The organism is Prochlorococcus sp. MIT 1304, assembly GCF_047305015.1.
Taxonomy (GTDB): domain Bacteria; phylum Cyanobacteriota; class Cyanobacteriia; order PCC-6307; family Cyanobiaceae; genus Prochlorococcus_A; species Prochlorococcus_A marinus_E.
In genome coordinates, this window is sequence record NZ_CP138974.1 from 1,373,244 (window position 1) to 1,596,824 (window position 223,581).

Here is a 223,581-nt window from a genome sequence, read left to right on the forward strand (position 1 = left end):
GAAATGTTGATGAAACGCTAAGGATTCTTCAAGGTTATCAATACGTTGCCGCAAACCCAGATGAAGTATGCCCAGCGAACTGGACCCCGGGTGAGAAAACAATGTTAGAGGACCCCAAAGGTAGTAAGGAATATTTTTCTGCGTTATAGAAGGATTAGAAACATTTAAATAAGTATTGAATAGTAAATAATTATAAAAAAATAAAAAATTAATATATTCAAAAAGGTCATAACTTCCCCAATTTGGGGTTTTGGCACGATCCAATCGCTTAAATTAGTTTTATATGATATGAAAGACCACGTATAAAAAGAAATTTCTATGGCGACTAGGATAAAAAGATTAATTAAATTTAAATCATTTAAACCAAAATATCTATAAATATGAAACTGATCATCAACACTAATATTATTAATTTGAAGATGCCAAAAATAAAAAGAAATCAAAAAAAAATTTACCAATATTATTTTTTTTAACAGAAACCTAGATTTTTTAAAAATTAATAAAATAGAAATAAAAAATATGAAAAAAATTAATTGTGGTATATCCGGTTTTGGTATATTAATTCCTTCAAGAAATAAATTAAATATAAGATCAAAATTTATATATATATAATCAGCTATTAAGTAAGAAAGAAATATTAAATTTATTGCTACTAAGATTAATAATCTTTTTCCTTTAATTATTTTTATACTTTGGATTTTTTCATTATTAAAACTATAGTATGTATAGTTTTTTAAAGAGTTTAAACACACCAAAGATGGGCATATTGCACCGCTCAAATAGTAAAGGATTGAATAAAAGGAAATATCATTAATATTTAGTGAATACAAATTAAACCATTGTTTTTGTACAAATGGAAAAATAAGCAAAAATGAAAGCGTAACTAATAACTTCGTTGTATTGTTTTTAATTAACAAGAAAGTTTTTTTTTTAATTTAAAACAATTAAATCAAACTTTCAACAATTTAGAAGTTGTTAATTTAAAAACTTTTTTATCTATAGTTTCTTGATTTAAAAGTATATCAACTAATTTATCTAGTAAGACTCTATTTTTTTTCAATATTTTTATTGAATTATTTAATGAAATTTTAGAAATATTTATGATTTCTTTATCTATTTTAGAACTCGTATTTTCAGCTATGAGAGGCTTTCTTCTAAATAATCCATCTCCTAAATACATTTCATTATTATCAGAATCCATTGAAATTGGACCAATAATTGAAAATCCATATTTTGTAACCATTTCCCTTACGATGTTTGTCGCATAAGAGATATCATTTAAGGAGCATTGTGTAATTTCGCCTTCACCAAAAACTATCGTTTCTGCTGCTCTCCCAGCTAGAGCGATTTCAATTTTTGAAAATAATAATTTTTTTGAAATCAAGCCACTAGAAATCACATCTTCGTCAGGACATAATTTTGTATATCCTCCTATAGATCCAGATCTAGGTAAGATCGTAATTTTATCAACTGATTCAATTCCATTTCTTACCGCAGATACAATCGCTCTACCTACCTCGTTATAAGCAATAATTTTTTTCATATTTGGAGAAGTTATTAATGAACTTCTCAGGCCGATGGTAATTTTATCAAGAGCATTTTCTATATGAAGATCACTGATTAATTTAGATTCATCTCTAGCACAGTGAATAGCACTCTCGTTCATCAAATTTGCAAGATCTGCTCCCGAAAATCCAACTGTTCTAGATGCCCAATATGCTAAGTCAACTTCGCTTGAAAGTGGTTTAGAAAGTGAGTGAACTGAAAGAATTTTTTTTCTTCCATCTAAATCTGGAAGCATTACTTCAATTTTTCTGTCAAATCTACCTGGTCTTAATAATGCTGCATCCAAAATGTCTGGTCTATTTGTTGCTGCTAAAACGATAATCCCAGAATTATCAGCAAAACCATCTAATTCAGTTAGAAGCTGATTCAGGGTTTGTTCTCTTTCATCATTTCCACCTCCGATCCCAGACCCTCTTTGCCTACCAATTGAATCAATTTCATCAATGAAAATTATACAAGGAGATTTTTCCTTAGCCTTAGAGAATAGATCACGAACTCGGCTTGCTCCAACACCAACAAAAAGTTCTACAAACTCTGATGCCGATATTGAGAGAAAAGGCACTCCTGATTCACCAGCAATTGCTTTAGCTAATAATGTTTTACCTGTTCCTGGGGGGCCTATTAGAAGAACACCCTTTGGAAATTTTGCCCCAAGATTTTCAAATTTCTTTGGTTCTTTCAAGAATGTTATAACCTCTTTTAATTCCTCAGCGGCTTCAGGGACGCCAGCTACATCATCGAATCTCGTTTCTACATCATCAATAGTTACAAATTTAGCTTGATTTTTGGTAAAACCAAAAGCTCTGGAAGCCAATTTTGATGTACTCCTCAAGATTAATACTATAGCTAATATGAAAAGCAGGAAAAGACTTATTGAAGCAAATGAATTAGCAGCTGAGGCTTCTTTTCTACTATTGTTAATTGTTAGATCTAACTTATTTTCAGTTGCCTTTTCAAGGATTAATTGATCGTTGTAGAGGATAGGTATTTTAGATTTATCGCCATTTTTATACAGGACATCAATTTCTCTCTGCCTAGGATAGAAAAATATTGATTCTATTTTCCCCGTCTCTATATCTTCTAGAAGATCCGAATAACTTGATTTAGAATCTGAATATGAGAATTTTGATCTAAACACTAATCTTTATAAGTGATTAATAAAGCATATATGCTCATTTAAAAAATTGACGTATATAAACAAAATATACTCAAAAGTTTTGGAGATAACCAGTTAAAGGTTATATTATTATATGGAAATAAAGAAACAGAATGGCTGTACCAAAGAAGAAAAAATCAAAGAGCAAAAGGAACCAAAGGCACGCTGTTTGGAAAGGGAAAGCAGCAATAGCAGCTCAAAAAGCTATATCTTTAGGTAAATCAGTTTTAACTGGGAAAGCTCAAGGATTTGTTTATCCTATTGAAGAAGAAGAAGAAGAATAGCTTTTAAGAGCCTAATTTAAATGCTTCAAGTATAACGGCATAAATTGCACCAATTCTTAATTTATCAACTACGGTCCATAGATAATAAAACTTTGAACTTGCTGCAGGTTTAATTCTTATAATGATTTCAATAAAAACAATAATTATTGGGACCATTATCAATTCATTTTTACCTTCAGATATAAATTTTGTAATAAAATTTGCGAACAAAAAATAACCTGTCAAAACAGAAATTAGACTAATAGATTTTGTTCTCCAAGTATCACTTAGAAAACCAAAAAATAAATTATTTAACTGGTTGGTAATCCTTGAAAAATTAGTTTTTTGCATTACTAAAAGACACTAAATAATCACTTAGAAAGTTATAGTCAACATATGATTTTTTTAGTTTAGGGCCTTTAATTACATTTGCCACATTATTCTCATCACCAAGGCTGTCTAAAATACAATTTAATTTAATATTTTCCTCAAGAACAATTGGGATATTTGAATGAACAAAAATTGTAGGCAAATTAGCTGCCAGGGAAGATTTCAATCCCGGACTGGAGTCTTCAAAGACAATTGAGTTGTTTATATTTATACCACTTAATTGGATTGCCTTTAAATATGGTAATGGATTTGGTTTCTTTAATTCAACGTCTTCACTTGAAATAATGAACTCAAAAGGGTTAAAGCCATTGAAAAGATATTCAACAAGAAGATTTACTTGAATTCTTGAACTTGAAGTAACAATAAATTGTCTAACTTTTTTTTTATGTAATTCATTTATTAATCTAAAAACACCAGTTTTTAAACTAACGCAATTTTTTTTTATATTTTCTAGATAATGAAACTGCTTTGTTTCATGAATTTTGAGAATTAAATCTTCTGAGAAATCATCTTTATTAGATTTAGCGAAATAAGAAATCCTATTTTTGCCCCCATTTATCTTTAGAAGTTGTATGTATTTTTTAGTGTCCCAATTCCAATCAATTCCAAGGTCATTGAAAGCATTATTAAAAGCAGGTAAATGGGCCTCTAATTCAGTATTTGCGATGGTACCATCCAAATCCCAATAAACACCCTCAAGATTCGTCACCAAAAAGAATTTCTTTTATTTACGGTAAAATACAAGAGCAATTATTGCTGGTCCTGCTAACGCAACTACAGCCAAAGGAATAAGTGTTGCCATGATTAATGAATATGTTTTGTGATACTATTTTTACAAATAAATGACGAAACTGTACTGATACGTTACAAGATTGAATTAAATTATGAAATCATGGACATGCATAGAAAATTGTGGAGCTTGTTGTAAATTCGACTTGAACGAAAGAAGCGATTTGGCTGACAAACTTAAAAAAGAAGATATAGCTTTGATAAATTCGATGACTGATAGAGACGGTTGGTGTAAAAACCTAGACAGAGAAAATAAAAAATGCTTAATTTACGAAAACAGACCACATTTTTGCCGGGTAAATGAATTTTCAACTACATTTAAAGGATATTTGAAATCTGGTGACAAATTTTTAATAGATTGCTGCAAACAACATATTTCATCAAATTATGGATACCAAAGTAAAGAGATGAAAACTTTTAGAATCGCTGTTTCAGGAAAATGAATAGTAATTTAGAAAAAAAAGAAAACAATTTAGAAAAAAGTTTTTTTTCTATATTCATAACGACTTTTACAACAATTTTCATTGCTGAACTTGGCGATAAAACTCAGATAGCCACATTAATGCTTTCTGCTGAATCGGGCAGGCCAATAATTGTTTTTCTTGGAAGCTCTCTTGCATTAATAAGCTCTAGCATAGTAGGAGTTCTTATTGGTAAATGGGTATCAAAAAAAATATCTCCTAGCAAGTTTGCCTTGTCTACTGGTACTTTAATGATATTGATAAGTATATTTTTAGCTTATGAAACTTTCAAAAATTATTTATAAATGGTTTTAAGTTTATTACTATCAACATTTCTAACCGTTTTCATAGCTGAATTAGGTGACAAAACTCAACTGGCTACTTTAACTATAAGCGGCACTTCAAATAAACCATTAGCAGTTTTTCTGGGATCATCTTCAGCACTTGTTTTTGCAAGTTTACTAGGAGCTTTGACAGGCGGTTCTATTTCAAGTTTTGTGCCCGAAGTAGTTCTTAAGTCAATAGCCTCCATTACATTTTTTATCATTGGTATAAAGCTTTTTATCAACTCTTTCACCATCGAAAAAGAGGAAAAAGAAGAGAATAAAAAATAATTAGTTTTTAGCTTGGATAATAAGGTGTAATAATGAAATGTATACACCTAAATTAATTTATAATTTCATTCTGATCATGTTCACATCTTCATCAATTATTGATAATCTTAATCAGTCAGAAGGGTTAGAATATAAAAAATTATGCAGATTGTTAAAAATAACAAAGAAATCTGATAAGGATAAATTAGATATTGCTTTAACAGCTTTAGAAAAACTTGAAATAATTAATAAAAATGAAAGTGATGAATATACCTGCATAAAAGATAGTGATCATCTTGTCGCCAAAATAAGATGTAGTAGCAAAGGCTATTGCTTTGCTGTAAGAGGAAAAGACAAAGAAGATATCTACATAAAAGAAAATCTACTTAACTATGCGTGGAATGGAGATAAAGTATTAGTAAGGATAATAAAAGAGGGTTATAGAAGAAGATCACCTGAGGGAATAGTTGATTGTATTCTTGAAAGATCAAATCAAATACTTCTTTCTAAGGTTGAAATAATAAACAATGATGTATATGCAATCCCAATAGACGATAGAATCCTTTCTAAAATTAAACTTCCAAAAGAGAATAAAAAATACATTTTCAATCCAGACAATAAGAATATAGTAAAAGTTGAGATTGATAGATTTCCGATTGGTCAAGAAGAAGGACTAGGTCATGTCATACAAGAACTAACACTAAACAATAATGAGGAATATGACTCAGACTTTGTTTTGTCTAAAAGTAATATCGCAAAATCATACAATTTAAATCATATTGAATCAAAAAAAATAGAAAAAAGGGAAAGGATAGACCTTACAGACAAAAACTCTTATTTATTCAAAAGTTGGAGTTCTAATAATTCTCCAATGCTCCCAATGATTCAAATTGAGCAGGTAAAAAATAATAATACTAAATTGTGGATACATACAAATAATCTTGCAGAAAGAGTAGATCTAAATAGTAAAAAATCTCAAGAAATACTATTAAAACGTTTTGAATCATTACCCTTATTAAATGATTGGGAAAACTACCTTAGTGAAGCCATAAGAAATGATTCTGAATTTAAATTAGGTAAAAAGAGTGAAGCGATAAGCCTCTGTGTGCATTTAAATAGTGATAATGAAATAATTGATTGGTCGTTTCATCTTACTTTAGTCAAGTGCTCTCTTATTGTTGGAAGTGATCATACTGACGCTCTTCTATCTAGAAAAAGTAAATCAAGAATAACCTCTCGAGTATTAAAACCTATAAAGGAATATATTGAAGATTTAGATAAAATACTGGAAATTTCATTTTCATTTAGACAAAAACATCTTTTGGAGGGTAAGGTTGAAATTCCTGCGCCAGTCAACAAAATAAAAGCAATAGAAGAATTTTTTATTCACAATCCAGCTGAATATTCAAAGGGATATTTTGAATCATTAAATAAAGAAGATTGCCAAACTTTTCTTTCACCAATACTATATGAGGCTAATTTAATATGGTTCAAACATTCAAATAAATATGGCTTAAAAAGTGCAGGATACATCTCAAAGGGAATAGATTACGTTAATGCAAATGAAATCATCAAATATTCAGAATTTATTGATAATGATATGGAGCTTAATGAAGATGGAAATTTGACATTTAGTCAAGTAATTAAAATATGTGGCGATGATAATAAAAAAAGAATCTTACATAAACTTCTAATTAATGAATTTGAGGACAACGAAATAAGGTTGATTTCAAAAAATCCTGATAATGACGAATCAGAAAAATTATTTATTTCTCCATGGACAATTCCTAGTTTTGACTTCACTAACCTTATAAACCAGTACTGTATTTTTAATATGATAATAAATGGTAAGAAATCAAAGAAAAACAATATTAATGAAATCAATATATCGGAAAGTAACTCATTAGACTTAGTAAATTGGGATATATTTAATTCATCAATTTCAAAGAATCTAGAAGCATTATTTAATAAGTTGTTAATAGATAAACATAATGAATTCAAGTACAAAGTTAACCAATATAAATCTAATATGATTAGTATAAAAAAAGTAAGAAAAGCAGAAAAGTTACTAGGTAATACTTATAGTGGATTTATATTATCAGTACAAACATATGGTTTCTTTGTTGAGATATCAGAACTAAATGTAGAGGGTTTAGTACACGTCAGCACTCTTAATAATGATTGGTATGAATATAGATCAAGGCAAAATCTATTAATTGGAAGAAAATCTAAAAAATCATATAAAGTTGGAGATGCAATAGAAGTAAAAATCATAAAAGTCGATATTCTTAAATATCAAATTGATTTAGAATTAACTTAAATCAATTCTCACAAAATATATTATGGAAATATTAACCAAAAAAATTTAAGATAAATTTTTAGAATTATGTTTAAGAAAAAATATTTATTATTAACTCTTTTTTTTATAATAATTTTACAAATTTTATTATATATAAATAATAATCAGAAGACTTCATTTAGATACTTTAAATGGACTCTCCAAGATGTGAGTATAGGTAAGTTAATAAGTATTTCATTTTTTTCTGGATTATTTGTAAGTACTTTATTGCATACAACAATTACTGGTCCTAGTTTCAGGAAAAAAACTTTAGAAAATATTGAAGATGATTTCTTATCTGAAAATAATGAGGAAGATATTGAGTCAAACGTTGTGATGCCGCCACAAAGGGATATTAGAGAAACTCAACCAACAATTTCTGTTAACTATAGAGTAGTTAAAAATATGGATGAAAATAATTTTAAAAAAGACCGTAATTTTTCAAATAATCCTGATAATATTGATGACTGGGATAATGGTGATAATGATTGGTAGAAAAATAGATTATTTAAATAAAAAATGATTTTTTAATTTATAATATGAAAAAATAGTTTTTCTTATGGAAGAAAATTTAGACATAAATAATAAAGTTAATAATGAAAAATCTGATAACATAACTAAATCAAACTCTGAAGAAATAAGAGAACCTAGATCAGAAGGAGATACTAATACGGTTTCAAATAATAGTAATCCCCAGAGGAATTCTGATTCTAAAGACAATCTAAAAAATGATATTGACACTCCCGTCAAACCTGTCATTAAACCCAAAAAAGAACTTCCAATAGAGAAAAAGCCTTTCCAAGAATTTATCAACATTCATTTAATCCCTGCTCTTGTAGAGGAAATTAATATTAGAGGTTTAAAAGTAAACAATATTAATCTCACAAACACTAATAGACCTATAGCTGGAGATAAATGTTGGGTGATAAATTGTGAAATTAAAGATACATGTAACTTTTGGTTATCCTTTGAGAAAGAGGACATTAGTTCATTAAAAAGTATTTCTTTATCTAAACCAAATCAGAAACCTAGCATTATTGAATCATTCCTTATTGATGAGAAAAGAATAACCCTTAAATTAATTATTTCAAGAGTATTGCAGAGATTAAATGGACAAAAATTGATAGGAGTTAATTAAAGAAAGAATAACACCAAGTTAACTTTTCCCTCGAAAATACAAATAATGGTAAATAATAGTATTAATAAAACAGTTAAAGATGTCTCAATCAACTATTGAATCTACAAATAAAAAAGAAATAAATAAAGGAAAAGCCCCAGCAAAGGAGACAATTTTGTCCCCAAGATTCTATACAACAGACTTTGAGGCAATGGAAAATATGGATTTATCAATAAACGAGGAAGAATTGGAAGCTATATGTGAGGAATTTAGGAAAGATTACAACAGGCATCATTTTGTAAGAAATAGTGAATTTGAAGGGGCTGCAGAAAAATTGGATCCTGAGACAAGAGAGCTCTTTGTTGATTTTCTTGAGGGAAGTTGTACTTCAGAATTCTCAGGTTTTTTACTTTATAAGGAACTTAGCAAGAGGATTAAAGACAAAAACCCTCTTCTTGCTGAATGTTTTGCTCATATGGCAAGAGATGAAGCTAGACATGCAGGGTTTTTGAATAAATCAATGAGTGATTTTGGACTGCAGTTAGATCTAGGTTTTTTAACAGCAAATAAGGATTATACTTATTTCCCACCACGAAGTATTTTTTACGCCACTTATTTATCCGAAAAAATAGGTTATTGGAGATACATAGCAATTTATAGGCATCTCGAAAAGAACCCAAATAGCAAAATTTTTCCACTGTTTAATTACTTTGAGAATTGGTGTCAAGATGAAAATAGGCATGGTGATTTCTTTGACGCATTAATGAAAGCACAACCACGTACTGTTAAATCATTAAGTCAAAAAATAACCATTGGTGGCTCTACCTTTACACATCCACTATTTGACTATTTCCATAGATTTAGATACTTCTTAAACAATCTTCCATTAACATCCAAGTTATGGTCTAGGTTTTTCTTACTTGCTGTATTTGCAACCATGTATGCTAGAGATTTGGGAATTAAAAAAGATTTCTACAGTTCATTAGGTTTAGATGCCAGAGATTACGACCAATTTGTTATTAATAAAACGAATGAAACTGCAGCTAGAGTTTTCCCTGTAGTAATGGACGTTAATAATAAATCCTTTTATGGAAGATTAGATAAAATAGTAGAAAATAATAAGATTCTTTCCGATATTGCAAGCGGTACTGGAAATAAAGTATCTAAAACTTTTAGAAAAGTACCTAAATATTTATCAAACGGTTACCAGTTATTAAGACTATACTTATTAAAACCTCTAGATAGCAAAGATTACCAACCTTCAATTAGATAATCTTTCATACAGAGAAGACATATAGACTCAAATGCTTTCGTCACAAATCAAATCAAATGAAATAGTTTTTGGTAGTTGCAATAAAGATTTATTAGAAGAAATAATTTTTTACGGTATTGGACTTGGCGCTGATTTTGTAGAAATATTTATAGAGAATACCGACAACTCAAGTGTGCTAGCTGAAGAGGATTTTATTACAAGTGTAAGTCCATCATTTGGAAGAGGTGCTGGTATCAGAATCTTCAAAGAAAAAAAGGATGGATTTGTAAGTACAAATGATTTAACAAAACATGGCTTGATGAGATCAGTAACTCAGGCTGTTGAGATGTTAGATATTGTAGTTAACAAAAAAAGAGAAGTGTTTAACGGTTTAAATAAACATAGGGACTATAGTTTAAACAAGAAAAAATGGATTAATGAGGTTCCATCTATTAATGAGATAAGTGAAAAACTTTTAATCAGCACAAAGTCTCTAAAAAAAAATAATAAAATAATAACCAGAAAAGGAAGTTACTCAAGAAATCTACAAGAAGTAATCATAGCCTCCAGCGACGGCACCTATGTTTCAGATATTAGGTTGCATCAAACAGTTGGACTCAACTTAATTGCTAGTGATGCCCAATATAGATCTAGTGGAAGTAGAAGATTTGGATCGTCAGGAATGCCAAATGAATTCAGATTATGGGATCACGAAAAAGCAGCTAATGATGTGTTTGAAAGCTCAATGAAGATGTTGTATGCAGATTATGTTGAAGCGGGGCAAATGCCTGTCGTATTAGCTAATAAATTTGGTGGCGTTATATTCCACGAAGCCTGCGGTCATTTACTTGAAACTACACAAATAGAGAGAGGAACAACACCATTTGAGAATAAATTGAATGAAAAAATTGCACATGAATCTGTAACAGCAATAGATGAAGGAATTTCAGAAGGATCATTTGGTTCATTATCAGTAGATGATGAAGGTATGGAACCCGAAAAATCAGTTCTTATAAAAGATGGAATTTTAAAAAAATTCATATCCGACAGGGCAGGGGAATTAAGAACAGGCCATAAAAGAACAGGAAGTGGAAGAAGACAAAATTATTCTTTTGCTGCAGCTTCACGAATGAGAAATACTTATATAGCTAAAGGTGAGCACTCGAAGGACGATTTAATTAATAGTATTAGTGATGGTCTTTACTGCAAATCAATGGGTGGTGGCAGTGTAGGTGCTACCGGACAATTTAATTTTGCGGTAGAAGAAGGATATCTTATTAAAAATGGAAAATTAACTAATCCAGTAAAAGGAGCAACTTTGATTGGTGAGGCTAAAGAAGTTATGCCGAAAATATCAATGTGTGGAAATGACCTCGAATTAGCTCCTGGATTTTGTGGATCCGTCAGTGGAAGTGTCAACGTAACTGTTGGACAACCTCATATCAAGGTTGATTCAATCACTGTTGGCGGAAGATAGGATATGAATTCAAAAGAAATAACAACTCAAATCTCTGAAGCTGCAGATTCACTAAATCTTAAAAAATGGGATTATGGTGCAAGCTTTTCTAATGATTATTCTGTGCAAGTAGATAAAGGTGAGGCTAAACAACTTAAGGCATCACAAAAGCAAATTTTAACTATAAGAGTATGGAATAAATCTAATTTAGTTGGTATTACAACAACTAGTGATATCAGTGAATCTGGCATTAAAAAAGCTCTAAATCAAGCAAATATTGCATCTGATTATGGCAACAAGAATGAAAGAACAGAATTCTCACCACTAGCCAAGGATCCTATTCATGTTAAGGACTCAAAAAAAAGAAATCCTGTTGGAATAAAAAAATTACTTATGCTTTTAAGAGAAGCAGAAATAAAACTATTAGAAAGCCATGAATCCATAAAATCTGTTCCGTATAATGGTTTATCTGAGAGTTTTTATGAGAGAGTTTATGCAAATAGTGATGGTGCCTTTAGGAGTTATACCAAAAGCCAAGCTGCACTTTATTTATATGCAAGAGCAGAAGAGAAAAATAAGAAACCTCGTAGCTCAGGTTCTGTAAAACTTGGATACGGAGTTGAAGATATAGATATAGAGTCGTGTATTAAAGACGCTTCTAATAAAACAATTTCACATTTAAATTATTCATCTATTAAAACTGATAAATATTTAATATGTTTTTCCCCAGAGTCTTTTTTAACGATCATTAATGCCTTTAGTTCAATGTTTAATGCTAGAAGCATTTTAGATGGAGTTAGCTTATCTAATAAAAATTCTATTGGAGAGAAATTATCTACAGACGCCCTTAATATTTATGATGATGGTCTTCACGAAAAAAATATTTCTTCATTACCGTTTGATGGAGAGGGAACTCCTACCAAAAGGCTATGTTTAATTAACAAAGGGAGACTTGAAAATTTTATACATTCTGAATCAACAGCAAGAATATTTAAAACAAGCCCTACAGGTCACGCTGGACTAGGATCAAAAGTCTCAGTATCTCCTGATTGGATAGTAGTTGAGAAATCAGAGGAAAACTTAGATCTAAAAACATCATTAGATCACTCTACTTATGAGGGAGAATTTGTTTATATTGAAGAATTAAATGCAATCCATGCGGGTGTCAGAGCAAGTCAAGGTTCATTCTCTCTTCCATTTGATGGATGGCTCTATAAAAACGGTAAAAAAATCTCAATAGAATCTGCAACAGTAGCAGGGGATATCAAATATCTTTTGAAAAATATAGTAAATATTGAATCAAACCAGGAAGTAACAACAAGTGGAATTTCTCCACATATATGGGTGGATGAATTATCAATAACTGGTGACGCGTGAGAATTATATTCTGGGGAACACCTGAATATTCAATTGCGAGCCTTGATATTTTTATTAAATCTAAGCACGAGGTAATTGGAGTAGTTAGCCAACCCGATAAGAAAAGATCTAGGGGAAATAAATTAATATCCTCACCTGTTAAAAGCTTTGCCGAGCAAGAATCTATAAAAATTTATACTCCAACAAAAATCAGAGACAATATACATTTTATAAATGAACTTAAGTCACTATCTTGTGATTTATTTATTGTTATAGCTTACGGGAAAATATTACCTAAAGAGATATTGGAAATCCCAAAATTTGGGTGTTGGAACGCACATGCTTCACTACTTCCAAGATGGCGTGGTGCAGCCCCAATCCAATGGTCCCTAATAAAAGGCGATGAATTTACTGGTGTAGGAATTATGAAAATGAATGAGGGACTAGATACTGGCGACTTATTATTGGAAGAAAAAATTAAAATTGATAATGACGATAATTTAAATACACTATCGGAAAAACTTAGTATTTTATCTGCAAAATTATTTTTAAATGCCACATCACTACTCGAAGAAAATATTTATAAAAATACTAATTGGCAACTAACAAAACAAAATACCCTTGCAAGAGAAATTACTTACGCAAGAATGATTGAAAAATCAGACTTTAGAGTTGATTGGACTAATGATGCAATTAAAATTTCTCAAAAAATAAAAGGATTATACCCACGAGCAAATACAACTTTTAGAGGTAAGAACCTACAAATACTTAAAATCAAAGTTTTGACTAGTGATGAAATTAAAAATAAAAACCTTATCACGAGCAATTATTCAAGACCAGGTATTATTCTTTCTGTAATAGAAAATGAAGGAATAATAATTTCAACTAAAACTGATCCAATTATTTTATTAGAAGCAAAACTTGAAGGAAAAAACATTTCTAGCAAAAAGCAATTGATACAACAGTTAAAGCCAACAATAGGTGAATATATCTCAGATCATGTTTTAGATTCTTTTTTAGAGAATCCCCAAGTGAAGGCAAAAAGAATCAAAAAATAAAAATAATAGTCTGGAAGAATAGATTCTTTAATTAATGTATTCAGTAAAAGTTTAATCCCAACAATTAAAATAGCAACATAACCAGCTGTTTCTAATCTAGAAAATATATCCAGAAGTTTTAGAAAAATACCCGATGTAAATCTTAAGGCTAATACTCCTATCACTGCTCCAAATATTATTAATATATATTGATCGCTGATAGCTACTGCAGTAGTGATACTGTCTATGGAAAAAGCAAAATCAGTAATTGAAAGAAGGGCTACAACCCTTAAGAACCTAAAATTATTTTTATTATTATCTTTCCCATTTTCATCGTTTTCTATATCTGAATTTAAAAAAACATTTGAGAAGAATAAGTATATTAAATAAAAACCGGCGAAAACTCTAATAAGAATAAACTTAAGAAGAACATTAGATAATATGATGAGAATAATTCTAAATAATAAAGATATTGTTATACCAATATTTAAGGCTCTTGACCTTAATTCTGAACTTTCGAGGGATTTAGTAAGAGAAGCTAGTGCTACAGCATTATCTGCAGATAATAATAATTCTAGAGCAATTAATATTGGTAAAAGTGTAAAGATTTCGTACCAACTGTCTACCTGATCTAGTGTGGGTATAAAAGAATTTATTGCGGCTGAATCCATCAAATATTATTCACAATCAGTATAAAATCTAATATAATGTATCGGATATTTGTAATCAAGATTGATAGCTATAAATGAGTTTAAATACTTTAGTTGATTATATTTCTAACTCACAAATTACTTCTGAATTAATAAAAAGAATTTCAAAAAATAATGAATTAAATATTATTGGTTCAAGTAGATATGCTAAATCAATAATTTTAAATAGCATCGCAAAAACAGAAGGGAAAAATATATTATTAATTTGTCCTAATGAAGAAATTGCCTACAAATGGATTGGTTATTTTGAAAGTATAAATAATAAAGCAGTTTTATATTATCCTCCAACAGAACATCTACCATACTCATCAATTAATAAATCCAAAGAGATTGAATTTAGTCAGCTTACTGTTTTATCTAAATTAATAGAAAAAGAGAAAAATGAACTTAATATTGTTATATCAACAGAAAGATCACTACAACCTCATCTAGTAAATAAAAACTTATTAATTGAAAACAAGTTAAATTTGCAAAAAGGGGTTCAAATCGAGATTAAAGAATTAGCAAATAAACTTACTTTGCTGGGTTATACAAAGGAAAATGTGACATCATCAGAAGGATTTTGGAGTAGAAGAGGGGAAATAATAGATATTTATCCTGTAAATAATGAGTTTCCTGTAAGATTAGAATTTTTTGATAATGTAATTGAGAAAATAAGAGAATATGATCCCCACACACAAAAAACATTAGAAAGTATCAATAATATTGAAATAATACAAGCTGGATTTGATTTGTTAATAAAAGATAAGTTAAATAATTTATCTAAGAACAGTATTTTTAATTCAGAAGATATAAATAAAAATAATCTTGATCGTTATTTGGGAATAATTGAAGAAGAACCTAGAAATATAATAGATTTTATAAATAAAGAAACAATTCTAGTAATTGATGAATTAGAAGATTGTAAAAAATTTGCAAATAATTGGTATCTAGATTCAGAAAGTAATTTTGATAATTGTGTGTACGAATTAAATGAGAACCTTAAAAATAATGACATAAATTTAGAAGCCAAACCTAATTTGCATTTAAAGTTTGAAGAAATATTAAATTCACTGAGAAATTTTAATTTAATAAAGTTTTATGAATTTGAATCTAAAGTCAATATTGATAATAGGTTTTTGTTAAATGATAAAAGATTAAATTCATACTCTAAAAATATAGGAAAATTATCCAATGATATAAATAAAAATATAAAAAATAATGAAAAAGTATGGATATTATCAGCACAGCCATTGAGAACAAGGACTTTACTTTTTGAGCACGAATGTAATACAAACTTCTTAAACAATCCTAATGATATTGATGAAGCATTTAAGTCAATTAATAATTCAACTCCTTTAATTTTAAAAAATAAGAACAATTATGAAATCGAGGGTTTTTCTCTTCCGATATGGAAAGTTGTCCTGATAACAGATAAAGAATTATTTTCACAACAATCTCTTTTTAATAATGTATTCATAAGAAGAAAAAAAAGAAGTGTCAATTCAAATATAAATGTCAATAAGATTAGTCCCGGTGATTTTATAGTCCATAAAAATCATGGGATAGGAAAATTTTTAAAAATTGAAAAAATAAATTTAACTGGAGATTCAAGAGATTATTTAGTCATTCAATATCAAGATGGGAAGATAAGTGTTGCCGCTGATCAACTCGGTAGTGTTAACAGATATAGATCAAGCGGAAAAATAAAGCCAAAAATAAATAAATTAGGGGGGACAGAATGGGAAAGAATAAAAGATAAAAATAAGAAACAAATCAAGAAGGTTGCTGTCGATATATTAAAACTTTATGCAAAGAGAGAAAAATTAAAGGGGCACATATATCCAGAGGATGGTCCTTGGCAAGATGAATTAGAGGAATCATTCCCTTATCAACCAACCCCAGATCAAATTACTGCTGTTAAGGAAATAAAATCTGATATGGAAAGCGATAAGCCAATGGACAGGTTAGTTTGTGGAGATGTTGGATTTGGTAAAACAGAAGTCGCTGTTCGGGCTATTTTTAAGGCTATAACATCAGGCAAACAGGTAATATTTCTAGCTCCTACAACAATCCTAGCTCAACAACATTGGAGAACCATAAATAATAGATTTTCACCTTACCCAATTAAAGTATCATTACTCAATAGATTCAAATCCATTAATGAAAGAAGGGAAATCTATGCAGGTTTGAAAAATAACAAAATTGATTTAGTTGTAGCAACACACCAAATTTTAGGAAAAGAAATAGAAATTAAAAATTTAGGATTACTTGTTATTGATGAAGAACAAAGATTTGGAGTAAGGCAAAAGGAGAAAATAAAAAAAATCAAAACCAACATAGACGTTTTAACTCTCTCAGCAACTCCAATTCCAAGAACTCTTTATATGAGCTTATCTGGACTAAGACAAATGAGCTTACTAAATACTCCTCCTCCATCAAGAAGATCAATAAAAACATATTTATCTGAAATAGATATGGATGTTATAAGAACTGCAATTAATAAAGAACTTGATAGGGGAGGTCAAATTTTTTATGTTCTTCCAAGAATTTCTGATATTGATCAAGCTATAGACAAATTAAAAAATATGATTCCCAACTTAAAATTTATTGTTGCTCATGGGCAAATGAACGAAACAGAGCTTGAAAATGCAATGATTGCTTTTAATAATGGAGAAGTTGATCTAATGATATGTACAACGATAATTGAAAGTGGATTAGACATCCCTAAAGTAAATACAATCATTATTGAAGATTCTCACAAATTTGGCCTTTCACAACTTTATCAACTTAGAGGAAGAGTTGGAAGAAGCGGTGTACAAGCACATGCTTGGTTATTCTATCCAAATATAAATAAAATTAATGACGCTGCAAAACAAAGATTGAAAGCGATAAAAGACTTTTCAGAACTAGGAAGTGGATACCAACTTGCTATGAAAGATATGGAGATAAGAGGTGTTGGAAGTTTACTAGGAGAAGAACAAAGTGGAAAGGTTAATGCGATTGGATATGATTTATATATAGAGATGCTCCATGAGGCTATTTCAGAAATCAGTGGGCAAGAAATACCTGAAGTTAACGACACGCAAATTGATCTACCTATAAATGCATTTATACCAGCAACATGGATATTAAACAGGGAAGAGAAGCTTGAGGCTTACAAATCTGCTACTGAATGTTCAAATAATTATGAATTAACTGAATTAGCTACAGACTGGGTGAATAGATATGGAAACTTACCCAAACCTGTTGAGTCCCTGATTATGATAATGAGACTAAAGTTACTAGCTAAAAAATGTGGTTTTAATAAGATCAAGCTCAAAAAGCCAAACATCCTGATAGAGACAAAATTAAAAAATTCTACTTTTAAAATTCTTAAAAATTCTTTAGCAAGTAGTGTTCAAAATAAATTTAATTTTAATGAAGGCGAACAATTATCAATCATAACTATAAGAGGTTTAGGTGCAACTGAAATTCAAAATCAAATTGATCAACTAATGTTGTGGTTCGGGTCTTTTGAAAAAGAAATAAATAATTTCGATAAAGAACTTATTAAAAGAGAATAAATTATTAAATAATTATATAAAATCCGCGAATCAGTTTGATTTCGGTTAGGTTTATAAAAATTTATTTGTTTTATGGGTGAATATATAGACGTCGGAATCCAAACTTCGATTTTACCCTTATCAATTATTCTTTCATCAATTGTACTTGGCATATTCGCATTATTTGGAGAAGAAACAGAAAATGATGATGATGATTCTGATTCAGGAAGTGGCGGCCTAATGCAGCCTATTTGAAATTATTTATAAATAATTTGTTTTGACTTTCTTTTAGAGACTCTAAATAACCTATATAAAGAACCTATCATTAAAATAAGAGCAGTAAATAAAGAGACAAAAATAAAAATCACCAACAATATTTCGTAGATATATGAAAATAGATCGATTAATAATAAAAAAGATTTATTTAATGTCAAAGGAAGATTTTGTAACAGCAAATTTTTATTAGGAATTAAATAATTTATATAAACTAATAAAAAACTTAAAATAAACAAAAAGAAAGATTCAGTAAAAAGTCTTCTTTTGGATTTTCTTCTTAAATTTAATTTATTTTTAAAAATATATTTATCAGATTTAATATTCAAATTTGGGATGTTTAAATCTGCCATAAATCAAAGCTCAAAGAATAAATTTGAATAACTCTGAAAAGAAATTAACCCATAGTATCGTGTTTGTATTTAAGATGCTAATTGCTCTTTATTCAGAGTTTATTAGTTCTTTTTTTTCTATATTTTCAAAAGGACTATAAAAATAAATAAAAGAAGAAGAGAATAGAATTAAAGAGCAAATAGCAAAAAACGGTGGAATAAAGAAATTGAAAAAGTTAATTTTTTTATTTAACCCTAATCTTAATTTTTTAGGAATGTTAGTACGTATATCAGTTTTTTTTATTCTTACTTTTGGCGATTCATTTAACTGATCAAAACAATTTAAAGTATCAGAAAGCAATGAATTACCAATCTTTAAAACTAAAGGCTTTACATTTGTTTTAGAGCTCTTGAGAACAATATTATGTGTGTGGAGATTATCGGCTTTTATATCGATTAATTTAGACTCATATATTGGGATTTCATTTTTGATTAAAAGATTTGAATAAATATAAAAAGCATCCATAATAGGCCCTAAATGTTCAATTTTTCCTTCAATAAGTGGTTTATCAACTAGGGTTAATTTCCATTGAGAAATAATAGATATTTGATCCTTTTTCTCATTATTTGAATAATCTGGCAGTCCAATTATTTCGAGGCTTGCGGAAGATTGATGAAATGACAATTTATTTTGCATCATGTTAAAAATCGTATAAAAAATTCTTCAACTTTTGATAACCCTTATTTGAAATGCAAAAAGATAAAATAAGCAAAGATTTTATTATAATCTCATCATTTTCAGCTTGATTTAAAAGCTTTTTCACTCTCATACTATCTACATTAAACCTCTCTTTAATTAACTCAATAAATCTATTTTTAAAATCATTCCAAATAACTGAATTCTGTTCAATATTTTCTTTAGATTTCATTATCTCTCTGATATAAGGATATAAATATTTAGACATTTCAACTGTAATTCTAATTAAGGCATCGAATTCGTTAAGTTTAATATTGTTAGTAACATAAGATTTTCTCAATGGATTATTGTTCCTTAATTTCCAAATAGTCACTTTATTTGGAAAAACCGTATTTAGATTAAGTCTAGTTGATAAGGCGTAAAGGGAGTCTATACCATTTAAGTCAATAGTCTCTAATATTAATAATAATAAATCAAGCTTCTCTATAGATTTTCTTGATACCTGATTTCCTCTAGTTAAAACTTTAATTGTTCTTCAATAGAATATAGACTAATTATAACAGGACTATTAATCCATTTTTTGAAATAAAAATGAATATAACTTATCTAGTTCTTCAATAGTTAGCATTCCATAACTCCATAATAATATTGGCAATGGGGTGTTATTTTTTAAAGATAATTTTATACCGAGTTCAATAGTAGATTCATCTAAACCTAATACATTAAATAAATAAATTATCATTTCTCTAGATACATAATTATTCATGAATTCTATTTAATACTTGAGTAAATGAGAGATTTAGTCATTTGATTTAGGACTAATTTTCTTGTAAAAAGAAATTTATTTAAAAGTAAAAATGAAAATTTCCTAATTGGAAATAAAAAAACGTTTCTATTAGCAAAAATTGATATCAATGAGTCAGTTATAAAAATAGTGAAGATAATATCTAAAATCCTGCTTGAAAAATACTTAAATTTAAATGATATCAATTGCATTTTAGTAATAGCATTATTTTTATTAAAAAGATCATAAATAGTATTTACATCTCTCCAACAAGTATTTAAACCCTGACCACCAACAGGATGAAATGTATGAAATGCATCTCCTACAAAAACGAATTTTTTAAAATTTAATGCTGGTAAATTTAAGGATAATGAAACAGGAAAAATATTAAATTCGCCAATTATTTGGTCCAACTTAAATTCATCTGGCAAGATTGTTGATAAATTATCCATTAAAAAATTCTTGTCGAAATTTAACCTTTCAATTGCCTTTAAGGTACTGGAAGTCCAAATTACTTGGTATAAGTTTTTTTCTAAAGGTAATAATGCAAGAGGGCCTTCTTTTCTAAATATTTCATAAGCACGCTTTTCACAATGACCTCTAATACAAACTTTAAAAGTTAAACAAGACTGACTATAAGATTTTTTTATATTAAAAAAATTTAAGACTTTTTTATCAAGTGAGTTTGCTCCTGTTGCAAAGAATTGATAATCAAATAATATTTTTTTACGTAATAAACTCTGTGGATTCATAAAAAAAATATTTTCATAATTATCAATCTCTTGAAAAAATACGTTCATGAGATCCGAATGTTTAACTACCCAGCCAATATGTTTAGAAGAACTTATATCATCATCTAAGTCAGAAGTTGATAAATTTGTAAAAGCAGAAGTTACGCTATCTGAAATTGAAAGGGTATCAAAGCCAGATAAAAATGGTTCTAATTTTTTCCAAAGTCTAAATTTAGATAAGATTTTTCTCGTTGAGTGAGTAATTGCATAAGTTTTATCTTTATCAATTAATCTATCTTTTGTTAATAAATCAGTTAAAAAAATATTGCAATCAAATTTTGAAAGTGCAATTGAAAGTAATAAACCTGTGGGACCTGATCCAACAATTTTAAAATTGAATTTATTTTTCATCAAATTATATAAGCATCAACTATCAATTCAAATAAATATAGCAAATTTCCTCAAATGCTGGTCTTAATAGATAAGGGTACTCACCAACCCATAAATTAATTTCAGGAAGCCAAGCATCGGTCAAATAAAAATCTTTGTCAAAATTACGGTTATCCGATGTTATCAAACATCTAATGCTCGAACCAACCCTGATTTGACTGTGCTTATTTTCCATAGGAAAACTTAATTTTTCCAAATAACCATCTTCATCTTCTAATTCAAGTACTAACCAAGTCCTTTTGTTTTCGATAACTTCCAATCGACCTTGTCTATTAGATTGTTCTCTAGAACTTTCAATCTTTTCTGTTTTATAAATATCTGATACAAAGCCATCAAATATAGAATAAAATTTATATTTTCTTAATTGCAAATTTTTTCTGCTTGATTCAAGAATTGGGCCCCAGATGATATACAAAAAGAAACCTACACATAGAAATAACCAGAAATTATTAGTTTGATCTCCAGTAGAACTAATAATTAATGAGATAAATCCACCAATTGAAGAAACTATTACTCTTTGAAGAATTTTTCTCGGATTCCCCAAAGCGTACTTAAATTGACTTCCTGTACCAACTGCAGGAATAAGTTTTGAAATTTGACCTGAATTAATTGGAATTAACATTTTAAAAAATCAATTTTTCAAGTCCGTAAACTAAAGTTTCATAATTACCAATTTTTTTAATAGCCTGTAAAACTCCTGGCATATATGCCTTTCTATCAATAGTGTCATGCTTAATTGTGTAAGTTTCACCTTGAGATCCCATAATTACTAACTGATGAGCGAGTAATCCTGGTAATCGTACAGAATGTATATTAATTCCAGAATCTCTAAGCCCACCCCTTACACCTTTCAATAACTCAGACTCTTTTACTAGATTCTGATTAAATTTCTTTGGATATTCTTCAATCATTTCTGCAGTTTTTATACACGTCCCACTAGGAGAATCAGCTTTTTGATTATGGTGCATCTCTATTAATTCGATATTGTCGTAAAACCTTGCAGCTACCGATGCTGCCTGCTGAAGAAGAACCATACCTACTGAAAAATTTGGAATTATTGCGCAACCAACAGATGCTTTCTGAGCAAAAACAGACAAATCTTGTATTTGAGAAGGGCTTAGACCTGTAGTTCCTACTACTGGTGACACACCATATGCAATAGCTGATCTGGTATTTTCATATACAGAATCAGGATGAGTGAAATCAACGAGCACAGGTTTGATATTTTCATTTCTATAGTTTTGACTAACAGAACATAAAGTTCCTTCAAAATCATTTGAAACAAAAACATCACAATTTTTTACCTTCAATAATTCAGAAATATTTGAGCCATTATTCTTTTCGTTTATGTCGATTGCTGCAACAAGTTCACAATCTTTAGAATTTAATACAGTATTAACAACTTCGCTACCCATTCTGCCTAAAGCTCCGGATACAAGTACTGGTATGGGTTTTTTAGAATTTTCAATCATTTTTTTAAAAAATTTTTTTTTAAAGGTTGTTACACGCTATTTATATTGCACACAATAACGTCTTTTCATTCGTAGGCTGGTAGAAATACTTAAAGAAAATCAATGTTTACGCAGGTCCGCTCAGCAAACCGCAGAGTATCTCCTGTTGAGGATAACAAACACAAAGTTGTAATAAAAGCAGTTTATGTTGTCCTTGAGCCACAATACCAAAATTCCTTAACGGAAGCTGCAAAGTCAATAAATGAGATGAATGGGCCAATAGGTATAGACCTTAGTGGCTATCTTATCGAAGAACTTAGGAATGAAAGTAATTTTGAAGATTTTAAAGAAGATATAGCTAATGCAGACATATTCGTTGCTTCTCTAATTTTCATTGAAGACCTCGCTCAAAAAGTGGTTGATGCAGTATCTCCATTTAAAGACAAACTTAAAGCATCAATTGTTTTCCCCTCCATGCCTGAGGTGATGAGATTAAATAAGCTTGGTTCATTTAGTATGGCCCAACTTGGTCAATCTAAAAGTATTATTGGAGATTTAATAAAAAAGAAAAAAGAATCTGATGGAGCAAGTTTCCAAGATTCAATGTTGAAGTTATTAAATACACTCCCTTCAATACTTAAATATCTACCAGTAGAAAAAGCTCAAGATGCAAGAACATTCATTCTGAGTTTTCAGTACTGGTTAGGTGGTACGACTGAGAACTTAAAAAACTTCTTGTTAATGATTTCTGAGAAGTACGCTGTATCTGAGATCATAAAAGATCAAATAGAAGAATTCAAAATTCAAGACCCTGAAACATTCCCAGATTTAGGAATTTGGCATCCTCTTGCTCCTTGCATGTTTGAAAGTCTTAAAGAATATCAAAATTGGGAAAATAATAGGAAAGATATAAATCCTAAAGATGACAAAACTCCAATAATTGGCTTAGTTCTTCAAAGGAGTCATATCGTTACGGGAGATGATGCTCATTACGTTGCAGTTATTCAAGAATTGGAATACAGAGGTGCAAGAGTACTACCTATCTTCTGCGGAGGTCTAGATTTTTCTAAACCAGTTAATGAATTTTACTACGATTCCATAAATAAGGATCGACCTATAGTTGATGGAGTTGTATCTCTAACAGGATTTGCACTAGTTGGTGGGCCAGCAAGACAAGATCATCCTAAAGCTATAGAAGCCCTAAAAAGGTTAAACAGACCCTATATGGTTGCACTGCCATTAGTCTTCCAAACCACACAAGAATGGGAAGATAGTGATCTAGGTTTACACCCTGTTCAGGTAGCACTTCAGATTGCAATTCCAGAGCTTGATGGTGCTATTGAACCTATAATTCTCTCAGGTCGTGATGATGCTACAGGTAAGGCGCATACTCTCCAAGATCGAGTTGATGTAATAGCTGAAAGAGCAATAAAATGGTCAACCTTAAGAGTTAAAGAAAGAAAGGATAAAAAATTAGCCATCACAGTATTTAGTTTTCCCCCAGACAAAGGAAATGTAGGTACTGCAGCATACTTGAATGTTTTTGGTTCAATTTATAGAGTACTTCTTGAAATGAAATCTAAAGGATATCAAATAGATGAACTTCCAAGTAATTCAAAAGAATTAATGGAAAAAGTAATTAACAATCCTGAAGCCATGGATGGTTCTCCAGAGTTAAATATTGCTCATAAGATGTCAGTAAAAGAATACGAAGAGTTCACTCCATATTCACAAAGACTTGAAGAAAATTGGGGTAAACCACCTGGGAACCTTAATAGTGACGGACAAAACCTTCTTATCTATGGGAAACACTTTGGAAATGTTTTTATAGGAGTTCAACCTACATTCGGTTATGAAGGTGATCCTATGAGATTGCTCTATTCAAGAAGTGCTAGTCCTCATCATGGTTTTGCTGCTTATTACACGTATGTAGAAAAAATCTGGAGAGCTGATGCTGTTCTTCATTTTGGAACTCACGGCTCACTTGAATTTATGCCTGGGAAGCAGATGGGCATGAGTGAAACTTGCTATCCAGATTCTCTCATTGGATCATTGCCCAATTTGTATTACTATGCCGCCAATAATCCATCTGAAGCAACAATCGCTAAGAGAAGAGGATATGCTTCAACCATTAGTTATCTGACTCCTCCAGCGGAAAATGCAGGACTCTACAAAGGACTTAAAGAACTAAGTGAACTCGTTGGTTCTTATCAACAATTAAGAGAAAATAGCAGAGGTATTCAAATTGTTAATGCAATAGTTGAGACTTCTAAACAATGTAACCTTGACAAGGATGTAGAGCTTCCTCCAAAAGACGTAGAAGAACTTTCAATAGATGAAAGAGATTTATTTGTTGGAAATGTCTATAAACAATTGATGGAAATTGAAAGTAGATTGTTACCATGCGGTCTTCATACTATTGGGGAAGCTCCAACAGCAGAAGAAGCTGTTGCAACACTCGTAAATATTGCATCTTTAGAAAGAGAACAAGAAGGATTAAGATCTCTTCCTGGATTACTTGCAGAATCCATCGGTCTAACTATTGAACAAATTTATGATGGGAATAATAAAGGTGAACTTAAATTTGTAGAGTTAAATGAAAAAATCATCAAGACAGCAAGAGAATCGATTTTTGCGATGGTCAACTCTTTAAAAATTGTTGATGGCAGAGTTTATTTAGAAAAATCACTTCTTTCCAAACTTTTCGATTTACTTAAAGTTTTTGGTTTAAATTTACCTACCCCTTGGCTAAGAGTCTGCAGATTAAATGGATTTAATGAAGTTAATCAGAAGGAATTAAATAAATTATTTGATTACTTACTTTTCTGTCTGGAACAGGTCTGCGCAGACAAAGAAATGGATAGCCTCATAAAAGCACTAGATGGAAATTATGTTTTACCTGGACCAGGTGGAGATCCTATTAGAAATCCAGGCGTTTTGCCAAGTGGTAAAAATATCCATGCACTTGATCCTCAATCAATCCCAACTACAGCAGCTGTAGCTGCAGCTAAGTCTGTTGTTGACAAATTAATTGAAAGACAAAAAGAAGAGCAAGGAACATGGCCTGAAACAATAGCTTGTGTTTTATGGGGTACTGATAACATCAAAACTTATGGAGAATCACTGGCACAAATTTTATGGTTTGTTGGGGTAAAACCAAAACCAGATTCTGTTGGAAGAATCAACAAACTAGAATTAATCCCTTTACAAGAATTAGGTAGGCCAAGAATAGATGTAGTAGTTAACTGTTCAGGGGTATTTAGAGATCTGTTTATCAATCAAATGGCATTAATTGATCAGGCAGTCAAATTAGCAGCTGAAGCTGATGAACCATTGGAATCTAATTTTGTGAGGAAACATTCACTAGAACAAGCAGAAAAAGAAGGCACCTCTATCAGAGAAGCTTCAGCGAGGGTATTCTCTAATGCTAGTGGAAGTTACAGTTCAAATGTTAATTTAGCAGTAGAAAATTCAACATGGGAGGAAGAAAATGAACTACAAGAAATGTATTTATCTCGCAAAACATATGCTTTTAATGCCGATAATCCAGGTGAGATGAATCAAAAAAGAGAGGTATTTGAGTCAGTAATGAAAACGGCAGATGTTACGTTCCAAAATCTTGATTCCTCAGAGATTTCATTAACAGATGTAAGTCACTATTTTGATTCTGATCCAACAAAATTGATCAAGACATTAAGAGATGATGGGAAAGAACCAAGTAGCTACATCGCGGATACAACCACTTCTAATGCTCAAGTTAGAACACTTGGAGAAACTATCAGATTAGACTCAAGAACAAAACTTTTAAATCCTAAGTGGTATGAAGGTATGCTCAAATCTGGCTACGAAGGAGTTAGAGAACTTTCAAACAGACTTAATTACACTCTTGGTTGGAGTGCGACAAGTGGTCAAGTAGATAATTTTGTATATGAAGAAACTAATGAAACATTTATAAATGACGAAGATATGAGGAAAAGATTAATGGAACTTAATCCTAATAGTTTCAGAAGAATTGTTGGAACTTTGCTAGAAGTTAATGGTAGGGGATATTGGGAAACTTCAGATGAGAATATAGAACAATTGAAAGAACTATACCAAGAGGTAGAGGATAAAATCGAAGGAGTTAAAGAATAATAAATTTACTATTTTCTGTAAATCCTATCCGCTACTCTCAGTATTTGATAATTTAATTTGACGTTGTGGACTCTCACAATGTCAATATTAAATTGAGAACAAAGACAACTTATTGCAAGTGTTCCAATATCCCTTTCTTTTGGATTTTTCTCATTCAATATTTCCCCTAGAAATCTCTTCCTAGATGCACCTACCAAAATTGGCAAATTCCATTTTTTAAATACATCTAAGTTTCTCAAGATTTCCAAATTATGAATGATATCTTTTGAAAAACCAATTCCAGGATCCACTATTATATTTCCTTCAGATATATTTTTTTCTAAAGCATTCTTTATTAAATTATCAAGCGAACACTTGACATCACTCAAAACATTCTCGTAATTGGAGAGTTGATTCATATTTTGACTATTACCACGACTATGAGTTATGACGAATGGACAGTTGAATTTTGATACAACATCCAAAATTTTTACATCTCTTCTTCCTCCCGTGACATCATTTATCCAATTAGCACCATTTAAAAGAGCTTCGTAAGCAACTTCAGAATTAAAAGTATCAACAGAAATTAAAACATCTGGAAATTCGGATTTTATTAATTTTAGGTATGGGATCAATCTTTTTATCTCTATACTTGATCCAACTTCTTCAGCCCCAGGTCTCGTACTTTGGGCACCAAGATCAATAACATCAACACCATTGCTCATGAAATGATTTACTTGATCTAAAACTTTTTTTGAAGAGTTTATTTCCCCACCATCACTAAATGAATCAGGAGTTAAATTTATAACTCCCATAATTGAAGTTTTTTGGCCCCAGCCTTTTGGCCATTTATTTTTCTTATTGATAATTTGCAATTCTCGCGAAACTATTCGGATCTAATGAAGCCCCTCCGACTAGCACCCCATCGATATCACTCATTGACATGATTTCGTCGATATTATTAGGCTTAACAGATCCTCCATATTGAATAATTACATCATCAAAACCTATTAATTTCCGAATCAAAGAACATATCTTATTAGCGTCTTCTGCCTCACACGTTTTACCAGTGCCAATAGCCCATATTGGTTCATAGGCAACAATTAAATTAGATGGATCTGTATTTTCTAATCCTTGTTCAACCTGTCTAGTAATAACTCTATCAGCCTCTCCTCTCTCTCTTTGTTCTAATGTTTCTCCTACACAAACTATTGGAGTAAGTCCACTTGATTGAGCAAAAACTGCTCTTTTGTTAATTTGCTCATCACTTTCACTAAAATATTTTCTTGGTTCACTATGTCCAACGATTGCATATGAGACACCATGTTCAAGAAGCATTTTGGGGGATATTTCTGCCGTAAACGCTCCTTGATCTTCCCAATGAATATTTTGACTAGAAATATCTAAATATTCAAAATCAGAATGATCAGAAAAGGTTGAAATAGCCGTAAAAGGTGGAGCAATAACAACTTTACGATCGTCTTTAATGTTTTTTATTAAAGGAATAAACTCTTCTAAATAGGATTTAGCTTCAGCACAAGTCATGTGCATTTTCCAATTACCAGCAATTACAGATTTTCTCAAAATACTATCTCCAAGAAAAATATACTAATACAAAGTGAGTTGAATAAGCTAACTATTCAAAAATTAATTCATTTTTTAGAAATATTACTTTATCCCCCTTGTTTAACTGCCTTCCTCTCCTAGTCTCAATTACACCATTAACCTTAACAGAACCTGATTTAATAAAAATTTTTGCTTCACCACCAGAAGATACCAAATTTTTCCATTTTAAGAATTGATCCAATTTCATTGTTTTTTATACCCAAAGATATTGATAAAGTAGGATAAACAATTAAATATATAATATCTTGAGACTAATACCACCAGTCAGACCATATTCAAATAGGTTTATCAAAGGTTTTATATGCATGCTTATTTACGTAGCTTGTTGGCCTTTATTAGCTTATTTAGCTGGAAACTTAATTCCAGCAATTGGGTCAGGTGATCTCTCAAAAGTTTCTAGCATAATAATTAAGTCTTTATTTGTATTTTTAGTTCAGAAAACTGCTCAATTTGGACAGGATGTATTCATAGCAAAACCATCTTTAGAAATTAGTGAAGTGATGAGAGGAAATTTATTTAGCAGAATTCAAAAAATAAAGATGAATTCTGTTGAAAATATTTCAGCCGGGGACATCACATACAGACTTACAGAAGATGCCGACAGGGTAAGCGAAGTTATTTATAAAACAGCTCAAGATACTATTCCATGTTCTTTACAGTTGTTAGCGGTAATAATCTACATGTTTTATTTAGACTGGTCACTTACACTATCAACATTCGTTTTGGCACCATTGATTATTCTTTCAGTTAACAGTTTTGGAAGAAGAGTTTTAATAGCATCCGAAAAAAGTCAAGAATCAACAAGTAATTTAGCAGGTTTAATAGGTGAATCTATAAATGGAATGTCCACGATAAGAGCTTTTGCTGCTGAAAATTGGATTGAGAAAAGATTTTTTCAAAGATTAAATACAAATAAAAAAGCAAAATATAAAACATTAAAACTTCTTGCATTTCAACATCCAGTTGTAGGATTTGTTGAAGCATTTGGAATATTAGCAATATTAGGTTTAGGGGCTGCAAGAATCAATCTTGGCCTTCTAACAAGCGAAGAATTTAGTAGTTTTTTTGCAGCAATATTAATGCTTATTGATCCAATCAGCCATGTAAGTACAAATTTTAATGACTATAAACAAGCAGAAGCCTCAATAAAAAGGTTGAAAAACATAAATCAAGAACCTGTCGAAGATGATAAAGAAAATTTACGAAGGATATCCAATTTTGAAGGCAAAATAAATTTCAAGAATGTAAGTTTCGCTTACAAAAAAGATAATAAAGTACTTAAAAATATCAATTTAGAAATTAAGAGAGGTGAAGTCACAGCATTTGTTGGAGCTTCTGGAGCTGGTAAAAGTACAATGTTGGCTTTGATATTAAAGTTTATAACTCCCAATAATGGAGACATTTTTATAGATGACAAAAATCTCAAAATATTAAATACAAAAGATATTAGAAAAAACATTGCATTAGTACAACAACAGCCTTTTTTGTTTTCAGGAACAATTATTGATGTAATAAGAATGGGTAGAAATTTCACCAAAGAAGAAGTTATAGAATCAGCAAGAAAAGCAAACGCTCACAACTTTATTCAAAAGCTTCCTGAGAAATATGAAACTGAGATAACTGAAAGAGGATCAAATTTCTCAGGTGGTCAGATCCAAAGGATTGCAATTGCAAGGGCAATACTCGGGAACCCCTCAATTCTTCTTTTAGATGAGGCCACAAGTGCGTTAGATGCAGAATCAGAATCTGAAGTACAACAAGGACTTAATAGAGCTATGAAAGATAGAACAGTTATTGTAATTGCTCATAGATTGGCGACTACTCAAGAGGCCAATAAAATAGTTGTTTTCGATAAAGGTGAAATTGTTGAAGTTGGAAAACACATAGATTTAATCAATAAACCTGGAATTTATAAAGAATTATGTGAAAAACAATTGATAAAAAAATTATAGTTATATTTTATTTATAAAAAAAATAAATCCATGAGCGAAAACACAAATGATTCTGCAAATCCAGTTTTAACCTTTGAGGGCAAAAAATATTTAATAAATGAACTTTCTAATGAAATAAAAGAATCTATAAAAGAATTACAAATAGCGGATACACAAATTAAGATGCATCAAGATACCCTCAAATTACTTTCAATTAGTCGAAACTCTTTAGTTAATCAATTAAGAGAAAAACTAAAAAACTTAGAATAAAATTTTAATAATTATGGATTTCCTGTAGAGAGTAAGTATTAATCTTGTTGCATTGCAGAGCTTTTATCGCCTTAATGGCTGCCTTAGCTCCAGGAATAGTTGTAAAAGTTGGAATATTATATTCTAAAGCTGCACGTCTTAAATAAGCATCATCATGAAGAGCCTGTGAGCCAATTGGAGTATTAATTATTAATTGGACAAGTCCCGAACGAATTAGGTCCTCGATATTTGGTCTTCCTTCATGAACTTTTAGCACTTCTTCAACTTGAATTCCTAAATTCACCAAATATGAAGCTGTACCTTTTGTTGCGATTAATTTAAATCCTAAATTCAAAAGTTCTCTAGCAACTTCCTCAAGATTTTTTTTATCTAAATCATTTGTAGATAAAAAAGCAACTCCATCTGAAGGAACACCATTACCTGCTGCCAATTCCGACTTGGCATAAGCAATTCCAAAATCTTTAGCCAAACCCATTACTTCTCCAGTAGATCTCATTTCAGGTCCAAGTAATGTATCAGACCCAGGAAATCTTTTAAAAGGTAAAACAGCCTCTTTTACTGCCTGATATTTTGGAGAAAATTCTTCTGTGAAATTAAGATCTTCTAATGTAAAACCCTGCATTAACTGAGTAGCTAATTTTGCAACTGGTTTACCTATGGCTTTTGAAACAAATGGAACTGTCCTGGATGCTCTCGGATTTGCTTCGAGAATAAATAATTTTTTTTCTTTATTATTTGTATTTATTACTGCAAATTGCAAATTAATTAAACCAACAACATTTAATCTTTGTGCAATTAATTTAGTCCAGTTTCTAACATTTTCTATTGTGGATGTAGAAAGAGAAATGGATGGTAAACAACAAGCTGAATCTCCTGAATGAATTCCTGCAGGTTCCACATGTTCCATTAGGCCGGCAATTACAACCGAACCCTCTGAATCGCATAAAGCATCAACATCTATCTCAATTGCATTATTCAAATATTGATCAAGAAGGATGGGATGATCAGGCGATACCTTAACAGCTTCAGAAATGTATCTCGATAATTCATTCTCATCTTTAACAATTTCCATTGCCCTTCCACCTAAAACATAAGAAGGTCTTACAACCAAGGGGAATCCTATATTTTTTGCTACTATTTCTGCCTCATCTTGATTACGTGCAATACCGTTTAAAGGTTGTCTAATACTTAATTCTTCAAGAATTTTTGTAAATTCCTCTCTGTCTTCTGCTAAATCGATTGATATTGGAGAAGTCCCAAGTATTTTTGATCCAGTTCTTATCCCATCATTAGATTTAAGCCATTCAAATAATGGTAATGATAATTTCAGTGGGGTTTGACCTCCAAATTGAACAATCAAACCATAGGGATTTTCAGCTTCTATTATGTTGAGAACATCCTCCAAAGTTACAGGCTCGAAATATAAAATATCGCTAGTATCATAATCTGTTGATACAGTTTCAGGATTACTATTAACCATTATTGTTTTATAACCATTTGTAGAAGCTTGATATGATGCATGGCAGCAACAGTAATCAAATTCTATTCCCTGACCAATTCTGTTTGGACCTCCTCCTAGAATCATTATTTTTTTTGATTTACTTTTTTCTGAAATCTCGCTATCAAAAATTTGAGAATTAATATTAATGAAAGATTCTTCATAAGTTGAATAATGATATGGAGTGGAGGATGAGAATTCTGCTGAACATGTATCAACAGTTTTATAAATTGGGATTACATTTAGTTTTTTTCTATATGTTCTTACTTCAAAAAATTCAGAATTAGTTAGCTTTGCAATCTGTTGATCTGAAAAGCCTAATTGTTTAGCATGTAACATCAAGTCCCTATCAAGAGTATAAAGTTCCTTATCTTTCAAAAAATCATTTTCAAAATTAAAGATATTACGTAATTTTTCGATAAACCATAAATCTATATTTGTAACTTCTTTAATATAATTATTATTTTTCCCAAGCTGCATAGCTTTTTTAATTAAGAGAATTCTTTCAGATGTAGGGTTTCTTAAACTATTTTTAATTTGACTCTCATTTATAAATTCATCTTTTGAGTCACATTCCCATCCAAAAACACCAACCTCTAATGACCTCAATGCTTTCTGAAATGATTCTTCAAAAGAACGACCTATTGCCATTGACTCACCAACAGATTTCATGGAAGTGCTTAAAGTATTAGAAGAACCTTTAAACTTTTCAAAGGCAAATCTTGGGATCTTAGTAACTACGTAATCAATTGATGGCTCGAAACATGCAGGTGTTTTTTTTGTAATGTCATTAATAATCTCATCAAGTGTGTAGCCAACAGACAATAAAGCTGCAATCTTAGCTATGGGGAATCCAGTTGCTTTACTTGCTAAAGCTGAGGATCTACTCACACGGGGATTCATTTCTATGACAATTACTTCGCCATTAGAGGGATTTATTGCAAATTGAATATTACTCCCTCCTGTTTCAACTCCAACCTCTCTAATGATTTTCAAAGACAAATCCCTTAATCTCTGATACTCCTTATCTGTTAAAGTCTGCGCAGGAGCTACAGTAATCGAATCTCCAGTATGGACACCCATTGGGTCTAGATTTTCAATACTGCAAACTATCACTACATTGTCAGCAGTGTCTCTCATCACCTCTAGTTCAAACTCTTTCCATCCAATAAGTGATTTTTCAATCAATATTTGATTACTTGGACTTTCCTCTAAACCTGATTTACACAACTCGACAAATTCTTCAAGGTTAAAAGCAATTCCACCTCCTACTCCACCTAATGTAAATGCAGGCCTAATAATAAGAGGATAAGAACAAATTTTTCTGGATACCTCTATAGCTTCATCCAGATTAGATGCTATTCCTGAAGGACAAACATTTACATTAATTTTCTCCATCGATTCTTTAAACAATTGTCTATCTTCAGCTTTATTAATAGCTCTTAAATCAGCACCAATTAATTCAATATTATTTTGCTTTAAAAAATTTGACTCTGATAATTTAACTGCAAGATTCAAAGCGGTTTGCCCCCCCATAGTGGGAAGAATTGCATCAGGTTTTTCTCTTAAGATGATCTGAGAGACAATTTCAGGAGTCAATGGTTCAATATATGTTTTGCTTGCGACCTCAGGATCAGTCATTATTGATGCTGGATTAGAATTTATTAAGACAATTTCATAACCAGCATTTCTTAAAGCTTTACAAGCTTGAGTGCCAGAGTAATCAAATTCGCATGCTTGCCCTATAACAATAGGTCCAGAACCAAGAATAAGAATTTTTTTAAGATCACCTCTTTGAGGCATAATTTAAACCTTTATTTATCTCATGCTACTTATAAATCATCAGATGTTAATCAAGTTACTTGAAAAGCAACATTTGTTTCTATAGTATTGAAAGAAATTAATTTTTTATGAGCGAACTTCAGCGACTTAAAAGTTTGTTGCCTCCAGAGAATGAAAGTTGGGTATTTGTTGAAGCTGCTGCTGCTATAGACCCACCTTTAATAACACTTGAGGAAATTGGTCGTGACGAAGTAGAAATTCAAATAGATTTAGATGAATGGGATAACTATGCAATTGACCACAGAAATTTATTGTTTTGGCACGAAGTAGGAAAAATTCAAAATGACACAATCCCAAGAGACGGATGGGAAATGGCAGCTCTTGCTATAGGACTTGGAGGCGCGATAGGCGAGCTTTGGGTGCAAGATGGTTTACTTTTATTACTTGCTCTTGGTTTATCAAGTTTTGCAGGATATAGATTATATTTAAAAAATAATTCTGAAAAAAAGCTTCAAGATGCTATTTATGCAGATGAAAGAGCTATAGATCTTGCTTGTAGATTTGGCTACAGCATTCCAAATGCTTATAAAAGTCTTGGAGGGGCATTAAAAGAGTTAATAGAAAAGACACGAAAAAAGAAAAAAAGAAGTTTCTTTGAAGATAGATTAGATGCCTTAAGAAAAAGTGCCGAAAAAGCAAGATCAGAATTATCTCAGCAAGAAGGTTCAGAAAAATCAGTTTCAAGTGAAAATGTTTATGGACAATAAAAGCTTGGTTTTAATGGCGGCTAAAGCATGTGATGAAAAAAAGGCAAGAGATATAAAACTTATAAAAATTGACAAAGTATCATTTATAAGTGAATGGATTTTAATTGCAGAAGGATTATCTGATGTACAGGTTAGATCCATTACAAACTCTGTAGAGGGAGAACTTAGAGAGAAGGCTAAAGTTGAACCTATAAGAAAAGAAGGGGTTAGCGAAGCTAAATGGGCTTTACTCGATTATGGTGATTTGATAGTAAATATTTTTCAACCAGAAATAAGAAAATATTATGACCTTGAATCGTTCTGGAGTAATGGAGATAAGCTTATATTTCCATAGTATCTTTTATGAACGAATCTAAGTGTCCTGTCCCTAGAGAGCAACAACCCACAAATGAATTCATAGAATTATCAAAATCTAAAATTTTTTCATGGCCAAAAACAAAAAAGTCACTAATTTATATTTTGGCAAAATTCTGGGTAGGAGCTTTTCTTCTATTTCTCGTCATTTCTTCAGGAAGTGTATATTTCAAATCGTCCCTTTTAAAATATATTTTATTAAGTTTATTTAGCAGCTTATCAATACCTCTTTTTATTACAATAAGGCTATATTTAGGTTGGAATCATATATTTAAAAGATTAACCTCCGAAAAAGTTGAATATGAGGAATCAGGTTGGTATGACGGCCAAGTATGGGAAAAACCATTAGTTTTAAGAGAAAAAGAAATCCTTATTGCCTCAATTGAGGTAAAACCAATTTTAAGAAATTTAATTCAGATTCTTTCTATTATTTCAGTCTTAGCATTATCTGGCATTTTGATTTTTCAATATAACATTTTCTAAATGAATTCTAATTTTAAAAACCTCTACACTTCTAATAATCCTCCTATCCAAGCAACCTTAATGAGAGGATCAAATATTGAGTCAATCCATAAAATTCATGCTGTTATTACTGACAAAAAAGGTAGGGTTTTAATGTGCGCAGGGAATCCAGAATATAAAAGCTTCATCAGGTCAGCACTAAAACCGTTTCAAGTAATTCCTTTCGTTAGTAGTGGAGCTGCATCAAAAATCAATAATGAATCAAAATCAATTGCCTTAGCATGTGGGTCACACAGTGGTTCAAAAATTCATTCAAGAGAAGCCTTCAGAATTTTATGGGAATATGACATAGATATTAATAATCTAAAATGTCCAAAAACCAAAACTAGTCCATTAGAACATAATTGTTCCGGTAAACATGCTGCTTTTTTAGCAACATGCAAAAAAATGAATTGGCCATTAGATAGTTATTTAAAGGGAGATCATCCACTTCAAATCGAAATATTCAGAATTGTTTCTGAATTGCTTGAAATCCCATCATCAGAAATAAACGCTGAACGTGATGATTGTGGTGCCCCCACTCTTTATTTAAAACTACTAGAAATGTCAAGGTTATATTCATTTCTAAGCAGTTCTGAAAATGCCGAATTAGAACAAATCAGTAGAGCTATGACAATAAACCCAACAATGATTAGTGACAATAATAAATTTGATACAGAAATAATAAAAGCTTCACATGGAAAAGTTATAGGTAAAGGTGGTGCGGAAGGAATACAATGTCTATGCAAGGTAAACGAAGGTATAGGATTAGCTCTAAAAGTAGAAGACGGTTCAAAAAGAGCTAAGCATGCCGTTAGTCTTCACATACTTAAACAGTTAGAATGGATATCTGACTTGAGAATTCAAGACATAGAAGAAAAGGTGTTTAATTTTTCTGAGGGAGTGAGACTTGAAGTTAAAGGTAAATTAAAATTCCAAGAATCCTAAAAAAACAGGAAAAATAACCCTTTCAGATGTATGCTATGTATATGTCGCGGGGTAGAGCAGTCTGGTAGCTCGTCGGGCTCATAACCCGAAGGTCGGAAGTTCAAATCTCCCCCCCGCCACCATTTAGAAGCAGCTTCAAAGCTGCTTTTTTATTCTTCGCAGTTGTTACATCAAATAAAAAATATAAATAGAAATGAAAGTTGTTATTTAGAGCTAAAAAAGTTTATGAGAAATTATTGGAGATCTTTATGAATAGAAAATTTCAAATCAACTCTAACTATTAAACCAATAAGGATAAAGAATATTCCAAGGTATGAGCTTAAAGATAGATCCAAAATATTAAATTAATTTTCTAACCAAATCTTAGCTTATAATTCATATCTGTTAAATGTAATATTAACAATGAATTTAAACAAATCTGAATTTTGAACATTTTCATCTTGAATAAGTAATTTAATAAAGTAAAGTTAAATCTATCTAATTTGGAAAATTATATGCAGGATTTACTACAACGAGATTTGGGTTCAAGCTTGTTATCAATAGCAATCATATTTGGTTGGTTAGGTCTATTTTTTGTATTTTTGAGAGTATTAACAATTTCTATAAAGAGAATCCTTGAAGCTGTTTTCAAAAAATCGTAATTATTGAAATAAATCAAAAATTCTAAATTAATCGCATTAATCCTATATAACTAGGTATAATGACCTAAAAAAATGTCAATTTTAGATAAGTCAAAGATAGGTGATTCAGTTCAAATAAACCTAGAACTATCAAAAGATAGACTTACTAAAGATGTTGTTGATGCAATAAATGTTTCTTCGGTAGCTAAGATAAATGATTTTAGAATAACTGACGGAAAAGGTATTGGAGTTATATTGAAATTATCTAACGGAAAAGAGCAATGGTTTTTTGAAGATGAAATTGACCTCCTTGACGAAAATGGTAATGTAATTAAAAAAAACATTGTTAAAAAAGTAAATGGAAATTTTATATTAGATTTTTTAAGAGGATTTAATTATGAAAATAAAAATAAGGTAAGCGAGTTACTTAATCCAATTAACTTTTTTATCTGGCTAGTTGTATCGTTAAAAGATATTTTTTAATTCGAAAAAAATATTTCTAAAATAAAAATAATTTAACTATTTTTTTAAATATAAATCTTCAGTAATTAAAAATTTAAATGGTACAAAATATTATCGATGTAAGAGGTTTATCTAAGTCATTTGATATCTCTTCCAAAGAACCAGGTATAAAAGGAACAATTAAGCATTTTTTTAGGAGACAAACAAAAAGTGTAAAAGTTATAAAAGATATAAGTTTTGAAATCAAAGAAGGGGAAATAGTAGGTTTTCTTGGCGCTAATGGGGCTGGGAAAACAACAATCTTAAAAATGCTTTGTGGCTTAATTTATCCAAGTAAAGGTTCGATTTCAGTTTCAGGTTACTTACCTTTCAGAAGAAAAGAAAATTTCCTAAAGAATATCACCTTAATAATGGGACAAAAGCAACAGCTTATTTGGGATCTTCCACCAATTGAATCATTCTATTTGAATGCATCAATATATGACTTAGATAAGTTTGAAGCTAAAAGGAGAATAAAAAAACTATCAGATATGCTTGAAATTGATGAGGAGCTATTTATACCTGTTAGAAAACTTTCACTAGGTCAGCGTATGAAGTCAGAATTACTGGCAGCATTGATACATGAACCAAATATTCTATTTTTAGATGAACCGACACTTGGATTAGACATTAATGCGCAGAGAAATTTAAGAAAATTCCTCAAAAAATATAATAAGGAAACAAATGCAACGATATGCCTAACTAGTCATTACATGAAAGATATTACATCGCTATGCAAGAGAGTTATATGTATTCACGAAGGGGAGATATCGTATGATGGAAAACTTGACCTATTATTAAAAAAACTTTCTCCTGTTAAAGAAATATTAATAGTTTGTCGTTCAGAAGAGGATGCAATTAAATTAGAAAATTCCGGTTTTACTATTAAATATAAAAACAAGAATGAAATCACTATAAAAATTGAAAACAACTCCATTACCTCTTCACTAAAAACTATCCTAAATAATTTTGATATTGAAGACCTTTTTATAAATGAACCACCTATAGATGAAGTTATTGGGAAGGTATTAATCAAAAAAGATTATGATATCTAATTTAATTAAACGTAAAATTTTCACTTTATTAAAAGTCCAATATTCAAACATGTTGGAATACAGGGTAGAAATTGCATTATGGGCAATTTCAGGGATTATTCCTTTTTTCATGTTAAACATTTGGACAAACAATAATCTTAATGAATCCATAAACATCAGCGATGTTATGCTTTCTAGGTATTTCTTATGTGCTTTTTTTGTAAGACAGTTTTCTGTAGTCTGGGTTGTATTTAGTTTTGAAGAGGATTCTCTTATGGGGAAAGTATCTCCGTATTTAATCCAACCTTTAAATCCATTTTTCAGATATTTTGCACAACATCTAGCGGAACAAATAACAAGATTTCCTTTTGCACTAATAATCGCATTTTTCTTTTTTATTTTTAATCCAGAAAGTTTATGGATACCAAATTTAGGTATTTTACTCTTATCAATAGTATCTACTTTCTTATCCTTCTTGATTCAATTTTTAATTCAGTCAATAGTTGCATGTCTATGTTTCTGGACAGAAAAAGCATCATCGATTGAAAGATTGTTATTTATTCCAACTTTATTTCTCTCAGGTCTTTTAGCACCAGTAGTCTCATTTCCAAATTACGTTAAATCTTGGATTTATTTGACTCCTTTTCCATATCTAATTGATTTCCCTGCGAACTTACTGTCAGGTAATGAAACAAATATTAGTGGAGGCTTAATTATGCAAATTCTATGGATTTTTATACTTTTCCCGTTATTTAAGAAAATCTGGTCTGAAGGAACGAAAAAATATACAGCAATGGGTTCATGAATATAAGAAAATATTCAAAAGTTTATAAAAAATTCTTACATACTTCTTTAGCTTCTGAATTGGAGTATAAGACAAATATATTAGTTGATTTAATTACTGCAATTTTAAGTTTAGTAGGGAGTATTTTTCTATTATCTATTTTCTTTCAAAATAATGGATATATTGGAGGTTGGAAATTTGAACAGGCATTAATCATCCAAGCTATCTATACAATTTTGAATGGAATAACAAATACATGGTTCAATCCTAATCTTACAGAAATAGTTAAACATATAAGAGAAGGAACATTAGACTTCGTACTTTTAAAACCTATTGATAGTCAATTTTTTATTTCATTAAAAAAAATAAATCCATCCGGATTTTTAGAAATTATGCTTGGATTTTTCCTGTTGCTCTTCTGCATAAGAATAAATCAAATAAATTTAAGTTTAAGTTTTCTATGCCTATCCTTGATTACGATAAGCTGCTCAATTTGTATTCTATATAGCCTATGGTTTTTTATATCTACTACTACTATTTGGTTTGTTAAGACTTGGAATGCAATAGAAGTATTAAGATCATTTCTTTATATTGGAAGATTTCCTCTAAATTCATTTTCATTTTCTTTAAGAGTTTTTTTTAGTATTTTCATTCCTATTGCTTTTATAACTACGATTCCTTCTGAAGTTTTTCTAGGACTTTCTCAATTGTGGAAAATATTGCTTGAAGTTATTGTTGCTTCAGTATTTCTTATAACTTCAAGAAAGTTCTGGTTATTTGCACTAAAGTTCTATTCATCAGCATCTAGCTAACTATTATTTAATAACCTCCCTGCAAAATTCCCAAATTTGTTGTTTGCTTTTCAGATTAGAAAGCTTAGATAATTTCTTGAAATGAGGTTTAGATTTTTCCACCGATAAAAGCCTGCAGTTGTATTCGATTTTATGATTTCTTGATATGATTCCTAATTTAAGTGCAACATCAAAAAGTATTATTATTAAAGTAATAAAAAAAACTATACCGAAAAATTGTGTAAATGATTTTGAATAATTTTCATTTTCAGTTTTTAATTCAAATTTCATTACTTAACTATATGCTGAGGGCACTTAATTGCAGCAATAGCAACAGCCGTAACTTTAAAATTTTCTGACTTCTCAATAACCTTTTTAACTTCTAATGGTCCAAATTTATTACTCGCATCACTGTAGGAAAGAAGTAAAGATTTATAGTTATCATGACCTAGATTTCTATACTCACAGAAATTATCCCCAACATAATTTAAAAGAGTTAGTAAAGTTAATTCAATCATTAAAGCTTTTTACTAGCAAAGTTCTTACGAATGATACTGTGCAGGACATTTTTAACAAGTAAAATTTCCCAAAAACATTTGAAATCATAAGATAGGATTTTGCTCGTAAACTTAAAAATTACAAAATTATTTTAGAATTTTTAAATTTACATATAAGAAAATCATTAAAGCACTATCTGTAGTGTATAAAATAGTCGCATGTTGCGCTACAGATAGGGGGTTGCATTTTTATAGAAATTGGTTTAAAAATAAGGTTCCCCATCACCCGGCCCCACATATGTGAGGCCTTTTTTTATTATTTTTCATTAAGGTCTAAAAGTTTTATTAAATAAAACGAGTAATTCATTAACCACTTTGATAACGAATAAAGATAATAAGTAATTTATTTTTTAATTTATAATCCTGCTTTAAAATTTTTTACCTAAATATACTGCTATCCTCCAATAATTTATAAAAAGTTTTTTATGGATTTAATTAATAAGCTAATACCAACCAAAATACAAACTGTTATAAAAGTTTTCTTAATAAGTATATTCCCATTTAATTTGGATAAGTGAGCTCCAAAAAATCCTCCTGTAAAGGAACCAATTATTAAAACTACCAATAAATTTAATGGAACCGATCCTATTCTTGCCAAAAATACTGCTCCGACAAAATTCCAAAAAATCCCAACAGTAAAAAATGTCATGCTTATGGCTCGAAGAAAATCCATTTCAAAAGTTTTAATTAATAGTATTGTTACAAGCAATCCAGTTCCTGAAGAAATAGAACCATTTAATATACCTATAAGAAAAATAAAAATTAAAAATCTAATTTTATGAATAAAATTAAGTTTTTTATTACCAGATGATAAACCTAAATCTGGTTTAAGGAATGAATAAAAAGCTAATAGTATGGATATTATTCCTAAAATTAAATACAAATACTTTTCTGATATATATTCAATGACAGACGCCCCCAAAATTACTCCTGGTAACCCAAAAATTAAAATTTGCCAAGCAACTCTTATATCATTACCTAAAGATTTGTAATTTCTTAAGGACCCCCCAATTCCTAGTGCTACTGTTGCTAATTTATGACTAGCCAGCGCCTGATAATAAGGAACCCCAGATAAAATCAATGCAGGCAATTGTAATAATCCTGCTCCTCCACCAGAAATCGCTGAGAACGTATTAGAAAAAAACGATATCAAAAAGATATAAATACTTTTAAATAAAGAATGATCAAAATTTCCTAATAATATTGTTAATAGATAAAGCATTAACTATAAACTGCCCTTTTATTGATAAGTGAAAATTATTCGTTTCATAAGAAACATTTACTTTAAGAAGTCTTATTTTATCTTGATAAATCATACTTTAAAAAAAACTGTTATTATTCAAAGAAAATTATCAAGAATTTTATGCATAGACAAGATGCAATTTACCTTGATCAGTTTTGTCCCAAGACAAGTAATAAAAATTGGAGAGAGTCACTTAATAAACTTACCAATTATAAATGCATTTATTGCGGTAAACCCTCAGAATCACTCGACCACCTTCACCCAATGTCAAAAGGGGGGATTAGCAGTACAAGTAATTGCGTACCATGTTGTTTGTCATGTAATGGAAAGAAATCAGATTCAGAAGTTCTTAGCTGGTACAGAAAACAAAATTTTTATGATCCTCGAAGAGCTATGGCGATACGAGCATGGTTTAATGATGATTTAAAACTAGCGTCAGTTCTTTTAAACTACTTACATTAAACAATGAATAATAAATTGATTGAGATTAGAAAAAATATTTTTGTATATCTTTGAATAGGATCCTTTTTTTAGCAAACATTGTTTTTATTAAATTATTCTTATACTTTCTGAATTTATATTATTGTTCTTAAAAATCGAGATATTAGAATAATCATCTTTCCACATTATTGGTGAATCTATAATCTTTCTCTCTGGAGACTTTACTGAAAAAATCAATCCAAATACAAAAAGAATAGTAATCAGAATTATAGTTAATACTAATTTGTCTGAAATATTATTCATTAACCTAATCTATCTTGAAAAATTTTTGTCAGGAGTAGTTTTTTCGTAAATTTCTAGAAAATATGATTTAAAATAATCAACTCCCTCCTTTCCAATTAATCCAAACGACCATCCACAATCATTTACTACTTGCAATGAAATTTGATTTGCCAAGTCACTTTTCTCAATCCATTTTTTCTGAGGATTGTAAGAGAAAGATATAATGTTTTCAGTTTTTACAATAGCTGATTTCATTGCTTCATCTTTAGAAAGACCATTTTGGATAGCATTGCAATATTTCTTAGAGAAATTATTAGTGATCCTATTTTGTAGCAAACTAACACTAGGATCGGAAGTATCAAAAGCTAAACCTATTGCAGGTTCTAATTGAAAAAATATAAATAAAATTAAGACAAAAAATAATTTTAACAACAGCTATTAGTCAATAGTTTATAAGTAATATAATAGTATTTTAAAATTATATTTTCAATTTAATCTGATAATTATTAAAAGCAAATTAAATTTCAATTTATTAATAATTAAAAGTATTGCGATAAGTTCAGTAATAATAGTCAGAGGTTTATTCGATTACAAATATGTACGAATCATTAATGACATTGCTATTTTTTCCTGATTGGACAAATGGATTACCTTCAGATTTCCTAATTCTTCATTTTTTTGTAGGAGCTGTGATTTTTCCATTTAACATGATTCATGCTAAAGCAAGAAAAATTGACAGTCAAAACCCACAGGAAGCCGCTAATGGGTATAAAAATTCAGACAATGTAACATTTTTTGGATACGAGGAAATCAATTAGATTTCCATAAAATTTATTTGAGGAATAAGTTATTTGATTATAATTTCCCTAAATACAGCTTTAGATCTCAAGATATTCAGTCCCAGTGAACCTATAGGAATATTCATAATTTTTGTAGGTTTAATATTCACTGGCATGATTTTCTATATTATTTATGCTGTAAGTACTAATAAAGAATCCTTAGAAGACAAAAAAATAAGAACTAAAAAAGAGTACTTACAAAAGGAGAGAATAGGAAAATTATTTCCTAAGAAAAAATAAATTTAATTGCTTTATTGCTATAAAGATATTTATTTATATTATTAATTATTAAATCAGTAGGATCTAAAAACATTAGTTTTAGTTCTCTTAAATCAAACATTTCCTAAAAATCTAACTATAACAAGAAGATTTTTTTTACGAGGACTTAATATTGTTAATTGCACAACTAATTTATTTTCATCTTGATCAAAAAATGTTAAAAAAGGGAAAAATTAATTTGAAATCTTGGAGAATTCACCTCAATATCTATTTCTTGCTAGTGGAGTGAATAATGGAGAGGGTTTTTGGATTGTGGGAATAAAAAATTGCGATGAAAATATCCTTGAAGATGAAAATCTTTTAGATTGCCATAGAAAAGAATTAATAGGTAATGAATCAGCGAAAGATATTCTTTTAGCTATTAATTTAAACGTAAATAATTTATTAAATGAACTAAGAAAAAAAAATTATTTAATTGCAAGACCTTCCATTGGGATTCCATTTGATATCCCTTTAGAAATCTTGGAAAATATTTTTGATTTCTGGTTAGATATTTATAAAAATCATGAAGCCTGGGAAGCTTGTTTAGGACTTCTTAAAGTTAGAAAAAGGATTCCTCTAACAAACCTAATTGAAAGCGAAAGTTTAAAGGGAAACTCTAAAAAATGGGCTAAAAAAATTGAAACTTTACATACTTATGTTCCTTCTTCAATTAAAAATGAAAAATTAAATGACCCCATGTGGGAATAATTTTATCTTTAAATACTAAAAATATTTACTTCACTGGATATTTAAGTAAAAATAAAATAAATAATAATTTAAAAATGAATAAACCATATTCTTTTAGTATCGATCAAATGAACGGGATAGTTGAGGATACATACGCCAAGATAATAAATGAATGTGAAAATTTAAAAAAAAATACAAATTGTCCAAATGAGCAAGTATTAGCACTTTTAAGTGTAATTGCCTCAAATTACACTACTGCACCAGAAAAAAACGAAAATTAAGATGATAAGTCATTATACTTGGAACGAATTTGATAAAAGCGTAGAACAAATAGCTAATAAATGTAGGTTTAAGGAATTTTCTGGAATATATGGAGTTCCTCGTGGCGGATTATGTCTCGCTGTAGCACTAAGCCATAAATTAAAAATTGAATTAATTTCAGAACCAATAAAGAATTCACTAATAGTAGATGATGTTTATGAAACAGGCATTACATTAACGACCTTCAAGAATATTGAAGGAGCAATGTTTTTTGTATTATTTAGCAAAATTAAACCTACATGGTGGAATACAGTGCATGTAACAAAAAAAAGTCAATGGATTGTTTTCCCTTGGGAAAATACTTTAAATTCAAAAAGTGACCGCGAAGAGTACATCAAAAAAAGAGGTTTAAGTTGAGAAAGAAATTATATTTGGCTAATCCATATGGATTTTCAAAACAAACTAAAACCCTTTTAAATGAATTTATTGAAATCTTCAATGATTTAAATGTAGAGGTATTTGAACCTTTTGAGAGAGCAAAAAGATTAATTCAACAAAAAAGGGAGTGGGCATATGAGGTTGCAAGAAGTAATTTCATTGATTTAAAAGAATGTGATTGTATTTTTGCAATTGTCAATGGAAATCCACCAGATGAAGGGGTAATGATTGAATTAGGTATCGCAATTGCTTTAAAAAAGGAAATCTTTTTATTTAGAGATGATTTTAGAAATTGTGCTGATAGCAATAAATACCCATTAAACTTAATGTTATTTCTTGGACTGCCTAAAGATAATTGGGAAAAATATTATTTTGAATCATTACAAGATATAAAAAGTAATAAAAAAAGATTTTTGGAGTGGGCTGAAAATTAGCAAAAAACCGTTAAACCAAAAGTAGGAGTTTTAAGTTTGAATATATCTGTCAAAGTGCTAGAATATATTTTATTTAGAAAATTTTGACACAAGTTACAGTCGGAGAGAACGAGGGAATTGAATCTGCCCTTAGAAGATTTAAAAGACAAGTATCTAAATCTGGAATTTTTGCAGATTTAAAAAGACTTAGGCATCATGAAACTCCTGTTGAAAAATACAAAAGAAAATTGCAACAGAGAAGAAAAGCAAGAAGAAGATAAGCTCCTAGAACTTATAAAGTTTTCGTAAATTTTTAATTTTAATAATTTTTTGTAGAAGTTTAAAAAAATTTAACTATTTAAGCTTCTTAAGCTTCTTAACAAGATTTATTCCAACGCCTGAAACGGCAAGAAGATCTTTTTCATCAGCAGCAATAACTGCCTTTGTTGTTTTAAATCCAGCCTCATACAAAGCTTTTGCGCTTTTTGCTCCAACACCTGGAAGTGTAGTCAAAGTTTCAATATTTTTCTTAGAATTTACTGCTTTAGTTTTAGATTTTGCTTTTGTTTTTGTTTTTGTTTTTGCGGACTTTGCTGCTTTTTTTTCTTTCTTTAAAGGCGGTGCAGGAGTTACTGCACTTTTAAATAAAATTGATTTTAGTTTGCCGAGAAATTTAGAAATCATTGCAATATATAAGTAATAAAATTAGCTATTCATTATAATAATATTAAATTCCAGAGGAATTAATAGAAAGACAATAACTAATTGAATAGAAATAATTTATTTACAATTATATAAAGACACACATTTAATATTTATGCAAGCTTAAGAGCCATTGCAAGGTATTCTAAATTATTCTAAAAACTAAAAAAAAGATAAAAAGTATATTCAAAAATTAAAGGTATTCATTAATAGTAAAGTTAAAATCTTAAAAAGAACAGATCAAAAAAATGAAGCTTATTTTAATAAGTGGACCTTCCGGAAGCGGAAAAACAACTTTATCGAATCAAATAATAAAAAAAATTAAAAATGGTATTGTGTTAAGTACCGACAATTACTATAAGACAGGATTAATAAGTAAATTACTATCAAAATTTGTAGAAGGTTTTTTTGATAGAAGTATTAGTTTTAATAACAAACTATTCAAAAAAGATTTTGATTTTATTTATATGAATGGAATTTCAATCTGTAAGCGTTATTATAATTTTGAAAAGAAATCAATTCAAAATATCTTAAACGAAACAAATAATATTAGTTTTATAATTGTTGAGGGTATATTTGCTAAAGAAATCTCAAACACTTTAAATAATAAGGATTATATTTTTTTAGAAATAAAAACTAAAAAAAATGAGTGCATGAAAAGAGTTGTCCAAAGAGATATAAAAGAAAGGGGGAAGGATAAAAAACAAGCTGAGAATGATTTCTTAAAATCATGGAGCATTTATTACGAAAAATTTAAACCTAATAGCCAAAAAAATAATACGAATAAATTCATTATTAAAAAAAACACTGATATAGATCCCATTCTGAAAAAATTATTTAATTAAGTCTTTAATTTTTTTCTCTAATATTAGAGCACTTAAAATTGAGCCTTCAATTCTGCCAAATCCATCTCCTTCAAACCAGTCTCCGCAAAATCCAATTCTATATCTTCTACTAAATTGTAAAGATAATGGTACGGCAAGGCCAGAAGGCTGTGAAGCTCTCCATTTCATAATAGATATTTTTTCATCATAAGTTAATTTATGGATTACAGAATTCTCTTCAAAAAGTTTATTGAAATTTGTAATTATTTTTTGTTTAAAAACTTCTTCATCTTTTGCACTTATATAAGAGTTAATTAACTCTGCGTTTTTTGAATGAACTACAATTCCTAATTTATTATTATCTTGCAACTGAAAAATAACTCTTTCAAATCTATATTTTTTTTCTAATTGATTTTTTAAATAAAAATACCTTTGTTTTTTATAATAAAAATCTTTATAACTATAATTTTCATTTGTGTAAATTAAAAAAGTTAACCTGGGAATAAATGTTTGTTCTTCTAAGTAATTTAATAGTAAATCTATTTTTTTATCATTATTAACAGGAATAGCTTTCCTTAATGGAATTTGATTAACGTTTAATATTTTTAAAGACCTCTTATGTAACAACAAATTAGTTGAACAAATTAAATATTTAGACTTGAATTTGACGCCATTTTTTGATGTTAGTAACCATTCCTTATCATTAAACTTCATATCAACTATAAAAGTTTCAAAGAAAAAATCAATTTTCTCTTTTAAATTATTTGAATCAATTATCTTTTTCGATAATTCACTCATGGAATCTAAAGATAGATAATTAACTCCGCAAGAAAATTCAGATTTTTTTACGGTTTCTAAATTAGAATCTTCATTTAGAAAAAATATATCTGAATCGTCAATTTTTATATATTTATTTTCCAATAATTCATCAATATATCTTTTTAATAGAAGATTATTTTTACTGTTAGATATATTAAAATTTGGAGAACCATGGTTTAGTTTCCATCCTTTATATTTTTTGCTTATTCTTGTACTTGATCTCCCTCCAAGACCGCGACCAATTTCAATTAATCCAACTTTTTTTGTAATATTATTTTTCAGATACTTCGAAGCAAAAACACAAGCGGATATACCTCCACCTATTATTAACAAGTCATATGTAACATCACTTTTCATAGGATTAATATTGACAAAAATTATCTTTCATTTTCTAAAAAACTATAAACAGAATCAAGTTTATCTGATGATGAAAAATCAGATTCAATTACAGGAGTAATATTATTACTTTTATAAAAACTAACTAAATCTCTTGTAAAATCAAGAAAATTATCTAAGGCAAATAAACACTTTTCTGATATGTATACCTCTTTCCAAGGACGAAATTTAAACCGCGATATAAATTGTTTAGAAGGAATAAATAAACTTCCAAATAGATTTAATCTTTCGTCTTTTGTTATTTTCTTGAGATAAGTCAACTCATTATGAAGAACTTTAATGTCTGTACCATATTGAAACCAAATTGAATTTATTAATCCAGTTGAAATTTTTCTTTCGAACCTCTCTCTTTCTGACGAAATATTATAATATTTTTTCAAATATGGATTGTAAGCTATACCTAATTTAACTTTTAAATTTTTTTCTTTTTTTAAATAAGATAATACATCAACTGAGTCAAAGTTTTTTTTCTTATTAGATCCCGACACTAACAGAATTTCATAATTTTGATTAGTCTGAGAACTTTTAACAAAATCTAAGAAATCCTGATACGATTTTTCTTTATTTTTTGAATATTGATGATAAAGACTATAGTGATAGGTCACATTAAATTCATAATAGTCTTTAGATATATATTTTATAGTTGAATTAAATAAATCCTTCTTTATAAGTCCTTTACATGGAATATTGATATTTTTTATATTATTTAATTTGCAGAAATTAAGTTTATTGTCTAACTGAGAAATATTTTTAAATGATAATTCAAATCTTATATTACTGTTCATTATTTAGTAGTCATAATTAATCACTCAACATATTAACGAAAACATGCATCTGCTACGATTCTTATTTTGGATGACGTCTTTTTATTATTAGACTTTAGAAAATAACTGGGGGAAATTTCTAATGCAGCTTTTAAAGAAATTTTATCTTCTGCAGATTTTGCAATAATTTGATTAAAACATTTCCAATTTTCTAGCATTACTAAACCGGGCCATGATAAATAAAGACCTACAAAAATCCCTAAAAATAAAAATAAAAAAAACCTCATAACAAATTAAACTTTTAATTTTACTAATTAAAATAAAAAACAATAGTTTAATTGTATTGAAAAATAATTAATAAATTATTTCCTTTCTTCTTTTCGTAGATATTTAATTTATGTAAGATTTTCATGAACTCGAGAGGTTAGAATAACAAAAAAAGTATTATTTCAGAATATGGCTAGCCAAGATTATCTTATTGCAATAGCTTTAATTGAGCAAAACTTAGTAAGAGCAATGCCTCTTGGAGGTAAAGAAATTAAAGATAATTTAGAGGAATCAGAAAATTTCAAGAAACTTGGAGAAGAGGTAATTTTAAATCTTCTAATGAGAGTTTTTCAAAGAAGTGATGAGGGTGCTTTAAAAAGGGCTTCTGAAGAAAAAGGTTTGCTTCTTGTTCATATGCATCCTAAAAGAATGCAAAAAGAACTTCCATTCATTAAATCTGAATGGATAAGAGATGGAGATACACAACAGTTTCTAAAATACCTTGGAAATCTTTCAAAAGAAGTATGGACTGCATCTTTCATAAAATACAAAGGGATTGAATTTACTTCTATCTCGAAGAATGAGGAAATCTAAAATATATTAAAAATATTTTCTTTTCAAAGAATTTCTTTCTTTACAATATTATTTTGCTTTGTAACTCTAAAGCAGTTTCTACCATTACCAAAATCAATTGAGGAATAGTCAAAATCATTTTTAATATGCAAGGCACAATTGCCCTCAATACATATACAAGTTTCAATAATTTCTCTCTGAATAACATCAAAAACGTAAGGTTCCCTCTCTTTCTCTTCATCGAAATGCGGGCAGGCAATTCCTTTAACGATGCCTAAGCAATCAATTATGGCTAATTCATTAGCATAAGAATCAGTTATACCTTTATCAAACCAACAAATAGCCCCAGCACTTACACCACTCATTACAATTCCTTTTTCATAAGCATTTCGCAAAATTTTATGTAAATTCCATTCTTTCCAAACAGCTAACATACTTTTTGTATTTCCTCCGCCAACATAAATGATGTCTTGAGTTGAAACTATCTCTTCTAAGTTTTCTGTCCTAGAAAAGAAATCAATATGGCTTGTTATACAATCAAGTTTAGAAAATGCTCTATAAAAATTTAATTTGTACAAACTACTATCACCAGAAGCTGTTGGAATAAAGCAAATTTTAGGTCTTTTTTTATTACTCAAAGAAACTATATATTTTTCAATTTCAAGAGAGCCTAATGATCGTCCAAACCCTCCTCCCCCAATTGCGACTATATTTTTACTAGGCATATTAAATAATGGAGTTGTATATGAATTTAAGACAAATTACCATTAAAGATCAACTGGAATTAAAGAAGGTTTATTTTGATTCAATTCAATCTTTAGATGAAAAAATTTATAGTAAAGAACAAAAAAGAGCTTGGTCTAGCCAAGCTTGGAATAACCCAAATTTTGATAAGTCACTAATTAAAGGAAAAGGATGGCTTATAAGTAAACAAGGAATTATTATTGCTTTTGCAACAAGATATCCCACTGATAGAATTGCGCTATTTTACTGTAAAGCTAAATTCCAAAGAAAAGGATATGGGTCTAAGTTACTTAATAAATTAGAAGATGAAGCAAATAAAGAAGGTTTAGAATATCTTTATACTGAAGCGAGCTTAATAAGTTATGAATTATTTCTTAAAAATGAATGGAAAATTATACGTAAAGAAAAAGTCATTATAAATAACATTTTTTTTGAAAGATATAAAATGACTAAAATCATAAAAATTAATTAATTAATTAATAATGTCTGACAAAAGCAAGGGATTAATTCTGATTCAAAGGGTTCTAATTTGGGCTTTATACTTTTTTTCAGGATTTATACTTTATTCAAACCAAGGTATTTTGCCTTCATTTATAATTACCTTCTCAAGAATTGTTTATCCATTATCTATTTTTTGGTTACAAATAAGAATTAAAAAAAGAACCAATTTTCTGCCTATCGATTCAAAAATGACTACTTCTCAATTGTGGTTCAATTTATTACCCGTTATTGCGTCTCTATTAACTGTAATTTTTTCATTAACTAATTTAGTCTTGTATATCCTTGGAAAATTAATTAACTAGTAAATAAATTAATTACTATTTTTTAGCCTTAGAAATTTTCTCTCATAAAAAACATAATGTAAAGAAATTTGTCTTTTACCTATATTTGTTTAAATTTTAAATAGTAATCAATAAAATCATGAAAAATATTTCATTAAAGGGAAATATTAATTTTGATAAAAAAAAAGATATAAACGATTATGAATTATTCTCTTTAAAAATCACAGATACTTTATATAAAAAAGATATTGGAAAATTCCTTGAGACTCTCTCTTCTCACTTTATTTAGAAAAATATTCTTTTTCTGATCTTCAAATTCAAACAGTCCGATTAATAAATAAGTATTTGAGGGATAATGAGTAAAACTTAAGAATACTCTTATGCAATTATTTCTTGCTGACTGCCAATTCCCAGATATCGAGAATCAAGTGAAAGCTTATCAATCATTTGTAGAAGCTTGGGAAAACGGTGAAATTGCAAAATCAGATAAAAAAGATAAATTTGAGATGTTATTTAGAGTTCATGCTCCGGGAGAGGGTAGAGTAGTTTGTTTATGTAAGGCTGAAGGTGATAAAGAAATTTTCGAGCATTTTGCTCCATGGAGAGCCAAATTTGGCATTCATATGGAATTTACACCTGTAATAAGTTGTCAAAATGTTGTTGATTACCATAAAGATTTGTTCAAAACTTTAGGATAATTAGCTTAAATCTAAAATTTATCGTGAATAAACCTTTTTCCAATCTTATTTATAAAAAAAAAGATAGAAATTTTCCTCCTTCAAAAAATAAGCTTAAGAACGAAGAAAACGTCAAATCTAAACCATTAATAATATTTGGTTTTATCATCTCGTTAACTTCCATCTTTTTACTTTTATTCACCATTAATAATAAATTTGGATGATATATGAGTAATTAGAACTATTACCTGGGAACAAATATGTTCTATTATTAATTAAAAATAACTAACTAAATGGCGTTTAACGAAGGAGGGATGGCATCAGGCCTTCTTATTATCGCAGTATCAATAGTTTTTGCTGCTGGTTTTGGATTTTTAGTCTTGCATTTTGTACCTGGAACTCCATTTTAAATTATCGAACGGAATTTGATTCACAAAATATCTCAAACATTAACAGTTTCTAAATCCTGCATTGGATTATCATCAGAATAAGATTTCTTCTTTAATCGATATGCATAAACTAAAGATCCTAAAGCTATGGTACTAGTGGCAAAAATCCCCGAGATGAGTATCAAGGCAAAAAGACCTCCTATCAGTCCCCCTTTTAATCTAAGCAAATTTGATTTAATTAAAAGTATTGATAAAAAAACAATAGTAGCTTTTAGAGAAGAGATTTTCAAAAAAGTAAATGGACTAAAAGGATTTAACAACATTTCTTTGGCGAAATAAAATTTATAAAGATTCTAAAAATAAATAATAAAAAACGCATAAAAAAAGACTCAAATGAGTCTTTTAAAATTCATGTTAAATATGAGGATTTATGCATCAGGGTCAAAATTCTTTAGGTTTGGACCCGCCACAAGACCAACAAGACCAAAAAGGACTAAAGAACCAATTCCAAAGCCTGCTGCCCATGGATTGAAACCACCTAAAGCAAAAGAAGCTAGTAAATTCATGATTTTAAAACATAATATCTCCGAGTTAGCATACAGATTTTTATGAAAAATATACCTATATTGAGACATTTCTTCGTAATTATTAGAATCGTTTAAATATCCCTTGATAAAAAATCCACAAAATTTTTATTATTTGTTTTATTATCTAGGCATTACAATTTTGCTGGCGCACTTTGAAACCATCAAAACTGTTTTTTTCTAATGACTTCCAACTATACCTTTATTTATGATGGAGAATGCCCATTCTGCAATCATTTTGCTGAGCTACTTGAGCTCAAAAGCAAGATAAATAATATTAAAATTCTTGATGGTCGTAAAAATTTAACTCTAATAAAATCCCTTTTAGAAAAAGGTTATGACCTAGATAAAGGAGCTATTCTCCTAAAAGATGAAGATATCTTTCATGGGGCAGATGCGATTAATACTATTTGCAAACAGATAAATAAGCCCTCGAGTAGTTTACTTTTGTTACTTTCTAGAGTATTCAAATCAAATAAACGAACAAATGTGATATTCCCTTTTCTAGTCAGAGCCAGAAGATTCGCATTAATTTCAAAAGGCATACCAATATCTCTAGTTTAAAAATAAAAACTTTCTAAATATTAAATAACATATTTATAAGCTTCTGTATCAATAAATGATAATTGATTATTTATTAGCTAGAACTAGGAATAATAACAAGTATTAAATGATAGAAAACTTCAATCCCTTTATTTCATTGGGTGGTGATAACCAAAAAGTTAATCATATGGCTGAAGCAGCACTTGAAATGAATTTAACTTGTAATGATCTAAAGAAGGATTTAAATTTAACCGATGGAGATGTAGTGGATATGTTACAACTAGTCATGGATAGGTTTAAAAATAGTAATTAAGTTTTTTCTTTATCTATTACTCGCTATATATCTAATACTTTTTGATGAAGACAGTACAAATTGAGTTTTCGAAATACGAATCAGTTAATTTTTTATGGTCTGAATTAATAGAAGATTACGGATTTGACAAAGCCAAAAAAATAGTTTCTCAAGCTATTGACTTACAAAAAATGAATGGAACAAAAAATAACACAATGCCAATCATATTTTCAGGAACAGGAGGATTAGCTCTAATCCCAATTCAAATGCTAGAAAAAGAAGATTTTAAAATTAGTTGTAAAGATAACCAAGTTTTAATATTTAATCTAAAAAGAAAGTCATTTCAAATCTTAAATGAAGCAAACTAATCTAAATTAGTAATTTCTCGATAAAGTCAAAATTACTTTATAGTCTATTAAAACAATTAATTGATAATGACTTTTGAAGCGACCTACCTTGGATCAAATGGTTGGCTTATAAAATTTACTAAAACCAATTTAATTATTGATCCTTGGCTCAAAGGAGATTTAATATTTCCTCCAGGTGAGTGGTTTTTTAAAGGATCATTAGAAGAAGAAATTTCAATAGATAAAAAAATAGATATTATTTTATTAACCCAAGGATTACCTGACCACTGTCATGTTCCAACATTAGAAATGTTCAGAAAGGATATTCCTATAATTTGCCCTAAAAGTGCTATTGAAACATTAGAAAAAATTGGTTTTAGTCAAATTAAAATGCTCAAGCCAACTGAAAAGACTAATCAATTTAATTTAAGTTTTGAAGCCACTGCAGGAGCTCCAGTACCACAAATAGAAAACGGATATATTGTTAAAGATGACCAAAATAATGGTTTTTATATAGAACCCCATGGATATCTTGATGAAAATTTAAACAAACAAAATCTTGATGCAGTTATTACTCCTACAAAAAATTTAGAATTGCCTCTAGTTGGTTCTTTTGTAAAAGGTGCTGATGTAATACCTAAATTGATTAACAAATTCAATCCAAAATTTATACTTTCGAGTACCGTGGGAGGAGATGCAAAATATTCAGGTTTTTTAAATAATTTTATTTCAGTACAGGATTATGAAGAGGAATTAAATTGTAATCTTGTCGATCTAAAGAGTATGCAATCTATTATGATTTAAATTGATCCAAAAAGATCTTTTACTTAGTCATTTAGCTTGAAAGTAAATCTATTTTAAAAGGAGTTCAAAAATTCATTCATTTTTTATTAGCTCAATACTTTTATTAGCTTTAAATAGTAGTTATATGTGTGAGAATTCAAAGCTTAATCTTGTGATGAGAAATAATATAAATGGTGACTTTTCAATAGTAGAAAAGATATCTGAGTTAAAGCCAGGAGCATTTATAAATATTAATTGGAACGAAATAAAGCTTATGCTTCCGTACTCTCTAAGAAAAGATTATATTTCCTTTACAGATAAAAAATGGGACTGGAGGTACCAATTTAATAAAGACGGATCTCCTGATATTAATAATCCTTCTTTATTCGAACTACTTCCTTCTGGAGAAGTTAAAGCACATTTTTGTCAATCAGAAGATAAAAATTCTAACTTATAATTTCAAAATAAATATTCTAGATTATTTAACTTCTGAACTTCTTTTTAAAGATGAACAAACCAAAAAACCAAAAAGGTATTTCAAAATATATAAAACTCGAAGATTACAAAGTTTTTGATTATGAAATTCCAGAAATTTTTATGGATTTCGTAATAAATAAAAATGCTGTTAATGTTACGACGAAATTAAAATTAGTAAAAAAAAATAAGAATACCAAAAATCTTATCCTTGATGGTACGGATATATTAATAAAAAAATTATTTATAGATGACTCACTAATAGAAAAGCAATACTACAAACAGCAAAAAAATAACTTAAAAATTGAAAATATAAAGAAAGATATTTTTTTACTAAAAATAGAAGGAATAATTAAACCGAAGGAAAATACCTCCCTTTTAGGAATGTATGAGAGCAATGGAATTATAACTACTCAATGCGAGGCAGAGGGATTTAGAAGAATAAGTTTTCACGCTGATAGGCCTGATATTCTAAGCAAATACACCGTGAGAATTGAGGCAGACAAAAATGATTATCCTGTCTTACTTTCAAATGGTAACGTCTTAAAAGAAAATAATCTTACAAATAATCGACATGAAATAATTTGGGAAGATCCATATCCGAAACCCTCATATCTTTTTGCATTGGTAGCAGGGAAACTTAATTGTGTAAAAGATAATTTCATAACAAAATCAAATAAAAAAGTAAAAATAAATATTTATGTTGAGTATGGCGATGAAAAATATGTTCAACATGCAATAAGTTCCTTAAAGAAATCTATGAAATGGGACGAGGATAAATATAACCTTGAATACGATTTGTCATTGTTTAATATTGTTGCAATCAGGCACTTTAATATGGGAGCAATGGAAAATAAAAGTCTCAATATATTCAATTCAAAACTAATACTCGCTAATTCTGAAACAACAACTGATGAGGAACTAGAAAGAATAGAGGGTGTGATCGCCCATGAATATTTCCATAATTGGACGGGTAATAGAGTGACTTGTAGGGATTGGTTTCAATTATCTCTAAAAGAGGGTTTAACAGTATTCAGAGATCAACAATTCACTGCAGACGTTCATAATAGTGAAATCAAGAGACTTGATGATGCAAAATTTCTTAGAAGAAATCAATTTAGAGAGGATTCTGGTCCAACATCACATCCTGTAATGCCAGAAAAATATCAAGAAATTGACAATTTCTATACGACCACGATTTATGAAAAAGGATCAGAAATAATTAGAATGCTTAACAAGCTTGTAAAAGATGAAAATTTCTATAAAGGATTTAGTAATTACATCTCAACATATGATGGAAAGGCAGCAACAATAGACCAATTTGTCGACAAAATTTTAGAGCACAATAAGGAAATCGATCCTAAAAAGTTTAAAATCTGGTACAAGCAAAATGGGACACCAAAAGTTAAATTCAAGAGAATCTGGGATCAAACAGACGAAAAACTTACAATTGAAGCCTCTCAAAGTAATCCAATAAAGAAGAACCTATATAATGATTTACCTCTAATAATTCCTATAAATCTGGCTATATTTTGCGATGAGAATAAAACGATAGAAAAAACAGTTGTTTTAAAAACAAAAAAACAAGAATTTGTTTTTAGGAATATAAGATCTCACCTACAAATTCCTTTAGTCACTTATTTTCGAGAATTCTCTTCACCTGTTGAGTGGGAATCAGACACTACCTTTGAGGAAAAATTTTTAATCTTAAGATATGAAAAAGATTTTTTTACACTATCTAATACTGTAAAAGTATTTTATAAAAAAATCATATTATGCAGATTAGATGAAAAACCAGATCATAAAATTGAAAATAAATTTATAAGCACCTTAATATCATTTATAAAAAATAGAGATATTAATTTATCCCTTTTATCAGAATTACTAAGTATTCCGACATTTGCGGAAATTGAATCAGAAATGGAAAATTTAGACCCATTAAAGATATATAAAACTATTGACGAATTAAATCATTTATTCGGTACCAAATTAAAAGAAGAATTATATTTTAAGCTCCAAGAAATAGAGACAAGTCTAGATAAAGTTTGGCCAGAAGGTAAAAATGAGAGAAAACTAATCGAAACAATTTGGAAACTACTCTTGCACAGTGATGATGAGGAAATTAAAAGCAAAATAATTAATTATGTCGATAGTAATTCGATGACGCTAGCAAAAGCTGCATTGAATTCTTTCAGTAGGATTAATTGTCCTGAAAGAAAAATTATATCAAATATATTCTTTAATAAATGGAAAAATAATAGTGTAGTTTTGGATAGTTGGTTCTCATTCAATGCATCTATAGAAATTGATGAAAAAACAAATAGCATTGAAAAATTATTTGAAAATACGTATTTTGATTCAAAATCACCAAACACTCTAAGAGCTATATTAAATACTTTCGTAACAAGAAATAGTACTTTTCATGCAATAGATGGTTCTGGGTACAAATATATTGCAAAAAAGATAATTGACTTTGATAAATTAAATCCAATCGTAATTTCCCGATTTATAAAAGTATTTAGTAGATACAATTATTATTCAGAGCCTTACAAAAGTAATATGTTAGAAACAATAAAACAGATTAAAAAAAATAAACTATCAACAAATACTAAAGAAGTATTAGATGCAATAATAGAGTGATTAATTGATGGTATTTAATTAAATATAATTACAACAATTATAAATATTAAAAATAAAATAATTACAAGATACTTATTAATAAAAATATAATCAAATACATTATTATTATTATCTTTATTCCACTTTTTATTAACGTATTCCCTAGTTATAAATTTATTAGGTCTGCCACAATATAAACATGTTGGAGAAGTTTTCAAAATTAAATTTTTACATTGAGGGCACTTTTTTTTTTCCATAAATCCATTTTACTGAATAAACAAAATAATTTAAATTTTATTTATTATATTTTGAATAATTAAATATCATTGCAAAAAAAAATTTGATTCTAACTATTTAAAAAAATTCAATATAATGGGAAATTAGTATTTGTTTTGAAATGTTTGCTATTGCACTTGGAATGTCCCCTATCGAAAAAATCACTGTTGCGATATCTGCTTCAATTTTTATAATCGCCTTTACATGGGTTTCGATTAAGGGAGATTTAAGAAAACTTGCTAATGAATTAATTGAAGATAATGAAAATAATCAGGATAATTAGAAAAATCTTTTACCCTACTTTTCATGCAAACTAGGGTAATCAATAATATGCCTAATTTCTTTTAAAGAAGAACCATAGATTTTTTCACCATTCAAGTGAACACCAATCCATTTTTCTTTTTGATTAAAAATATTACTTTTAATAGTACCCCTCTCAAGATAATCTTTATTATCCCAATTTAAATTTATATCCCAACCTTTATAATTTTCTATCATTGTGAAAGAGATAACTTATTCAAATAATACCCAGAGAGACATAGAACAAAAACAAAGGAAATAAGTATTTTTTTCGTTATTTTTATTTAATATTTATGTAGTACTCACTTTTATCTTACGAGCAGCTTCATCTGCATTTTTTCTAGCCAAATAAATGTCAGAATTTGATGAGAGAACAACACCCATTCTTCTGCCTTTTCTGGAAACTGGTTTGCCAAATATTAGCACTTTAGTCTTTTCAAATTCTAATGCTTCGTTAAGACCCTCATAAATAGGATTTAGATACTCTTGGTTAGAAAGTATAACTCTGGTTGCAGAGGGTTCTACTAGATAAATATGCGGTATTGGTAAATCCAAAAAAGCCCTTAAGTGTAATTCAAATTCATTAATATTTTGACTAACTAATGTAACCATACCAGTGTCGTGTGGTCTTGGAGATAATTCTGAGAATATAACCTCACTTCCTTTTATAAAAAACTCTACTCCGTATAATCCAGCTCCATTAAGGTTATTTAATATTCTGCTTGTCATTCTCTTAGCTTCAATAATTAAGGAATCCTTAATCTCTAAAGGTTGCCAACTACATTGATAGTCACCATTAGATTGAAGATGCCCAATTGGTAAACAAAAAATATTTTCACCATTTTCTTTTCTTACAGTTAGAAGAGTAAACTCAAAATCAAAGTTAATAAATTCTTCAATAATTACACCTTTAACCTTTCCTCTTGAATTTGCTTGTGCCTGTTTCCAAGCATTTTGTAAATCATTTTTTGTTTCAACCAAACTCTGCCCTTTTCCTGAAGAGCTCATTAAAGGCTTAAGTAAAAGTGGGAATCCAATTTCATCTGCTTTTTTTTCTAAATCATCAAATTCAAAAATATAATCAAACTTTGCAGTTTTAATTTTTAAATCTTTAGAAGCTAAGTCTCTAATTTTATCTCTATTCATTGTGATTTCTACAGTTCTGGCATTGGGAACAATATTGAATCCTTCATCCTCGAGTTCTTTAAGGGCTTCAATTGAAAGTGCCTCTATTTCTGGGACAACATAGTCAGGATTGAATTCTTTTATAACATTTTTTAAAATATTTTTATCTCCCATATCAATTACTCTTGAATAATCAGCAACTTGCATGGCAGGTGCTTTTTCATATCGATCAATTGCAATAACTTCTAATCCTAATCTTTTGGATTCTATTACTAATTCTTTTCCAAGCTCGCCACTACCAAGCAATAAAATTCTCTTTTTAGAAAAAATTGATTCTTTCATGTAAATAAAACTTATTCGTCATCTCCAAAAGTTTGTGAAGATGTATCATCTGTAATTTTTTTATCTTTAGAATAACTAAATAAAAAATTTCTACCAAACGAATTTTGACTTCGCATGCTATTAATTATTGATCTTGAAATTGCTCCTAAAAAAAAGATTCCAATCATTGCCCAAATAATTCTTTCTAAAGCAATTGCAGGTAAAAAACCTTGACCGGAATTAATAATTTCAGTAAGTGGGTCTAAAGGGTCCAAAATTAAACCTATTTATAATATTAATTATAAAGGGTTAAATAAATGAAAAATTAAAACTTATAAAAGAAATAACCAAAACCACTATAAAAATTAAACACAATAAAGTCTATACAATGCTATCTTCAAAGGGTGATTTTTTTTAAACATGCAAGTTGACGTACAAAATACTACTGTTCTTTCCGCAGACGGATCATCCATACAACTAGGTGAATATTCAGGGGAAGTAATTTTAGTTGTTAATGTAGCTAGTTACTGCGGAAATACTGCTCAGTATGAGGATCTTCAAAAGCTACATGATTTATATTCAACAAAAGGCCTAAGAATACTTGCATTCCCTTGTAATGATTTCGGAAAACAAGAACCCGACTCTCTTTCAGAAATAAAAGATTTTTGCACAACAAAATATGGAATTAAATTTGAAATCTATGAAAAAGTTCATGCCAAAGGCAACACAACAGAACCATACACAACCCTTAACAAAGTTGAACCTGAAGGTGATGTTGAATGGAATTTCGAGAAGTTTCTGATAGGTAAAGATAGTAAAGTAATTGCAAGATTCAAGCCAACTGTTAAACCGTTTGACGAAAACTTAATAGCCGCTATCGAAGTTGCTTTAGATTCATAAAAACCTTCCTAGTAATAATTAATTTAATTTAAAATTACATTAATTATCAGAATCAACTTCTACGTCTATTATTTCATCTTTAACAGTTCTTTTTTTAGGTTTAATTGATTTTACCTCCGGCTCTGTTATCTCTTCCTTAACTTCACCTTCTTCTGCTTCCTCTGCCTTTACCTCTGACTCTACTATTTCTTCTTTAACTTCACTTTCTTCTGCTTCCTCTGCCGTTACTTCTGACTCTACTATTTCTTCTTTAACTTCACTTTCTTCTGCTTCCTTTGCCTTTACTTCTGACTCTACTATTTCTTCTTTAACTTCACTTTCTTCTGCTTCCTCTGCCGTTACTTCTGACTCTACTATTTCTTCTTTAACACCACTTTCTTCTGCTTCCATTGCCGTTACTTCTGACTCTACTATTTCTTCTTTAACCTCACTTTCTTCTGCTTCCTTTGCCTTTACTTCTGACTCTACTATTTCTTCTTTAACTTCACTTTCTTCTGCTTCCTTTGCCTTTACTTCTGAATTTGCTATTCTTTGATCTTTATCTTTACTTAAAAGGAATTTTAATAGTTTTTTGAATAATAAGAAACCTTTTTCAATTCTTTTTGGACCTAAAATTGAAAGCAAAATTACAAAAATTATGAATATTTCAGGTGAATTTAAACCTAATAGTTTCATAAAATTTCATATTCTATTTATATATTAGTACATGCTAAAAATTTAATCTAATTATTCTCAAAAGTTGGTAAGTAAAGTTCTCTATTTGATGCAATTAAACCTTCTTCTTTAAAAAATAACTCTAGGTCTTTTAGATCATTTATATCTACAAATTCACCGCAATTATCTAATATATTATTATGGGTGAAATTCCATAAATTATCCAAATATTCGTCATCGTCTGGGAAGGCTACAAATTTTAAATATGTATTATTCAAAGCATATTCACTAGCAAAATCAGAATCTAATCCTTCCCTCTTAGCATCACAGAAAACCTTAGCAAATCTTTTGCCTACAGAAGTTTGAGCACTCGATAAATCTAAATTACTTTGAATAGCTATTACATTTATGGGTGCAATAAAAAAAATTATTGGGAGAAAAATAGATACTAATATAAACAAAAAAATTTCCTTTTTTTAATTTTTACTCAACATAAACTAGCAAAAAAATTAATCAATTAGGCATATTTAAGTAAAAGCACTTAATTATAAATTAAGAAATAAATAGAAAACATAAAAACAGCTCCATATATGAATTTATAATAAAGGAAAATTAAATAAATTTAAAATTATATGTCTTCAAATATAAAGCTAAAAGGAAGGGGGGTTAACAGAATAATTAAGAGTAAGGTCATGCTATCGCCATTAGCAGGAGTTACAGATATCATTTTTAGGCGACTTGTACGTAAATGGGCTCCAAACTCTTTACTTTTTACAGAAATGATAAATGCCACAAGTCTTAAAAAAGGATATGGCACACAAAAAATCAATCAAATAGATTTAGAAGAAGGTCCAATTGGAGTTCAAATATTTGATAATAGGCCATATGCTGTTTCTGAAGCAGCAAAACAAGCTGAGGACTCTGGAGCTTTCTTAATTGATATAAATATGGGATGTCCAGTAAAAAAAATTGCAAAGAAAGGTGGAGGCAGTGCTTTAATTAAAGACCGAAAACTTGCTATAGAATTAGTCAAAAATGTTGTAAAAGCTGTTAGGGTTCCAGTAACTGTAAAAACACGACTCGGATGGGATAGTAAAGAAGAAAATATAGAGGATTTCCTATTTAAACTTCAAGATGCGGGAGCAACGATGATCACACTTCATGGAAGAACTAGAAAACAAGGTTTTTCAGGCAAGTCAGATTGGGAAATGATCGGGAGACTTAAAAAGTTGTTGGAAATTCCAGTAATTGCTAATGGAGATATAAAAAATCCAGATGACGCTCTTAATTGTTTAAAAAAAACAAATGCTGATGGTGTAATGATTGGACGAGGAATTTTAGGATCCCCATGGAAAATAGGAGAAATAGATTATGCCCTTAGAGAAAATAAAAATTTTAAAGAACCAAACATAGAAGAAAAACTATATTTAATTATTGAGCATCTTGATGAATTAGTAAAAGAAAAAGGAGATCACGGATTGCTAATTGCAAGGAAACATATTTCATGGACGTGCAAAGACTTTAAAGGAGCATCAAATTTGAGAAATAACTTGGTTAGAGCTGTTGATAAAAATGAAGTTAAAAATTTAATAAATAAAATGATTAAAACTTTGAATAATAAAAAAAATATATTAGCTTAAAACATATTTATTTTTTAAATGAAAATTATTAGCAAAGAGACAAGTAAAAGAGTTTGTGATCACATGAACAATGATCACATAGATTCAGTGCACAAATATCTTGTTCATTATGGGAAGATATCAATATTTGAGAATGCTTATATGGAAGAAATTAATAATAGTTATATAAAAATCAATTACGATGGCCAATCAGCAATTATCAATTTTAAAAATAAAATATCTGAAGAAGAAATTCATTCAACTTTAGTATCAATGATTAAAAACATTAAAAAATTGAATAATTTATAAAAAAATTCTAATTTTTATTTTCATAGTAATCAGTTATCTTTTTACATTCTTCAAATGAAAGCATGCTTAATCTTGATGTGGCTCTTATTTTTAGAATTGCACAAACAGCTAGTAAATCAGCGCTATCAACATTAAGTGCTTCAGAAAGTTCTAGGACCCTAAGACCTTTCATTAGTATTAAAAAATCATGCCTACATTATCAAGAACCTTAAAATCAATGGGCTGCATTTTTCCCTAAACCTGCAACGAATGGGAAAGTTTGTTCATCACCAAATATATCTTCTACCGAAGAATTAGAAATATTATTTTTTTTATTATCAGGCTTAATTACTTCAATTTCATTAGAAATATTATCTTTAATGTTATTTTCAATTTCTTTTGCTAATAAATTATTCGTATTAGAAAATATTGAAAAAACTAATACACATAAAAACAAAACAATTCTTTTCATAAAAAAAATTTATCTAATACTATTGTTATATGCCAATAGAGTTATTTAGAAAAACTAGATAATTTTAAAACAAATCTATATAAATCAAAATCAGAAAATATTCATCTTCCCAACTTATTTCTATTTTTAAATCTAATTAGAAAATAAAGCCCTAGCAAAAGAAGAATTGCTAAGGAGTACTGATTAAGAAAAACATAAACCATATAAACGAGAAAGGGGAATAAGCACGCCCTTTTGAAATTTAATTTCTGTTCCTTTGACATGTCTTTCCAATTTAAATACTCTTCCCATTGAAAAATTTTCTTCATTTTTCTCTTTCTATTTTTACTATTAAACATAATTTTCTAAATATATTTTGATGATTCTTATGTTAATAAACAAAATTAATCTACAATATCAAAATAAGTTTTTCATTGAATAAAAATATTTTTTAAATAAAAGATGAACTCAAAACCAGTTTGGAAAATAGAAAAAATTGTTTTACCTCAACATGCAGATCATGCAGGCGTAATGTGGCATGGTAGATATTTTAATTGGCTTGAAGAGAGCCGAATAAATGCACTTTCGGAAGTAGGTATAAGTTATTTCGAACTAACTAAAAATGGCTTAGATTTACCTTTAATCAATACTTCAATAAAATATAAATCTCCTTTATTTCTTGGTGAAAAAATAACAATCGAGAGCGAATTCAATATTGATAAAAGTCCTAGGATTAATGTAATTTCAAAATTTCATAACAAGAAAAATGAAATCTTAACGATTGCTGAAGTCAATTTAGTCTTAATAAATAAACTGAATTTTTCTATAATAAGAAAAAGGCCAGATTTCCTATCGGAAGCCTTTAGTAAATTAAACGGTTGAAATTATTATCCGCCAATTGAATGATTTATTAATCTATTAATTATGAATATATTTCAAGTTATTGATTCATATCAATATGATATGGAATCAAGATATCAAGAAAAATCAATGCTCACAAATCTTTTTACAGAGCACAAATTTATAGGATGGTTAGGGTTATTTATAGTATTTTTCTCTATCTTTGCAATTTTTGTTTTTCAATTTCTTGAATGGGAAAGTAATGACAATAATAAAAGTTAAGAAGATTTAATGCTTATAATTCAACTGAAAGACTTAAAAAATGGCTATCTACTTAAAAATAACTAACCCAACAGAGGTTGTAAAAAAAAAGACCTCAAAATGGCTTACAGATATTACACCTGAAAGAATTGACCGAAAATTGGTCGAGGATGAAGTAATAAAAGGCATTATCGAGCAATTAACATTAGAAGGCATAAAAGGAGAAATATCAGCAATTAATGGTTTTGAAGTAAATGAATCTTCAGTAATAACAAAAAATAATTTTGTTATTAGAAAAACAAAAACTTTTTAGATTGAAAATAAAAAACTTTAATGAAAAATTTTTTTATTTTAATTATTATTATCCTTTTTTTAATTTTTATAATTGCAAGAGATTATCAAATTAAAAAGAAAAAGTTAAAATTAATTAATGCATTAAATTCCAATTTCTTTATTCAAACAATTAATAATTTAATAGACGAGAACAAATACAATTTGTTAGAGGAGAGGATAAGATTAAGGGAAATAGATGCTTACGGTAACGAGGATTATAAAAAATGGATTGGCAATCCACCCCTTGATGAAAAAGCCATTGAGGAAAATATATTTCATGGATCTAAGCGATTTAAAGAGGGTATACCATACTTCTGGGAAAAAGTAATTTTAAAAAAATTTGGAAATATGGAATTATTTTTCGAAAAGTGGAGATCGTATTGTAATGAAAATCCTACTATTGACGATGAGATAGTGGGATCTATTAGAAAGCTCGAGACTGAAGATTGGTTTGTTTTCATAGCAAGTCAAATAGAGAAATCATGCTTAAACTTAATAGAAAAAAACTACTCAAGCAAAAACAAGGGGAACTACAAAAAAGGTATTAGATTTGAAAATCATTGTATGGAAATTCTCAAACAATGTGGCTGGCAAGTAAAAGAAACCCCTAATACAGGAGATCAAGGGGTTGACTTAATTGCGTCAATAAATGATTTGAGAATATGTATACAATGCAAAGATCATGAAAAAGCCATTGGAAATAAAGCAGTTCAGGAAATATCAGCTGGTAAATTATTTTGGAAAGGTACACATGCAATAATAGTTTCAAAATCTGGCTTTACAAAGTATGCTCATCAACTAGCAAAATCAAATAAAGTGGAACTAATCAATGAATATCAATTAAAAGATTTAAAAAATTTTATTGTTTAAATAGTTTATATCAATTGAGTTAAGCCCTCTTTGTAAAGCAAAAGTGTTGCAAAAATTCCTGAGGCCCACAATAAACCTCTAGCTTTGGGAATATTAAAAACGTATGCACCTATATATAAAAAACGAAAAATAGGATGAATCAATGCTGCAATTATTGCAATATTCGAGTCAGTTAAAGTAATCAGACAAAGAAGACATGCGGGTGCATGTAGGGAAATACTTTCCCAACAATTTTGATGACACCAAACTGCTCTTTTTCCAAAAGAAGGTAATTCATCGAATAAAGCCCTTGGAGCAGACATATTTTCAACAGAATATCCCGCTTTAACTCTCCCTATACTTAATGGAATAATTGATAATAAAACAACACCAACTGATAGACAAAGGCTCCAGACAAAAGCTACTTGCATATGATTTAAATAATACTATTAGCTTAATAATTAAAGCTCTTTATCGTGATAAATGAAAAATCATTACCATAGATAAAACTTTGCAAAAAATGCTGTAATTTATAAAAAAAATCATTTATGGATATTACAAAGATAGTTTTAATTTTTGGCATAAGTTTACTAATATATTTTGCTTTTCTGTTTTTAGGATTTTTTCTTAAAAATAAAAATCTAAAGGCGCAGAATCTAAAAAAAGAAGAGTAAATTATTAATGCCACGAAAATTTACTATTTTCTCAATATTTTTATATCTTTTTGAATATATTTCATAGAAATAAAATTTGATCCAAATAATAATAAAGGATATTTGAAATTAAATAAGACAGTTGCTGGTATATGAAAAAATTTTATAAATTTCTTAAAAGTTTTCTATTTATATCACTTTGGCTTATTTTATCCTCATTTTTAACCCAATATTGGAATACCTTTCATTGGGAATATATTTACTTTAACTTCAGAATTATATTTGATAAAGAATTTTGGTTTGTTGTAGAAAAAATTCTTCTAGGATTTGATATTGGTTACTGGTTAGAAGAAGCACTAATATTCTTAAGCTATGAAATACCAAAAGAATCATTCAAATATTTACCAATTTATTTCGTTTTAAAGTCTATTTGGATAAAGAATTAATTTATATTTTAAATAGATTTTAAAAATTCCTTGAAATTCTTGAATAAAGTCGTTGAATTTATTTTTCTTAAAACAAATAAAGTTCCTTTATCACCTCTACAGATTCTCAGCTTATTACTTAAATAAGTTATCTCTAACCACCCTAATTGTTCATTATTTATTTCTTTCATAGCCTTTATATTTTTTCTTCCAAATTTAGGACCTATAACGCCAGCATGTGTAAATTTGACCCCAATTTTTTTTTCATCTATGTAATTAAGTCTTATTAAAATACCAGTACCAATAATTGATTTTATTCCTCTAGGTTTAAGTAAATTAAGACCATTTAAATTTAAGGGATCAAGAATTTGAAGGTTATCAATAAAAGGAGAATATTTTAAAAAAGGACTATTAGAACTACTCCACCTAAGCTCCCAAACACCCTGTAAATCATTTTTATCTTTGCTAAAGGAAAAATTATGATCAATTTCAAGTTGTTCGGCAATAGTACGTATACTCTCTGAATTTGGAGATTTAAGAAGTAAATTTAATAAATTATTTTCGGTTTCCATTTAATAAACGTTGGAGTATATAGCTAAGGATAAATACTTACCTCCATATGCTATATTCTATCCAGAATATCTTGATTTGATGACAAAGAGCTATTGGCTAAAGAAAATTTCTATTCCAAATGCAGATTTATTTCTGGAATATATAAGGACAGTATTGCCTTGGATTAAATCTGTGGGAGGAGTAATAGTAAAAAGAGATTTAATACAAGAATCAACCTCAAATGAATGGGATGGAGGGCAGCTTGGACTAGTAATTGAATTCGAATCAAAATTTGCTGCTAAAAAAGCATTTTATTCTGAAGTATTTCAAAAATATCTGCAGTCCAGAGATTTAATGGAACTAGTTACTATAAGTACTCTTTAAAAAATCAACCAATAGCGACCTCAAACAAACAACTTATAAGTATTTATTACTATTAAATTATTTATGTAATATTTATAACTTCACTAGCAATAGCATATTTTGCACAATTTAATTGTAAAAGTAATCCGTTAATCAAATGAACTATTCAACAGAAAAAGATGATTATTTGATGACAACTCCATATACAAAAAAAATTCAGCAAAAATTTGAAAAGGTTAAATCTTTTTTAGAGCAAAATGGATTTAATCCATCATCAGAGAGCTTAATGCAAGATATAGTTAGTTCAGAAGAATATATTGCTAAAAATGGCTTATAAATATCAGAATATATTCAGAGACCTTAAATAATAAAAACCACCTATTAGGAAAGGCATTAATATTCCTATAAATAAAAATATCGATTTCCTTGATTCGCCTTCTGATATGGGGTTAATTTTTGGTTCAATTGCGAAACCATTTTGTCTACCACCGCTTTCGGTTGTATAACCTTTTTTATCCATAAGAAAAGTAATTTATGCAGATTATCTCATGTAAATACTTATTTAAAAAAATTTTTTACATTTAGAATTAAACTACTTTTAAGATCTAACAATTGATTTCAATCTGAGATTTCAACTTTGCAGCTTTTTTTAAAAGACCTACAACTTCCTTACGGCCAGTAGCAAACTCAGCTTTGTTAAGTAACTCGCTATATTTTTTTGTGATTTCTCTATGGTTCATTTTGAAAATTATATTCTATAAATTATAAAGCTCCTAAAAAAAGTTTTTGTATAAAAGATATCAAAAAAGAGTTTAAGTACCTTTACCTATTTAAACCAACCTTTTTTCTTTGGTTTAATCTCTTCTTTAGTAACTTCTTTTTTTCTCCCAAATAATCCCTTTTTTTGGACTGGTAAATTCTCTTCAATAGGTTTAGATTTTCTGTTAAATAAGCCTTTTTTAGGTTCTTTTTTAATTGATTCCTTTGTTTCGGAAATCTTTGTTTTTTTAGGATTTGGTTTTGAATTTTTGGATTTTCTATCTGCAAATAAAGTTTGATATACAAAAAACCCAAAAACAGCAAAGAAGCCTAATGCCTGTACTAGAGCAGTTCCAAGATTATCAAACATTTAGGCCTCAACTTTGTATAGTGATTCTTTTTCTTTCGCTTCTATGCATTTTTTATCATCAGATAAGCATTCAATTTCTGCCTTCTTCTCAGTATGAGAACTGCAACCACCTGCATTTGCATTAGATATTGAAAACAAAGTTAGTACCCCTAAAATTAAGGCGCATGAGGTGTTAATGGGTTTCATAAGTTTTATTTTTATTATGGAAAAATAATTTCGCAATTGCGAAGATAATCTTATCTTCTGCTAAAAGTATCCCCTTTTTATATATCTATTTGTAGTAATTAATTAAATCGATAATTAATATTGCTAGTAATGAAAAACCTAAAATGAAAGGTAAATAGGGATATTTATTTAAAATTTTGTTTAGTTGATTTTTCGATGTTTTTTTTTCCTTTTTCTTCTCTCTAGGTGGTAAACCTAACTCTTCTCTTCTCTTAGCTTCTCCCATAATTTTTTAAACTATTTTAGACTATTTTATACACCGAGAAAAAGTATTGTATTGTTCTTGATTTAAATTATTAACGGTTAATTTAGTCTAAATTTTGGATATATTAAAAATATAAAAAAAAATTACATGATAGAAGTAGTTTGGTCAGTAAATATAATGATTGCAATTCTGATTATTGGTGTTGCCTGGGTTCTTTATTACATATTTACTTATGATCAAAAATTTACTTCCTAGATAAATGTCAGATAAAGATCTAAGTAATTTTCTAAAAAAAATAGAGCAACTTAATCAAATTGCTGAGCTAATAAAAAATAATCCTAGTAAAAAGTTATCCCTTTCAAAATGCAAGAATCATGATGAAGTAATTAGATTAACCACTGAATGGGGTTTTGATATTGGTAAAAGGTGGGGAGAATATTAATTGATTTTATTACCAGTATTATTAAAATTGCCATCAACTTCAAATTAAATTCCTAAGATAAATTTGTATTTCTTGTATTGGAGTTATGAAAGAAATTGGAGAAATAAAGTCAAATATATATAAAATAGCTGCTGTTACAGATAGAGGTCAAAGATTAAATAAATTAATTTCTCCTATGTATGAGGAAAAAGCTAATGAAATGGATGAATTGATTGATGCTCTTAAAAACTTTAGTTTTGAAATATCAGAAAAATTATTGTCTGGAGAGTGGGAATTAATTTTTTCTAATGTTGAATTATTTCGAAGTTCACCTTTCTTCCTTGCTATTGAAAAGGCATTAAATGATGAATTTAAAAGTAATCTTTTTTTTAAATTACATCAATTGCAAGTAGGATCCTTTGGCATTTCAACTATTGGGAGAATTGCTCAAAAGATTGATTTTGACAAAAAAGAATTTATATCTACTTTTGACACTACAATATTTGGGCTCACAACAATTCCTATCTTGGGTTGGTTCAAACTATTACCTACTTTTGGTGGAAGAGTAATAACCTTAGCAAGTGATTTAGTTTTAAGAAATAATTTACTTGATATGAACTTACAAAAGACAAAAGTTTCTAAAGTTGATGGACTTAATAAGATTCCATTATTTAGTGAATTACTTATGGATAGATGGTATCCAGTTAAAGAGGTATGGAATAAGTTACCTTGGAATAAAGAATCGCCAAATTGCCAGGTTTCAATTGTATATTTAGACGATGAAATGAGAATTATGCAGGATATGTATGGGTCTCTTTTTATTTATATAAGGCCTTCAATTTCCTTGTTGAATTCAAATACAATCTCTAATTATTAATTAAAACACTGAATAATAATTTTGTAATTTATAGAAAAAACCATAAAAAAATTATTTTAAAGATTAATTAATAAAAACATCTCACATCTTAAATACAAATAGGTTATGTTCATGATGAACATTTTTTTATTATACTTAGAAAACAAGAAAAAAATTCAGTTGTTAGAGGAATATTCCTAATAGGAGGTTGGGGCTTTGGTCTAGACAGATTCTACGAAGGAGATAAAAAAGGTGGTTTCTTATCAATCATTGGTTGGAGTATCACATTTTTTAGCTTTATCTTTCTTAAATGTTCAGGTTATGAATATGCTGAGGGTGTGAAAAATTATTCAGATTATTCCCCTAACCCTTTAATAGTATTACCTTTACTGGCAGGATCATATGGTGGCTTTCTAATAATTAAGAAGGCATTTAGATTAGCGAAGCAATTTGAAAATGTTGAATAATAATACCAGCGGGCAAATTTAAGATAATAATCCAGATCCTTTCAAATAAAATTTAAATAAAAGAATTACTAAAAGGTTTACTATTGCTAAGGCTACTAAACCATTTCTGTTTTTTACATCTAATTTTTTGACTAAATTAGAAAGATAAATGACTGGATTTTCTGGCTCTTTATTATCCAAATTTTATTTAAATATTAATTTGACAAGAAAATATCACAGTTTCATTTGAAGAATCAAAATTGTAAAGATGATTATCCAAAAAGAAATAAATAATTTCTAACCCATAATTCCAGCATTTCTTAAAAACGCTTTACCCATATTGCCAATTACAAAAAATAGAGACAAATTAATTAAAAGGATTATTAATAATGCCAACATTTTATAGTTTGGATTTGTTGAAATTCCATCAAATCCATTATTAAGAAATCTTTTAAAAAGTGATTTATCAATTTTTGTTTTTTGTTGATCAGAATCAAGTTTTACATTTTCTTTTGAAGAATCTTGACTGCTTGCTTTCTCTAGAAATTCTGTAAATGCTTTAACATTTTCTTCTTTTTTAATCCCCTCATTAAGATCTTTATTGTCTTCATTCAAATTGGGGGACGATTCGATTGAATTATTTTCTTCAGGATTAAGTTTTGAATCTTCCAAATTAGTATTAAATGCTAGGAGTATATTACACCATAAAAAAAACCCACTCGATCAATTGAAGAGAGGGTTAGCTAAGGTTAAAGTTCTTGTATAAATAGTAATTTATTTTAATTAAGTTTGCGGTTGTAGCATAATAAAGTTTTAATTTAGATTAAACTCAAGGTGTTTTTTTTAGTAAATATGTTAGATGCGAATACTAAAAAAGCATGTAAAGATAATCCATCAATAAGAGAAATTAAAATTAAAAATATAGAACATGCTATTGAACAAGCAGAATTGATGATAAAAGAATCAAAAATGAGCCAAGAAGAATTAATCTTCTTAAAAAGAAAAATATCGGACTCTAGACAGGATTTAGAAATACTTTATTTAATGAAAATTCAATGAATATAAATTTTTTAATCTTTTTAAAGAATTGAATTTTTGCAAAGAAAATTAATTTGTATATTTGAAGACTTATAAATTTTAAAGAGAATGTAAGAATTTTATAAAGGGCTTTAGTTATGTCTAAAAATAATCTATATATTCCTTTAAAGGTTGTTCCATACATCTTAATTTCAATTACTGCTGTAGCAATAACAGCAGCTACATATGTAATTACTTAGTTCTATAAGCTATGTAAAGTTTTTAGATATTAAATTAATTAAAATATTTTTAATAACTAATTGTATGAATAAAATCAAAATCGCAATTTTTACAATATCAATAATCATATTTTCCCTTATTGGGATTAAAAAATTAATTTATATAAATCAAGTTAAAGATTTAAAAAATAAAGAAGAATCATTTTTAAATGAATCTATACGTGTTTTAAATGAATGTTTCGATCTAGAAAATAAAAACAAAAGAACTCTTAATAAATCAATTGAATTAATTGAGTATTGCCTAGAGGAATATGGATATAAAAACTGATTTCAAAACCTGAATGATGAATTTCCTTAATACTCCACTAATATGCAAATAAAAATTTCTAATCAATAATCTTGTTATGTTCCATAATTTTTTATAAATAATTTTTTCCTAATTTAATTTTTTAAAATGACTAAAGTTAAATGTTCTTATTTAGGAAATTTAAACTGTGAGGCTATTCATCTACAATCTGGAAGTCTTATTAGAACTGATGCACCTTTAGATCACTGCGGTAAAGGTGAAAGTTTTTCCCCAACTGATTTATTAGCAACATCTCTAGGTACTTGCCTGCTAACCATTATGGCAATCAAAGCTAATTCGAAAGGATTTGATTTGAAAGGTATATATTTAAATATTGAAAAAGTAATGACACAAAATAGCGAGAGGAAGATAAAAAAACTAATAATAGATATTTTTATCCCAGTAAGCACTTCTAATGAAACTATTGATTTTTTGAAAAAAGCTTCCAAAGAATGTCCAGTTACAAGAAATTTATCTCAAGAAATAGATATTAAAATTAGTTGGCATCATGAATAAATCTCAAAGATAGTAATTACATTAAAAATAATGAAATACTTTATTGGAATAGTCATTCTTTTATTTGGAATATATGTAATGACAGACTTGGCATTAAAGACTAGGTATACAAGAAAAAGACTTTCAAAAGGAAAAAAATAAATCTTATAAATTTTAATATTGCAGATTAAGGAAATAGATTTATTTTTGTACTAAAAATTAAGGCATATTTTAGTTTTATTTTTTCACTATTTTTTGGTCAATCAAACTAATCAAAGGGATCATGAAATTTACATTTATTCCAACAGTGCACCATGTATAAATAACAAGAAAAAGTATTTTTGTAAATAAATTAGGGGGTAAGGTGAAAAATATTTTGAAAAACCCTCCAATGAATAATACCAATATTCCAATTTGAAAAAGACCTTTGATTATCCATTTAAGTCCATATTTTTTAATGTTTATATAAAACCAGAAAAAAACAAAACTAGATAACAATAAATATATAAAATTTATGATCATCTTTTAAGAGAAAATCTAAAAATTTGCCATTATCAAGGCATGATGACAATTATTACTTTTTTATCTGCTAATTTTTTTTAAAAATGGAAAAGTTATACAAAAAACAATAAAAACAAATTAGTTTTTTTTACTTTTATTTAAAACATTTTCGATTTTAGTAAATCAACTCTTTTTTGATTTACTCCCAAATCACTTTCTCCAACTCTTGATTCTGATCTTATTGATAAGATGTTTGATTCAGGTAAAAAGGATACTTCTAAGTCGTCTACATACTTCATCCATTTACTGGTAGCCTCAGCATGAAGATAATCGCCATCAATTTCTACAATCTCAGTTCTTGGAGTATTTTCGATAAATGTTTTAATCTCTTCAAAAGGTTTCTCAATATTGTTAACCTTCCATTCTTCTCGTACACAATGAGCAATCTCTACACAAGGTTTTAGTTCTACATGTGAGGCAAATGATGAAGAAGGGAATAAAAAGCTTGAACAAATTAAAATTGCTAAAAAAAGTATTTTCATTAACAGAAGAATTAAACAAATCATAATCTAACTAAATAAATTACTAATTTGTAATGAAGTATCTAATTATTTTTTTAAGAAAGCATATATTTTTTTATATTCAGGATTTAATATGTATTTCCAATAATATCCAAAAAAAAAGATCTCTCAAAGAGAGATCTTTTTAAAATTAATTTACATCAAGTGTTACCTTGTTTCCACTGAAATAAATCAATTCCTCCTACACACAAACTTAATATCACACTTAAATTTGAAATATGTAATGCCTAATAGACCTCTATCTTAACTGTCACATAGCAAAAAAAACAAAAAGTACCCTAACATTTCAGTCGAGTACTTTTAAAGTTATCAGAAAAAAGTGTGTGAGGAGTTTCTGATATATTTAATCTACTCTGTAAGTAATTTAAAAGGCTACAGTATAAATTACTAATTATTTAAAACTTTCAGAAGAATTGGGCTTGGATGAAAAAAATAATCAAAAACATAAAAAATTCATGAAAAGCATTTACAAAAAAATCATTTTTATTATTTCGGCAATTGCTCTTTTTTCAGTAATAGTCGGTGTTGTCAAATATTCGCTTACTTATATTGAAAATAATCCAGAAAAATACTTACCTAAACAAAAGTAAGACAAAAATTAAGTATAAATTCACTTCAAAAAATCTATAAAGTGTCTTAAATATGTTCTACATAGACAGCTTTAGTCATGAAAATCAAAAATACTTCTGTTCTTAATAAGAATAATATTCATTTAAGTCAATTCAAAAATAAGCATAAATATCAAATACTTGAGAATTACTGGAAGAAAAGAAAGAAAGAATGTGAAAAAAATCTTTCAAAATTTTGCTAACCGATAATTATGAATTTTATTTTTTCTTTTTTATTAGCATCTGTGATGTGGGTACAAGTTCCACAGTGGGAAGCTGACTGGTCAAAATGTGCTGTAGATGTTCCCGATTCATCGTGTCACTGGTACGTAGCTGCTCCCGATAATACGTTTGGTGAAGGATTTAATTGGGAAAACGCTCCTTGGTTTGATGCTAATGGATTACAGGATGTAGCTAAAATTGAGAAAGAATCTGTAGTAGAAAAACTTCAAAATAACTAAAGTTTCTATTTCATCAATTAACTTTTAAAAGTATTTAAATCTAGTTGCTTAGTGGTTAACTTTTGATTAATTAAAAAATTTTTTTATGCGTTTCAAAGTAAGTCTCAAAAAAAATGGAAAGGAATTTGATGAAGTTGTTATAGCTAATAATAAAAAAGAGGCTATGGAAGTAGCTTTAAAAAACAATCCAGAAGCTCAAGCATTAAACTCTGATTGGACATTTAAGATTTAATTATTTACGAAGTTTAGGAATAAAAAGAGATGCGACACAAATAACACTAATTGCAGGTCCAGGCGAAAGATTAAAGACTATAGAGAGAATAAATCCAAGAAGTGAGATACATAATCCAAAAAATGAAGACCTCATCATTGCAATTCTTAAACTATGAGCCTTATTTAGCCCTAACAAAGTTGGAGTAGAAAGAAGAGCAATTACAAGAATTACTCCCACTGCTGACATTGAACTAACAATTACTAATGCCGTCGTAAAACTCAAAGCAAGATTTAATAAAGAAACGTTTATACCGCTCGCGGATGCACCTTCTGGATCCAATCCCACATAAACAACCTTTTCATATCCAAAAGTCATTAAAAGTATAAATACTAAAAAAGCAATTATTGTTCTAAGTAAATCTCCAAAATTTGCTGTCAATAAATCGCCAAATAATACTGCCTCCAAATCAATCCTTATTCCGAGTAAAGGGATTATAAGGACCCCAAATCCAAGCATTCCAGCGAGAATAGTATTCATAACTGCTTCATAATTTTCACTTTTTCTATTAGTTAAACTTTCCGCAATTACTGAGCCCAGAAGACCACTTATAACACCACCAATTGAGGGGTGAACTCCAAGCGCTAATGCGAGAGCTAGTCCGGGCAACACACAATGAGAGATTAAATTAACTTGTAATAATCTCTTATGAGTGATTAATACAGTTCCCATAGCTGGGCATAAAATCCCGGAGAATATAGTTATTATTAATGGAACCAGCCACCAGTTGTTATTAATAAAAGACATTATTCGAATGATTCGGTATGATCAAAAATACGGGACAAAAAAAGATTTCGGAAACAATGGTAACTAAGTCTGACATTACCAAAAGACAAGAACAACTTCTTGAAGAACTTAATAAATGCGAGGATGAATTGACTGGTCAAGAGTTGCATAGACAATTGATAGAAAGCGGAAAAGCTATGGGACTGACGACTGTTTACAGGAATCTTCAAGTTCTGATAAAGCATGGTTTAATTCGTTCTAGACATCTCCCAACTGGAGAGGTTCTGTACACTCCCGTAGATAGAGACATTCATCATTTGACTTGTGTTCAATGTGGTGAGACATCAAAAATGGAAGGATGCCCGGTAAAAGATATTCATACACCCAAAACAAATCCAAAGAAATTCCAATTGTTGTTTCATACCCTCGAATATTTCGGGCTTTGCCAAAACTGTTATCAAGCTCAGAATTAAAAAGGAACATTCTCTAATCACAGAAATTATTTTCGTTTATAGAGCTAATGTTTATTGCCTCTAATTTGTCTTGTATTTGGTCAGGACTACCAACTGCCAAGACACTTTTATCAAGAACGATTACTTGATCATAGTTATTTAAAGAATCGCCCCAATCATGGCTACTTACGAGCAAAGAAAGTCCGGCATCTGCAAGTTGACGAACAATTTTAAGAAAATCCTCTTTTGCAGGCGGGTCCAAAGCTGCACAAGGTTCGTCTAAAAGAAATATTTTTGCCGGGGACATAAGAGTTTTTGCTAATAGAGCTCTTTGCTGCTGTCCTCCTGAAAGAGAATCGAGTCTTCTATTCGCCAAACTTGCAATGCCTACTCTCTGCATTGTCGCCTCTAATTCACAACATTTATTAATCCAAGAATTAGGATATGCTAGAAGAGTCTTAATTTGAAATGGGTTATTACTTCTTGATTTTGAATACTTTATTTGACCAAGAGATACCAATTTTTCAACTGTGATGGGGAACTTCCAATTCATAGAACTTCTTTGAGGCATAAGTGCCACAAGAGCTCTAGATCTATTTAAATTTTCACCATCAATTTTTATTTCTCCTTTATCAGGAGTATTTTGTCCTTGCAAAATTCTCAAAAGAGTTGATTTACCTGCGCCATTTGGACCAATTAACGCTGTTAAAGTTCCAGGTTTAATCTCAACCGATACCTTATTCAAAACTGGCTTACTTTTTTTTGCGTATGCAAAGGTTAAATTTTCAGCGACTAAAGTAGCCATTAATTAATCTTTTAAAAAAGTCACTTTACAAGCTTACCAATAATACAAGTTGCGTATTATTTTCATAACATTTGATACCTTCACTTGTCAGAGATAATGAAAATGATTATCATTTTTAAGTATTTAATTATTTTTCATGTCAATTTTTAAAAGACTTTTAACAAATAAAAAAGGTGCGAGTAAGTCAATTATTAAAAATTCCGTAATCGCAGGAACAATTATATTTTCTGGTTTTGGGCAGGATGTTATGGCTAAAGGAAAGTCATATGTAGCAGTAGAACCACTAGTTTGTGATTTAGTTAAATCAATTGCATTACCGTCTGACGAAGTTACATGCTTAGTAGATAGAAAACAAGATGTTCATGACTTAAAGATCAATCCAAGGCAAGCTAAATTACTAAATAGCGCAGACAAAGTATTTACTCTTGGTAGAGAAATGACGCCAAGTATGAGAAATTGGGAAAATAAAAAGAATACTGTTGTTGTAGGTGTTAGTGCAATAGACGTAGATGATCATTCTGATCATGGAGGTCATGATGATCACTCAGACCATGGTGGACATGACGATCATTCTAAACATTCCGCTAAAGTAGATGATCATTCTGATCATGGAGGTCATGATGATCACTCAGACCATGGTGGACATGATGATCATGCTGAAGGTGCTTTCGAATGGGCAGGCAAATTTCAACTTTCTAAGGGTTCTTACAAATGGTCATTTGAAAAAGTAGATGGCGAATATGCAGATCCTGCAATGAAGATGGTGATTCTCAAATCTAATGACATAGAAGGGTCTGAAGATTTAGCTAAAGAATTATTAGGATCTAAAGACTCAATAAGCAGAAAAAATGATGGTACTTTGATAGCAAGTAATAAAGCTTTTGTTCTTAACTTTGATCAAAAAAAAGAAAGTACTGTTTTTAACGTGGATATCAAAGAAGATGGTCAATATATATTTTTTACTGAACACATGCCTTTTGAGTTTGAAGCAACTCAACACTTTTTTAAAGACGTTTCAAATAGTGATGTAGAACCAATAGCACAAGTTCCAGACGAAGGTGAGGGGCATCATCATCATGACCATGGAGGTCTAGATCCACATGTATGGCATGATCCGCATAACATCATAAAAATGGGAGATCTTATAAGCAAAAGTTTAAAGAAAGATATTTCAGTTTTTAATAGAGGTGACAGAAAACTAATTAATGAAAGATTCGAAAAAGCTGATTCTCTCTTAGAAGACTTAGATAGTTGGATCGTCGAACAAGTAAGTTCTATTCCTGAGGAAAACAGAGTAATTGTCTCTAAACACAAAGCAATGGAATACTACGGGGATGCATTTGGTTTTGAAACCATTAGTTTACTTGACTTTCTTGGAGACTCCTCAAGCTTAAGGCCAGACAACATAAGTTCTACTTTAAAAATGTTAGATGAAGAGAAAGTTCAGGCAATATTTCCTGAACAAATTCCAGCATCTAAGTTATTAAGGAACTTAAGTAGACAAAGTTCAGTTCCTTTAGCTTCTAATCAAATATTCGTTGATGGATTGATGATGGATGGTAATACGGTTTCAGTAGCTGTTCACAATACTTGTACAATTGTTGATTCATTAGGTGGAAGCTGTGATAAAGAATCTGGCTCCAATCTTGAGTCTGAATGGTACAAACTTTCAGATTAAATTTTTCTAATAAAAACGGTTTTCATTTCTTATTATTACTATTATTAAACTATTATTTATTTAGTAAAAATCAATAAATGAGCATCAAAGATAAAGTTCCCGTAACCATCCTCACTGGATTCTTAGGTTCAGGAAAGACTACTTTGCTTAATAGAATACTAAGTGAAGAGCACGGGAAAAGAATAGCCGTAATTGAGAATGAATACGGTGAAGTAGGTATAGATCAAGGTCTCGTAATTAATGCCGATGAAGAAGTGTTTGAGATGTCAAACGGGTGCATTTGTTGTACTGTTCGCGGTGATCTAATAAGAGTCCTTGGCAACCTTATGAAAAGAAGAGATAAGTTTGACTATGTTTTAGTAGAGACGACAGGATTAGCAGATCCAGGGCCAGTTGCTCAGACATTTTTCATGGATGAAGAAATTAGTTCTGAATTTACTCTCGATGGAATTGTGACTTTAGTTGATGCTGCACATATTGATCAACAGTTAGGCAGGAGTGATGAAAGTTCAGAACAAGTCGCATTTGCAGATGTTCTTGTCCTTAATAAAACTGATTTAGTATCTGATGATGCACTAGATACTCTTGAATCGAGATTGAGAGATATGAACAGAATGACCCGAATTATTAGAGCCGAGAATGCCAAAGTACCAATTGAAACAGTCTTAAATTTAAGTGCATTTGATCTTGATCAAATCCTTAAACGCAGGCCAACATTCCTTGAACCAGAATATCCTTTTGAATGGACAGGTGTTTACGATCTTGATGCAGGTAAATATGAATTAATGCTAGAAGAAGGACCCGATCCAGAAATGTCCTTAGTAGCCCTCGCTAACCAAGGAGAGAGTGAAGAAGAACTTAAAGATGGTTCTGAATCCTCCGTGAGACTTTATGCAGAAAAAGCTAATAGTTTAGTTCCTGGAAATACCATCCCATATGGAGAACATATAAATCTCAAATTGGAGGATAAAGGAAATAAATCTTTCATCCTGAACATAGAAAAACCAACAAAAATAGGTTTGTTTACACAGCACACCGCTGAAGAATTCAATATGAAAGTCATTAAAAGTGACGAAAATAAAGAGATTCCATTAAATACTGAAAGATTCTGGCAAGCAGAGCACGAACATGATGATGAAGTAGGCTCAATTGCTATAGAGCGTTTTGGAGATGTTGACCCAGAAAAACTAAATACTTGGATGGGAAGACTTCTATCAGAAAAAGGAGTGGATATATTCAGAACTAAAGGTTTCATAAGTTACTCAGGTAACCCAAGGAGAATAGTTTTCCAGGGAGTTCACATGTTATTTACTGCACAACCTGATAAAGAATGGGGTAACGAACCTCGTAGAAATCAACTTGTTTTTATCGGTAGAAATTTAAATGAGAAAGAGATGCAAGAAGGCTTTGATAAATGCCTGATATAGAACCATTTAGCCCAAGAGGCATGTTCCATGAAGGATGGACTGCTGAAGTTAGCGATTATGCCATAGCATGTGGTTGGGCTCTTAAAGGGAAACAATTTATTGTTGGCGACGTGGCAGGTGGTATTTTTGCATTCGAAGGAGATACTGGAAAAATTATTTGGAAAAAAGAAAATACACACTCCGGTGGTCTATTAGCAATGTCCATTCATCCAGAGGGCGAGATTTTTGCAACATCAGGTCAGGATGGAAATGTTCAAATTTGTAATTGCCACGAGGGTAAAGTAATTAAAACACTTAATCTTGGTAAGGGTTGGGTAGAACACCTCAAGTGGTCTAATGACGGTTTGTTTCTAGCGATAGCTTCCTCAAAAAAAGTATATGTTTTTAATGAAATTGGAGAAGAGAAATGGATCTCAGAAGACCATCCAAGCACAGTAAGTGCAATAACATGGTCAAATAAAAATGAGCTTGCAACTGCATGCTACGGAAGAGTGACATTCTTTGACATTGTTAAAAATAAAACGAATCAAAAACTGGAGTGGCAAGGATCATTGGTCTCTATGGAATTAAGCCCTGATGGAGATATAGTCGCCTGTGGTAGTCAAGACAATTCAGTTCATTTTTGGAGAAGATCAACAGGAATGGATGCTGAAATGACTGGATACCCTGGAAAACCAAGTCACCTTTCTTTTGATGACAGCGGAAAATTATTAGCGACTAGCGGCAGTGAAAGAATTACAGTATGGAGCTTTATAGGCAATGGTCCAGAAGGGACTATGCCAGGAGAGCTATGTCACCATACAGAACCTATTTCGAGCTTAGCCTTTTCAAATAAAGGTATGCTTGTAGCCTCAGGATCTAGGGATGGTTCTGTTGTCGCAAGTTTCCTAAAAAATGACGGCAATGGAGACCCAGTTGGGGCTGCATTCGCCGGAGATTTGGTAGGGGCAATATCATGGAGACCTGATGATTGTGCACTTGCAGCAGTTAATGCAAAAGGTGTTGTAAATGTATGGAAATTTAAAGTTCGTACTAACTTTTTTTCAAAGGGATTTAAGTAAAAAGTAGAAATTTATTAATTACCAATAGTTAGCTTTTAAATGTCTTTCCATACATATGACCTCACAGTCATTATCTATCCCTTTTGGGTGAATATCGCAATATGAGAGACATTGAAAATATTCGTCTATGGGATTTGATTTATCAGTTTTACTAACTTCTTTCGAATGATTCATAAAAGATTTCCTCAATTATTTAAAATTAAGATAGACGAATTAAATATCAAAAGAAATAAGCAAAACTTACTAAAAATATCTCAAAAAATTAGCACGATTGATTACTACTCTCGGACATTTTTAATTAAAAAGCAATGCGTATAAAAACGGATTGTCTTTAGAGAAATATTTTCCTAATTTTATATTGTTGAGTTCTAGGAGGTCTTTCAAAATGATCGATAGCCTGCCTGAAATTTCGGAATAAACCGAACTAATTTAATTAACTGCTCCAATTATTTTTTATTAATGTCTAAGCTTCCTTCTTCTGCATCGTTTAGGTGCCCTTTAAGAAACAAGCTTAATTCTAGAGTTTTTGCCCCAGTTAAAGACAATTAGTTAATTTTGGTGAGCATTAGCTTAATAGAAGTTAGCAACAAGGATCCATGATTTAGGTGCGTTATTAACTTCAGTAAAAAATATAAGTAAGAGATAAAAGAGGGCTTAAATTAGCCCTCTTTTTTTGTTGTAAGATGACTTTCTTCTAATTTTATAGATAATGATTAAAGCAATAAAATTTTTAAATGGTTCAATATTATTGCCCATATTGCAATCCTAAATATCAATTTCAAAAACAATCCTCAAATGGTACTTTGATTTGTGGCTTGTGTGGAGAGGATCTTGTAAAAAAACCATTTATTAGGTTGAACCAGATAATTGCTTTAGTTGCTGCGTCATCATTACTTCTACCTTTAATATATACTTTTATTTATTTAATTAAAAATCAAATAAATCCTCCTAATAAAAATTATCAAGCAAATAGTACTTTAATGATAATTATCAAAGAAACACTTTCATAAAACAATTTAAAAAATCTCGAGAGGTTAACCTCTACATAGTGATTTATTTAAACAAGAATTTTTATTCTCAATATTTAATTGATCATCAATATTTTTTAATTTGTTTTTATTACTTATTACTTTAACTTTTTGGCCGCAATGTTCTTTGCAACCACCATTAAATAAATTATGTGCATGCAAATTAGAAATATTCGTAAGTAATAAAAGTAAAATTATTTTATAAATTTGATAAAAATAAAACTTAATTTTTAATATCATTTTCTCAGAATTAGTAAGTAAATAATATCAGTTAATTCCAAGGAGTGTTTATAAGTCCCCAGATATCGAAGAAGAAAAATAAAACTGCAATAACGACAAGATCCCATGCTCTTTCCCTAAAAGCCCAAGGAGCAATAAAAACTTCCCCAAGTCCATGAAGTGCCGCCCCTACTGGTAGATGATCAAGAACCAGCAAACTATGAGAGAGGATAAAAAGAAAGCTTGCGAAATATCTAAAAAAAACAAATTGCCAATTACTAGAACTCATGCTTTTTAGATTTTTAAGAAATATACTTCAATGATCAAAATAATGATATAGATCGAGTCAAGAGATATTATTTTTGGTAGCTATAAATACGAATAAAGATATAAAGCTAAAGTAAAAGTTACTAAACGATGAAATATATGTTTTCAAGTTATCAGCCTAAAAATAGTTTTGATGAATACTTTAAGGACAATGTTAACTCTGCTAGAGAAATATTGATTCCACTTCTTTCATCCTTAGATAATATGGGACTTGAAGAATTAAACAGGAATCACTCTGCCGCAAAAAAATTATTACTAAGACATGGTGCAACTTTTAGATTAAACGATACTGGTTTAAAAGGTACTGAGAGAATATTACCTTTTGATCCACTTCCCAGAATAATTAGTAAAGATGATTGGGTAACGTTAGAAAAAGGCCTAAAACAAAGGCTTGAGGCAATAGATTTATTCCTTGATGATATTTATAATTCTCAAAAAATAATAAATGATGGAATAATTCCAAGAGAATTAGTAGAGAGTTCAGAAGGTTGGAGACCACAGATGATAGGTTTCAAACCTCCACTAAATAAATGGTGTCAAATTTCAGGACTTGATTTAATAAGGGATAGAAAAGGAGATTGGCATGTTTTAGAAGATAATTTAAGGTGCCCTTCTGGGGTTGCTTATTTTTTAGAAAATAGATTAGTTATGAAAAATATTTTTCCTAATCTTTTCTCAGGAAGAATAGTAAAACCAATTGATGAATATCCATCATATCTTTTAAAAACGCTTCAAGAGCTTGCTGTTTGGACTGACACTCCCAAGATAGTTCTACTTACTCCAGGAATTTTTAATAGTGCTTATTTTGAACATAGTTATCTAGCGCAAGAAATGGGCATCCAACTAGTTCAAGGTCATGACTTAATTTGTAATGATGATTATGTATATTTAAAAACCACCTCTGGATTAAAAAGAGTAGATGTCATTTACAGGCGAATTGATGATGATTTCTTAGATCCTCTTAATTTCAGAAAAGATTCCTGCCTTGGTGTTAGCGGATTACTTGATGTTTTTAAGGCAGGTCATGTTGCTTTAGCAAATGCACCTGGTACTGGAATAGCAGATGACAAAATGATTTATTCATTTGTTCCAAAAATGATTAAATATTATCTTGATGAAGAAATTATTATTAAAAATGTAGAAACGTATATTTGTCATTACCAAAAGGATCGAGAATATGTTCTAGAAAATTTATCAAAACTTGTTGTTAAGTCTGTTGCAGAAGCCGGGGGTTATGGAATGTTAATTGGCCCTCACTCAACAACCAGTGAAATAGAAGAATTCGCTAATAAAATTAAAAAAAATCCTAGAAATTTCATAGCACAACCAACGTTAGAATTATCTACTGTGCCATCGTTATGTGATGGAGAACTATATCCATGTCATGTTGATTTAAGGCCATACATCTTAAGAGGAAAAGATTCATGGGTTAGCCCAGGCGGGCTAACGAGGGTAGCATTAAAAAAAGGATCATTAGTCGTCAATTCTTCTCAAGGTGGAGGATGCAAAGATACATGGGTTGTAGGTAAATAATATGCTTTTAAGTCGTGTAGCAGAATCTCTTTATTGGATCAATCGTTATTTAGAACGTGCGGAAAACATATCTCGTTTCGTGGAAGTAAGCGAAGCAATGTCATTAGATTGTCCGCCAGGAAGTGCAGAACCCTGGCTACCGTTAATTGACGCTTCTAGTGACAGAGAATCTTTTGATAAAAGATTCCCAGAGAAAAAACCTGATGACGTTATTAATTTTTTAATAAGAGATCGTTTAAACCCAAACAGTATAATTTCTTGCATTCAAATGGCAAGAGAAAATGCACGACAAATCAGAGATGTTATGACCACAGAAATGTGGGAACAAATTAATATTTTATATTGGAATATGCAAGAAGGAGAAGCAATATGGAATAAACCAAGACAAGAACAATTAAGCGAAATAAGGAGAGAATGTCAGCTTTTTTACGGAATTACAGATGCGACTCTAAGCAAAGATCTTGCCTGGAGATTCAGCATTCTTGGTAGATTAATCGAAAGAGCTGACAAAACGTCAAGAATTTTAGATGTTAAATATTATTTACTCTTACCCAGCTTAGATGAACTTGGAGGAGTTCTTGATGAACTGCAATGGATTGCACTTTTACGTTCAGCTGGAGCTTATCAAATGTTTAGGAAAGCAGTGCAAAATTCTATAAAGCCGAATTCAGTTGCGAGATTTCTTTTACTTGATCCAATTTTCCCTAGATCAGTAAGATACTGTCTTGATGGGATAAGCAATACTCTTAAATCAATAGATAACTCTCCAAGTACTGAAAATCCTTCAGAATTAGAATGCATGAGAGGTTTGCTTAAAGCAAAGTGGAGTTATATCAGAATTGAAGATATAATCAATGATGGTTTACATGAGGCGATTGATTCATTGCAAATGGATTTAAATAAATTAAATGATCTCATTCAAGAAAAATATTTTATTAATTAATAAGTTTATTAATGAGAATTAAATACATTCACAAACTTGAATATAAATACGAAGACCCTGTTCAATTAGGCGAGCATAGATTATGTATAAAGCCAAGGTCAAATGGATTCCAAAAGCTAAAGAATTTTGAATTAAAAATAACCCCAGAACCAGAAATTATTTATCCATTACTTGCGGCCAGCGGGGAAGAGATTAATAGAATCAGATTTAATGGATTAACAGATAATTTAATTATTGAATCAGTCAGTGAAGTTGAAACTATTAAACATCCAAACATTATTGATGGAGTTAAAAATAGAGATTTAACATTACCTTTTTGTAGAAGCATTATTAACAGAGATTTACAGGGAGCATTAGAGGGATGGATGCCAAATGGACAACACGATCCCGCTGCAGTAGAACTTGCTCAAGAAGCCTTAGCAGGAAGCATTAATAACGCATTATCATTTACCTACCAACTAATAGAGATTATTCAAGATCGGGTTAAATATACCAAAAGACACACTGGTCCAGCATGGCCGGCTAGCAGAACACTTAGAGAACGTATAGGTTCATGCAGAGATTTAGCAATGCTTATGGTTGAAGCTTGCAGGTCTATAGGTATCCCAAGTAGGTTTGTAAGTGGTTATCATTTTGAAGATCCGTTACCATCTGAGTTGGATTTACACGCTTGGGCTGAATTATATATTCCAGGTGCTGGTTGGAGAGGTTTTGATCCAAGCGGAAAAGGATTAATAGATGATAGATATTTAACATTGGTATCCTCTTCAAAATCTAATTTAACCTCTGTAATTACAGGAAACTTTATAGGAAAAAATAATTTAGAAAATACTTTATCCTGGGAAATCAAACCTCTTGAAATTAAATAAACACTAAATTTTTAATCTTTTAAAATAACAAAACAATATAAATAATAATATGTTTCTTTTTTAGTGTTAATTGATACGTTCTTGTATATATATATCTGTTTTTATTTGTTTAATCTTTAAAGAAAATTGAACTCAAGTTTAGAAATTCCAGTTATCAAATCAAACAAATCGAAAATGTTTGAATTGATAAGTTATGAAAAATTTCGCGATACAAAAGATGTAAGATTTTTTGATATTAGTGTTAATGAATCAAACTATAGAGATCTAGTTATTCACAGTGGGCCTGCAGTTAGTCCTCCAAATGATGAAGAATTTAAGAATTGGCAATTTTACATACATCACAATCAAGAAGATAATCTACTGGCTATCTCCGGGGGAAGAACATTTTTTCTTGTCAATTTTGGCTGGGATTATCCTTTTTATAAAGTTAGATTAGAATCTTGCGGATACATTTTAAGAATACCTAGAGGAACTTTTCATAGATCAGTATCTGACCAAAACGGTTCTATAGTTTTAAATCAAGCTATAAGAGATAAAGAAGGTACAGTTGAATCTGAATTCAAGGTTACGAATAGCAAAGATAACAAAAAACTTCTAGATTGTATAACCAATTTAGAGCCTAGATTCAAAATTTATAGTGTTAAATAATTTTAAAAAGGAGTTCCAAATTTAGTCATCAATTTTAAAAATTATCTAATTGTTATAAAATAGAATTACTCAAATTTATTAATATGAAATTTTTTAGGTTTTTAAGATATTTTTTATGTATAACTTTTTCTTTCTTAGTTTTATCCTCTCCAGTTTTTGCTGGAGCGAATGTTGCTGTTAAGGGAGAAGGAGATGAAGTTCCAAGTTATGTAAGATCTAATATCACAGGATTCGATTTCCATGGAGAGGATCTTCATTTATCTTCTATAGCTGGAGCAGTTGCTAGAGATGCAGATTTTAGTGATGTTGATTTACATGGAACTACATTAACCCTATCTGATTTAAAAGGTTCTAATTTAAATGGAATCGACCTGACCGATACTCTTTCTGATCGAGTTAATTTCCAAAAAACAGATCTTAGAAATGCTGTTTTAATAAATATGATCGCATCAGGCAGCAGTTTTGCAGGAGCTCAAATAGAAGGAGCAGATTTTTCTTATGCCATCCTTGACAGCGAAGACCAAAGAAATCTTTGTGAAATCGCTGATGGGATCAATCCAACAACAGGAGTTTCAACAAGAGAAAGTCTTGAGTGTAGTTAGCATTAAAAATTATAAGTAAACTTTCTTACCGTCATTAAATTTATAAATCCTTTGTTCATCGTCTTGAAATATCATCTCGCCATTTAATTTGGATTTCTTAAATTTTGAAAGTCTTGCTCTGTGTATATTGGATTTTCTATTTATATTTTCTTCATTGTCATAAACACCAATATAAATATTTATATTAGGATTTGAAAAAGTTTTTTCTTCCTCTCTTAAAAAAATCCTGTCAATATTTGTTTGCGTGCTCTGTAATTTATTTTTAAATTTATCTAATTTTAAGTTTTTTGTTTTTTTAGAACTAATTTTTTTGAAGACCAAAAAAATAACTCCTAAAATTAGAAAAACTAAAAATACATTCATTACTTAATTTTTATTTTTATATCTACGCCTAAGTTACTTTTAGTAGTTAATATTTCTTTTTTTATGATTCCATAGGTAAAAATTTTAGATAAAGTTTTTAAAGAATTAAAAACTAAAAAAACAGTAAATAAAAAGAAAACAATAATGTTTTCTACAAGTAGATTTTTATTTTTATTATCTAGATTGCTCATATAAGTCTTAATTCAATTATTTTTCATCACTATTTGCATATGGGCCGAAAAATTCACTTGCGTCTCTTCCCATTACTTTAGCAAGATTTAAACTTTTATCTATATCCCATTTAGATGCCATTCCATAAAGAATCCCAGCAGCAAATGAATCGCCACATCCATAAGAATCAACCTTTAATTTTTTGTTTTTAAGAGCCTTATATCTTCCTCCTGGGAATATTATGCCTCCCTTCTCTCCCTCGGTTTTAATAGTATATTTTGGTTTTAACGATAATTCAGAAAATGAAAAAACTTCTCCTGGATCAAGATTACTGCCAATTAATCCATCTAAAAGAACATTTGAATTATTAATTGTATTTAATCCTACCCTTGGTGTTGTACATAGTATTGAAGCTGCTCTAGCCATTTTAAAAATCTCTGAATCAGATGCCGTAATAAAAATTCCGTCCATTTTTTTTAAAATATTCCATTCCAACTTGTCTTTATGAGTTGGAGCTAACCTTTCACCAATAACTGTTATTGCTCTTTCACCTTGAGAGTCAATTAAACTAAATCCTCTTCTAGTTGGTTTATCACGCCAAGCTACATGCATCTTAATTCCCATATTTGAGAGAATCTTGAAACACTTATCTCCATATTCATCATTACCTAATGCCGTAAAAAAATGAATTTGGTTTAAAGTTAAATCAGAAAGTATTTTCGCGATAATAGAGCCGCCACCAGCTGGATACTCAAGAGATTTTTCAGAATGAGAAATGACGCCTGTTTTTGGTAATTGATCGACCTTTAAGAAATTTATCCACTCAACATGACCAACAACAGCAAAATTTAAATTTCCTTTTTTAAATTTATAGTCTTCAACTTTATTATTCTTTTCAACAACCATAAGCTTTTAAATACTATTATTAAATGAAATATTTTTGACAAGTGAATTCATTTAACATTTTAAAAGATAATAAACAGATACTATCTTATCTTTACCTTTTTCTATCAATTTTGGGTGCTGTACTGCCAATGATGGCAAATTTCGAATTTGCTAGGGAATATGGAAACAGCTTTGATATAAATAACTTCATTTCTTTAGCGAATGCAAACCCTGCAGCTCAGTCAATTTCTAGAGATTTATTAGTAGGTGCAAGTGCTATTTTTATATGGATAGTAAATGAATCAAAAAAACTAAACATGAAGAATATGTGGGTTGTATACATTGGAACTTTTCTTATAGCCTTCGCATTCTCTGCACCTTTTTTCTTATTTCTAAGAGAGAGAAGAATTATTGAATTAGAAAAAATTAATTAAAATAATCTCTTAAATAGAATTGTAAAGGCAATAAAGCAACAACAAGAAATTGAAAGCCAAATTATTGAAGCATAACCAAATAGATCTAATATGCGTCCTGAAATAAATGGTCCAAAGAAATAACCCATAGCGAAACATTGTGATAATAGAGCAAGTGCAAAACCTTTTTTATTTGAAGGAGCTATTCTGAAAACGACATCTGTTGATGTTGGAAGAAATGAAGCAGTCCCTAAACTTACTAAAATCAATGCCAAAGAAATTAAATAAAATGCTGGGATATTTAAATAACTAGAAATAAATAATAAAAATGAAGCGAAAGTGAAATTTATTAAACTAAATTTCAAGCCAAATAATCTTTCTTTCCTAGATATCCAAGAACCTACGGGCCATTGTAAAAACAACAATAAAATTAACTGAATAGAAATTATAAAACTAATAATTTCTTTGCTTAATGCATTACGATATACTCCACCTTTAACAAGATCCAGAGGCAAAGTTACTTGTATCAAGGCTAAAGAGGTAGTTATCAATAAAATAGATAAGATTATTATTGTTGAATTTTTATTCCATTTCAATTGTCCCGAATTAATTGGATCTACTAATTTTTTTTGAAAATTATCTAATTTCCTTTTTATAGAAGAACTATTTCTAGATATTAAATACGTAATAACTAACATGCAAAATATATCATTTATAAATATTGATTTAGAATACAAAAAATTCGTCATATACCCCCCTAAGAATACCCCTAGAAATATTCCTAAAGCTTCCGAACTCCTAACAAGGGCATAAGCTTTACGTGTTTCGATAGGATGACAAAAATAGGGAACCCCAAACTCGGCAGCAGGCCAATATATTCCTGCAGCAGCCCCAACAAGTGATTGTCCAATTATGTACAAAAAAGTATCTCTTGAAAAAATGAGGCATAAGCTAGCGGCAATACTTAGTATTGAAGAAGTAATTATCGGAAATTGTATTTTTCCCGTTTTATTAAGATAATTACCTGTAAAGAGTCTTGTTACGGTTCCAATTATTGCTGAAATGGTAAATCCCAGGCCAATATCTGTCGCCGATAATCCTAGGTTATTAAAAATAAGTGATGTTAAATAAATAACACCTCCTGCTCCAAATGCAGCGAAAAATCTTATCTTGGTTATTAACCTTAAATGATAAGGAAATTGAATCCACCAATTTTTGCTAATTTGTAAACTATTTGGACTAATCACTAGTGAAATACATTTTTATAATTTTTTTTAGTTTTTGTGGTTTATTTTTTAATAATGGTTTAAAGGCTGCTGAAAAGATAAATATTAAATTTGAAGAGATGGAAATCCCTCTTACTATAGAACAATTATCAAAATTAGAAAAATACAAAGATGATTCAACAGAATTAATAGATTGGTTAAAAAAAAATGGATTTATAAGAGTTTTTGAATTATCAAAATTTTTAGAATTTCCAGTTTTCAAAGAAGAGGGATTAAATAGAGAAATATTAAGAAGTTGGATAGGGCGTAAAATTCTTACAGAATTAAGCAAAAGCATTAAAGTTCCAAATGATAATAATGGAACAGAAATATATAACACTATAGAAAATTTATTAGATCAAAAAAAAGAAGTTTCAACCTTAGACATCATAAAGGCATTACCATCAGAAGAAATTTCACTAGATATTGATAATCTAATTTTAATAATTTCATCTTGGAAAAATGAATTATCAATGCAACAAGAACTGTTGTCCAAATTAAATCAACTTGAAAGAACTAAACAAAATGCCTTTAAAAATACTAAAAAATCAACTAAAGATCTAATAAAAATTGAAAAAAAAATTTATGCTCCTCACCGAGTGAAACCTTTTGAAGTTGAAATATGGAAAAGCAATAAAACAAATTTTGATAAAGAATTAATAATATTTATGCCAGGACTTGGAGGCGAAATTAATAATTTCAAATGGATAGGTAACGAATTGGCTAATAGGGGTTGGCCAATATTATTCATAGATCATAGAGGGAGTAATTTAGAATCATTCATAGAAGTACTCGATGGTAAGGGAACAATACCAGGAAGTGCAGACTTTTTCTTATATAGAGTTAAAGATTTAGACACTGTATTGAAAGCTCATGAAAATGGAGAATTTGGTTTACCTAATAATTCTTATATTTTAATGGGGCATTCACTTGGTGCTTTAATAGCACTTTTATATGAAGGCAAGAAACCTACTGATCAACTAGGGGAAAAATGTAATTCTGCATTAAAAGACTTTGCGGTAACAAATTTATCTAAATTACTTCAATGTCAGTTGAGTGAAATACCATTCCCTAAGAAAAATAACACTAATAAGGCCAGTGCCATAGTAGGTTTTAATTCATTTGGAAGTCTAGTATGGCCAAAAGAAAATAGTACAGGCATTAAAGCACCAACTCTTCTAATAGGTGGTACTTATGACCTTATTACACCGTTAATGAATGAACAATTTAGAGTTTTTTATGCTTTAGATAATCCATCAAATAGATTTCTAATTATTGAAGGAGCAAGTCATTTCTCTCCAATAAGAATTAATAAAAGCTATGAAGAAAATAATGACCTATTCAAAATAAGTGAATCTTTTATTGGCTCAGAGCCAATATTAGTACAAGATTTATCTACTAAATTTATAGTTGAATTTTTAAAAAATATTAAAGACCAAAAGATCCCTAATGTAGTTAAAAACCAAAATGATTTGGGACTTGACTTCCATCTCTTAGATCTTGAAACAATAAAAGAAATTTCCGAAAATTAGTACTCTATTCGTGGATCTAAATATGCGATTAAAATATCCACTAAGAGATTTAGAGAGACTATAAGCATAGAGGTAAAAATTACAATTCCTTGAACCAAGGTATAGTCTCTTTGAGAAATAGCCTCATGTAATCTTAAAGCTATACCTGGCCATGAGAAAGTCACCTCGAACAACAGAGCACCTCCTGCTAAAGAGGCCAGAGTCAAGCCAGAAATAGTGACAATTGGCAATAGAGCATTAGGCAATGCATGGTTTAAAAATATTTTTTTCCTCGATATTCCTCTACATATAGCAGCATTTACATAATCACTTTTTAATGTCTTATCCAAATTTACTCTTAATGAGCGGCTGAATATACCACTCAATAAAAAGCCAAGGGTAATCGAAGGAAGTGCGAGATGATAAAGACTATCTTTCAAGGCAATAATATTATTTGAAAGAATACTATCTAAAACTAGAAAACCTGTAACTTGAGGTTGTTGCTGAAATATAGGAAATCTCCCTCCAATTGGGGAAATATTAAAAAATACAGAAAATAATAATTGAGCTAACATTGCACCCCAAAAAGGAGGGATCGCATATGTAGCAATTCCTAATATTCTCGCAATATAATCAGTCTTTTTTCCTCTATTTCTTAAGCCAATTAATCCTAATGGAAATCCTATTACTATGGCACTTAATATTGAAAAGAATCCAAGCTCAAGACTTGCAGGCAATGACTTTATAATAATTTTAAGGACTGGCTCTTGGGTACTAAGAGATTGGCCAAAATCTAAGTGCAATATATTTTTAATATATGAAAAATATTGATTTATTAAAGGTTCATTTAGCCCCAATTTATTTCTTAGAAATTCCCTAGAAACCTCATCTGCACCAGATCCAAGTATGGCATCCACAGGATCGCCGGGAGCAACTCTTAATAAAATAAAAACTAATGAAGAAATTATCCATAGCATTATCGGTATTAATGAAATTTTTAATAAGGAATAATTTAGTAGTTTATTTAAATTTCTACTCATTAATTAACTCAAGATTACTCAATGAAATTATTCCTGCGCCATTAAAAATAGGTTTTGATATTTTATTTTGTGACCATGCTTTTTGAGAGGAGATCCAAATAGGAATATAAGGTATTGAACTTGCTGCTATTTTTTCAATTTCAACAAGTTTTTCTAATCTTTTAATTCCACTTATTTTTTCACTCTCAAGAAATAAACTTTCCACTTTATTAGATCCCCAAAAACTCCCGCTATAAACTGATTCTCCTTTTTTACATATGCCGTCAACTATTTCATTACAACTTAAAAGAGGGGTAAGATAAGCCTCTGGATCTGAATAAGCCCCAGTCCAATCGAGAAGGACTGCCGTATAAATTCCTAAACTTAGATTCTTATAAACTGTTGTAGATTCAACCCCATTGAGTTCAATATCAATACAATCTTTCAAAGAATTTTTAATTTCTTCTTGCCATGTCAGAGCAATAAGCTTGTCAGCTGGTACATTAGATCTATAAGTAAGGGGTATTTTTAGAATATTTCCATTGCAATAATTTTCTTTTTGCAATAACCTTCTTGCTTCTAAATAATCATATTTAGGCCACAGTTCTTGATTATCTTTTTTTAATATCGGAGGAATAATTGATCTAGATGGCTTCCTTAATCCATAACTTACTTTCTCACTAATCAATTTTCTATTAAGACTTTTTGCCAAAGCCAATCTTAAATTAAGATTACTTAAGGGATAAGAACTAGTTTTGAGGCTTATAAAACTTAATTCAGTGAAAGGGCTATTACCTTCATTAAACTGTTTATTTTTGCTTAAATCATTTAAACTTTTTCTCTGACTATCATCAATTGAATTTGATAAAAGCACGTCAATTTGTTTACTTTTTAAAGCCCCAAAAAGAGAGGATGAATTTGAATAGCCCACAAAATTAACGCCGTTATTGAAGGGCTTTTCACCCCAATAATTCAAATATGGATCAATTGATTGAACTTCATTAGAAAAACTGGTCAGCACATACTTGCCAGTACCAACAAATTTTTCATTTAGAAACTTATCAGAATATTGTTTGTAAAATGTAGGGGATATTGGAGTTAAATTTACTGATGTGAGTAAACCATTTAAAGAACTTGATGGTTTATTCAAATTTATTATGACTGAATATTCACTTGGCGTTTCTATTGATTTAATCTTATTTCCTAAAATGTAGTTCATAGTTCCAATTCTTTTGAATCTATCAAAGGTAAACTTCATAGCATTTGAGTTAAAAGCAGTTCCATCGTGAAAAAAAACATTCTTTCTTAAATTGATAGTTATTTGAAGTCTATCCTTTGAAATAACTGGCATCCCCGAGGCCAATTCAGGTATTAATTCTCCCTTAGAATTTAATTCATATAATGTGTCTCCAAGAGAACTGATTAATTGAATTGCTTTAAGAGTATTTGCTCTAGCTGGATCTAAAGATTCAATTTTTCCAGAACTTGCTACTATAATTTTTTTAGATATTCTTTTTGAGCCGCAAGAATTCTGTAAAAAAGAAATTAAAATTATAAATATTGATAAAACAATTTTTTTTTTCATATTTCAATAGTTCCTAATTATTCTGAAGAATTATTTGAGCAGAAAATTTGTAAGGTTATTTGACTAATTTCTAAAGCAAATGTTTTTTTAGAATTACAAGCAAAAGGCCACTCTCTCACCCAACAAATTTCTTTACCTCTATTTAAACCAATTACTTGAAAAGTCTTATTGCTATTTTTAATTTTTACACAAGCACCTTTATAAAGGTTTTCAGAAAAAATTAAATTATTATTTTCATTATTATTATCTAATAGTTTTGAATGAATCATTAAGGTGCTAAAACCAAACACTTACTTTCTTCGGTTTACCAAGCTATAAAGAAATTTGCAAACTATTTTTTTAAATACAACTTAATTGACTTGCAATAATTTTGACTTCATTTAGCGAATTTATTTCATCTTTCGATCTCTCAAAATCTCCATTATTCACCTCATGAGTAATAACGACAATTTCAGCTTTGTCCTCACTAGCATCAAGTTGAACAATTGATTCAATTGATACATTATTCTTTCCAAAAATATCTCCAATCTTTCCTATGACACCTGGACTATCAAGACAAATAATTCTAAGGTAATTTTTTTTATTTATTTGTGAGGAGCTTGTTATATGGCAGTTTCTCCAGAAATCAAAAGATAATAATGGATCGACTGAATTATTATTTTTTTCTTTGGCGGCATGCAGATTTAATATATCTGATACCACTGACGCTGCAGTTGGGCCACTCCCTGCACCTGGACCATATAACATTATTTCACCAAGAGGATCAGCTTCAATCAATAAGGCATTATTAACTCCCTTAACTGTTGACAATGGATGAGATTTTGGAATCAAAGAAGGTCCTACCCAAATATTTAAAGCGAGTGAATCATTACTATTAATTTGTCCCCTTTCGGATAGCGCTAAAAGTTTTATTTCAAACCCTAATTTATTGGCATATTCAATATCCTTTAGATTAATTTTACTAATGCCCTCAAAATGAATCTCCTCTCTTTTGATTTTCCCTCCGAATGCAAGTTCACTAAGAATTGAAATCTTATCAGCAGCATCATGGCCCTCAACATCTGCAGTTGGATCAAATTCTGCATATCCAAGGCTTTGAGCCAATTTTAAGGTCTCCTTGTAATCAGCTTTTTCATTTGTCATCTTTGAAAGAATAAAATTTGTTGTGCCATTTATTATCCCAACCATTCTTTTTATACAGTTACTTTTTAATGATCTTTTTAAGGGTTCAATGATAGGAATCCCTCCGCAAACTGCTGCCTCTGACAATATATAAACTCTTTCTTTAGATGCAGTTTTATATATTTCTTCTCCATATCTTGCGATAACTGCTTTATTTGCTGTAACAACAGATTTACCTAATTTTAAAGATTGCAGAATAATATCTTTAGCTAAATCAACCCCACCCATTACTTCAACAATTACATCAATAGAGGGGTCATTAATTAATTTAAATGGATCATCAGTTAATAAATTATTATCTAGCTCAATATCCCTTTTTTTATTAAGATCTTTAACTGCTATTTTTGCAATTTCTATTTCTTTTAGAATTGGATGTGAATCAACTTCAGAACTTAATATTTTATAAATCCCTGAACCTACAGTTCCAAAACCTACAATCCCAATTTTGCATTTTCTCATTTTTTATTTCTTTTTAACTTTGAGTTTAATTTTATATTATTAGGCCTACAAAAATTCATTTGCTTGAGACTGCATTTTCAATAAAATGTTTAAAAAACCATTTGATCGTGAAGGGGTTAAGCTTGTTTTCAAACCAGTATCTTCTATAAATTTCTTATCTATTTCAACAACTTCATTTGGTGTTAATTCATTTAATCCACTTATTAGAAAGGCCAATAAACCCTTTGTTATCAAAGCATCAGAATATCCTTCCCAAAATAATTTACCGCCTTTAATATTAGCCTTAACAAAAACTTCTGAAACGCATCCCTTAACTTTATTTTCTTCAATAAGGATTTCATTACCTGGTTCTTTCAATTTTTTCCCTAACCACAAAATGTATTCATATTTTCTTTTTGGATCTTCTGATTTCTTCAACTTTTCTACTAATTTTGATAAATTATTGTATTTTTCCTGATTTACCATTTTAAAACTATAAATTAATCACTTTATTAATCTTCTATTATACAAATATTTCTTTTTCTGTGATAAAACCTGATAAAGGAATATCCCAATCAGCTCTGGCTAATGGAATCGTACTTACACAATTAGAAGTTAATACTCCAATACATGGAACATTTCTCCAATCATTATTTCTCCTTAATTTATCAAAATAACCTCCTCCATAACCTAATCTTGTTAAATTTTTATCAACGGAAAGACATGGTACAAATATCATGCTTATCTGCAAATGACTTAGTGGGGAAGAGTTATTTGGACTTAATATTCCCTCAGAATCTTTGGTAAGAGGTCTCTCATCCCATGGATAAAATAACAACTCTTTTTTATCTTTACATCTTGGCAAAGCTAAAGTGAATTTATTCTTAAGACTTCTTATATCAACTTCATTTTTTAGAGGCCAATATATGGCTATGTAACCAATATTTTTATATCCCCTAACAAATGAATCAATATATGATCTTACATTCTTTTCAACATTTTCTCTTTGATTAAAAGAAATTTCATCTCTTAATTTTCTAAACGTATCCCTTTCCAATTTCTTATTTTGAAAGATCGTCATATTAAATTTTCAGTTAAAGCCATCCTCATTTAGTTTTGTGAGTGCTATTGCCAATGCATCTGCTGAATCATCAGGTTTTGGAGGTTTGTTTAGATCTAAGTTATACATAACAGCATCAAGAATATCTTTCTTAGATGCCTTTCCAGACCCAGCAATTGTTAATTTTATCTGAGCAGGTGAATACTCACTAACATTAATTTTTTTAGAGGCCAATACCATCATAATCACGCCTCTGGCCTGCACGACACTAATTGTGGTACTTGACCTGTAAAAGAAAAATTTTTCTACTGCAGCTGAAGTTGGATTCCAATGATTTATTAATTCATTAAGATCTTGGAATATCTCATAAAGTCTATCTTCTTCTTTTTTATCTTTACCTGTCTCAATAACGCCGCAATCCAATAATATCTTTCTTTCATTTTCTATCTCAATTATTCCATAACCAACTCTAGCTAATCCAGGGTCAATCCCAATTATTCTCACTTTTATTAAGCTTCAGCAGACAATTGAAATTTTGAAAGATTTTCTTTCTCATCTAAATCAAATACTTTACAAAAAGCTTGAATAACTCTTTCACCTGAATCAACTTGTTCCAAGGGATCTTTTCTAAGTCTATGTCTTAAAGAACAAGAAATTACCCTTGCTATGTCATCTTCTTGCACTTCAGTTCTGCCCTCAAATGCTGCAATTGCCCTTGCTGAACGATTTGTAACAATATCTCCACGTAAACCATCCACATCTAGTTCACCGCAGATTGCAGAAATATTCAATCTTAAGTCATCGTCCATTTGAACAGAATTTAGTATTTCTTGAGCTTTAATAACTTTTTGTTGAAGTTCATCCTGTTGTTTCTCAACACTCAATGAAAACTCATCAGGATTATCGTCAAAAGAAGTTCTTTGATCAACTACTTGAACTCTTAATTCAGCATCTCTAACTGTCTTAACTTCAACACTCATTCCAAACCTGTCCAATAGTTGAGGCCTTAATTCACCTTCTTCTGGATTTCCTGAACCAATAAGGACAAACCTCGCAGGATGTCGAACTGATACCCCCTCCCTTTCAACTGTATTCCACCCGGAAGCTGCTGAATCTAAAAGGACATCAACTAAATGGTCATCAAGTAAATTCACTTCATCAACGTATAGTAAACCCCTATTAGCTTTTGCTAATAGACCTGGTTCGAATGCCTTAACACCTTCGCTCAAAGCCTTCTCTATATCGATGGTTCCACAAAGCCTGTCTTCCGTAGCTCCCAAAGGCAAGTCAACCATAGGTACTTGTTTTTTAATACTCTCTAGATTTTCTCCTTGAGTAATTTTTTCCAAAACTTCTTTACTTTGCAAATCAGGATCGACTAGTGAACTATTATATGGATCGTCTTTAACAACATCGATTGCAGGCAACAAATCAGCTAAGGCTCTGATTGTAGTAGACTTTCCAGTCCCTCTATCACCCATTATCATCACTCCTCCAATTCTAGGATCAATAACATTTAACAAGAGTGCCAATTTCATTTCTTCTTGACCAATTACTGCAGTAAAAGGAAAAACTCTTCTTTTCTTCGTTGTAAGCACAGTTTTAGTTTTCTTAAATATTCAAATAATCAATAGATGCTACTTCAGAAAATGTTTTTAGTAAATATCCCTATCAAATTTAAACAAGAAGTAATTAACAACTAATCAAATTTATACTTACTTATTTTTTTTTGAATTGTTCAAAAACCAGTTTATTTGATGGACAATTCCTCTTAAAACATTTATTTCGTGCATTGATGTATTTGCCCTTAAAGTAAAATTCTTAAATTTACTGATTTTTGCCTTAGAGGTATGTTTTAAAAGATATCCAACTCGCATAAGCATTTCCTCTATCTCCATAAATGTATCATGCACTGCTTTCGATGATGCTAAGTTAAAAGCTCTTGATTCATTATTTAAATTCTTTTTAGAAGACTTATTTAATTCATATAAAACTATTGAAACAGCGTGGGAAAGATTTAATGAAGGATTATCCTGAGAAGTTGGAATATTAAAAGTTTTATTTGCTAGAAGCAATTCATTGTTAGTTAAACCTCTATCTTCTCTTCCAAATATAATTGCTAAATTATTTATCTTCTTAAAGGATAAAGTCCAATCAAATATATCTTCAGAAGATACAAAAAAAGAATCTTTATTTACATCAATCCTCCCACAAGAGGCTAGAACCAAATCACAATCAAAAACTGCTTTTTGAAGATCATCAAAAACCCTACAATGTTTAAGAAATTTTTGACCTTTAAGAGCCATTTTTCTTGCTTCTAAAGAAAATATATCGCATTTTGGAGAAACAATTCTTAATTCATCAACTTCAAAATTACTGCATAATCTAGCAACGCTTCCTACATTTAAGGGGCCATTTGGTTCAACTAAAATTACCTTTAAATTAGAAAAATTTTTTCCCAAAATCATTCAAGACTATGAAGATATTTTAATAAATTGGACATATTTACAGGATCAATTTCAAAACTTGGCATTGGAGGAGTCAGGCCTCCAGTAACTTGTTTTATTATCTCTTTATCATTCAAACGTTGAGTTATTGAGTGTAAGTCTGGGCCCACTAATCCTCTCGCTGTAATTCCATGACATCCAACACAATTTATCTTAAAAAGAGCATCTCCTTCCTCAACAGAGCCATTAAGCTCAAGAGTTTCAATAATATATTTGTTATTGTCATGATGATTTACGAAAATTATAGAAAAACAAATCAATAAAACTCCAAATACAACAAAACCTATTTTTAAGAATTCTCTCTTAAAATTACTTTCTGCTGCAGTTGATGAAGATGTTGACACAAAAAATAGTCTCTATGTAACAATTGTGAGTAAGAAATTCAAAAAAGGCAAAAAAATGATCGAGCCTCTTCTATGTGGAATTGTTTTAGGTTTAGTTCCAATAACTCTTCTTGGATTATTCGTAAGCGCATGGAATCAATACAGAAGAGGTTCAGGTATGTTGGACATTGATTAAAAATGTTAATCTTGATTGCCCATAATTTCTTACATCTATAGTTTCCCACAAAGTACTTTTTTTAATTAATAGGTTTGGTGAATGTTCACAAATAACTATTGAATCTTTTTTTAAAATGTCACAATCAAATAATTGATTTAAAACTAATTCATGGAAATCTACATCGTATGGAGGATCTAGATAAACAAAATCAAATTTTAATTTGTTTAAATCCATATTTCTAGATGATAAGTTTCTTTCATAATTAGGTTTTGTCCATTTCAAAACGTCTTTACAAATAACTTCTATGTCATTTCTCCTATTCTCTATATTCTCCAACGAGAGTAAATTTTCTAAGCAAATTTTTGAGTTGATTTTGTTTTTTTCAATTGCAATTATTTTTCTTGCCCCATGGTTATAGGCTTCACAGGATATGGACCCTGTTCCACTAAATAAATCTAACCAGTTACTGTTTTCAACTCTGCTGTTCAGTATATTAAATACAGCCTCTCTCACTCTCAAAGTTGTAGGTCTGGTATAAGAATTATTTGGACTTTGGAGTTTTTTACCACCTATTAATCTTAAGTTTGTCTTCATCAGTAATTATCAATTATTGAATATTACTAAGCCATCTTCTCAAAAGTTTTTCACCGGTTTTTCCAGATTTTTCCGGATGAAATTGACAGGCCAATAAATTATCATTCTCAATCATTGCAGTTAATTTTTCAGAGCCATAATCAACCTGAGCTGCAATAATCTTTGAATCATCTGGGATTGCATGATAGGAATGTACAAAATAGACCCAATTATTTAATTCTTCTAGCTCTAATAAAGTATTTGGTTTTGTAGGTAAAAGTTGGCACCAACCCATGTGTGGAATTCTTTTGTTAACAATATTCGGAATTTTTTGTATATTTCCTTTTAAAATTGCCAGCCCTTGAACCTCTCCCTCATCACTTGATTCAAAAAGGAGTTGAAGGCCTAAACATATCCCCAAAAAAGACTTCCCACTTTTAATCCAATTTTTCAAATCAGTTATCAAATCAGTCTCTTTGAGATTATTCATAGCTGGATCAAAGGCTCCAACCCCAGGGAGTATTATCGCTTTACAAAGCTTAGAGTCATTAAAATTTTTAATTAATATGATTTCTTCTCCAAGACTTTCTAGAGATTTTGTTACAGAATGAATATTACCCATCCCATAGTCTATTAGTCCAATTTTATGCAAAGCTTTTAAATTTATAAATGCTTAGTTAAAGTGCTCGAGAGAGTTGCTTTTGGCACAGCACCAACAACGGTATCAACCTTTTGACCTCCTTTAAAGATCATTAAAGTAGGAATACTTCTAATTCCGTATTGACTGGCAACATTTGGATTCTCATCAGTGTTTAATTTAAAAACTTTAATTTTCCCTTCAAAGTCTTTTGAGATTTCTTCTACAACTGGTGCAACCATCCTACATGGACCGCACCATGGTGCCCAAAAATCAACCAATACTGGTAGATCACTTTGCAGTACATCCTTGTCAAATGAAGAATCAGTTACGGCTGGAGCTGATGACATAATTTAAGTATTCCTTTTTTGAAAATTTAGCAGGCAATTCTTTTAAGTGATGATTTCATTACAGATAAAATAATATAAGTAACAAAATATCTAAAAAAAGCCCGATTAATCGGGCGATTTAGTGTGTGAGGAGTATGGGGTTTCCCCCATCATTTAATAATAACTCCTAATTAGAAAATTTTTCAATTTAATAACTTATTCACTAAGGTTTTTTCTCATTTTGCTCTAGATGAACTACTTACCCATCCCGAGCTGCTGAGCTTTTTGATAAACCTTACCCTCAGTAAGAAGCGATGGTGCGATAACTATTTCAACTTCTTGCATTTCTTTAATATTTTTTGCACCAAGAGTACTCATTGATGTTCTAATGGCTCCTAATAAGTTATGTGTCCCATCATCAAGTAGGGCCGGGCCTTTAATTATCCTTTCCAAGGATCCTGTAGAACCAACTTCAATTCTTGTGCCCCTCGGCAACACTGGACTTGGAGTAGCCATACCCCAGTGAAATCCTTTACCTGGGGCGTTTGAAGATTTAGCTATTGGTGATCCAATCATTACTGCATCTGCTCCACATGCTAAACATTTACAAATATCTCCGCCAGTAACAATTCCTCCATCACCAATAATAGGTATATAACGACCACTTTCTTCAAAGTAATCATTTCTTGCCGCACTACAATCAGCAATTGCAGTTGCTTGAGGGATTCCAATTCCCAATACTCCTCTTGATGTACATGCTGCTCCTGGTCCTATCCCAACCATCAATCCCGCAACTCCAGCATTCATGAGAAGTTTTGCAACTTCGTAAGTAACACAATTACCAGCTACAACTGGAACATTCATAGATTGGCAGAGATCTTTAATATTTAAGGTTTCCTTACCTTCCATTCCAAGATGTTCAGTTGAAACAACTGTTCCTTGAAGAAAAAATAAATCTATTTTGGAATTATTTAGTGTTTCTTTAAACTTGATGGCGGCTTGAGGAGTCCCACTAAAAGCTGCGATACCTCCTCTTTCTTTGACCTCATTTATTCTTTTTAAAATCAATCCTTCCTTGACCGGTTCACTGTATATTTTCTGCATTAATGGAACAAAATCATTCTTCCCAACTGATGCTATTTGCTTCAATATTTCATCAGGGTTTTCATATCGTGTTTGTACGCCCTCCATATTAATAACCCCTAGGGAACCTAATTTTGTGAGCTCTACAGCTGTATTGACATCGACAACACTATCCATGGCACTAGCTACGATCGGAACTTCTCTTTTGAAATCACCTATTGACCAAGAAGGATCAGTCAAATCGTAATCAAGTGTTCTTTTACCAGGGACTAAAGCTATTTCATCAATGCCATAAGCCCGTCTGACTTCTTTATTTAAACCAAGTTCATTATTCACGATAGTTTTCTTTTTATTCTGATTAAATTAACAACTAAAGGGGTAATAAGCCAAGGTTTATTCAAAAACAACAGGTTTTATTTTGATTTGTGTGTAAATGTGAGTATTTGGGAATTAAATAAATCTTTTTTTTTATTCATTATGACAATCAGCGATTATTATTAAAGAAAGGTTTTTTGTATGTCTGATATTTTAGATTCCGATAATTCAGGATTAAGCGAAGATAATGACCGAATTATTCAGACTGACCTAAGAAATGAGATGTCTCGTTCATACCTTGAGTATGCAATGAGCGTTATAGTTGGTCGCGCTCTTCCAGATGCAAGAGATGGATTAAAACCTGTTCACAGAAGAATTCTTTATGCAATGTATGAACTTGGTTTGACTAGCGGTAGACCATATAGAAAATGTGCAAGAGTTGTTGGAGAAGTACTTGGTAAATACCACCCTCATGGCGATACTGCTGTTTATGATGCTTTGGTTAGGATGGCCCAGGATTTCTCTATGAGGATGCCACTCATAGATGGCCATGGGAACTTTGGTTCTGTTGATAACGACCCTCCAGCAGCAATGAGATATACAGAATCTCGTTTACAGTCTCTTACGGATGAAAGTTTATTAGAGGATATTGAATCTGAAACTGTGGATTTCGCTGATAATTTTGACGGTTCACAGCAAGAGCCAACAGTTTTACCTGCTAGGATCCCTCAACTACTTCTAAATGGATCATCAGGAATAGCAGTAGGAATGGCAACTAATATTCCACCTCATAACTTAGGGGAATTAATTAATGGCCTTAAATCAATAATCAATAACCCTTCAATTGAAGATAGAGAACTTTTTGAAATAATTAAGGGCCCTGATTTTCCGACAGGTGGTCAAATCTTAGGCAGAGACGGTATTAGAGAAACTTTCAAAACAGGAAGGGGGTCAATAACCATGAGAGGAGTAGCAAATATTGAGCAAATTAAATCCATTGGAAGAGCAGAGAAAGATGCAGTAATAATTACCGAGTTGCCATTTCAAACCAATAAAGCAGCATTGATAGAAAGAATTGCTGACTTAGTTAATGAAAAAAAATTAGAAGGTATTTCTGACATTAGAGATGAAAGTGATCGAGATGGGATGAGGATAGTTATTGAACTAAAAAGAGATGCCTACCCACAAGTAGTTTTAAATAATTTATTTAAGTTAACACCTCTTCAAAATAACTTTAGTGCAAATATCCTTGCTTTAGTAAAAGGAGAGCCCACAACACTTTCACTCAGAAAAATGTTAGATGTATTTTTAGATTTTAGGGTTGAGACAATAAGGCGGAGAACAGCATTTTTATTAAAAAAGGCAGAAGAAAGAGATCATATTGTAAAGGGTCTTTTATTGGCATTAGATGCTATGGATGAAATTATAAATCTAATAAGATCTGCGAAAGATTCAATTTCAGCCCGTGAAAAATTACAAAACGACCATAAATTATCTTCTATACAGGCAGATGCTATTCTACAAATGCAGTTAAGAAGATTAACAGCACTAGAAGCAGATAAAATAAAGGGTGAACATAATGATTTAACCCAAAAAATCAACCTATATCAGCAAATATTAAATAGTAAAGAAAGAATTTTTGAAATTATTCTTGAAGAACTTAATAAAATCGATGAAAGATTCTCTTCTCCAAGGAAAACAGAAATATTAGATTTAGGCGGCGGACTAGATGATATTGATCTCATAGCTAATGAAAGATCTGTAGTGCTATTAACTGAAGCAGGTTATTTAAAAAGAATGCCTGTTAATGATTTTGAATCTACCAGTCGTGGTTCGAGGGGTAAAGCTGGCACAAAAACCAAAGAAGATGATGATGTGAAATTATTTATAAGCTGTAACGATCATGATACTCTTTTGCTTTTCAGTGATAAAGGAGTAGCTTATGCTCTCCCTGCATATCGGGTTCCTATGAGTAGCAGAACAGCAAAAGGGACTCCATCGGTTCAACTTCTCCCAATTCCAAGAGAAGAGAAAATAACCTCAATCGTTGCTGTGGATTCTTTTGTTGACGATAGTTATTTATTAATGCTAACCAAAGCTGGCTTTATAAAAAGAACTGCACTTTCTGCTTTCTCAAAAATTCGTTCAAATGGACTAATAGCAATTAATCTTGAGGATGGAGATGCCCTAACCTGGGTCAGACTATCAAAAGAAGGTGATAGTGTTTTAATTGGATCAAAAACAGGAATGGCAATTCATTTCAGACTAGATATCAATGAATTAAGACCACTTGGTAGAACAGCAAGAGGGGTAAAATCAATGAACTTGAGAGAGGGAGACAATCTAGTTTCTATGGATGTTTTAACATCTAATTTGGCTGATCAATTGGCTAAAATTGAGTATCCGAAAGAAGATCTTGATGATAATGTTGAGGAAAACTCTTCAGATGGTCCATGGGTATTAATAGCCAGTGCATTTGGACTAGGAAAGAGAGTACCTGTAGCTCAGTTTAGATTACAAAAAAGAGCAGGCATGGGTTTGAGAGCAATAAAATTTAGAATTAAATATGATCAGCTGGTTAGTTTGAAGGTCCTTGGAGAGGGAGAAGAATTACTACTTGTGACCGAAAAAGGCGTAATAGTAAGAACAAATGCAGATCAAATCTCTCAGCAATCCAGAGCAGCTACAGGAGTAAAATTACAAAGATTAGATGATGGTGATCATTTATCTGAAGTAGTATTGGTACCTCGTGAACAAATAGAGGAAGAAGACCAACCTAGCTCAGTTGAACAAAATTAAAAGCCTTATGGTTAGCTAAATAATATGGAAATACTTGATATTTTAATTTTAGGTTCAGGTCCTGCAGCATTATGTTTAGCCTCAGAATTAGCAAAGCAGGATCTTAAAATTAAAGGAATATCAACAAAATCTCCAAATCAAAAATGGGAGAATACATATGGTATCTGGGCATCTGAATTAGAAGAATTAGGGTTAGAGAACTTGTTATCTCATCGATGGTGTAAAACAGTTAGTTTTTTTGGAGATGGGGAAAATAAAAAAGGGGATACTCCGACAAAGCATAACTACGATTATGGTTTGATAAATCAGGAAGCCTTTCAAAATGAGCTTTTAAAAAAATGTAAAGGGATTGAATGGTTGAATGAAACAGCAACAGACATTAAAGAAAAAAATAAACTATCTGAGGTAATTTGTTTTTCAGGTCTCAAAATAAAGGCGAGATTAGTTATTGATGCAAGTGGTCATAAAAGTAATTTTGTAAAAAGACCAGTTCAAAATGAAATCGCTCAACAAGCTGCTTACGGAATTGTAGGTAAATTTACATCACCACCTGTTAATAAAGAACAATTTGTCCTAATGGATTTTCGTCCAAATCATTTAAACAATGAAGAAAAGTTATCATCTCCTTCCTTTCTTTATGCAATGGATCTTGGCAACGAGACTTTTTTTGTTGAAGAAACTTCATTAGCTAGTTACCCTGCATTAACCCAAGAAAATCTTAAAAAAAGACTTTATAAAAGACTTAAGAGCAAAGGTATTGAGGTAAGTGAAATTTTTCATGAAGAGAATTGCCTTTTCCCTATGAATTTACCCCTCCCATTTAAAAAACAATTTGTACTTGGTTTCGGAGGGGCTGCAAGTATGGTTCATCCTGCATCAGGATACATGGTTGGATCCTTATTAAGAAGGGCTCCACTCCTTGCACAAAAATTAGCACTCTTTTTAAAAGAACCTCATCTTAGTTCACTAGAGTTAGCTTCAAAAGGTTGGGAAATCCTATGGCCTTACGAGTTAACACAAAGGCATAAACTTTACCAATACGGTCTAAGAAGATTGATGAGTTTTGACGAAAGTAGATTAAGAAGCTTTTTCTCAAATTTCTTTAGATTATCAACCAATGAATGGGTAGGTTTTCTTACTAATACACTTCCACTTCCAAAACTAATTTACGTGATGAGTAAGATGTTTATAAATTCACCCCTAAAAGTAAAACTAGGGATGCTCAAGTTAAATTAGTATTTTTATTTTCGCCAATCATCAATATTTATATTTGGGAAGACATTATCCTCTTCCTCAATATCTTCAAGAAATTTGAAGTTAATATTAGAGTGATTTTTAATCATTTCAACCAATTTCCAGAACCTGAATAAGTGTCTTTCTATTCTCTCTTTTGCGAGCTCAGTTGTGGTTCCAGCTCTTAGAATAAAACTCCAATCAGAAGACTCAGAAAGAAGTAGTTCTCTAGCAGCTTGATTGAAGAGTCTTAGAGATAAATCATTATTAAAATTTTCCAAGCACAAATCTACAAATGTTGAGCCTGCTTTTGTAATTTCTGGAACGATCCATGCATTTGCATCATTAATCCAGTAATTATGGTAACCCCCTTGCCCCCAGCTTGATGGCGATGGATCGCAAATCTGAAGATTTGGTTTTTGAATTAAGAATTCTTTTAAATTTGTAAGCTTAATTGAATATTTATTAGAGTTCTTAAGTATATTTTCAATAAAAAAAGGTCCCTCATACCACCAATGACCAAATAACTCTGCATCAAATGGAGCCACCAATAAAGGCTTAAAGGAAGAGGATAAAGTCAATTTTTCTAGCTGTTTGGATCTCGCGAGAAGATAGGCGTCAGCATGTTCTGCCGCTTTATTTTTGGCTTCATTTTCAAGGTAAAACTCTTTTTCCCCTAAAGATATATTTTCATCTGTAATCTTATGAAACTTTAAACCCAAAGGTCTTTTTGTCGAAATACCCTTCTTCTGGAGCTTTGAGAGAGGTAATTCCCACCCCAGATCTTTATGAAATTCCCTATAAACTTTGTCGCCCGGAAATCCTTCCTTAGCAGACCAAACGGGCAATGTTGACTCACTATCTCTCCCAAAAAATGCCACTCCTTTTTTCGAGCATATTGGGGCATACACACCATATCTAGGTCTTGGTGTCGAGTTTAGAATCCCGTGTCCATCTAAGATCGTATATCTAATTCCAGAATTAAATAGTATTTCATCTAAACCCTCATAATATGCGCATTCAGGTAACCAAATACCTAGAGGCTTTGTTTCAAAAATATTTTCATGGCTCCTAATAGCCGTATTAATTTGTCCTTTGATAGTTTCAGGATTCTCCCTTAGAATTGGTAAATATCCATGAGTGGCAGCACAAGTGAGAATATCCAAATTTCCAGAGTTATTTAATACCTTAAACTTCTCAATTAAATTTCCAGAGCAATTTTCCCAATATAGGTATTTATCATTAAGATTTTTAATTAAAAATGCAGAGGCATTTTTTTCTTTTAGCGGCAGTTCGTTTAAGAAATCATTCCTTGTTTTAATCCAGCTTGGGAAAGTTTCTTGAATTTGTATATTATTTAAGAGTGATAATAATGTTGGAGACAAACTAATAGTAAGCTTTGTATTTTCAGGATTTTCTTTTTTGGAAGATTCTATTGATTGAAGTAGCGGTATATAACATTCCAGAATCGCCTGAAATAACCAATCCTCTTCTAAGGAGTTTATTTCATTTTTTCTGACATAAGGTAGATGAGCATGTAAAACTATCGCTAACTGACCTAAAACATTTTTTGGGGGGTATCGCCCATTCATACTTTTTATAATTTATGTCAGAAAATTCTATAAAAAATCAAAATTAAAATTTTATAAAAGGAAGCTTTGATCATAAAAGAATACTTTAATAATTTAAATATTTCATTTTTTTCTTTAGAATTTTAACCAATATTATTTAAGTTATAAATTTGCAGCAAATTTTTTTAAATTAAATCTAGTCAATTTTTTTTAATTAGCTTAATATAAGGCTAGTATCATTCATCTTATGTCAAAAAATCCTGGAAGAATTTTGATATTTGATACAACTCTTCGAGATGGAGAGCAATCTCCTGGTGCAAGTTTAAATCTTGAAGAAAAACTTGCCATAGCTCATCAATTAGCAAGATTAGGGGTAGATGTTATTGAAGCTGGATTCCCTTTCGCAAGTCCAGGAGATTTTAAAGCTGTTAATAAAATTGCCAGTGCCGTTGGGAAAGAGCATGGGCCTACAATATGTGGTTTAGCTAGAGCGTCTAAAGGAGATATAAAAGCATGTTACGAAGCAGTAAGTCCAGCTCCCAAGAAAAGAATACATACTTTTATTGCTACAAGTGATATTCATCTTAAACATAAACTTAAAAAATCCAGAAAAGATGTTCTTCAAATAGTCCCAGAAATGGTTAATTATGCCAAATCATTGGTTGATGATATTGAGTTTTCTTGTGAAGATGCCTCAAGGAGTGATCCTGATTTTTTATACGAAGTGATTCAACTAGCAATTTCTGCAGGAGCGACAACAATCAATATCCCCGATACTGTTGGATTTACAACTCCAAGTGAATTTGGCAACCTAATTGCCGATATAAATAAAAATGTTCCAAATATTGATGAGGCAGTAATCTCGGTTCATGGTCATAATGATCTGGGTTTAGCAGTAGCCAATTTTCTTGAAGCTGTAAAAAATGGTGCAAGGCAACTAGAGTGTACTATAAATGGAATTGGTGAAAGAGCCGGGAATGCCTCTTTAGAAGAATTGGTCATGGCTCTACATGTTAGGAAAAGTTTTTTTAATAGTTTTTTCAAAAGAAATCCAGATTCACCAACTCCTCTTACAGCTATAAGAACAGAAGAAATAACAAAAACCTCAAGACTTGTTTCCAACCTAACTGGAATGACTGTACAACCTAATAAAGCAATTGTGGGAGCTAACGCTTTTGCACATGAGTCAGGCATTCATCAGGATGGTGTTTTAAAAAATAGACTAACTTACGAAATTATCGATGCAAAAACTGTTGGTTTGAGTGACAACAAAATATCTTTGGGGAAACTTAGTGGAAGAAGTGCAGTTAGAGCAAGATTAGAAGAAATGGGATATGATTTGAGTCGAGAAGATTTAAATGATGCTTTTGCCCGTTTTAAGGATTTAGCAGACAGGAAAAGAGAAATTACTGATAGAGACTTAGAAGCAATTGTTAGTGAACAAGTTCAACTCCCAGAAGCTAAATTTCAATTAAGTCTTGTACAAGTAAGTTGCGGTAACGCATCTAAACCTACTGCCACCATTTCGCTTTTAAATACAGAAGATAATACTGAGGATACGGCTGTATCAATAGGGACAGGACCCGTTGACGCTGTATGCGAGGCTTTAAATAAATTAGCTAAAGTTCCTAATGAATTAATTGAATTTTCTGTTAAGTCAGTAACAGAAGGAATTGATGCTTTGGGCGAAGTGACAATAAGAATAAGAAGGGATAATAAAATATATTCTGGTCATTCTGCTGATACGGATGTTGTTGTTGCTGCAGCGAATGCTTACATTAATGCCTTAAATAGGCTTGTATTTTCTGAGAAAAAAAATTCAATTCATCCACAATTTGATAATTTAGAAAATTCTAATAATACATATATATCTAATCCTGCAAATTAAATTATTTCTTAGGATTATTAAGTGTCATTAAAAAATAGTCTCTTAATACTGTAGATTAAATTTATAGTTAAAGCAGCAAATAATGAGAGAAAGGTTACTTGGATATTGGGCGCTTTCGTGGGTTGGTTTAATCAGCAACATAATTGCACTTCCAATAATCGCATTAATAATTAGTTATGGGCCTCCACTAAAAGTTGCAAATATAACTCTTGCCATAAGTCTTGGATGGCCTGCTGCTATTGTTGGAATAGTTTCTTCAGCGGCTCTTTTAGCTGAGAGAAAATGGGGAGTAACTTTAACTCTAGTTTCTCTATCAATGGTAATTTCTGGTATGGGTCCTTATTCAGTTGTAAGACTTATAACTCTTCAAGACATTTTTGGAATTGGTGGGTTTACTCTTTTAACAACATTATTAAGTACGTTAGCTCTTCTATATTGGTGCAATCCAAAACATCGTAGAAGTATTAGGCTTTAAATTTAAATTAAGAAAAAGTATTATTCTTGCTAGTTGGATATTGAATTCTTCTATGTCTAATTCTTTTCCACACATTCAAGAACGACCTTTTTATTAAAAAAATTTCTCCCTTCGATAAATTACTATTATCTAATTGGCCATCTATTTGACGTGAGAAGATAATTTTAGATATTGTTTCCAAAGCTTCTTTATCAGATGCATTAATATTCATAGCTCTTAGTGCTGCTTCACATCCATCTGCAAGCATTAAAATAGCCGTTTCTTTTGACTGTGGAATAGGGCCTTTATATCTAAAATAATTTTCATTAATGACTAGATTTTTTTCTTTAGCTTTTTGAAAAAAATATCCCATTTTTAGAGTGCCTTGATGTTCTGGAATAAAATTAGCAATCAGTTTAGGCAATCTATTTTTCCTTGCATACTTCAATCCTTCATCAACATGTGCCTGTAATACTTCTGCACTTTTAATAGGATCGTCTATTTCATCATGAGGATTCTTTGAACCATCTTGATTTTCAATAAACCAACTTGGTGCATGCAATTTGCCAACATCATGATAAAGCGCACCAGTTTTAATTAGATCAATATCACCACCAATCATTCTTGTTGCTTCCTCTGCTAAACCACATATAAGTAAGGTGTGTTCAAAAGTACCGGGGGCTTCAAGAGATAATCTTCTAATGAGAGGTTTCTCTTTATCAGCCAATTCGAGTAATCTTGCTTTAGTTAACAATCCAAAAATCGATTCAAAAATAGGTATAAATAAAATGGTAAAAAGCATTACTATTGCTAACAAAAGAGAATCTGAAAATATATTGTCGTTAGCAAAAACAAATTCTTGTTTTTCAATAAAAGAAATTTTATCTTTACCTATAAATATCCATTGACTAAACAAAGCGCCAATAGGAACAAAAATTGATAGTTGAAGTAACTGAGCTCTACTTCTTATTCTCCCTCCAAGAAGAGATACTACTGAAGCGCAAACTAATAAAATAAAAAATAAATTGTTGTTGAAAGAAACTTCTGGTTCAGGCCAACTAATGCTTGCTATTGATACCCAAACTAAAGCCGTTATGCTTCCCATTCCTTGAGATATTATTAACGCTGGTGGAATAATTAAAGATAATGGACTTATGGTTGCAGCCAAGGCTAATTTCGAAACCTGCACTGCCAAAAGAAGAGTTACGATTAAGATGATTTGTCTTGAGGAAAGTGTAGGATTTTCTTTTTTTGATACTAAGATCAAAATCCAGGAACCAACAAATGCTTCAGTAAAGGTCAAAATCCAGGAAAATATATTTGAAATATTTAAAGGGGAAGTAAGAAGTAACTTATAAGAAGAAGTTATTGAAATTAAAATGCATATTAAAAAAATTATTAGATTATCAATTTTTGAAATTTTAGTTGGTTGTTTTACGGGAACTTGACTCCTCTTCCACAGATAAAACAATTTTTTTAAAGTAGATGTGATGTTTTGCACAGAATATGATTAAATCTATTTGAATAATTTAAAATTATAGGCATCCTAGATGTAAAAAGGAGATCTTTTCATAAATGTCATTAAAATTAGACGGTAAAAAATTATCCCTTGAAATTGAGGAGAGATTAAATGAATATATTTCTAGTAATAAAGAAATTGCAAAAAGAGCTCCTGGTTTAGCTGTGATAAGAATAGGTGAAGACCCAGCAAGTGGTGTTTACGTTAATAATAAGGAAAAAGCATGTTCAAGGGTAGGAATAAAAAGCTTCATATTTCATCTAAAAGATAATATAGAGCAAAAAGAAGTTGAACAATTAATAAACAAACTAAACTTAGACAAGAATATAGATGGAATGTTGCTACAACTTCCCATCCCAAAGAAGTTTGATGAGCAAAAACTAATCAGCCATATTAATCCAAGCAAAGATGTAGATGGATTAAATGAGATAAACATCGGGAAATTAGTGAAAAATGAGCCTGCGATGAGATCATGTACACCAGCAGGAATTATTAATTTATTAAGATCCCAAAATATTAAAATTGAAGGCAAGAAAATTGTTGTTGTAGGAAGAAGTTTGCTTGTTGGGAAACCCCTATCGCTTATGTTGTTGAATCTAAATGGCACGGTAACAATGACTCATTCAAAAACATTAAATTTGAATAAAGTCTGTAGAGAAGCCGACATACTAATTGCGGCTGCAGGAAAACCCAATCTCATAGATTCTAGTTTTGTGAAAGAAGGAGCAATAATAATTGATGTTGGAATACATAGATTAAAAAGTTCCAATAAAAATCAAACCAGATTATGTGGCGATGTATTATTAGAAGATGTCATTTCTAAAGTATTTGCATACACACCTGTACCAGGAGGCGTTGGACCAATGACCGTAACAATGTTACTTGTGAATACTATTTTTAGCTGGCAAAAACAATTTGGTTTATCATCAAATCTTAATGATCTTTTGCCATAAACTCCAAGATGAAAAATTTTTTACTAAAAGGATAAAATGACTAAAGTAATAAATAGCTATGATTTTGAAAAATATCTTAAACAAACAAAAAAGGTTATAGAAGAAGCACTTGATTTTTCCTTGGGCCCTGAGAATCCAGAAATATTAAGAGAATCAATGAGATATTCCCTTTTGGCTGGAGGAAAAAGGATACGTCCAATTTTATGTTTAGCATCTTGCTCACTGGCTGGAGGGGAGCCCTCTCTTGCTGTTCCTACTGCAGTAGCGATAGAAATGATTCATACAATGTCCTTGATACATGATGATCTTCCCGCGATGGATAATGATGACTTAAGGAGAGGAAGACCAACGAATCATAAAGTATATGGGGATGCAGTAGCTATTCTTGCAGGCGATGCTTTATTAACTAGGGCCTTTGAAATGGTCTCTTTAAGAAGCCCTGGAGTAGATCCAAATAGATTATTAAATGTAATTGGCGAATTATCCTTAGTCGCAGGCGCACCAGGCCTAGTCGGGGGACAAGTTGTTGATTTAGAATGCGAAGGCAAAGAAGTCGACCTTGATACTCTCGAATATATTCATCTTCATAAGACTGGGGCTTTATTGAAGGCTTGTGTAAGAACAGGCGCGATGATCGCAGGCGCTAACGAAAAACTTTTACAAGCTCTTACAACATATGCAGAGGGAATTGGTTTGGCCTTCCAAATAATTGATGATATTCTTGATTTAACTTCAAGTAGTGAAAAGCTTGGTAAAACTGCTGGTAAAGATCTTTTAGCCGACAAAACTACTTACCCTAAATTACTTGGTATGGAGGAGTCAAAGAAAAGAGCATTTGATTTAGTTGAAAAAGCAAAAAAAGCAATTGAACCTTGGGGGGCAGATGCAAATCATTTAATATCATTAGCCGACTTTATTACAAACAGAGATAGATAAATAGTTTTAGTTCATGGCTGAGTTTTTTACCTTTTTTAATAATTCAGTTCTTTTCTGGAGCTTATTATCATGTTTACTAGCTCAATTTTTTAAAATTGTATTCAATTTCTTTTCAACTGGAAAGATCAGGTTTGGAATAATGTTCGAGACTGGTGGTATGCCTTCAAGCCATTCGGCCTTAATAACTGGTGCTGCATCTGGTGTAGGTTATGAATTGGGATTTGATAGCTCAATATTTGCATTATCAGTTGCTGTAGCACTAATAGTTATGTATGACGCTAGTGGTGTTCGAAAATCAGCTGGTATTCAAGCTGTAGAAATCAATAAACTATCAAAAAAACTAGACCCTAAATCTGAATTACTTTTAAAAGAAAACTTGGGCCATACAAAAATTGAAGTCATAGTGGGAAGTTTTTTAGGACCATTAATTACTTTGCCTGGTATGTTTTTTTTAGGTTCACCTCTAAAAATATTTGATTTGATAATAAATTAAGAACCCTTTTAAAAACTAATTTGGGTTGCATCTATAAAGTTTTTTGCGACTTTTGGAGAACTTGGCAAATGTAAGTGAATCCAACTTGCATGCAATTTTTGATCAAAAAAACCTTCATTTTTATATTCAGTTTCCCAAGATTTAATTTTCCATGGGGAAGAAAGTTTCATATGATGCTCAGCTTTTCTTAAATCAAGTTCAGATAAATTATTTTCAATTTCCCAATAATGAAATTCATGTCCTCTAATTAATTGATTTTGTCTAATGATCGGAGTGTCTTTTAGACCTTCAATATATCTATAACCTACTGTGAGCTTACTTTTTTTTGATCTAAAAGGAAGGATCCCACTCATTTTATGATTATTACCACTTTCATCTTTTATAAAGTCTCCTAAAATCATCATCCCTCCGCACTCAGCATATATAAATCCATTTTCGCGGAATTTCCTTAACGAATTTAAGCTTTTTTTAGAGTTACTTATATGCTCAGCATATTTTTCAGGGAACCCCCCAGGAATAATTAAAGAAGAAGCCTCGTTGGGTATCTCTTCATCATCATAAATACTCCATGAAATCAATGGAATACCTACGTCACTCAAAAACTCCTTAGTTTCGGGGTATTGAAAATGAAAGATTTTATCTTCTGCAATTGCAATAGGTTTACTTTTTTCAATTTTAAAGTCTTCAAAACTAGCAGAATTAAAAATTTTCTTTTGAGGAGATTTCAGGAATTTAATAAGAGAAAATAAATCAAGATTTCTTTCCGCATAATTAGCAAAATATTCAATATCAATTTGTTTCCCATTATCCAATGGAGAAATTAAACCTAAATTAGATTTGTTTAAAGTTATTTTTGAATCGGACGGCAAAAAACCAAGAATTTCGATATCTTCATTTTTAAAAACTTCTTCAATTAATTTTTTATGTCTATCAGAATTAACGTTATTGAAAATAATCCCTGCTATTGACAATTCACTATCAAAATCTTTAAAACCTCTAACAGTCGCTAAAAGAGAAGCTACTTGACCTCTAGCATTAACAATAAAAATTACTGGAGCATTGAGAAGTTTAGATATATTTGCTGTGCTTGAATAGGTTGTTGCTCCTAACCCATCAAATAGACCCATTGCTCCTTCAATTAATGAGAATTCATATTTCAAAGAATGTTTAAAAAAACTTTCTTGAACCCATTCCTCACCATTTAAAAAAATATCTAAATTTCTACAAATAGGTTGGCCAATGGAGCTAAGTTGTTGTTGATCAAGATAATCTGGGCCAACCTTGAAAGTTTGTATCTTTATACCTTTTGAAAACGCCCAACAAGATATCAAAAGGGATAATGTAGTTTTCCCACTATCAGTTGAAGGAGAAGATATTACACAAGGCATTTATTAGTTTTTAAAACCATTAAATATTTGAAGAGCTATTTTAATAGAATTTTCAAAAAGAGGGCTTGTATTACCTCTACTACTACCCAATAATTTACTAACGTCATACTCTGATGAAGAAAAAGAATTTGGAACAACTTGCTCTATTAATTCCATATTAGCCATTCCCCCTGCTTCAAGTCTCATACATTCCACTGATTCACAGCCAAGTATTACACAAGTGTTATTTTTTTGAACCTCACTAATTCTTGAAATCAACCTCAATCCAATCACTTGTCCTGAATGAATACTTGGATTCCCCAAAGATAAAGGATTAATTGACGCAGAAATTATTTCGCCATTAATTCTTTCAAACTCTATTTTTGTTGATTCTGTACCCCTTTCAACTCTTAGAAAAGACCAACCAAGTTTATCGCTAATCCATGAGATCAAAAACAAAGCTTGAATCATATGATCCCCTGCGATATCAATATCAACATCAGTAATATGATCTAATATTGGTCTTCTCGAAGGCGGATCAAAAATCATTGCCAATGATTCCCTCCAATTTTTCAACCTAACCCAATTTAAATCATTAATAGCTTTGTCTGAATTATTTAATTGATCTAAAACTTTTAAACATCTGTATGGTGATCCAAGAGCAGTATCAATTATTAACCTTAGACCATAATTAGTAAAATATTCGAAGATTTCAGGTGATTCATCCAAGCTTCCATTCCACCACAACCATGAAGGTAATTCCTCAATAGATAATTCATCAATTATTTTTAATCCTTTATTGGATATTGAGGCTGAGTCTCCCCTAATAACGACTAAATCCCCACAGATAGGTTGCATAGCTGGAGTATCACTTAATGGACAGTAAGCGGATACAAAAGTTTTGATATCTGAATTTTTATTTAACGTTGGCGCTAGAGTTATTAATCTTCTTGGATTCAATGTACTTATTGATGATTCAAAAAATTGTCCTCTAAAGTCTTCAAAGTCTTTATTAGATAAATTTTCCTTCAATAAATTCAATAATTCTTCACTATTAAGGGATGTAGAGATTGGGAGTCCCTCATCTAATATGAACTTTTTAGCAACTTCAATTATCTCAGGACTTAAATTTCCAGTAATTGGTCCATTTAATAATCCTTTTTGAACCAAACATTGTTCTAGCCAAGCAGGCTGCCAGATCATTAGTGTAAAAGTATTAGCGCCAGTATTATCACTATCTTCTGAAACCCATAATTTATTAAGGTAATTAGAAATCTCCTCATAAGGCAGCTCTAGCGGGGTTTGGAGTGTAAGTTGAGGTTTCATTTTTAAGGTCTACGCCAGAAAATATTATCTTTTGAGAGTAATTGATCAGATTCAGGAGGTCCCCACGTCATGGATTCATAATTATAAATAGGTAACTTCCAAGGAGAATTATCCATCAATTCTATTAATGGGGTATAAAGTTTCCAGGCTGCCTCTACTTCATCGCTTCGAGTAAATAAAGTTGGGTCAGAAAGCATTGCATCCGCTAATAATCTTACATAGCCTTCATCTGATGGTTCTCCAAATGATTCATCATAAGAAAATTCCATTTCAACAGGTCTTGATTTCATTCCAGAACCTGGAGATTTTACCTCAAACTTGAAAGTCGCCCCTTCATTTGGCTGAATTCTAAGGATAAGTTGATTTGGGGCAGGATTTATTATTGTTGATTCAAATAAATGAACAGGAACGTCTTTAAAAGTCAAGACTATTTCTCCAAGTCTTTTAGGCAGTCTTTTACCTGTTCTCAAATAAAATGGAACACCTTGCCAACGCCAGTTATCAACGAAAACTTTTGTCGCGATATAAGTTTCTGTTGTGCTATTGGAATTAACACCATCTTCCTGCCTATATCCTTTCAGTTGATTTGAAATATTCCCTCCCTCTCCATATTGACCTCTTATGCAACAATTCCACGGTTCATTTTCGTCAGCAAGTTTTGAAGCTTGAAGAACCTTAGCTTTTTCATTTCTTATTGCTTCTGGCTCAAACTTCCCAGGAGGTTCCATAGCAGTAACAGCAAGCATTTGTGTCATATGGTTTTGAAGCATATCCCTTAAAGCACCTGAGCTTTCGTAATAACCTGCCCTATCTTCAACACCCACTGTTTCAGATGAAGTAATTTGAACACTTGATATATAATTTCTGTTCCAAATTGGTTCAAAAATAGTGTTAGCAAACCTCAAAACAAGAATATTTTGAACTGTCTCTTTACCTAAATAATGATCGATCCTATAAATCTGATTTTCTTCAGCACAACTTTGGACGATTTTATTCAATTTTTTTGCACTTGAATAATCTCTTCCAAAAGGTTTTTCAATCACTAAACGACTTTTCTTGGGGTCATCTAAAAGGCCAGCTTCTTTAAGAGCTTTACATCCACTTGCATAGAAATTCGGAGATACTGATAAATAAAATGTTCTATTACCATGAGTAGCTTGTTTTTTATCAATTTCATTTAATCTTTTAGAAAGCCTTACGACATGATCACTTTGTTGTAAGTCAACAGGTTCATAGAAAAGGTAATTAGAAAATTGTTCCCACTCCGTTTCTTTACCAGATATTTTATTTGATAGCTTTACTTTCATCTTTTCTCTAAACTCATTATCAGTCCAAGGTCTTCTCGCACAACCAACTATTCCAAATTCACTAGGAATTCTTCTTTGTAAATAGAGTTCAAATAAGGCTGGTATTAATTTTCTATGAGTAAGGTCTCCACTAGCACCAAATATTACCAAGCATTGTGGAGATATGACTCTTTCCTGCCGTAAGCCTAATCTTAGAGGATTACTTAAAGTTGAAGGCATATTTTTATTATTCTTTATTTAAAATCCTCTTTTTTTCAAATATTAGCTACATATTGTGTCTAAACCAAAAAGTATTTAGAAGGTTAAACTTAAATCTAAATATCAAAGTTTAGTAAGTTTCTACGTGCCATCTCCCTGCTTTTTTTAGTTGAGGTCTTAGTTCTGACCAGTTCAAGCCTTTTTCTTCTGCTGCCTTAGTCATTGCTTCATCTATTCCAGGTTCCATACCCTTTAATCCACAAAGATATATGTGTGTCTTTTCATCTTCAATCATGTTGAAAAGTTCATTGGCTGACTCTAAAACTCTGTCCTGAATGTACATTCTTCCACCTTTTGTATTTTGCTGCTCGCGACTAATAGCTTTTGTATATTTGAAATTATCAGGATAATCAGAAAGGTATCTTTGAAGATCTTCCTCGTATAACAAATTAGCTGATTTTGGAGCACCCATAAATAACCAAGCTTTACCTTTGAAATTCCATTTATTTTTTTCTTTTTCAGTTGGTTCGAACATTCTTCTTAAATAAGCCCTCATTGGTGCTATTCCAGTTCCTGTGGCCAACATAACAATGTTCGCATCCTCTTCCTCAGGGAGAAGCATTTCTTTACCTACAGGACCTGTTATTTTTACTTTATCTCCTGGCTTAATATCACATAAGTAAGTAGAGCAGACACCATTAATGGTTTCACCATCTTTTTCATATTGAAGCTGTCTTACACAAAGAGAAACTGTATTTCCATTAAAGTCATCTCCGTGTCTAGTACTAGCTATTGAATAAAGTCTTAATTTGTGAGGTTTTCCATTAGCATCTTCACCGGCAGGCATAATACCAATACTTTGGCCTTCTACATAATTTAAAAATGGATCACTATCTTTAAGGTCGAAAGTTATATGATTAACTCTACCAATTGCTCCTTCTTTGAGAAGGCTATAGTTTTCAATGACGGTTCCCTCGTAGGGTGTCTTAGGACGATAAATATTTACTGGTACATCTGCATGTTTTTTCTTAACTACTTTTGGAGCCTCTGTTTTTGGAGCTTCAGTTTCTGAAACGATGGCTTTTTTAGGTTCCACAGCTTTTACCTCAGGTTTTTTTGTTTTGGCTTCTTCAACAAATTTTAAAGCTCTTTTATTGAAAGTTGTGAGTATAAAATAAAAAACAGCTATTACTACTGGTATATGAGCTAATCCGCCTGCGATTACTTTTGCTTGTGAATACATTTTAAAGATTTCTTTTATAAAAGATTATCAACTTGTAGTTTAATTTGTAGTGTATTCACAAAAATGGTTACGTTTTGAGATCGGAATAAATAAAAGAAATTATTTTTATTTTTCAGTATTTGTTGTTTTTATCAGTATAGTTACACAGAAATAATTTTTTATTTGGTTAAAAAATTCATTTATGAATAATTCTCAAGAATCAGAAGATCATTCTAAAAACAATGATTACCAGACAATTGAGCAAACGATGGAAAAGCTTTCTGGAGGAACGAGAAGACTTGCAGCTCAACTTACAACCTCTGCAAGTTTTGATTCTTTGTGGAATGTCTTAACTGATTATGATCGACTAAATCTTTACATACCAAATCTATTATCAAGCAAAAAAATATATCAAAAAAACAATAATGTTCATCTTAAACAAGTTGGAGCTCAGGATTTTCTTGGTATGAAATTTTCAGCTGAAGTGACCATCGATTTATTCGAAGATAAGGAGCTTGGCCTTTTAAAGTTCAGTTTAATTAAAGGGGATTTCAGAAAATTTGAAGGTAGTTGGAAAATTCAAAATATCAAAGATACTTCAAAAAATTCATTAATTTACGATCTAACTGTTCAAGGTTGTCAATGGATGCCAATAGGAATGATAGAGAAAAGACTAAAAAAAGATCTTTCAGAAAATTTGCTTGCCGTTGATAAGCAAGCAAAATTATCAATAAATTAGTTTAAATTTTAGAAAATAGCCCCAAGGGGATTCGAACCCCTGTCGCCTCCGTGAAAGGGAGGTGTCCTAGGCCTCTAGACGATGGGGCCAGGAAATTAGTATAACAGCTTATTAAAAACTAAGAGTAAGGCTAGCCTTTCGTCAAGTATTGTTGCTCTTTGTTTTGTCCTTGCCACACAGGAACTGTGAAATGAAAGCACGAACCTACGCCAACTTCAGATACCACCCATATTCTTCCTCCATGGACTTGTACTATTCTCCTGCATACTGATAAACCTATGCCAAATCCTGAAGTTCCTTCAGAAGTCTGCGGGAGTCTTACCCTATCAAGAAAAATTCTTTTTTGTTCGCTCAAAGGAATACCTGCACCTTTGTCACAAATTGTTATTTCTACCCATTGATTTGTCTTGTGAATCATCGTGATTTTTATAGATCCAGAATCTCTAGAAAATTTAATAGCATTTTCAATTAAATTTAAAAATACTTGCCTCATTCTTCTTTGATCTGCAAATACACTTGGCAGATCAGATGGAATATCAGTATCAATTTCAATATTCCTTAATCTCCAGAATTTTTCTAATTCGAGTATTACTTCAGCACTAATATTACCTAAATCAATTTTCTGAGGATTAAATAACGCTTCCCATTTGGTTGTTCCAACCTCTAATAGATCCTGAGATAAGAGTTCAATTTCTTCTAGACGTCTTTTTATTACCTCTTGCAATTTTGAAATATCTATTTGTCCTAGTTTTTGACTTTGAACAGCCAAAGTAGCAGCCGTTAAAGGTGTCCTTAATTCATGCGCGACCATTCTTAACAATCTCTCCTGAGACTCAATTCTTTTTGTTAAAGTCTCATTTTCTTGTCTTAAAACGAGAAGTTCATCTTCTAATAGAAATTCTTTTTGAGTTCTTATTGAATCAATTTTAGATGGTTGCAAATTAATCCCAAGATTTTTTGTTAAGCCTTCCTGTGTCCATCTTGGCAACCACTTTTGCAACTGAGAAAAAATATTACTTCCAGCAAATATTTGTTTTGGAGCTGGAGAAACTTTTATAAGGGCAGGAATAGCTACTAATCTATGTAATTCGAGTAATTCTGGTTGCTCTGTAGGCTCAGAAATCTGGAGAGATATCTCAAATTCACAATCATCTGATTCTAGATAAGCTATTAAGGACTTAATGTCATTACTAGAAAGTTGATTTCTAGCTGCCACAAGTATTAATTTTAACTCTTTTTTATCATTCAAATGATTTCCTCTGAAGTGTTGAAAAGCTGTTAATCCTTATAAACACCTTAAGATATTTATTTTTATTTTACAGATAAGCTATTAAATAAATAGGACTTATTTATATATGGTTGCTATTAATCCAAAGGAAAATTTACATTTTGGTGAAAACCCTCCAGAAATCAACCTAAATAGTAATTTAAAAAGGTGGTTTTCCAGGAATATTGGATTGTGGAAATCTAACAGAACTTATTTTCTTGATGAAGCACAAAAAACTTATAATTTAACTATGAATATTAATATTCAAGCTCTAGAAAGTAAATCCCAATGGGAGTCGCATTATAAGTTCACTTGGTACCCAGAAAAAAAATATAAGTTCTTTAACGAGAATCCCCAGTATAAAGAACGAGGAGAAATGCATGCATTTTTAAAAGGCCATCAACTAAAGAGGGAAAATTTTTATTTAAGTGATGAGGAAGGTATTTCAAATATTAAACAAGTAGACGAACACGAAATGATTTTTGAATCTTCTTACAAAGATTGGTATATCCTTGAACATACAAGACTTTTAGATTCTGATAATCATAGATTTAGGGTTATATATTCGTGGAACAAAAATATCTTAAAAATAGTAGAAAATCATCACGAAATTAAAACTATTAAATAAATTCTATTTTCAGATTTAGTTTAAAAAATAAAAAATGGTATCTTTAATATATGAATTAAAAATGAATCAAATATGTGTTTTAAGATATCTAAAATTTTTGCAATCCCCCTAATTTCTTCAACTTTTTTGTTTGGTTTTAACAACTTGAATGCAAATGTTAAAAATTCTCCTGCAAATAAAAATGATTTAGATTTATATCATGGGATGGGAGTTTCATTTTTGTGTAATGCGACAAGAAAGGGATTTGATTTAGATTTCCCAAAAACATTAAACGTAGCTTCAGCAACTTTCGCATCAGTAGTTTCACAAAAACATGGAGGGAAAATAATAGAAAGGAAGAAAGAACAAACAGTTGATATAAAGAAATTACAATTTATTGCATCTCTGCAGTTAGTTGAATCAGCTCTTCAAGTGTGTCCAGATAATGTTCCAGAAAAGATTAAAAAACAATTCAAAATTGAAACTGAGAGACTCAAAAAATTAAAAGGATCAGGGAAAAAATAATTTCTTTTATCTAAACATAGAACTAACAGAACTTTCCTCGTGAATTCTCCAAATAGCCTCACCCAACATATTCGCAACAGAAAGAACTTTTAACTGCGGAAAATTATCTTTATGTAAAACAGGTATACTATTAGTCACAATAACTTGTTCAAATAGATTCTTAGCACTTAATCTTTCATAAGAAGGAGGAGAGAATACAGCATGCGATGCACATGCAAATATTCTATTAGCTCCCTCTTGTTTTAATAAATTAGCTCCAGAACAAATTGTGCCTCCAGTATCTATCATATCGTCTATGAGAATAGCTGTCTTACCTTTAACTTCACCAATAACTGTTAAACTTTCAGCGATATTATGAGCAGATCTCCTTTTATCAATAATAGCCAACGGAGCATCTTTCATTAATTTTGCAAACGCTCTTGCTCTAGCAACTCCACCTACATCCGGAGAGACGACAACTATTTCTTCTAAATCTAAAGTTTCTAGATAATCAATTAACACAGGTGAACCGTAAATATGATCGCATGGAATGTCAAAATATCCTTGAATTTGAGCTGAGTGTAAATCCATAGCAAGAACCCTATCAACTCCTGATTTCTCAAGCAAATTAGCAGTTAGTTTTGCAGTTATAGACTCTCTTCCTGAGGTTTTTCTATCTGCCCTTGCATATCCAAAATAAGGAATTACAGCTGTTATTTGTCTCGCAGACGCTCTCTTGCACGCGTCTACCATTATCATAAGCTCCATCAAACTATCGTTTACAGGAGCACATGTAGGTTGTATCAGGAACACATCGCAACCTCTAATAGATTGTTGAATCTGGACATAAAGTTCTCCATCAGCAAATCTTTTTGATATTAAAGGTACATTTTCAATCCCTAAGTATGATGCAATTTCTTCAGCTAATTTAGGATTAGTTGTCCCACTTACTAACCTTAATCTACTATTTGTTAGATTAAAATTCGACTCTTTACTCTGCATTGCCGTGATAAAACTTGTCACGAAATTTGCACCATAAAACTATAATCTTATCGTAGTCGTTTATGAGAATTTCGCAAAAAATAATCTCTATATCTTTTCAAAAGTTAAATCAATCAAGCTAGATCTCATTCATTAAAAATTAGATTTTAAATGGATTCAGTCTAAAAAAGAAGTAATAATATTTGTCAATCAAAAAAAATTTGTATATTGTGTAATTTAGAGAATTAAAAACACTTTAAGAGTAAATAAACAAAATATAATTAATAACATGCCTAAAGAATCAGTTCTTGCAAAAAAATCATTAGGCATACTTATGCATCCTTCATGTATTCCAGGAGGGGGAGGAGTATGCGGAACTTTTGGCAGAGGAGCTAAAGATTGGATAAAAAAACTACATAGGCATGGGATTGAATATTGGCAATTTTTACCTCTTACACCCACTGACTGTATGGGATCTCCCTATAGTTCTCCATCTAGTTTTGCTCTAAACCCATGGTTCTTAGACATAGACGAATTAATCAACAACGGGTTTATCTTTATTTCAAATAAAGAAGAATTAGGACCAACAAATCAGAATAAAGATTATTTTGACTTTAATGTTGCGGATGCTTTAACAAAAAAATTAGGTTACCTCCTCTTGCAAGGTTGGAGCTCACAACCTGAAGAAACAAAACTAGATTTTTATAAATGGATAAGTAGAAATTCTTGGGTTGAAGATTATGCATTATTTGTTGTAATCAAAGAGGAGTTTAATATGTTGCCTTGGTGGGAATGGCCTCAAGAATTTAAATTAAAAAATAACAAGTTCTTAAAATCGTGGATCAAGAAAAAAAGTGAAGAGATACTTATTAAAAAATTAATACAATGGCATCTTGATGAGCAATGGAGTGCTATTAAAAACTTTGCAAAATCAAGAGATATTAAGCTAATAGGAGATTTACCTTTTTATGTCTCAAGGGACAGCTCTGACGTATGGAGTAATAGATCATTATTTTCAATTTTTAAAAATGGAGATTTAATTTTTCAAAGTGGTGTTCCACCTGATTATTTTTCATCAACAGGACAATTATGGGGCACCCCAACATACTTTTGGTCAAAACATAAGAGGACTAATTTCAATTGGTGGAGAAAAAGATTTCAAAGGCAATTTGAACTCGTGGATATATTGAGGTTCGATCATTTCAGGGGGTTAGCCGGTTACTGGAGAGTTAATGGCAGTTCTAAATCAGCAATTAATGGAAAATGGATAAATTCTCCAGGTAAAACACTATTAAATAAAGTAAAAAAGGATCTGGGGTCTAACTATCTACCAATTATTGCTGAGGATCTGGGAGTAATTACCCCAGATGTAATCAAACTAAGGAATTTTTTTGAACTACCTGGCATGAAAATATTACAATTTGCTTTTGATGGTAATGAAGATAATCCTTATTTACCTAAGAATATTAAAGGAGAAAATTGGGTTGTTTATACTGGTACTCATGATAATTCTACTTCTGTTTCATGGTGGGAATATTTAGATTATGAATCAAAAAAAAGAATAAAAGATGAATATAAATTTTCAGAAAATCCTTCTTGGGATTTAATAGAAATTGGCATGAATACAAATGCCTATCTCTTTATCGCTCCTATGCAAGATCTACTATCTCTAGACGATTCAAGTAGATTAAATAAACCCGGCACCACAAAAAATAACTGGAAATGGAAGTTAAATCGATCTTTAGAAGAAATAGAAGATAATATAAAAATCTTTAGTGAGCTAGGAAGTAATTTTGGGAGAACTCGAAAGTAGAGTTTATTAAAAATTATTTATTAATGATTTGATTTTCAATATTTTGAATCTCTATTACATTTACATTAAAAACAAAGTACCTCTTTAGTAAAAATATAGTTAAAACTAATATAAAAAAATACAAAAGACTTCCCTGCCATGTATTTATAAGATCAAATTTCCTTAACAGAAAATCGTTTTCCCCTTTCTTTAAAATTTTTCTTTCTCTAACTGTTAATTTTAATAAGGTATTTTTTTTTAATCCTAAGCATTCCTCTAATTTAATTAATATAGATCTCATAAAAGGGTACTTCGGCATAATATTTTTATTGTTATTTTCAATAGAATTTATTACGCTTTCAGGAATTTTTGAAATGCATGACAATTCTTTTACTGTAAGGTTTTGTTGGATTCTTGCTTCTTTGACTAACTCTGCAATTTCTATATATTTATCAACCAATCCAGGACTAGAGTCTTTATTTTTTTCAGATTTTTTTTTAGATAAAAAGAGATTCTTCAAAATATTCATTAATATTCACAAGCTAATTAATCCTTTTTCTACTCAATTTTTTTTAAAAACCACATTCTCTATTGATTCTAATCTAATTAAAATCATAAGTAAATTCATTGCATATAAATATAAAAACTAAACTGTAGAAATAAAATTTTGAACTGCACTTTTTGCAATATTTAAAGGGCTAAAAGTATCTCTAATTAAACTGAAGAGTTTTTTAGCATCAGTAAATTCTAATTTTTCATCTTTTATAAGGCTTAAAAGAAGATTCTTTCGAACTTCGGATCCTTTCTTACTGACAAATAATTTCAATCCAGCGTTAGCTACTGGTATAAGATCTGAATTAATATTTTCTGAATCTTTAAATAAAATATTTAATAAACTTTCAACTTTTTCTATTTGAATTTGACCTTTTTTATCAAAAACGACTTCTAAAAGGATTTCTAAAATCTCCTCAGAATTATCGGTAAGTAGTTTTTTAGCAATATATGGATAAGCTATTTTTAAAATTTTAAATTCAGGATCTAGTCTTAGTGCTAAACCTTCTTGACTAACAACGGCTCTTATTATTAAGGCAAACCTACTGGGAACCCTGAAAGGATAGGAATACATAAGTTTTGAAAATTTATCAGTTACATTTTTAAGATTAAAATTACCAACCTCAGCGCTTAGGGATCCACCAAGAACTTCTTTTAATGGTTCTACAAGTTGGTTAAGATCTTGTTCTTTGGTTAAGAAACCTAATTTCTGGAAATCTTCTGCCAAAAGAAAATATTCTTCGTTTATTATGTGAACAATTGCTTTAATAAGAGTAAGTCTATCTGAATTAGAAATATTATCCATCATTCCGAAATCAACATAAGCCAAATTTCCACAATCTGCATTTCCTCCTTTAAGAGCAAACATATTTCCTGGATGTGGGTCTGCATGAAAATATCCAAATTCAAATAATTGCTGGAGACCACTGATAACACAAGTTTTTATAAATGAAGCAGGTATTAAGTTATTTTCCTCCAATAAGGCTCGATCTTTTAACTTAACTCCATCAATCCAAGAGGTTGTGATAATCCTTTTAGATGAAAACTGTTGTTCTAATTTAGGAATAAAAATATTCGGGTTTTCTTTGAATAAATTTGCAAACTTCAAAGCATTTTCGGCCTCTTTTTGATAGTCAATTTCATCAAAAAGTGCCTTACCAAACTCATCTATTATTTCCCCAATTCCAACACCTATATTTAATGGTAAAATTGGGGATAAAAAAGTTCCTAAAAACCTTAAAATTACAATATCCCTTCTTATAAGAAAATATAAATTTGGCCTCTGTACTTTCACAGCTAAATAAGAGTCATTTATTTTTGCTTTATAAACTTGACCTAAACTTGCAGAAGCAATAGGACTATCTGGAAACTCTTGAAATAATTCATTAGCAGGTGATCCAAGTTCATCTTCAATAATTTTTAAAGCAATTTTGTGATCAAATGCTGGGAGATTATCTTGTAAGTTTGTAAGTTCTGTAAGCCAATCTTGTCTAACAAGATCTGGCCTAGTTGAGAGTGCCTGACCTAATTTGATAAAACATGGACCTAAGTCTGTTATTACATCAAAAAGATATTTCGAGAGATTTTTTTGTACATTTTTATTTTTACTGTTACCTTGAGAAAGTATTCTCAAAAAAAGAAAAATAAAAGTTAAAAGGATATATAAAACTCTTGGTATAAAAATCCATGGTCTCAAAATCAACCAAAGTAAATCATCTTTTGCTGAATATTTGGAATAAGATTTTTTCATCAAAGTTAAAAAATATCAAAAAAGATTACCACGTAATTCATTCTATATATGTAGATAATACTTTATGAGCATTTCATCTTTTCTAACTAAAAAGTTTTTAAAGTCTTTATTCTTTCCCGCTCACAACAGAGGGGCGGCTCTACCAAAGAAATTAGTGAGGTTATTAAAAAATCCACCTGGGTATTGGGACTTGCCTGAACTACCAGAGATAGGATCACCACTATCCCAAAGCGGATTGATTGCTAAATCTCAAAGAGAATTCTCTGACAAATTTGGGGCCAAAGGATGTTTTTTTGGAGTTAATGGAGCTTCCGGATTAATACAATCTGCAGTAATTGCAATGGCAAATCCAGGCGAAAATATCCTGATGCCTAGAAATGTTCACATAAGTGTTATAAAAATCTGTGCGATGCAGAATATAAATCCAATATTTTTTGACCTAGAATTCTCAACCAGAACAGGGCATTACAAACCAATTACAAAAATTTGGTTGGAAAATGTATTTAAAAAATTAAATTTTGATGAGAATAAAATTGCAGGGGTGATTCTTGTAAATCCCTCTTATCAAGGATATGCCGGAGATTTAGAACCTTTAATAGATTGTTGTCATCAGAAAAATTTACCTGTTTTAGTTGATGAAGCCCATGGTTCTTATTTCCTTTTTTGTGAAAATCTTAATTTACCAAAACCTGCCTTATCATCAAACGCTGATTTAGTGGTTAATTCATTGCATAAGTCTCTCAATGGATTAACTCAAACGGCGATACTTTGGTACAAAGGGAATCTAATAAATGAAGGTAATTTGATCAAAAGTATTAATTTGTTGCAAACTACTAGTCCAAGTTCATTATTACTTTCTTCTTGTGAAGAGTCTATAAGGGACTGGCTTAATAAAAAAACTTTATCAAAATATCAAAAAAGAATTTTAGAGGCAAAAAGTATTTACAAAAAATTAATTCAAAAAAATATTCCTCTCATAGAAACTCAAGACCCATTAAAAATTGTAGTGAATACCTCTAAGGCTGGAATTGATGGTTTTACTGCTGATAAATTTTTTTATAGAAATGGCCTTATCGCTGAATTACCAGAAATGATGACTCTCACTTTTTGCTTAGGATTTGGAAATCAAAAAGATTTTCTTAATTTATTTGAAAAGTTATGGAAAAAGTTACTATTAAATTCCAGAAAATCAAAAAGTTTAGAAGTGATCAAATCGCCCTTTAAATTAGTTCAAGCACCCGAAATCGAAATTGGAATTGCTTGGAGAAGTAAGACTCGGAGTATTCCTTTCTCACAATCATTAAATAAAATATCTGGAGATATTATTTGCCCTTATCCTCCTGGGATTCCTCTACTAGTTCCTGGCGAAAAAGTGGACATAGATAGGTTTAATTGGATAAATAATCAAAGTTTATGCAACAAAGATCTGGTAAATTTTAATATAAAGGTCTTAGAAACATAGCAATTTCATATGAGATTTAAAAGCGGATTACTAATAGGAATTTTTGGTTTAATTGTTGTTTTGTTGGGGGGATGGTTTTTTACCTTGGCAACTGCGTTGCTTACATATTTAGCATTATTAGAATTTTTTAGAATGGCAGAATTTAAAGGAATAAGACCAGCTACAAAAACCACATTATTTTCGTCGTTTATTATTATAGTTTCTACTTATCTTGAGACCATTGGTGTGCTTGAAGGAGAAATTTCAAATTCAATTTTGCCAATCTGTTCAGTTGGGATATGCACTTGGTTACTTTTGCAACCAAAATCTGGGACAATTTCAGATATTGCAGCATCTATTTTTGGATTATTCTATTTAGGTTTTTTACCTAGTTACTGGATTAAGTTGAGGGGATTAGATTCAGTGATAATAAGTTCAAATCAGAGTATTATGTCGTTTGAGAACTTATCAAATACCACAGGTCTTCATTTAACTTTAACTTCTTGTTTTTTAATTGTAGCTAGTGATATTGGTTCTTATTTCATTGGGAAGTCATTTGGTAAAACATCTCTATCTCCAATATCTCCGAGCAAAACTATAGAAGGTTTAATTGGAGGAATATCCTGTTCAATTTTACTAGCAATATTTTTCGCATTTTTAATGAATTGGGAAAATCCATTAATTGTTGGAATAATTTATGGAATTTCAATTTCTCTTATGGCATTAGTTGGAGATTTAATAGAATCTATGATGAAGAGAGATGCAAAAATAAAAGATTCCGGAACTTTTTTACCGGGACATGGAGGGATTCTTGACAGAATTGACAGTTACATCTTTACTCCATCTGTTTTGTATTACTTTTTTATAATTCTCAAATATCTAAATTAATTAAGAAAAATTTTATTCCAAAAAATAATCTTTGATAATTTTGCTAGATAATGATGGAAGATCTATATGTGGAAGATGACCACAATTTTGTAACCCTACAAAATTTAATTTTTCAATATTTCCTATTTTTATAAGCTCTTTTTTTCCAAGAATTCGATCATTTTCTCCACATAATGTTTTGATTGGGATATTTTGGATATATTTTTGAGTGCCTGCAAAACCACCACTTTTTGCAAATGATGCGAGTGAATTTCTCCATCCTTTACAACCTAAATGAATTGAAGCAATTTGCTCTTCCATCTTACCAACGCATTCATTTGGGAAAGCAAATGCTTGCCTACAAAGACTTTTTCTGACCTGAGGCAATCCAAGAAATGAGGCGCCAATTTGGTTAAAAGGGAAAGGAATACTCTTAGGGTCTCCAAACAATCCGGCGGGGGACAAAAGGATAATTTTATCAATAGAATCAGGAATTTCATAAGCAAGTTTTAAAGCTGTTGAGCCTCCCATAGAGGCACCAATAATTTTTAGATTCTTTGTTATGTTTAAGGTCTTAAGGAGATCAATTAAATGCGCAATTATTTTCGAGGAATTATATTCATTTGTTGCGCACCTGGGACTAAAACCAAAACCCAGCAGATCAGGAACGATAACTTGAAAATTTCTTTTTAGTGATTTATATATTCTTCTGAATTCTAAAAAACTACTATCAAAGCCATGTAGAAGAAGTATAGGTTGACCTTTTCCTCCCATAACTACTGGGAATTTTAAGGAGTTCCAGTTTTGGTTAAATTTTATCCACTCAACATCATTTGCCAAATAAAGACCTAAGAGGTCTAGTAGTGACAATTTGGCACTTTCAAAAAATTCTATATTTACATCACTTAATTGTTCAAAATTGTTTTTAGTCAAAAAAATATTTATGTTTTAATTTTTTGTTTTTCAAAATTTGTAATAACTTCTATTATTTCCCCTTTACTAATTTCAAAAGGCAAAAAGTGAATCTCAGATTTATCTCGACAAGTAAAATCAGCAATTTTTTCTAAATTATTATTTTCAAAAACATTTATGCCAAGTTGTCCGATAGTAGTTGGTAAATTCAATTCTTCCATGAGTACAAATAATTGTTTAATTGATTGATCAGCTAATTTATTATTATTTTTCATTTCTTCTAGTCTTAATTGCAATAATAATCCAACCCCAACAATCTCACCATGTAAGAATTTATTAGGGGTGATTATCTGAGTAATTGCATTATGAAAAGCGTGTGCTGCTGCTGTCCTACATTTTTCTCCACCAATACCGCCAACTAATCCTGCTGTAAGTCCACATGCTTCAACAGTATTTTGCCAAGATATATTATTTTCAAATTGACCCTTAAATGCTTTTCCTCCATCTATTAAAAGTTGATCTCTTAAAACTCTTGATATCTGAATTGCTTGTTGAACAAGACCGTCGTCTATTTTTGAACTTGTTATTGAGGATTCATACCATTTTGCCAAGGCATCTGCTATGCCACTTGCAAGTGTTCTTGATGGAGCTGTTTGAATAAACTTATGATCAAAAACTAGTATTTTCGGACAAGATCCTAATGCGACATCTTTTATAAATTGACCATCCTTTGTATAAATATTCGATAAGGCAGTCCAACCAGCACATGTAGAGGCGCTAAGCGGAACTGTAATACAAGGGATATTAAGAGACTCGGCTATATATTTTCCAGAGTCTAGAACTTTGCCACCTCCAGCTGCGATAACAGAATCATTATTATTATTTGAGATAATGTTCTTAACTCTTGAAATATCTTCGTAACAACAATCAAATTGCAAATTAGCAGAATTTACAGTTAATTTTTGACTTTTTAAATCATTAAAAATATTATTTCTCAAATTATTCGTTTGAAACCCTCTACCTAGAATTAATGGTCTTTTAGTTAATTTAGTAATCTGAGGTAAAGATTTTTCCCAAGCAGAATTTCCCCTGTATATTGTTTCTGGAGAGATAGACTGCATATTTACTTTGAATAATTAGAAGTTAGCACCTGCTAGCTCTTGAGAAGATTCTTCAGAAGAAATATTTATAGTAACTTTTTTATTATCATCTATATCAACTAAAGCATTATCTCCGTCTTTAATTCTTCCAGAAAGAACTTCTTCAGCCAAACTATCTTCTAGTAAACGCATAACTGCCCTTCTTAAAGGTCTCGCTCCGTATGAAGGATTGTAACCTTCTTCAACAAGTCTTTCTTTAAAAGCATCGGTGACATTTAATTTAATACCTTTATCTTGTAGTCGGATAAAAACTTCTTGCAACATTATTTCAGCAATTTCTTTAACTTCATTTTTAGTTAATTGTCTAAATACAATTATTTCATCAAGTCTATTTAAAAATTCAGGCCTAAAGTATTGCTTAAGTTCTTCATTAACTAGTGATTTAATTCTATTATATTGGCTATCTTCAACTGAATCACCTGAGAATTCAAAACCTAGTCCACCACCACCTTTTTCGATAACTTTTGAACCGATATTAGAGGTCATTATTAATAATGTATTTTTAAAATCTACAGTTCTCCCTTTGGAGTCAGTTAATCTTCCGTCTTCAAGTAGTTGCAATAATAAGTTAAAAACATCTGGATGCGCCTTTTCAACTTCATCAAATAAAACAACGGTGTAAGGGCGTCTTCTAACAGCTTCAGTAAGCTGACCACCTTCATTAAAACCAACATAGCCAGGAGGAGAGCCTATAAGTTTACTAACTGTATGTCTTTCCATGAATTCTGACATATCTAATCTGATCATTGCTTCTTCACTACCGAAGAAATATGAAGCCAATGATTTAGTCAATTCAGTTTTACCAACACCAGTAGGTCCAGAAAAGATAAAACTTGCTATGGGTCTATTAGGATTTTTTAATCCAACTCTTGCTCTTCTTATAGCTCTTGACACAGCCTTTACAGCTTCATCTTGTCCAATCAGTCTTTGGTGAAGTGTTTCCTCCATATTGAGAAGCTTGACTGATTCTGTTTCTGTTAATTTTTGAACAGGAACACCTGTCCATGAAGCCACAATATGAGCTACATCCTCTTCACTGACAAGAGGACTTTGTAAAAGTTTAGAATCACTTTTTGCAGAATTATCAGGATCAGTTTGATCTACAGCTGTAGATTCTTTCTTATTATCCAAAACCTCTTTAATTTTTGCAGACAATTCCATCTCTTTTTCGCGTAATTGCCCAGCCTGATCAAAATTTTGGTCTCTTACAGATTCTTCCTTCTGTTTTTGGATTTGTCTTAATTCTCTATCTATTTGTTTTGCTTCAGGCGGAAGTTTAGAGTTTATTAAACGCACCCTACTTCCAGCCTCATCGATAAGGTCAATAGCCTTATCAGGTAAAAACCTATCAGATATGTAACGATCACCTAAATGAGCGGCGGCCTCTAGGGCATCATCAGTAATTTTTAGTCGATGATGTTGTTCGTAACGCTCTCTGAGACCTTTTAAAATTTCGATTGTATCTTCTATGGATGGTTCCCCAACCATTACAGGCTGGAATCTTCTTTCTAAAGCAGCATCTCTTTCAATATGTTTTCTATATTCGTCTAGAGTTGTTGCTCCAATACATTGAAGTTCCCCTCTAGCTAATGCTGGCTTAAGTATATTTGCTGCATCTATAGCTCCTTCAGCAGCTCCAGCACCAATTAAAGTATGCACTTCATCTATGACAAGAATGACGTTACCCGCTGATTTAATTTCTTCCATAATTTTTTTTAACCTTTCTTCAAATTCACCTCTATATTTTGTTCCTGCTACCAAAAGACCTATATCAAGGGTCAAAACTCTTTTATCTTCAAGTATGTCTGGAATATCGCCAGTTTGTATTCTTTGAGCTAAACCTTCTGCGATAGCTGTTTTACCTACACCTGGCTCCCCAATAAGAACAGGATTATTTTTTGTCCTCCTACCTAGTATTTGAACGACACGATCTATTTCTGAATGGCGACCAACGACTGGATCTAATTTTGATTCACTTGCTAATTTTGTTAAATTTGTTCCGAATTCATCAAGGGTAGCAGTTTTTAAGTTGCCCTTGTTTGAGCTACCCCCGGTGCCAACTTCGGCGGTTTCACCAAGCATCCTTATAACTTGAGTTCTAACTTTTGTGAGGTCAATATTAAGATTTTCAAGAACTCTTGCAGCCACACCTTCACCTTCTCTTATTAAACCTAACAATAAATGTTCTGTACCAATGTAATTGTGGCCAAGTTGACGAGCCTCTTCCAAAGATAGTTCCAAAACTCTTTTAGCTCTGGGAGTAAAAGGTATTTCTACAGCTACAAATCCTGAACCTCTACCAATTATCTTTTCCACCTCTATCCTTGAATCTTTTAAATTGACTCCAAGTGATTTAAGTACTTTTGCTGCTACCCCAGTTCCTTCTCCAATTAACCCCAAAAGAATTTGTTCAGTTCCAACAAAATTATGACCAAGTCTTCGAGCTTCCTCTTGAGCAAGCATAATGACTTTTATAGCCTTTTCTGTAAATCTTTCGAACATTAGAAGATTAAATTCCTATTAATAACCTACCAGTAATATGTCAATTTTGTGTTCAGAATGAGCTTTTGTGAATACCCAAAAGTATAATTTATCAAATTAAATTGAACTTTTTTAGTGATATAGCAAGAAATTATAGTAATTTCAAGGATTCTGGTTATCCGAACATTTAATTTTTTACATTATTTTGTTGTTAATTTTTTTTTCTTTTAAAAGTGCATTTGAACCATCTTTATAATAATTTTTTCTGATCCCAACAGTAGAAAAATCAAAGCGACTATAAAATCTTTCAGCAGTAACATTGCTCTGAGAAACCTCCAATAGTAAATTCTTCAAATTTAATTTTTCACATTTTTTAATTAAATAGCCCATAAGATAAGATCCAAATCCCTTTTTTCTAAATTTCTTATTTACAACAAAATAATTTATTTGAGCTTCATCAAGAACAACTTGAAAAACACATATCCCAATGACTAAATTTTTAATTAATAACCCAAATATTTTTGTACCATCTTTTTTGAATTCATTAGCCCATTGTTCTTTACTCCATAGCGAAATCGTATTTGAATCCAATTCATAACATAAATCAATATCTTTCTTATGCATTTGTTTAATAGATATCATTTATTATGTATTTATAAATAGAAAGTTCAAATCTAAAGTCATTATAAAATATGACAGTTTTAGCAAAGCTTTACTTAACGTTCTCCCATGGAAGAAAAACAATCTTTTTTAAAACAAAAAATTGACTTGGAAAGTCCTAACAGAAATATTATTCCTATTACCACATCCATTGATAGTGATGGGAAATTATCAGTTGGTGGGTGTTCTATTGAAGAACTAGTTAAAAAATATGATTCTCCTCTTTACATTTTAGATGAAATCACATTAAGAAATTCTTGTAAGGCGTACAAAAAAGCATTAGAAAAATACTACCCAGGAAAATCCTTGCCCATATATGCTTCAAAAGCAAATAGTTCCATTTTTATGAGTAGTCTTGTTTCTTCGGAAGGTTTAGGACTTGATGCTGTTTCAGAAGGAGAACTATTAACTGCTATTAAAGGTGGGGTTCCAAATGAGAAAATTGTTTTTCACGGTAATAACAAATCGGACAAAGAATTAGAATTCGCAGTTAGAAATAATATTAAGGTTATTGTTGATAATGATTACGACTTAGAAAGATTAGATGAGATCTCAAATGCATTTAATCATGATCTTGAAATAATGATTCGCTTTACTCCTGGGATAGAATGCCATACACATGAATATATTAGAACTGGATCATTTGATAGCAAATTTGGTTTCGGAATAGAATATTTAAATATTTTATTTAACAGAATCAGCAATACAAAGCATCTAAAATTAAAAGGTTTACATGCTCATATTGGTTCCCAGATTTTTGAACTGGACCCTCATAAGGATCTGGGAGAAATAATGGTAAAGGTTATCTTAGAAGCTAAAAAATTTGGTCATAATGTTGAGGAACTTAATGTTGGCGGGGGTTTAGGTATCAGGTATACAGAAAGTGACGATCCCCCTTCAATTGATGAATGGGTAAAAACAATTTCTTCTTCCGTTGTTGAAGCTTGTAAAAAAAACAACTTAGATTTTCCCACTTTAATGTGCGAACCTGGTAGATCTATTGTTTCTACAGCAGGTATAACCATTTACAAAATTGGGGCTTTTAAAGAAATTCCTGGTATCAGAACATATTTATCTGTGGATGGTGGTATGAGTGATAATCCAAGACCAATTACATATCAATCAAATTATTCTGCATGTTTAGTGAGTAATCCATTTAATATTAATTCCAAAAATAAATATACTATTGCTGGTAAGCACTGCGAATCGGGAGATGTATTGTTTAAAGAAATTGAACTAGCAGAGTGTAAGACGGGAGATCTTATATGTGTTTTTGGTACTGGTGCATATAATAATTCAATGAGTTCTAACTACAACAGAATTCCAAGACCAGCTACTCTCTTAGTTAAAGATGGAGAGGCAGAAATTATTCAAAAAAGAGAAAGCCCATTGGATCTTTTAAAATACGACGTATTACCTGATCGCTTTATCAAACAAAATTAGGTACATTTAAATTAATTTTGTTTTTAGTGTGAATTTCTGGGGGATTATAAATTTAAAGCTTTTATTAGATGTCTTATTTGCTGTTGGTTTCGGACTATTATTATTCTCTAGAGTAAAAGAACAACGGACATTATGGCTCCTAAGAGGATATTTGTTTTTAGTATCATCCGCATGGTTTATTCAAAGATATGCATACTTACCACTAACATCAAAATTAATTGATGCTGTAGTCCTCGCTTGCTCTCTCTCATTAGCGATCCTTTGGCAAGGAGAGTTAAGAAGATTAATGGAATTATTAGGTACTGGGAGGCTGGCTGTATTACTTGGGAATCCACCAAAGGAATTTAGAACAACTTCAACTACCATTACTCAGTTAGTTGATACTGCAGGTAAACTCTCTCAAAATAGAAGAGGTGCTTTAATCGTTGTAGATTTGGGGAGTGATTTAAGACCTGAAGATTTTTTATATTCAGGCACCAATATTGAAGCACAATTATCAACTGACCTTTTAATAAATCTTTTTGCTACAGATACGCCTTTACATGATGGAGCAGTTCTTGTGAAAGGAAATAAAATAATTTCTGCTGGCGTAATACTTCCTCTTTCAAGACAAGGAATAAGTAGATATGGCACAAGACATTTAGCAGCATTAGGAATTACAGAAAGATTTGACAGATGTATTTGTATTGTTGTTTCTGAAGAAACAGGTACGTTATCATTAGCAAACCAAGGCAAACTCGAGAGGCCAATAACCAGCAGCAGGTTACAAGAACTTCTCTCAAAATTGATTGGCAATCAAAACTCTATGGGAGCAAATAAAGCATCTTTAAGTAAAAATGTTTCGTCTCAAAAGACAGACTCGAGTGATAATATAATCAGTGAAATTAATAAAAAAGAGTCAGAAAAATCAGAAATTTTTACTAACAAAAAGGATTAACTAATGAGTTTAGAAAAAGTAATAGACGATAAAATTACTGACTTATTAATGAAAATAGATAAGCAAAAATTGCCCAAGCATGTAGCAATAATTATGGACGGCAATGGGAGATGGGCGACTAGAAAAGGTTTACCCCGATCATTTGGACATAAACAGGGAGTTAGTGTTTTAAAAAAAATTCTCAAAGCTGCAAAAAAATTAGGTTGTAAGGTAATTACTGTTTATGCTTTTTCAACAGAGAATTGGACAAGACCATCGAAAGAGGTCGATTTTCTCATAAATCTTTTTAGCGAAGTTTTAAAAAACGAAATTGATGAAATACATGAAGAATCAACAAAAATAAAATTCATTGGAGATTTAACTCCTTTCCCAAAAAATTTAAAAGAAATAATATCTAGTTCAGAATCACTTACTAAAAACAACAATAAATTTTTATTCAATGTTTGTGTTAATTACGGAGGTAGGCAAGAAATAGTAAAAGTTGCAAAAGAATTAGCATTAAAATCTTCTTCTGGGAAAATAAAGCCAAGTGAAATTAATGAAGAATTATTTAATTCAGAGCTATTAACAAGAGGAATTAAAGATCCAGAATTACTAATAAGAACAAGTGGTGAAAAAAGGATAAGTAATTTTTTATTATGGCAATTAGCATATTCAGAAATTTATATATCTGAAGTCCTTTGGCCAGATTTCAATGAGCATGAATTTCTTAAAGCAATAATTGATTACCAATCAAGAAATAGACGTTTCGGCGGTATAGAATCATTACCAAATGAATCTTTTGCAGATTCTCAATATATTTCCTAATAAAAATGGCTAATTCGAATAATCAGTTATTAAAAGAAATTAGGTACGATTGGAATAGGGAGGAGATATTGCAAATACTTAATATGCCTCTTATTGATTTAATGTGGGAAGCACAAATCGTTCACAGGAAATTTAACAAATACGATATTCAATTAGCATCATTGTTCAGCGTAAAAACTGGTGGATGTGAGGAAAATTGTTCGTACTGTAGCCAATCGATTTATAGTGCTAGCGAAATCAAAAGTCATCCACAGTTTCAAGTTGAAGAAGTTTTAGCAAGAGCTAAAGTAGCAAAAAATGAGGGTGCAGATAGGTTTTGTATGGGTTGGGCGTGGAGAGAAATTAGAGATGGGAAATCTTTTAATGCAATGTTGGAGATGGTTAGCGGTGTAAGGGATTTAGGGATGGAAGCATGCGTTACTGCTGGGATGCTTACAGAAGAACAAGCTTCCAGATTGGCTGATGCAGGTTTGACCGCCTATAACCACAATCTTGATACTAGTCCTGAGCATTATAAAAATATTATTACCACTAGAACTTATCAAGACAGACTAGACACTATTAAAAGAGTAAGGAATGCAGGAATAAATGTTTGTTGTGGAGGAATAATAGGCTTGGGTGAAACTAATGGCGATAGAGCATCTCTTTTAGAAGTGCTTTCAAACATGAATCCACACCCTGAAAGTGTTCCTATAAATTCATTAGTAGCTATTGAAGGCACTGGTTTAGAAGATACTCAAGAAATTGATTCTATTGAAATGATAAGGATGATAGCTACAGCAAGAATTCTTATGCCTGAAAGTAAAATAAGACTAAGTGCAGGGAGAGAAAAGCTTACAAAAGAAGCCCAAATATTATGTTTTCAATGTGGGGCAAATTCAATTTTTTATGGAGATGAGTTACTCACAACTTCAAATCCATCTTTTCAATCAGACAGAAAACTTCTTAAAGAGGTTGGAGTATCATTTAACAAAGATTTTGAAACTTGTGAAAAAACATTATCTTCTTTATGAAAGGCAAAAATTATAAAATAGTTTCTCTTTACTCTTTCTTCCCATTTCAAGAAAACTTAATTCTTGATCTAAAAAATAAATTAATAGAAATCGAAAATGAAAACGATCTTTCGGGTTTATTTATTTTTGCTAATGAGGGCATTAATGGAACTATTTGTGCTGAGAAAAATGTAATTGATATTGTTATCAATTTAATTAATACATATACAGATAATAAAAATTTGAATATTAAAGTAAACTTTTCAAAAAACAAAGTCTTCAAAAAATTAAAAATAAAAATCAAGAAAGAAATAGTTACGATGGGAATCCCTGAAATAAACCCTTCAGAAAATAATGGGACCTATATTGACTCAGCTGATTGGAATAAGTTAATCAAAAATAAAAATACAATAGTCATTGATACTAGAAATCATTATGAGGTGTCTATAGGTACATTTCAGAACTCTATAAACCCAAATACAAAAAATTTTAGCGAATTTCCTAAGTGGGTAGATGATCATTTAGATACCCATTTAGAAAATAAAGATTCTACTAATATAGCAATGTTTTGTACCGGAGGAATAAGATGTGAAAAAGCTACTACTTTGCTGAAAAAGAAAGGTTATAAAAATGTCTATCACCTACAAGGGGGCATTCTGCAATACCTTGATGATATACCAAAAGAAAAAAACTTATTTGAAGGTGAATGTTATGTTTTTGATAAAAGAGTTGCTTTAGATCAAGAATTAGAAAAGGGCTCCTATTCGATTTGTCATGCATGTGGAATGCCAGTTTCAATTCAAGATCAAGAAAGGAAAGAATATAGAAAGGGTATCCAATGTCATTTCTGCATAGATCAATTCAGTGAAGATGATAGGAAAAGGTTTGAAGAAAGACAAAAACAGATCGATAGATTAAAAGTGGAAAATCATAAAATCCATAAGGAATAATTTTTAAAATCATGAAGGTTGAAGAATTAGAAAAATTAGCAGGTGCCATTGGATTATTAATCAAAATTCAAGTTAGAGAAACTCTCGGATTATGTTTTTTTAGAATCGTTATAGCAGAACAGAAAAATAACATAATTAAGATTTGGGCCGAAATGAAAGGTTGGACTTATTTAAATAAACAAGGTATTCAACTTGATACATTAAGAATCCTAAGTAAAGCTCCTGCCTTTGTTTCGGAATTAATATGGGCAACAACAATGGCTTGGGCAATTGAAAAAAAATCAAGCAACAAAGTAAGACTTTTAGCTATTTTTGATAGTGAAGGTTATAGTAAAAAACTTACAAGATATTTCAAGTTAATAGGATTCAAAATTGTAAAAGAAGTTGGTTCTAGCCCAGAAGATCTTTTATTAAGATTGGTTTGGGGAGGGGCAGGTACACTTATGAACGGCGAATGTATATCCATATTGAAAAAACTTGAAAAGAAACTCCCTTTAATTGAAGAAAGTTAACCCGCGTGATAACTACTTCTAACTAAAGGGCCAGAAGATACTTTTTTGAATCCTAATTCCTTAGAGAAACGATATAAATATTGAAATTCTGATGGATCCCAATATTTCTTAACTGCCAAATGATTGAATGAGGGCCTTAAATATTGGCCAATTGTAATTTGATCACAATCTATTTTTTTAAGATCATAAATTGTATTTTTTATTTCATCCAATGTTTCCCCAAGTCCTAACATAATGCCTGATTTAGTTTGAATATGAGGAGCAATATCCTTTGACTTTTCTAGTAAACTAAGGGATTTTTTGTAATTTGCACCCCTCCTAACTTCTTTTTGCAGTCTTTCAACAGTCTCAAGATTATGATTAAAGCATATTGGATCTTTTTCTAAAATCATCTTCAATCTCTCAGTCTGAAGATTATTTGTTTCATCAAGATTTTTGCCTCCACCCCATAAATCAGGAGTTAGAACTTCAATTTTAATTGTTGAATCAATTTTTCTAATCTCATCAATTGTAGATATAAATAAATTTGCACCATGATCAGGGAGATCGTCTCTAGCTACAGATGTCAAAACAACATATTTCAAATTTAGTACTTTCACAGCTTCAGCGACTTGAGTACATTCATCAATATTGATAGGACTTGGTCTCCCTTTATTTACCTGACAAAAAGCACATGAACGAGAACATATCGATCCACCCAGTAAGAAGGTGGCTGTTCCTGAGGCATAACATTCTGCTCTATTTGGACATCTTGCTTCTTCACAAATGGTATGAATATTTGATTTTTTGATGAGTGTTTGTATTTTTTCGAATTCTGAAGCTTTACTAATAGGAAATTTAATCCAAGAGGGAAGTCTTAAGATTTTTTCTTTCTTGATTAGATTAATTTCTCTCATTGTCTAATTTAGTTTTGTTCTACCTTCTAAGGCCCTTGCAAGTGTAACTTCATCCACATATTCAAGTTCACTGCCCATTGGAAGCCCATATGCAATCCTCGTAACTTTAGTAAAAGGAGCTAACAATTTTCCAATATAAAGACTTGTTGTATCTCCCTCAACACTTGGGGTCAATGCCAATATGATCTCATCTATTTCAGACTTACTTACTCTTTCTACCAAGCTTCTTATTTCTAAGAGTTCAGGGCCAACAGAATCCATTGGGGATATTAAACCACCAATAACATGGTAAACACCTTTAAATTCTCTGGCGCGCTCCAAAGCAAGTAAATCTTTTGTTTCTGCTACTACACAGATTAGTTTTTGATTTCTTTCAGTATTTCTACATATTTCGCATTCATCTTCTGAAGTCAAATTGAAACATTTTTTGCAACGACCCACATTACTATGTGCTTCTAACAGAGCCTTTGAAAATTCTCTTATTGTGCTTTCAGGTTGTTTTAAAATAAACAGGGCTAATCGTTGCGCTGTTCTTGGACCAATCCCTGGGAATTTCTCAAAATGACCGATTAATTTTGAAAGTGGTTTGGTATAAGTAATCAAAATTAAACTATTTCTAGAGATAATTTAGACGCAAAATTCCGAATTGCCATAATTGTTTGCTTTTAATGTCTTATTATGTTTTTAGTTAGTAATTTCAAACAAAATGAAAAATATTAAATTTAACCCTTTCAAATATTTATTTTTGGTTTTTTTATGCTTAACACTGAGTGCTTGTAGTGGCGGATTAAATGCGGGATTAGAAGCTTATCAAAGTCCAGACGGTAGATATGCCTTTTTGTACCCAACAGGATGGACTAGAGTAAAAGTCGATGGAGGACCTGAAATTATTTATCATGATTTAATAAATAGTAATGAGACCTTAAGTTTAGTTATTTCTGATGTCAATAGAGAGGTTCAATTAGAGCAATTAGGAAGCCCAAGTGAAGTAGGTCAAACATTAATTGATAAAGTCATTGCTCCCGAAGGTTCTGGTAGAGAGGTAAAACTGATAAATGCCAATAAGAGGGAGACATCCGATCATATTTTCTATGATTTAGAATATGAATTAAATTTAAATGAACAGGCAAGACATGAATTAGCTACTGTAGTAATTGATAGAGGAACACTATACACTTTCGCTGTTGGAACAAATGAAGAAAGGTGGAATAAAGTTGACAGTATGTTTAGTAATGTAATTGAATCATTTAACTTCTTAATATAGTTTAGAAATTCATACTAGATTCCTACTTGAACATTCCACAAATCAGCATATATTTTGTTCTGATCTAGTAGTTTTTCATGTTTTCCGCTTTCAACTATTTTACCTTTATCAATAACTAGAATATTATCCGCATTTTTTATAGTGCTTAATCTATGAGCTATTACTATAGTTGTTCTTTCTTTTGTGATTTTAGATAACGATTTTTGGATTAAAGCCTCTGTTTCATTATCAACTGAAGCTGTGGCTTCATCTAATATTAATATTGGAGCATCCTTTAAAACAGCTCTCGCCAAGGCAATTCTTTGACGTTGCCCTCCTGAGAGCCTTTGGCCCCTTTCCCCCACTATAGTTTTATAACCATCTGGTAATTGTTCAATAAATTCATGGGCTTCCGCAATCTTTGAAGATTTGATAATATCTTTAAGACTTGGATTGATTGAGCCATAAGCAATATTTTCTTGTACACTGCCATGAAATAAATAAGTATCTTGACTTACTAAAGAGATACACTTTCTTAAATCCCTCAAATTTATTTCTTTAATAGAAACCCCATCCAAGGTTATTGAACCATTATTACTATCATAAATTCTAAGTAGTAGTTTTATTATTGTACTTTTCCCAGAACCTGTTAAACCAACAATTCCTAATGTTGAGTTTTTTTCAATTGTGAAATTTATGTTTTTTAAAGTTAAATCTCGTCCAGGATAATTAAAATTTACATTATTAAAAATAATTTCTCCTTTGATATCTTTAGGTTCAATTTTTATTTTTCCATCTTTTATTTTTATAGGCGTATCTATGAGATCAATTACTCTATCTATTGAAGCCATAGATCTCTGAAAATCATCTAAAACATGCCCCAAAGTAGTTAAAGGCCATAATAGTCTTTGTGTAATAAACACTAAAAAACTATAAGTACCTACATCAAGTGACTTATTCCAAGTTTGGAACCCTCCAATTAATAGAATCGCTATAAAAGCAAATAAAATTGCAAATCTTATGAGAGGGATAAAAGCAGAAGATAATTTTATTGCAGCCTTATTACTTCTTTGATAATCGAGACTTTCTTTATTTAATCTATTTAGTTCCCATTTTTCTTTAGTAAAACTTTTTATGGTTAGAATTCCACTTAGATTATTATTTAGCCTAGATGCCAACAGTCCAGCTTTATTTCTAACATCTCTGTATTTTGGAGCAAGCTTCCTTTGAAATTTAATTGATCCTAAAAATATAATTGGAATAGGAAAGAAAGCAAATAAAGCGATTTTTGGAGCGACAAAAATCATAGTGCCCCCAATTATTAAGACAGTTATAAATAACTGAATAATCTGATTAGCCCCTTGGTCTAGAAATCTCTCAAGTTGATTTATATCATCATTCAAAATAGATAATAGCCTTCCAGTATTATCATTTTCAAAAAAATCCATATCTAATTCCTGGATATGTTCATAAGCTTTTATTCTTAATTTATGTTGCGATAACTGAGCCAAATTTCTCCATAAAATCGAATATAAATATTCAAAGGAGGATTCACCAGACCAAACTATTCCTGAAGCAAATGCAAGAAAAATCAATTGTGCTGGAACTTCTTTTATTCCAAAACCAGCAATCCATGAATTCTGTTCCTTAACAACGATATCCACTGCAAGACCAATTATTACAGGGGGAGCTAAATCTAATATTTTATTAATTATGGAACTAAGAAAAGCAAAAAATAGTAAGCTTCTTTCCTCAATCAGATTTAAATAAAGTCTAATTATTGGATTTTGATTGTTCTTAGACCTCATAAAAATAATAATTAAATTTTAGTATTATGATTTAAATTTTCTTTAGTTTCTAATTTACATTTTGTTTTTGCATCTTGATGACTTGCAGTTTGCATAAATTCTTCGTAGTAACAATCACAAGTTCCATTCGCAATTTCTTCACTATATACCATTTCTGCTTTCATCATCTCCTCTTTGACACTCTGAAGACAAAATAATTTTATAATTGAATTTTGTTTTGTTTGAGCTAAATAATAACTATTAAAGGAGTTGAATAGTATTATCAGATTCACAACAAAAAAGAAATTATATTTGCCAGCTTTCATTCTGTATCACTAGTTTCTTACTTTAATTTTTTTTAATTTATTTTTAGTTTCTCTATGCAGATCTCTTGGTAAATCTACCAAACTGTAATCATTAAAAATCTGTATCTTACCTATGGATCTACCATTTATATTAGTTGAATTACAGATTGAGGATATAATATTTGCAACTCTAACTCCATCAAATTTACCAAAGTTAAATTTGTAGGTTTCAAAAGAATCATTTTGATAATTATTTCTTCTACTTGAATTTCTCATACGGTTATTATTATTTCTATTTGATCTATTTCGATCAGTATTATTTTGTTTATTAATCCAAGAATCATCGTCATTAACAAAAAATGATTTATTACCTATTACTAAATTAATAGCCGCCATTGCAATATTTGAGTCATCCATAGAGTATTTTTCTTTTAAATTATCTAGTACATCAATAATCAAAGCTTTATTTTCTTCATTTTCATCTTTAGCTAAAGAACTCTCATTAAAACTATCTATAAGTTTCTCCATCCTTTTTTCATTTATTATTTTATTACTTGGTATATTAATTTCTTCAATCTTGGTTCTTGTTGAATTTTCTAAGTTTCTTAGAAAATGTTTTTCTCTTAGATTAACGAATAAAATTGCTTCTCCTGATCTGCCTGCCCTTCCAGTTCTTCCAATTCTATGAGTATATGTTTCCTTGTCAAAAGGAAAATCGTAATTAACAACAAGTTTTATCCTCTCAACATCTAATCCCCTAGCTGCGACATCAGTTGCAACAAGAATATTAATAAATCCTTTTTTCAATCTATCTACAGTATTTTCTCTTTGATTTTGAGGTATATCTCCATTAAGTACTGCCACAGTATGACCTGAATTCTCTAAAGCTTCAGCGATTGAAGTAGTAAGTAGTTTTGTCCTAACAAAAATAATTACTCCCTCGTTATTAAGTTCTAGTATTCTTTTTAAAGCATCTAACTTATGATGTCTTTGAACATATAGAAATTTTTGAGAAATTAATTGAGTTTCTTTTTTGACACTTTTGATTAATATTTCGGCGGGATCATTTAGATATTTTTTTGCTATATTTCTTATCTCATTAGGCATTGTTGCTGAAAACAATACCATCTGCTTATTTTCCGGAAGTTGATCTATTATCCATTCAATATCTTCAAGAAAACCCATATTTAACATTTCATCTGCCTCATCTAAAACAAGACAATTTATATCTTTAATTTTAAAAGTACCCTGCCTTATATGATCCATTATTCGGCCTGGGGTCCCAACTACTACGTCAACTTTTCTTTTTAATGCAGAAATTTGATTTCGATAGTCGGTACCTCCATATATTGCAACCGTCTTAAAATTACTAGATTCAGAACTATAACTTTTAAAGGATTCTGCCACTTGAGTTGCTAATTCTCTTGTAGGAGTCATAACTAAAACCTTGGCATTTAATTCTTTATTATCTGTAAGTTTTTCTATTAATGGTAATGCGAAAGCTGCAGTCTTTCCTGTTCCTGTTTGTGCTTGGCCTAATAAATCCCTGCCTAACATTAGTTCGGGAATTGCAGCTTTTTGGATGGGAGTTGGATTTTTATATCCTTTATTTATTAACGAGTTTAAGATCGATTGATTAAACCCAAATTCGAGAAATCCATTGTCATTATCTTCTCCCTTAGATACTTCCAATAGTTGAGATTCAATTTCTTTTTTGTTATCTAAGTTCTTGAACTCTAGTAGAGAAGAATCGTCATTCTGAGAGTTTTCCTGCTCACTACCAAGAGAGTTACTATCTTTTTTAAAAGCCATTTTAAATGCCTAATAATCTTCTGATTAGGCATTCAACAAATATCTAAATTGACATAAATTGTTGATTAGCCTTACAGAGCCGAAATATTAATCTAACATCTTGGGGTTAAGATATTACTAATTTCTCAAAAATAAAATTTAATTTAAATAATATATATTTAAAGATTTTTTCGCTCTTGTAACAGCAGTATAAAATAACCTTCTTTCAAAATTATCTCTGCAAAAGCTATTTTGACTATCTTTTTTTTCTTTTACAGCATATTGATTTCTTCTATAGTTTTGGGACCACAAAATGTTTACTTTTTCAGATTCACTTCCTTGAGATTTATGAATAGTAATGGCTATTGCTGGTACAACATTTTCTAAATTAGATGGATCAATTAATGTGACAATTTCTTCGTTATTATCATTAAATTTTCTAAAAAGATATTTTCTTTTATTTTCTAAACCTATAAGTACTCCGATATCCCCATTTGACAATCCTAGTTCATTATTATTTTTTGTACACATGATCGGAATACCCTCTTTAAGAGTTTTAAGGTCATAGGGTTTTTTTTGACCAAAAACAATTTCATTCAAATATTCAACACTCCATATTCCGGAATTTTTTTCGCATAAAATTAAGTGACTTTGTAAATCCAGAAATATCTTATCTACTAAATCTTTTTCATTAAGCAACAAATTATCAATACACTTATCAAATATATATTTTTTTTTACTTAAATTTGAAGTTGAAATATTTAACTGTTTTAGATGACTTGTAATCGAAAATAATAGATCTTTTGGAATATCTTTTTTTCTACTCTTTGAAATAGTAATTTCTTTTGAATTATTATCTTTTTCTAATTCTTTTATCTTTTGATTAAGTAAAGAAAAATCATTATTAAATATTAAACTACTAATTAATGCTATATCTCCAATGTTTCTATAAGTTTTTTCTAAATTTACTACACAAGATTTAATTGAACTATTGTCGGAATATTCAAACAAATAATTCCATATAGAACAGTTATTTACTGGAGACAATTGATTTTTATCACCAACTAAAATAATTTTACAATCCTTTGCTAGCAAATTTAAAACTGATTCAATCAAATCGATATTAACCATTGACATTTCATCAATTATAAAAATATCAAGCTCTTTTAGTTTAAATTTCAAAGTAAGAGATTTATTTTTAGAATTTAAAATCCATCTATGTAAAGTTTGAAATTCTATCTGATCTAGAAATTTGCTAAAGGAAATATTTTTTTTATCATTAAGGGCTTCTTTTAAACGAGCTGTAGCTTTACCAGTTGGAGCAGACAAACCAATATTTAAAAAGTTATCAATTTGAAGCAGTTCTAGTATTAACTTTATTATTAAAGTGGTTTTACCCGTGCCTGGTCCTCCTTGAAGGAAAACTAAGTTTGAATATTTAAATATATTTTTAATTTGATCAATTTTATTATCATCTTTATAAATTATTGAGTTCATTAAATTATCGGTATCTATTTTTTTTATAAATAAATTAATAACTCTTTCTATCTTTTTTGACCATTTTGATAAGGATAATTTTCTATTTACTAATACGAATGGAGAATCAAGGGAACCAATCAAACCTAAATTTTTTAAAACATCTATATGTTTATTGGGCCAGCCATCCTCTAATAATTCAAAGATTATTAAACTATTATCAACATCAATAATAGTTTCACCATTTTTTTCAAACTCTAATAAAATTCTTATTACATCTTTTACGAAATTTCCATATTTTTTTTCACTAAATTTGAAAATACCTAAAATTAAATTAAATATATGATCGTATTGGAACTTTTCAATATCAGTGGAAGTTTTAGTCATTTTAAAAAAGGTTATCTAAATAATTAATTCTTTTTAAAGGTGCTTTGCTAATAAAAATACCTGGAGATATATCTTCAGACTTAGACTTTTCAAATAATTCAGAATCTGGCAATCCCTTTAAAAACAAATAAATATATCCTCCTAGATGTTTATGTGGTTGATAATTTTTAAGTCGCCACTTCAATAATCTATGCAATGCTAATAAATAAAGATGAGATTGCAATGGATAATGATGTTTAATCATTTCATTTCTCATATTTTCATAGTTATAGTTTCTCGGTAAACAATCACTATTATCACTACCAGAAATCAAATTACTTTTCCAGTCAATTACCCACCATTTACTATCTTCTAATTTATTTCCTACAGGGAAAACACAATCAATACATCCTGAATGAAAGCCTTTATTCATAATTTGAAGATCATTTATTTTATTTGCATATTCTTCACCAAATTCATATTCTTGATCTAAAAAAAAGCAATTTGATATATCATTAGAATTAATATTTCTACCTTCATAAGATAGGGTTAAATCATATTTGAGTTCCTTAATTAAGTAATCATTTGGAATATCAACTAGTTTCTTATTTTGTAATTCTCTTCCTAAAGATATATTTATGATTCTTAAAATCGCATCTTTTACTTTAAAAGCTAAAGAAGTATCTATTTGATGAAAATTCAATTCCTCAATAATTAAATCAATTAATTCTTGATTATTATCGTTTCTAAATTCAAATCTTTCTAATATTTTGTGCAGGCAAGTCCCAGCAATATTTCCTTTGGGAAATTCACTTAAGGGATTTGGATAAGAAAAATAATTAGGATTATTCTTTGAATTCTTAAAATTAGAATCTTTGATAATTGATATATTATCTTCATAATCCTTATATTGATTAATAACTGCATCAATATTTTTATCTTTACGTATCCAAGAAGAATAACTTGAATAAGAAATAAATTGATCAGAATTAAATACATTAGATATTTTCTTATTAAAGTTATCGATTTTCCAAAGATTATTATTCAATCGCTTGGTTCGGAACTTCGAAAAAATTTCTTTTATTTTCTCTTTTTCTATCCTGACTTGAAAATTAGACTTGTAAATATTGATATTTTCCAAATTATTAAGTAAATCATTATTTAAAATATTATTTGTATCCTCTAAATCATTAAAAACAATAAGTTTATATTTGCTCCTGGTAAGTGCTACATAAATTAACCTCTCACTTTCTTTAAATAAATCTTCTTCTTCTATTAATTTAAATTTTTCAACTTTAGAGTAATTATTAGAAATATTAACATATATATTTCTATCAATATTCGATTTCCAAAGAGGTCCTTTAATTTTATTTGACTTATTTGAAATAATTGAGAGATATGGACATAGGACTATTTCAAATTCGAGGCCCTTACTACTATGAATGGTAGAAAGATTTATTCCATTTTGAAGATTATAATCTTTCGTCAAAAAATCTTCGCCAGTAGAAATTCTTAAAATATGATCTAACTGATTTTTATACCAGTTGAAGACTATATTGATATCAAAATCATTATTTATTAACTCTATTTCAACAATTTCTGAAAGTTGAAATAAATTTAAATTTAAATCTGAATCTTGAATAATCGAGGATGACTTGTAATTTATAAGTAGTTCATTAACAATGTTTAAAAAACCTTTTTCTCTTAGTTCGTGGGACCAAGTAATGCATTTATTAATTAAAATTTCTAAATTATTACTAATTCCATGATCAAGTAAATCTTCTAATTTTATTTCTATAAACTTTGAAGTAGCTAGCAAAGTTATATTTTTTAAAGACCTCGGATTTAATAAACATTCGATGAATAAAAATAGTAAAGAACTTGCTTCTGTATCAAAAATATTTTGCTTATTTTGAATTTTGCATGGGAGGTTAAACTGATTTAATTTTTTTTTAAAATCTAAGCATTGCGAATTATTTAATGTAAGAATCGCAATTTTATTAATATCAATTTCTTTATTATTTAAAATAAAGTTAACTATATAGTGAGTTACAAGATCCTCTATATCAGTCTCTTTTTTTGAAAACTCTACAATTTCAAATACATCCTTAAATTTAAATTCATAATTAATATCTTCATTAATTGTTGAGGTTAATTTACTATATTTTAGTTTTGATTGTTTAAGTCCATTCTTATAAAGTTTATTAAGAACATCGATTAACTTTTTTGAGGATCTATAGTTATCTGTAAGATTAAAGACTTCGATTGCATTAGATCTTGCATCTAAGTAAGTTTCAATATCTCCACCTCTAAATTTGTAAATCGCTTGTTTTGGATCACCTACGCAAAGTAAAAAATGATTTTTTGTATTAAAGAACTTTTTTATTAAATTCCACTGAGTAATATCTGTATCTTGGAACTCATCAACTAAGACACATTTAAATCTTTTTTGAATTTTAGATAGAGTATTACTATTACAAATTTCCGAATCTAGAAATGTATTTTCTACAGTCTTGATAAGATCATTGAAGTTTAAAATAGAAAAACTTTTCTTTAATTCAATTAATTTTATATAAGCTAATTGGGTAAATATTCTTACAAATTCAGTAAAGAAACCTTCTTTTATTTTATAAATTTTATCTTGTAATGAATTAAATTTAGTAAAATCTAATTTTAGATTATGTTTATTAATTTCTTTAGATATATTTTCAATATAAAAATATTTAGATAAAAGATCATCCTTAGAAATATCATATATTAAATCAATAATATTTTTAGAATTAAGTCTTTTGTTAATCTCTTCAATCCAACAATTTATTTGATTAAACTTATCATTTCTTGGTTTTGCAGCATATATTTGACTTTTTCCACCACTCTCCTTAATTAATTTTCCCAACTCTATGAGTTGTAAAAATAATTCCTTACCTTTCTTATTCCATTCAAAACAAAAATCGTTCCAATTTAAATAAAAAAATTGATTAAAATAATTATTAAAATCAATATTCTTATATTTATTATTTATTTGAAATTTACAGATATTTTCTTGATCTATATTTTTTAAAATTTCTACAAAAAATGACTTATTGATCCTACTTCCAAATCTAGAACTTATTTTTTTTTTGTTGACCGCTGAAATAAGCTCATGATTAAGATTCAGAAAATCATCAATCCACAAATTATCTATTACATCTTTATAAAAATTATCAATATTATTCTCAATATATGGATCTTGAGTTACACCTATTTCAATACTATATTCATCAATAATATCATTACAAAAAGCATGGAATGTAATTACTTTTAACTTGTAGAATTGATTTATAAAATTATCAATTTCGGAAATTATATTTTCCTTAGATTCATCTTTATCCTTAAAATTTAAATACCAATCCTTAAGAGTATTATCTATCTTAACTTCATTATGACTTTGCAAATATACTTTTAAAGTATGAAATCTCAAGAGTATTTTATCTCTTAATTCTGAACAAGTATTTTTCGTAAAACTCAGCAAGAGTATCTCATCTGGTTTAACTTTTTTCTCCAAAACATTTCTTAAAACTATGTGAGCCAAAGTAAAACTCTTACCCGTTCCCGCACTTGCTTCTACTAATTTAAACTTATTATCTAATTTAATTTGATTAATATCCATTTTCTTATTAAATTAAACTTTAACCTCATTTTTATATAGTAAGTAATTCTTAAATTTATTAATTAAATATTTCTCTTCCAAGGCAATCTTAAATTTAATAATTAAAGATAAACTTATTGTCAAAAATAAGTAATAAATAGATAATTTAATTATAAAAACTCCAATGGAAATAAATAATAAAGAATAGTACATGGGATGGCGCGTAAATCGATAAATACCTGTAGTAACTAGATTGCTATTGTTTATAGGTCTTGGGAAAGGGGATAAATTTCTACCTAAGTCTTTAATTGAAACTAACATTAGTATGAAAGCGATTATGATAATCAAAAGGCCCATGAAATAAGAAAAAGGACTTGCTTGAATTATTTGTTTTTTTGGAAGAAATTCCCATTGAAAAAAATGAAGACTAATAATAAAGAACTGTAAAAAAACAAGCATTAGGTCATAAGCAGCTTTAAAAAAATTTTTTAACTTAAATTTAGACATTTTTTATTTCTTTAATGCTTTAATTAGAGGACCATATAATCTGTATGATAATTGATCAAAATTATTATTTCTAAGAAAGAAATCTGGTTCTTTTTCATTACCAAAACACAATTTCATTACGATATTATCTCTTTCTCCTTTAGAAAAATTTTTATTACCAATCCATTTATCTGTAAAAGCTTTTTTTTCATTTTTTGATTTTATTTTTGCTTCTACATATTTATAAGTACTTTCTGGAGGAAGAGGTAAACATTTTTCAGAATAATTTTTAAAAATATTTATGTAATCCTCCAAAATTAGATTTGATTCAGCTTCTCCGGGTGATTGAATAATTTGCGATTTGTAATTATTTTCTGTTCTAAAAATTACTTTACTCCTTTTTATATTCCTCTTTAAAGAAGAAATAAAGAGTAATTTTATCCAAGCCTCAGTCAAACTACTTAAACTTAACTTCGCATTAATTAATTCAATTACGGTTTCATCAGCGATTAAATATTCTTCTTTATTCGCATTTAACTTGACATAGATTTTATTAATTTTATTATGTTGACTCAAACTTGCAGCTAGGCTGCTTAATAAGTCTTTGATTTCTTTTTCTTTTGTAAAAATACTATTTTTGGGCATAATAATACCATTTTCAGCCAATTGATCATTAATATTTAATTCATTTAAATCATCAATAATATTATGCTTATCAATCTCTATTTGCTGGATTATTTTTGTAATTAATTGCGACTTTTGCAGATTGCTTACATACTCCTCGTCTGGATGATGAATAAATATTTCATTGGGAGAAATATTGTTTTTATTAAGCCAATATTTTTGTGGATTCTTGAACCAATAAATCAATTCTGATAACTTGTAATTTTTAATATCAGATTTTTTTTCATTCCAATTTATATCTTCTATTAAAGAATAATTACTTTTAATAATCTGACATTTATCAAGATCAATTATTTCATTTTTATTTAAATCAGAATCTTTAATTATTAGTTCTCTTTGGCTTTGGTTTAAGAAACTATCAAAAAAAGATATTAACTCTTTTATAGGAAAAGAAACATCTAATTTTTTATTGTCTTTATCATTTTTTACCCAGGTAACTATAAATTTATCTCTGCAGGCAATTAACAACTCCAGAAATGCATATTTCTCTCTTTCAAAAACAGATGGATCACCCAAATGATATTTGTTTTTTAATAAATTAATGGTTTCACTCTTTGGTAATTTTGGATAATTAACACTATTCATGTCTATCAGGAAAATAACCTTATGTGGAATATGCCTTGAATTCTCAATATCACTTACTAGGATCTTGTTAACTCGTGATTTGTTTTGATATTTAACTTTATTTATGCAAGAAATTAATATTTCTCTAAAAACTTTTAACAAGATAAGATCATCAGGTATTAAAGGTATTGCGTGATTATCAAGAATTCTATTTATTTGACTTATTTCTAAATTGAAATTTGCATTAGAATCAGCAACACTTTTTAATATAAACTTTATCTTTTCAACCCAATTCGTGTAAGAAAAAGATCCCCTTATCAAATTAATATATTTTTTTAAATGAATTAATATTTTAACCCATTTATTCAAATCCAAACTAATATTTTTATAACTAAATGGTTTTAAATTAAAATTACTTAAATTTACTTCTTTATCATAAATTAACCCTAAAGTAATTCTATTTATACACCAATCTAGAGTATTTTTCTCTTCACCTAATCTTTCTTTATCATCTAATCCCCAATGAAACCCTGCTTGGGTTAGTAAGAAAATTATTTCATCCTTCTCAGTAATATTAAAATCAAAAATGTTCTGAGTTACTTTTTTCGAAAGAATATAATCTATTTTTTCAAGTGTAATTTTTTCACTTGCTATTTCAGTAATATCAATTAGAAATTCATAAATGCCTGCAGAGTCATTATTATCATCATCAATAAAAAAATAAGGTATCTTTTCTCCATTAATTAACTCATTATTAAAGATGTACCTTAGATAAGGTTTAATTAAATTTGTTTGTGGAGATAAAACAGCAATATCACTATATTTAATATTCTCGCAAGAATTTATTATCTCTATAATTTTTTTTCTTAAATATTCAAATTGACTATTCTGATTAAAATGCTCACAAAGTAATATTGAGTCATCCCTTTCACTTACTGTAAAATCGACGGTACTATTATCAATTAGTCTTTTTTGAATTTGATTAAGAAGAGGAATATCTTTCTTATTATTAAAATTAGTTGTTGGATCGAGATAAATAAGATTATTTTTTAAATTTATACCTTCTGTATAAATATTTTCATCAATTAATTTCTGAAAGTTTGCTCCAAATTTACCAAATATTTTCTCTATATTTGTATTATTTAAATTCAATTTACTTTCATTATCATCAAATTCCAACTCACCTTCAAGACAATTTATCCTATTCCATAAATCTTCTCCAGGAGATAATAAATACAAATTTACCTTAATAAATTTTGAAAGTTCTGAATAAAAATTAATATGTAGTTTAGATAAGTTATTATCTGAAAAAATATAAATTTGATTTGGCACTTGAAATTGAAGGTTTTTAATTTTTCTTAAATTCTTTATTACTTCAATCATGTATAAACATGATGGCTTTTCAGATATCTTTTCCTCTAATAATTTATATAAAATAGGCTGCCAAAATTGATCCGAGTTTAAATTCTTAAATAGACTAGATGAATTAATTTCATATCTATTCCATTGAGCAATCATTTCAGGTCTAAAAATCAGATAATCAATAAAATTATTCGTGATCTTTTTTGTCAGACTATATATATCTCCATCAATTATCTTTTTATTATCCAAATATTTATTAATCCAATTTCTAAGCGGAAATGATTCTTTAAAGCTATTTAATTCTTCCAAGGAATCAACAATTCCCCATTTAATTGACTCAAAATTCCATGCGCTCATATCAATTGCAGGGAAAAAATTTGTCAATAAAGATTCGGTATACGTTGATATTGTCTTTAATTCATAAAGAGCACTTATTTTGTTTTTTATAGTTATTTGTTCACGTAACCAATTCCCAAAAAAGTAATTGGGGACTACTATTTCTAATTTCTCATTTATAGCCGGAGGACATATTTTTAATTCCTCTGCTAACAGCTCACTAATTACTTCAATTTTATTTGACTTATAAAGATTGAGCAATTTACTAGATGGTTATATTACTCAACTTTAAATGGATCAATTATTTCTGCATTAGGAAATTCGAATTCCCCCACAGCAACAAACTCTAAACGAAGCTTTAAGAAAGTTATAAATTTTTTATCGGTCGACAAAACAACTGCTGGGGTAGATGGAATTTTTGCTTTTAGATCAGCAAATTGGGTGGTTTGTAAAAATGATGGATTTTTTAAGAGCCAAAAATCTATTTCTTTATTATTTTCTTTATAGTTCCTCATCCTCTCTTTCAAAATTTCATCAAGTGGTTCTTCAACTGTTAAAAACTTTTCACTTGCTGCAACGAAAAAGTATGTTGTCATTTTAAAATTTAATTTGATGTGATAAGGGACTTCATCTCACGTACAGACTTTTCTAATCCTATCGCTAAAGCCCTAGCAACAATACTATGACCTATGTTCAACTCGTTCATATTGTTAATTGATGCAATTTTTTTAACATTATTGTAGTTTAGGCCATGACCAGCATTAACAACCAATCCAAGGTCATTTGCTAAATGTGTAGACTCTATAATCCTTTGGAGCTCTTTATATTGTTCAGATCCCGATAGTTCAGCATATTTTCCAGTATGTAATTCTATAAAATCAAAGCCTATTTCTTTGGAATAATTTATCTGTTCACCAAGAGGATCAATAAATGCGCTTACTTCTATATTTGAATCCTTTAAATTCCCAACAGCCTTCTTAAGGTATTGCATATTACTTTTTAAATCCAACCCGCCTTCAGTAGTAACTTCCTCTCTTTTTTCAGGCACAAGCGTTACATAATCGGGAAGAATTTTTTTGGCAATTTCTAACATTTCACCTGTAGCAGCCATCTCTAAATTGAGTTTTGTTTTTATAGTCTCTTTCAGAAGGAATACGTCCCTATCTTGTATATGTCTTCTATCTTCTCTGAGATGTACGGTTATGGAATCTGCCCCTCCTAATTCAGCTAAAAAAGCAAATTGCACAGGGTCAGGCTCGACAGTTTTCCTTGCTTGCCTTACATTTGCAATATGATCAATGTTTACTCCTAAAGTAGCCATAATTTTGAAATTCTTAGTTTCTAGACAATCTAGTAACCGCCCAATAATAGCTAATAAAAAAAGGCAAACACTTAAATTATTAATATATAGTAAATAGAACTTGAAGAAGAATTCCACAAATATTTGGCATAAAATCAACCCTGCGTTGGGATTTATTGCAATGTTCGTTACCCAGGACGTCGTTTTGAGATTCTTTTTTAGAAAAAAGAAAATATTAAAAAATGGTTTTTCGTTACCCATAAATTCTTCTATCATTCTAGCTCCAACCCACAGATCAAGATGGGACGGCTTAATACTCACAATGGCGCTGGGCAGGAGGGTAACAAAAAAGGATTGTAGATTTATGGTTACCAAATCCGAAATGAGAGGAATACAAGGTTGGTTTTTAAAAAGACTTGGATGTTTTTCAATAAATCAATTATCGCCTTCTCTCTCAGCTTTAAGATATGCTATTGATCTTATAGAAAAAGGAGAACAACTAGTTGTTTTCCCCGAAGGAAAGATTAATAGATATGGAAAAAAATTAGTTCTCAAAGAAGGACTTTATAGATTAGCTAGATTAGCTACCAAAAAAACAACTTCTATTACTATTATTCCAATTGGGATTGCCTACAGTAAAGTTCCTCCTAATTTTAGGGGTGAATTTTGTTTATCATTTGGAGAGCCAATAGTAATTAATGACTATTTAAACTTTCCTATCAAAAAATTTAATACATTTCTAAATGAAAAAATGATTCAAGAGGAAGAAAAAGCATTAAAAAATGTAGGTAGATGAATCTGTAATAAGTTACTATAAATTTTAATAATTGAAAAAGAAAAATGAAATTCTTAAAATTAATCCCAATTCTATTTATATTTTTTGGGAATATTCCCTACAAAAATGAAGTTCATGCTGAAATAAAGAATCCAAAAGACTTCAGAGTATTCTCAAATGAAAGTAAAAAGCTTTCAATTTCAAACGTAGAATATTTCATAAAAGAAGGTGATAAATATATTAAAAATGGGGATTTCGAAAAAGCAAAGGATTCTTACTTAGACGCTAGAAAATTGGCGAAGCAACTTGCCTCTTTTTATTCTGATCTAAATTCATCCTTCAAAGGAATTGATGCCAGAATACCAAATGAAATGCAAAGGAAAGGAAAGGAAACATTACAAATTTTGGCAGAAACAAATGAGAGATTAGCATCCATGTATATAAAAACTGAAAAGCCTGAGGTTGCAGTACCCTTACTTGTTGAGACAATTAGAATAATGTCACCTAACACTCCAGAAGGTAAAGAAGCTTATGAAAGATTGATCCAACTAGGATTTGTTGAGACAAAATACAAAGGTTAATTAAAAAAATATGATTACTAAAACAGAGGTTATTAATTTAATCACTAAAAAAATTCCAAGTTCCAAAGTTTTTGTTGAAAACCTTAAGGGAAATGATCATTTACAAGTTACTGTAATTGCATCTGAATTCCATGGATTATCATTAGTTAAACAACACCAGCTAGTCTATTCTGCTTTGAAGGAAGAATTAGCTTCAGAGGCTATCCATGCACTGGCATTAAAAACAGAAACTCCAAATTGAATTATGGACAAACTAACAAAAGATAAAATACAAAAACTGATTGATTCTAATCCAGTAATGGTTTTCATGAAAGGGACAAAATTAATGCCTCAATGCGGTTTTTCCAATAATGTAGTGCAAATACTAAATTCACTGGGAGTAGAATTTGGAACGTTTGATGTTTTAAGCGATTTTGCTATCCGAGAAGGTATTAAAGAATATTCAGATTGGCCAACAATTCCGCAAGTTTACCTAAAAGGAGAGTTTCTTGGAGGTTCAGACATTCTTATTGAGATGTACAACTCAGGATCTCTTAAAGAAAAAATAGAAATTGAATTAGCGTCTTAAGACATTAGTAAGTATAAATACTGAATTGATTAATAAAAATTAATATTTTAAATCCTTTTTTTATCAAAAAAGCCTTTATTTCCATCTCCCTCTGGATCAATAAAACTTGACGGATCTAGAATCCATCTTTCAATTAATTTTTCTAATTTTTCTTGATCATTTTGCTCTAAACCATTGCAATTCCTTAATGCTTGAAGATAACCATCACTATATAATTTAAGATCAGATGGCGTATGATAACGAGTAACTAAGTCCTGGAGACTATCGCAAATTGATTGAAAATGACGAATTGCTTTAGGATTTTCAAATGATGTCATAATTCGATAGATTCTGATTTTTATTTAGCATTTGTTATACCTTATTAAGGATGACCAAATATTGCCCGGCCAAACAGTAATTAAGAATGCAATCAACTGAGCAAATCTTAGCTTCAACTCCTGGCAGTTCACAATTGCCTCAGAGCTCTCAAACCCCCTCAAGAGTTTTAGTTGTTGAACCTCACCCCACACTTAGAACGGTCCTTGTTCAAAGGCTTCGCCAAGATGGCCATTTAGCTGCGGCAGTAGGCACAGCAGCTGAAGCTATTGACTTATGCAGAGAACAATCACCTGACCTATTAGTTAGCGCAGAAATACTCGATCAGAATACTGCAATGAGACTCGCCCAACAATTAGGGTCCTCTGTCATAGTTTTAACGGCAAGATCAGGTGTGGAAGCATTAGTTAATTTGTTAGATGAAGGTGCAGATGATGTTCTTAGAAAACCATTTGGTCTAGAAGAGCTTGCAGCTAGATGTAGAACCCTTTTGAAAAGAGGGAGAATTGGATTACAAGAAAAAGTTGAGGTTGGCCCACTAGAGGTTCATCTTCTTTTAAGACAGGTAACTCTTAGCGAGAAGCCCGTAGAATTAAGCCCTAGAGAGTTTGCACTCCTTTGCGCCCTTTTAATGCCACCTGGCATGGTTAGGAGCCGACAAGAGCTTCTGAGAATGGCCTGGCCACCCTTCAGCGGGGGGCCGAGATCTGTAGATACTCAGGTATTAACTTTGCGGAGAAAATTAGAACAGGCAGGCTTGGGAGAAGGTGGTGGTATAACCACTGTTAGACAACAAGGTTATAGATTCAGTATTGATAATATTTAGCTTAGAAAAGCAAAAATCTCCCCCGCAATCATCATTATCGAAAGTAAAGTCAATAACTTATAAGTCCATAGTGGTGATATGTAAGATATTTCATTAATATCAATCCCAGTATTACTAGAAACAATTAATAAAAATTTTTCAAATTTTTCCACTCTTTGTGGGACAAGGTAGTTTTCACCTTGATGCGTATTAAAGTAATAAACTTTACTACTCTGACTCGTTGGTAAAGATTTGATTAACTTAATATCTTTCCAAGAAATCTCCCAATTTTTTTTTCCTAAGAATTTAGAAATAAAGCTACTTTTATATGAAATTTTATTACTGCAAGTTTCTACATAATCACTAGTAATATTGATTATCAAATAAAGGCCTAGTGCAAAAATTATAATAGAGGGTATTTTTAATTTTTCGATTGAAATAAATGGTAAAGGAATTGTAAGCGCTAAATAAAGAGAAATTAACGAACTTTTCACAAAAAAAAGAGTTTTAAATTTTTCTATCATTTCATAAAAATCCTTTTAATCTGGCAATTTAAAACTGTTTAAGTTTAACTTTGCACCTATTTTATGAGCGCATGCGTATCCACTAAAAGCAACGGCATTTAGGCCTTGGCCAGGGAAACATGAATCCCCTACACAATAAAGGTTTTGAATTTTTGTAGTGTTGAAAGGCATTGGCAAAAGTCCAAGCAACTTTTTACTGGGAATTGGCCCATAACTACCTTCAAATCTTCCAAGAAACTTTTTATGAGTTTTGGGAGTACCAATTTCTTTGTGGTCAATATTTTGTTCAAGATTAGGAAGAATAGTTGATATTTTTTCAACAAGGAAAGAAAAATATTTATCTTTCTTTTGCAAATATTCTTTCCTTGTTAGGCCTTCCCATTCACTAATCGATGAAGGAGTAAATGCATGCACGATATGTTTACCTTCAGGAGCCAAAGACGAGTCAAGCAAAGTAGGTATAGAAACAAAAATAACTCCCTTTTCGCTTTCTAATTCATCCCAATTTTTAACTATTATATGATGACAATTAAAATTGTCGGGTATTAGATTTTTTTCTACTCCAAGGTGAATCGAAACAAAAGAAGGTGAGGGTTTATAAGTTTCTGACCACTTATATTCACTTTTTGGCACGTTTTCACTTGAAATTAATCCTTTAGTATTATCTTTCAATCCAAATGTATCCCATCTAGTAGAGTTGGATACAATAATATTTGAATATATCTCTTCTCCATTTGAGAGCTTAACTCCTACCGCCTTCTCATCCTTTAAGAGGATTTCAGTCACGTTGGCTTTATATCTTACTTTTCCTCCTAATTTTTCAATACCAGAAACAAACTTCTCTGCTATCGTTCCAACTCCCCCTTTTGGATAATTTATACCCCCAGCATGCCTATCTGTAAATACCATCCCTGCATTAATCATAGGGGTTTTTAGAGCTGGCATTACAGACCAACAAAAACATTCGATATCGATAAATTTTAAAAGTTCAGGATCTTTTATAAACTTTCTCGCAACATCTCCTGCATTTGCAGGTAACCATCTAGCTAACCCTAAACAGGATAATGGGGATTTAAAGAAGACTTTAAAAAGATAACTTGGATCCTCTATTGATAAAAGAGGCATTGAATCTAAACATTTAAATACACTGGCACAAGTATCATAGAATTTCTTGATACCTTTTTTTTCATTGGGGAAACTAGCTGATAATTTGCTTATAAATTGCTCATAATTTTTATCTACTGAAATATTAAAGTTATGTGGTAAGTGATATTCCAGTTGAACAGGATCCGGAATAGTTTCGCATTTTTCGTTTACATCCTTTAATGCACGAGTTAATAAATTGGTATAACCTTTTTCTCCAAATCCAAAAATCATTGAAGCTCCTACATCAAAGGTATAGCCTTTTCTTTTAAAAGAGCCTCCACTCCCTCCTGGAATAATATATTTTTCAAGAACTAATACTTGAGCTCCTTTCGCTGCCAATTGTGAAGCAGTTACTAACCCTCCTATTCCTGAGCCAATAATAATTGCATCGAAGTTTTCCTTATTTAATTCCATTTTTTGATCCTTGATAATTTATCTTAGTAAATTTTGCTGAGTAAGTGGTCTTTATCAAAACAAGAATCTAGTTTATTTTTAAAGTCATTCAAGGCTTCTGTAGATCTTTCTTGATAAGCTTTGTACCTTAATCTTTTATCTTTTATTCTTTTAGTTAGTTCTGGAACTAAACCAAATGAAGCAGGCATTGGTTGGAATTTATTCTTTTTCTGATTAGATAATATTTGATTTTTGTTACTAATAAAATTCATTAGAGAACCAATCATTGATTCATCAGGAAAACTTACTGGTTTTTTACCCTTAGCTAATAAGGATGCATTTATTCCTGCAAGCAAGCCTCCTGCAGCTGCTGCTGCATAACCTTCCGTCCCAGTTATTTGACCCGCTGCAAAAAGGTTTTCTCTTTTCATAAATTGCAATGTTGGTAAAAGTAATTTTGGAGATTCTAAAAAAGTATTTCTATGCATTACTCCAAAACGTACAAACTCGGCCTTTTCTAAACCAGGAATCATCCTAAATATTCTTTTTTGCTCAGACCATTTGAGGTTAGTTTGAAAACCTACCATATTTAGTAATTTCCCTTCTAAATCTTCTTTCCTTAATTGGACAACTGCATGAGGTCGCTTTTTTAACCTATTTTCCCTATCAAATAAATCTCCCCATTTTGGATTCCACAAACCAATAGATTTCAATGGCCCATATCTCATTGTATCAACTCCTCTTCTAGCAATTTCTTCAATTGGTAAGCAAGCCTCAAAGAAATTAGCTGATTCTTTCTCAAAGTCTTTTAAATTAGCTTGTTCTCCTTCTATAAGTTCATTCCTGAAATGGATGTATTTATTTTCATCCATAGGGCAATTTAGATATGCAGGATCTCCTTTGTCGTATCTACTAGCTTTAAATACAATCTCTTGATCAATAGAATCTCCATAAATTATGGGGCTAGCCGCGTCAAAAAAATGACAATCATCGATACCAGTAAAATCTTGGATTTTATAGGATAAATCATCGGCAGTTAATGGCCCAGTTGCAAGGATAGTTATATTTTCTTCACTTGGGATATCTAGTTGTTCAAATCTCTTAATTTCGACTAAAGGATGATTTGATAATTGTTCAGTCAAAGCGTAACTAAATTTAGATCTATCAACCGCCAAAGCACCTCCGGCTGGAACAGCAAATTTATCAGCTGTTTGAACAATCAAAGATTTAAAAAACCTAAGTTCTTTTTGCAATAAACCTGCAGCTCTATCAGGACTTAAAGCTCCAAAACTATTACTACAAACCAATTCTCCAAATTCACTCGTATGATGAGCTGGAGTTGATTTAATAGGTCTCATTTCAACTAACTTAACTGGTACACCAGAATTTGCTAATTGCCAAGCAGCTTCAGATCCTGCAAGACCAGCTCCAATAACTAATACTTCTTTATCTAACAAATTAGATTAATCCTTGCCCAAAAAGTCCCTATTGAATTGCTCTCTTGCTGGTTTTTGTATATTGAATATAACCCAAGCTAAAGCAGCGATAATGGGTGCAAAAACTACGATTGTTCTTAGCATTTTTGAAATCATATTATTAACTAGATTATTTTAACTTTTAACTGTAAATTTAGAGAGAAATTTTAATTTTTTATTTCATAAGTTAAGAATTGTTTTTCTATTGTTCAACTTGAGATAAAAAGTTGTTTTTTTTACCTTAAAAAGGGATAATTTCATATGTACTCGATTTTACAAAATGGGTCGCTAGCTCAGCGGTAGAGCATCCGGCTTTTAACCGGCTGGTCCTGAGTTCGAATCTCAGGCGACCCACATTTACTTATAATTGAGTCCAATATTTAGAATCTTTTTAATTAACTATAAACTTCAACCAATCTAACTTCATTAATAATTTCGTTTGCAGATATTTATTTATATTCTATTTCTATCATAACTATTTACGACATAAGAAATCTTTTATTACTTAAAAAGAAATAATGAAAATAATTATGCATAAAATAAAATCGATAATATAACTACTCAGAATTTAACTAAATCAAAATTTATATAGCTCTAAATTCTTCAGAAATCCCAAATATAAAATTTAAATCAAATCTATCCAAGCATTTAATTTATGAAACTTGAGAAAAATAACTAGTAATTAATTTAAATACAAGCTGTAATTGATTTAAAAATTTGCAAAAACACTCAAAAATGAACCAATTTTGTAGCATCATCTACATTTAGATTAAACAAGGCCGAGTCCAAGCGCGATTTTTCAAAAATACTTTACAAAGCTTCATAATATCTGTTACAATAGTTTACATAATTTACTTCTTATTATTATGACTCCCGAAGCAGAACGTTTTAATGGTTGGGCAGCAATGTTAGGTTTTGTTGCTGCTGTTGGTGCTTATGTAACAACTGGACAAATCATCCCTGGTTGGTTCTAAGCCATACAAGATTTTAAGTAATTACCGTGAGAGCTCCTGAACTACAGGTCTCTCACTCTTTTTTTTTCAATCAAATAAAGAATGTATAAATTGAATTTTATAAACTCAAGATTCATTGAATAAAAAAACCTATTAGGTAGTGGCTAGAAAAACCGTAAAATTAGTAAAAGATTTTCATTCTAGTGATAAGTTAAATTTTTAATAGTTTATTATGATTTGATTTACCAGACTAAAATTACTTAAATCAAGAAAAAAATTATTTTTATTAGAGAATTTAATATATTCTTCAAAAGTATTTATTTAGTTGATTTTTTTTCGATAGTATCTAAACATGAAGAACATAGTAAGTGTCCTTTCTTTTTCCAGAATGTTTTAGTTGACCTTTCTATATCTTTGCGACAAATTAAACATTTAAATATGGGTGTCACTAAACCTCCAAAGTTAGTTGTTAATTTAATAATAAATACTTTTATAGTTTCAAGCTTCAACTATTTCTAATTTCCAAAAAAAAAAAAAAAGACCTGCTATATGCAGGTCTTTTAATGTGTGTAAGATTTCTAAATTAAATTTAGATTTAGAAGCTGAATGATGTTTTAACCATAATTCCAGTTTCATCCAAATCTCCTGTTTCACCAGGATCAGCTTCCACAGTATAAATAAGTGGAGTGATTGTCATTCCATCATTTACTGCGTATGAATAATAAATTTCATACATCATCCTATCAGGTATTCCAGTAGCGGTTTCAACCATTCTTCCGGCAGTACCTGCAGCAGCACCTAATTCACCTGGTCCAACTTCACCGTTGATTCCCACGAAGTAAGCTTCTGTTTCGTCAACAGTTGCAGCTGCATTATCAAGATCACCGATTTCATAACCAGCACTGATGTTTAAACCGTTATCAAATGAATAATAACCATTAAATGCCATGTATGTATCGTTGTCGTTACCATCTTCGATGTTTGCGTAAGTGATAGAAGCACCGTAGCTATCGCTAATGTATGCAGCGTTTAACGCATAAGAATCGTCAGTTTCATCAGTAGCTATACCAGTTTCACTGAATTGAGCACCAAATGCTGTTGTGAATCCGTTATCGAAGTCATATGCAGCACCGATAGATAATCCACCACCTGTGATTCCAGCAGTTACGTTACCGCAATCATCAAGTGTGTTAGATGGTCCGCCATATACACAAGCTGTAGTAAATAGCATACTTCCATCTGTATTGTCACCAACGAAAGCAGTTGCGCCACCTAGAGGGAAAGTATATGAAATACCATCAACAGTTAGGATGTCGCTAGCAGTTATTTCATTAGCTGCGTCAGTAGTAGCAGGGCCATTAAGGTCGAATTCACCTAGTGAGCCGTTACCATTACCAGCGTCAAGAGAGATATCAAGTGAATCTTCCCCAGTGAAACTTGTGTTCAAGTCAATCTGGAAACCGTAAGTAGCCTGAAGATCTTCATCTCCATCAGTAATTGTAGTTGTTGTACCTCTTCCATCAACAGCACCGATCGCGAAATCTACTGAGAAGGAAGCAGTTGTTGTTTCTGAGAAGCCTCCGTCATAACTATCTGTATCAGCTAGTCCTTCTCCACCTGCTAGAAGCAGACTTTTATTTGGTTGATCACTATCAAAAGAGTTAGCTAATTCAATGTTTTCTACGTCAGAGTAGTTTGCAATTTCATTGAGGTTAATCTCAGTAGCATTTGCAGCAATAGGTGAAATTAATCCTAAAGCAGCTGGAGCTACCAACAAACGTTGGAAAAGCTTCATAAAGTGTCCTCACACAATTTTGTAATTTTAAGATAATTTAAATAATGATTAATGACAAGCCACGGTAGACAAAAAAAAAGTTGTCTAAATAAAAAAAGACCTGCTACATGCAGGTCTTTTAATGTGTGTAAGATTTCTAAATTAAATTTAGATTTAGAAGCTGAATGATGTTTTAACCATAATTCCAGTTTCATCCAAATCTCCTGTTTCACCAGGATCAGCTTCCACAGTATAAATAAGTGGAGTGATTGTCATTCCATCATTTACTGCGTATGAATAATAAATTTCATACATCATCCTATCAGGTATTCCAGTAGCGGTTTCAACCATTCTTCCGGCAGTACCTGCAGCAGCACCTAATTCACCTGGTCCAACTTCACCGTTGATTCCCACGAAGTAAGCTTCTGTTTCGTCAACAGTTGCAGCTGCATTATCAAGATCACCGATTTCATAACCAGCACTGATGTTTAAACCGTTATCAAATGAATAATAACCATTAAATGCCATGTATGTATCGTTGTCGTTACCATCTTCGATGTTTGCGTAAGTGATAGAAGCACCGTAGCTATCGCTAATGTATGCAGCGTTTAACGCATAAGAATCGTCAGTTTCATCAGTAGCTATACCAGTTTCACTGAATTGAGCACCAAATGCTGTTGTGAATCCGTTATCGAAGTCATATGCAGCACCGATAGATAATCCACCACCTGTGATTCCAGCAGTTACGTTACCGCAATCATCAAGTGTGTTAGATGGTCCGCCATATACACAAGCTGTAGTAAATAGCATACTTCCATCTGTATTGTCACCAACGAAAGCAGTTGCGCCACCTAGAGGGAAAGTATATGAAATACCATCAACAGTTAGGATGTCGCTAGCAGTTATTTCATTAGCTGCGTCAGTAGTAGCAGGGCCATTAAGGTCGAATTCACCTAGTGAGCCGTTACCATTACCAGCGTCAAGAGAGATATCAAGTGAATCTTCCCCAGTGAAACTTGTGTTCAAGTCAATCTGGAAACCGTAAGTAGCCTGAAGATCTTCATCTCCATCAGTAATTGTAGTTGTTGTACCTCTTCCATCAACAGCACCGATCGCGAAATCTACTGAGAAGGAAGCAGTTGTTGTTTCTGAGAAACTACCAGCTTCAAAGTTGTTTAGTCTTGCTTCTAAACCGTCTACACGGCTATTTGTAATAGCAAGTTGTTCTGCAGGTGTGAAGTCACTGATTGTAACTTCATTTGCTGTAGCTGCTACAGGAGCTAAAAGTCCTAATGTTGCAGGAGCTACAAGCAAGCTTTTAAAAAGCTTCATAAATTTCCTCACACGAAATTTAAAGTACACCTTAAGATAGTGTATTAACCCATACGAAATCAAGTAGCAACCGCTACATTTTTAAAAAATATGTGACAGTTTGTTGACCTATACAATATTTTTTTAATAGTCAAAAAATTTTAATTAATTTGAAATTTCTATCTGTAATTTTATATATATGTATTCTTAGTTTGTTATTTCTAGCTTTGAAGATGAAAAAACCTATTCTAACTTTTTAGAAATTTTGAAAATCACCTCTTTAGTTTTATATTTTTTTTGTTGTTACCGTTTAAGGCGTCTACATACCAACCGGAAGCTAATCTTGTATCTATTTCTTCGTAGCTTTCATTTTTTTTTAATTTGCTTAAAGATTTCTTTTTATAATCCATAATTTAAATTAATAATCAAAATATAGCATTAAGAAAAATGCAGAGCATTAAATAAACATACTATCAAAACATAAATATCTATATATTTAAGTATCAAAAATAAAATATGTATTTTCGAAATCTTTAGAAAAAAGAAAAAAATACTTTGATTTACCTCAACAAAAAAAATAATTAGTTATATTTTTTAAAAATAAACCTGAGGAGCACAAGGTAAAATGACTCAAATAAGTCTTATTGTCAATTCCATGCCACGAGATTTGACAGAATTTGCATTTTTTTTAGCAGTTGGATTTACAGCAGGATCAATGGGTTTAATCTGATTAAGTTTAAATCGGTTTGATAAATTATTAGTTAATAAAACTAGTAAGTAGACCAATTAAGGTATGAAATATGGAGATAGATGTAGAGTTATAGAACTCAAGGGAGATTTCCTAAGAAAAATTGATAATACAACTTCAAATATGGATTTACAAATAGAAAAAAGTTTAGTAAATGAAGGGGATCCTAACATCAGAATTTCTAAGCAAGCTTGGATAAAAGAAGCTTCTTTTTGTAAATTATTTTTTGATATCGGTCAAAAAGTAAACGAACTTTGTAAATGGAATTTTGATATTAAAGGTATAGAACCTATCCAATATGGAATATATAGTGACGGAGGAAAATATGATTGGCATGTAGACCAAGGCGCAAAAATGTTTCTTAAAGGAGGTTCGGTAAGAAAAATCAGCATGACTTTATTCATTAATAATCCTGATGAGTATGAAGGAGGCGAATTTGATCTGGAATTATTCCCCCCAGAGAAAGAACCTAGATATGAAACTTTTAAATTGAAAAAAGGTTCTGCAATCTTTTTTCAGTCTGATGTTTGGCATAGAGTTAGACCTGTTAGTTCGGGAGTAAGGAAATCATTAGTAGCTTGGTACTCTGGACCTCCTTTCAGATAAAGTTATTGAATTTAAAAAATTATATTTCTATTGAATGAGAAGAAAGTTTTTATGAAAAAGATTAACAAATAAAGAATATACATTTTAGAAGTCATATTCAATAACTATTTTTAGCAAGAGTGATTTTAAAGCACCATATTTATTCACGAAAATCAGTTTAAAAATTAGTGAGAGATTAGTGAGAGAAAGCATATTTATGCATAAATAATATTTTTTACAAAAAATTTTGCTATTTACTCTTTTATAGATGTCTGTTATGAACTAAGATCTTATGAGCGGGGCGTGGCGCAGCTTGGTAGCGCGGGTGCTTTGGGAGCACTAGGTCGCAGGTTTGAATCCTGTCGCCCCGACTCTTAAAAACCAAGTCATACTAGCGAGTCTCCCAACTCGCTTTTTTATTATTTGTTGTCTCACATTAAGAAAATGTAGCTAAAGGGGTAGCTAGGATACAGTTGTTGCGGTCGTCACTTACTTATCTAGTGCCTTTTATTGACAATTCCATCAATTAGGTTGTTCCCCAAAAATTTTAGAACACTTATTAATCAATAAGTGCGACCCATGAAAAGGCTGCTCCAATACCGATTAAAATTCCCGAAACCAAATTTTTATTCTTTAAAATTTTTCCAATATGCTCTGATAAGTATAGGACTATTAAGAGCAAAGATCCTTGCCCTATAAATATTCCTAAAAAGTAACTTAATAGAGGACTTTGCTCAGCACCAACAATTGCACCTCCTATCAAGTAACCATGCAAAGAGATCATGGGTAAAAGTAATGAGCTAGGTAAATAGCCCAAAATTATCAAACTTTCTAAAACTAAGCTTAAAGATACTAATGCTTCTGCGTAGGGAATCATAAATTCTGGCAATGACAAAATTTGCGCAATAGCACTTCCAATTAAACCAAAACCTAATAAAGGTAATATCCATTTTTTTGGGAATCTCAATCCAATAAGACTTATTGCCAAAATAAAAAGGAGATGGTCTGGACCTAATAAGGGATGACCAATACCACTGATAAATCCCTGCCAGGAAGTTAATGTGGAACTCTCACCCATACCAAATGGATGATGAGCAAATACTGGATTATAGATACTAATAAAAAACAAATATACAGGGAAGATTATTAAAGAGACTTTTAAGTTCTTATGAAAAAAATTTTTAGAATTCATTTTTCTATTTAAATTAATGATCTTTGCATGGTGAACATTCTTCACAATCTGTACATTCGCAAGGACAAACACAACCACAACCTGGACAAACTTCTTTCTCGTTTAAAATCAAAGTATCTGTTACTAAATGTTTTGTAAAAGTAATAACCATAATTTGGAAAATTTATTTCTAAATATAAACAATATATGACTAAAAATCATTGCTAGTAAATATTTTTATACATTTTATAAAATTAAATTAAAAAACGATTATCATTTTTATTTAATTAAGAAATATATTATTTAACAAAATTTTAAAATGATAATCATGTTCATGAATATTATTTAGCAAAACAATAACAAACCTTTTAAATAATATTTTGATAATGAAAATCATATTCATGATTATTATTTAAAAAGATAACTTCACTCAGCTTCTATTTCAATAATTCTTTTACCTTCCAAAGCATTAATTCTTTCTTCTTGGAATTCAATAGCGACTATCAATTATTTTTTGGGGTGATAACTACAAGAAGGCACTCGGGTGTAAAAGGGGTAGCTAGAGGGGTAGCTAAGTGACGATCTCATGCGAATTCATGCGATCGCAAGGCATAAATTTGAGACTCAGAAACGTTCCAACACAACAGAAAAGCCTAGTTATAATCTATATTCTTATATTTTTCTCAAAGTTACATACAAGTGCTTTGGGAGCACTAGGTCGCAGGTTCGAATCCTGTCGCCCCGATCAGTTATAGCAGTAAGTCTCAGCTAATACTATATTTCCCTCAAAAATACCTTCCCTCAAAATTCCCTCAAATGGGCTATTGGTATTACTAGCTTTGTAAAGTTTCCTCAAATCTTGCAGTTGTTTTCTCAATAATGAAATTTGTAAAAATTGAAGAAAAAGGAGAAAAATTAGACGCGCTTGTTTTTTTGAAGAATCAAATATTGAGGAAGGCGAAAAAGTTAGAAATAAAATAACTTCATATCTATATTCCAGATATTAAAAAAATTTTTCCTTTAACTTTACTTAACCATAGGTGAATATTATTTATTAAATAGAAATTGTGGGGATGTTTAAATACAAGGAATTCATTGCTCAAATCAAATATAAAGAAGTAATATCTTCACCTGTATATTTTATTCCTGTTTTGCTTCTATCCATAATGATTATTATTGAAGGTTTTCACATCTTTAATCACAAACAAAATTGCAAAACTAAAGCTGAGTGGATGGAACAATCAGGAATGACTTATGACAGGGAATCAGAAGTTAATTAATAAAATCTAAAATAAAATTTATTCACAGCAACGTTTTCTATTTGAGGAATAATCTGTCAAAGAAGTTATCCATTCCTTGATCAAAAAGAGAGATTCTTTATTTAGGCTGTAGTACACCCATCTACCTTCTTGTCTGTCTGAGATAAGACCAGCTTCCTTCAAAATTTTTATGTGATATGAAATTCTTGATTGAGATAACTTAGTTAATTTCATAATATCGCAAACACAAACTTCTCCCTCCATCATTAGGTCTATTATTTCTAGCCTAAAAGGATCAGAAAATGAAACCATCAACTCAGATATATCTTCTTTTTTTACTTTGCTAATATTTTTTAACAATTTTAAAGTAATTAAATTTCCCTAAATATAGCTTAAATAAAAAAGATTTCATTAATCAAAACAACTTGATACATCAAAATATTTTGATCTATAATTAATATAGAAAATTTCAACAGTGATGAAAATTGGAATTAATGGTTTTGGAAGAATTGGCAGATTAGTTTTCAGAGCATTATGGGATAGAGCTGATATAGAAATAACTCATATAAATGAGATAGCAGGAGATTCGAATGCTGCTGCGCATTTACTCGAATTCGATTCAGTCCATGGTAGATGGGTGAAAGATATAAAGGTAAAAGAAGAAGAAATAATAATTGATGGAAAGAAATTAACCTACACATCTTTTAAAAATTACCTTGATATTCCTTGGGAAAAATCTTCTGTAGATATTATTTTGGAATGTACAGGAAAGAATAAAAAGCCAGACAAACTAAATCCCTATTTTGATACTCTTGGGATGAAAAGAGTAATAGTAGCTTGTCCAGTCAAAGGAATTGTTGCAGAAGCTGAATCACTGAATATTGTTTACGGTATAAATCAAAGTCTTTATGACCCTACCAAACATAAATTAGTAACTGCAGCATCCTGCACTACAAATTGTTTAGCTCCGATAGTAAAGGTAATTAATGAAAATTTTTCTATTAAACACGGTGCTATTACAACTATTCACGATGTAACGAACACTCAAGTTCCTGTAGATTTTTATAAAAGTGATCTGAGGAGAGCAAGAGGATGTATGCAAAGTTTAATACCTACTACCACTGGATCTGCTAAAGCTATCGCTGAGATCTTTCCAGAATTAAAAGGAAAATTAAATGGACATGCAGTAAGAGTTCCTCTACTTAATGGTTCTTTAACAGATGCAGTTTTTGAATTAAATAAAGAAGTGACAACTGAACAAGTGAATATGGCACTAAAGGAAGCTTCAGAAACTTATTTAAAAGGAATTCTTGGCTACGAAGAAAGACCTTTAGTTTCTGCAGATTATGTAAATGACTCTAGAAGTTCAATAGTTGATAGTTTATCAACGATGGTTGTTAATTCAAATTTATTAAAGATATACGCTTGGTATGACAACGAGTGGGGTTACAGCTGCAGACTTGCAGATCTTACTGAATATGTAATCAAAAAAGAGATTTAATTTATGTCTTTATGAAGTTATCTAATATTCAACAATATAGTGTTGTAACAGCAAACTATTGGGCGTTCACGCTTACTGACGGCGCATTAAGATTATTAGTTGTTGGTCACTTTCATGAGCTAGGTTACACAACTCTACAAATTGCTTTACTTTTCCTTTTTTATGAGTTTTTTGGAATAATTACTAATCTTTATGGTGGCTGGATAGGAGCAAGATATGGATTAAGGCTTACTTTATGGATTGGGACTATCCTTCAAATCATTGCCCTTTTCATGCTTATTCCAGTTAAGGAGGATTGGCCGGTAATTTTTAGTGTCGCATACGTTATGGTTGCTCAAGCAGTTAGTGGAATAGCAAAAGATTTAAACAAAATGAGTGCTAAAAGTGCTGTTAAGACAGTTGTCCCAGAGACAAATGATGGCAATGATACTGGCCAAAAACAACTTTTTAAATGGGTTGCTATTTTAACTGGATCTAAAAATGCTCTTAAGGGAGTTGGTTTTTTCTTGGGTGGACTTTTATATAAGTTATTTGGATTCAATAATGCTGTAGGAATTATGGGTTTTGGACTCTGCTTAGCCTTTTTATTGACATTAATTTTACCTGGAGAAATTGGCAAGATGAAAACCAAACCAGCTTTTAATGATCTTTTTTCAAAATCAAATGCCATAAATATTCTTTCTGCAGCAAGATTCTTTCTTTTTGGAGCAAGAGATGTTTGGTTTGTTGTAGCTCTTCCAGTATTCCTAGATATGGCATTTGGTTGGGACTACATGGAAATAGGATTATTTCTTGGGGCCTGGGTAATAGGTTATGGAATTGTTCAGGCTTCTGCTCCAGCAATTAGAAAGATATGGGGCCAGAAAGAAAGTCCAGATCGTAAAGCTATCCAATTTTGGAGTGCCGTATTAATGGTAATACCATCTTTGATAGGAGTCGCATTATGGAGAGAAAGTTCTCCATCAATAGCAATAATTTTAGGACTTACTATTTTTGGATTTGTTTTTGCAATGAATTCCTCTACACATTCTTATATGATTTTGGCATACTCTGATAATGAAAAAGTCAGTTTAAATGTTGGCTTCTATTACATGGCAAATGCTGCTGGAAGACTAGTTGGAACATTACTATCTGGCTTACTATTTATGATTGGGAGAAATCCGAGTATTGGTCTTCAATATTGTCTTTATTTTTCATCACTTTTAATATTCTTATCTTGGATTTCGAGTCTTAAATTACCATCAATCAAACAAAGCTTATCAGCTCCATAAAGACTAATTTTTAGGAATTAGAATATTTTAATGGCAAAAATATCCTTAATTGAACTTGCAAAAACTTTCCTAAAAATTGGTATTTTAAGTTTTGGAGGACCCTATGCTCATATTTCCTTATTCGAAGATGAACTTATAAATAATAAAAAATTGATCTCAACCCAATCTTTTGAAAAAGGTATTGGTTTATGTCAATTGCTTCCAGGGCCAATATCCACTCAATTAGCAATATATCTAGGTCTTAAAATTAATGGTTATCTCGGTGGATTGATATCCGGTATATGTTTCATTATCCCAGGATTCGTTTCAGTATTAGTTCTTAGCTTTTTTTGGCAAATTTATTCTGGATCAAAATTTCTAAATGATTTAATTTATTTTAATCCTCCTATTATTGCAGGAATAATTTTTTCATTTTCATTAGTTCTTTTAAAAAAAAGATTAAGGTTAGATCGGGTATTATTCTCTAGCTCAATCTTATTTCTACTTATATTTGCAAAATATAATAGTATTCAATTTCCCCTCATAACAATTCTTACTATTGCAGGTTTGATAAATATTTTCTTACAGAAATGGAAAAATATTTTTTATAGCTTGGTTCCTTTATCTATATTTTCAACAACCTCATTCTTAACTAGCTCAATCTTTTTGGATATTGCCAAGTTTTATAATTTTTTAAAGCTCTCTACAAACTCAAAGTTTTTAATAGATTATCTTAATCTGTTTTTTTTCTTCTTTAAATCTGGACTTTTTATTTTTGGAGGGGGATTAGTAATCATTCCTCTAATGAGTGATTATGTTATCTCGCAAGGATGGTTAACAAATAATGAATTTATAGATGGGATAATGATTGGCCAGATAACACCTGGCCCTGTCTTATTAACTACAAGTTTTATTGGATACAAAGCTGGGTTTTCGGTCGGAGGAATACATGAAGCTATAAAGTATTCATTTATATCAACTTTTGCAATTTTTTTACCAAGTTTTTTAATGATTTTTGTTTTTGGAAAAGGCTTCATAAAAAACAGAATTAAATCGATTAATTACTTTATCGAAGGAGTAATCAATACAATTCCTGGAGCAGTTATTTTCTCTGGCTTTAATTTAATTGAAGATAGTTTTTCATCAAAATTCTTTTTAATTAGCTCTATTTTTATAGTTTTAATCTCCACACTATTATCTTTTTTTAAAATAGTTCCAACATACATACTTATTCTTTTTTCTTTAATATTAGGTTTATCAAAATATTTGTTTGCATAAAAAAAGGAGGAAATAAATTCCCCCTTTTAAATATTTGTCTTACGGTTTATTTACCGATTCTTTTTACAGCAGCTCTTGATTTCTCAAGAATATCGCCTTTCAAAGGAACAAATCCAAGTGATGGAGCTTTATCTTGATACTCATCACTTAATAATGTATTAAAGGCTTGTTTGATAGCTTTAGTGTTTCTACCATTACCTTCTTCATAGGCAAGTATCCATGTCAATGAAGCTATAGGATATGCTCCTTTTGCTGTTGGATTAGGATTTTTACCAGCGAGATTTTCATCTAAAGTAATACCATTGAGAGCTTTAGCTCCTGCCTCAACTGTAGGCTTTACATATTCTCCAGAAAGGTTCTGAAGTGCAGCAGCTTTCACATTACCTTTAATATATGACTGATTTACATAACCAATTGCGCCTGGAGTGTTTTGAATTACACCTGCAACACCAGAATTACCTTTTGCTCCAACGCCTGCTGGCCACTTAACAGACTTACCAGTGCCTAATGTCCAGGTTTTTGAAAAAGCTTCCATAGAGTTAGTAAAAGCTTTGGTTGTGCCTGATCCGTCAGAACGATGTGCCCAAGTTAATTTACCAGGTTTACAGCCTAATTCTTTCCAGTTTTTAACCATACCCATAGCAACTTGTACTGCTTTCTCTTGGGAAAGTTTCAAATCACAATCATAGTTATAACCAAAAGCAATAGTTCCTCCAACCATAGGAATCTGTACTAATCCTCTTGTTACCTTTGCTATATCTTTATCCTTCATAGGATCATCAGAAGCACCAAAGTTTACTGTCTGATCAATAAAAGCTTTTCTTCCAGAGCCTGAACCAACAGCTTGATAGTTTACTCTTGGTCCACCTGAAGAGGCTAAATCTTTGAACCAACGAGTGTAAATTTTGGCAGGGAATGATGCCCCAGCACCACTTAATCTTGTTCTAGCAGAAACACTTATGCCAGGAACACTTGTACCAGCAGCAATGGCTACTGCAGAAGTGAAAACCAAAGCTTTCTTAGCAATGTTCATGGATGTCATGATTAAATTAAAGACTCCATATATATAGCACTGAATTCAAACACAAATACTCCTAAATTAAAAGTTTATTTTTTAATTAATTAGTTCTTAACCTCACCTTAAACTAAATATTAGATTGGCTTACTTTCATTTGGTTTTAAAAAAATTTGATTATAAATTCATATAAATTTTGAACTTTTATTAATAAAAATTTTAAAATTTGCAGACAATTTTTCTTTTAGTTTAAGAGATGTTTAAGGTCTCTTTAAATTTCCTTTTTGACTTTATTTCTTACCCGTTTCTTAACCTAAATTCGTTCATATGTAGATGGATTATTATCCATTTCTACGTGTTTGAGGAACATGAAACTTTTTCAAAAATTAATTGCTGCTCCTGCAATCATTTCACTTGTTTCAGGATTTGCAGTAAATGCTGCTGAGATCAATACATCTGATCTTAGTGATTATTCTAGTACTAACAATTTAGTATCTTTAGACAACTTTAAATCAGAAACTTTAGTCCCTGGAGATTGGGCTTACGATTCATTAAAGGATCTTACAAATAGTTCAAAATTCAATGGAAACTCAGTTACTCGTTTAGAAGCTGCCGCTGAATTAAACAACTTAATTGCAGGCAGTGAAGGCTTAATGAACGGAGCTGCGATTGATAGACTTAGTGATGAGCTTGGTTCTGAGTTGGCAATTATGAAAGGAAGAGTGGATGGCCTCGAATCTCGTGTAAATACAATCGAAGCTGGAAGTTTTTCTGAGACATCTACTATTTCATTCAAAGCTCGGATGGCAATCGGTGCTGTTGATGGTAAAGGTGTAACAGCCACAGTTACTGATGGTGACGAAGCTGTTAATTTCCAATACACTTTTGATTCTGCAATAAAAACTAGTTTTACTGGTGATGATTCATTAACAGTAAAAATTGATTCTGGTAATGGAACAAGTGGTAATCCAGTCGATGAATTCGACCTTAACAATACAGACGACTTTCTTAAAGTCGACGGTGTTGCATACAAATTTCCTTTGGGAGATAACTTGACTGCTCTCGTTTCTGACGGGTATGACGGTAGTAAAATATTCACAACAGCATGTGCTTATGGTGGTCCATCCAACACTCTTGATGATTGTGGTAATGTAAACGCAAATATCGATAATGCTGGTGCTTCTGCAATGGCTGAATATGATTTCGGTAATGGCTTTACTGCTGCTGTAGGTTATGCAGGTAATGAAGAAGGTCTTATGACTACAGCTAAAAATGACGCTTACGGTGCTAACTTAGCTTATATTGCTGATAACTACGGCGTTTCTTTAACTTACGGAATGCAAGAGGATGGTGCTAGTAACGAAACATATACAGCATTAAACGGTTTCTATTCATTTGATAACGGTTTAAACATCAGTGCTGGTTATGAAGTCGGAGATCTCGATGTTGCTGACGCAAATGTGGACGAAACATTAGCGTACTTCGTCGGAATTAACGGTGATGTAGGTCCAGGTGAACTTGGTGCTGCTGTAGGTACTAATGGATCTATGACTGAATCTGCTGGTTCTATAACTGAAGAGATGATGTATGAAGTATATTATGACTACCCATTAAATGATGGTATGACTATTACTCCTCTTGTTTTCGTCAAGGAGTCATCAACAGCTGGCACTCCAGATCAAACTGGTGTAATGGTTAAAACAACATTTAAATTCTAAATTAAAGTTTAATTTAGAAATCTTACACACATTAAAAAGACCTGCTAAATACAGGTCTTTTTTTTTACCTTTAAGAATTTAAATTTTTATTATATATCGGTATTAATACACGGAAAGATGGTTTCAACAATCGCTCCACCATCTTTATGATTAAAAGCCTTTATAAACCCTTTATTGTTATTGATTATTTTTTTTGTTATTGAAAGACCTAAACCACTACCACTTTTCTTAAATTTAGTCCTTGATGGATCCCCACGATAAAAACGAGAAAAAATATCATTATATTCATTTTCTTCTAATCCAATACCTTTATCCCTCACTCTTATAACAACAGAGCTGTCTCTCTTAAAAATTTCAATTTGTATTTCCTCATTTGTTGGGGAGTAACGTATAGAGTTATCCAAAATATTTATAAATGCTCTCTTTAAATTTTCAATATCACCAGAAATATAATATTTTGTTGGTATAAATAAATTTATTTTTATATTTTTTTTATCTGCAAGCGGTTTTAAGGTTTGCCAAGATTCCATTACCAAATCTGAAATAGATATTTTTTTATTTTTATTAAAAGATTCGCTACTTTCTAACTTGGAAAGCTCTAAAGTCTCTTCGGCCATTTTTCGCAATCTTTTTGACTCTTTCTTAAGCCTTTTAACAAGATACCTATCCTTTTTTGATACTACTGCTTCCAGTCTTTCCCCAATTAAAATAAGAGATGTAAGAGGGGTTTTCAATTCATGAGATACATCATTAATTAATTGATTTTGTCGTTTTTTTATGGATTCAATTGATAATTTACTTTCCAACAATATTAAATAATTCTTTTTACTTCCTCTAACAATATTTGCCCAAATAGGTTCTCCTGCGATGGTGAAATCAATGCTGACTGGAAAATCTTTTTTTCTTGAGTAAAGAATTTTATTTCTCAGTAATTCAAGCTCATTAATATCATTAATTGCTTTTCCAATGACATCTTTATATTTAATAAACCTAATAAGAGATAAAGCCTTTTTATTAATAAATTTTATTGTTAGGTCTGATGATAAGATTATCCATCCTTGTGATGAATAATCCAACCAAGACAACATTTCTTGAGGTCTAATTTTGTCAAATGGGAAATCAATAGTTCTTTTATACTTATTTTTATCAACTTCAAATTTTTTTTCTTTTGATTGAGAAAAATGCTTGACTTTTATTTTCCACTTCTGATGTAAAAACAATAATACTTCTTGTAGAGTTTTCATTTTCATCCAAACTTATATCCAAAACCTCTTACAGTTTTAAGAAACTTTGGAGCTGAGGGATCTTCTTCTAGTTTCTCTCTGAGCCACCTAACATGAACATCTACAGTTTTAGTATCACCAATAAAGTCAATTTCCCAAATTTTTTCCAGAATTAAATCTCTTGACCATACCCTTTTTGGATTTTTCATAAATAACTCTAATAATTTAAATTCTTTTGGAGATAATGTTATTTCTTTATCAAAAGAAGTTACCCTACATTCTTCCAGAAACATTTTTATGTGATTAAACTCGATTACAGTGTGTGATTTTTCTATATTTTTTTTATTACGTTTAGATCTTCTTATTAAGGCTCTAGATCTAGCAATTAATTCATTTAAACCAAAAGGTTTTGTTAAATAATCATCTGCACCAACCTCTAATCCAAGAACCCTGTCTGATTCATTATCTTTAGCACTCAAAATTAGTATGGGTGTATAGTCTTCATCATTTCTTATTTTTCTACATAACTCTAATCCATTTAGTCCTGGCAACATTAAATCTAGAATTATTAGGTCAACATCTTTTTTAATATCATTATTAATAAAATCTAAGGCACTTAAACCGTCTTTGAAACTTGATACTCTAAAACCTTCGCTGCTCAAGGTTTCACTGACTGTAAGCCTAATACTCTTATCATCCTCTACAAGAAGAATTCTTGAGTCTTGCAAACTTTTATGATCTTTAATAGCCATTGAAAGTTCCAACAATTTTATTTTATATAATCAAAATTATTTGATCTAATTATTTCATAATTAATTTACATTGAATTATTATTTTTTTCATTTAATCTTATTTTCTTTTTAATTTTCCCTTAAACCCTTTTATCTATATTTAGATTGTCTCTTTAATCTTCCTCACACAAAATATTAAAGAGACAAATTTATTGAATTTAATAATAGATATTAAAACTAATATCCCATCGAAGCGTAATAATAATCGTCATCTTCATCTATATTTGTCACTACCCATTCTGGCGGAAAGTCACCAATTTTTACATATTGATAAAGCTTATCAACATCTGGATCGTAATAAGTATCGTTGATTTTTGGATCTTTGACTACTTTGCTTGGATGCATAATAAAAAATATTTCTACTCTTTTTTTATAGATTATTTAGTTTAAAGCAGCTTTAAATATCATTTAAATATTTTCATTTGATCTAGTTAACCTAAGACTAATTTAACTTGTAGTTAGTCTTGATTGTTTTAATTACCGATTTTTTCGGATCTTTATTTGGATAACAATTAACAATTCTATATTTCCCACCTTTTCTATCTGTCTCAACGAGAGTAAATTGAACAAATTTTTCTTTTTCAGCACTTGAAAAATCTTTGACTTCTATTTTGATGATTTCTTCATTTTCACTTTCAATTATTCTGGATTTACCTCCACAAAGACGAACAGCAGTTTCTTTAGTTACATAAAACAATTTTTTTTCATCAGTAATGGATGATTTATCTTTCTTAATGGAAATTTCATCTTTTGTAATGGATAAATCATCTTGGGTAATGGATAATTCATCTTTTGTACTGCAAGAAGTAATAATAAGGATAAATAAAACTAATAGCTTTTTCATGATTTTTTAAATGATAAATTCACTAATAATTTCTTCTAATTGACTTTTATTTAGTTTAATAAGATAGTTTTGGATTTCCTTTCTAAATAATCTATCTTCAACTCTTTTAGTTTGAAGAATCGAAAGAGTGATGAAGTTAACAAGTTGTTTTTTATCCATACATATTTTCTAAATCCCTATTGTTAAATCATATTTAAATTTTGATTAAGCTAAGAAATAACAACAAATATCTATTTTAGAAATTTAAGCCATTTAAAAAAAATTTATTTTTTACTTAATAACTTCTTAATCCAATTATTTTAAATTAAAATCGTCTTCTATATTTTTATGCCTTGAATATTGAAGACAATCATATAAAAAAAATAATAAATGATTATAAAAAATTCACCTTCTCCCAAAAACTCAAATCAAGCCCAAGAAATAGGGCATATCAAATATTCTTATAAAGAAAGTTTTAAAAGAGAAAATAAATCTTTTTTGGATGATTCGGAATTTATTGAAAATTACAATAACGCCCTTAAATCACCACAATCAAGAAGATTGTATAAAGATACATAAAATGAAGTCTATCCAGACACAATCATGGTCCAAGAAATTTTACCTCTAGATAAAATTTTTATTTAAAATTTTATTAAAAACTACTTTTAAATATTTTTTAAATATATCTTAAATCCGACCTTCTTTTTTTAATGTTAGCTTACTTCAACGTTCATCCAATTTATTTGGACGCATGAAATGAGAATAGGGAACGGGATTCTCATTCACTGTATAAGATCATGAATGAGCTCTCTCAAATAAGAGAAAAAATTACAAGAGCCAAGAGGCTTTATGAAGCCCAAATCTTGGCAACTAAAAATGGAGAAGTTACTCCATATAGAAGATCAGTCTTTGAAGAAAGAATTAGGGAAGCACAAAAAGAAATGAGATCGCAAGACACCAAAAAATAAATTCTTTTGTAAAAATCTATTCTGTATCAGCTACATTCTTGAAGAAATCGCAGTAAGCCATTAATTCTGATTCGGTTTCAATTTTTAGATTTAAATCATTAATTACTTTCTTGGTATCAATTCTGTAGCCATACCAATCTAAACAAACTTCTCTCTGCCTTTGGGTTTCAGAAACCTTTTGAGTACCTATTTTGTTTGAGTTACTAGTACAACTCGCAAGAAAAATAGTTGAGAGAGCTAGTAGTGGGAATAGTAGTCTTTTCATTTGTTAATCACAACAACTTTCCGTTGTTGTTGAAGAAGTCCAAGATGATTCTTCCATTGTTGAAAGGTCAACTCTATGCGTTGCCATCCAGTCACCATTAGCTTCCACAAACTTTTGAACATTTCCTTCTGGAGCTTGATGAATGACAATAACTTTTTGAGGATCTTCCTTACTTACTCCTCTAAAAAGTGGCTTAATGAGAAATTCAGAATGTCTTTTTTCAGCTTCCGCACTGTCAAATATCGCGGCCCATTCATCGAAAGTGCTTTCAATTTTAAAAGTAAAAACTGAGGTTATGGAACAAGACATAATAAAGATATTGTTTGTTTAATTAAAATAAGTCTGTTTAATTAAGGTTTAGTTAATTATCTTTAAATGGAATTAAAACAGATGTTTTTTCAAATTTAAGCCAACCTTTTTTCTAATATTTTTAACATTCTTAAATAAACATTCCTATTGAAAAGAGTAAGTGTCAATGCTATCAATTTAATAAAACTTACAAAAATATGGAGCTAAATACTTTCTTACTTATCTTATTAGTCATTGCAAATTTTACAAATTTATATCTGACTCATTTCAAAAAAAAGAAAAAGTAATAGCTTTTACAATTTAAACAAACATTTTAATTCGCTTAACCTTTTATTAATTTTAAGTTAAAAAAAAGATAAACAAATCAGTATTCAATGGATTTAAATGATTAAATCTTAGTGAATAATAAGCTCTCCTTAAAAAATATTAATGTCAAATATGGAGAGAGCCTAGCTTTAAAATCTATAAACTTAGATATTTACAAAGGTGAATTTGTAGTCCTTCTTGGATCTTCTGGGGCAGGTAAATCAACTTTACTAAGAACAATAAATCAATTGAATCCATTAACTTCAGGAGAGTTAGATTTTTTTGATTTAGGAAAAATAAGAAATAAAAAAGATCTTCAGAATTTAAGAAAAAAAACTGGGATGATATTTCAACAACATCAGTTGATTGAGAGAAATACTGTTTTCCAAAATGTTTTAACTGGTCGACTTGGATTTCATTCACTACTTAGAAGCATTTTACCTCTTCCAAAATTTGATCAAGAACTTGCTCTCGATTGTATAGATAGAGTTAACCTCTTAGACAAAGCGCTTGTAAAAGTAAAAGAATTAAGCGGAGGACAACAACAAAGAGTTGGAATTGCTAGAGCTTTAGCTCAAAATCCTTCGTTGATTTTAGCAGATGAACCAATAGCTAGTCTTGACCCAAAAACTTCCCATCAAGTTTTATCGATGCTTAAAGATATTTGTAAGAAAGATAATATATCCGCATTAACTAGTCTTCACCAAGTTGATTTTGCTAAAGAATATGGAGATAGAATTATTGGCTTAAGTCATGGGAAAATAGTTTTTAATGGTAAATCAGATCAACTTTCAGACGAGATTTTAAAAAATATTTATTCATCTTCAACAATAACAGAAGAAACAAATTTTACCTCAAATGAAGTGGTAATGGTTTAAAACCACTTCATTAAAAAAACTTAAACAAAAAAATGAAACTTAAATCTCTTTTAAGCGTTTTTACTATTTCTATTGTGGCGCTTACTTCGGCATGCTCTACGAAAAATGCTGGACCAAGTGCTGATCCTGATAAGTTAATTGTTGCATTAATTCCTGATGAAAATGCTGCAACCGTTATCCAAGATAATCAAGGTCTAAAAGATTACTTAACTGAAGCCTTTGATAAGGAAATAGAGTTAGTTGTTACTACTGATTATTCTTCAATGATTGAAGCAGCTAGAAATGATAGGTTGGATTTAGCTTACTTTGGACCTTTATCTTATGTTTTAGCTAAAGCAGTAAGTGATATTGAACCTTTTGCAGCAAGGATTAAAGGAGGAACTAAGACTTATAATTCCTGCATAATTGGAAACACTAAAAAAGGTGTTACTAGTTTTGATGATATCAAAGGCACTACTTTTGCTCTTGGAGATCCAGCTTCAACCTCTAGTAGATTATTCCCTGAGTTAACTCTTGCTGAAAATGGACTTACTAAAGGCAAGGATTTTCAAGGAGTTTTTCTAGGATCACATGATGCTGTTGCCTTAGCAGTTCAAAATGGAAATGCTCAAGCAGGAGGAATGGCATGTCCGATTCTTAAATCCCTAAAGAAGAAAGGAGTTATTGACCCTTCTAAAGTAACAACTATTGCTCAATCTTCTCCTATTCCTCAATATCCATGGACAATGCGTTCAACTTTATCTCCTGAATTAAAAGAAAAAATAAGATTTACTTTCTTAGATCTAGATAGTGACAAAGTCCTGAAACCTTTTAACGCTGATGGTTTCGCATCTATAACTGATAGTGATTATGACGGTATTAGAAAAGCAGGCAAACTTCTAGGTCTTGATCTTTCTAAGTTTGTTAAGTAAAAAATCACTTTAAATATACAAATAAAAAAATTATTAAATGGATAAATTCAAAAGAATTTTAGAGGTTGAAAGGAGGACTTGGAAAAAACAATTTTTCAGGGTTCTCATAATTTTGATATTTGTATTTTCTTCTTTAGCAGTTGTAGGTCTTTTCGATTTTGAAAGGATAAGTACAGGCATTCCGGCAGTTTTAAAATTACTGCCGGAAATGTTTCCTCCTGATTTCTCAAGAGCTGGAACTTGGTTTAAACCTTTAATAGACTCTTTGGCAATGAGTATCGCAGGAACTTCGATTTCTGTTTTTTTATCTTTACTTCTATGTTTTTTTGCTGCAAGAAATACAACTATAAATCCAATTGTTTACAACTTAGCAACACTAATTTTAAACGTCACAAGAGCTGTTCCTGAATTAATTTTAGGTATTATTCTAGTTGCAATGATTGGCTTTGGTGCTCTACCTGGGACATTGGCATTAGGTCTTCATTCTGTTGGAATGTTAGGTAAATTTTATGCTGAAGCTATTGAGCTTTGTGACAAGGAACCTATAGAAGCAGCTAGAGCTTCTGGCGCAAGTGATCTACAAGTTATTGTGCATAGCATTCTTCCTCAAGTTTTTCCTGCTATGGCTGATGTTACTTTTTATAGATGGGAATACAACTTTAGAGCTTCAATGGTTGTGGGCGCTGTAGGGGCTGGTGGTATAGGTTTAGAGATCATAAGTGCTTTGAGGATAATGGATTATGCTCAAGTATCAGCTTTATTAATAGTAGTTTTAGTCGTAGTAACTGTATTAGATAGCATGAGTAACTATCTCAGGAAATCAGTATCTGAATAATTCTCATTAAATGAAGAAGGTTGTTATTTCCAATAAAGTTCATACTGAAGTTATTGAGTTATTAGAAAAAAATTTTGAAGTAATTAGTAACCAAAATGATAAACCTCTAACTTATGAAAAATTAAAGTTCTTATGTAAAGATGCACATGGTGTGATGGTATTCATGCCAGATAGAATTGATAAAAACTTTTTAGATAATTCAAAAAATTTAGAGATCATCTCTGGAGCACTAAGAGGATTTGACAATATTGATTTGGAAGAGTGCATAAAAAGAAATATTAAATTTACAATGATCCCAGATTTACTTGCTTCGCCAACAGCAGAGTTAACTTTAGGACTTCTTATTGGTTTATCAAGAAATCTACTAATAGGTGATGAATATGTTAGATCTGAAAAGTTTAAAGGTTGGGAACCAAAATTCTTCTCAAATGGGATTGAAGGGAAAAATGTTTGTCTTCTGGGTATGGGTAAATTAGGGGTTGAAGTAGCTAGGAAGATTAAAGGTTTTAATGTAAAACTTTTTTATTATGATTTACAAAAATTAGATTCAATAGATGAACAACAACTAAACACCAAATATCTGGAATTAAATGATCTTTTTGAGAAGGCTGATTATTTGGTTATTCTTTTACCTTTGAAAAACGATACTTACCATTTTATTAACTTTGAAAATATTTTAAAAATAAAAAAAAATTGTTTAATTATTAATACTTCAAGAGGTTCTGTAGTAGATGAGAGTGCAATTGCACAAGCAATTAATTCTGGGCACATAGGAGGATATGCTTCAGATGTCTTTGAATTTGAAGATTTATCGATAAAAGATCGACCAAAAAAAATTAATCAGGAATTATTAAATTTAAAAGATAAGACTTTTTTTACTCCTCATCTTGGCTCGGCAGTTGATGAAGTTAGACTTTTTATTGAATTAGAAGCTGCTCAAAATATTATCAACTTTTTATATCATTAATAGTTTTATACATTTTTATATAAGAGATATTTTCTTTTTTGAAATAATCACCTTCAGATAAAAAACCGAATTTTTCATAAAACATTTGGGCTTTTTTTCTAGAAAATAAATAAATATAATTTATGTTTTTTAATTCTAAGAAAGAAATTGAATGACAAATTAATTTAGACCCAAATCCTTTTTTTTGATAAGCAGGTTTTGTGGCCATTTTTCTAATTCTTGCTTTATTTTCTCTCATGAAAAGTGAAATTATTGATATTAATTCCTCTTGTTTATATAAACCAAAATGTGTCCCATTTTTATCATCTTCAAGAATACAAAATTCTCTTTTTTTATCTGGCCAAATAGCTTCATGCCTTATATCAATAGTTTGATTAGAATATATTTTTCTAATTGAAATTGGCATTCTTAATTATCTTTTCTTCTTAAATTTATCTTAATCATAAATGTTTAATATCTTGTTAAGACTTGTATTTAGGTGGAATCAGTTTTGAACAATATAAAATTAAAATTCGATAATGACGGATTTATAGTTAATGAGAACCTAATAAATCAAAGTGATTTAGAGGCAATTGAAAAATGGATTAGTGAACTTAACGACTCTAAAGAGGTTAACCATCATTATGAAAAAACAGTTAATGGTAAAGTGCTTTCAAGAACAGAAAACTTTGTAAGCTCGCATACATCTTTTAGGGAATTTCTTTTAAGTTCATCAATAAAAGATTATTTAACTATGCTATTTGATGATGAACCAATATTATTCAAGGAAAAAATAAATTATAAATACCCAGGGGGAGCTGGATATGCACCTCATCAAGATGCTCCTGCTTATCCTTTTGGAAAAAAACACATAACAATGCTATTAGCTATAGATGACTCTGATATAAATAATGGATGTTTGGAATTTGCAAGAGGTAGAAATAATGAGGGCATAATAAATATTGATGAAAAGGGGTGTATAGATTCACTAACCGCAGAAAAATTTGTTTGGGAGAAGATACCTCTTAAAAAAGGAGGCGCAGTATTTTTTGATTCTTTTGTTCCTCACAGAAGTTCAACAAATAAATCTAGTCGTCCAAGAAGAGCGCTCTATGTAACTTATAATGCTAAAACTGAAGGCGATTTAAGAAAAGATTATTATGACTTTAAAAAGGACTCTCTTAAAGATGGATATGTAAGTTTAATAGGTCACTTTGAAGGAGAAGCAATTAAATGAAATACAAAACTATTAAAAACTTCAAAAACAAATTACAAAATTCTGATAACAATGAATTTGTAGATTTATTATTTGACTTTATTAAGGAGGAAGGAAAAACTAATTATGATGAATCAGTCACTCAATTACAACATAGTCTCCAAACAGCTTCACTCGCTCGCACTGAAGATGGCAGAAGGCATATAGTAATTGCTTCTTTGTTACACGATATAGGTCATCTTCTAATCGATGAAAATGACTCAAAAAATGATTTCTTAAAAAAAGATCTTAACCATGAAAATATTGCTTCAAATTTTTTAAAAGATTTTTTCTCTGAAGAAATTACAGAAAGTATTCGCTTACACGTTGTAGCAAAAAGATATTTATGCTCAATCGATAATTCTTATTATGAAAGTTTATCTAAAGCATCTAAAAATAGTTTTAAGATACAAGGTGGTGCTTTAAATAAAGAAGAGATTAATGAACTAGAAAATAATAAATACTTCAAAGATGCAGTTCGATTAAGAAAATGGGATGATAGAGGAAAGGTTTCTCTAAAAGAAGTTGAAGAATTAGATACTTATAAAGAAATGATTGTTGCCGAAAGATTAGCTATCTATTAAAAATATATTCATAGCTTATATTTATAGATTCTTTAAGAGAATTGCTTATGAATGATGATTCAATTTTTTCTTTTATAAAGTTCTTTATTTTTAATTTCTTAATAAGTGGAAGGCATATTTTACAATGCAAGGTTGAAATTTTATTATTTTGAACATCACTTTTAGAGATAATGTCAACATAAAAACTTTTTGATTCAATATTATTCTTTTCTAGAATTATTCCAAGAGTTGTTGAAATACAAGAAGCTAAAGATGCAGACAATAGATTTGAGGGTTTAGTCTGTTCGCAAGAATCATGTAAATTTCTATTCGAATTTGTTTTTATTTTTAATTGATTTTCGAAGATAATTTCACTCTGAAATTCACCTACATATTTCGCCTTAATTGACATATAAAAATAGCTATTATTAAGAGCTTATTATGGGTAAATTAAGTTAAGATTAAGGCCAAAAAATTTTGCTAAATTTAATAATTGATTAAAAAATTTTAAATGCAATTTTCTGATAGATATCTAAGTATTTGGGTTTTCTTAGCAATGTGTATTGGATCTTTATCCGGTTATTTATTTCCTAATTTATCTCAAATTATAGGCGGATTAGAACTCTCAAGAATAAATCTTCCAATAGCAATTCTTATCTGGGGAATGATTTTCCCAATGATGTTATCAATAGATTTCAAGTCAATAATAAATTTGAAATATAAGATTAAAGGATTTTCTATTGTCCTTTTTATTAATTGGTTAATAAAACCAGTTTCAATGGCAATCATTGCAGCCTCTTTTTTATATTTTTTATATGGTAATTTTATAGATCCTGTACTTGCTAAAGAATATGTTTCTGGAATGATTCTATTAGGAATAGCACCATGTACAGCAATGGTTTTTGTCTGGAGTAATCTTGCTAAAGGCGATCCTTTATTTACTTTAATACAAGTAGCTATTAATGATCTAATATTAATTTTAGCCTTTCCATTTTTGTCAAAAATTCTTTTAGGATTTAACAGTATAGATATCCCTTTAGATACTGTTTTCGGTTCTGTAATAATCTTTATTTTGGTACCACTTTTTCTAGCAATATTTTTAAAAAATAAAATCAATAGCGAAAAAAGAATAAAAAGTATTTTGAATAAAAGTAAAAGTTATTCGTTATTTTTTTTAATTCTTACTGTCTTTTTATTATTCTTTGTTCAATCAAAATCTACATTACAAAATCCTATTCATATAATCTTAATTTCAATTCCATTAATAATACAGACTCTTTTTATTTTTTATTTAACTGCTTTTTCAATGAAGTTTTTTAGGCAAAAGTATTCTATTTCCTGTCCAGGCTCGATGATAGCCGCTTCAAACTTTTTTGAACTTGCAGTAGCTGTATCGATAACTCTTTTTGGTATTAATTCAGGAGCTGCTTTGGCTACCATAGTTGGGGTACTAGTAGAAGTTCCTTTGATGCTTTATTTAGTAAATATTTCTAAGTCTTCCAAAATATTATTTATAAAGTAATATTTTCTTCTTCAAGTTTTTTCTTTAGTTCTAGTGGCATATAAGTAATATCTTTTTTAACTGCATCTATAGCATCTTTATACTTTTGCAGTAAGTCTCAGCTAATAATATATAAAACGCAAAAAAGTGAGCACGCAAATGGCACGCATAATAACTTTAAATATTTGAAAAACATCTTTAGCAATCAAATAAGGAACAGGGTAAAATTTCTCTAGTGAGAAAAATTTGAAAGTAAAAAAAATAATTGCTAGATGAATTTTAAAAACAGAAGGAAGATATTATCTTTCATTTATAGGTATTCACTTAGAAGCTTTTTTTTATTGATTCTATTTAATGTCAATAAATCACTAGCTAATAATTGCCAGAACATTGGTGAAATTGGAACTTCTGGCAGTTGTAATGGAAAACTAATTGTTAGCAGACAAAATCTTCTCGACGCAATCTCAGATGGAAGCTATGCCGTTATTGGTCCAGGCAATGTTAGTTACACATTTGCTGAGGGTGGTACTGGTGATATTTATACAGGAAACATAAATGATTTCTCTTCATTATTTAAAGGTAAAAAAACTTTCAATCAAGATATTGGGTATTGGGATACAAGCAGTGCCACAAATATGTCTGAAATGTTTTCTAATGCCAGGAGATTCAATCAAGACATCAGTAATTGGGATGTAAGTAATGTAACTAAAATGAACAGAATGTTCTTAAACGCAAGATATTTTAATCAAGACATTAACGGTTGGGATGTAAGTAATGTTGAGCAAATAAATCTCATGTTTAGGAATGCGCATAGGTTCAATCAATCTTTAAATAGTTGGGATGTAGGGAATGTGACACAAATGGCTCATATCTTTAGGAGTGCAAAAGCATTTAATGGCAATATTTCTGCTTGGAACACCTCAAAAGTGAAAAATTTCATAGCAGTTTTTGATGGTGCAAAAAGTTTTAATCAAGACATAAGTAATTGGGATGTCAGCTCTGGAACAAGAATGAATCATTTCCTAAGGAACAATGCTGTTTTCAATAAGGATCTATCTAGCTGGGATGTGCGCAAATTTCGCTCTGAGCCTAGTCATTTTGCTCCAAATTTATTAACTGCGGGAGGAGTAAAACCATGTTGGGGATTAAATGGATGCGCATCTGCAGATTTAATTCCGGTTCTAAGTTCCTATTCACCAAATAATTTTGATGTTTCTCATGGAAGCAATCTTGATTTGGAGTTGAATTTTAATATGGCAGTTGAACTGGTAAGTAAAAAAAGTAATGTTATCCTTCACAAAATGAGTGGAAGCAACCTAAAAAAAGTTGCAACATATAATTTACTCAAATCAGACAAAGTTAGTTTCTCAGATGACAAAACAAAGATTACAATCAATATTGGACCTAAAATTACAGACAATACAAAATATGTTGTCCAGATAAGACCTGGAAGTATCAAATCCTCCTCTTCAGGGGCATATTTCCAAGGTATCCAACCTGAATATCAAAAATCAGGAAGTATATGGTTTTCGACAGGCAGTAATGATCAAGTACTTGACATCATAGGAACCACTCCATCAAGTGGATCAAATTCATTAGAGACTGAAAATCCTCAGATAATAATCAGATTCAGTGAAGATATTGCTCTTGGTACAGGGAATGTAACCCTAAAAAAATATTCTGATGATTCTACTGTCAGAGCTTTTAACGTTGCCAATTCAACAGATCAGGAAGATTTACAAATAAACGACACTGATTTGACCATAAAATTAGTAGATACTAATGGTGATACATTAGTTGTTGGATCCACCAAATACTATTTGCAAGTAGATGCAACTGCAATTGATAATGCAGGCTCATCTAAATCATTCGCAGGAATTAGCAATAAAGATGCATATTCATACACAACTATTTCTGCCAGTAATTGCGGTGCAATAACTGGTCAGGCAAAATATTGGAAAGGTAAAGGAGCAGCAAGTAGCAGTGTAAAGATATATAGAGATAATTCTCTTGTAGATACAAAAACTACAGATGATCTTGGTTTTTATTATTTTTATCCCACTCAAACAGGAACTTATCATGTTGAGTTTGTAAAGCCTACAAGTAATTCTAATGCAGATAAATTAACAAGAGCAGCTTTATCAATACCACAAGGACAAGTAAATTCAGATGATATTGTTCCAGTCAACTCTGGGAGATGGGTAAGAAATATAGAAATCACTACAGCATGCGAGTTTCATACAGAAATAGATGGCCTTTTAATTGATCCTGCAGGTGTTATCTATGATGCGACCACGCGCCAACCAGTCTCAGGAGCTACTGTCAGACTTTTATATAATGGAGAATTAGTTAATAACGACTGGCTGGACGACAGTGGTGGTAAAAATTCACAAATAACGAGTTCAGATGGACAATACAGTTTCACTCTTAAGGCAGACTCAGCTGCAGACGGTACATACACGATAGAAGTTCTACCTCCAACTGCTTATAAATTTCAAAGTTCTCAAATTCCAGTAGAGGGTGATACATATTCACCCCAATTAGGAGGATCAGTAGAAGAGATTCAAGATCAGGAAGAAGCTCCTGCATCAGATCAAGATACAACTTATTATTTATCATTTTCATTCGTATTTACTAATGAAGCTGCCACCACGTCAAATGGAGTAATTAATAATCATATTCCTATTGATCCAGCTGTAGATCCCACAACCAAAGCAGATGTTAATGGTTTGGTAGAGGCATGGACTAATGCGGCTATTCGTTTTAACAAATCAAGTGTCAAAGCTGTTGATAAACGATTTGATTGGTTAAGAAGTAATCAAAATTCGGAAAAGAAATCTCATCAAGGTATAAATATTTCATTTGATAATCAATTATTAGAAAAGGCTCTAAATGGTTCTTCAAAAAGATTCAAAGACTTAAATTATAGAGATATAGAAAGTTGGGCTAGATCTAATTGGTCTAATGAGAGACTAAAAAAAGAATCAGATCAGGTTTTTAATGATCTTATTGATAACTCTGTAGATCTTGCTTTTGCCGAATTACGAGAAAAAACATTTAAGCCGAATCTGAATCCAACCGGAGGTGAATTAATTGGTAACTGGTCAGTTTGGACTAATGGTAAGATTCTTTTTGGAAATAAAGGTATTAGTTCAAAATCATCAGAACAAGATATCAATAGCTTATTTTTAACCTTGGGGATTGATAAACCCTATAAAGAGAATGGTTTATTTGGAGTTGCTTTCAATTATGGAAAAGATGATATAAGTGTAGGCAATGCAGGGAGTGGTATTGATTCTACAAACTTAGGCTTTAATTTTTATTCTTCAAATCTTCTAAAAGATAAATTTCCTATAGAATCTCAAATCGGTTTTGGAAAGATGGATATGAATACGAAAAGAATTGATAATTCTACTTCTCACATAGGAGATAGGGATGTATACATGATTTTCGGCTCTGCGAAGATTTTGGCAGAGCCTTTTAAAATCAAAAATTTTCAATTAACTCCTTATGGAAGATTAGATTTGGCTCATATTAATTTAAAGGCCTTTTCTGAATCTGGAAGTAGTCTCGCACTCTCATTTAAAGATCAAACTGTTAATAGAAAAATGGTCTCTTTAGGAGTAAATGTAGATAGGGATTTTATATTTGAAAATTGGAGATTAAAACCATTTTTAGGAATATCTTATGGTTATGATTTCACCGGAGATTCGATTGTAGATATGAATTATGTTGGTGACTCTCAAAATTACAGAATTATTCTTGATGAATTTAGTTCAAATAATTGGAACACAAATATTGGTTTTGAGTTTTTTAGGGATAATGATTGGTCAGGAAGTATTAGTTATGAGTATGAAAAAGCAGGTTCTTCTTCTCATATAAATTCCTATCAATTTAATATTTCATGGTTCTTTTAAGAAAGTAAAATAATTTTCGAAAAAACGTAATTAATTTGAAGCACGCAAATGGCACGCATATCCTTCCAAGCTAGTCCTAATTAGACCACACTTTTTTCTCTAAATATACTGATATAGCTATAAGTCTCAAATATAGCCTCAATCTTGCGGGTTCTTTGGGAGCACTAGTTCGCAGGTTCGAATCCTGTCGCCCCGACTCTTAAAAACCAATTCATACTAGCGAGTTACCCTGACTCGCTTTTTTATTTATTTTAATGTGACATATTTGTATTTTTGTCATATTTATGTCATATGTCAGTCTTTGTAGAATTATTCATGAATATTCTTAGTTTTTCCCTATGTCTTATCAAGGATAAAAATTCTAAAAGATAGACTGATAATATTCACAATGTTCTCTAAGGGGTTTTGGGTTAGCTTTATCACTTTTTTTGTCTATTATTTATTTATGGAGAAATTTACTCTTATAAATAAGGACAGATCAAGAATAAAAGTCTTTGAACCATTTGAAGTTGTTTCCAAGCCTTCGCCAAGCATTGATGCAATGATGATTTCTTACGGGTGTGTCTATAAGAGAAGTAGTAAACCAGTTATGAGAGGTTCACGAGTAGAAACTATTGAAGATGCAAGAAAGGAATATAAGCAGTTATTGGAAGAGGGTTGGAAGAAGACAAATATTTTTAGAAGTTATTTTTAATTAAAAAAACATTTGCATAATTTCTTAAAACTGGTAATTTTAGTGGACTTGAATAAGTTCAAATGCAAGATCAAAGAATTGAAAAGATAGCAGCTGTTGCAGTAAACATAACTAAAGTGCTAGTAATCATTTATCTAGGCTTCGTAGAAGTATTTAAAATTGGTAAATTACTCAGAGAGAAGTTAGATGCTGAATTTGACATTTCTCGAAAATGGGCTTCACAAGCTTATTCAATTCTAAAAAAACGACAGGCGGAACAAAAAGTAGCGAGAGTTTAAAATTTTTTGCTATAAATTAACTGAGGCCAAACCTCGTCAGCACACTCTACGTTTGCTGCAAGACATAGATTGATTCAATATAGTTGCGAGTCAATTTAATAACCCTTTCAGTAGTTGGAATTTCTGGAGGGGTTTCTTGTTACTGATATTTATTGAGTAGGCGATTATAAATTACCAACAATACTATTACTCCAACTATTCCATAAGTTGCATGGGCTGGATCATGATGATTCTGCCAAATCTCCTGTAAAAATTCCTTCAATACTTAATAGCTATTACCCAATGAGGATAACACTTATGAGATTTTTCTCTAATTAATTGTAATTTTCTGCTATTTTTTTACCAAAATTTAAATATGCTCTCTTTCTCTACAAAATTCCCGCAACTATTAGTATTTTCAGCTTCAACTGGAATTTCACTATTTAACGACCTTAAAATATCTACGATTGAGATGGCAAAATTTAAATTCTGAGCTCTACCCTCGTCTCCAGGTAAACTCCAGGTATTCACTCCAACTACCTCACCATTGCTATTTACCAAAGGGCCTCCGCTATTACCAGGACTTATAGCTGCATCTGTTTGTATAAGAGTCACATAATATGGGACTACGTCTTCTAAATCACTTGATGGTTGTCTCACTGCACTTACAATCCCTCTAGTCACTGTTCCCGCTAAACCTAAAGGAGATCCAAGAGCAATTACATTTTGACCAGGTCTTGGATATTTACTAAAACAAAGAGGAAGAGCTTTTGAATTCTTAGTGTTATTTGATTGTATTAATGCGAAATCAAGCTTTGAGTCTACATAAATAACTTCACCTTGATCTTTTAACCCATTATCTCCAGAGATAGTGAATTCTTTATCTCCACCGGCAACTACGTGCATATTAGTAACAATAAGTCCTGTATTATTTATAAAAAAGCCACTTCCTAATCCAGAATCTCCCTCTAATTTGACTACTGATGGAAGAGTTATAGATGCTATTTCCTCTATATCAAGTTTTTTTGAACTAATTGAGGCTCGAGCTATTTCATATTTAGGTTTGTTCCACTCTTTTGTATCCTTTTGGAATAATAGTTTTAAATTTTTTATTGTTTCATCACCTATAGGGATAAATTTATCTGCTAAACCACTATTTGGGATAGCTTTAATTTGTAAATTAATAGATTCATTCTCACCTATATTCTTTATTCTTTTTGCAAATCCATAAGGGAATTGAAATTCACCTCTACTACCTCTTAATCTAAACCTCTTGTCTCCAACAAATATCTCAATAAAACCAGGAAAATCGTAATATCTAGCACTTTCATAAGTACATGTCCAAAAACCACAACCACCCCAAGTTAATATTCTTCCTTCTAATTTGTTGGTATTCCATTTCGTGACATAACTTTTAACTGCTCCGGTACTAAAATCAGAAACATAATCCCTATCAAAAATTGTTAATTCATATGAATTTCTAAGAGATGATTTGTATTTTATGATTTTGGACCAAGCAATCTTAGGATTTTTCTTTTTCCAATCGACATCTTTTTCATATTCAATAACTTCTAAACCTGTATCTTCATCAATAACTACATTTCGCAGGTATTTCTCACTACATCTTTTTTTATTTTTGTGAACAGGTGAATCACAATTAATCTTTACGGCTAATAATTCTTGAGCATTAAAAAAAGAGCCAAACCCCAAAACAATTACTAAAAGTATTAATTTTCTCATCAAATAGATTTTCTTTTATTGATATTATCTGTATTTAATTTAATTGTCCCTCTTTTGTTAAGAGCAGCTTAAGCAAACAAAAAGTCAATTTAAAAATCAGAGCTAAGAGTAAAGCCAGAAAATAAATAATCCTAATTAAAACTAATTATAACCATCAAAATCTTGTCTCCAATTACCTGCTAAAACTAGTATTTCCTCAGAACATAACAAATGTCTTATAGATTTCTCAGAAGTTAGTACTAGTGCTTTGGGAGTACTATATCGTAGGTTCGAATCCTGTCGCTCCGACTCTTAAAAACTAAGTTATATTAGTTGGTCATCCAGACTAGCTATTTTAATGGGGAAATTCACTTTACTCTCTTGATATCAGTTTGATGTCAAATGCATCTTGGCAGAGTCAAAATCTTTTTTAATAGTTGTCAATAATAATAAGTATCTATTTTGCTTCTCAAAAACAGTATCTATTTATGCAAGGTGATTTATAATTTCATAATTAATTTATTGATCTAACTTACAAAAAAGTATGAATATTAAGATTAATCCAAAATTTTTATTTCCTACCCAATATTGGGAAGTTGAATTAAAAGAAAGTATAAAAGAATTGCAAAATGAGTCATATATAATTAAGAAAAATGATCAGGAAGGGGTTATAAAAAGTAATACTGGTTTAAACGGATATCACTCTAAAGATATAAGGAATTTTGAAAATATCCCAAAAATCAATAAGTTGATGTTTGAGATAGCTAATTGTGTTAATTCAATTCATCAAGTCAGTAGAAGGGGGAAACTTAATTTGGCTAATTTTTGGATAAATATTAGTGGGAAAGGAGCCTCTAATTCTCCTCATGTACATTCCGGCAATAATTATTCGGGTGTTTTTTTTATAAAAATACCTAAAGAAATGAGTGGAGGAAGATTTCTTTTTTATAGAAATTTTAATGATGCAGCATTAAATTCAATGGCTTACATGGGTCAATTTAAAGATGGTTATAAAATGCAGTCCTATGATTATCCGATTATCACAATTCCTCCAAAAGAAAATATGTTGTTAGTTTTCCCTTCTTGGGTTCCTCATGCAGTAGAGACAAATTTATCTGATGAGGACCGTATAAGTCTTTCATTTAACTTTATTTTAAATAGATCTTTGCCCTGAAAAATTCTTCACTTATAAATAGCTAACAGCGGTCAAATATGGCTAATTGAAAGGTGAAATGTTATTAGTAGGGTTGCAAAAAGCATTCCTTTCAAGGCAATAGGAAATACCCAAATACCAATAAATCTATGGTCAAAAAATCTCAAATGATCTCACCCCTGAAAATACTTCTTAAAGAAATAAATAGGGATTCTGGTCGCTTATAAGATGGCCCACTTAAAGGGAGGATGAAATGATATTGAATTTAGATATTCGAAGTAATCAAATGACTCCATAATTTTTACTCGTAATTTCCAAAAACTATATTTTATCTCTCAAATTTCAATTGATTTAAATAGATCAAAACCTCGTATAAAATGCTTGTTAAATTTTTCTTAACTAATATTTTGATGAAAAATATTACTTTATTTGTCATATCAAACCTAGCAGAACTAATCAAAATTAGATCTTGCTTGAATACCCATTACCGCACTATGACTGTTAAGTCCTTCGGGAGCACTAGGTCGCAGGTTCGAATCATGTCGCCCCGACTAAATCAAAACCAATTCATACTGGCGAGTTACCCAAACTCGTTTTTTTATTTCATTTACTCGTTGGCTCCAATGCGCCAACGAATCGCCAAAAAATAGTTTGATCTTAATAAAGAAACAAATGTTGAATAAGTTTTTTAAATAAAGTATTTTCTTTATAATCTTTTTTAAATTTATGTCTGCCTTAAAATCTTTTGCTGCTTTATCGATCGCATCAATGAGTATTTTGCCTTTAACTCCAGAATTAAAAGCGGATGATTATGAAAAAGGATTTTATGGCACTATCGGTGCAGGTGCTGGTACTTTTTCTGATTTACTTTTAGTAGGAACTCCATTCGCATTAGCTTTTGATCCCGGATTTAGTTATGAAGGAAGCTTCGGATATGACTTTGGAAAGCACTTTAGAGCAGATGTTAGTTATACAAATACAATCTCAACTATAGTTACTGACCATCAAGCTAAGTTCGGTTCAATAATCCTAAATGGATATATAGATCTTCCAATTGAGGATACAAAATGGACTCCATTTATAGGAGCAGGATATGGTTCAACAAATGTGGATGCAGTAAATTTATGTACTGCCGGAGGCACAGATGACTGTACAGATGACGTTGCTACCTACAGCTTAAGTGGAGGTATAAGTTATGCTCTAAATTCAGATACTGACATAACAGGGAAAATAACATACTTGGGATTTGACACAATTAACGTAACTGATGATGGGACACTTGTAACTGTTACCGAATCTGAAACGCTTTCAGCTCATATAGGAGTGAAATTTAAGTTTTAAAAGACAATTTATTCTTAAATAATCGCCAACGAATAGCCAACAAATATCATATAAAAGAACTAATAAATTAAGTTAGAATTAAATTTTTCTAATTATAACCATATAGAACTAATGCTATTTTCATTAAATAAGTGCTTTGGGAGCACAGGGTTGTAGGTTGGAATCCTGTCGCCCCGACTCTTTAAATGCAAGTTGTACTAGCGAGTTACCCAGACCCGCTTTTATATTGCAAAAATATGACCACTCGAAACTTGGTCAGATAGTGATCAAGAATTTATTTTTACATTAATCTAATTTTTTTTATAAAGAACGTAATTAACTATTTAATTAAGGATTAAATATCCCTATTACTCAAGCAGTTTATTTCTAATATCCTCTTCTCTTTTTGCATTTTTAACAATTATTTTTTGTTCCTTATTTAATTCTTTTAGAGGTACTTTAGAGATTTTCAAATTATTATCATCATCCATGCTTACTACACAATTAAATTTAAATAAGGGGTCAAGTAAGGGAAAATCACTTCTTTGATGTGCGCCCCTACTCTCATTTCTTTGTAATGCCGAAATAATTGTTGCTTTTGCACTAAACAAAGAAGATTGTAAATCAAAGATCAATGCTAGATCTTCGCAATTATACTGATCAATTCTTACATCAACATCACTAAGTTTTGTTTTGATACTTTCTATTTTTGATAACCCCTTTAAAAGTAATGTCTCGTTTTTAATCACCCCACAATATTTCCACATTATTAATCGCAATTCATTTTGAAGAGGCCTCACCAATTCATTACCATTTTTAATAAACTTATTAATATTTTGATGGGCAATGGCGATGGCTTTATTTGATCTCATTTGCTGAGCTAAATTTTTTGAATATTTTGAGGCTGCAATACCAGCACGTCTTCCAAAAATAATAATTTCTGCTAACGAATTACCACCCAAACGATTAGCTCCATGAAGTCCTCCTGCAACTTCACCAGCCGCAAAAAGACCCTCTACAGAAGTGGATAAATCCTCAGGATTAACTAAAATTCCGCCCATAGAATAGTGAGCAGTTGGCGCAACTTCCATTGGTGATTTTGAAATGTCAAGCATTTGAGCTTCAAGAAATTGTCTGTATATGCTTGGAAGTTTTTCAATAATGAACTCTTTACTTTTATGGCTTATATCAAGAAAAACACCACCATTTTTGGTTCCTCTGCCTTCAATTATTTCTGTATAGTTAGCAATTGCTACTCTGTCTCTCGTAGATAATTCCATCCTTTTCGGATCATATTCTCTCATAAATCTTTCGCCTTTATTATTTATTAACTTTCCACCCTCACCTCTTACCGCTTCAGTAACCAAAGTACCCTCAATTTCTTCGGGTAAGACCATTCCAGAAGGGTGGAATTGCACCATTTCCATATCTATTAATTCACATCCTCCTTTTAGACTTAAATAATAACCATCACCTGTATTTTCATTTTTTCTAGATGAACTTTTTTTCCATAATCTTGTATGCCCTCCTGTACATAAAATAACCGCATCTGCTAAGTGCACAGTCCTCTCTGAAGTAGACAAATTAAATGACATTGCTCCAAAGCATGTATTTTCCCTAATCAATAATTCAGTTACATATTGATTGTCATAGATGGGAATCTTTAAATCATCTGATTTTTTTAAGAGAGTTTTTAAAATTGATAATCCAGTAAAATCACCTGAATAACAAGTTCTGCGATATTTGTGCGCACCAAAAAATCTTTGATCTAGTTCACCATTTTTTAATTTTGCAAAGTTAGCTCCCCATTTATCTATTTCTTTTACTAGTGATGGTGATTCTTTAGCCATTATTTCAACCTTTAAAGGATCCCCAATGCCATAACCCTCTAAATAAGTATCAATAAAATGCTGTTCCCATGAATCTTCTTTATCTAAGTTGCCTAAAGCAGCATTTATGCCTCCTGCCGCTAAGACGGTATGAGCATCAGTCTTCGGTCTTTTTCCTAGAATACATACATCGAGACCAGATTTTTTTATTTCAATAGCAGATCTTAAACCAGCTCCACCGCATCCAATCACGAGAACATTTGATATCTGAGTGAGGTGCTCTTTAACAGGCAATTTTAAGTTAATTTAGTAATTTAATTTTAACTCTTTGCTTTCGAAAGACATAAATAATTCTAAAATTCTAAATGTGGTCAAAAAGTGGAGTAAACCTGCACTTGGTGGTTTAGTTCCTTATCAATGACCCAAAAAATAAATTTTTAACCTATTTAGCCTTTTTATTTTTTAAGATATACAAAATCCAGAAACCTAACAAAATGAGTAAATTTAAAGATAACTTTTCAAGCGAAAGCTTTTACCCAGATAGTAATTATTATCTTGACCAAGACGATACTTCTCAAGAGAAACCAATTTCAGACGACCAAAAATCCAATATGGGGGAGAATTTTGAATGGCCAAATACCTATTGGTTCATTGCTGAAAGAACAAATGGAAGACTTGCAATGATAGGTTTCATGGCTGTCATTATTAATTACAGCTTATTTGGATGGATAGCTTATCCAATCCTTTAAATGAGTAATTCTAATTTTGACAAAAATGGTTTAGATAAGTCTGGAACACATTGGCTTCAATATGCTGCGTTTGTTTTAACTGCATTTGCTATTTATTTTGGCTGGGCATTTTTCAATGATTCCAATTTCCATCAGTTCTCTGTAAAAATATTCAAGTTCTGGAATTGTAATGGATACAACCCATTAAGTTATTGCTTGATGCGTTGGAAAGTAAACTTTTATCCTTAAAAAAGTAATGGATACTAGTTCTTACTAGTTGGTTAATTCAAATAGATCAAGGTTAAAAGGGTTTATCGAAAATACAATTAATAAAGATCAATTTTTAAATATATGGTTATTGATACTGAGAAGGTTACTTCTACTTGGGTATAAGAATTACCTGCAATAACAACCAGAGAAGAATTAAATAAAGATGCAGCTAGAGAAGAATGGAAGGAATTAATTGCTCAGGGTTGGAGAAGAACAGAGGAAGACTAGACAAAAAAAAGAGAGCTTGGGCTACTAATCCTTAATAGATGATCAAATAATACTGAATTACTAATCATTTGCGGAGCAAGTAGTAGGATTTTCATAATCTTTAAGCTATTTCTATTCCTACCAAAGTCGAAAAGTATAAATCTTTCACTTTTGCTAACCAATTTACTTTAACTTCCCAATTACTTTTATTGGCTTTTAATTAGTTATATGTTTTTGAGGAGTTTTCAAGTAATTCATTTAATTCTAGAAGTTCTTCTTTACTAAGTTCTCGGTATTCTCCTGTGGGCACGTCTAACTTAATATTCATGATCCTTACACGCTTTAATGATCGTACTCTATATCCTAAGGCCTCACACATTCTTCTAATCTGGCGGTTAAGCCCCTGTGTAAGTATTATTTTAAAATTTCTTGGACCCAATTGTTCTACGAAACAATTTTTAGTAATTGTGTCTAATATTTCCACTCCATTACTCATGCTTTTTATAAAGTTGCTATTAATCGGACGATTAACTTTTACAATATATTCTTTTTCATGATTATTTCTTGCTCTGAGTATTTTATTTACGATATCTCCATCATTAGTTAAAAAAATCAATCCTTCACTGAGCTTATCTAATCTTCCGATAGGGAAAATTCTTTTAGGGTATTTAATGAAATCTATGACATTATTGGGTTCTAATTTTTTATCTGTTGTGCAAACAATTCCTACAGGTTTATTAAAAGCTAAGTATATGTTTTTTTGTCTCTTTGATTTTTCTATTCTTTGACCTTTAACTTCTACTTGATCATTATCTTCTACTTTGGTTCCAATTTCTGGAATTTCGCCATTTATAGTTACCTTTCCTTCTAGGATTAACTTATCTGCTTCTCTTCTAGAACAATAACCGACTTCACTTAAATATTTATTTATTCTGGTAGCCATTTTTGATGTTTCATTTGTATCTGCACTAAATAAAATAATTTACTAATCTCCTCATATTTTAGATCGGCTGTCAATTTTAGTTAGAATTCTCATTTTTGAATTTCAGATTTTTTTCATGATTAATTTACTTCGCAGAGATCTAACTCTCTTTCTAAGTCCAAACTTCTTCAATTTTCCTCCATCCCTTAGAAAGTAATCTTACATAAATTTCCCTAGCTAAATCTATTTCAACAGAAACTGTATTCTTCATTACTGGTGGTTTGTTTCCTAATCCCCCAACTATTTTTCCAGTATCTATAAACATATACTCAAAAACTCCATCAATACTCTTATCGTTTTTCATAAATCTTTTAACTTCTGACCTATTTGAATTAATCAACCAATAAGATTGAGCCATTAATCTAACCTTGGGATTAGTAAGCGTTCCATTTAAAACAAACTCATTTGATCAGTTTCTTTTTTCTTTAAATCCTCTACTAGCCAACCATCAGGGGACCAATTCATCATGATTGCAAATAACCCTTTTAATTCATCTGCATCTTTAACTTGCTCTGTCCATTGTTCCTCATATCCATTAGGCACGATCACAGGCATTCGGTCATGTAAAGGTTTAATTAAATCATTTGGATCAGTAGTTAAAATGCAGCAACTCTCAAGTTCTGCTCCATCTGGTGAGGTCCACTTACTCCAAATTCCTCCTAACCAAAAAGTCTCATGATTTACTTTTCTAACACGATATTTTTTTTCAAAAAAACCGCTCGCAGGTATTAGGCATCTTTTATGTTTCCAACTTCCACTAAATAATTTTTTTTCTTCTACGGTTTCTGATCTCGCATTAAATGGTCTTGGTCTCTCTTTATCAAATGGGTCTTTAGCCCAAGGAGAAATAAAGCCCCATGTCATAAAAGTAGTCTTAATTTTTCCTTCGTTTTTAATTACAAGCACAGGATCATTAGGTCTTATGAGATTTTGAGTCTCGTATTTAGAATCAAGTCCACTTGGATAGTCTTTTTTCAAAACCTTTGGCAACTTCTCAAATTTAGTTTTCAGCTCAAATCTTCCGCACATTGATTTTTAAAATCTTTTTAAACTCACTTTAAAAAGTCAAATTTTCCCTATTTTAGATCTACTTTCAATTTTCTCAAATAAAAAACAATTATTTTATCTTAGAAAGTTTTTCATCTAAATAATTAAAAGAAAATATAGATATTGAAAAGCTTCCTCAAATTTAATTTGAATGTTTCAAGATTAATTTATGGCAGATCCAATTCTTTACTTATCTTTGTTACTGGGACTTGGAGGAGTTTATGTATTAATCTCCTCCTTTCATGATGATGACGATGGGGATGATGATGGAGAAAAATACATTTATAAATTAGAACACACTAATCTAGCGAAATAAATAAGGTATTCATAAAGATTTTTTTTAAAGTAAAAGATGCTTGAGATAAAAGGATACCTTCGAGAATAATCTTCTAAGATTAAAGGAAATATTTTCTAACTTTAACTATATTTACTGAATCATTATATTCATTTTTAAATTTAGTTGTTGGTCCTCTATCCGTATATGTTTGTGCCTTAAACCGTACATTTTTATTAGTCGATTGATGAGCATGCTTAGTTAGAACTTAGTGGTAACGTAGTTAATTCAATGCCTTCAAGACCAATAAAATCTTGTAATAAATATGTGTTGAGTTACAAAGATTCATCAAATAAGACACATGAAGTTGGCTTCTACGCACGCGATGCATACGATTGCCTAATGCTTGCTAGAGAATTCAACTCTTACGTACATGAGAATCCAGGATCTGTAATCAGAATCCAACAAAAATTTTGAGGTAATTATGAATTTAAAAAGATCACAATTCGCAATTCAAGATAAAAATGCAAGAGATCTTGATAATGCAAAAGATTTTCCAACAATTGCAGATTTAATGAGAGAACAGAAAGTTCCACATGATGACGGAAATACAGTTCACCACCGTAGAGATTTAGACTCCCTCGGTTAGTTTAAGAGAATAGCTATTTACTAATTTTTTTAAAAATTAACGATCATGATGAATGATATTTGCAATTCATTCATAAGATAATATTCTCTTCCTCAAGTTTTTTTTTAAGCTCTATAGGCATATATGCAATATCCTTTTTTATTGCATTAATGGCATCACTATACTTTTCCGGTTCAGCTAAAAGCATTTTTATTAAATTGTATTGATTTTCAATTTCTTCAGAAGAAAATTTTCCCATAAAAAATAGCTACTACCTTTTTATTTTAAATCAACAATCAAACACACAAAAGATTAACCATTAGTTAGAGGCTGCCGCAATTTCTTTATGGACGGAAAGAAATTCTTTATCTGTTAGAACTGGTGTAACTTCAATTTCTACGCCAAAATTATCGACCCAGATACTACTCCATTTCCAAATGTTCTGATGGTTTGAAGATTCAACTATTGCCCAACCATTAGCCCCCTCAGGATTTAGTACTCGATTAAGAACTTTAAACCCATCAAATTCATCACCTTCGCATCCTCCTTCCACAAAACCTGCAAAAGCTTCGGCCCCTTGCATATGACTTTCTTGATCTGGAAATTGCCAGTGTAAGATGTAAGTTTGCATGAATAAAATTATTTTTTTAATTATTAATTATCGAATTTAAAAATTAAATAAAAAGTCTTTAAACACTAATTAAAAAGAGCTTAAGCCTAAAAGGAAAAAAAGCAAAAAAAAAAGACTCTTTCGAGCCTAGGTGATGGGGACTCCTATAATGACAAATTAAACAGAAACAAACAACCCCATCAATAGGTAATTTTAAATACTTACAAACACCATATGTAGTGCTAAGATTTTAAAAAGGCTGGGTGATGGGGATTATCCCGCTTTTTGATTAGGGCGAAGCTAACGCCCTTTTTTTATGGAAAAATTTACTTTAATCAATAAAGCTAGATCGAGAATTAATGTATTTGAAACTTTTGATGATAGTTCTAAGAATCCTTCTATGAATTAATGAAATTTTAATTTCCTATGGTTGTGTGCTTAAGCGATCAAGTAAGCCAGTTTTGAAAGACTCTATGGTTGAATCTATCGAAGAGGCGAGAAAAAAATATAGAAAACTGTTAGAGGAAGGGTGGTAAAAACTTATAGAATTAACAGTTTTTAAAAAAAAATGGTGAATAGGTACTTTACCTAAAATTTGACATTATTAAAAAATAATTGCTAGATAAGCTTCAGAATGGAATATTAACAATGAATAAAGACATTTATTCAAATATTAAAGATTCCGATGCTTTGGAAAGTTTTTTTGAATGTATAACTTCTTGTAGCATCAATAGTGAAGGAGTAGATTGCACAACAGCATGTTATGTAAAACATTTAGAACCAAACAATATCGATTACCCTTTAAAATTTTCGTAATCAAAGCTTATTGATAATTGTTATATTTCATTGATGTTATTCCCACCTCCTCAAGTTATTTTTGGCCTATTGCTTTTATCTATAGCAGTAGTTCTCATCTGGGATATTAGATACAATCCTTTTGGAGAAGACGAAGACGGGATTTAATCTTTAACTAGGAAGCTGATTTGTAGGTGGTGCGTGAAATTGCCGTTTCTTTCTTTTGAGTCTTTTGTAAGCGACTAAAGAGCCTAATAATAACAATGTAATAGCTATTGAGTTAATCATATCGGGTAGTTTTATATTTATAAAAACAAATATGTTCTAAATATCAATGACTAAAGTTATTTTTTCAAAAAATTTTTTAATTATGGATTAATTTTTAATATTTAGCTTTTTCATTAGGTAACTAAAACAACCAATAGAAAATGCTTATCTGACCAAAAGTAATTTCTATGCAATTAGAATCACTTTTTCTTATTTCTCATTTAATATTGCAGAACAGCTTTTAGATGTTGTACTTCTTTTTCTAAAGTCTCAATTCTTTTTTCTAGTTCTTCATTAGTTGCCATTTTTTTTAAAGATAAATTCCTTGATATTTATACTATTAAAAAAGCGACTTATTACTCATGGTAAATGTCAAATAAGTAATAGAACCTATTGATGTGCATAATCTCTCTAGATAAATTATGCAGAGTATAAATTTAGGTGGAATTTATGAGTGGAGATTATGAGACACTAGAAATAAATCAACCTAAAATTACATATTTCCAGAAAAGATCCGAAAATAATACAGAATGGTTAGATGAATTAATCAACCAAATTGAAAATATGAAAAACAATATATCTAAATCTGATTAATGACAGGAAAAGAATTAGAGGAATTAGAGGAATTTGCAAAAGAAAATGGATACAATGACGAGCTAAAAGATATATATTTAAGGGAAGTTATTGACAGAAATAAAGAATACGAATGAGATCAAATTTTCGACCAAACATTCGACTAGCTACAAACATATTTTTAGTTATTGGTACTTTTGCTATTGCTTTAAAGATTGCTCCAATAGCAGAGGTATATCAGGAAAAAAATTTATGTATTAAATATTTAAAACATCAAATAAATAGAGACAAACTTATCAAAAGACTAAAAATAGTTAAACAAGCAAATCCATCTAGTATTTGTGACTCTATCCTTAAAAGTTAAAAATGAAGCTTAAGTCATTTACCCCCTTAATTGCAGTCTTTGGCACTTCACTATTAATAACCATTACATTGCTTAAAAGTTTCCAAATTTATATGGGTATATCAATTTGTCTTTTAGCAATGCTTAAGCTTATGGATATTGAAGCTTTTGGAACAAGTTATAAGAAATATGATTTAATATCTTCTCAATTTGATAAGTGGATATATATTTACCCTTTTTGCGAATTATTAATTGGAATAAGTTTTCTTAATTCTTCTCCACCCACTTTAATTATTGTTATCGCTCTAATTTTAGGAATTTCTGGAATGATTTCGGTATTTAAGGCAGTTTATTTGGATAAATTAAAATTAAATTGTGCATGTATCGGTGGATATGCAAAAACTCCTTTGGGAATTATTAGTTTTATCGAAAATCTATTAATGGCAATTATGAGTGTCTTAATTTTATTTAATTAGCGATTTAATAAATTTTCATTTATGTTTAAATTAGAAATTAAATTTAATCGTCATAATTAGAGCATGGCACTAAAAAAAACATATATGAAAAGAGGATTTTTAAATTATCTAATTTTTTCTGGAATTCTTTTTACAAATATAATTAATCCAAATAAGAGTATTGCTTTAACTCAAGAAAATGTAGGTATCCCAAAAGTTATTTCTTACAGATCAGCATCATGTGGTTGTTGCAAAAAATGGATCAATCATTTAAGAGATAATGGATTAGAAGTTGTTGATAATATAGTTGAGGATGTTTCAGTAATTAAAAACCAATATCAAATTCCCAATAATCTGAGATCATGTCACTCTGCTCAAATAGCTAACTATATGATTGAAGGACATGTCCCGATTGAATCAATCAACAAACTTTTTAGAGAAAAACCAAATATCAATGGGATAGCAGTTCCAGGCATGCCACTTGGCTCTCCAGGGATGGAAATGCATTCTCACGATTCGCACTCTCATGATTATGAGAACTACAAAGTAGTTTCATTTAGTAAAACTGGCAAAACAAAAATATTTGATAAAATCTCTCCTTAATAAAAATACTTTTTTGAAATAATGTATATTTTTCTTAGAAATTTTAAATTTTTTATTTTTTTACTTACCTTATTTCTAAATTTCAATAGTTATTTGCATGCACATATGCGTGGTACATTTCTTTCTGAAGAGGACGCCGAAAATAGATCTTTAGAACTTGGTTGCAAAGGAATACATAAGAATAAAGATAAATGGATGCCATGCAAAAACGAAAAAGAATTACATATCTATTTGAGGAAATAGATGAAAAAATTAAAAACAAATCAAAGAAAAATTCACAGGAAAATAACCGCAATTTCAGCAATCCCTTTGCTAATTACTATTGTATCTGGGACTATTTATAGTATTCTTCAACCACTTGGAATAGATTCTTTTTGGTTAATAAAATGGCATACAGGTAATTTTGGCATTATTAATTTGCAACCTTTTTACTCGATATTTCTTGGTATGGCTTCAATAATCTCAATAATATCTGGCATTAAACTATTACAAAAAAAATCTTAGATATATTCTCAGTTAAGCCAAAATCTTACTAATTAATACTATTTGCGCCCCCACTTACTAAGAAAATTATCGCTCCTAGTGCCATTGTTGCTACACCCATATAGGGGTATTTCTTAATTCTTGATTTAGTAATTGGGAGCCATGAAAGATATCTATCAGATTTATTTAATTCATTTTTTTGCCTAGGTGGCAATCCTAATTCTTCTCTTCTTTTAGCTTCGCCCATAATCTTAAATTTGTTTATGTATCAATATTAAAAATTATGTACCACACCTGCGAGTTAACTTTATTAAGAACAGAGGTCCTTTATAGATAAACAAATCATTTAAAATTTATTTAGCCTTCTTTAAATATAGATTCTTTGTATTTGCCTGATCTGATGTAAATAACAAAATTAATATAGTTCCAACTAGAAATGAAAAAATCATTGTCAAACCAACAACTTCAACCATCTCACTAGGCAGATAATTTAGAAACATAATCAATAGATCTCTTATTTTTAACTTAGCAATTGTATTTTTTATGTAAAGTAAGTATTCCTCCTTAAATTTCAAAAAGAACTTTCTGAGACTTTTTAATCTTTATTTATTTTTATTTGCGGGATAAATGTAGTTATAGCCGATTACAATTTCTTACTTTGCTAATCCTATTTTCTTGAGCAATTTCAAGTAAGGCAAGGCCCAATTACCAAAGGTAAAAGAGATTGTTGTATTTTTTGTAGTTGGTAATAATTTTTTAGTATGTGTAGAGGCTAATTTAGAAAATATCTTAATAGTCTCTGCTTCTAGATTATCCATATACAATTTTTTTTGAACACCTCGATCTTTCTTTTGGGGCAAATAATTTTCTATAAACCATAAAACTTGATCTAAATTTGATTTATTGGGTGAGGTTTTAATTTGTTTATTTTTCTTTTTAAACATATTTATTTACCTCTTAATTACTGAATTAAATTTGCCATTTATATAATTTAAATCAACTGTAAAAGCATCAAAATTATGTTCTTTTTAATAATCGATAATCGAAAAAATAAATTAATAGTTACGTTGTTTTTATAAAAATAAAAAAAGAGAGGGATCAACCCCCTCTTAATTGATCAGTTTCAAAAAAGAATTTAATTTTTTGAGTCTTTCAATTTCATTTCTTTCTGTGTTTTCTTGATCCTTTCTTCAAAGACGGATCTTCTGTATGGAGTAACTTCTCCACTTTTAGTAGCCAAAAGTTGGGCTTCATATAGCCTATTGGCTCTTTTGATTTTTTCTCTTATTTGTAAGAGGTTATTCATGGTCTTTTGCAGTTAATGAGAATCCCGTTCCCTACTCCCATTGCATGCGTCCAGAGATATAAACTTGGATGAACGTTAGTGAACGATAACATCTTTAAAAAAATTTCGCGAGAGTAATTTTTACTAAATTTTTCTCAAAAAAATAAATATTTAATAGATAGTATAAATAAGGTTTTAATACTTCCTAAATTAGGATAAGAAAATTGTTTGCGACCTATCATTATTATCCTGAATCACTATTTTTTTATTTGGGAAAATATCTGATAATATTCTTTTCAAATTTGAATTATCTGAAGGAATTATATTACTCATATTTTTTGAACTTATTTTCCAATTTTCATCTACAAATAGTTCTTTATCATCACCTTTTTCATTTTCCAGTGATGTCTTATTTAGAATTTTAAGTAACAGTTCTGAATCATAATCTTTAAATTCTTCAGGGCCATCTTTTAAATTTTTAATCATTATTTAGAAATCTAATGTTTCTAAATCTTGCATAAGAAATTTGAAGAATACAAGGTATTAATTACCTAAAAATATCTCTAAAGATAAAAAATCCTGATGCAATTAAAATAATTTTCTTTAGAAAATTTAATTCCAAAATAGCTAAAGAATGATATTTAAAAAGATTAATTAATCATTTACACAATTTTTTTACTTGTTAATTTGCAAATAAGAGATTAAGGAAAAATGCCAAGAGTAATTAACAAAAAAATTAGACTTTTAAGATGGTTAAACTCAGGCATGATATTACCATTTATCTTTATGGCTGCATCCTCATCTATTATTCTTTATTGTGTTTTATTTTTCCTAATAAAATAGCTTTATCATTTAAGCAGCTAAATTTACCTCTGATTTAGACATTATAATCGCAGCTTTTTTTAATAAACTAACTACTTCTTTTCTTCCAACTGCCTTATCAGCTTGACGCATAATTTCAGCATATTTTTTATTTATTTTTTTCATAAATAGTTTTAATTTAATTCAAAATTACAACACTATATGATGGTGTCAATCGTAAATAATTCTTATATATTAATTATTTAATTATATTTGCACAAAAAAATTGTTCATTTATTATCCTTCAAGTTTTTTTATTGATGATGCCAAAAATCATAAATAACAAAATAAAGAATCATCATAATTAAGCAATATTAAAGGATTTGAAAACATAAAATAAACATCCTATTAGGATCAATATTGCAGCTCCATAAAAAAGAAAAGGGATAATTGGATATTTATACAATGTAGTCCTTACTTTTTGTTGTATGGCTTTTTTATCAAGTTGAGGCAACTTTATATCTTCAGTTTTTTCTCTAGGCGGAATACCTAAATTTTTTCTTCTCTTTGCCTCACCCATAATTAATACTGAGGAATTCCCATACATTTTAAATAATTGTTATCAGCTATATCTAAAATTTGATTCCATTCTTCATGAGATGTTTCCAAATTATTTTTAAAATCTTTTTCGAATTTAAGAATACATCTTTTTTCTATATTTTCTGGAGAATTATAATTTCTTAAAAAAGCAATACTCAAATAAGATAATGATGAAAAAACTATAATTATTTTTGCCATTGTAAATTTATTCATATCTTTGGTGTTGCCTTATAAAAAAATAAGTAACTTGTTTGTTTTATAATTAATTTAATCTTTTAAAAACAATTATCAAATGATAAATTCGGTAGATTTTAAACATTTGCCTATTCAGGATTTGGTTGTTTCAGGGTTAATAATCTTTATAATGTCTACGATTATTGCCAATATTTATGACCCATTATTAGGAATTACTTATGCATTTGGGAATATACTTACTCTTACTTTTTTGAGTTGGTTATACAAAGAAACTTGGAGTGATCCAAAGAAATAAATCAAATTCAAAAAAGATAAATAAAAAACTACTTTTGTATTTTTAACTTTGAAGAATACTTTAAATTAACAATGTAAGTTGCAACAAGAGATAGTATCAAAAAAAATAATAAGCTCTCTAAAGTAGATTGAGGCATAACCATAATAAGTACCAAAAATTAATACATTTCTACAAAAACGAATTCTGAAGAAAAATCAACCCTTTAATTATTTTTTATTTTCAAATTAGTAAATCCCAAGCCCAAAAAATGAATTTGCAATAAACAATAAACTAAATAATGTTAAAAAAATTAATCCTATCCAACTTATTGTTTTTAGAAAAAATCCATATCTATTTTTAAATGGGACTAATTTGCTATTTATAGTATCCATTGCCATCCAAGCAAATAAAGGGGCGGTTAGAAAACTTCCAGTCATTGCAGCAAATACAAAATCTTTTACTCCTATACCTCCTGACCTTGCAATCAGCAAAGCTATTAATGATGCAAAGATATGTACAATCATCCAAATTTGAAATCTATTGCGCTCTGCTTTGGAATCCAGGTGTCCAAAATCAGTGCCTCTCAATAAACCTTGAATAGCAGAAATACTTCTTGGATATGCATCTAGACAAGTAATTGTAGTACTAAACATTGCGGCAAATGCTGCAGGTATTATGATCCATTTAGCCCAATTCCCGATGGATTTAGTGTAAAGGAGTATTAACTTTTGAGCGAAGGAGACTCCACTTCCGGAAAGCATTCCATCGCCAGTACCATACATTGTTATTGCGCCAAGAGTAAGGAAGAAAATAGCCGTAACAACAGTTATTAAGTAACCGAGATTAAAATCAAATTCTGCTTCATTAATATTTGGCTTATAATTTGAATCTTTCGCTCGAGAAAACATCCATAAAGAAGGCCAAACACATAACTCTACTGGGCAAGGCATCCATCCCATTAAAGGGATCAAAAAAGCTAAATTTGTTAACTTCCATGGGCTGATTTCTGGTTCAAAAAACTCATATTTAAGGACTCATTTATTGACCCTTTGAACAAAAGCGATAAAACTGCAAATAATGTTAATAAAGTTAATAGAGATACTAAAAATTTGGAAATTCTATCAAGGGCTTTATATTTACCAAGAATTAATATCATTCCAGAAACAATCAGGATTCCTATCGACAAATCCATAGCTGGAAAAGTTGAGAAAAGGGGAATATTAGTTAAAAGGACACCAGAGACAAAACTTACAGCAGCTATTGTGAAAGTACCTGTAATTAGACTAACTACTAGAAATAAAGGAAGATATAAAGAATTCCTCTCTTTAAAACCTTCTAATAATGATTTACCAGTAGATGCCGTAAATCTAGTCCCAACCAACAAGAATGGATATTTCAAAAGATTAGTAAGAAGGATTAGGCCAACTAATGAAAATCCAAACCTTGCGCCAGCAGTAGTGGATGATAATAAATGAGAACCCCCAATTGCCGCTCCAGCTAGGACAATTCCTGGACCTAAACTTTTTTGTATTCCTTTTGTTAAATTCATATTTTAATCAAATGATTTAATTTACTTTTTGAGCCCTTCTAAATTTATTTTTTAATACTCTTTTTTTAACCCCAAAAACAGATAATGAGTGAAAAATAAAAAGTATAATTAAGAATCCTATTCGAAGTTTCATAAGATATCTCCCTCAAATATGCTTTTATCAGATATTTATTTTGTATTCAACCTCTTTTCTCCATAAAATCTTCAAAAACCTATCCAAAACATCTAATTCTTTTTTTTCAACATTTTTTAGATTTTTATTATTTTGTTTTTGCATAAATTATTGCCTAATTATTTCAAATTTAAACTAAGCTAAAAAAAACACAATAAGCAATACTTCTTAGAATTTTTTGTAGTTTTTTTTAATTTGATAAGTATTTTTCTGCCCTTCTTAATGCTTTTATTGCTCCTCTGTAATCATGATTTTTTAATTTTTCCTCACTTTTACGTTCCAACATTTGTACTATTTCATTTCTCTTAATTGCATCAATTTTAAGCTTATGATCAAATATAAGATCGAATTTTGAAGAGTACAAATTAGATAATTCTTCTCTATACTTTTCAATAATTTTTTCATCACAAGATTTATATTTCAATATCTCATTAGCTTTAATTTTGTCTTCTAAAGCTCCTTTAAAATTTCCAAGTTTAAATTTCTTTTCACTTGATCGTGTTAGCTTAATAATATTTCCCAATATCAATTCACCAGAATCTTCCATTTTTTTTTTGCTGACCAAAATTAATCCTATCAGCCTAAAGAAAAAAAGTATTCATTTTTAATAATCAAATAAATAATTAATTATCCAATAACAAGTCCTCTTTCAAGAAGTAAATCGAAAACCTCCACACTTTTCGTTTTCCCAAATTGTGGGGGCTTATGTAAATCTAATATTTCAGCAAGGCACATTATCCAATAAGTATCTTTTTTTAAATTAAGACTTTCGCAAATATGAGAGGGAGCAGATTTAAAACATCCAAATTCTGTTGATATATTAATGTTCATTATTTGAGTTTCAAGTTCAAGACTTAAAAGTTCTATTTCTTGCTCAGTAAGGGCTGAACCAAATGAATATGATTCAATTAAAAGTTGGTAATTCATTAAAGAATTATTTTTTTAAGAAACCCAGCGTGTTATTTTTGTACCCTCATAAATATGTCCTGAAGCTTCAACTATAGGTTTTGTTTCAGGATTCATAAAAATATCATATAAAACATTTTCTGGTCCTTGAAAAATTACAGTTGCCCTTTGAGGATCATCTAATGATTTACCAATATAAAATGTTTTAACTCCCATTTCTTTAAACATCGTCTGCTGTTCTTTTGCATTCATATGTGATTCATACTCCTCATAGGTATTACTTAGTTGAAAATCTAAAATAGTCGTTTCAATAGTCATAAGAATAATTAAATTTTTTTAATTCTAAATCTTTATCAAAAAAATTAATCTAAAAAAATTAGTTTTTATTAAGCAAAGTGTTAACTAATTTTCATTTATGAGTTATAAATCAACTATAAAAAACGATTTTAATTTTGGACTCAAAAATTTCTCAGAGAGAACAATGGACTAGTAAGCTAGGATTCATTCTCGCAGCTGCTGGTAGTGCAGTAGGTCTAGGCAACCTTTGGGGTTTTGCTTACAGAGCATCTCAGGGTGGAGGTGCGGCGTTTGTACTTTTATATGTATTGATCGTTTTAATTGTATGTCTTCCAGTATTTGTTGCTGAAATGGCTCTAGGGAGAAACGCAATGGCAAGCACATTGCTTGCTCCTGTAAAGCTGGCAGGGAAGAATTGGTATCCATTAGGAATTCTTTTCTTTATAGCTCCTTTAGGAATAGCATCATATTATTCAGTGATAATGGGATGGACTGCAGATACCTTGTTCCATTCTTTATTTTTTGGATTACCAAAGAATTTAACTGAAGCAGAAACCTTCTTTGGCTCGATTAGTAGTGGCAGCAGTGTTTTGTTGGGCCACCTATTAAGTCTTGTACTTACAGCAATAATAGTTTCATCAGGTATAAAAAAAGGTATAGAAAAGGTTACTAGATATTTCATGCCAATACTTTTCATAATTATTGTGATTCTTGCTATTTGGGCTACTTCACTTTCAGGTGCATGGGAAGGATATAAAACATTTCTACTTAAGTTTGACTTCAATGAATTGAGAAATCCTCAAACAATAAGAAACGCTTTTACACAAGCATTCTTTTCATTAAGCTTAGGGATTGGAATTATGGTTACCTACGCATCCTATTTAAATAAAAAAAGTAATCTTCCAAAACTAAGTGTAGGAGTTGCATCATTAGATACTTTGGTTGGACTAATGGCTGGATTTATAACTTTCCCAATAGTTTTAACATTCGGTTTAAGTGACGCTATTTCTGAATCCACTGTTGGTGCTTTATTTATCTCAATTCCAACAGGTTTAGGTTCATATGGTGCGGCAGGAAGAATTGTAGCTGTTGCATTTTTTGCACTAGCTTATATCGCAGCCATAACTTCATCTGTTTCATTATTGGAGGTTCCAGTTTCATCTTTAATGGATAAATTCGGCTTTAAAAGAGAAAAATCGGTTTGGTTGATAACTCTTTTCCTATTCTTAGCAGGCATCCCTTCTGCATTAAATTTAAATATTCTTGGAACTGTTGATTCGATTTTTGGTGGCGTATTACTGATCTTTGGTGGATTCTTGGTTACTTTCTTTATGGGATGGGTAGTCCCTGGAAAATTTAATGAAGAACTTAATGATTCAAAAGTTGGAATCAAAACGACACGTTATTTAAAATTCATGACAAGATGGATTGCTCCCCCAATTATTGGTTTTGGACTTTTTATTAGTGTGTTTGATTTGATGAAAAGCTGGGTGAGTTAAACAATATTTTACTGGTGAACTTTTTTAAGTAAATATTAAATTTAACTTCTTTTAAATATCAAAAATAACGAAAGAAAACATCCCTGATAAAAAGATATATAAGATATATCTAGATGTTGAATTTAAAGAAATTACAACGTAATCAACAATAGATTAAAAATTTAATGTCAACCAAGTCCAATTCATTAAAAGAAAAGCTTACGGAAAATTTTTCTGAATTTTCTCAATTATCCGACTATTCTTTTATGAATTCTCTTAATGCAGATCCTCAATCAACAAAAGATGGAAATGATCATAAGCCGCGTTCAGTATATTCAGGTCATTACGTACCAGTTGTACCAACTGCTATTCCAGAACCAGAATATATTTCCCATAGCAAAAAACTTTTTAAAGAACTAAGGCTAAGCTCAAATCTTACAAAAGACCAGAATTTTTGTCGTTTTTTCTCAGGTGATATTTCTGTTGCTAATTATCCAATGAGTCCTGTTGGTTGGGCAACAGGTTATGCATTATCTATTTACGGGACTGAATATACCCAACAATGTCCCTTTGGCACTGGTAATGGTTATGGCGATGGCAGAGCAATTTCTGTTTTTGAAGGTTTATTTAATGGGAAAAGAATGGAAATGCAACTTAAAGGAGGAGGTCCAACTCCCTACTGTCGTGGAGCAGATGGTAGAGCTGTCTTAAGATCTAGCGTACGAGAATTTCTTGCACAGGAATTAATGGATGCCTTAGGAATCCCTACCTCAAGATCCTTAACACTTTATGTTTCACGTTCAGAAATAGTTAGAAGACCGTGGTACTCCAAAGGGTCCAGGTATTTTGAACCTGACATCATGATTGATAATCAAGCGGCAATTACTACGAGAGTTGCTCCATCTTTTTTACGTGTAGGCCAGATTGAACTTTTTGCAAGACGAGTTCGTAATAATGCACATGATGAGGCCCTCAATGAACTAAAGATGATAGTTAAACATCTTATTCATAGAAATTATAAAGATGAAATTGATAATGAGATTTCAATTGAAAGTAAGGTAATAAAACTGGCTTCTTTATACAGATCAAGACTGATATCACTTATAGCCAACTGGATGCGAGTTGGTTATTGCCAGGGTAACTTCAATAGTGATAATTGTGCTGCTGGAGGTTATACCTTGGATTATGGCCCCTTTGGATTTTGTGAATTATTTGATCCAAGATTTCAACCATGGACAGGTGGAGGTGAACATTTCTCATTTTTCAACCAACCTTTTGCTGCGGCAATCAACTTTAAAACATTCTGTTCCTCTCTTAGTCCGTTACTTTCAGGAAACAAACAAGATCAAGGAAAGTTAGATCAAATCGAAAAGGATTTTTCAGAATTGATGAACAAAGAGTTGAAGAAAATGTGGGCAAACAAGCTTGGTTTAGAACATTACAACGAAACTCTAATAAATGAATTTTTTAATCTCATGGTCATTTCAAAAGCAGACTATACAATTTTGTTCCGTAAACTCTCTGAAATACCTGATAACTCATATTCGTTAAAAGACAGTTTCTATTTTCCAATTGATGATGAGCTCAATAATAGATGGGAAGTATGGCTTAAAAACTGGCAATCAATCTTGAAGAAAGAGGGAAATATTAAAGCGAAATCAGCATTAATGAAATCCCTTAATCCAGTCTATACTTGGCGCGAATGGATGGTGGTTCCCGCATATGAAGAAGCTGAAAAGGGAAATTACAAAAAGATAAAAGAGTTACAGGATATCTTTAGCAATCCATATATAGAACAACCCTCAGAAATAGATCAAAAATATAATCGACTAAAACCAAGCCAGTATTTTAACTATGGAGGCGTATCTCACTACAGCTGTTCTTCATAAAATTTCAATCCTCATGTAGATTGAACAACTTTGAGGAAAATCTTATTTATTTATGGCCGTAGGCATTCCAACTACTGATACAACTCCCACATGAAGTATGGCCGGCTTCTTCCCAACGTTTTTAACATAGTGGGGGCCACCATTATTACTCTCTATAAATGCATCACCAGCTCTAAAAAAATTAATTTCTTCACCCCTCACATGCTTTAATCTTCCTCTAGTAACATGAATCAACATTGGGGAAGGATGAGTATGAATTGGAGTTTTCAAGCCAACTGGAATTTTTACTTTTAAGAGTCTTAATTCAGGCTTACCCTCGAGATAATTAAAATTTTTACCACTTAGTCCTTTTGAACTTTGAATAATCGGAATAACTTCAATCTTTTCTTCAGCAAGAGAAGGTTGTGGTAAAGCTAAAGTCCCAATAAAAAGGAAGCAAAATGGAACAAATTTTTTTAATTTCATTAGATATTTGATTTTCACTAATAATAGGTAGTTTCAAAAATTATAAACTAATTTATTTTTTGTATAACTTTTCTAATTGCTTAATTTCCTCTCTTAAATCGTTACCTCTATTATTTAATTTATTGTTCTTAATTACTATTGGGATAATCCACCAGGCTTGAAGACCTAAAAAGATAAATACTAGGATCAATAATTCAAAAGTACCAGGCTGCATTTAAAAAATAATCCTTCTTTGTTAATACTATTATTCTAAAAGTTATTAAACATTCATGAGATATTCAATATTTCTAGGCTGCCTCTAATTCAATGTTAAGTTCAATTCCCTTTGAAATAATTGCTTCTTTAAATTCAATAAGTTTGGAAATTATTCTTTGCTTCTCAGGATCAGTTTTATGGATATCATCTACAACTTCCTGCATTGCAAGTGTTACTTTTTGTAGTTTGATTTCTAAATCTTCCCTGTAATTCATAAGCTTAAAGAAACTATCTTATTTATTAAAAAACAAAATAATTATTAGTAAATAAGTACTTAACCTTAAAAGGATTGACAACAAAACAAGGAGGATATAATTTATAGTACAAGTGTATTAAAATCTACCAAGCCTATTAAGGGAAAAGCATGGAGCCCAAGTACTTATTTGGTTGTAGCACTAGCAAGCCAAGTGGGTGCCTACTAAATCCCGAAGGCAGCAGAATTATCTTTTTCGAAGAATGCAAAAATTCTCCTAAACCTAATTTTAAAATTTATACGCATCTTTTCTATACAAATCACCTTGGAGAACCAGGAGGGTACAAATCCTCTGAAAAACTCAATATAGATTCAGCCTGGGAAAAGTGGCACGAACTTCACCAAAAAGGATGGACAGAAGTATCTCATAATTACGGATAAAGGATCCAGATAAGAAAAAGCCTTTATTTTTTTTTGAGCTTAAAAGTTTTCTAAATATAGAATTCGGTGTTAAAAATAAATAATCAAGATAAAATTAGCTTCATATAAAGAAAAAGACTCAATGATACGTTTTCTTATTGCATCAATTATTTTTCTTATTCCAATAGGAAGTTTTGCTGATGAAAAGCAAAGAGAAATTGAGAATGAAGCTATAAATCTTGTTATTAAAAAATATGGAAAAGGCTTAGAAAATAGATTAAAAGGAACGGAAGTAACTCCCAGTTATCGAAGTTGGTATGAAAATGATTGTTTTGTAAGTATTGCAGCAGGTACATACCAAGAAGATACTTGGTCGGCAATGAAGTGGTTTAGCGTTAATGTCTGTTCTGAATCAGCTGAAATAATGGAAAGCGAATGAATGCAATAAGACGCCTATTAGTTTTGCAGCATTTAGAAATAGAGGGGCCAGGTCTTTTTGAACAATTTGCTAAAGAGAGAGATTTAAAAATAGAAATTATTCGTTTAGATAATAAAAATGCTCTACCTCAAACAAAAAAAGGCGACTTAATTTTAATTATGGGCGGACCAATGGGAGTTAAAGATATTGGAAGAGAGAGATATCCATGGCTTAAGTTAGAAAGAGATTTTATAAAAAAAGAATTAGAAAATGAAAGACCTATAATCGGTGTCTGCTTAGGTGCTCAATTGCTTGCGAATGCTGCTGGAGGAGATGTAGAGATTCTTAAATATGGATCACCTCCAAGAGCATTACCAGAAATTGGATGGTCCCAAATTTTTATAGACAAATCGAATAAAGACTTTAAAGCACTGTTTGAAGACCCTTTTCATGTACTACATTGGCATGGAGATAGGATTTTATTACCTAATAAAGCAGTACTCATTGCTAGTAGTGCACGTTGTAAGGAACAATTTTTTAGGATTGGTAATTTTGCTTACGGATTACAATTCCATATAGAGACGACGGGGAAAATGATAAATAAATGGATTAAAGAAGATAAAGAGTTTGTCATTAAAGGATTAGGCTTAAATGGTCAGGAAATTTTAAAGGAAGAGAATAAAAAATATATTGATAAAACTTTTTCAAAAAGAAAGCTTCTAATAAGTAAATTATTTGAATTATTAGATAATTAAAAGAGAATAATAATCCAGTAAAAAAGGGCTTGATAAAGCCCTCAAAAAATTTAAAAAGGATTTTTATTAGAAAATACCTGGAAGAATTTGACCAGTAAAATAGTAGGCTCCTACGAGAGCAAACATTCCAAGCATTGCTGCTTTACCATTTAGCTTTTCAGCTTTTTCGGTCATGATTTTTTTTGCGAATTCCATAATTACTCGAAATAGATTTATATCTTTAAATTAATTATTCCCAAAAGTTAAATGTTGTAGTGTTTCATACCTAAATCACTTTTTTTCTTAGAATTTAATTTTTAATTTATTTTTTATTTAGTAGTACTAGAAGTTTAAGAACCTAAAAGAGCTTTGCACTCCAGCATTTCTTTAGCAGCAGCTGATTTATTTGATCTCAATGAAATAATATCCGCTAAAAAGTTTGCATCATCTTTTACTCCACAAAAACGTCCTGAGCCCCATGTATAAAGCCAAGGCAAACCAATAAAATATAACCCAGAAG

Annotated in this window: 274 protein-coding genes, 4 tRNA genes and 3 pseudogenes (2 of these 281 running past the window's edge); 147 read left to right on the top strand and 134 right to left on the bottom strand. The window is 30.4% G+C overall.

The window, feature by feature from the left end; all coding sequences use genetic code 11:
* Positions 1–149: the 3' end of a peroxiredoxin gene (locus tag SIB45_RS07775; protein WP_011862978.1), read on the top strand. Its footprint begins 436 nt before the window's first position; only the last 149 of its 585 coding nucleotides appear in the window; its start codon lies beyond the left edge, outside the window; its stop codon occupies positions 147–149.
* An 800-nt stretch (positions 150–949) separates the two neighbouring features.
* Here the strand turns inward: SIB45_RS07775 and ftsH are convergent.
* Positions 950–2,704: an ATP-dependent zinc metalloprotease FtsH gene (gene ftsH, locus SIB45_RS07780; protein WP_011862980.1), complete on the bottom strand. Its 1,755-nt coding sequence runs from the start codon at positions 2,702–2,704 to the stop codon at positions 950–952.
* Between the two features lie 131 nt (positions 2,705–2,835).
* Between ftsH and rpmF the strand changes: the two genes are divergently transcribed.
* Complete coding sequence (gene rpmF / locus SIB45_RS07785) at positions 2,836–3,006, top strand: 50S ribosomal protein L32 (protein ID WP_002805281.1); 171 nt, start codon at positions 2,836–2,838, stop codon at positions 3,004–3,006.
* A 3-nt stretch (positions 3,007–3,009) separates the two neighbouring features.
* On the opposite strand, the gene SIB45_RS07790 is transcribed toward rpmF, so the two are convergent.
* Genes SIB45_RS07790 through psb30 form a run of 3 tightly spaced genes read right to left on the bottom strand, consistent with a single transcriptional unit; the run spans position 3,010 to position 4,177 of the window.
* The gene (locus SIB45_RS07790; protein WP_011862981.1) at positions 3,010–3,336 is read right to left on the bottom strand and encodes a DUF565 domain-containing protein; all 327 of its coding nucleotides are present in this window, start codon (positions 3,334–3,336) and stop codon (positions 3,010–3,012) included.
* Entirely contained in the window at positions 3,323–4,084 is a 762-nt protein-coding gene (locus SIB45_RS07795; RefSeq protein WP_011862982.1) for an HAD-IA family hydrolase, read from the bottom strand. Before SIB45_RS07795 ends, SIB45_RS07790 begins: the two co-directional genes overlap by 14 nt.
* Before the next feature lie 15 nt (positions 4,085–4,099).
* On the bottom strand, positions 4,100–4,177 hold the full coding sequence (gene psb30 / locus SIB45_RS07800; RefSeq protein WP_144010216.1) for a photosystem II reaction center protein Ycf12/Psb30: 78 nt from the start codon (positions 4,175–4,177) through the stop codon (positions 4,100–4,102).
* 82 nt (positions 4,178–4,259) lie between these two features.
* Between psb30 and SIB45_RS07805 the strand changes: the two genes are divergently transcribed.
* The 10 genes from SIB45_RS07805 to fmt all read left to right on the top strand — a co-directional run bounded on the left by SIB45_RS07805 (position 4,260) and on the right by fmt (position 13,795).
* Positions 4,260–4,607, top strand: coding sequence for a YkgJ family cysteine cluster protein (locus SIB45_RS07805; protein ID WP_011862983.1), 348 nt, complete (start codon positions 4,260–4,262; stop codon positions 4,605–4,607).
* Positions 4,604–4,930 carry a TMEM165/GDT1 family protein gene (locus SIB45_RS07810; protein ID WP_011862984.1) on the top strand — a complete coding sequence of 109 codons (327 nt, stop codon included), beginning with the start codon at positions 4,604–4,606 and terminating at the stop codon, positions 4,928–4,930. The genes SIB45_RS07805 and SIB45_RS07810 overlap by 4 nt, the downstream gene beginning before the upstream one ends.
* On the top strand, positions 4,931–5,239 hold the full coding sequence (locus SIB45_RS07815) for a TMEM165/GDT1 family protein (protein WP_011862985.1): 309 nt from the start codon (positions 4,931–4,933) through the stop codon (positions 5,237–5,239).
* A 76-nt stretch (positions 5,240–5,315) separates the two neighbouring features.
* Positions 5,316–7,538 (top strand): RNB domain-containing ribonuclease, encoded by a 2,223-nt coding sequence (locus tag SIB45_RS07820; RefSeq protein WP_041484689.1) that lies wholly within the window; start codon positions 5,316–5,318, stop codon positions 7,536–7,538.
* A gap of 186 nt (positions 7,539–7,724) precedes the next feature.
* The gene (locus SIB45_RS07825) at positions 7,725–8,051 is read left to right on the top strand and encodes a hypothetical protein (protein WP_225866341.1); all 327 of its coding nucleotides are present in this window, start codon (positions 7,725–7,727) and stop codon (positions 8,049–8,051) included.
* A 64-nt stretch (positions 8,052–8,115) separates the two neighbouring features.
* Positions 8,116–8,694, top strand: a complete 579-nt coding sequence (locus SIB45_RS07830; protein WP_011862988.1) for a DUF2996 domain-containing protein — start codon at positions 8,116–8,118, stop codon at positions 8,692–8,694.
* Between the two features lie 79 nt (positions 8,695–8,773).
* The gene (acsF, locus tag SIB45_RS07835; RefSeq protein WP_011862989.1) at positions 8,774–9,946 is read left to right on the top strand and encodes a magnesium-protoporphyrin IX monomethyl ester (oxidative) cyclase; all 1,173 of its coding nucleotides are present in this window, start codon (positions 8,774–8,776) and stop codon (positions 9,944–9,946) included.
* A gap of 31 nt (positions 9,947–9,977) precedes the next feature.
* A complete protein-coding gene (locus tag SIB45_RS07840; protein WP_011862990.1) occupies positions 9,978–11,402 on the top strand; it encodes a TldD/PmbA family protein in 1,425 nt (474 codons plus the stop codon).
* Between the two features lie 3 nt (positions 11,403–11,405).
* Positions 11,406–12,758 (top strand): TldD/PmbA family protein, encoded by a 1,353-nt coding sequence (locus tag SIB45_RS07845; protein ID WP_011862991.1) that lies wholly within the window; start codon positions 11,406–11,408, stop codon positions 12,756–12,758.
* Positions 12,755–13,795, top strand: a complete 1,041-nt coding sequence (gene fmt / locus SIB45_RS07850; RefSeq protein ID WP_011862992.1) for a methionyl-tRNA formyltransferase — start codon at positions 12,755–12,757, stop codon at positions 13,793–13,795. The genes SIB45_RS07845 and fmt overlap by 4 nt, the downstream gene beginning before the upstream one ends.
* On the opposite strand, the gene SIB45_RS07855 is transcribed toward fmt, so the two are convergent.
* Positions 13,735–14,445, bottom strand: a complete 711-nt coding sequence (locus tag SIB45_RS07855) for a TerC family protein (protein WP_011862993.1) — start codon at positions 14,443–14,445, stop codon at positions 13,735–13,737. The genes fmt and SIB45_RS07855 overlap by 61 nt on opposite strands.
* Positions 14,446–14,519: 74 nt before the next feature.
* Between SIB45_RS07855 and mfd the strand changes: the two genes are divergently transcribed.
* Positions 14,520–18,029, top strand: coding sequence for a transcription-repair coupling factor (gene mfd, locus SIB45_RS07860; protein ID WP_011862995.1), 3,510 nt, complete (start codon positions 14,520–14,522; stop codon positions 18,027–18,029).
* A gap of 72 nt (positions 18,030–18,101) precedes the next feature.
* Positions 18,102–18,263 (top strand): hypothetical protein, encoded by a 162-nt coding sequence (locus tag SIB45_RS07865; protein WP_011818467.1) that lies wholly within the window; start codon positions 18,102–18,104, stop codon positions 18,261–18,263.
* Between the two features lie 459 nt (positions 18,264–18,722).
* On the opposite strand, the gene SIB45_RS07870 is transcribed toward SIB45_RS07865, so the two are convergent.
* The 6 genes from SIB45_RS07870 to dapB are packed head-to-tail and all read right to left on the bottom strand — an operon-like array spanning position 18,723 to position 22,747.
* The gene (locus tag SIB45_RS07870) at positions 18,723–19,313 is read right to left on the bottom strand and encodes a DUF4335 domain-containing protein (RefSeq protein WP_011862997.1); all 591 of its coding nucleotides are present in this window, start codon (positions 19,311–19,313) and stop codon (positions 18,723–18,725) included.
* A gap of 1 nt (position 19,314) precedes the next feature.
* Positions 19,315–19,839 (bottom strand): DUF3038 domain-containing protein, encoded by a 525-nt coding sequence (locus SIB45_RS07875; RefSeq protein WP_225866366.1) that lies wholly within the window; start codon positions 19,837–19,839, stop codon positions 19,315–19,317.
* A 39-nt stretch (positions 19,840–19,878) separates the two neighbouring features.
* The gene (locus tag SIB45_RS07880; protein ID WP_011862999.1) at positions 19,879–20,076 is read right to left on the bottom strand and encodes a DUF2949 domain-containing protein; all 198 of its coding nucleotides are present in this window, start codon (positions 20,074–20,076) and stop codon (positions 19,879–19,881) included.
* 5 nt (positions 20,077–20,081) lie between these two features.
* Positions 20,082–21,236 carry an FAD-dependent monooxygenase gene (locus tag SIB45_RS07885; protein ID WP_011863000.1) on the bottom strand — a complete coding sequence of 385 codons (1,155 nt, stop codon included), beginning with the start codon at positions 21,234–21,236 and terminating at the stop codon, positions 20,082–20,084.
* Between the two features lie 22 nt (positions 21,237–21,258).
* On the bottom strand, positions 21,259–21,897 hold the full coding sequence (locus SIB45_RS07890; RefSeq protein ID WP_011863001.1) for a hypothetical protein: 639 nt from the start codon (positions 21,895–21,897) through the stop codon (positions 21,259–21,261).
* Between the two features lies 1 nt (position 21,898).
* A complete protein-coding gene (gene dapB, locus SIB45_RS07895; protein ID WP_011863002.1) occupies positions 21,899–22,747 on the bottom strand; it encodes a 4-hydroxy-tetrahydrodipicolinate reductase in 849 nt (282 codons plus the stop codon).
* Positions 22,748–22,849: 102 nt separating this feature from the next.
* Between dapB and SIB45_RS07900 the strand changes: the two genes are divergently transcribed.
* The gene (locus tag SIB45_RS07900) at positions 22,850–26,860 is read left to right on the top strand and encodes a magnesium chelatase subunit H (protein ID WP_011863003.1); all 4,011 of its coding nucleotides are present in this window, start codon (positions 22,850–22,852) and stop codon (positions 26,858–26,860) included.
* A gap of 8 nt (positions 26,861–26,868) precedes the next feature.
* On the opposite strand, the gene folP is transcribed toward SIB45_RS07900, so the two are convergent.
* Genes folP through SIB45_RS07915 form a run of 3 tightly spaced genes read right to left on the bottom strand, consistent with a single transcriptional unit; the run spans position 26,869 to position 28,652 of the window.
* Positions 26,869–27,714 (bottom strand): dihydropteroate synthase, encoded by an 846-nt coding sequence (gene folP / locus SIB45_RS07905; RefSeq protein WP_011863004.1) that lies wholly within the window; start codon positions 27,712–27,714, stop codon positions 26,869–26,871.
* Positions 27,698–28,423 (bottom strand): triose-phosphate isomerase, encoded by a 726-nt coding sequence (gene tpiA / locus SIB45_RS07910; RefSeq protein ID WP_011863005.1) that lies wholly within the window; start codon positions 28,421–28,423, stop codon positions 27,698–27,700. Before tpiA ends, folP begins: the two co-directional genes overlap by 17 nt.
* Before the next feature lie 52 nt (positions 28,424–28,475).
* Positions 28,476–28,652 carry an RNA-binding S4 domain-containing protein gene (locus SIB45_RS07915; RefSeq protein WP_011863006.1) on the bottom strand — a complete coding sequence of 59 codons (177 nt, stop codon included), beginning with the start codon at positions 28,650–28,652 and terminating at the stop codon, positions 28,476–28,478.
* Between the two features lie 118 nt (positions 28,653–28,770).
* Between SIB45_RS07915 and SIB45_RS07920 the strand changes: the two genes are divergently transcribed.
* The gene (locus SIB45_RS07920) at positions 28,771–30,417 is read left to right on the top strand and encodes an ABC transporter ATP-binding protein (protein ID WP_011863007.1); all 1,647 of its coding nucleotides are present in this window, start codon (positions 28,771–28,773) and stop codon (positions 30,415–30,417) included.
* Positions 30,418–30,447: 30 nt separating this feature from the next.
* Entirely contained in the window at positions 30,448–30,666 is a 219-nt protein-coding gene (locus SIB45_RS07925; protein WP_011863008.1) for a DUF6447 family protein, read from the top strand.
* A 4-nt stretch (positions 30,667–30,670) separates the two neighbouring features.
* Here SIB45_RS07925 and carB read toward each other — a convergent pair whose 3' ends face one another.
* The gene (gene carB / locus SIB45_RS07930) at positions 30,671–33,967 is read right to left on the bottom strand and encodes a carbamoyl-phosphate synthase large subunit (RefSeq protein WP_011863009.1); all 3,297 of its coding nucleotides are present in this window, start codon (positions 33,965–33,967) and stop codon (positions 30,671–30,673) included.
* A 107-nt stretch (positions 33,968–34,074) separates the two neighbouring features.
* On the opposite strand from carB, the gene SIB45_RS07935 reads away from it, so the two are divergent.
* From SIB45_RS07935 to SIB45_RS07975, 9 genes are all read left to right on the top strand, one after another.
* The gene (locus tag SIB45_RS07935; protein ID WP_011863010.1) at positions 34,075–34,713 is read left to right on the top strand and encodes a DUF3318 domain-containing protein; all 639 of its coding nucleotides are present in this window, start codon (positions 34,075–34,077) and stop codon (positions 34,711–34,713) included.
* A complete protein-coding gene (rsfS, locus tag SIB45_RS07940) occupies positions 34,703–35,047 on the top strand; it encodes a ribosome silencing factor (RefSeq protein WP_011863011.1) in 345 nt (114 codons plus the stop codon). Before SIB45_RS07935 ends, rsfS begins: the two co-directional genes overlap by 11 nt.
* 8 nt (positions 35,048–35,055) lie before the next feature.
* A complete protein-coding gene (locus SIB45_RS07945) occupies positions 35,056–35,550 on the top strand; it encodes a CGLD27 family protein (RefSeq protein WP_011863012.1) in 495 nt (164 codons plus the stop codon).
* Positions 35,551–36,516, top strand: a complete 966-nt coding sequence (locus SIB45_RS07950) for an asparaginase (RefSeq protein ID WP_011863013.1) — start codon at positions 35,551–35,553, stop codon at positions 36,514–36,516.
* Positions 36,517–36,561: 45 nt separating this feature from the next.
* Positions 36,562–36,638: transfer RNA gene (locus tag SIB45_RS07955), tRNA-Met, on the top strand.
* Between the two features lie 591 nt (positions 36,639–37,229).
* On the top strand, positions 37,230–37,619 hold the full coding sequence (locus SIB45_RS07960) for a cytochrome b6f subunit family protein (protein ID WP_011863014.1): 390 nt from the start codon (positions 37,230–37,232) through the stop codon (positions 37,617–37,619).
* Positions 37,620–37,696: 77 nt separating this feature from the next.
* Positions 37,697–38,692: an ATP-binding cassette domain-containing protein gene (locus tag SIB45_RS07965; protein WP_011863015.1), complete on the top strand. Its 996-nt coding sequence runs from the start codon at positions 37,697–37,699 to the stop codon at positions 38,690–38,692.
* Positions 38,682–39,476, top strand: coding sequence for an ABC transporter permease (locus tag SIB45_RS07970; protein ID WP_011863017.1), 795 nt, complete (start codon positions 38,682–38,684; stop codon positions 39,474–39,476). Before SIB45_RS07965 ends, SIB45_RS07970 begins: the two co-directional genes overlap by 11 nt.
* Entirely contained in the window at positions 39,473–40,267 is a 795-nt protein-coding gene (locus SIB45_RS07975) for an ABC transporter permease (protein ID WP_011863018.1), read from the top strand. Before SIB45_RS07970 ends, SIB45_RS07975 begins: the two co-directional genes overlap by 4 nt.
* A 269-nt stretch (positions 40,268–40,536) precedes the next feature.
* Here SIB45_RS07975 and SIB45_RS07980 read toward each other — a convergent pair whose 3' ends face one another.
* Together SIB45_RS07980 and SIB45_RS07985 are read right to left on the bottom strand one after the other, a co-directional pair.
* Entirely contained in the window at positions 40,537–40,764 is a 228-nt protein-coding gene (locus tag SIB45_RS07980) for a hypothetical protein (RefSeq protein WP_011863020.1), read from the bottom strand.
* A 448-nt stretch (positions 40,765–41,212) separates the two neighbouring features.
* Complete coding sequence (locus SIB45_RS07985; protein ID WP_011863021.1) at positions 41,213–42,025, bottom strand: sulfite exporter TauE/SafE family protein; 813 nt, start codon at positions 42,023–42,025, stop codon at positions 41,213–41,215.
* A 141-nt stretch (positions 42,026–42,166) separates the two neighbouring features.
* On the opposite strand from SIB45_RS07985, the gene SIB45_RS07990 reads away from it, so the two are divergent.
* The gene (locus SIB45_RS07990) at positions 42,167–42,508 is read left to right on the top strand and encodes an HNH endonuclease (RefSeq protein ID WP_011863022.1); all 342 of its coding nucleotides are present in this window, start codon (positions 42,167–42,169) and stop codon (positions 42,506–42,508) included.
* A 291-nt stretch (positions 42,509–42,799) separates the two neighbouring features.
* On the opposite strand, the gene SIB45_RS07995 is transcribed toward SIB45_RS07990, so the two are convergent.
* Complete coding sequence (locus tag SIB45_RS07995) at positions 42,800–43,201, bottom strand: hypothetical protein (RefSeq protein WP_011863024.1); 402 nt, start codon at positions 43,199–43,201, stop codon at positions 42,800–42,802.
* Positions 43,202–43,380: 179 nt separating this feature from the next.
* Between SIB45_RS07995 and SIB45_RS08000 the strand changes: the two genes are divergently transcribed.
* The 7 genes from SIB45_RS08000 (at position 43,381) to rpsU (ending at position 45,949) form a co-directional block, all read left to right on the top strand.
* Positions 43,381–43,587: a hypothetical protein gene (locus SIB45_RS08000; protein ID WP_225866343.1), complete on the top strand. Its 207-nt coding sequence runs from the start codon at positions 43,381–43,383 to the stop codon at positions 43,585–43,587.
* 33 nt (positions 43,588–43,620) lie between these two features.
* On the top strand, positions 43,621–43,848 hold the full coding sequence (locus SIB45_RS08005) for a hypothetical protein (protein WP_011863026.1): 228 nt from the start codon (positions 43,621–43,623) through the stop codon (positions 43,846–43,848).
* Between the two features lie 225 nt (positions 43,849–44,073).
* On the top strand, positions 44,074–44,577 hold the full coding sequence (locus SIB45_RS08010) for a hypothetical protein (protein WP_011863028.1): 504 nt from the start codon (positions 44,074–44,076) through the stop codon (positions 44,575–44,577).
* 74 nt (positions 44,578–44,651) lie between these two features.
* Entirely contained in the window at positions 44,652–44,837 is a 186-nt protein-coding gene (locus SIB45_RS08015) for a hypothetical protein (protein WP_041484763.1), read from the top strand.
* A gap of 1 nt (position 44,838) precedes the next feature.
* Positions 44,839–45,234: a phosphoribosyltransferase gene (locus tag SIB45_RS08020; RefSeq protein WP_011863030.1), complete on the top strand. Its 396-nt coding sequence runs from the start codon at positions 44,839–44,841 to the stop codon at positions 45,232–45,234.
* On the top strand, positions 45,231–45,689 hold the full coding sequence (locus SIB45_RS08025) for a nucleoside 2-deoxyribosyltransferase (protein ID WP_011863031.1): 459 nt from the start codon (positions 45,231–45,233) through the stop codon (positions 45,687–45,689). The genes SIB45_RS08020 and SIB45_RS08025 overlap by 4 nt, the downstream gene beginning before the upstream one ends.
* An 83-nt stretch (positions 45,690–45,772) precedes the next feature.
* Positions 45,773–45,949: a 30S ribosomal protein S21 gene (gene rpsU / locus SIB45_RS08030; RefSeq protein WP_011863032.1), complete on the top strand. Its 177-nt coding sequence runs from the start codon at positions 45,773–45,775 to the stop codon at positions 45,947–45,949.
* A gap of 73 nt (positions 45,950–46,022) precedes the next feature.
* Here rpsU and SIB45_RS08035 read toward each other — a convergent pair whose 3' ends face one another.
* Positions 46,023–46,352 (bottom strand): helix-hairpin-helix domain-containing protein, encoded by a 330-nt coding sequence (locus SIB45_RS08035; RefSeq protein WP_011863033.1) that lies wholly within the window; start codon positions 46,350–46,352, stop codon positions 46,023–46,025.
* Positions 46,353–46,618: 266 nt separating this feature from the next.
* Between SIB45_RS08035 and SIB45_RS08040 the strand changes: the two genes are divergently transcribed.
* Positions 46,619–47,215: a uridine kinase gene (locus SIB45_RS08040; protein ID WP_011863034.1), complete on the top strand. Its 597-nt coding sequence runs from the start codon at positions 46,619–46,621 to the stop codon at positions 47,213–47,215.
* On the opposite strand, the gene SIB45_RS08045 is transcribed toward SIB45_RS08040, so the two are convergent.
* Genes SIB45_RS08045 through SIB45_RS08055 form a run of 3 tightly spaced genes read right to left on the bottom strand, consistent with a single transcriptional unit; the run spans position 47,204 to position 49,460 of the window.
* Positions 47,204–48,370, bottom strand: a complete 1,167-nt coding sequence (locus SIB45_RS08045) for an NAD(P)-binding protein (protein ID WP_011863035.1) — start codon at positions 48,368–48,370, stop codon at positions 47,204–47,206. The two genes, SIB45_RS08040 and SIB45_RS08045, sit on opposite strands and share 12 nt — an antisense overlap.
* A gap of 20 nt (positions 48,371–48,390) precedes the next feature.
* The gene (locus SIB45_RS08050) at positions 48,391–49,194 is read right to left on the bottom strand and encodes a hypothetical protein (protein WP_011863036.1); all 804 of its coding nucleotides are present in this window, start codon (positions 49,192–49,194) and stop codon (positions 48,391–48,393) included.
* 32 nt (positions 49,195–49,226) lie between these two features.
* Positions 49,227–49,460, bottom strand: a complete 234-nt coding sequence (locus tag SIB45_RS08055; RefSeq protein WP_011863037.1) for a hypothetical protein — start codon at positions 49,458–49,460, stop codon at positions 49,227–49,229.
* Positions 49,461–49,629: 169 nt separating this feature from the next.
* Here SIB45_RS08055 and SIB45_RS08060 point away from each other — a divergent pair, with 169 nt between their 5' ends.
* Positions 49,630–50,034, top strand: coding sequence for a hypothetical protein (locus tag SIB45_RS08060; protein WP_011863038.1), 405 nt, complete (start codon positions 49,630–49,632; stop codon positions 50,032–50,034).
* A gap of 23 nt (positions 50,035–50,057) precedes the next feature.
* Here SIB45_RS08060 and SIB45_RS08065 read toward each other — a convergent pair whose 3' ends face one another.
* A complete protein-coding gene (locus SIB45_RS08065; RefSeq protein WP_011863039.1) occupies positions 50,058–50,738 on the bottom strand; it encodes a peptidase E in 681 nt (226 codons plus the stop codon).
* Between the two features lie 20 nt (positions 50,739–50,758).
* Between SIB45_RS08065 and SIB45_RS08070 the strand changes: the two genes are divergently transcribed.
* The 3 genes from SIB45_RS08070 to SIB45_RS08080 all read left to right on the top strand — a co-directional run bounded on the left by SIB45_RS08070 (position 50,759) and on the right by SIB45_RS08080 (position 52,237).
* A complete protein-coding gene (locus SIB45_RS08070; RefSeq protein ID WP_011863040.1) occupies positions 50,759–51,229 on the top strand; it encodes a GNAT family N-acetyltransferase in 471 nt (156 codons plus the stop codon).
* Between the two features lie 449 nt (positions 51,230–51,678).
* A complete protein-coding gene (locus tag SIB45_RS08075) occupies positions 51,679–51,828 on the top strand; it encodes a hypothetical protein (protein WP_011863042.1) in 150 nt (49 codons plus the stop codon).
* Between the two features lie 91 nt (positions 51,829–51,919).
* Positions 51,920–52,237, top strand: a complete 318-nt coding sequence (locus SIB45_RS08080; protein WP_011863043.1) for a DUF3303 domain-containing protein — start codon at positions 51,920–51,922, stop codon at positions 52,235–52,237.
* A 421-nt stretch (positions 52,238–52,658) separates the two neighbouring features.
* On the opposite strand, the gene SIB45_RS08085 is transcribed toward SIB45_RS08080, so the two are convergent.
* Both SIB45_RS08085 and SIB45_RS08090 read right to left on the bottom strand, forming a co-directional pair.
* A complete protein-coding gene (locus SIB45_RS08085; RefSeq protein WP_041484691.1) occupies positions 52,659–52,928 on the bottom strand; it encodes a hypothetical protein in 270 nt (89 codons plus the stop codon).
* A gap of 105 nt (positions 52,929–53,033) precedes the next feature.
* A complete protein-coding gene (locus SIB45_RS08090; RefSeq protein ID WP_002806597.1) occupies positions 53,034–53,171 on the bottom strand; it encodes a hypothetical protein in 138 nt (45 codons plus the stop codon).
* A gap of 201 nt (positions 53,172–53,372) precedes the next feature.
* Between SIB45_RS08090 and SIB45_RS08095 the strand changes: the two genes are divergently transcribed.
* The 8 genes and pseudogenes from SIB45_RS08095 to SIB45_RS08130 all read left to right on the top strand — a co-directional run bounded on the left by SIB45_RS08095 (position 53,373) and on the right by SIB45_RS08130 (position 58,806).
* Positions 53,373–53,753 (top strand): DCC1-like thiol-disulfide oxidoreductase family protein, encoded by a 381-nt coding sequence (locus SIB45_RS08095; RefSeq protein ID WP_011863048.1) that lies wholly within the window; start codon positions 53,373–53,375, stop codon positions 53,751–53,753.
* A 106-nt stretch (positions 53,754–53,859) separates the two neighbouring features.
* Positions 53,860–54,045, top strand: a complete 186-nt coding sequence (locus SIB45_RS08100) for a hypothetical protein (protein WP_011818521.1) — start codon at positions 53,860–53,862, stop codon at positions 54,043–54,045.
* Positions 54,046–54,089: 44 nt separating this feature from the next.
* On the top strand, positions 54,090–54,392 hold the full coding sequence (locus tag SIB45_RS08105; protein WP_041484692.1) for a hypothetical protein: 303 nt from the start codon (positions 54,090–54,092) through the stop codon (positions 54,390–54,392).
* Between the two features lie 66 nt (positions 54,393–54,458).
* Positions 54,459–54,986, top strand: a pseudogene (locus tag SIB45_RS08110) (MBL fold metallo-hydrolase); the annotation flags it as partial.
* A gap of 86 nt (positions 54,987–55,072) precedes the next feature.
* Positions 55,073–55,093: pseudogene (locus SIB45_RS08115) on the top strand (hypothetical protein).
* 236 nt (positions 55,094–55,329) lie between these two features.
* Positions 55,330–55,611, top strand: a complete 282-nt coding sequence (locus tag SIB45_RS08120) for a hypothetical protein (RefSeq protein ID WP_225866344.1) — start codon at positions 55,330–55,332, stop codon at positions 55,609–55,611.
* Between the two features lie 50 nt (positions 55,612–55,661).
* Positions 55,662–58,268, top strand: a complete 2,607-nt coding sequence (pepN, locus tag SIB45_RS08125) for an aminopeptidase N (RefSeq protein WP_011863052.1) — start codon at positions 55,662–55,664, stop codon at positions 58,266–58,268.
* A 376-nt stretch (positions 58,269–58,644) separates the two neighbouring features.
* Entirely contained in the window at positions 58,645–58,806 is a 162-nt protein-coding gene (locus SIB45_RS08130; RefSeq protein WP_011863053.1) for a hypothetical protein, read from the top strand.
* 14 nt (positions 58,807–58,820) lie between these two features.
* Here the strand turns inward: SIB45_RS08130 and SIB45_RS08135 are convergent, their stop codons facing one another.
* The 3 genes from SIB45_RS08135 to SIB45_RS08145 all read right to left on the bottom strand — a co-directional run bounded on the left by SIB45_RS08135 (position 58,821) and on the right by SIB45_RS08145 (position 60,544).
* Positions 58,821–59,021 (bottom strand): hypothetical protein, encoded by a 201-nt coding sequence (locus SIB45_RS08135; protein ID WP_011863054.1) that lies wholly within the window; start codon positions 59,019–59,021, stop codon positions 58,821–58,823.
* A 93-nt stretch (positions 59,022–59,114) separates the two neighbouring features.
* The gene (gene purT, locus SIB45_RS08140; protein WP_413682121.1) at positions 59,115–60,290 is read right to left on the bottom strand and encodes a formate-dependent phosphoribosylglycinamide formyltransferase; all 1,176 of its coding nucleotides are present in this window, start codon (positions 60,288–60,290) and stop codon (positions 59,115–59,117) included.
* Positions 60,291–60,301: 11 nt separating this feature from the next.
* Positions 60,302–60,544: a hypothetical protein gene (locus SIB45_RS08145; protein ID WP_011863056.1), complete on the bottom strand. Its 243-nt coding sequence runs from the start codon at positions 60,542–60,544 to the stop codon at positions 60,302–60,304.
* A gap of 145 nt (positions 60,545–60,689) precedes the next feature.
* Between SIB45_RS08145 and SIB45_RS08150 the strand changes: the two genes are divergently transcribed.
* Entirely contained in the window at positions 60,690–61,169 is a 480-nt protein-coding gene (locus SIB45_RS08150) for a glutathione peroxidase (RefSeq protein ID WP_011863057.1), read from the top strand.
* Between the two features lie 39 nt (positions 61,170–61,208).
* Here the strand turns inward: SIB45_RS08150 and SIB45_RS08155 are convergent, their stop codons facing one another.
* Positions 61,209–61,844 (bottom strand): hypothetical protein, encoded by a 636-nt coding sequence (locus tag SIB45_RS08155; RefSeq protein ID WP_011863058.1) that lies wholly within the window; start codon positions 61,842–61,844, stop codon positions 61,209–61,211.
* 47 nt (positions 61,845–61,891) lie between these two features.
* Positions 61,892–62,284: a hypothetical protein gene (locus SIB45_RS08160; RefSeq protein WP_011863059.1), complete on the bottom strand. Its 393-nt coding sequence runs from the start codon at positions 62,282–62,284 to the stop codon at positions 61,892–61,894.
* Positions 62,285–62,455: 171 nt separating this feature from the next.
* Between SIB45_RS08160 and dusB the strand changes: the two genes are divergently transcribed.
* Together dusB and SIB45_RS08170 are read left to right on the top strand one after the other, a co-directional pair.
* The gene (gene dusB, locus SIB45_RS08165; RefSeq protein ID WP_011863060.1) at positions 62,456–63,463 is read left to right on the top strand and encodes a tRNA dihydrouridine synthase DusB; all 1,008 of its coding nucleotides are present in this window, start codon (positions 62,456–62,458) and stop codon (positions 63,461–63,463) included.
* 18 nt (positions 63,464–63,481) lie between these two features.
* Positions 63,482–63,751 (top strand): DUF2470 domain-containing protein, encoded by a 270-nt coding sequence (locus tag SIB45_RS08170; RefSeq protein WP_011863061.1) that lies wholly within the window; start codon positions 63,482–63,484, stop codon positions 63,749–63,751.
* A 7-nt stretch (positions 63,752–63,758) separates the two neighbouring features.
* Here the strand turns inward: SIB45_RS08170 and SIB45_RS08175 are convergent, their stop codons facing one another.
* Both SIB45_RS08175 and SIB45_RS08180 read right to left on the bottom strand, forming a co-directional pair.
* Positions 63,759–63,923, bottom strand: a complete 165-nt coding sequence (locus tag SIB45_RS08175) for a translation initiation factor IF-2 N-terminal domain-containing protein (RefSeq protein WP_011863062.1) — start codon at positions 63,921–63,923, stop codon at positions 63,759–63,761.
* Positions 63,924–63,965: 42 nt separating this feature from the next.
* Positions 63,966–64,202 carry a hypothetical protein gene (locus SIB45_RS08180; RefSeq protein ID WP_011863063.1) on the bottom strand — a complete coding sequence of 79 codons (237 nt, stop codon included), beginning with the start codon at positions 64,200–64,202 and terminating at the stop codon, positions 63,966–63,968.
* 441 nt (positions 64,203–64,643) lie between these two features.
* Between SIB45_RS08180 and SIB45_RS08185 the strand changes: the two genes are divergently transcribed.
* The 4 genes from SIB45_RS08185 to SIB45_RS08200 are packed head-to-tail and all read left to right on the top strand — an operon-like array spanning position 64,644 to position 66,485.
* A complete protein-coding gene (locus tag SIB45_RS08185; protein ID WP_011863064.1) occupies positions 64,644–65,063 on the top strand; it encodes an acyl-CoA thioesterase in 420 nt (139 codons plus the stop codon).
* A gap of 42 nt (positions 65,064–65,105) precedes the next feature.
* Entirely contained in the window at positions 65,106–65,303 is a 198-nt protein-coding gene (locus tag SIB45_RS08190) for a hypothetical protein (RefSeq protein ID WP_011863065.1), read from the top strand.
* Between the two features lie 40 nt (positions 65,304–65,343).
* On the top strand, positions 65,344–65,595 hold the full coding sequence (locus tag SIB45_RS08195) for a hypothetical protein (protein WP_011818540.1): 252 nt from the start codon (positions 65,344–65,346) through the stop codon (positions 65,593–65,595).
* Between the two features lie 20 nt (positions 65,596–65,615).
* Complete coding sequence (locus SIB45_RS08200) at positions 65,616–66,485, top strand: restriction endonuclease (RefSeq protein ID WP_011863066.1); 870 nt, start codon at positions 65,616–65,618, stop codon at positions 66,483–66,485.
* Positions 66,486–66,490: 5 nt separating this feature from the next.
* On the opposite strand, the gene SIB45_RS08205 is transcribed toward SIB45_RS08200, so the two are convergent.
* A complete protein-coding gene (locus tag SIB45_RS08205; protein ID WP_011863067.1) occupies positions 66,491–66,895 on the bottom strand; it encodes an MAPEG family protein in 405 nt (134 codons plus the stop codon).
* Between the two features lie 374 nt (positions 66,896–67,269).
* Between SIB45_RS08205 and SIB45_RS08210 the strand changes: the two genes are divergently transcribed.
* Positions 67,270–67,563, top strand: coding sequence for a hypothetical protein (locus tag SIB45_RS08210; RefSeq protein WP_011863069.1), 294 nt, complete (start codon positions 67,270–67,272; stop codon positions 67,561–67,563).
* A gap of 8 nt (positions 67,564–67,571) precedes the next feature.
* Here the strand turns inward: SIB45_RS08210 and SIB45_RS08215 are convergent, their stop codons facing one another.
* Positions 67,572–68,114, bottom strand: a complete 543-nt coding sequence (locus SIB45_RS08215) for a PAP/fibrillin family protein (RefSeq protein ID WP_011863070.1) — start codon at positions 68,112–68,114, stop codon at positions 67,572–67,574.
* Positions 68,115–68,193: 79 nt separating this feature from the next.
* Here SIB45_RS08215 and SIB45_RS08220 point away from each other — a divergent pair, with 79 nt between their 5' ends.
* The gene (locus SIB45_RS08220; RefSeq protein WP_011376579.1) at positions 68,194–68,478 is read left to right on the top strand and encodes a DUF1330 domain-containing protein; all 285 of its coding nucleotides are present in this window, start codon (positions 68,194–68,196) and stop codon (positions 68,476–68,478) included.
* Positions 68,479–68,614: 136 nt separating this feature from the next.
* The gene (locus SIB45_RS08225; protein ID WP_011863071.1) at positions 68,615–68,794 is read left to right on the top strand and encodes a hypothetical protein; all 180 of its coding nucleotides are present in this window, start codon (positions 68,615–68,617) and stop codon (positions 68,792–68,794) included.
* A gap of 3 nt (positions 68,795–68,797) precedes the next feature.
* On the opposite strand, the gene SIB45_RS08230 is transcribed toward SIB45_RS08225, so the two are convergent.
* The 5 genes from SIB45_RS08230 to SIB45_RS08250 all read right to left on the bottom strand — a co-directional run bounded on the left by SIB45_RS08230 (position 68,798) and on the right by SIB45_RS08250 (position 70,037).
* The gene (locus SIB45_RS08230; RefSeq protein ID WP_011863072.1) at positions 68,798–68,977 is read right to left on the bottom strand and encodes a hypothetical protein; all 180 of its coding nucleotides are present in this window, start codon (positions 68,975–68,977) and stop codon (positions 68,798–68,800) included.
* 85 nt (positions 68,978–69,062) lie between these two features.
* Complete coding sequence (locus tag SIB45_RS08235; RefSeq protein ID WP_011863073.1) at positions 69,063–69,197, bottom strand: hypothetical protein; 135 nt, start codon at positions 69,195–69,197, stop codon at positions 69,063–69,065.
* An 86-nt stretch (positions 69,198–69,283) separates the two neighbouring features.
* Positions 69,284–69,586: a hypothetical protein gene (locus SIB45_RS08240; protein WP_011863074.1), complete on the bottom strand. Its 303-nt coding sequence runs from the start codon at positions 69,584–69,586 to the stop codon at positions 69,284–69,286.
* The gene (locus tag SIB45_RS08245; RefSeq protein ID WP_225866345.1) at positions 69,587–69,772 is read right to left on the bottom strand and encodes a hypothetical protein; all 186 of its coding nucleotides are present in this window, start codon (positions 69,770–69,772) and stop codon (positions 69,587–69,589) included.
* An 85-nt stretch (positions 69,773–69,857) separates the two neighbouring features.
* Entirely contained in the window at positions 69,858–70,037 is a 180-nt protein-coding gene (locus tag SIB45_RS08250; RefSeq protein ID WP_011863076.1) for a hypothetical protein, read from the bottom strand.
* Between the two features lie 238 nt (positions 70,038–70,275).
* Here SIB45_RS08250 and SIB45_RS08255 point away from each other — a divergent pair, with 238 nt between their 5' ends.
* The 3 genes from SIB45_RS08255 to SIB45_RS08265 all read left to right on the top strand — a co-directional run bounded on the left by SIB45_RS08255 (position 70,276) and on the right by SIB45_RS08265 (position 71,760).
* Positions 70,276–70,458 carry a Nif11 family protein gene (locus SIB45_RS08255; RefSeq protein WP_011863077.1) on the top strand — a complete coding sequence of 61 codons (183 nt, stop codon included), beginning with the start codon at positions 70,276–70,278 and terminating at the stop codon, positions 70,456–70,458.
* A gap of 85 nt (positions 70,459–70,543) precedes the next feature.
* A complete protein-coding gene (locus SIB45_RS08260) occupies positions 70,544–71,314 on the top strand; it encodes a PAP/fibrillin family protein (protein ID WP_011863078.1) in 771 nt (256 codons plus the stop codon).
* 131 nt (positions 71,315–71,445) lie between these two features.
* Positions 71,446–71,760, top strand: coding sequence for a hypothetical protein (locus SIB45_RS08265; RefSeq protein WP_041484695.1), 315 nt, complete (start codon positions 71,446–71,448; stop codon positions 71,758–71,760).
* 276 nt (positions 71,761–72,036) lie between these two features.
* On the opposite strand, the gene SIB45_RS08270 is transcribed toward SIB45_RS08265, so the two are convergent.
* Positions 72,037–72,411, bottom strand: a complete 375-nt coding sequence (locus SIB45_RS08270; RefSeq protein ID WP_011863081.1) for a hypothetical protein — start codon at positions 72,409–72,411, stop codon at positions 72,037–72,039.
* Positions 72,412–72,591: 180 nt separating this feature from the next.
* Here SIB45_RS08270 and SIB45_RS08275 point away from each other — a divergent pair, with 180 nt between their 5' ends.
* The 3 genes from SIB45_RS08275 (at position 72,592) to SIB45_RS08285 (ending at position 73,857) form a co-directional block, all read left to right on the top strand.
* On the top strand, positions 72,592–72,798 hold the full coding sequence (locus SIB45_RS08275; RefSeq protein WP_041484696.1) for a hypothetical protein: 207 nt from the start codon (positions 72,592–72,594) through the stop codon (positions 72,796–72,798).
* 282 nt (positions 72,799–73,080) lie between these two features.
* Positions 73,081–73,323 (top strand): hypothetical protein, encoded by a 243-nt coding sequence (locus SIB45_RS08280; RefSeq protein ID WP_011863083.1) that lies wholly within the window; start codon positions 73,081–73,083, stop codon positions 73,321–73,323.
* A gap of 126 nt (positions 73,324–73,449) precedes the next feature.
* Positions 73,450–73,857: an OsmC family protein gene (locus tag SIB45_RS08285; protein WP_011863084.1), complete on the top strand. Its 408-nt coding sequence runs from the start codon at positions 73,450–73,452 to the stop codon at positions 73,855–73,857.
* 638 nt (positions 73,858–74,495) lie between these two features.
* Here SIB45_RS08285 and SIB45_RS08290 read toward each other — a convergent pair.
* Positions 74,496–74,879 (bottom strand): DUF1499 domain-containing protein, encoded by a 384-nt coding sequence (locus SIB45_RS08290; RefSeq protein WP_041484697.1) that lies wholly within the window; start codon positions 74,877–74,879, stop codon positions 74,496–74,498.
* Between the two features lie 458 nt (positions 74,880–75,337).
* Here SIB45_RS08290 and SIB45_RS08295 point away from each other — a divergent pair, with 458 nt between their 5' ends.
* From SIB45_RS08295 to SIB45_RS08305, 3 genes are all read left to right on the top strand, one after another.
* A complete protein-coding gene (locus tag SIB45_RS08295) occupies positions 75,338–75,508 on the top strand; it encodes a hypothetical protein (protein ID WP_187146072.1) in 171 nt (56 codons plus the stop codon).
* 230 nt (positions 75,509–75,738) lie between these two features.
* Entirely contained in the window at positions 75,739–75,987 is a 249-nt protein-coding gene (locus SIB45_RS08300; protein ID WP_011376589.1) for a hypothetical protein, read from the top strand.
* Between the two features lie 85 nt (positions 75,988–76,072).
* Complete coding sequence (locus SIB45_RS08305; protein WP_011863089.1) at positions 76,073–76,219, top strand: hypothetical protein; 147 nt, start codon at positions 76,073–76,075, stop codon at positions 76,217–76,219.
* Here the strand turns inward: SIB45_RS08305 and SIB45_RS08310 are convergent, their stop codons facing one another.
* Positions 76,220–77,005, bottom strand: coding sequence for a metal ABC transporter permease (locus SIB45_RS08310; protein ID WP_011863090.1), 786 nt, complete (start codon positions 77,003–77,005; stop codon positions 76,220–76,222).
* A 17-nt stretch (positions 77,006–77,022) separates the two neighbouring features.
* On the opposite strand from SIB45_RS08310, the gene SIB45_RS08315 reads away from it, so the two are divergent.
* Positions 77,023–77,457, top strand: a complete 435-nt coding sequence (locus SIB45_RS08315) for a Fur family transcriptional regulator (protein ID WP_011863091.1) — start codon at positions 77,023–77,025, stop codon at positions 77,455–77,457.
* A gap of 13 nt (positions 77,458–77,470) precedes the next feature.
* On the opposite strand, the gene SIB45_RS08320 is transcribed toward SIB45_RS08315, so the two are convergent.
* Positions 77,471–78,241, bottom strand: coding sequence for an ABC transporter ATP-binding protein (locus SIB45_RS08320; RefSeq protein WP_011863092.1), 771 nt, complete (start codon positions 78,239–78,241; stop codon positions 77,471–77,473).
* 136 nt (positions 78,242–78,377) lie between these two features.
* Between SIB45_RS08320 and SIB45_RS08325 the strand changes: the two genes are divergently transcribed.
* The 3 genes from SIB45_RS08325 (at position 78,378) to SIB45_RS08335 (ending at position 82,407) form a co-directional block, all read left to right on the top strand.
* On the top strand, positions 78,378–79,919 hold the full coding sequence (locus SIB45_RS08325; protein WP_011863093.1) for a metal ABC transporter solute-binding protein, Zn/Mn family: 1,542 nt from the start codon (positions 78,378–78,380) through the stop codon (positions 79,917–79,919).
* A 77-nt stretch (positions 79,920–79,996) separates the two neighbouring features.
* A complete protein-coding gene (locus SIB45_RS08330; RefSeq protein ID WP_011863094.1) occupies positions 79,997–81,346 on the top strand; it encodes a CobW family GTP-binding protein in 1,350 nt (449 codons plus the stop codon).
* Positions 81,334–82,407 carry a WD40 repeat domain-containing protein gene (locus SIB45_RS08335; protein WP_011863095.1) on the top strand — a complete coding sequence of 358 codons (1,074 nt, stop codon included), beginning with the start codon at positions 81,334–81,336 and terminating at the stop codon, positions 82,405–82,407. Before SIB45_RS08330 ends, SIB45_RS08335 begins: the two co-directional genes overlap by 13 nt.
* Positions 82,408–82,425: 18 nt before the next feature.
* Here the strand turns inward: SIB45_RS08335 and SIB45_RS08340 are convergent, their stop codons facing one another.
* Positions 82,426–82,581, bottom strand: coding sequence for a hypothetical protein (locus tag SIB45_RS08340; protein ID WP_011863096.1), 156 nt, complete (start codon positions 82,579–82,581; stop codon positions 82,426–82,428).
* 560 nt (positions 82,582–83,141) lie between these two features.
* On the opposite strand from SIB45_RS08340, the gene SIB45_RS08345 reads away from it, so the two are divergent.
* Entirely contained in the window at positions 83,142–83,417 is a 276-nt protein-coding gene (locus SIB45_RS08345) for a hypothetical protein (protein WP_011863097.1), read from the top strand.
* Positions 83,418–83,441: 24 nt separating this feature from the next.
* Here SIB45_RS08345 and SIB45_RS08350 read toward each other — a convergent pair whose 3' ends face one another.
* Together SIB45_RS08350 and SIB45_RS08355 are read right to left on the bottom strand one after the other, a co-directional pair.
* On the bottom strand, positions 83,442–83,675 hold the full coding sequence (locus SIB45_RS08350; RefSeq protein WP_011863098.1) for a hypothetical protein: 234 nt from the start codon (positions 83,673–83,675) through the stop codon (positions 83,442–83,444).
* Between the two features lie 31 nt (positions 83,676–83,706).
* Positions 83,707–83,943 carry a hypothetical protein gene (locus SIB45_RS08355; RefSeq protein WP_011818573.1) on the bottom strand — a complete coding sequence of 79 codons (237 nt, stop codon included), beginning with the start codon at positions 83,941–83,943 and terminating at the stop codon, positions 83,707–83,709.
* A gap of 128 nt (positions 83,944–84,071) precedes the next feature.
* On the opposite strand from SIB45_RS08355, the gene SIB45_RS08360 reads away from it, so the two are divergent.
* The 5 genes from SIB45_RS08360 (at position 84,072) to SIB45_RS08380 (ending at position 88,576) form a co-directional block, all read left to right on the top strand.
* A complete protein-coding gene (locus tag SIB45_RS08360; protein WP_011863099.1) occupies positions 84,072–85,514 on the top strand; it encodes a circularly permuted type 2 ATP-grasp protein in 1,443 nt (480 codons plus the stop codon).
* Between the two features lies 1 nt (position 85,515).
* The gene (locus SIB45_RS08365) at positions 85,516–86,457 is read left to right on the top strand and encodes an alpha-E domain-containing protein (protein ID WP_011818576.1); all 942 of its coding nucleotides are present in this window, start codon (positions 85,516–85,518) and stop codon (positions 86,455–86,457) included.
* An 11-nt stretch (positions 86,458–86,468) separates the two neighbouring features.
* A complete protein-coding gene (locus SIB45_RS08370; RefSeq protein ID WP_011863100.1) occupies positions 86,469–87,326 on the top strand; it encodes a transglutaminase family protein in 858 nt (285 codons plus the stop codon).
* 174 nt (positions 87,327–87,500) lie between these two features.
* Positions 87,501–87,974 (top strand): hypothetical protein, encoded by a 474-nt coding sequence (locus SIB45_RS08375; protein WP_011818578.1) that lies wholly within the window; start codon positions 87,501–87,503, stop codon positions 87,972–87,974.
* Positions 87,975–88,057: 83 nt separating this feature from the next.
* Positions 88,058–88,576, top strand: coding sequence for a pentapeptide repeat-containing protein (locus SIB45_RS08380; RefSeq protein WP_011818579.1), 519 nt, complete (start codon positions 88,058–88,060; stop codon positions 88,574–88,576).
* Positions 88,577–88,585: 9 nt separating this feature from the next.
* On the opposite strand, the gene SIB45_RS08385 is transcribed toward SIB45_RS08380, so the two are convergent.
* On the bottom strand, positions 88,586–88,939 hold the full coding sequence (locus tag SIB45_RS08385) for a hypothetical protein (protein ID WP_011863101.1): 354 nt from the start codon (positions 88,937–88,939) through the stop codon (positions 88,586–88,588).
* A 207-nt stretch (positions 88,940–89,146) separates the two neighbouring features.
* Positions 89,147–90,016 (bottom strand): carbohydrate kinase family protein, encoded by an 870-nt coding sequence (locus SIB45_RS08390; RefSeq protein WP_011863103.1) that lies wholly within the window; start codon positions 90,014–90,016, stop codon positions 89,147–89,149.
* Between the two features lie 41 nt (positions 90,017–90,057).
* On the opposite strand from SIB45_RS08390, the gene SIB45_RS08395 reads away from it, so the two are divergent.
* Positions 90,058–90,429 (top strand): DUF2834 domain-containing protein, encoded by a 372-nt coding sequence (locus SIB45_RS08395; protein ID WP_011863104.1) that lies wholly within the window; start codon positions 90,058–90,060, stop codon positions 90,427–90,429.
* On the opposite strand, the gene SIB45_RS08400 is transcribed toward SIB45_RS08395, so the two are convergent.
* Positions 90,426–91,655 carry an MFS transporter gene (locus SIB45_RS08400; protein WP_011863105.1) on the bottom strand — a complete coding sequence of 410 codons (1,230 nt, stop codon included), beginning with the start codon at positions 91,653–91,655 and terminating at the stop codon, positions 90,426–90,428. The two genes, SIB45_RS08395 and SIB45_RS08400, sit on opposite strands and share 4 nt — an antisense overlap.
* A 2-nt stretch (positions 91,656–91,657) precedes the next feature.
* On the opposite strand from SIB45_RS08400, the gene SIB45_RS08405 reads away from it, so the two are divergent.
* On the top strand, positions 91,658–93,205 hold the full coding sequence (locus tag SIB45_RS08405; protein ID WP_011863106.1) for an alpha/beta hydrolase: 1,548 nt from the start codon (positions 91,658–91,660) through the stop codon (positions 93,203–93,205).
* On the opposite strand, the gene SIB45_RS08410 is transcribed toward SIB45_RS08405, so the two are convergent.
* From SIB45_RS08410 to SIB45_RS08455, 10 genes are all read right to left on the bottom strand, one after another.
* A complete protein-coding gene (locus tag SIB45_RS08410) occupies positions 93,202–94,224 on the bottom strand; it encodes an ABC transporter permease (RefSeq protein WP_413682122.1) in 1,023 nt (340 codons plus the stop codon). The two genes, SIB45_RS08405 and SIB45_RS08410, sit on opposite strands and share 4 nt — an antisense overlap.
* Positions 94,217–95,788, bottom strand: a complete 1,572-nt coding sequence (locus SIB45_RS08415) for an ABC transporter substrate-binding protein (RefSeq protein ID WP_011863108.1) — start codon at positions 95,786–95,788, stop codon at positions 94,217–94,219. Before SIB45_RS08415 ends, SIB45_RS08410 begins: the two co-directional genes overlap by 8 nt.
* A 17-nt stretch (positions 95,789–95,805) precedes the next feature.
* Complete coding sequence (locus tag SIB45_RS08420; RefSeq protein ID WP_187146046.1) at positions 95,806–96,057, bottom strand: hypothetical protein; 252 nt, start codon at positions 96,055–96,057, stop codon at positions 95,806–95,808.
* A 70-nt stretch (positions 96,058–96,127) separates the two neighbouring features.
* Positions 96,128–97,429 (bottom strand): homoserine dehydrogenase, encoded by a 1,302-nt coding sequence (locus SIB45_RS08425; RefSeq protein WP_011863110.1) that lies wholly within the window; start codon positions 97,427–97,429, stop codon positions 96,128–96,130.
* 45 nt (positions 97,430–97,474) lie between these two features.
* Entirely contained in the window at positions 97,475–97,894 is a 420-nt protein-coding gene (locus tag SIB45_RS08430; protein ID WP_011863111.1) for a SufE family protein, read from the bottom strand.
* A gap of 37 nt (positions 97,895–97,931) precedes the next feature.
* Positions 97,932–98,465, bottom strand: a complete 534-nt coding sequence (locus SIB45_RS08435) for a 5-formyltetrahydrofolate cyclo-ligase (protein ID WP_263890660.1) — start codon at positions 98,463–98,465, stop codon at positions 97,932–97,934.
* Positions 98,466–98,498: 33 nt separating this feature from the next.
* Positions 98,499–98,972: a crossover junction endodeoxyribonuclease RuvC gene (ruvC, locus tag SIB45_RS08440; protein ID WP_011863113.1), complete on the bottom strand. Its 474-nt coding sequence runs from the start codon at positions 98,970–98,972 to the stop codon at positions 98,499–98,501.
* Positions 98,973–98,977: 5 nt separating this feature from the next.
* A complete protein-coding gene (bchI, locus tag SIB45_RS08445; protein WP_011863114.1) occupies positions 98,978–100,066 on the bottom strand; it encodes a magnesium chelatase ATPase subunit I in 1,089 nt (362 codons plus the stop codon).
* A 117-nt stretch (positions 100,067–100,183) separates the two neighbouring features.
* A complete protein-coding gene (locus SIB45_RS08450) occupies positions 100,184–100,936 on the bottom strand; it encodes an RNA methyltransferase (protein WP_011863115.1) in 753 nt (250 codons plus the stop codon).
* Positions 100,933–101,319 carry a c-type cytochrome gene (locus SIB45_RS08455; RefSeq protein ID WP_041484698.1) on the bottom strand — a complete coding sequence of 129 codons (387 nt, stop codon included), beginning with the start codon at positions 101,317–101,319 and terminating at the stop codon, positions 100,933–100,935. Before SIB45_RS08455 ends, SIB45_RS08450 begins: the two co-directional genes overlap by 4 nt.
* Before the next feature lie 55 nt (positions 101,320–101,374).
* On the opposite strand from SIB45_RS08455, the gene petG reads away from it, so the two are divergent.
* Complete coding sequence (gene petG, locus SIB45_RS08460; RefSeq protein ID WP_011376619.1) at positions 101,375–101,494, top strand: cytochrome b6-f complex subunit V; 120 nt, start codon at positions 101,375–101,377, stop codon at positions 101,492–101,494.
* On the opposite strand, the gene rsmD is transcribed toward petG, so the two are convergent.
* From rsmD to SIB45_RS08480, 4 genes are all read right to left on the bottom strand, one after another.
* Positions 101,471–102,070: a 16S rRNA (guanine(966)-N(2))-methyltransferase RsmD gene (gene rsmD, locus SIB45_RS08465; RefSeq protein WP_011863117.1), complete on the bottom strand. Its 600-nt coding sequence runs from the start codon at positions 102,068–102,070 to the stop codon at positions 101,471–101,473. The genes petG and rsmD overlap by 24 nt on opposite strands.
* A gap of 13 nt (positions 102,071–102,083) precedes the next feature.
* Entirely contained in the window at positions 102,084–102,701 is a 618-nt protein-coding gene (gene hisH / locus SIB45_RS08470; RefSeq protein WP_011863118.1) for an imidazole glycerol phosphate synthase subunit HisH, read from the bottom strand.
* An 11-nt stretch (positions 102,702–102,712) separates the two neighbouring features.
* On the bottom strand, positions 102,713–103,036 hold the full coding sequence (trxA, locus tag SIB45_RS08475; RefSeq protein WP_011376622.1) for a thioredoxin: 324 nt from the start codon (positions 103,034–103,036) through the stop codon (positions 102,713–102,715).
* Between the two features lie 234 nt (positions 103,037–103,270).
* Entirely contained in the window at positions 103,271–104,434 is a 1,164-nt protein-coding gene (locus tag SIB45_RS08480) for a GuaB3 family IMP dehydrogenase-related protein (protein WP_011863119.1), read from the bottom strand.
* 180 nt (positions 104,435–104,614) lie between these two features.
* Here SIB45_RS08480 and gyrA point away from each other — a divergent pair, with 180 nt between their 5' ends.
* Positions 104,615–107,212: a DNA gyrase subunit A gene (gene gyrA / locus SIB45_RS08485; RefSeq protein ID WP_011863120.1), complete on the top strand. Its 2,598-nt coding sequence runs from the start codon at positions 104,615–104,617 to the stop codon at positions 107,210–107,212.
* Positions 107,213–107,236: 24 nt separating this feature from the next.
* Positions 107,237–108,448, top strand: a complete 1,212-nt coding sequence (crtL, locus tag SIB45_RS08490; RefSeq protein ID WP_011863121.1) for a lycopene beta cyclase — start codon at positions 107,237–107,239, stop codon at positions 108,446–108,448.
* 5 nt (positions 108,449–108,453) lie between these two features.
* Here crtL and SIB45_RS08495 read toward each other — a convergent pair whose 3' ends face one another.
* Positions 108,454–110,037: a glycoside hydrolase family 57 protein gene (locus tag SIB45_RS08495; protein ID WP_011863122.1), complete on the bottom strand. Its 1,584-nt coding sequence runs from the start codon at positions 110,035–110,037 to the stop codon at positions 108,454–108,456.
* Between the two features lie 226 nt (positions 110,038–110,263).
* Here SIB45_RS08495 and SIB45_RS08500 point away from each other — a divergent pair, with 226 nt between their 5' ends.
* Both SIB45_RS08500 and SIB45_RS08505 read left to right on the top strand, forming a co-directional pair.
* Entirely contained in the window at positions 110,264–111,904 is a 1,641-nt protein-coding gene (locus SIB45_RS08500) for a 2-isopropylmalate synthase (protein ID WP_011863123.1), read from the top strand.
* Positions 111,905–111,986: 82 nt separating this feature from the next.
* On the top strand, positions 111,987–112,379 hold the full coding sequence (locus SIB45_RS08505) for a hypothetical protein (protein ID WP_011863124.1): 393 nt from the start codon (positions 111,987–111,989) through the stop codon (positions 112,377–112,379).
* A 7-nt stretch (positions 112,380–112,386) separates the two neighbouring features.
* Here SIB45_RS08505 and SIB45_RS08510 read toward each other — a convergent pair whose 3' ends face one another.
* Complete coding sequence (locus SIB45_RS08510; RefSeq protein WP_011863125.1) at positions 112,387–113,859, bottom strand: HDIG domain-containing metalloprotein; 1,473 nt, start codon at positions 113,857–113,859, stop codon at positions 112,387–112,389.
* Between the two features lie 74 nt (positions 113,860–113,933).
* Here SIB45_RS08510 and folD point away from each other — a divergent pair, with 74 nt between their 5' ends.
* The 3 genes from folD to SIB45_RS08525 are packed head-to-tail and all read left to right on the top strand — an operon-like array spanning position 113,934 to position 116,259.
* Entirely contained in the window at positions 113,934–114,830 is an 897-nt protein-coding gene (gene folD, locus SIB45_RS08515) for a bifunctional methylenetetrahydrofolate dehydrogenase/methenyltetrahydrofolate cyclohydrolase FolD (protein ID WP_011863126.1), read from the top strand.
* A 36-nt stretch (positions 114,831–114,866) separates the two neighbouring features.
* On the top strand, positions 114,867–115,766 hold the full coding sequence (gene crtE / locus SIB45_RS08520) for a geranylgeranyl diphosphate synthase CrtE (protein WP_011863127.1): 900 nt from the start codon (positions 114,867–114,869) through the stop codon (positions 115,764–115,766).
* A 13-nt stretch (positions 115,767–115,779) separates the two neighbouring features.
* Positions 115,780–116,259, top strand: coding sequence for a divergent PAP2 family protein (locus tag SIB45_RS08525; RefSeq protein WP_041484699.1), 480 nt, complete (start codon positions 115,780–115,782; stop codon positions 116,257–116,259).
* 8 nt (positions 116,260–116,267) lie between these two features.
* Here the strand turns inward: SIB45_RS08525 and SIB45_RS08530 are convergent, their stop codons facing one another.
* The 4 genes from SIB45_RS08530 to SIB45_RS08545 form a co-directional block, all read right to left on the bottom strand.
* Entirely contained in the window at positions 116,268–117,647 is a 1,380-nt protein-coding gene (locus tag SIB45_RS08530) for a cobyrinate a,c-diamide synthase (protein ID WP_011863129.1), read from the bottom strand.
* Between the two features lie 3 nt (positions 117,648–117,650).
* On the bottom strand, positions 117,651–118,952 hold the full coding sequence (locus SIB45_RS08535) for a glucose-6-phosphate dehydrogenase assembly protein OpcA (protein WP_011863131.1): 1,302 nt from the start codon (positions 118,950–118,952) through the stop codon (positions 117,651–117,653).
* 2 nt (positions 118,953–118,954) lie between these two features.
* Entirely contained in the window at positions 118,955–120,478 is a 1,524-nt protein-coding gene (gene zwf / locus SIB45_RS08540) for a glucose-6-phosphate dehydrogenase (RefSeq protein WP_011863132.1), read from the bottom strand.
* 109 nt (positions 120,479–120,587) lie between these two features.
* Positions 120,588–121,700, bottom strand: a complete 1,113-nt coding sequence (locus tag SIB45_RS08545; protein ID WP_041484700.1) for an FAD-binding oxidoreductase — start codon at positions 121,698–121,700, stop codon at positions 120,588–120,590.
* A 181-nt stretch (positions 121,701–121,881) separates the two neighbouring features.
* On the opposite strand from SIB45_RS08545, the gene SIB45_RS08550 reads away from it, so the two are divergent.
* Positions 121,882–122,418 (top strand): SRPBCC family protein, encoded by a 537-nt coding sequence (locus SIB45_RS08550; RefSeq protein ID WP_011863134.1) that lies wholly within the window; start codon positions 121,882–121,884, stop codon positions 122,416–122,418.
* Between the two features lie 16 nt (positions 122,419–122,434).
* On the opposite strand, the gene SIB45_RS08555 is transcribed toward SIB45_RS08550, so the two are convergent.
* Both SIB45_RS08555 and SIB45_RS08560 read right to left on the bottom strand, forming a co-directional pair.
* Positions 122,435–122,507 (bottom strand) — tRNA-Glu (locus SIB45_RS08555).
* 41 nt (positions 122,508–122,548) lie between these two features.
* Positions 122,549–123,667, bottom strand: coding sequence for a histidine kinase (locus SIB45_RS08560; protein WP_011863135.1), 1,119 nt, complete (start codon positions 123,665–123,667; stop codon positions 122,549–122,551).
* Between the two features lie 106 nt (positions 123,668–123,773).
* On the opposite strand from SIB45_RS08560, the gene SIB45_RS08565 reads away from it, so the two are divergent.
* A complete protein-coding gene (locus SIB45_RS08565; RefSeq protein ID WP_011863136.1) occupies positions 123,774–124,313 on the top strand; it encodes a hypothetical protein in 540 nt (179 codons plus the stop codon).
* Between the two features lie 144 nt (positions 124,314–124,457).
* A complete protein-coding gene (locus tag SIB45_RS08570) occupies positions 124,458–124,817 on the top strand; it encodes a hypothetical protein (RefSeq protein WP_011863137.1) in 360 nt (119 codons plus the stop codon).
* A gap of 6 nt (positions 124,818–124,823) precedes the next feature.
* Here the strand turns inward: SIB45_RS08570 and SIB45_RS08575 are convergent, their stop codons facing one another.
* On the bottom strand, positions 124,824–125,819 hold the full coding sequence (locus SIB45_RS08575; RefSeq protein WP_011863138.1) for a ribose-phosphate pyrophosphokinase: 996 nt from the start codon (positions 125,817–125,819) through the stop codon (positions 124,824–124,826).
* A 247-nt stretch (positions 125,820–126,066) separates the two neighbouring features.
* Between SIB45_RS08575 and malQ the strand changes: the two genes are divergently transcribed.
* Positions 126,067–127,590: a 4-alpha-glucanotransferase gene (gene malQ / locus SIB45_RS08580; RefSeq protein WP_011863139.1), complete on the top strand. Its 1,524-nt coding sequence runs from the start codon at positions 126,067–126,069 to the stop codon at positions 127,588–127,590.
* 13 nt (positions 127,591–127,603) lie between these two features.
* Here malQ and SIB45_RS08585 read toward each other — a convergent pair whose 3' ends face one another.
* Positions 127,604–128,098, bottom strand: a complete 495-nt coding sequence (locus SIB45_RS08585; RefSeq protein ID WP_011863140.1) for a helix-turn-helix domain-containing protein — start codon at positions 128,096–128,098, stop codon at positions 127,604–127,606.
* 117 nt (positions 128,099–128,215) lie between these two features.
* Positions 128,216–129,871 carry an ABC1 kinase family protein gene (locus SIB45_RS08590; protein WP_011863141.1) on the bottom strand — a complete coding sequence of 552 codons (1,656 nt, stop codon included), beginning with the start codon at positions 129,869–129,871 and terminating at the stop codon, positions 128,216–128,218.
* Between the two features lie 64 nt (positions 129,872–129,935).
* Between SIB45_RS08590 and SIB45_RS08595 the strand changes: the two genes are divergently transcribed.
* Positions 129,936–131,333, top strand: a complete 1,398-nt coding sequence (locus SIB45_RS08595) for an aminotransferase class I/II-fold pyridoxal phosphate-dependent enzyme (RefSeq protein WP_011863142.1) — start codon at positions 129,936–129,938, stop codon at positions 131,331–131,333.
* 9 nt (positions 131,334–131,342) lie between these two features.
* On the top strand, positions 131,343–132,200 hold the full coding sequence (locus SIB45_RS08600; protein WP_011863143.1) for a phosphatidate cytidylyltransferase: 858 nt from the start codon (positions 131,343–131,345) through the stop codon (positions 132,198–132,200).
* A gap of 12 nt (positions 132,201–132,212) precedes the next feature.
* Here the strand turns inward: SIB45_RS08600 and SIB45_RS08605 are convergent, their stop codons facing one another.
* The 4 genes from SIB45_RS08605 to rimI form a co-directional block, all read right to left on the bottom strand.
* Complete coding sequence (locus SIB45_RS08605) at positions 132,213–133,112, bottom strand: alpha/beta fold hydrolase (protein ID WP_413682123.1); 900 nt, start codon at positions 133,110–133,112, stop codon at positions 132,213–132,215.
* An 8-nt stretch (positions 133,113–133,120) separates the two neighbouring features.
* Positions 133,121–134,212 (bottom strand): iron-containing alcohol dehydrogenase family protein, encoded by a 1,092-nt coding sequence (locus SIB45_RS08610; RefSeq protein ID WP_011863145.1) that lies wholly within the window; start codon positions 134,210–134,212, stop codon positions 133,121–133,123.
* 15 nt (positions 134,213–134,227) lie between these two features.
* The gene (locus tag SIB45_RS08615; protein WP_011863146.1) at positions 134,228–136,753 is read right to left on the bottom strand and encodes an ATP-dependent Clp protease ATP-binding subunit; all 2,526 of its coding nucleotides are present in this window, start codon (positions 136,751–136,753) and stop codon (positions 134,228–134,230) included.
* Between the two features lie 174 nt (positions 136,754–136,927).
* Positions 136,928–137,374 carry a ribosomal protein S18-alanine N-acetyltransferase gene (rimI, locus tag SIB45_RS08620; protein WP_011863147.1) on the bottom strand — a complete coding sequence of 149 codons (447 nt, stop codon included), beginning with the start codon at positions 137,372–137,374 and terminating at the stop codon, positions 136,928–136,930.
* 87 nt (positions 137,375–137,461) lie between these two features.
* Here rimI and lysA point away from each other — a divergent pair, with 87 nt between their 5' ends.
* From lysA to SIB45_RS08650, 6 genes are read left to right on the top strand one after another with little or no spacing between them, the layout of a single operon-like run.
* On the top strand, positions 137,462–138,835 hold the full coding sequence (gene lysA, locus SIB45_RS08625) for a diaminopimelate decarboxylase (RefSeq protein WP_011863148.1): 1,374 nt from the start codon (positions 137,462–137,464) through the stop codon (positions 138,833–138,835).
* 28 nt (positions 138,836–138,863) lie between these two features.
* Positions 138,864–139,772 (top strand): diadenylate cyclase CdaA, encoded by a 909-nt coding sequence (gene cdaA, locus SIB45_RS08630; RefSeq protein WP_413682124.1) that lies wholly within the window; start codon positions 138,864–138,866, stop codon positions 139,770–139,772.
* A gap of 3 nt (positions 139,773–139,775) precedes the next feature.
* Positions 139,776–140,579, top strand: a complete 804-nt coding sequence (locus tag SIB45_RS08635; protein ID WP_011863150.1) for an isoprenyl transferase — start codon at positions 139,776–139,778, stop codon at positions 140,577–140,579.
* Positions 140,580–140,584: 5 nt separating this feature from the next.
* Entirely contained in the window at positions 140,585–141,592 is a 1,008-nt protein-coding gene (gene bioB / locus SIB45_RS08640) for a biotin synthase BioB (RefSeq protein WP_041484702.1), read from the top strand.
* Positions 141,589–142,521, top strand: a complete 933-nt coding sequence (locus SIB45_RS08645) for a rhodanese-related sulfurtransferase (RefSeq protein ID WP_011863152.1) — start codon at positions 141,589–141,591, stop codon at positions 142,519–142,521. Before bioB ends, SIB45_RS08645 begins: the two co-directional genes overlap by 4 nt.
* Positions 142,522–142,532: 11 nt before the next feature.
* Positions 142,533–143,033, top strand: a complete 501-nt coding sequence (locus SIB45_RS08650; protein ID WP_011863153.1) for a hypothetical protein — start codon at positions 142,533–142,535, stop codon at positions 143,031–143,033.
* Here the strand turns inward: SIB45_RS08650 and lipA are convergent.
* Positions 143,030–143,929, bottom strand: coding sequence for a lipoyl synthase (gene lipA / locus SIB45_RS08655; RefSeq protein ID WP_011863154.1), 900 nt, complete (start codon positions 143,927–143,929; stop codon positions 143,030–143,032). The genes SIB45_RS08650 and lipA overlap by 4 nt on opposite strands.
* Before the next feature lie 3 nt (positions 143,930–143,932).
* Positions 143,933–144,532 (bottom strand): recombination mediator RecR, encoded by a 600-nt coding sequence (gene recR, locus SIB45_RS08660; protein ID WP_011863155.1) that lies wholly within the window; start codon positions 144,530–144,532, stop codon positions 143,933–143,935.
* Positions 144,533–144,635: 103 nt separating this feature from the next.
* Between recR and psbP the strand changes: the two genes are divergently transcribed.
* Positions 144,636–145,193 (top strand): photosystem II reaction center PsbP, encoded by a 558-nt coding sequence (gene psbP / locus SIB45_RS08665; protein ID WP_011863156.1) that lies wholly within the window; start codon positions 144,636–144,638, stop codon positions 145,191–145,193.
* Between the two features lie 14 nt (positions 145,194–145,207).
* Here psbP and SIB45_RS08670 read toward each other — a convergent pair whose 3' ends face one another.
* The 9 genes from SIB45_RS08670 to SIB45_RS08710 all read right to left on the bottom strand — a co-directional run bounded on the left by SIB45_RS08670 (position 145,208) and on the right by SIB45_RS08710 (position 159,278).
* Positions 145,208–146,980 (bottom strand): ABC transporter ATP-binding protein, encoded by a 1,773-nt coding sequence (locus SIB45_RS08670; protein WP_011863157.1) that lies wholly within the window; start codon positions 146,978–146,980, stop codon positions 145,208–145,210.
* 11 nt (positions 146,981–146,991) lie between these two features.
* Positions 146,992–147,147: a hypothetical protein gene (locus tag SIB45_RS08675; protein WP_225866346.1), complete on the bottom strand. Its 156-nt coding sequence runs from the start codon at positions 147,145–147,147 to the stop codon at positions 146,992–146,994.
* Between the two features lie 147 nt (positions 147,148–147,294).
* Positions 147,295–149,076 (bottom strand): DEAD/DEAH box helicase, encoded by a 1,782-nt coding sequence (locus SIB45_RS08680; RefSeq protein ID WP_011863159.1) that lies wholly within the window; start codon positions 149,074–149,076, stop codon positions 147,295–147,297.
* Between the two features lie 138 nt (positions 149,077–149,214).
* Entirely contained in the window at positions 149,215–150,918 is a 1,704-nt protein-coding gene (locus tag SIB45_RS08685; RefSeq protein WP_011863160.1) for an AAA family ATPase, read from the bottom strand.
* Between the two features lies 1 nt (position 150,919).
* Entirely contained in the window at positions 150,920–154,546 is a 3,627-nt protein-coding gene (locus SIB45_RS08690; protein WP_011863161.1) for a UvrD-helicase domain-containing protein, read from the bottom strand.
* A 12-nt stretch (positions 154,547–154,558) separates the two neighbouring features.
* Positions 154,559–155,032 (bottom strand): methyltransferase family protein, encoded by a 474-nt coding sequence (locus SIB45_RS08695; protein ID WP_011863162.1) that lies wholly within the window; start codon positions 155,030–155,032, stop codon positions 154,559–154,561.
* A 3-nt stretch (positions 155,033–155,035) separates the two neighbouring features.
* Positions 155,036–158,218 (bottom strand): exodeoxyribonuclease V subunit gamma, encoded by a 3,183-nt coding sequence (locus SIB45_RS08700; protein ID WP_011863163.1) that lies wholly within the window; start codon positions 158,216–158,218, stop codon positions 155,036–155,038.
* A 17-nt stretch (positions 158,219–158,235) separates the two neighbouring features.
* Positions 158,236–158,553: an MgPME-cyclase complex family protein gene (locus tag SIB45_RS08705; RefSeq protein WP_011818643.1), complete on the bottom strand. Its 318-nt coding sequence runs from the start codon at positions 158,551–158,553 to the stop codon at positions 158,236–158,238.
* 8 nt (positions 158,554–158,561) lie between these two features.
* Positions 158,562–159,278 (bottom strand): pyridoxine 5'-phosphate synthase, encoded by a 717-nt coding sequence (locus SIB45_RS08710; RefSeq protein WP_041484703.1) that lies wholly within the window; start codon positions 159,276–159,278, stop codon positions 158,562–158,564.
* Between the two features lie 160 nt (positions 159,279–159,438).
* Here SIB45_RS08710 and SIB45_RS08715 point away from each other — a divergent pair, with 160 nt between their 5' ends.
* From SIB45_RS08715 to grxD, 4 genes are read left to right on the top strand one after another with little or no spacing between them, the layout of a single operon-like run.
* Positions 159,439–160,053: a lysophospholipid acyltransferase family protein gene (locus SIB45_RS08715; RefSeq protein ID WP_011863165.1), complete on the top strand. Its 615-nt coding sequence runs from the start codon at positions 159,439–159,441 to the stop codon at positions 160,051–160,053.
* Positions 160,054–160,097: 44 nt separating this feature from the next.
* A complete protein-coding gene (locus SIB45_RS08720; protein ID WP_011863166.1) occupies positions 160,098–160,613 on the top strand; it encodes a hypothetical protein in 516 nt (171 codons plus the stop codon).
* Between the two features lie 10 nt (positions 160,614–160,623).
* Positions 160,624–160,854 (top strand): BolA/IbaG family iron-sulfur metabolism protein, encoded by a 231-nt coding sequence (locus SIB45_RS08725; RefSeq protein ID WP_011863167.1) that lies wholly within the window; start codon positions 160,624–160,626, stop codon positions 160,852–160,854.
* Positions 160,855–160,857: 3 nt separating this feature from the next.
* Positions 160,858–161,181 (top strand): Grx4 family monothiol glutaredoxin, encoded by a 324-nt coding sequence (grxD, locus tag SIB45_RS08730; protein ID WP_011863168.1) that lies wholly within the window; start codon positions 160,858–160,860, stop codon positions 161,179–161,181.
* Between the two features lie 47 nt (positions 161,182–161,228).
* On the opposite strand, the gene SIB45_RS08735 is transcribed toward grxD, so the two are convergent.
* Positions 161,229–161,498 carry a DUF6761 family protein gene (locus tag SIB45_RS08735; protein WP_011863169.1) on the bottom strand — a complete coding sequence of 90 codons (270 nt, stop codon included), beginning with the start codon at positions 161,496–161,498 and terminating at the stop codon, positions 161,229–161,231.
* Positions 161,499–161,584: 86 nt separating this feature from the next.
* On the opposite strand from SIB45_RS08735, the gene SIB45_RS08740 reads away from it, so the two are divergent.
* Positions 161,585–162,322: a response regulator transcription factor gene (locus SIB45_RS08740; protein WP_011863170.1), complete on the top strand. Its 738-nt coding sequence runs from the start codon at positions 161,585–161,587 to the stop codon at positions 162,320–162,322.
* Here SIB45_RS08740 and SIB45_RS08745 read toward each other — a convergent pair.
* The 4 genes from SIB45_RS08745 to SIB45_RS08760 are packed head-to-tail and all read right to left on the bottom strand — an operon-like array spanning position 162,319 to position 165,944.
* Positions 162,319–162,825 carry a hypothetical protein gene (locus SIB45_RS08745; protein ID WP_011863171.1) on the bottom strand — a complete coding sequence of 169 codons (507 nt, stop codon included), beginning with the start codon at positions 162,823–162,825 and terminating at the stop codon, positions 162,319–162,321. The two genes, SIB45_RS08740 and SIB45_RS08745, sit on opposite strands and share 4 nt — an antisense overlap.
* A 15-nt stretch (positions 162,826–162,840) precedes the next feature.
* Positions 162,841–164,385 carry a carotenoid isomerase gene (gene crtH, locus SIB45_RS08750; RefSeq protein ID WP_011863172.1) on the bottom strand — a complete coding sequence of 515 codons (1,545 nt, stop codon included), beginning with the start codon at positions 164,383–164,385 and terminating at the stop codon, positions 162,841–162,843.
* 23 nt (positions 164,386–164,408) lie between these two features.
* The gene (gene trmFO / locus SIB45_RS08755; protein WP_011863173.1) at positions 164,409–165,821 is read right to left on the bottom strand and encodes a methylenetetrahydrofolate--tRNA-(uracil(54)-C(5))-methyltransferase (FADH(2)-oxidizing) TrmFO; all 1,413 of its coding nucleotides are present in this window, start codon (positions 165,819–165,821) and stop codon (positions 164,409–164,411) included.
* 6 nt (positions 165,822–165,827) lie between these two features.
* On the bottom strand, positions 165,828–165,944 hold the full coding sequence (locus SIB45_RS08760; RefSeq protein WP_011818654.1) for a photosystem II protein Y: 117 nt from the start codon (positions 165,942–165,944) through the stop codon (positions 165,828–165,830).
* Between the two features lie 177 nt (positions 165,945–166,121).
* Here SIB45_RS08760 and SIB45_RS08765 point away from each other — a divergent pair.
* Positions 166,122–166,193, top strand: a tRNA-Lys gene (locus SIB45_RS08765).
* A gap of 512 nt (positions 166,194–166,705) precedes the next feature.
* Positions 166,706–166,813, top strand: a complete 108-nt coding sequence (locus SIB45_RS08770; RefSeq protein ID WP_011132751.1) for a high light inducible protein — start codon at positions 166,706–166,708, stop codon at positions 166,811–166,813.
* Between the two features lie 574 nt (positions 166,814–167,387).
* Here the strand turns inward: SIB45_RS08770 and SIB45_RS08775 are convergent.
* From SIB45_RS08775 to SIB45_RS08785, 3 genes are all read right to left on the bottom strand, one after another.
* On the bottom strand, positions 167,388–168,587 hold the full coding sequence (locus SIB45_RS08775) for a hypothetical protein (RefSeq protein ID WP_011863175.1): 1,200 nt from the start codon (positions 168,585–168,587) through the stop codon (positions 167,388–167,390).
* A 153-nt stretch (positions 168,588–168,740) separates the two neighbouring features.
* Positions 168,741–169,898 (bottom strand): carbohydrate porin, encoded by a 1,158-nt coding sequence (locus SIB45_RS08780; RefSeq protein ID WP_011863176.1) that lies wholly within the window; start codon positions 169,896–169,898, stop codon positions 168,741–168,743.
* Between the two features lie 251 nt (positions 169,899–170,149).
* Positions 170,150–170,287, bottom strand: a complete 138-nt coding sequence (locus SIB45_RS08785) for a hypothetical protein (protein ID WP_413682125.1) — start codon at positions 170,285–170,287, stop codon at positions 170,150–170,152.
* Between the two features lie 383 nt (positions 170,288–170,670).
* On the opposite strand from SIB45_RS08785, the gene SIB45_RS08790 reads away from it, so the two are divergent.
* Together SIB45_RS08790 and SIB45_RS08795 are read left to right on the top strand one after the other, a co-directional pair.
* Complete coding sequence (locus tag SIB45_RS08790) at positions 170,671–171,231, top strand: 2OG-Fe(II) oxygenase (RefSeq protein ID WP_011863179.1); 561 nt, start codon at positions 170,671–170,673, stop codon at positions 171,229–171,231.
* A gap of 276 nt (positions 171,232–171,507) precedes the next feature.
* A tRNA-Pro gene (locus SIB45_RS08795) sits at positions 171,508–171,581 on the top strand.
* Positions 171,582–171,769: 188 nt separating this feature from the next.
* On the opposite strand, the gene SIB45_RS08800 is transcribed toward SIB45_RS08795, so the two are convergent.
* Together SIB45_RS08800 and SIB45_RS08805 are read right to left on the bottom strand one after the other, a co-directional pair.
* Positions 171,770–172,474: a HupE/UreJ family protein gene (locus SIB45_RS08800; RefSeq protein WP_011863180.1), complete on the bottom strand. Its 705-nt coding sequence runs from the start codon at positions 172,472–172,474 to the stop codon at positions 171,770–171,772.
* Positions 172,416–172,553 (bottom strand): hypothetical protein, encoded by a 138-nt coding sequence (locus tag SIB45_RS08805; RefSeq protein WP_011863181.1) that lies wholly within the window; start codon positions 172,551–172,553, stop codon positions 172,416–172,418. Before SIB45_RS08805 ends, SIB45_RS08800 begins: the two co-directional genes overlap by 59 nt.
* Positions 172,554–173,454: 901 nt before the next feature.
* Between SIB45_RS08805 and SIB45_RS08810 the strand changes: the two genes are divergently transcribed.
* Positions 173,455–173,661, top strand: coding sequence for a hypothetical protein (locus SIB45_RS08810; RefSeq protein WP_144038817.1), 207 nt, complete (start codon positions 173,455–173,457; stop codon positions 173,659–173,661).
* Positions 173,662–173,679: 18 nt separating this feature from the next.
* Here the strand turns inward: SIB45_RS08810 and SIB45_RS08815 are convergent, their stop codons facing one another.
* Positions 173,680–173,952, bottom strand: coding sequence for an ArsR/SmtB family transcription factor (locus SIB45_RS08815; RefSeq protein ID WP_011863184.1), 273 nt, complete (start codon positions 173,950–173,952; stop codon positions 173,680–173,682).
* Positions 173,953–174,118: 166 nt separating this feature from the next.
* On the opposite strand from SIB45_RS08815, the gene SIB45_RS08820 reads away from it, so the two are divergent.
* Genes SIB45_RS08820 through chrA form a run of 3 tightly spaced genes read left to right on the top strand, consistent with a single transcriptional unit; the run spans position 174,119 to position 177,669 of the window.
* Positions 174,119–175,141: an ArsJ-associated glyceraldehyde-3-phosphate dehydrogenase gene (locus tag SIB45_RS08820; protein ID WP_011863185.1), complete on the top strand. Its 1,023-nt coding sequence runs from the start codon at positions 174,119–174,121 to the stop codon at positions 175,139–175,141.
* Between the two features lie 11 nt (positions 175,142–175,152).
* Positions 175,153–176,412: an organoarsenical effux MFS transporter ArsJ gene (arsJ, locus tag SIB45_RS08825; RefSeq protein WP_011863186.1), complete on the top strand. Its 1,260-nt coding sequence runs from the start codon at positions 175,153–175,155 to the stop codon at positions 176,410–176,412.
* Positions 176,413–176,442: 30 nt separating this feature from the next.
* The gene (chrA, locus tag SIB45_RS08830; protein ID WP_011863187.1) at positions 176,443–177,669 is read left to right on the top strand and encodes a chromate efflux transporter; all 1,227 of its coding nucleotides are present in this window, start codon (positions 176,443–176,445) and stop codon (positions 177,667–177,669) included.
* A 46-nt stretch (positions 177,670–177,715) separates the two neighbouring features.
* Here chrA and pstS read toward each other — a convergent pair whose 3' ends face one another.
* Complete coding sequence (pstS, locus tag SIB45_RS08835) at positions 177,716–178,702, bottom strand: phosphate ABC transporter substrate-binding protein PstS (RefSeq protein ID WP_041484704.1); 987 nt, start codon at positions 178,700–178,702, stop codon at positions 177,716–177,718.
* A 350-nt stretch (positions 178,703–179,052) separates the two neighbouring features.
* Here pstS and SIB45_RS08840 point away from each other — a divergent pair, with 350 nt between their 5' ends.
* Positions 179,053–180,402 carry a carbohydrate porin gene (locus SIB45_RS08840; protein ID WP_011863189.1) on the top strand — a complete coding sequence of 450 codons (1,350 nt, stop codon included), beginning with the start codon at positions 179,053–179,055 and terminating at the stop codon, positions 180,400–180,402.
* Positions 180,403–180,491: 89 nt separating this feature from the next.
* Here the strand turns inward: SIB45_RS08840 and SIB45_RS08845 are convergent, their stop codons facing one another.
* The 5 genes from SIB45_RS08845 to SIB45_RS08865 form a co-directional block, all read right to left on the bottom strand.
* Positions 180,492–181,646 (bottom strand): sensor histidine kinase, encoded by a 1,155-nt coding sequence (locus SIB45_RS08845; RefSeq protein ID WP_225866347.1) that lies wholly within the window; start codon positions 181,644–181,646, stop codon positions 180,492–180,494.
* 2 nt (positions 181,647–181,648) lie between these two features.
* Positions 181,649–182,377 carry a response regulator transcription factor gene (locus SIB45_RS08850; RefSeq protein ID WP_011863192.1) on the bottom strand — a complete coding sequence of 243 codons (729 nt, stop codon included), beginning with the start codon at positions 182,375–182,377 and terminating at the stop codon, positions 181,649–181,651.
* A 216-nt stretch (positions 182,378–182,593) separates the two neighbouring features.
* Positions 182,594–182,761 carry a hypothetical protein gene (locus tag SIB45_RS08855; protein WP_011863193.1) on the bottom strand — a complete coding sequence of 56 codons (168 nt, stop codon included), beginning with the start codon at positions 182,759–182,761 and terminating at the stop codon, positions 182,594–182,596.
* Between the two features lie 97 nt (positions 182,762–182,858).
* Positions 182,859–183,260 (bottom strand): hypothetical protein, encoded by a 402-nt coding sequence (locus SIB45_RS08860; protein WP_011863194.1) that lies wholly within the window; start codon positions 183,258–183,260, stop codon positions 182,859–182,861.
* Between the two features lie 6 nt (positions 183,261–183,266).
* Complete coding sequence (locus SIB45_RS08865; protein WP_187146047.1) at positions 183,267–183,419, bottom strand: hypothetical protein; 153 nt, start codon at positions 183,417–183,419, stop codon at positions 183,267–183,269.
* A gap of 210 nt (positions 183,420–183,629) precedes the next feature.
* On the opposite strand from SIB45_RS08865, the gene SIB45_RS08870 reads away from it, so the two are divergent.
* Together SIB45_RS08870 and SIB45_RS08875 are read left to right on the top strand one after the other, a co-directional pair.
* Positions 183,630–183,818 (top strand): hypothetical protein, encoded by a 189-nt coding sequence (locus tag SIB45_RS08870; RefSeq protein WP_011863195.1) that lies wholly within the window; start codon positions 183,630–183,632, stop codon positions 183,816–183,818.
* 218 nt (positions 183,819–184,036) lie between these two features.
* Positions 184,037–184,207, top strand: a complete 171-nt coding sequence (locus SIB45_RS08875) for a hypothetical protein (protein WP_011863196.1) — start codon at positions 184,037–184,039, stop codon at positions 184,205–184,207.
* A gap of 16 nt (positions 184,208–184,223) precedes the next feature.
* On the opposite strand, the gene SIB45_RS08880 is transcribed toward SIB45_RS08875, so the two are convergent.
* Together SIB45_RS08880 and SIB45_RS08885 are read right to left on the bottom strand one after the other, a co-directional pair.
* Positions 184,224–184,472 (bottom strand): hypothetical protein, encoded by a 249-nt coding sequence (locus SIB45_RS08880; protein ID WP_011863197.1) that lies wholly within the window; start codon positions 184,470–184,472, stop codon positions 184,224–184,226.
* A gap of 3 nt (positions 184,473–184,475) precedes the next feature.
* A complete protein-coding gene (locus SIB45_RS08885; RefSeq protein WP_011863198.1) occupies positions 184,476–184,781 on the bottom strand; it encodes a DUF3764 family protein in 306 nt (101 codons plus the stop codon).
* Between the two features lie 398 nt (positions 184,782–185,179).
* On the opposite strand from SIB45_RS08885, the gene phnC reads away from it, so the two are divergent.
* The 4 genes from phnC to SIB45_RS08905 are packed head-to-tail and all read left to right on the top strand — an operon-like array spanning position 185,180 to position 188,678.
* Positions 185,180–185,965, top strand: coding sequence for a phosphonate ABC transporter ATP-binding protein (gene phnC, locus SIB45_RS08890; RefSeq protein WP_011863199.1), 786 nt, complete (start codon positions 185,180–185,182; stop codon positions 185,963–185,965).
* A gap of 32 nt (positions 185,966–185,997) precedes the next feature.
* Entirely contained in the window at positions 185,998–186,876 is an 879-nt protein-coding gene (phnD, locus tag SIB45_RS08895) for a phosphate/phosphite/phosphonate ABC transporter substrate-binding protein (RefSeq protein ID WP_011863200.1), read from the top strand.
* 37 nt (positions 186,877–186,913) lie between these two features.
* Positions 186,914–187,711 (top strand): phosphonate ABC transporter, permease protein PhnE, encoded by a 798-nt coding sequence (gene phnE / locus SIB45_RS08900; protein WP_011863201.1) that lies wholly within the window; start codon positions 186,914–186,916, stop codon positions 187,709–187,711.
* A gap of 10 nt (positions 187,712–187,721) precedes the next feature.
* Positions 187,722–188,678, top strand: coding sequence for a phosphonate dehydrogenase (locus SIB45_RS08905; protein ID WP_011863202.1), 957 nt, complete (start codon positions 187,722–187,724; stop codon positions 188,676–188,678).
* Here the strand turns inward: SIB45_RS08905 and SIB45_RS08910 are convergent.
* Positions 188,659–189,084: a GNAT family N-acetyltransferase gene (locus tag SIB45_RS08910; protein WP_011863203.1), complete on the bottom strand. Its 426-nt coding sequence runs from the start codon at positions 189,082–189,084 to the stop codon at positions 188,659–188,661. The two genes, SIB45_RS08905 and SIB45_RS08910, sit on opposite strands and share 20 nt — an antisense overlap.
* Positions 189,085–189,156: 72 nt before the next feature.
* Here SIB45_RS08910 and SIB45_RS08915 point away from each other — a divergent pair, with 72 nt between their 5' ends.
* Both SIB45_RS08915 and SIB45_RS08920 read left to right on the top strand, forming a co-directional pair.
* Positions 189,157–189,894 (top strand): phytanoyl-CoA dioxygenase family protein, encoded by a 738-nt coding sequence (locus SIB45_RS08915; protein ID WP_144038818.1) that lies wholly within the window; start codon positions 189,157–189,159, stop codon positions 189,892–189,894.
* Positions 189,891–190,496, top strand: coding sequence for an HD domain-containing protein (locus SIB45_RS08920; RefSeq protein WP_011863205.1), 606 nt, complete (start codon positions 189,891–189,893; stop codon positions 190,494–190,496). The genes SIB45_RS08915 and SIB45_RS08920 overlap by 4 nt, the downstream gene beginning before the upstream one ends.
* Here the strand turns inward: SIB45_RS08920 and SIB45_RS08925 are convergent.
* Positions 190,486–190,887, bottom strand: coding sequence for an OsmC family protein (locus SIB45_RS08925; RefSeq protein ID WP_011863206.1), 402 nt, complete (start codon positions 190,885–190,887; stop codon positions 190,486–190,488). The two genes, SIB45_RS08920 and SIB45_RS08925, sit on opposite strands and share 11 nt — an antisense overlap.
* A gap of 99 nt (positions 190,888–190,986) precedes the next feature.
* On the opposite strand from SIB45_RS08925, the gene arsB reads away from it, so the two are divergent.
* The 4 genes from arsB (at position 190,987) to SIB45_RS08945 (ending at position 196,865) form a co-directional block, all read left to right on the top strand.
* A complete protein-coding gene (arsB, locus tag SIB45_RS08930) occupies positions 190,987–191,997 on the top strand; it encodes an ACR3 family arsenite efflux transporter (protein WP_011863207.1) in 1,011 nt (336 codons plus the stop codon).
* A 320-nt stretch (positions 191,998–192,317) separates the two neighbouring features.
* Complete coding sequence (locus tag SIB45_RS08935) at positions 192,318–195,893, top strand: BspA family leucine-rich repeat surface protein (protein ID WP_052292849.1); 3,576 nt, start codon at positions 192,318–192,320, stop codon at positions 195,891–195,893.
* Between the two features lie 445 nt (positions 195,894–196,338).
* The gene (locus SIB45_RS08940; RefSeq protein WP_041484768.1) at positions 196,339–196,587 is read left to right on the top strand and encodes a DUF1651 domain-containing protein; all 249 of its coding nucleotides are present in this window, start codon (positions 196,339–196,341) and stop codon (positions 196,585–196,587) included.
* A gap of 62 nt (positions 196,588–196,649) precedes the next feature.
* Positions 196,650–196,865 (top strand): hypothetical protein, encoded by a 216-nt coding sequence (locus SIB45_RS08945; RefSeq protein WP_011863210.1) that lies wholly within the window; start codon positions 196,650–196,652, stop codon positions 196,863–196,865.
* Between the two features lie 339 nt (positions 196,866–197,204).
* On the opposite strand, the gene SIB45_RS08950 is transcribed toward SIB45_RS08945, so the two are convergent.
* Positions 197,205–198,584, bottom strand: coding sequence for a S1C family serine protease (locus SIB45_RS08950; RefSeq protein WP_011863211.1), 1,380 nt, complete (start codon positions 198,582–198,584; stop codon positions 197,205–197,207).
* 523 nt (positions 198,585–199,107) lie between these two features.
* On the opposite strand from SIB45_RS08950, the gene SIB45_RS08955 reads away from it, so the two are divergent.
* Together SIB45_RS08955 and SIB45_RS08960 are read left to right on the top strand one after the other, a co-directional pair.
* Entirely contained in the window at positions 199,108–199,737 is a 630-nt protein-coding gene (locus tag SIB45_RS08955; RefSeq protein ID WP_011863212.1) for a TIGR02466 family protein, read from the top strand.
* 705 nt (positions 199,738–200,442) lie between these two features.
* Positions 200,443–201,057, top strand: a complete 615-nt coding sequence (locus tag SIB45_RS08960) for an outer membrane protein (RefSeq protein ID WP_011863213.1) — start codon at positions 200,443–200,445, stop codon at positions 201,055–201,057.
* Positions 201,058–201,404: 347 nt separating this feature from the next.
* On the opposite strand, the gene SIB45_RS08965 is transcribed toward SIB45_RS08960, so the two are convergent.
* Positions 201,405–203,159 carry an FAD-dependent oxidoreductase gene (locus SIB45_RS08965; protein WP_225866348.1) on the bottom strand — a complete coding sequence of 585 codons (1,755 nt, stop codon included), beginning with the start codon at positions 203,157–203,159 and terminating at the stop codon, positions 201,405–201,407.
* 200 nt (positions 203,160–203,359) lie between these two features.
* Between SIB45_RS08965 and SIB45_RS08970 the strand changes: the two genes are divergently transcribed.
* The 3 genes from SIB45_RS08970 to SIB45_RS08980 all read left to right on the top strand — a co-directional run bounded on the left by SIB45_RS08970 (position 203,360) and on the right by SIB45_RS08980 (position 204,091).
* Positions 203,360–203,614, top strand: coding sequence for a high light inducible protein (locus tag SIB45_RS08970; protein WP_011863215.1), 255 nt, complete (start codon positions 203,360–203,362; stop codon positions 203,612–203,614).
* The gene (locus tag SIB45_RS08975; RefSeq protein ID WP_011863216.1) at positions 203,615–203,842 is read left to right on the top strand and encodes a hypothetical protein; all 228 of its coding nucleotides are present in this window, start codon (positions 203,615–203,617) and stop codon (positions 203,840–203,842) included. It abuts the gene before it with no gap.
* Positions 203,843–203,998: 156 nt separating this feature from the next.
* Positions 203,999–204,091, top strand: coding sequence for a DUF1651 domain-containing protein (locus tag SIB45_RS08980; protein WP_225866367.1), 93 nt, complete (start codon positions 203,999–204,001; stop codon positions 204,089–204,091).
* A gap of 199 nt (positions 204,092–204,290) precedes the next feature.
* Here the strand turns inward: SIB45_RS08980 and SIB45_RS08985 are convergent, their stop codons facing one another.
* From SIB45_RS08985 to SIB45_RS08995, 3 genes are all read right to left on the bottom strand, one after another.
* A complete protein-coding gene (locus SIB45_RS08985) occupies positions 204,291–205,013 on the bottom strand; it encodes a pseudouridine synthase (RefSeq protein WP_011863217.1) in 723 nt (240 codons plus the stop codon).
* A 151-nt stretch (positions 205,014–205,164) separates the two neighbouring features.
* The gene (locus SIB45_RS08990) at positions 205,165–205,410 is read right to left on the bottom strand and encodes a DUF1651 domain-containing protein (RefSeq protein WP_011863218.1); all 246 of its coding nucleotides are present in this window, start codon (positions 205,408–205,410) and stop codon (positions 205,165–205,167) included.
* Between the two features lie 32 nt (positions 205,411–205,442).
* Positions 205,443–206,081: an SOS response-associated peptidase gene (locus SIB45_RS08995; RefSeq protein ID WP_011863219.1), complete on the bottom strand. Its 639-nt coding sequence runs from the start codon at positions 206,079–206,081 to the stop codon at positions 205,443–205,445.
* A gap of 187 nt (positions 206,082–206,268) precedes the next feature.
* Here SIB45_RS08995 and SIB45_RS09000 point away from each other — a divergent pair, with 187 nt between their 5' ends.
* The 3 genes from SIB45_RS09000 to SIB45_RS09010 all read left to right on the top strand — a co-directional run bounded on the left by SIB45_RS09000 (position 206,269) and on the right by SIB45_RS09010 (position 207,022).
* The gene (locus tag SIB45_RS09000; protein ID WP_011863220.1) at positions 206,269–206,415 is read left to right on the top strand and encodes a hypothetical protein; all 147 of its coding nucleotides are present in this window, start codon (positions 206,269–206,271) and stop codon (positions 206,413–206,415) included.
* A 249-nt stretch (positions 206,416–206,664) separates the two neighbouring features.
* Positions 206,665–206,850 carry a hypothetical protein gene (locus tag SIB45_RS09005; protein WP_011863221.1) on the top strand — a complete coding sequence of 62 codons (186 nt, stop codon included), beginning with the start codon at positions 206,665–206,667 and terminating at the stop codon, positions 206,848–206,850.
* A 7-nt stretch (positions 206,851–206,857) separates the two neighbouring features.
* Positions 206,858–207,022: a hypothetical protein gene (locus SIB45_RS09010; protein WP_011863222.1), complete on the top strand. Its 165-nt coding sequence runs from the start codon at positions 206,858–206,860 to the stop codon at positions 207,020–207,022.
* Positions 207,023–207,092: 70 nt separating this feature from the next.
* On the opposite strand, the gene SIB45_RS09015 is transcribed toward SIB45_RS09010, so the two are convergent.
* Both SIB45_RS09015 and SIB45_RS09020 read right to left on the bottom strand, forming a co-directional pair.
* Entirely contained in the window at positions 207,093–207,260 is a 168-nt protein-coding gene (locus SIB45_RS09015; protein ID WP_011863223.1) for a hypothetical protein, read from the bottom strand.
* A gap of 60 nt (positions 207,261–207,320) precedes the next feature.
* Positions 207,321–207,632, bottom strand: a complete 312-nt coding sequence (locus SIB45_RS09020; protein WP_011863224.1) for a DUF3303 domain-containing protein — start codon at positions 207,630–207,632, stop codon at positions 207,321–207,323.
* Between the two features lie 413 nt (positions 207,633–208,045).
* Here SIB45_RS09020 and SIB45_RS09025 point away from each other — a divergent pair, with 413 nt between their 5' ends.
* From SIB45_RS09025 to SIB45_RS09060, 8 genes are all read left to right on the top strand, one after another.
* A complete protein-coding gene (locus SIB45_RS09025) occupies positions 208,046–208,147 on the top strand; it encodes a DUF1651 domain-containing protein (protein ID WP_011863225.1) in 102 nt (33 codons plus the stop codon).
* Between the two features lie 112 nt (positions 208,148–208,259).
* On the top strand, positions 208,260–208,427 hold the full coding sequence (locus tag SIB45_RS09030; protein WP_187146048.1) for a hypothetical protein: 168 nt from the start codon (positions 208,260–208,262) through the stop codon (positions 208,425–208,427).
* A 696-nt stretch (positions 208,428–209,123) separates the two neighbouring features.
* Positions 209,124–209,267 (top strand): hypothetical protein, encoded by a 144-nt coding sequence (locus tag SIB45_RS09035; protein ID WP_187146049.1) that lies wholly within the window; start codon positions 209,124–209,126, stop codon positions 209,265–209,267.
* 112 nt (positions 209,268–209,379) lie between these two features.
* Positions 209,380–209,610, top strand: a complete 231-nt coding sequence (locus SIB45_RS09040; RefSeq protein ID WP_011863229.1) for a hypothetical protein — start codon at positions 209,380–209,382, stop codon at positions 209,608–209,610.
* Between the two features lie 2 nt (positions 209,611–209,612).
* The gene (locus SIB45_RS09045) at positions 209,613–210,065 is read left to right on the top strand and encodes a MauE/DoxX family redox-associated membrane protein (protein WP_011863230.1); all 453 of its coding nucleotides are present in this window, start codon (positions 209,613–209,615) and stop codon (positions 210,063–210,065) included.
* Between the two features lie 63 nt (positions 210,066–210,128).
* Positions 210,129–210,647: a DUF411 domain-containing protein gene (locus tag SIB45_RS09050; RefSeq protein ID WP_011863231.1), complete on the top strand. Its 519-nt coding sequence runs from the start codon at positions 210,129–210,131 to the stop codon at positions 210,645–210,647.
* A 105-nt stretch (positions 210,648–210,752) separates the two neighbouring features.
* The gene (locus SIB45_RS09055) at positions 210,753–210,890 is read left to right on the top strand and encodes a DUF3721 domain-containing protein (RefSeq protein ID WP_011818705.1); all 138 of its coding nucleotides are present in this window, start codon (positions 210,753–210,755) and stop codon (positions 210,888–210,890) included.
* Positions 210,891–211,151, top strand: a complete 261-nt coding sequence (locus SIB45_RS09060; RefSeq protein ID WP_011818706.1) for a hypothetical protein — start codon at positions 210,891–210,893, stop codon at positions 211,149–211,151. It abuts the gene before it with no gap.
* A 28-nt stretch (positions 211,152–211,179) separates the two neighbouring features.
* On the opposite strand, the gene SIB45_RS09065 is transcribed toward SIB45_RS09060, so the two are convergent.
* The 8 genes from SIB45_RS09065 to SIB45_RS09100 form a co-directional block, all read right to left on the bottom strand.
* On the bottom strand, positions 211,180–211,377 hold the full coding sequence (locus tag SIB45_RS09065; RefSeq protein ID WP_011863232.1) for a DUF2839 family protein: 198 nt from the start codon (positions 211,375–211,377) through the stop codon (positions 211,180–211,182).
* Positions 211,378–211,483: 106 nt separating this feature from the next.
* Positions 211,484–211,630 (bottom strand): hypothetical protein, encoded by a 147-nt coding sequence (locus SIB45_RS09070; RefSeq protein ID WP_187146050.1) that lies wholly within the window; start codon positions 211,628–211,630, stop codon positions 211,484–211,486.
* Positions 211,631–211,783: 153 nt separating this feature from the next.
* Positions 211,784–212,074 (bottom strand): hypothetical protein, encoded by a 291-nt coding sequence (locus SIB45_RS09075; RefSeq protein ID WP_011863233.1) that lies wholly within the window; start codon positions 212,072–212,074, stop codon positions 211,784–211,786.
* Between the two features lie 191 nt (positions 212,075–212,265).
* Entirely contained in the window at positions 212,266–212,436 is a 171-nt protein-coding gene (locus tag SIB45_RS09080; protein ID WP_011863234.1) for a hypothetical protein, read from the bottom strand.
* A 189-nt stretch (positions 212,437–212,625) separates the two neighbouring features.
* Entirely contained in the window at positions 212,626–212,901 is a 276-nt protein-coding gene (locus tag SIB45_RS09085) for a hypothetical protein (RefSeq protein WP_011863235.1), read from the bottom strand.
* Positions 212,902–213,267: 366 nt separating this feature from the next.
* Positions 213,268–213,402 (bottom strand): hypothetical protein, encoded by a 135-nt coding sequence (locus SIB45_RS09090; protein ID WP_413682126.1) that lies wholly within the window; start codon positions 213,400–213,402, stop codon positions 213,268–213,270.
* 178 nt (positions 213,403–213,580) lie between these two features.
* Positions 213,581–213,823 (bottom strand): DUF2839 family protein, encoded by a 243-nt coding sequence (locus tag SIB45_RS09095; protein WP_011863237.1) that lies wholly within the window; start codon positions 213,821–213,823, stop codon positions 213,581–213,583.
* Entirely contained in the window at positions 213,799–214,029 is a 231-nt protein-coding gene (locus tag SIB45_RS09100; protein ID WP_011863238.1) for a hypothetical protein, read from the bottom strand. Before SIB45_RS09100 ends, SIB45_RS09095 begins: the two co-directional genes overlap by 25 nt.
* A gap of 79 nt (positions 214,030–214,108) precedes the next feature.
* Between SIB45_RS09100 and SIB45_RS09105 the strand changes: the two genes are divergently transcribed.
* Positions 214,109–214,306, top strand: a complete 198-nt coding sequence (locus tag SIB45_RS09105) for a hypothetical protein (RefSeq protein WP_011818716.1) — start codon at positions 214,109–214,111, stop codon at positions 214,304–214,306.
* 224 nt (positions 214,307–214,530) lie between these two features.
* Here the strand turns inward: SIB45_RS09105 and SIB45_RS09110 are convergent.
* The 4 genes and pseudogenes from SIB45_RS09110 to SIB45_RS09125 form a co-directional block, all read right to left on the bottom strand.
* Positions 214,531–215,834 (bottom strand): annotated as a pseudogene (locus tag SIB45_RS09110) (NRAMP family divalent metal transporter).
* A 362-nt stretch (positions 215,835–216,196) separates the two neighbouring features.
* Positions 216,197–216,553, bottom strand: coding sequence for a hypothetical protein (locus SIB45_RS09115; RefSeq protein ID WP_187146051.1), 357 nt, complete (start codon positions 216,551–216,553; stop codon positions 216,197–216,199).
* A gap of 80 nt (positions 216,554–216,633) precedes the next feature.
* On the bottom strand, positions 216,634–216,933 hold the full coding sequence (locus SIB45_RS09120) for a hypothetical protein (RefSeq protein WP_011818721.1): 300 nt from the start codon (positions 216,931–216,933) through the stop codon (positions 216,634–216,636).
* Between the two features lie 15 nt (positions 216,934–216,948).
* Positions 216,949–217,230, bottom strand: coding sequence for a DUF3764 family protein (locus tag SIB45_RS09125; protein WP_011818722.1), 282 nt, complete (start codon positions 217,228–217,230; stop codon positions 216,949–216,951).
* A 134-nt stretch (positions 217,231–217,364) separates the two neighbouring features.
* Here SIB45_RS09125 and SIB45_RS09130 point away from each other — a divergent pair, with 134 nt between their 5' ends.
* Together SIB45_RS09130 and SIB45_RS09135 are read left to right on the top strand one after the other, a co-directional pair.
* A complete protein-coding gene (locus tag SIB45_RS09130) occupies positions 217,365–218,708 on the top strand; it encodes a sodium-dependent transporter (protein WP_011863241.1) in 1,344 nt (447 codons plus the stop codon).
* A gap of 164 nt (positions 218,709–218,872) precedes the next feature.
* On the top strand, positions 218,873–220,576 hold the full coding sequence (locus SIB45_RS09135; protein ID WP_011863242.1) for a protein adenylyltransferase SelO family protein: 1,704 nt from the start codon (positions 218,873–218,875) through the stop codon (positions 220,574–220,576).
* 42 nt (positions 220,577–220,618) lie between these two features.
* On the opposite strand, the gene SIB45_RS09140 is transcribed toward SIB45_RS09135, so the two are convergent.
* The 3 genes from SIB45_RS09140 to SIB45_RS09150 form a co-directional block, all read right to left on the bottom strand.
* Entirely contained in the window at positions 220,619–221,041 is a 423-nt protein-coding gene (locus SIB45_RS09140; protein ID WP_011863243.1) for a cupin domain-containing protein, read from the bottom strand.
* 52 nt (positions 221,042–221,093) lie between these two features.
* On the bottom strand, positions 221,094–221,255 hold the full coding sequence (locus tag SIB45_RS09145) for a hypothetical protein (RefSeq protein ID WP_011863244.1): 162 nt from the start codon (positions 221,253–221,255) through the stop codon (positions 221,094–221,096).
* A gap of 73 nt (positions 221,256–221,328) precedes the next feature.
* The gene (locus tag SIB45_RS09150; protein WP_011863245.1) at positions 221,329–221,511 is read right to left on the bottom strand and encodes a hypothetical protein; all 183 of its coding nucleotides are present in this window, start codon (positions 221,509–221,511) and stop codon (positions 221,329–221,331) included.
* A gap of 149 nt (positions 221,512–221,660) precedes the next feature.
* Here SIB45_RS09150 and SIB45_RS09155 point away from each other — a divergent pair, with 149 nt between their 5' ends.
* The 3 genes from SIB45_RS09155 to SIB45_RS09165 all read left to right on the top strand — a co-directional run bounded on the left by SIB45_RS09155 (position 221,661) and on the right by SIB45_RS09165 (position 223,082).
* Positions 221,661–221,930, top strand: coding sequence for a DUF1651 domain-containing protein (locus tag SIB45_RS09155; protein WP_011863246.1), 270 nt, complete (start codon positions 221,661–221,663; stop codon positions 221,928–221,930).
* 121 nt (positions 221,931–222,051) lie between these two features.
* Complete coding sequence (locus SIB45_RS09160) at positions 222,052–222,348, top strand: hypothetical protein (protein WP_011863247.1); 297 nt, start codon at positions 222,052–222,054, stop codon at positions 222,346–222,348.
* Positions 222,345–223,082 carry a type 1 glutamine amidotransferase gene (locus SIB45_RS09165; RefSeq protein WP_011863248.1) on the top strand — a complete coding sequence of 246 codons (738 nt, stop codon included), beginning with the start codon at positions 222,345–222,347 and terminating at the stop codon, positions 223,080–223,082. The genes SIB45_RS09160 and SIB45_RS09165 overlap by 4 nt, the downstream gene beginning before the upstream one ends.
* A 66-nt stretch (positions 223,083–223,148) precedes the next feature.
* On the opposite strand, the gene SIB45_RS09170 is transcribed toward SIB45_RS09165, so the two are convergent.
* Together SIB45_RS09170 and SIB45_RS09175 are read right to left on the bottom strand one after the other, a co-directional pair.
* A complete protein-coding gene (locus tag SIB45_RS09170; protein WP_011863249.1) occupies positions 223,149–223,277 on the bottom strand; it encodes a high light inducible protein in 129 nt (42 codons plus the stop codon).
* Between the two features lie 134 nt (positions 223,278–223,411).
* Positions 223,412–223,581: the 3' portion of an MSMEG_0569 family flavin-dependent oxidoreductase gene (locus SIB45_RS09175; RefSeq protein WP_011863250.1), read on the bottom strand. The gene runs 1,132 nt beyond the window's last position; the window shows 170 of its 1,302 coding nt (coding positions 1,133–1,302); its start codon lies off the right edge, out of view — the gene reads right to left on this strand; it ends in the stop codon at positions 223,412–223,414.

Bases quoted from the DNA above. Each gene is read 5' to 3' on its own strand.
- grxD (WP_011863168.1), top strand. From the start codon at position 160,858: ATGGACAAACTAACAAAAGATAAAATACAAAAACTGATTGATTCTAAT.
- SIB45_RS08225 (WP_011863071.1), top strand. From the start codon at position 68,615: ATGAACTATTCAACAGAAAAAGATGATTATTTGATGACAACTCCATAT.
- arsB (WP_011863207.1), top strand. From the start codon at position 190,987: ATGCAATTTTCTGATAGATATCTAAGTATTTGGGTTTTCTTAGCAATG.
- SIB45_RS08240 (WP_011863074.1), bottom strand. From the start codon at position 69,586: ATGTTTGATAATCTTGGAACTGCTCTAGTACAGGCATTAGGCTTCTTT.
- SIB45_RS08280 (WP_011863083.1), top strand. From the start codon at position 73,081: ATGAATAAAATCAAAATCGCAATTTTTACAATATCAATAATCATATTT.
- purT (WP_413682121.1), bottom strand. From the start codon at position 60,290: ATGAAAGAATCAATTTTTTCTAAAAAGAGAATTTTATTGCTTGGTAGT.
- SIB45_RS08785 (WP_413682125.1), bottom strand. From the start codon at position 170,287: ATGGATTATAAAAAGAAATCTTTAAGCAAATTAAAAAAAAATGAAAGC.
- SIB45_RS08715 (WP_011863165.1), top strand. From the start codon at position 159,439: ATGTTCGTTACCCAGGACGTCGTTTTGAGATTCTTTTTTAGAAAAAAG.
- SIB45_RS07890 (WP_011863001.1), bottom strand. From the start codon at position 21,897: ATGTTAATTCCAATTAATTCAGGTCAAATTTCAAAACTTATTCCTGCA.
- SIB45_RS09165 (WP_011863248.1), top strand. From the start codon at position 222,345: ATGAATGCAATAAGACGCCTATTAGTTTTGCAGCATTTAGAAATAGAG.
- SIB45_RS08205 (WP_011863067.1), bottom strand. From the start codon at position 66,895: ATGCAAGTAGCTTTTGTCTGGAGCCTTTGTCTATCAGTTGGTGTTGTT.
- SIB45_RS08920 (WP_011863205.1), top strand. From the start codon at position 189,891: ATGAAATACAAAACTATTAAAAACTTCAAAAACAAATTACAAAATTCT.
- SIB45_RS07970 (WP_011863017.1), top strand. From the start codon at position 38,682: ATGATATCTAATTTAATTAAACGTAAAATTTTCACTTTATTAAAAGTC.
- SIB45_RS08420 (WP_187146046.1), bottom strand. From the start codon at position 96,057: ATGATTCATTCAAAACTATTAGATAATAATAATGAAAATAATAATTTA.
- SIB45_RS08600 (WP_011863143.1), top strand. From the start codon at position 131,343: ATGAGATTTAAAAGCGGATTACTAATAGGAATTTTTGGTTTAATTGTT.
- SIB45_RS07830 (WP_011862988.1), top strand. From the start codon at position 8,116: ATGGAAGAAAATTTAGACATAAATAATAAAGTTAATAATGAAAAATCT.
- SIB45_RS08425 (WP_011863110.1), bottom strand. From the start codon at position 97,429: ATGAGAAAATGCAAAATTGGGATTGTAGGTTTTGGAACTGTAGGTTCA.
- SIB45_RS08230 (WP_011863072.1), bottom strand. From the start codon at position 68,977: ATGGATAAAAAAGGTTATACAACCGAAAGCGGTGGTAGACAAAATGGT.
- SIB45_RS07820 (WP_041484689.1), top strand. From the start codon at position 5,316: ATGTTCACATCTTCATCAATTATTGATAATCTTAATCAGTCAGAAGGG.
- SIB45_RS08045 (WP_011863035.1), bottom strand. From the start codon at position 48,370: ATGAAAAGTGATGTTACATATGACTTGTTAATAATAGGTGGAGGTATA.
- SIB45_RS07945 (WP_011863012.1), top strand. From the start codon at position 35,056: ATGAACGAATCTAAGTGTCCTGTCCCTAGAGAGCAACAACCCACAAAT.
- SIB45_RS08310 (WP_011863090.1), bottom strand. From the start codon at position 77,005: ATGTCTTTTATTAATAACAACTGGTGGCTGGTTCCATTAATAATAACT.
- SIB45_RS08855 (WP_011863193.1), bottom strand. From the start codon at position 182,761: ATGCATCCAAGCAAAGTAGTCAAAGATCCAAAAATCAACGATACTTAT.
- SIB45_RS08065 (WP_011863039.1), bottom strand. From the start codon at position 50,738: ATGCCTAGTAAAAATATAGTCGCAATTGGGGGAGGAGGGTTTGGACGA.
- SIB45_RS08955 (WP_011863212.1), top strand. From the start codon at position 199,108: ATGAATATTAAGATTAATCCAAAATTTTTATTTCCTACCCAATATTGG.
- SIB45_RS08390 (WP_011863103.1), bottom strand. From the start codon at position 90,016: ATGGTTGTTGAAAAGAATAATAAAGTTGAAGACTATAAATTTAAAAAA.
- SIB45_RS07870 (WP_011862997.1), bottom strand. From the start codon at position 19,313: ATGATGCAAAATAAATTGTCATTTCATCAATCTTCCGCAAGCCTCGAA.
- SIB45_RS08770 (WP_011132751.1), top strand. From the start codon at position 166,706: ATGACTCCCGAAGCAGAACGTTTTAATGGTTGGGCAGCAATGTTAGGT.
- dusB (WP_011863060.1), top strand. From the start codon at position 62,456: ATGTCTTCAAATATAAAGCTAAAAGGAAGGGGGGTTAACAGAATAATT.
- SIB45_RS08775 (WP_011863175.1), bottom strand. From the start codon at position 168,587: ATGAAGCTTTTCCAACGTTTGTTGGTAGCTCCAGCTGCTTTAGGATTA.
- SIB45_RS08120 (WP_225866344.1), top strand. From the start codon at position 55,330: ATGAGAAATAATATAAATGGTGACTTTTCAATAGTAGAAAAGATATCT.
- SIB45_RS08360 (WP_011863099.1), top strand. From the start codon at position 84,072: ATGAAATATATGTTTTCAAGTTATCAGCCTAAAAATAGTTTTGATGAA.
- SIB45_RS08080 (WP_011863043.1), top strand. From the start codon at position 51,920: ATGCAATTATTTCTTGCTGACTGCCAATTCCCAGATATCGAGAATCAA.
- SIB45_RS08840 (WP_011863189.1), top strand. From the start codon at position 179,053: ATGAAACTTTTTCAAAAATTAATTGCTGCTCCTGCAATCATTTCACTT.
- SIB45_RS08860 (WP_011863194.1), bottom strand. From the start codon at position 183,260: ATGAAAAAGCTATTAGTTTTATTTATCCTTATTATTACTTCTTGCAGT.
- SIB45_RS07920 (WP_011863007.1), top strand. From the start codon at position 28,771: ATGCTTATTTACGTAGCTTGTTGGCCTTTATTAGCTTATTTAGCTGGA.
- SIB45_RS08410 (WP_413682122.1), bottom strand. From the start codon at position 94,224: ATGAGTAGAAATTTAAATAAACTACTAAATTATTCCTTATTAAAAATT.
- SIB45_RS08370 (WP_011863100.1), top strand. From the start codon at position 86,469: ATGAGAATTAAATACATTCACAAACTTGAATATAAATACGAAGACCCT.
- trxA (WP_011376622.1), bottom strand. From the start codon at position 103,036: ATGTCATCAGCTCCAGCCGTAACTGATTCTTCATTTGACAAGGATGTA.
- psb30 (WP_144010216.1), bottom strand. From the start codon at position 4,177: ATGGCAACACTTATTCCTTTGGCTGTAGTTGCGTTAGCAGGACCAGCA.
- SIB45_RS08685 (WP_011863160.1), bottom strand. From the start codon at position 150,918: ATGACTAAAACTTCCACTGATATTGAAAAGTTCCAATACGATCATATA.
- SIB45_RS08590 (WP_011863141.1), bottom strand. From the start codon at position 129,871: ATGAAAAAATCTTATTCCAAATATTCAGCAAAAGATGATTTACTTTGG.
- SIB45_RS08805 (WP_011863181.1), bottom strand. From the start codon at position 172,553: ATGGTTATTACTTTTACAAAACATTTAGTAACAGATACTTTGATTTTA.
- SIB45_RS09080 (WP_011863234.1), bottom strand. From the start codon at position 212,436: ATGAATAACCTCTTACAAATAAGAGAAAAAATCAAAAGAGCCAATAGG.
- SIB45_RS09115 (WP_187146051.1), bottom strand. From the start codon at position 216,553: ATGGAAGATTCTGGTGAATTGATATTGGGAAATATTATTAAGCTAACA.
- SIB45_RS08095 (WP_011863048.1), top strand. From the start codon at position 53,373: ATGACTTCCAACTATACCTTTATTTATGATGGAGAATGCCCATTCTGC.
- SIB45_RS08150 (WP_011863057.1), top strand. From the start codon at position 60,690: ATGCAAGTTGACGTACAAAATACTACTGTTCTTTCCGCAGACGGATCA.
- SIB45_RS08995 (WP_011863219.1), bottom strand. From the start codon at position 206,081: ATGTGCGGAAGATTTGAGCTGAAAACTAAATTTGAGAAGTTGCCAAAG.
- SIB45_RS07840 (WP_011862990.1), top strand. From the start codon at position 9,978: ATGCTTTCGTCACAAATCAAATCAAATGAAATAGTTTTTGGTAGTTGC.
- SIB45_RS07990 (WP_011863022.1), top strand. From the start codon at position 42,167: ATGCATAGACAAGATGCAATTTACCTTGATCAGTTTTGTCCCAAGACA.
- rimI (WP_011863147.1), bottom strand. From the start codon at position 137,374: ATGATATCTATTAAACAAATGCATAAGAAAGATATTGATTTATGTTAT.
- SIB45_RS08530 (WP_011863129.1), bottom strand. From the start codon at position 117,647: ATGCCTTGTGTAATATCTTCTCCTTCAACTGATAGTGGGAAAACTACA.
- SIB45_RS08595 (WP_011863142.1), top strand. From the start codon at position 129,936: ATGAGCATTTCATCTTTTCTAACTAAAAAGTTTTTAAAGTCTTTATTC.
- SIB45_RS08345 (WP_011863097.1), top strand. From the start codon at position 83,142: ATGGTTCAATATTATTGCCCATATTGCAATCCTAAATATCAATTTCAA.
- SIB45_RS08320 (WP_011863092.1), bottom strand. From the start codon at position 78,241: ATGGCTACTTTAGTCGCTGAAAATTTAACCTTTGCATACGCAAAAAAA.
- SIB45_RS08505 (WP_011863124.1), top strand. From the start codon at position 111,987: ATGAGAGAAAGGTTACTTGGATATTGGGCGCTTTCGTGGGTTGGTTTA.
- SIB45_RS08720 (WP_011863166.1), top strand. From the start codon at position 160,098: ATGAAATTCTTAAAATTAATCCCAATTCTATTTATATTTTTTGGGAAT.
- SIB45_RS08535 (WP_011863131.1), bottom strand. From the start codon at position 118,952: ATGAAACCTCAACTTACACTCCAAACCCCGCTAGAGCTGCCTTATGAG.
- SIB45_RS08250 (WP_011863076.1), bottom strand. From the start codon at position 70,037: ATGGGAGAAGCTAAGAGAAGAGAAGAGTTAGGTTTACCACCTAGAGAG.
- SIB45_RS08870 (WP_011863195.1), top strand. From the start codon at position 183,630: ATGATTATAAAAAATTCACCTTCTCCCAAAAACTCAAATCAAGCCCAA.
- lipA (WP_011863154.1), bottom strand. From the start codon at position 143,929: ATGAGAGAAATTAATCTAATCAAGAAAGAAAAAATCTTAAGACTTCCC.
- SIB45_RS08050 (WP_011863036.1), bottom strand. From the start codon at position 49,194: ATGAACAGTAATATAAGATTTGAATTATCATTTAAAAATATTTCTCAG.
- SIB45_RS08385 (WP_011863101.1), bottom strand. From the start codon at position 88,939: ATGAATGTATTTTTAGTTTTTCTAATTTTAGGAGTTATTTTTTTGGTC.
- SIB45_RS07865 (WP_011818467.1), top strand. From the start codon at position 18,102: ATGGGTGAATATATAGACGTCGGAATCCAAACTTCGATTTTACCCTTA.
- SIB45_RS08495 (WP_011863122.1), bottom strand. From the start codon at position 110,037: ATGAATGGGCGATACCCCCCAAAAAATGTTTTAGGTCAGTTAGCGATA.
- zwf (WP_011863132.1), bottom strand. From the start codon at position 120,478: ATGCCTTCAACTTTAAGTAATCCTCTAAGATTAGGCTTACGGCAGGAA.
- SIB45_RS09140 (WP_011863243.1), bottom strand. From the start codon at position 221,041: ATGAAATTAAAAAAATTTGTTCCATTTTGCTTCCTTTTTATTGGGACT.
- SIB45_RS09120 (WP_011818721.1), bottom strand. From the start codon at position 216,933: ATGAATTACCAACTTTTAATTGAATCATATTCATTTGGTTCAGCCCTT.
- SIB45_RS09105 (WP_011818716.1), top strand. From the start codon at position 214,109: ATGATAAATTCGGTAGATTTTAAACATTTGCCTATTCAGGATTTGGTT.
- SIB45_RS08790 (WP_011863179.1), top strand. From the start codon at position 170,671: ATGAAATATGGAGATAGATGTAGAGTTATAGAACTCAAGGGAGATTTC.
- SIB45_RS08990 (WP_011863218.1), bottom strand. From the start codon at position 205,410: ATGGCTCAATCTTATTGGTTGATTAATTCAAATAGGTCAGAAGTTAAA.
- SIB45_RS08845 (WP_225866347.1), bottom strand. From the start codon at position 181,646: ATGAAAACTCTACAAGAAGTATTATTGTTTTTACATCAGAAGTGGAAA.
- SIB45_RS09030 (WP_187146048.1), top strand. From the start codon at position 208,260: ATGAATAAAGACATTTATTCAAATATTAAAGATTCCGATGCTTTGGAA.
- SIB45_RS08235 (WP_011863073.1), bottom strand. From the start codon at position 69,197: ATGAACCATAGAGAAATCACAAAAAAATATAGCGAGTTACTTAACAAA.
- lysA (WP_011863148.1), top strand. From the start codon at position 137,462: ATGGAAGAAAAACAATCTTTTTTAAAACAAAAAATTGACTTGGAAAGT.
- petG (WP_011376619.1), top strand. From the start codon at position 101,375: ATGATCGAGCCTCTTCTATGTGGAATTGTTTTAGGTTTAGTTCCAATA.
- SIB45_RS08820 (WP_011863185.1), top strand. From the start codon at position 174,119: ATGAAAATTGGAATTAATGGTTTTGGAAGAATTGGCAGATTAGTTTTC.
- SIB45_RS08645 (WP_011863152.1), top strand. From the start codon at position 141,589: ATGAAAGGCAAAAATTATAAAATAGTTTCTCTTTACTCTTTCTTCCCA.
- SIB45_RS08635 (WP_011863150.1), top strand. From the start codon at position 139,776: ATGAGTTTAGAAAAAGTAATAGACGATAAAATTACTGACTTATTAATG.
- rpmF (WP_002805281.1), top strand. From the start codon at position 2,836: ATGGCTGTACCAAAGAAGAAAAAATCAAAGAGCAAAAGGAACCAAAGG.
- SIB45_RS09060 (WP_011818706.1), top strand. From the start codon at position 210,891: ATGAAAAAATTAAAAACAAATCAAAGAAAAATTCACAGGAAAATAACC.
- SIB45_RS07810 (WP_011862984.1), top strand. From the start codon at position 4,604: ATGAATAGTAATTTAGAAAAAAAAGAAAACAATTTAGAAAAAAGTTTT.
- SIB45_RS08810 (WP_144038817.1), top strand. From the start codon at position 173,455: ATGTTTAAATACAAGGAATTCATTGCTCAAATCAAATATAAAGAAGTA.
- SIB45_RS08670 (WP_011863157.1), bottom strand. From the start codon at position 146,980: ATGAGGTCTAAGAACAATCAAAATCCAATAATTAGACTTTATTTAAAT.
- SIB45_RS09040 (WP_011863229.1), top strand. From the start codon at position 209,380: ATGAGATCAAATTTTCGACCAAACATTCGACTAGCTACAAACATATTT.
- SIB45_RS07880 (WP_011862999.1), bottom strand. From the start codon at position 20,076: ATGAATAATTATGTATCTAGAGAAATGATAATTTATTTATTTAATGTA.
- SIB45_RS08950 (WP_011863211.1), bottom strand. From the start codon at position 198,584: ATGAGAAAATTAATACTTTTAGTAATTGTTTTGGGGTTTGGCTCTTTT.
- SIB45_RS08090 (WP_002806597.1), bottom strand. From the start codon at position 53,171: ATGAATTTACTAGCTTCTTTTGCTTTAGGTGGTTTCAATCCATGGGCA.
- SIB45_RS08220 (WP_011376579.1), top strand. From the start codon at position 68,194: ATGACAAAGAGCTATTGGCTAAAGAAAATTTCTATTCCAAATGCAGAT.
- SIB45_RS08725 (WP_011863167.1), top strand. From the start codon at position 160,624: ATGATTACTAAAACAGAGGTTATTAATTTAATCACTAAAAAAATTCCA.
- SIB45_RS08735 (WP_011863169.1), bottom strand. From the start codon at position 161,498: ATGACATCATTTGAAAATCCTAAAGCAATTCGTCATTTTCAATCAATT.
- SIB45_RS08585 (WP_011863140.1), bottom strand. From the start codon at position 128,098: ATGAATATTTTGAAGAATCTCTTTTTATCTAAAAAAAAATCTGAAAAA.
- SIB45_RS08610 (WP_011863145.1), bottom strand. From the start codon at position 134,212: ATGCAGTCTATCTCTCCAGAAACAATATACAGGGGAAATTCTGCTTGG.
- acsF (WP_011862989.1), top strand. From the start codon at position 8,774: ATGTCTCAATCAACTATTGAATCTACAAATAAAAAAGAAATAAATAAA.
- SIB45_RS08260 (WP_011863078.1), top strand. From the start codon at position 70,544: ATGAAAGAAATTGGAGAAATAAAGTCAAATATATATAAAATAGCTGCT.
- folD (WP_011863126.1), top strand. From the start codon at position 113,934: ATGTCATTAAAATTAGACGGTAAAAAATTATCCCTTGAAATTGAGGAG.
- SIB45_RS08340 (WP_011863096.1), bottom strand. From the start codon at position 82,581: ATGAATCATTCGAAAGAAGTTAGTAAAACTGATAAATCAAATCCCATA.
- SIB45_RS08430 (WP_011863111.1), bottom strand. From the start codon at position 97,894: ATGGTAAATCAGGAAAAATACAATAATTTATCAAAATTAGTAGAAAAG.
- SIB45_RS09160 (WP_011863247.1), top strand. From the start codon at position 222,052: ATGATACGTTTTCTTATTGCATCAATTATTTTTCTTATTCCAATAGGA.
- SIB45_RS08615 (WP_011863146.1), bottom strand. From the start codon at position 136,753: ATGTTCGAAAGATTTACAGAAAAGGCTATAAAAGTCATTATGCTTGCT.
- dapB (WP_011863002.1), bottom strand. From the start codon at position 22,747: ATGATTGAAAATTCTAAAAAACCCATACCAGTACTTGTATCCGGAGCT.
- SIB45_RS09055 (WP_011818705.1), top strand. From the start codon at position 210,753: ATGCGTGGTACATTTCTTTCTGAAGAGGACGCCGAAAATAGATCTTTA.
- SIB45_RS08780 (WP_011863176.1), bottom strand. From the start codon at position 169,898: ATGAAGCTTTTTAAAAGCTTGCTTGTAGCTCCTGCAACATTAGGACTT.
- SIB45_RS09095 (WP_011863237.1), bottom strand. From the start codon at position 213,823: ATGTATGGGAATTCCTCAGTATTAATTATGGGTGAGGCAAAGAGAAGA.
- SIB45_RS08875 (WP_011863196.1), top strand. From the start codon at position 184,037: ATGAATGAGCTCTCTCAAATAAGAGAAAAAATTACAAGAGCCAAGAGG.
- SIB45_RS08195 (WP_011818540.1), top strand. From the start codon at position 65,344: ATGGCTATCTACTTAAAAATAACTAACCCAACAGAGGTTGTAAAAAAA.
- SIB45_RS07925 (WP_011863008.1), top strand. From the start codon at position 30,448: ATGAGCGAAAACACAAATGATTCTGCAAATCCAGTTTTAACCTTTGAG.
- SIB45_RS08355 (WP_011818573.1), bottom strand. From the start codon at position 83,943: ATGAGTTCTAGTAATTGGCAATTTGTTTTTTTTAGATATTTCGCAAGC.
- SIB45_RS08525 (WP_041484699.1), top strand. From the start codon at position 115,780: ATGGCTGAGTTTTTTACCTTTTTTAATAATTCAGTTCTTTTCTGGAGC.
- SIB45_RS08940 (WP_041484768.1), top strand. From the start codon at position 196,339: ATGGAGAAATTTACTCTTATAAATAAGGACAGATCAAGAATAAAAGTC.
- SIB45_RS08705 (WP_011818643.1), bottom strand. From the start codon at position 158,553: ATGACAACATACTTTTTCGTTGCAGCAAGTGAAAAGTTTTTAACAGTT.
- SIB45_RS08215 (WP_011863070.1), bottom strand. From the start codon at position 68,114: ATGGAAACCGAAAATAATTTATTAAATTTACTTCTTAAATCTCCAAAT.
- SIB45_RS08760 (WP_011818654.1), bottom strand. From the start codon at position 165,944: ATGCTAAGAACAATCGTAGTTTTTGCACCCATTATCGCTGCTTTAGCT.
- SIB45_RS09155 (WP_011863246.1), top strand. From the start codon at position 221,661: ATGGAGCCCAAGTACTTATTTGGTTGTAGCACTAGCAAGCCAAGTGGG.
- SIB45_RS08695 (WP_011863162.1), bottom strand. From the start codon at position 155,032: ATGTCTAAATTTAAGTTAAAAAATTTTTTTAAAGCTGCTTATGACCTA.
- crtE (WP_011863127.1), top strand. From the start codon at position 114,867: ATGACTAAAGTAATAAATAGCTATGATTTTGAAAAATATCTTAAACAA.
- bioB (WP_041484702.1), top strand. From the start codon at position 140,585: ATGGCTAATTCGAATAATCAGTTATTAAAAGAAATTAGGTACGATTGG.
- chrA (WP_011863187.1), top strand. From the start codon at position 176,443: ATGGCAAAAATATCCTTAATTGAACTTGCAAAAACTTTCCTAAAAATT.
- SIB45_RS07965 (WP_011863015.1), top strand. From the start codon at position 37,697: ATGGTACAAAATATTATCGATGTAAGAGGTTTATCTAAGTCATTTGAT.
- SIB45_RS09050 (WP_011863231.1), top strand. From the start codon at position 210,129: ATGGCACTAAAAAAAACATATATGAAAAGAGGATTTTTAAATTATCTA.
- SIB45_RS07950 (WP_011863013.1), top strand. From the start codon at position 35,551: ATGAATTCTAATTTTAAAAACCTCTACACTTCTAATAATCCTCCTATC.
- SIB45_RS09070 (WP_187146050.1), bottom strand. From the start codon at position 211,630: ATGTTTCTAAATTATCTGCCTAGTGAGATGGTTGAAGTTGTTGGTTTG.
- SIB45_RS08185 (WP_011863064.1), top strand. From the start codon at position 64,644: ATGAACTCAAAACCAGTTTGGAAAATAGAAAAAATTGTTTTACCTCAA.
- pepN (WP_011863052.1), top strand. From the start codon at position 55,662: ATGAACAAACCAAAAAACCAAAAAGGTATTTCAAAATATATAAAACTC.
- SIB45_RS08740 (WP_011863170.1), top strand. From the start codon at position 161,585: ATGCAATCAACTGAGCAAATCTTAGCTTCAACTCCTGGCAGTTCACAA.
- SIB45_RS08200 (WP_011863066.1), top strand. From the start codon at position 65,616: ATGAAAAATTTTTTTATTTTAATTATTATTATCCTTTTTTTAATTTTT.
- SIB45_RS08105 (WP_041484692.1), top strand. From the start codon at position 54,090: ATGAAGACAGTACAAATTGAGTTTTCGAAATACGAATCAGTTAATTTT.
- SIB45_RS08330 (WP_011863094.1), top strand. From the start codon at position 79,997: ATGAGCATCAAAGATAAAGTTCCCGTAACCATCCTCACTGGATTCTTA.
- SIB45_RS08180 (WP_011863063.1), bottom strand. From the start codon at position 64,202: ATGAAAAGAATTGTTTTGTTTTTATGTGTATTAGTTTTTTCAATATTT.
- SIB45_RS08155 (WP_011863058.1), bottom strand. From the start codon at position 61,844: ATGAAACTATTAGGTTTAAATTCACCTGAAATATTCATAATTTTTGTA.
- SIB45_RS08815 (WP_011863184.1), bottom strand. From the start codon at position 173,952: ATGGTTTCATTTTCTGATCCTTTTAGGCTAGAAATAATAGACCTAATG.
- SIB45_RS08075 (WP_011863042.1), top strand. From the start codon at position 51,679: ATGAAAAATATTTCATTAAAGGGAAATATTAATTTTGATAAAAAAAAA.
- SIB45_RS08100 (WP_011818521.1), top strand. From the start codon at position 53,860: ATGATAGAAAACTTCAATCCCTTTATTTCATTGGGTGGTGATAACCAA.
- SIB45_RS08675 (WP_225866346.1), bottom strand. From the start codon at position 147,147: ATGATGAAAGCAGAAATGGTATATAGTGAAGAAATTGCGAATGGAACT.
- SIB45_RS08175 (WP_011863062.1), bottom strand. From the start codon at position 63,923: ATGAAAGGTCTTAGGGTCCTAGAACTTTCTGAAGCACTTAATGTTGAT.
- SIB45_RS09150 (WP_011863245.1), bottom strand. From the start codon at position 221,511: ATGAATTACAGGGAAGATTTAGAAATCAAACTACAAAAAGTAACACTT.
- SIB45_RS08325 (WP_011863093.1), top strand. From the start codon at position 78,378: ATGTCAATTTTTAAAAGACTTTTAACAAATAAAAAAGGTGCGAGTAAG.
- SIB45_RS08650 (WP_011863153.1), top strand. From the start codon at position 142,533: ATGAAGGTTGAAGAATTAGAAAAATTAGCAGGTGCCATTGGATTATTA.
- SIB45_RS08690 (WP_011863161.1), bottom strand. From the start codon at position 154,546: ATGGATATTAATCAAATTAAATTAGATAATAAGTTTAAATTAGTAGAA.
- SIB45_RS08415 (WP_011863108.1), bottom strand. From the start codon at position 95,788: ATGAAAAAAAAAATTGTTTTATCAATATTTATAATTTTAATTTCTTTT.
- SIB45_RS08290 (WP_041484697.1), bottom strand. From the start codon at position 74,879: ATGAAAATACTTTTTTTAGCAATTTTAATTTGTTCAAGCTTTTTATTC.
- SIB45_RS08945 (WP_011863210.1), top strand. From the start codon at position 196,650: ATGCAAGATCAAAGAATTGAAAAGATAGCAGCTGTTGCAGTAAACATA.
- SIB45_RS08335 (WP_011863095.1), top strand. From the start codon at position 81,334: ATGCCTGATATAGAACCATTTAGCCCAAGAGGCATGTTCCATGAAGGA.
- SIB45_RS08880 (WP_011863197.1), bottom strand. From the start codon at position 184,472: ATGAAAAGACTACTATTCCCACTACTAGCTCTCTCAACTATTTTTCTT.
- mfd (WP_011862995.1), top strand. From the start codon at position 14,520: ATGAGTTTAAATACTTTAGTTGATTATATTTCTAACTCACAAATTACT.
- SIB45_RS08975 (WP_011863216.1), top strand. From the start codon at position 203,615: ATGAGTAATTCTAATTTTGACAAAAATGGTTTAGATAAGTCTGGAACA.
- SIB45_RS09045 (WP_011863230.1), top strand. From the start codon at position 209,613: ATGAAGCTTAAGTCATTTACCCCCTTAATTGCAGTCTTTGGCACTTCA.
- SIB45_RS07975 (WP_011863018.1), top strand. From the start codon at position 39,473: ATGAATATAAGAAAATATTCAAAAGTTTATAAAAAATTCTTACATACT.
- SIB45_RS07985 (WP_011863021.1), bottom strand. From the start codon at position 42,025: ATGCTTTATCTATTAACAATATTATTAGGAAATTTTGATCATTCTTTA.
- SIB45_RS09085 (WP_011863235.1), bottom strand. From the start codon at position 212,901: ATGATTAAAAATTTAAAAGATGGCCCTGAAGAATTTAAAGATTATGAT.
- SIB45_RS08190 (WP_011863065.1), top strand. From the start codon at position 65,106: ATGAATATATTTCAAGTTATTGATTCATATCAATATGATATGGAATCA.
- rsfS (WP_011863011.1), top strand. From the start codon at position 34,703: ATGGACAATAAAAGCTTGGTTTTAATGGCGGCTAAAGCATGTGATGAA.
- crtL (WP_011863121.1), top strand. From the start codon at position 107,237: ATGGAAATACTTGATATTTTAATTTTAGGTTCAGGTCCTGCAGCATTA.
- SIB45_RS07935 (WP_011863010.1), top strand. From the start codon at position 34,075: ATGAGCGAACTTCAGCGACTTAAAAGTTTGTTGCCTCCAGAGAATGAA.
- SIB45_RS08035 (WP_011863033.1), bottom strand. From the start codon at position 46,352: ATGATTTCTAAATTTCTCGGCAAACTAAAATCAATTTTATTTAAAAGT.
- SIB45_RS09005 (WP_011863221.1), top strand. From the start codon at position 206,665: ATGCCTTCAAGACCAATAAAATCTTGTAATAAATATGTGTTGAGTTAC.
- SIB45_RS09020 (WP_011863224.1), bottom strand. From the start codon at position 207,632: ATGCAAACTTACATCTTACACTGGCAATTTCCAGATCAAGAAAGTCAT.
- SIB45_RS08745 (WP_011863171.1), bottom strand. From the start codon at position 162,825: ATGATAGAAAAATTTAAAACTCTTTTTTTTGTGAAAAGTTCGTTAATT.
- SIB45_RS08275 (WP_041484696.1), top strand. From the start codon at position 72,592: ATGTTAGATGCGAATACTAAAAAAGCATGTAAAGATAATCCATCAATA.
- SIB45_RS08865 (WP_187146047.1), bottom strand. From the start codon at position 183,419: ATGGATAAAAAACAACTTGTTAACTTCATCACTCTTTCGATTCTTCAA.
- SIB45_RS09125 (WP_011818722.1), bottom strand. From the start codon at position 217,230: ATGACTATTGAAACGACTATTTTAGATTTTCAACTAAGTAATACCTAT.
- SIB45_RS08015 (WP_041484763.1), top strand. From the start codon at position 44,652: ATGAATAAACCATATTCTTTTAGTATCGATCAAATGAACGGGATAGTT.
- SIB45_RS08970 (WP_011863215.1), top strand. From the start codon at position 203,360: ATGAGTAAATTTAAAGATAACTTTTCAAGCGAAAGCTTTTACCCAGAT.
- SIB45_RS08315 (WP_011863091.1), top strand. From the start codon at position 77,023: ATGATCAAAAATACGGGACAAAAAAAGATTTCGGAAACAATGGTAACT.
- pstS (WP_041484704.1), bottom strand. From the start codon at position 178,702: ATGAACATTGCTAAGAAAGCTTTGGTTTTCACTTCTGCAGTAGCCATT.
- carB (WP_011863009.1), bottom strand. From the start codon at position 33,967: ATGCCTCAAAGAGGTGATCTTAAAAAAATTCTTATTCTTGGTTCTGGA.
- malQ (WP_011863139.1), top strand. From the start codon at position 126,067: ATGCCTAAAGAATCAGTTCTTGCAAAAAAATCATTAGGCATACTTATG.
- SIB45_RS09075 (WP_011863233.1), bottom strand. From the start codon at position 212,074: ATGTTTAAAAAGAAAAATAAACAAATTAAAACCTCACCCAATAAATCA.
- SIB45_RS08850 (WP_011863192.1), bottom strand. From the start codon at position 182,377: ATGGCTATTAAAGATCATAAAAGTTTGCAAGACTCAAGAATTCTTCTT.
- SIB45_RS08135 (WP_011863054.1), bottom strand. From the start codon at position 59,021: ATGATAGAAAATTATAAAGGTTGGGATATAAATTTAAATTGGGATAAT.
- SIB45_RS08020 (WP_011863030.1), top strand. From the start codon at position 44,839: ATGATAAGTCATTATACTTGGAACGAATTTGATAAAAGCGTAGAACAA.
- SIB45_RS07885 (WP_011863000.1), bottom strand. From the start codon at position 21,236: ATGAAAAATAAATTCAATTTTAAAATTGTTGGATCAGGTCCCACAGGT.
- SIB45_RS08710 (WP_041484703.1), bottom strand. From the start codon at position 159,278: ATGGCTACTTTAGGAGTAAACATTGATCATATTGCAAATGTAAGGCAA.
- SIB45_RS07790 (WP_011862981.1), bottom strand. From the start codon at position 3,336: ATGCAAAAAACTAATTTTTCAAGGATTACCAACCAGTTAAATAATTTA.
- SIB45_RS08000 (WP_225866343.1), top strand. From the start codon at position 43,381: ATGACATTGCTATTTTTTCCTGATTGGACAAATGGATTACCTTCAGAT.
- SIB45_RS08085 (WP_041484691.1), bottom strand. From the start codon at position 52,928: ATGTTGTTAAATCCTTTTAGTCCATTTACTTTTTTGAAAATCTCTTCT.
- SIB45_RS09015 (WP_011863223.1), bottom strand. From the start codon at position 207,260: ATGGGAAAATTTTCTTCTGAAGAAATTGAAAATCAATACAATTTAATA.
- SIB45_RS08350 (WP_011863098.1), bottom strand. From the start codon at position 83,675: ATGATATTAAAAATTAAGTTTTATTTTTATCAAATTTATAAAATAATT.
- SIB45_RS09010 (WP_011863222.1), top strand. From the start codon at position 206,858: ATGAATTTAAAAAGATCACAATTCGCAATTCAAGATAAAAATGCAAGA.
- crtH (WP_011863172.1), bottom strand. From the start codon at position 164,385: ATGGAATTAAATAAGGAAAACTTCGATGCAATTATTATTGGCTCAGGA.
- phnE (WP_011863201.1), top strand. From the start codon at position 186,914: ATGGATAAATTCAAAAGAATTTTAGAGGTTGAAAGGAGGACTTGGAAA.
- SIB45_RS08300 (WP_011376589.1), top strand. From the start codon at position 75,739: ATGAATTTTATTTTTTCTTTTTTATTAGCATCTGTGATGTGGGTACAA.
- SIB45_RS09000 (WP_011863220.1), top strand. From the start codon at position 206,269: ATGGCAGATCCAATTCTTTACTTATCTTTGTTACTGGGACTTGGAGGA.
- SIB45_RS08985 (WP_011863217.1), bottom strand. From the start codon at position 205,013: ATGGCTACCAGAATAAATAAATATTTAAGTGAAGTCGGTTATTGTTCT.
- rsmD (WP_011863117.1), bottom strand. From the start codon at position 102,070: ATGAAGACAAACTTAAGATTAATAGGTGGTAAAAAACTCCAAAGTCCA.
- SIB45_RS08070 (WP_011863040.1), top strand. From the start codon at position 50,759: ATGAATTTAAGACAAATTACCATTAAAGATCAACTGGAATTAAAGAAG.
- SIB45_RS08680 (WP_011863159.1), bottom strand. From the start codon at position 149,076: ATGGCTTTTAAAAAAGATAGTAACTCTCTTGGTAGTGAGCAGGAAAAC.
- SIB45_RS09090 (WP_413682126.1), bottom strand. From the start codon at position 213,402: ATGAAAAAAATAAATAAAAAATATGCTGAAATTATGCGTCAAGCTGAT.
- SIB45_RS08545 (WP_041484700.1), bottom strand. From the start codon at position 121,700: ATGTATTCACAAGCAAAAGTAATCGCAGGCGGATTAGCTCATATACCA.
- SIB45_RS07900 (WP_011863003.1), top strand. From the start codon at position 22,850: ATGTTTACGCAGGTCCGCTCAGCAAACCGCAGAGTATCTCCTGTTGAG.
- SIB45_RS08960 (WP_011863213.1), top strand. From the start codon at position 200,443: ATGTCTGCCTTAAAATCTTTTGCTGCTTTATCGATCGCATCAATGAGT.
- SIB45_RS08565 (WP_011863136.1), top strand. From the start codon at position 123,774: ATGGTTGCTATTAATCCAAAGGAAAATTTACATTTTGGTGAAAACCCT.
- phnD (WP_011863200.1), top strand. From the start codon at position 185,998: ATGAAACTTAAATCTCTTTTAAGCGTTTTTACTATTTCTATTGTGGCG.
- SIB45_RS08450 (WP_011863115.1), bottom strand. From the start codon at position 100,936: ATGATTTTGGGAAAAAATTTTTCTAATTTAAAGGTAATTTTAGTTGAA.
- SIB45_RS09170 (WP_011863249.1), bottom strand. From the start codon at position 223,277: ATGGAATTCGCAAAAAAAATCATGACCGAAAAAGCTGAAAAGCTAAAT.
- SIB45_RS08245 (WP_225866345.1), bottom strand. From the start codon at position 69,772: ATGAAACCCATTAACACCTCATGCGCCTTAATTTTAGGGGTACTAACT.
- SIB45_RS07845 (WP_011862991.1), top strand. From the start codon at position 11,406: ATGAATTCAAAAGAAATAACAACTCAAATCTCTGAAGCTGCAGATTCA.
- SIB45_RS08365 (WP_011818576.1), top strand. From the start codon at position 85,516: ATGCTTTTAAGTCGTGTAGCAGAATCTCTTTATTGGATCAATCGTTAT.
- SIB45_RS07855 (WP_011862993.1), bottom strand. From the start codon at position 14,445: ATGGATTCAGCCGCAATAAATTCTTTTATACCCACACTAGATCAGGTA.
- SIB45_RS08285 (WP_011863084.1), top strand. From the start codon at position 73,450: ATGACTAAAGTTAAATGTTCTTATTTAGGAAATTTAAACTGTGAGGCT.
- SIB45_RS09100 (WP_011863238.1), bottom strand. From the start codon at position 214,029: ATGAATAAATTTACAATGGCAAAAATAATTATAGTTTTTTCATCATTA.
- SIB45_RS08210 (WP_011863069.1), top strand. From the start codon at position 67,270: ATGAAAAAATTTTATAAATTTCTTAAAAGTTTTCTATTTATATCACTT.
- SIB45_RS08910 (WP_011863203.1), bottom strand. From the start codon at position 189,084: ATGCCAATTTCAATTAGAAAAATATATTCTAATCAAACTATTGATATA.
- gyrA (WP_011863120.1), top strand. From the start codon at position 104,615: ATGTCTGATATTTTAGATTCCGATAATTCAGGATTAAGCGAAGATAAT.
- SIB45_RS08170 (WP_011863061.1), top strand. From the start codon at position 63,482: ATGAAAATTATTAGCAAAGAGACAAGTAAAAGAGTTTGTGATCACATG.
- SIB45_RS07960 (WP_011863014.1), top strand. From the start codon at position 37,230: ATGTCAATTTTAGATAAGTCAAAGATAGGTGATTCAGTTCAAATAAAC.
- SIB45_RS07805 (WP_011862983.1), top strand. From the start codon at position 4,260: ATGAAATCATGGACATGCATAGAAAATTGTGGAGCTTGTTGTAAATTC.
- SIB45_RS08500 (WP_011863123.1), top strand. From the start codon at position 110,264: ATGTCAAAAAATCCTGGAAGAATTTTGATATTTGATACAACTCTTCGA.
- SIB45_RS07980 (WP_011863020.1), bottom strand. From the start codon at position 40,764: ATGATTGAATTAACTTTACTAACTCTTTTAAATTATGTTGGGGATAAT.
- SIB45_RS08905 (WP_011863202.1), top strand. From the start codon at position 187,722: ATGAAGAAGGTTGTTATTTCCAATAAAGTTCATACTGAAGTTATTGAG.
- SIB45_RS08375 (WP_011818578.1), top strand. From the start codon at position 87,501: ATGTTTGAATTGATAAGTTATGAAAAATTTCGCGATACAAAAGATGTA.
- SIB45_RS07915 (WP_011863006.1), bottom strand. From the start codon at position 28,652: ATGAAATTGGATCAATTCTTAAAATGGAAAAATTTGGTATCTTCTGGT.
- SIB45_RS08130 (WP_011863053.1), top strand. From the start codon at position 58,645: ATGTTTGCTATTGCACTTGGAATGTCCCCTATCGAAAAAATCACTGTT.
- SIB45_RS09065 (WP_011863232.1), bottom strand. From the start codon at position 211,377: ATGGGCGAAGCTAAAAGAAGAGAAGAATTAGGATTGCCACCTAGGCAA.
- SIB45_RS09035 (WP_187146049.1), top strand. From the start codon at position 209,124: ATGAGTGGAGATTATGAGACACTAGAAATAAATCAACCTAAAATTACA.
- SIB45_RS08925 (WP_011863206.1), bottom strand. From the start codon at position 190,887: ATGTCAATTAAGGCGAAATATGTAGGTGAATTTCAGAGTGAAATTATC.
- SIB45_RS08040 (WP_011863034.1), top strand. From the start codon at position 46,619: ATGAAGCTTATTTTAATAAGTGGACCTTCCGGAAGCGGAAAAACAACT.
- SIB45_RS08885 (WP_011863198.1), bottom strand. From the start codon at position 184,781: ATGTCTTGTTCCATAACCTCAGTTTTTACTTTTAAAATTGAAAGCACT.
- SIB45_RS09145 (WP_011863244.1), bottom strand. From the start codon at position 221,255: ATGCAGCCTGGTACTTTTGAATTATTGATCCTAGTATTTATCTTTTTA.
- SIB45_RS08060 (WP_011863038.1), top strand. From the start codon at position 49,630: ATGGCTAGCCAAGATTATCTTATTGCAATAGCTTTAATTGAGCAAAAC.
- SIB45_RS08305 (WP_011863089.1), top strand. From the start codon at position 76,073: ATGCGTTTCAAAGTAAGTCTCAAAAAAAATGGAAAGGAATTTGATGAA.
- psbP (WP_011863156.1), top strand. From the start codon at position 144,636: ATGAAAAATATTAAATTTAACCCTTTCAAATATTTATTTTTGGTTTTT.
- arsJ (WP_011863186.1), top strand. From the start codon at position 175,153: ATGAAGTTATCTAATATTCAACAATATAGTGTTGTAACAGCAAACTAT.
- SIB45_RS08550 (WP_011863134.1), top strand. From the start codon at position 121,882: ATGAATAATTCTCAAGAATCAGAAGATCATTCTAAAAACAATGATTAC.
- SIB45_RS07815 (WP_011862985.1), top strand. From the start codon at position 4,931: ATGGTTTTAAGTTTATTACTATCAACATTTCTAACCGTTTTCATAGCT.
- SIB45_RS08055 (WP_011863037.1), bottom strand. From the start codon at position 49,460: ATGAGGTTTTTTTTATTTTTATTTTTAGGGATTTTTGTAGGTCTTTAT.
- SIB45_RS08255 (WP_011863077.1), top strand. From the start codon at position 70,276: ATGTCAGATAAAGATCTAAGTAATTTTCTAAAAAAAATAGAGCAACTT.
- SIB45_RS09135 (WP_011863242.1), top strand. From the start codon at position 218,873: ATGTCAACCAAGTCCAATTCATTAAAAGAAAAGCTTACGGAAAATTTT.
- SIB45_RS08380 (WP_011818579.1), top strand. From the start codon at position 88,058: ATGAAATTTTTTAGGTTTTTAAGATATTTTTTATGTATAACTTTTTCT.